Here is a 230,686-nt window from a genome sequence, read left to right as displayed (position 1 = left end):
GTCACTCGATTATCAGCGGAGTAACGTCAAAGTGATCGCCTCCGATGCCGGCGTGACCGCTTGTCATAACGGTGGAACGCACATGTCTTTCGAAGATATGGGTATCGTTCGCGGGCTGGCACATTCGGTGGTGTTGGAAGTCACTGACGCTGTCATGTTTGACGATATTTTACGTCAGTTGATTGACCTCGACGGGTTCTACTGGGTACGCACCATCCGTAAGCAGGCACCGAGTATTTACGCCCCGGGCTCGACCTTTACACTGGGGAAAGGGAATGTGTTGCGTGAAGGCGATGATGTCACCTTAATCGCCAATGGGATTATGGTCGCTGAAGCGCTGGAAGCCGCGCGCCAGTTGGACCGTATGGGCGTTAGTACGGCCGTCATTGACATGTTCACACTCAAGCCTATCGATCGCATGCTGGTGAAGAACTATGCTGAAAAAACGGGGCGGATTGTGACTTGTGAAAATCACAGTATTCATAACGGACTAGGGTCTGCGGTTGCGGAAGTCCTGGTCGAAACCTGTCCAGTTTCGATGCGTCGGGTTGGCGTCAGGGAACGCTACGGACAAGTCGGTACCCAGGATTTCTTACAGGAAGAGTATGGACTTACCGCAGCGTCGATTGTGGCTGCGGCAAAATCATTGCTTTAGAAAGGAAAAGCCGGATAAGCGTTAACGCTTATCCGGCCTTTTTGGATCAGTGGTAGCCCATGATCTGCGCGCCAATCACCACTACGCTGGACATGATGAACAGCAGCCCCAGCAGCGTCGCACCCACTTTCAGCCAGTTACGGAAATCCACCCGACAGACGCCTAATGTCGCCATCAGTGATGCAGAGGTCGGGTAGATGATGTGGCTAAAGCCATCGCCAAACTGGAATGCCAGTACGGTGACCTGACGGTTAACGCCTACCAGATCGCCGAGCGGCGCTAACAGCGGCATGGTCAGCGCTGCCTGGCCCGAGCCGGAAGTCACAAAGAAATTAAACACCGCCTGGAAGAGCAGCATAAACCACGCGGCAACGGCGTTGTCGAGTCCGCTGATGCCGTTGGCAATGCTGTGCAACAGCGTATTGAGCACGCTGGCGTCACCTGCTTCGCCGTTACCTACCAGCAGTAAAATGCCTTTGGCAAAACCTACCAGCAGGGCGGGGGCGATCATCATGCGGGCGCCTTCGGTGAAAGAGGAGGCCATTATGTTGACCGTCATGCCGTTAAGGCGGAAGACAACGGCGATAATGCCAATGACCAGGCCCATGGTGAAGAACTGGCTGGCTATTTCTGGAATAAACCACGCGTTGACGATAACGCCCCAGACTACCCAAACCATCACCCCGGTCAGAACCAGCAACACCAGCCAGTCGCCGATTGTGAAGCGCCGCTCGACAACGTCATCCTGCTGTTCGCGAAAGAAACGGTCAGATTCATGCACGCGTGACAGAAGCGGATTCTTTTTCACCCGCGAGGCATAGACCAGCGTAAACGTCAGGCCGATCAGCGTCGAAATAACCCATACCACGATGCGCAGACCAGAACCGGAGAGGACCGGTACGCCGGCAATACCCTGCGCGACCACCACGCAGAAGGGGTTCATCCACGAACTGGCAAAGCCAATTTGCGTCGCAATATAGGTCACTAACACAGTGGTGATACTGTCATAACCCAGTCGCACCATCAGCGGTGCGATGATGATCGCAAAGGCAACCGCCTCTTCCCCCATGCCGAAGACCGCGCCGCCCAGCGAAAAGAGAATAAACAGCACCGGGATAAACAGCACCTCGTTGCCCTTGGTATGACGGATTAGCGCCAGGATGCCGTTGTCAATGGTTCCCGTGCGCATAACGATGCCAAACGCGCCGCCAATCACCAGCATAAACATGATGATACCGACGGCGGTACCGAATTTAGAGCCGGAGGTCAGTCCTTCGAACGGGAAGTTCATCAGGCCCGGGCTTTCCTCGCCGGTAGTGAAGAACTTAACCGGATGATACTGCGCTTCACCGGCCTCGTTGGTCAGAATACGGAAAGAGTGGGGATCGACCACTTTACGGGTTTTTGTCTGACCATCTACCTGGTATTGCACCTCCTGGCTGTCGAACATCCCGACGGGGACAACCCAGGTCGCAAGGCTGGTTAAAATGGCGACAAAGAAAATAATGACCAATGTGTCGGGCATGGCCCATTTTCTGGTTGGCTGTGTTTCGGTTACTGCAGACATGAAAGACTATCCCTGTTGCAAAGCAAAGAGGCTAAGTATGCAAACAGGCGAATGGTTATTCATTGATACAGCGCAGTTAAGCGAAAAAATCAGATTTTACAGGGCTGAAAAGGAAGGAATAAAAAATCCGGAAACCATGACGATTTCCGGATTTGACTGGGCCCGTCAGAGCCCAGAGGAGGCAGCTTACTGCTGTTGTGAAGACTGAATCGCGGTCAGGGCGATGGTGTAGACGATATCGTCAACCAGCGCGCCACGGGACAGGTCGTTCACCGGCTTGCGCATACCCTGCAGCATCGGCCCGATGGAGATCAGGTCGGCAGAACGCTGTACCGCTTTGTAGGTGGTGTTACCGGTGTTCAGATCCGGGAAGATGAACACGGTAGCGCGACCCGCAACCGGAGAGTTCGGCGCTTTGGATTTTGCAACGTCAGCCATCACTGCGGCATCGTACTGCAGCGGACCGTCGATCATCAGGTCAGGACGTTTTTCCTGCGCCAGACGGGTTGCTTCACGCACTTTCTCTACGTCGCTACCCGCACCAGAGGTGCCGGTGGAGTAGGAGAGCATCGCGACGCGCGGTTCGATACCAAAGGCAATGGCAGAGTCAGCAGACTGGATAGCGATTTCTGCCAGCTGTTCAGCGGTCGGATCCGGGTTGATCGCGCAGTCGCCGTAAACGTAAACCTGTTCCGGCAGCAGCATGAAGAATACGGAGGAAACCAGTGAACTGCCTGGCGCTGTTTTGATCAGCTGCAGCGGCGGACGAATGGTGTTAGCCGTGGTGTGAACGGCACCTGATACCAGACCGTCAACTTCGTCTTGTTCCAGCATCAGCGTACCGAGAACCACGTTGTCTTCCAGCTGTTCGCGGGCAACGGTTTCGGTCATGCCTTTGCTCTTACGCAGTTCAACCAGACGCGCGACATAGCTTTCGCGAACCACTTCCGGGTCCACGATTTCGATGCCAGCGCCGAGTTCAACGCCCTGAGACGCTGCAACGCGGTTGATCTCTTCCGGGTTACCCAGAAGCACGCAGGTTGCGATACCACGTTCAGCACAGATGGCTGCTGCTTTCACGGTACGCGGTTCGTCGCCTTCTGGCAGCACAACGCGTTTACCGGCTTTACGCGCCAGTTCGGTCAGCTGATAACGGAAGGCAGGCGGAGACAGACGACGGCTACGCTCAGAGGTGGCGGTCAGAGACTCGATCCAGTCCGCGTTAATGTAGTTCGCCACGTATTCCTGAACTTTCTCGATGCGCTCGTGATCGTCAACCGGCACTTCCAGGTTGAAGCTCTGCAGGCTCAGAGAGGTCTGCCAGGTGTTGGTGTTCACCATGAATACCGGCAGGCCGGTTGCGAAAGCGCGTTCACACAGTTTAGAGATGCGCGCATCCATTTCGTAACCGCCGGTCAGCAGCAGGGCGCCGATTTCAACGCCGTTCATCGCGGCCAGACACGCGGCAACCAGCACGTCCGGACGGTCAGCGGAGGTGACCAGCAGGGAACCGGCACGGAAGTGTTCCAGCATGTGCGGAATGCTACGCGCACAGAAGGTTACAGACTTCACGCGACGTGTATTGATGTCGCCTTCGTTGACGATGGTGGCATTCAGGTGACGCGCCATGTCGATCGCACGGGTCGCGATCAGATCAAAACTCCACGGCACTGCGCCGAGAACCGGCAGCGGGCTGGTTGCGGTGAGCTGCGCCGGATCGACTTTTACGATCTGCGCTTTGGATGAGTCGTCGAAAATCTCAGACAGATCCGGGCGGGTACGGCCTTGTTCATCAACCGGGGCGTTCAGTTTGTTCACGATAACGCCGGTGATGTTGGTATTTTTTGCGCCGCCGAAGCTGCTGCGAGTCAGTTCAATACGCTCGTTCAACTGTTCCGGCGTATCGGTGCCCTGAGACATTACGAAGACGATTTCCGCGTTCAGCGTTTTAGCGATTTCGTAGTTCAGAGACTGCGCGAACTGGTGTTTACGGGTTGGGACCAGGCCTTCAACCAGTACCACTTCTGCGTCTTTAGTGTTCGCATGGTAGTTTGCGATGATCTCTTCCATCAGCACATCTTTCTGATTGCTGGACAGCAGAGACTCTACGTGGCTCATCTTCAGCGGTTCAGCCGCAGTGACAGAAGAGTTTGCACGAACGATAGCGGTGGTCTGGTCTGGTGCATCGCCACCGGCGCGTGGCTGGGCGATTGGCTTAAAGACACTCAGACGAACGCCTTTGCGTTCCATAGCGCGGATGACGCCGAGGCTGACGCTGGTCAGGCCGACGCTGGTTCCGGTAGGGATCAGCATAATAATACGGGACACGGTTTATCCTCTTTCGTTACCGCCCGTTGGGCGGGTTACAAAACGGCACCACCAGCTCCCGTCATACTTCAAGTTGCATGTGCGTTAGCTTTCTTCGCTCACCCCAGTCACGTACTGGTGTACGCTCCTGGGGATTCGCTACGTCGCCGCCTTCCTGCAACTCGAATTATTTAGGGTGTAGCTGGCGGTGTGAAATCAGGCAGTCAGACGGCTCGCGTCTTGCGCGATAACCAGTTCTTCGTTGGTTGGGATCACCACCGCAGGACGGGTACCTTCTTTGTTGATGAAACCGGATTTGCCGAAACGGGCAGCCAGGTTACGTTCATGATCAACTTCAAAGCCCAGCACGCCCAGTTTACCCAGGGACAGCTCGCGAACCATGGCCGCGTTCTCACCGATACCGCCGGTGAAGACAACCGCGTCCAGACGACCGTCCATCAGCGCCGTGTAGGAACCGATATACTTCGCCAGACGGTGGCAGTAAACGTCCATTGCACGTTTCGCGTCTTCTTTGGTGGTGTAGTTGTCTTCAACATAACGGCAATCGCTGGTCACTTCGGTCAGACCCAGCAGGCCGGATTCTTTGGTCAGCATTTTGTTGATCTGATCAACACTCATGCCCAGCGTGTCGTGCAGGTGGAAAATGATTGCCGGGTCGATGTCACCAGAGCGGGTGCCCATCACCAGACCTTCCAGCGGGGTCAGACCCATAGACGTATCAACACATTTACCATTGCGGATAGCAGAAACAGAACCCCCGTTGCCCAGATGGCACGTGATGATGTTCAGCTCTTCTACCGGTTTGTTCAGCATTTTTGCCGCTTCCTGAGTAACGAAGAAGTGGCTGGTACCGTGCGCGCCATAACGACGAACGCCGTGTTCTTTGTACAGGCTGTACGGCAGGGCATAGAGGTAAGACTCTTCCGGCATGGTCTGATGGAACGCGGTGTCAAACACAGCCACGTTTTTGTCTTTCAATTGCGGGAAGGATTTCAGTGCTTCTGCAATCCCGATCAGGTGAGCCGGGTTATGCAGCGGTGCGAAAGAGGCAGAATCTTTGATGCCCTGAATAACAGAGTCATCGATAACCACGGAGCTGGTATACTTCTCGCCGCCGTGTACGATACGGTGGCCGATTGCAGTCAACTGCGCAGACAGTTCTGGTTTTTGTGCCAGAATAGTATTAACGATAAAGTTCAGCGCTTCACTGTGAGCGGCGCCTGCACCTAAAGCCGCTTCTTGTTTACCGCCGTCCATTTTCCATTTGATACGTGCTTCTGGGAGATGGAAACATTCGGCTAAACCAGAAAGGTACTCTTCACCATTAACTGCATCGATGATTGCAAATTTCAGTGAGGAGCTACCGCAGTTCAGAACCAGTACTAACTTACTCGACATGGAAGTACCTATTATTGATACGTGGCTAAAAAAACGTCAGGGAGCCATAGAGCGTAGCGCAGTGTGACGCTGACATTTATGATTAACATCATGCCAGTTGTCTTTTTTGGCATGATGGAAGAAATACCTTTGAGTCTATGCCATTTTGCGTATTTTTCAGCCAATGGCATACTATATGTAAATTTGACGACTCAATGATTTTGGACTACAGGCCTTTTACAGGCCGCTACAGGATACCCGATAGTGGGTATCAATGACAAAATGTTTTGAACGTTGTCCCGTATAGTTGTTGTTTTGCACAAATATTTGAAATTTTATATGTGAAGTTGAGGTAAGCCATGTCGACGCCGGATCATCGCTCCGTAAATTTTTTTAGCCTTTTTCGTCGGGGGCAGCATTACTCAAAGACGTGGCCAATGGAAAAGCGCCTTGCACCCGTCTTTGTTGAGAACCGCGTGATACGGATGACACGTTACGCGATCCGCTTTATGCCGCCGATCGCCATCTTTACTCTGTGCTGGCAGATAGCACTGGGCGGCCAGTTAGGGCCTGCCGTCGCCACTGCGCTGTTCGCGCTCAGCCTGCCGATGCAGGGGCTGTGGTGGTTAGGAAAACGTTCCGTTACACCACTGCCGCCCTCTATCCTGAACTGGTTCTATGAAGTCAGAGGCAAATTACAGGAGGCGGGGCAAGCGCTCTCCCCGGTTGAAGGGAAGCCGGATTACCAGGCGTTAGCTGACACGCTTAAGCGTGCCTTCAAACAACTGGATAAAACTTTCCTTGATGATTTGTAATTGCCCCCTGATTACGCATATAAAAGAAGGCATATTAATGCCTTCTTTTTTTTCACCGTTGTAGAGTGATACAGGAGTCCCAAATGGAAATGACCAACGCTCAACGTCTTATTTTGTCTAATCAATACAAAATGATGACTATGCTCGATCCGACTAACGCCGAGCGTTATCGTCGTCTGCAGACGATTATTGAACGCGGTTACGGTCTGCAAATGCGCGAGCTGGATCGGGAATTTGGCGAGCTGAAGGAGGAAACCTGTCGTACGGTTATCGACATCATGGAGATGTATCACGCTCTGCACGTCTCCTGGGCCAATCTGAAAGATGCGCAAAGCATTGATGAACGCCGGGTGACCTTCCTGGGCTTTGATGCCGCAACGGAAGCGCGCTACCTCGGCTATGTTCGCTTTATGGTGAATGTGGAAGGACGTTATACCCATTTTGATGCCGGTACGCACGGTTTCAACGCCCAGACCCCAATGTGGGAAAAATACCAGCGGATGTTAAGCGCGTGGCATGCCTGCCCGCGTCAGTATCATTTGAGCGCTAACGAAATCAACCAAATCATCAATGCCTGAGGAGGTGAACGTGCAGTGCAAGGGCTTTCTGTTTGACCTGGATGGAACGCTGGTTGACTCATTACCTGCAGTGGAACGCGCATGGTGTAACTGGGCCGATCGTTTTGGGTTGACGCATGACGAAGTATTGAGCTTTGTTCATGGCAAACAGGCTATTACTTCTTTGCGCCATTTTATGGTGGGCAAGCCTGAGGCGGAAATCGCCGCGGAGTTTACGCGTCTGGAGCAAATTGAAGCGACAGAAACGGCGGGTATCACCGCGCTGCCTGGTGCGGTTGCGCTGCTTAACCATCTGAACAAGGCCGGGATCCCGTGGGCGATTGTGACATCAGGGTCGATGCCGGTCGCGCGCGCACGTCATCAGGTGGCTAACCTGCCAGCGCCGGAGGTTTTCGTGACCGCTGAGCGGGTCAAACGCGGTAAGCCTGAGCCGGATGCCTACCTGTTGGGCGCGCAACTGCTCGGTTTAGCGCCGCACGAATGTGCGGTGGTGGAGGATGCCCCCGCGGGCGTGCTCTCGGGACTGGCCGCAGGCTGCCATGTCATCGCGGTGAATGCCCCGGCGGACACGCCGCGTCTGGATGAGGTCGATTTCATCCTGACCAGCCTGGAGCAGCTTTCGGTGACCAAACAACCGAATGGTGATGTGGTTGTATTAAGAAATACCTGATCATGATTTAGCCCCGGCTTGTCGGGGCTTTTTTATGGCAGAATCATTCCATCTTCTCATCTGACAAGGATAGGTTGTGAACGGTGAATTGATCTGGGTTCTCTCGCTGTTGGCGATTGCTGTTATTTTGTTTGCGACGGGCAGAGTGCGTATGGACGCGGTAGCTCTGTTGGTCATTGTAGCCTTTGTTCTGAGTGGAACATTGAGTATCACCGAAGCCTTCTCTGGTTTCAGCGACCCTAACGTGGTGTTGATCGCCGCGCTGTTTATCATCGGCGACGGGCTGGTGCGCACCGGCGTGGCGACCGTCATGGGCACCTGGCTGGTGAAAATGGCGGGCAGTAGTGAAATCAAAATGCTGGTCCTGCTGATGTTGACCGTTGCCGGGTTGGGCGCGTTTATGAGTTCAACCGGCGTCGTTGCCATCTTTATCCCCGTGGTACTCAGCGTCTCGATGCGTATGCAAACGTCGCCGTCGCGCCTGATGATGCCGCTCAGTTTCGCCGGGCTTATCAGCGGCATGATGACGCTGGTGGCCACCCCGCCAAACCTGGTCGTTAACAGTGAATTGTTGCGCGAAGGCCACGCCGGTTTCAGTTTCTTCAGCGTCACGCCTATTGGCCTGGTCGTGCTGGTGCTGGGCATTATCTATATGTTGCTGATGCGTTTTATGCTCAAAGGGGACGATCCGCAACAGCAGCGTGATGGCTGGAAACGCCGCACCTTTCGCGATCTGATCAAAGAATATCGCCTGACCGGGCGGGCGCGTCGACTGGCAATTCGTCCGGGGTCACCGATGATCGGTCAACGCCTCGACGATCTCAAACTGCGTGAGCGCTATGGCGCCAACGTGATCGGCGTCGAACGCTGGCGGCGTTTTCGGCGAGTGATCGTAAACGTGAATGGGGTTTCGGAGTTTCGCGCCCGTGACGTCTTGTTGATTGATATGTCCGCTGCCGATGTTGATCTTCGTGAATTTTGTAGCGAGCAATTGCTGGAGCCAATGGTGCTGCGTGGAGAGTATTTCTCTGACCAGGCACTGGATGTGGGAATGGCGGAAATCTCGCTGATCCCGGAATCGGAGTTGATTGGCAAGTCGGTGCGGGAAATTGGTTTTCGTACCCGCTATGGGCTGAACGTGGTCGGTCTGAAACGTGACGGCGTGGCGATCGAAGGTTCGCTTGCCGATGAGCCGCTGCTGATGGGCGATATCATCCTGGTCGTCGGTAACTGGAAACTGATCGGTATGCTGGCGAAGCAGGGGCGAGATTTTGTCGCGCTGAACCTGCCGGAAGAGGTGAGCGAGGCTTCCCCGGCGCACAGCCAGGCCCCGCACGCGATTTTCTGTCTGGTGCTGATGGTCGCGCTGATGCTGACTGACGAAATTCCTAATCCCATCGCGGCGATTATTGCCTGTCTGCTGATGGGGAAATTTCGCTGCATTGACGCCGAAAGCGCCTACAAAGCCATTCACTGGCCAAGCATCATTTTGATCGTCGGCATGATGCCCTTTGCACTGGCGCTGCAAAAAACCGGCGGCGTGGATCTGGTGGTGAAAGGACTAATGGATGTGGGAGGCGGTTATGGCCCGTACATGATGCTGGGCTGTCTGTTTGTGCTGTGCGCGACCATTGGCCTGTTTATCTCAAATACCGCGACGGCGGTATTAATGGCGCCGATTGCGTTGGCGGCGGCGAAGTCGATGGGCGTCTCTCCCTATCCGTTTGCGATGGTGATCGCGATGGCGGCGTCGGCGGCCTTTATGACGCCGGTTTCATCACCGGTCAACACGCTGGTGTTAGGGCCAGGGAATTACAGCTTTAGCGATTTTATTAAGCTGGGCGTGCCGTTCACCATCATCGTTATGGTGGTATGCGTGGTGATGATCCCGATGTTGTTTCCGTTTTAATGTTGTGTCGCATTGCCGGATGGCGCTGACGCGCATCCGGCAAACCGTTACAGCGGAGAGTCCTGGCTAATTTCATCGAGAGACAGGTGGAAACTGGGGACGAAGACTTCCATAAAGTAATCCATCTCCGGGCTGCGACGTGACTCCAGCGTTCTTTCCAGCCGCGTCTTTGCCAGCAGGAATTCATTATTTCCTGCCGACAACTCTTCCAGACACTTCAGATACGCACACAGCGCATCGGCCTGTTTCACAATTGACTTTTCTTCTTCGCTATACGCATGTTCATCAATCAGCGGCGCAAAAATATCCCGCAGCTCATCGGGCACCATATCGACCAGTTTCTGCTGAGCAATTTTCTCAATAGCCTTATATTCCTGGGCGATTTGCGAATTGAAATATTTCACCGGCGTGGGCAGATCTCCGGTCAGCACTTCTGAGGCATCGTGATACATCGCCAACAGCGCAATGCGTTCGGCATTAACCTGACCGGCAAACTTGCGGTTTTTGATCGCCGCCAGCGCGTGAGCCACCATTGCGACCTGGAGGCTGTGCTCAGAGACGTTTTCTGTGCGCACATTGCGCATTAAAGGCCAGCGGTTAATGAGTTTGAGGCGGGAGAGGTGGGCAAAAAAATGGCTCTGCTTCATAGTGACCTTTTCATGATGACAACCTGGAGGTCATTGTGCGCAGAGAAGGCCGCTGGATGCAAATACTCGTCTCATCCATGAGACTCACCCTTTCGGTCCGTCACTCCGCGACGTTCAAATCTGTTCCTGACAGATTTATCATTCACCCCAGTCACTTACTCGTGTAAGCTCCCGGGGATTCATTGTGTCGTCGCCTGCCTGCAACGCGAATTATGTAGAGCATTCTGGCAGTTGATTTTTGGATTAAAGCTGGTGATATCCCGACAGGAAGCGTTCAAATTTGCTCAGCGACATTTCTATGTCGTCGATGCGGGGCAGGGTGACGATGCGCACGTGATCCGGCCACGGCCAGTTAAATGCCGTCCCCTGAACCAGCAGGACTTTTTCCTGTAACAGAAAATCGAGCACCATTTTCTGGTCGTCATGAATATTGAAGCGTTTAGCGTCAATTTTCGGGAACATATATAGCGCGCCGCGCGGCTTCACGCAGGAGACGCCCGGAATATCGTTGATCAATTCCCAGGCGCGATTGCGCTGCTCATACAGGCGACCGCCGGGCATGATGAATTCACTGATACTCTGGTAACCGCCCAGCGCCGTCTGAATGGCGTGCTGTGCCGGCACGTTGGCGCAAAGACGCATTGATGCCAGCATCTCCAGCCCTTCGATATAACCTTTCGCATGCTTCTTCGGCCCGTTGAGAACCATCCAGCCCTGACGGAATCCGGCTACACGATAGGTTTTGGACAGACCGTTAAAAGTTACGGTCAGTAGATCCGGTGCCATCGCGGCGATGGAATGGTGCTCGGCGTCGTCATACAGGATCTTATCGTAGATCTCGTCGGCAAAAATAATGAGGTCATTCTGCCGCGCGATCTCAACGATCTCCATCAACAGCTCTTTAGAATAAACCGCACCGGTCGGGTTGTTCGGGTTAATGATAACGATCCCACGGGTGCGCGGCGTGATTTTTGCGCGGATGTCATCAAGGTCCGGGAACCAGTCGGATGACTCATCGCACAGGTAATGCACCGCATTGCCGCCGGAAAGCGCGACCGCCGCCGTCCACAACGGATAATCCGGCGCGGGCACCAGCATTTCGTCCCCACTGTTCAGTAATGCCTGCATCGCCTGCACAATCAGCTCCGAAACGCCATTGCCGATGTAGATATCTTCGACGGTGACGTCACGCATGCCACGCGCCTGATAGTGCTGCATGATGGCTTTACGTGCGGAATAGAGGCCTTTGGAATCGGAATAACCCTGCGCAGTCGGCAGATTACGGATGACATCCACCAGAATTTCATCGGGGGCGTCAAAGCCAAAAGGGGCGGGGTTACCAATGTTCAGTTTCAGAACCTTATTGCCTTCTTCTTCAAGGCGCTTCGCTTCCTTCAGAACAGGACCGCGGATGTCATAACAGACGTTATCTAATTTGCTGGATTTCTCAATGGGGGACATGAACCTTGACCTTTATGCTGTTATCACCACTTCCTGCCGTGGAAGTCAGTTTGGAACAATGTACTCCCCCGGCGGGGCGTTTTGAAGGCTTTGCAGAAGAAGATTTTGCTGAATGGTGACATGCTATTGTGTTGTTATTGACTGGTTTTTTCTTGTTTTGTAGATATAAAAGCAAATTATGTTAATTTTTACAGCATGATATTTTGATTTTACCACTCACTGGCGGCCGATTCTCTTGCTTGTAAAAAGGTTCTGCGCTCGTGAAATTTCGGGGAAAATTCTTACGTCATTTAATAATTCGTAAATACTGAAAGATTAATCGCTGGCCGTGTTATCGGGATGTACGGGAACCCTGGCGGTGTAAATCTAATGTTAAGCAGGATTTATGAATGACCAGGAATCTCATTAATTATTATTTAATAATTAAAAAGGCTTTACGCAAGGCGCGAATAATAGCTAGTTGATTTGAGAAACATAACAAAACTTTGCATCAGATCATTCGCATTAAAGCTTATAAATAAAAAGGTTTTAGGTTAAGATACGCATGATGAAATGACATGTGGTCGCATGATTTGTTAATATCCCGGATGGGTCTTTGTGGCTAACTTACTGCCATGTATGCTTATTTCTCGTTGATGTATGCCCGGTTCCATTCTTTACATTTACACTTTTTACATCCAGACAATGGCAGAAATCTGCATACGCTTTAATAGGTCAGCCCGTTCTTAACGAAATAACCTGAGAGGTCGCGTAAGGTATTATTACGTAAGAAAGAGGGTAGCATTTCGTCAGTCACATGATATACCTATTTACTTTCACCTGCTGCCCGCGGGTGACTCTGCTAAGGAAGCGCATTACAAACGGAATTGCTTGATTTTGTATGCACAGCATTAACAAGCTCAGTATGAGCCGCCAGTAAGTGAAAAATTATGATAAATGCAAATCGTCCGATAATTAACCTCGACCTCGATCTGCTGAGAACATTTGTTGCTGTTGCCGATCTGAACACATTTGCAGCTGCGGCTGCAGCGGTGTGTCGTACTCAGTCTGCGGTGAGCCAACAGATGCAGCGCCTTGAGCAACTCGTGGGGAAAGAACTCTTCGCTCGTCACGGTCGTAACAAACTGTTGACTGAACACGGCATTCAACTGCTGGGTTACGCCAGAAAAATTTTACGTTTCAATGATGAGGCTTGCTCATCATTGATGTTCAGCAATCTTCAGGGAGTATTAACTATTGGGGCTTCTGATGAATCCGCCGATACGATACTGCCTTTCCTTCTGAATCGCATTAGTTCGGTTTATCCGAAGCTTGCGCTGGATGTCAGGGTGAAGCGAAATGCTTTCATGCTCGACATGCTGAAATCGCAAGAGGTGGATCTGATCGTCACCACCAACCGTCCCGGGGCGTTTGAGAGCCTGACGCTGCGTACCTCACCGACACACTGGTACTGTGCCGCAGAGTATGTGCTGCAAAAGGGCGAACCGGTTCCGCTGGTGCTGTTGGATGATCCCAGTCCGTTCCGCGATGTGGTCCTTGCCACCCTGAATGCGGCGAACATCCCGTGGCGACTGGCCTATGTAGCGTCAACACTGCCAGCCGTGCGCGCGGCGGTGAAGGCCGGTCTCGGCGTGACGGCGCGCCCGGTAGAAATGATGAGTCCGGATCTGCGCGTGCTGGGAGCGGTTGATGGATTGCCGCCGTTGCCGGACACCGAATACCTGCTGTGCCGTGACCCGGCATCGAAGAACGATTTGGCGCAGGTTATCTATCAGGCGATGGATACCTGGCAGAATCCGTGGCAGTACAGCCCCATTACCCCAGAAGGGGGAGATGATTCCGTGCTGGTCCAGGGAGACTATGAGTAACGGGTCACAAAAAAAACATTAAAAATGGCAAGTGTAAAAAAGAGCCACTGGAGATTAAAAAACATCCAGTGGTTCTTTTTTTGTACTAATATCCTTAACGGACAGGAGGGAAAAGGTAAAAATCCTCATAAATCAGCGAGTAGACGTTGCAATTAAAAAACGCGTAAAAAATAAGCGAAATTTGCAACACAACGCTCTCATGTTAAAAAACGCGAGAAATTGTTGCTGTTTTTTGAGGTGGATTAACAAAAGCGTGTCACAGATCAAGAAAATACTCCCTTTTAGGGGAAGGCTTTTGGATCAATTCCTGTCAAAATAGGCGCGTTTTTTCCTACTTACTTCACAACGGACACGATTCAACAACATCCACATTTAGCCTGTGAATCGATCGACACAGTGCTAAAGCGCATTAAATGTTAAGGGTGTTGTTATCATGTAAATTAATGTGAGGAAACTTTTGTTAAAGTTGACAAAAGGTTATAGAAAGGAGTAAAAAACCCCATCAATTGGCTGTCTAAAACATTTTCTGCAGCGATTGTAAGGTTTTTTTTATTCCTCCCCATGAATCGATGTGGCGTTCATCTGCCGAAAAGAGCAGAGAATTTGGCGCTACTTTTGATGAGTAAGCAATGAGTATGTCAACATCCACTGAAGTCATCGCTCATCACTGGGCATTCGCTATCTTTCTTATTGTTGCCATTGGCCTGTGCTGCCTGATGCTTATCGGCGGTTGGTTTTTAGGCGGTCGCGCACGCGCGAGGTCAAAAAACACCCCGTTTGAATCAGGTATCGACTCGGTCGGCACCGCCCGCTTACGCCTGTCTGCCAAGTTTTATCTGGTAGCCATGTTCTTCGTTATCTTCGACGTTGAAGCGCTGTATCTGTTCGCATGGTCGACCTCTATCCGCGAAAGTGGTTGGGTAGGCTTTGTGGAAGCTGCAATTTTTATTTTTGTGTTACTGGCAGGTCTGGTTTATCTGGTGCGTATTGGCGCGCTGGACTGGACGCCCGCGCGTTCACGCCGCGAGCGTATGAACCCGGAAACGAACAGTATCGCTAATCGTCAACGCTAACCGCGAGGCATTAAGATGGATTATACGCTCACCCGCATAGATCCTAACGGTGAGAACGACCGTTACCCCCTGCAAAAACAGGAGATCGTAACCGACCCCCTGGAACAGGAAGTTAACAAAAACGTGTTCATGGGCAAACTGCATGACATGGTTAACTGGGGTCGCAAAAACTCAATCTGGCCTTATAACTTCGGCCTTTCCTGCTGCTACGTTGAGATGGTGACGTCATTCACCGCCGTGCATGACGTGGCGCGCTTTGGCGCGGAAGTCCTGCGTGCTTCACCGCGTCAGGCTGACCTGATGGTGGTCGCGGGGACCTGCTTTACCAAAATGGCGCCGGTCATTCAGCGTCTCTACGATCAGATGCTGGAGCCGAAATGGGTGATTTCCATGGGCGCATGTGCCAACTCCGGCGGTATGTACGATATTTATTCGGTAGTGCAGGGCGTTGATAAGTTTATCCCTGTGGATGTTTACATCCCGGGTTGCCCGCCGCGTCCGGAAGCGTACATGCAGGCGTTAATGCTGTTGCAGGATTCCATTGGCAAAGAACGTCGTCCGCTCTCCTGGGTGGTTGGCGATCAGGGCGTTTATCGCGCCAACATGCAGTCAGAGCGCGAGCGTAAACGCGGCGAACGCATTGCAGTAACGAATCTGCGTACACCAGACGAGATTTAATTTGCGCCTGTCGGCAGCAGCATTTTACTTCGCCTATCACTACATAAATCGCGCGAAGCTCTGTCGACAGTCACCACGGACCATTTGCAATGGTGAACAATATGACCGACTTAACCGCGCAAGAAGCCGCATGGCAGACCCGGGATCACCTTGATGACCCGGTCATCGGCGAACTGCGCAACCGTTTTGGGCCGGATGCCTTTACCGTTCAGGCGACTCGCACCGGGGTACCCGTTGTTTGGGTCAAGCGTGAACAATTACTGGAAGTGGGCGATTTCTTAAAGAGATTGCCGAAACCTTACGTCATGCTGTTTGACTTACACGGCATGGACGAACGTCTGCGCACACACCGCGAAGGGTTACCCGCCGCGGATTTTTCCGTTTTCTACCACCTGATTTCCATTGAACGCAATCGCGATATCATGCTCAAGGTGGCATTGTCTGAAAACGATCTGCGTGTGCCGACCTTCACCAAACTGTTCCCGAACGCCAACTGGTATGAGCGTGAAACCTGGGAAATGTTTGGTATTGATATCGAAGGTCACCCGCACCTGACTCGCCTGCTGATGCCACATACCTGGCAGGGCCATCCGCTGCGTAAAGACTACCCGGCGCGCGCCACCGAATTCGATCCGTTTGAGCTGACCAAAGCGAAGCAGGATCTGGAAATGGAAGCGCTGACCTTCAAACCGGAAGACTGGGGCATGCAGCGCAGTACTGAAAACGAGGACTTCATGTTCCTCAACCTCGGTCCGAACCACCCGTCTTCACACGGTGCATTCCGTATTGTTCTTCAGCTTGATGGCGAAGAGATTGTCGACTGTGTGCCTGATATCGGTTACCACCACCGTGGTGCTGAAAAGATGGGCGAACGTCAGTCCTGGCACAGCTACATTCCGTATACCGACCGTATCGAATACCTCGGCGGCTGCGTCAACGAGATGCCGTACGTGCTGGCAGTGGAAAAACTGGCGGGTATTACCGTACCGGATCGCGTTAATGTTATTCGCGTGATGCTCTCCGAGCTGTTCCGCATTAACAGCCATCTGCTGTATATCTCGACGTTTATTCAGGACGTCGGCGCCATGACGCCGGTCTTCTTTGCCTTTACCGACCGTCAGAAAATCTACGACATCGTAGAAGCGGTCACCGGCTACCGTATGCACCCGGCCTGGTTCCGTATTGGCGGCGTGGCGCATGACCTGCCGCGCGGCTGGGACAAACTGCTACGTGAGTTCCTCGACTGGATGCCGAAGCGTCTGGCTTCTTACGAGAAAGCCGCACTGCAAAACACCATTCTGAAAGGGCGTTCGCAGGGCGTGGCCGCTTACGGCAAGAAGGAAGCGCTGGACTGGGGCTGCACCGGTGCGGCGCTGCGTGCGACCGGTATTGATTTCGACGTGCGAAAAGCACGCCCTTACTCTGGCTACGAAAACTTTGACTTTGAAGTGCCGGTTGGCGGCGGGGTTTCCGACTGCTACACCCGCGTAATGCTGAAAGTGGAAGAGTTGCGCCAGAGTCTGCGCATCCTTGAGCAGTGCCTCAACAACATGCCGGAAGGCCCGTTCAAAGCGGATCATCCGCTGACGACGCCGCCGCCGAAAGAGCGCACCCTGCAACATATCGAAACCCTGATCACCCACTTCCTGCAAGTGTCGTGGGGCCCGGTTATGCCGGCGAATGAGTCCTTCCAGATGGTGGAAGCGACCAAGGGTATCAACAGTTACTACCTGACCAGCGATGGCAGCACCATGAGTTATCGTACCCGTATTCGTACCCCGAGCTACGCGCATTTGCAGCAGATCCCGGTGGCAGTACGTGGCAGCCTGGTGTCCGACCTGATCGTCCATCTGGGTAGTATCGATTTTGTTATGTCAGATGTGGACCGCTAATTATGCACGAGAATCAACAACCACAAACCGAGGCTTTTGAGCTGAGTGCGGCAGAGCGTGAAGCCATTGAGCACGAGAAGCACCACTACGAAGACCCGCGTGCGGCGTCCATTGAAGCGCTGAAAATCGTTCAGAAGCAGCGTGGCTGGGTGCCGGACGGTGCGATCCATGCGATCGCCGATGTGCTGGGGATCCCGGCCAGCGATGTCGAAGGTGTTGCGACGTTCTACAGCCAGATCTTCCGCCAGCCGGTGGGTCGCCACGTGATCCGCTATTGCGACAGCGTGGTGTGCCATATCAATGGTTACCAGGGAATTCAGGCTGCGCTGGAGAAAAAGCTCAACATCAAGCCGGGGCAGACGACCTTCGACGGTCGCTTTACGCTGCTGCCGACCTGCTGCCTGGGGAACTGCGATAAAGGGCCGAACATGATGATCGATGAGGATACTCACGCTCACCTGACCCCGGAAGGCATTCCTGAACTGCTGGAGCGGTATAAATGAAAGACATTATCCGTACTCCCGAAACGCATCCGCTGACCTGGCGTCTGCGTGATGACAAACAGCCTGTGTGGCTGGACGAATACCGTAGTAAGAACGGCTACGAAGGTGCGCGTAAGGCGCTGACCGGTCTGTCTCCGGACGAGATCGTCAACCAGGTCAAAGACGCTGGCCTGAAAGGGCGCGGCGGCGCAGGCTTTTCCACCGGTCTGAAGTGGAGCCTGATGCCAAAAGACGAATCCATGAACATCCGCTACCTGCTGTGTAACGCTGATGAAATGGAGCCGGGCACCTATAAAGACCGCTTACTGATGGAACAACTGCCGCACCTGCTGGTGGAAGGCATGCTGATCTCCGCGTTTGCGCTGAAAGCATACCGGGGCTACATCTTCCTGCGCGGTGAATACATTGAAGCCGCTGTGCATCTGCGCCGTGCGATTGCGGAAGCGACCGAAGCCGGTCTGCTCGGCAAAAACATTATGGGCACCGGTTTTGACTTCGAACTGTTTGTTCACACCGGGGCAGGGCGCTATATCTGCGGTGAAGAAACGGCGCTGATCAACTCTCTTGAAGGCCGCCGCGCTAACCCGCGCTCGAAGCCGCCGTTCCCGGCGACCTCCGGCGCGTGGGGCAAACCGACCTGCGTCAACAACGTGGAAACGCTGTGTAACGTTCCGGCGATCCTCGCCAACGGCGTGGAGTGGTACCAGAACATTTCGAAGAGCAAAGATGCCGGCACCAAGCTGATGGGCTTCTCGGGTCGCGTGAAGAATCCGGGACTGTGGGAACTGCCGTTCGGCACGACTGCGCGTGAGATCCTCGAAGACTACGCGGGCGGCATGCGCGATGGACTGAAGTTCAAAGCCTGGCAGCCCGGCGGCGCGGGAACAGACTTCCTGACCGAAGCGCACCTCGATCTGCCAATGGAATTTGAGAGCATTGGTAAAGCCGGCAGCCGTCTGGGTACGGCGCTGGCGATGGCGGTTGACCACGAGATTGGCATGGTGCCGCTGGTGCGTAACCTGGAAGAGTTCTTTGCCCGTGAATCCTGCGGATGGTGTACGCCATGTCGTGACGGCCTGCCGTGGAGCGTAAAAATTCTGCGAGCGCTGGAGCGTGGCGAAGGCCAGCCTGGAGATATCGAGACACTTGAGCAACTGTGTCGTTTCCTCGGTCCGGGTAAAACCTTCTGTGCACACGCACCGGGCGCGGTTGAGCCGCTACAGAGCGCCATTAAATATTTCCGCGAAGAATTCGAAGCTGGCATCAAGCAGTCGTTCAGCAATACCCACGCGATTGGTGGTATTCAGCCGAACCTGCTGAAAGAGCGCTGGTGATTGCAGGCCTCTGAGCCTGTATCGCGATATGAAATTCGATTAACGCTTAGTCCCTGACTAAGCCAACTGGAAGCATGCTGACTATGGCTACGATTCATGTAGACGGCAAAGAATATGAGGTCAACGGAGCGGACAACCTGCTGGAAGCTTGTCTGTCTCTCGGCCTTGATATTCCGTACTTTTGCTGGCATCCGGCGCTGGGAAGCGTTGGTGCTTGCCGCCAGTGTGCGGTGAAGCAATACCAAAACGCGGAAGACACGCGTGGTCGCCTGGTGATGTCTTGTATGACACCGGCAACCGAAGGCACGTTTATTTCGATTGACGACGAAGAAGCGAAACAGTTCCGCGAAAGCGTGGTGGAGTGGTTAATGACCAACCACCCGCACGACTGTCCGGTCTGTGAAGAGGGCGGTAACTGCCACCTTCAGGATATGACCGTGATGACCGGCCACAGTTTCCGTCGCTATCGTTTCACCAAACGTACTCACCGCAACCAGGACCTGGGGCCGTTCATCTCTCATGAAATGAACCGCTGCATCGCCTGTTATCGCTGTGTGCGTTACTACAAAGATTATGCAGACGGCCAGGATCTGGGCGTGTATGGCGCGCACGATAACGTCTATTTCGGACGTCCGGAAGACGGTACCCTGGAGAGCGAATTCTCCGGTAACCTGGTGGAAATCTGCCCAACCGGCGTATTCACCGATAAAACGCACTCCGAACGCTATAACCGTAAGTGGGACATGCAGTTTGCGCCAAGCATCTGCCAGCAGTGTTCCATTGGCTGTAACACCAGCCCGGGTGAGCGCTACGGCGAACTGCGTCGCATCGAAAACCGTTATAACGGGACCGTTAACCACTACTTCCTCTGCGACCGCGGTCGTTTTGGCTATGGTTACGTGAACCTGAAAGACCGTCCGCGTCAGCCGGTACAGCGTCGTGGCGATGACCTGATCACCCTCAACGCCGAACAGGCGATGCAGGGCGCGGCAGATATTCTGCGTCAGTCAAAGAAAGTGATTGGCATCGGCTCACCGCGTGCCAGCGTTGAGAGCAACTTCGCGTTGCGTGAACTGGTCGGGGCGGAAAACTTCTATACCGGAATTGCACAATCCGAGCAGGAACGTCTGCAACTGGCACTGAAAGTGCTGCGTGAAGGCGGTGTGCATACCCCGGCGCTGCGTGATATCGAATCTTACGATGCGGTGCTGGTGCTGGGCGAAGACATCACCCAGACCGGGGCTCGTGTTGCGCTGGCCGTGCGTCAGGCGGTGAAAGGTAAAGCACGCGAAATGGCGGCAGCCCAGAAAGTGGCTGACTGGCAGATTGCGGCAATCCTCAACATCGGTCAGCGCGCGAAGCATCCGCTGTTCGTCACCAACGTGGATAACACCCGTCTGGATGATATTGCGGCCTGGACCTACCGTGCGCCGGTTGAAGATCAGGCGCGTTTAGGCTTCGCGATTGCCCATGCGCTGGACAACAATGCGCCAGCCGTTGACGGCATCAGCAGCGATCTGCAAAACAAAATCGACGTGATCGTCCAGGCGCTGGCCGGGGCGAAAAAACCGCTGATCATTTCCGGTACGAACGCCGGTAGCGCTGAAGTGATTCAGGCGGCTGCCAACGTGGCGAAAGCGCTGAAAGGTCGCGGTGCTGACGTCGGCATCACGATGATTGCCCGTTCGGTTAACAGTATGGGCCTGGGCATTATGGGCGGCGGTTCGCTGGATGATGCGTTGACGGAACTGGAAACCGGCCGTGCAGACGCGGTGGTGGTGCTGGAAAACGATCTGCATCGTCATGCGTCGGCAACGCGCGTGAATGCTGCGCTGGCAAAAGCGCCGCTGGTGATGGTGGTTGACCATCAGCGTACGGCGATCATGGAAAACGCCCATCTGGTGCTTTCCGCCGCCAGCTTTGCCGAGAGCGACGGTACGGTCATCAACAATGAAGGCCGCGCTCAGCGTTTCTTCCAGGTTTACGATCCGGCGTACTACGACAGCAACACCATTATGCTGGAAAGCTGGCGCTGGCTGCATTCGCTGCACAGCACCGTGCAGAACCGCGAAGTAGACTGGACCCAGCTTGACCACGTGATCGACGCTGTCGTGGCTGCGATGCCTGAACTGGCCGGTATTAAAGATGCTGCGCCGGATGCCACCTTCCGCATTCGTGGACAGAAACTGGCGCGTGAGCCGCACCGTTACAGCGGTCGTACGGCGATGCGCGCGAACATCAGCGTTCACGAACCGCGTCAGCCGCAGGACAAAGACACGATGTTTGCCTTCTCAATGGAAGGGAACAACCAGCCGTCTGCGCCGCGTTCACAGATTCCATTTGCCTGGGCTCCGGGCTGGAACTCTCCACAGGCGTGGAACAAGTTCCAGGATGAAGTGGGCGGGAAACTGCGCCATGGCGATCCGGGTGTGCGTCTGATCGAAGCAACAGAAGGCGGTCTGGATTACTTCACGACCGTTCCGGCGAGCTTCCAGGCGCAGGACGGACAGTGGCGTATCGCGCCGTACTACCATCTGTTTGGTAGCGATGAACTGTCTCAGCGTGCGCCGGTCTTCCAGAGCCGCATGCCGCAACCGTACATCAAACTCAACCCGGCTGATGCCGCGAAGTTGGGCGTGAATGCCGGTACCCGCGTCTCCTTTAGCTACGATGGCAACACGGTCACGCTGCCGGTTGAAATCGCCGAAGGTCTCACGGCAGGGCAGGTCGGTTTGCCGATGGGCATGCCGGGCATTGCTCCTGTTCTGGCGGGAGCGCGTCTTGAGGATCTGCAGGAGGCACAACAATGAGTTGGATAACACCGGATCTTATCGATATCCTGCTGACCATCCTCAAAGCGGTGGTGATCCTGCTGGTGGTGGTCACCTGCGGGGCGTTCATGAGCTTTGGCGAACGTCGTCTGCTGGGCCTGTTCCAGAACCGCTACGGACCGAACCGTGTCGGCTGGGGCGGTTCGCTCCAGCTGGTCGCGGACATGATCAAGATGTTCTTTAAAGAAGACTGGATCCCGAAATTCTCGGATCGCGTCATCTTTACCCTTGCGCCAATGATCGCCTTTACCTCACTGCTGCTGGCGTTTGCCATTGTGCCGGTGAGTCCGGGTTGGGTGGTTGCGGATCTGAACATCGGGATCTTGTTCTTTCTGATGATGGCGGGTCTGGCAGTGTATGCGGTGCTGTTCGCCGGTTGGTCGAGTAACAACAAATATTCGCTGTTGGGTGCGATGCGTGCATCTGCGCAAACGCTCAGCTACGAAGTGTTCCTCGGACTTTCCCTGATGGGCGTGGTGGCGCAGGCGGGTTCATTTAACATGACCGACATCGTCAACAACCAGGCTGATATCTGGAACGTTATTCCGCAGTTCTTTGGTTTTGTCACCTTCGCTATCGCGGGCGTGGCGGTGTGTCACCGTCATCCGTTTGACCAGCCGGAAGCCGAGCAGGAACTGGCCGATGGTTACCACATTGAATACTCCGGGATGAAATTCGGTCTGTTCTTTGTGGGGGAATACATCGGTATCGTCACCATTTCTGCGCTGATGGTTACCCTGTTCTTCGGTGGCTGGCATGGCCCGTTCTTACCACCATTCATCTGGTTCGCGCTGAAAACCGCGTTCTTCATGATGATGTTCATTTTGATTCGTGCGTCATTACCGCGTCCTCGTTATGACCAGGTAATGTCCTTCGGCTGGAAGATCTGCCTGCCGCTGACGCTCATCAACTTGCTGGTAACGGCGGCTGTCATTCTCTGGCAGGCGCAATAAGGGGCACAAAGACCATGACCTTAAAAGAATTGTTAGTAGGCTTCGGCACCCAGGTACGCAGTATCTGGATGATCGGCCTGCATGCGTTCGCGAAACGCGAAACGCAGATGTACCCGGAAGAGCCGGTCTATCTACCGCCCCGTTTTCGTGGTCGCATTGTTCTGACGCGCGACCCGGACGGCGAGGAACGCTGCGTTGCCTGTAACCTGTGTGCGGTAGCGTGTCCGGTAGGCTGTATCTCTCTGCAAAAAGCAGAGACCAAAGACGGTCGCTGGTATCCGGAGTTTTTCCGCATTAACTTCTCACGCTGCATTTTCTGCGGTCTGTGCGAAGAAGCCTGTCCGACAACCGCGATTCAACTTACGCCAGATTTCGAACTGGGTGAGTACAAGCGCCAGGATCTGGTTTACGAGAAAGAGGATCTGCTGATCTCCGGTCCGGGTAAATATCCGGAATATAACTTCTACCGGATGGCAGGTATGGCAATCGACGGCAAAGATAAGGGCGAAGCAGAGAACGAAGCCAAGCCTATCGACGTCAAGAGCCTGTTACCGTAAGGAGAGGGGCAATGGAGTTCGCTTTTTATATCTGTGGCCTGATCGCCATTCTCGCAACCTTGCGGGTGATCACCCATACCAATCCGGTGCACGCGCTGCTGTACCTGATTATTTCGCTGCTGGCGATTTCTGGGGTGTTCTTCTCGTTGGGCGCTTACTTCGCGGGTGCGCTGGAAATTATCGTTTACGCGGGCGCCATTATGGTGCTGTTCGTGTTTGTGGTGATGATGCTCAACCTGGGCGGTTCTGAAATCGAACAGGAACGCCAGTGGCTGAAGCCGCAGGTGTGGATTGGCCCGGCAATTCTGTCGGCCATCATGCTGGTGGTGATTGTTTACGCCATTCTGGGTGTTAACGATCAGGGTATCGACGGCACGCCAATCAGCGCGAAAGCGGTAGGTATTACCCTGTTCGGGCCTTACGTACTGGCGGTTGAACTGGCATCCATGCTGCTGCTGGCAGGTCTGGTTGTAGCCTTCCACGTTGGACGCGAAGAGCGTTCGGGTGAAGTGCTGAGCAACCGTAAAGACGACAGCGCGAAAAGAAAAACGGAGGAGCACGCATGATCCCCTTACAACATGGACTGATCCTCGCTGCGATTTTATTCGTTCTGGGTTTAACCGGTCTGGTTATCCGCCGCAATCTGCTGTTTATGCTGATTGGTCTGGAAATCATGATCAACGCTTCCGCGCTGGCCTTTGTGGTCGCCGGTAGCTACTGGGGCCAGACCGATGGTCAGGTGATGTATATTCTCGCCATCAGCCTTGCGGCTGCCGAAGCGAGTATTGGACTTGCGCTGTTGCTGCAACTTCATCGCCGTCGCCAGAACCTGAACATTGATTCAGTAAGTGAGATGCGTGGATGAACATGCTTGCCTTAACCATCATTCTGCCATTGATTGGCTTTGTCCTGCTGGCGTTCTCTCGCGGACGCTGGTCAGAAAATCTCTCCGCAACCGTGGGCGTAGGCTCCATTGGTCTGGCGGCGCTGGTCACTGCCTTTGTCGGTATGGACTTCTTCGCCAACGGCAAGCAGGCGTTCAGCCAGCCGCTGTGGACGTGGATGTCTGTCGGTGACTTCAACATTGGTTTCAACCTGGTACTGGACGGCCTGTCGCTGACCATGCTGTCGGTCGTCACCGGTGTCGGCTTCCTGATCCACATGTTCGCATCCTGGTATATGCGCGGCGAAGAGGGCTACTCCCGCTTCTTCGCTTACACTAACCTGTTTATCGCCAGTATGGTTGTTTTGGTGCTGTCCGATAACCTGCTGTTGATGTACCTCGGCTGGGAAGGCGTGGGCCTCTGCTCTTATCTGCTGATCGGCTTCTACTACACCGATCCGAAGAATGGCGCTGCGGCGATGAAAGCGTTTGTCGTGACCCGTGTGGGTGACGTGTTCCTCGCGTTCGCACTGTTCATTCTGTACAACGAGCTGGGCACCCTGAACTTCCGTGAAATGGTTGAACTGGCGCCAGCACACTTCGCCGCAGGCAACAATATGTTGACGTGGGCGACGTTGATGTTGCTGGGTGGTGCGGTCGGTAAATCGGCACAGCTGCCGTTGCAGACATGGCTGGCTGACGCGATGGCGGGCCCGACGCCTGTCTCCGCGCTGATCCACGCCGCAACGATGGTTACCGCCGGTGTCTACCTGATTGCCCGTACGCATGGCCTGTTCCTGATGACCCCGGAAATTCTGCATCTGGTCGGCATCGTGGGTGCGGTGACGCTGGTGATGGCAGGTTTTGCCGCACTGGTGCAAACCGACATCAAACGCGTACTCGCCTATTCCACCATGAGCCAGATCGGTTACATGTTCCTGGCGCTGGGCGTTCAGGCATGGGATGCGGCGATTTTCCACCTGATGACGCACGCCTTCTTTAAAGCGCTGCTGTTCCTGGCATCCGGCTCTGTCATTCTGGCCTGCCATCACGAACAGAACATCTTCAAGATGGGCGGTCTGCGTAAGTCCATTCCGCTGGTTTATCTCTGCTTCCTGGTGGGCGGTGCGGCGCTGTCGGCGCTGCCGTTGATTACCGCAGGCTTCTTCAGTAAGGATGAGATTCTGGCAGGCGCGATGGCAAATGGTCATATCAATCTGATGGTGGCAGGTCTGGTCGGTGCGTTCATGACCTCCCTGTATACCTTCCGTATGATTTTCATCGTGTTCCACGGTAAAGAACAAATTCATGCTCATGCAGGGAAGGGGATTACTCACCACCTGCCGTTGATTGTCCTGATGATCCTGTCCACCTTCGTAGGCGCGCTGATTGTGCCGCCGCTGCAGGGGGTACTGCCACAGACAACTGAACTTGAGCATGGCCGCGTGATGACCCTGGAAATAACTTCTGGCGTGGTAGCGATTGCGGGCATCCTGATTGCCGCATGGCTGTGGCTGGGTAAACGTACGCTTGTGACCTCGATTGCCAACAGTGCACCGGGCCGTCTGCTGGGGACCTGGTGGTATAACGCCTGGGGCTTCGACTGGCTGTACGACAAAGTGTTCGTTAAGCCGTTCCTTGGCGTCGCCTGGCTGCTTAAACGCGATCCGCTCAATGCCCTGATGAACGTACCGGCAATCCTTTCCCGCTTCGCAGGTAAAGGCTTGCTGTTCAGCGAGAACGGTTATCTGCGCTGGTATGTCGCGTCAATGAGCATCGGTGCGGTTGTCGTGCTGGCACTGCTGATGGTACTGCGTTGAGTTTGCGGGTCGGGATTGTGCCCGGTGGCACTGTGCTTACCGGGCCTACGAGGCCGTAGGTCGGGTAAGCGTTAGCGCCACCCGACACAACAAACCCAAAAATAATTTTTAGAATTCGTTGAAAATCTGTTCCTGATGTACAGGCGTCATCGGCGAAGTCAAACCGGAGACCGCCAGCGCAGAGCAACCGGAGCGTACTGAAGTACGTGAGGATTGCGAGCACTGCCGGGATTTGGGCTGACGAGTGAGATAGCCTGAGCAGGAGTAAATATAAGGGACATACTTAGCTATGTTATTACCCTGGTTGATACTAATCCCCTTTATCGGTGGCTTCCTGTGCTGGCAGACCGAACGCTTTGGCGTGAAGGTGCCGCGCTGGATCGCGCTGATCACCATGGGACTGACGCTCGCGCTTGGCCTGCAACTGTGGCTACAGGGCGGTTATTCGCTGACGCAGTCTGCTGGCATTCCGCAGTGGCAGTCTGAATTTGTCCTGCCGTGGATCCCACGCTTTGGCATCTCGATTCACCTGGCCATCGACGGCTTGTCGCTGCTGATGGTGGTGCTGACCGGTCTGCTTGGCGTTCTGGCGGTGTTGTGTTCCTGGCGAGAAATCGAAAAATACCAGGGCTTCTTCCACCTGAACCTGATGTGGATCCTGGGCGGCGTGATCGGCGTGTTCCTTGCCATCGACATGTTCCTGTTCTTCTTCTTCTGGGAAATGATGCTGGTGCCGATGTACTTCCTGATCGCGCTGTGGGGCCACAAGGCGTCCGACGGTAAAACGCGTATCACGGCGGCAACCAAGTTCTTCATTTATACCCAGGCGAGCGGTCTGGTGATGCTGATTGCTATCCTGGCGCTGGTGTTTGTTCACCACAATGCGACCGGCGTGTGGACCTTCAACTATGAAGACCTGCTGAAAACCCCGATGTCTCACGGCGTCGAATATCTGCTGATGCTGGGCTTCTTCATCGCGTTTGCGGTGAAAATGCCGGTGGTTCCGCTGCACGGCTGGCTGCCGGATGCGCACTCCCAGGCACCGACCGCAGGTTCCGTTGACCTCGCCGGTATTCTGCTGAAAACCGCCGCTTACGGTCTGCTGCGTTTCTCCCTGCCGCTGTTCCCGAACGCGTCAGCGGAGTTCGCACCTATCGCGATGTGGCTGGGCGTCATCGGTATCTTCTACGGTGCATGGATGGCGTTCACGCAGTACGACATTAAACGTCTGATCGCCTACACCTCGGTTTCACACATGGGCTTCGTGCTGATTGCCATCTACACCGGCAGCCAGCTGGCGTACCAGGGGGCGGTGATTCAGATGATCGCGCACGGCCTGTCCGCTGCGGGTCTGTTCATTCTGTGTGGTCAGTTGTACGAACGACTGCATACTCGCGACATGCGCATGATGGGCGGTCTGTGGGGCAAGATGAAATGGTTGCCAGCACTGTCCATGTTCTTCGCGGTGGCGACGCTGGGTATGCCGGGCACCGGTAACTTCGTTGGCGAATTTATGATCCTGTTCGGCAGCTACCAGGTCGTTCCGGTGATCACCGTGATTTCGACCTTTGGTCTGGTGTTTGCCTCTGTTTACTCGCTGGCGATGCTGCATCGCGCTTACTTCGGTAAAGCGAAGAGCCAGATTGCACAACAAGAACTGCCAGGGATGTCGCTGCGTGAGCTGTTTATCATCCTGTTGCTGGTCGTGCTTCTGGTACTGCTTGGCTTCTATCCGCAGCCGATTCTGGATACCTCGCATTCTGCGATGAGCAACATCCAGCAGTGGTTTGTTAATTCCGTTACTACTACAAGGCCGTAAATCGCCATGACAATAACTCCACAACACCTGATTGCGCTGCTACCGCTGCTGATCGTCGGCTTGACGGTGGTGGTTGTGATGCTCTCCATTGCGTGGCGACGCAATCACTTCCTCAATGCCACGCTGTCGGTCATTGGGCTTAACGCCGCGCTGGTTTCGCTCTGGTTTGTTGGCCAGGCTGGCGCGATGGATGTCACCCCGCTGATGCGGGTTGACGGTTTCGCGATGCTCTACACCGGACTGGTTCTGCTGGCGAGTCTGGCGACCTGTACTTTTGCCTATCCGTGGCTGGAAGGCTATGACGATAACCGGGAAGAGTTCTACCTGCTGGTGCTGATTGCCGCGCTGGGTGGCATTCTGCTGGCGAACGCGAATCATCTGGCGGCGCTGTTCCTTGGTATCGAACTGATCTCCCTGCCGCTGTTTGGTCTGGTGGGCTATGCCTTCCGTCAGAAACGTTCGCTGGAAGCCAGTATCAAATACACCATCCTGTCTGCCGCCGCCTCTTCATTCCTGCTGTTTGGTATGGCACTGGTGTACGCGCAGTCTGGCAACCTGTCGTTTGTGGCGCTCGGTAAGAGCCTCGGCGACGGTATGCTGAACGAGCCGCTGCTGCTGGCAGGCTTCGGGATGATGATTGTTGGTCTGGGCTTTAAACTCTCTCTGGTTCCGTTCCACCTGTGGACGCCAGATGTCTACCAGGGCGCACCGGCCCCGGTTTCCACCTTCCTGGCGACGGCGAGCAAAATCGCTATCTTCGGCGTGGTGATGCGTCTGTTCCTGTACGCGCCGGTTGGCGACAGTGAAGCGGTTCGCGTGGTACTGGGCGTGATTGCCTTTGCTTCCATCATCTTCGGTAACCTGATGGCGCTGAGTCAGACTAACATCAAGCGTCTGCTGGGTTATTCGTCTATCTCTCACCTCGGCTACCTGTTGGTGGCGCTGATTGCTCTGCAAAGCGGCGAGATGTCCATGGAAGCGGTCGGCGTTTACCTTGCCGGTTACCTGTTCAGCAGTCTCGGCGCGTTCGGCGTGGTCAGCCTGATGTCCAGTCCGTACCGCGGCCCGGATGCCGATTCTCTGTTCTCCTACCGTGGGCTGTTCTGGCATCGTCCGATCCTTGCGGCAGTGATGACGGTAATGATGCTGTCTCTGGCGGGTATCCCGATGACGCTGGGCTTTATCGGTAAGTTCTATGTGCTGGCCGTCGGTGTACAGGCGCACCTGTGGTGGCTGGTTGCCGCTGTGGTGGTCGGTTCCGCGATTGGTTTGTACTACTATCTGCGTGTTGCCGTGAGTCTGTACCTGAGTGCGCCGCAGCAGCTTAACCGCGATGCGCCGTCTAACTGGCAGTACAGCGCGGGCGGCATTGTGGTACTGATCTCCGCACTGCTGGTGCTGGTGCTGGGTATCTACCCGCAGCCGCTGATCAGTATTGTGCAGTTAGCTGCACCGCTGATGTAAGCGACAAGCCATAAACGAAAAACCCGCCGAGGCGGGTTTTTTTATGGGTGAAGAATCATCAGGCAATTAACTGACGGCTGACCAGCGGGCCGCTGATGTTTTGCGCCGCGCGGTCCATCACTTCCTGAATAACGGATGACAGTTCATTCACTTCAAACTTCGCCACGTAGCCATCGGCTTTCACTTTGCGGACGTGATCTTCGTTGGCGCTGCCGGAAAGGGAAGAGTGGATCACCACCGGGATTTTCTTCAGCCGCTCGTCGGTTTTGATTTTCCGGGTCAGGGTGAAACCATCCATTTCCGGCATTTCCAGATCGGTTAGCACCAGCGCGATCTTCTCGCTAATCGCTTTGCCTTCCGCTTCTGCTTCCTGCGCCAGTTGCTGAATTTTGTCCCACGCATCTTTACCGGTGACGTGCATTTGATGAGGAATGTCCATGGCCGTCAGACCTTTCTCCAGCATCGCGCGGGCCACGCGGGAGTCTTCCGCGACGATGGCGACGGCTCCGGGGGTGATGTTGAACTTATTGGTTTTCAGTTCCGTCGCGCGCAGATCGTGATTCGATGGCACGATGTCATACAGGATCTGTTCCACGTCGAGCACCAGCGCCAGGTTGTTGGTCTCTTTGTCTTCATCCAGACAGGCGATGCTGGTGATATAGCGGCCGTTCACCGCTTTCTCTGCGGTGTGTACCTGCTTCCAGTCCAGACGCATGATGTTCTCTACCGACTCGACGGCGAAGGCCTGCACGCTACGGGCGTATTCGGTGATTAACAGAATGTTGAGCCCATTCTCCGGCTTACAACCGGCAACGGCGGGGAGATCAATGACCGGAATCACCTGGTCGCGAATATTGACCATGCCCAGCAATGGCGCCTTCATCCCCGCCGGACGGGTAAAGGCAGGCATGGGTACAATTTCGCGCAATTTGAACACGTTAATGCCAAACAGCTCTGATTTCTGTTCGTGCAGGGAGTTTCCCAGACGAAACAGCAGCAGTTCAAAGCGGTTGGACAGGGTCAGATTCGCCCTGTCATCGATATCTTTCTGGAAATTGTCCATGCTGTCCTCAGTGTGAATACTGCGTTTTTACTGTTATCGGCACTGAGAGCGAAAAATGGAGCACTAAACCGTGAAAATGGCGAAATCGTCGGCAAGTTCAGTGGAGGGAAAGATAGCCTGACACTCTGCCAGCAGTCGCTGGCAACCCGCGGCGTCATAGCGTGAACTGACGTGTGTCATGATGAGTTTGCCGACTGCAGCTTCCCGTGCCAGCAGCGCCGCCTGGCGGGTAGAACTGTGTCCACGGCTGTTGGCCTTTTCTTCCATTGACGTATCCAGCGTGGTCTCGTGAATCATCACGTCGACCCCTTTCGCCAGCGCAAGCGCGGATGCGCACGGAGCGGTATCACCAAAAATCGCGACTGTTTTACCGGGCGTCACCGGGGCAAGGAAATCGGCCCCGCGTATTACGCTGCCGTCGTCCAGGGTGACCGTTTTGCCAGCTTTCAGATCCTGGAACCAGGGACCGGCTTTCACCCCAGCGGCTTTCAGCGCTCTGGCGTTTAACGCACCGGGTTTATCATGCTCCTCAACGCGGTAGCCGTAACACTCCAGCGGGTGTTCAAGCGGGTAAGCTGTTACTTTTCGCAGTCCGTCATCGAGAATTTCCCCGGCGGTGATTTCGACGATTTCCAGCGGATAGTCAGTCCAGGAGCCGCTCAGACGCAGTGCGGTTTCAGTAAACTCACGCAGTCCCTTCGGGCCGTAAAGTGTCAACGGGTGAGCATTGCCCGCCATCGAACGACTGCATAATAAACCCGGCAAACCGAACAGATGATCGCCGTGCAGATGGCTGATGAAAATCCGTTCAATTTTGCCGGGATGATATGCCGTGTTCAACATCTGATGCTGCGTGCCTTCACCACAGTCAAACAGCCACAGCGCGGGCTGCGTCGGGTGCTGATGATGCAGCAAAATGGCCGTCACGTTTCGCGCACGCGTGGGCACGCCAGCCGAGGTACCTAAAAAGAGAAATTCCATTATTTCATTACACTTTTGAAAAATAATCTGGCTAGTATAAATCGTTTACGGAAAAAGGAGCGCACGATGATTACCTGGCAAGACCTGCATCATTCGGAATTAACCGTCCCACAGCTCTATGCGCTGTTAAAACTGCGCTGTGCGGTGTTTGTTGTGGAACAGAACTGTCCCTATCTCGACGTGGACGGCGATGATCTGGTGGGTGAAAACCGCCATATTCTTGGCTGGCATGATGGCGAACTGGTGGCGTATGCGAGGATTCTGAAAAGTGCTGAAGAACTGGAGCCCGTAGTGATTGGACGGGTGATCGTCAGTGAAGCGTTACGCGGTGAAAAACTGGGCCAAAACTTGATGGCGCAGACGCTGGTATCCTGCCAGCAACACTGGCCGGAGAAGGCGCTGTATCTGGGCGCACAGGCGCATTTGCAGGCATTCTATGCACGATTTGGTTTTGCACCGGTCACCGACGTCTATGAGGAAGATGGCATCCCTCATGTGGGGATGGCGCGCGAAGCGGTTCAGGCGGGATCCTGAGTCATTGTCTATAGTTAGGGGCAGGTTTACTAACATGGAGAACGAGAATGTCTTATCAATTTGGTGATTCGCGTATTGATGACGACCTGACGTTGCTGAGTGAAACGCTGGAAGAGGTGCTACGTTCCTCAGGAGATCCTGCCGATCAAAAGTACATCGAGCTGAAAGCGCGGGCGGAACAGGCGCTGGATGAGGTCAAAAATCGCGTAAGTCAGGCTTCAGATAGCTACTATTATCGTGCCAGACAGGCCGTTTATCGTGCGGATGACTATGTGCACGAAAAGCCCTGGCAGGGGATTGGCGTTGGCGCGACGGTCGGACTGGTGCTCGGCTTACTGCTGGCACGACGCTAACCCGTAAGCGAGATCGCATTGACTCCCTAAACTGGGGTACTGCTTTTTTTCCGCAGTACCCCGTATAATGTGAGGTTTTTAACAGGGAGAGGTCCGCGTGCATTCACTCACTACTGCGCTGGAAGGTCTGACGCGTCTTTTGTCGCAGGCGATCCCGGCGGCACCTGGCATTCGGGTTCTCGATGTTCCTTTTCCCCTTAATGACGCTTTCGATGCGTTAAGCTGGCTGGCAAGTCAGTCCATTTATCCGCAATTTTACTGGCAGCAGCGCAACGGTGATGAAGAGGCCGCCGTGCTGGGCGTCGTTGCGTCCTTTTCTTCTCTCGATGAGGCGCAATGCTTTCTTCGTCAACATCCGCAGCAAACCGACCTGCGTATCTGGGGACTGAACGCGTTCGATCCTCAGCAGGGCAACCTGGTGTTACCGCGTCTTGAGTGGCGGCGCTGCGCAGGCGTGGCGGTGCTGCGCCTGCATCTGTGGAGTGATGTTTCTCTGCGCGAGGATGCTGACCGGGCGCTGACTTTTCTCGCCTCGCTGGCGAGTGTAAAACCGTTGCCGACATTGCGGCTGAGCAAAACCGGTGAACAGCACTGGCCTGAAAAAGCGGGCTGGATCAACCTGATTGAGCAGGCCACTCAGACGATTGCTGAAGGCGAACTGGAGAAAGTGGTGCTGGCGCGCGCCAGCGATCTGCACTTTTCTCGCCCGGTGAATGCCGCTGCTGTGATGGCTTCAAGTCGCCGTTTGAACCTGAACTGCTACCATTTTTACATGGCGTTTTCTGCGCAGAGCGCGTTCCTGGGCTCGTCTCCCGAACGTCTCTGGCGACGCCGCGATACTGCGCTCCGTACCGAGGCGCTCGCCGGGACGGTAGCAAATCATCCTGACGATTATAAGGCCTGGCAACTGGGCGAATGGCTGATGAAGGACGACAAAAATCAGCGCGAAAATATGCTGGTGGTCGAGGATATCTGCCAGCGCCTGCAGGAGTACACGCATTCGCTGGACGTTTTACCGCCGCAGGTGCTGCGGTTGCGAAAAGTGCAGCATTTGCGACGCTGCATCTGGACGGCGCTGAATCAGGCGGATGACACGCTGTGTTTACTGCAACTGCAGCCGACGGCTGCCGTCGCCGGGATCCCACGCGAACGGGCGCGGGCGTTTATTCAGCAACATGAACCTTTTGCGCGGGAATGGTACGCCGGGTCGGCGGGCTATCTGTCATTACAGCAAAGCGAATTTTGTGTCTCGCTGCGCTCGGCGAAAATCAGCGGTAACGTGGTTCGACTGTATGCCGGCGCGGGTATCGTTCGCGGGTCAGATCCTGAGCAGGAGTGGCAGGAAATCGACAATAAAGCCGCTGGCCTGCGATCTTTGTTACAGATGGATGGATAATGAGTTACATATTCCCGACTCATATCAATAATCCCTTTTTCCCGTTCTTTATACTGAGTCGCAATATTGATACCGGACAATCTCATGTCAGTAAGCGCATTTAACCGACGCTGGGCGGCGGTCATTCTGGAAGCATTAACTCGCCACGGTGTCAGGCATGTTTGCATTGCCCCTGGCTCTCGTTCAACGCCGCTCACCCTGGCGGCGGCGGAAAATTCGGCTTTTATTCACCACACCCATTTTGATGAGCGTGGTCTTGGCCATCTGGCGCTGGGACTGGCGAAGGTGAGTAAACAACCTGTTGCCGTGATCGTGACCTCCGGTACGGCGGTCGCTAACCTCTATCCGGCGCTGATTGAAGCGGGGCTGACCGGTGAAAAACTGATCCTTCTGACGGCCGATCGTCCCCCTGAACTGATTGACTGCGGCGCGAACCAGGCGATTCGTCAGGCGGGCATGTTTGCGTCACATCCGTCACAAACGCTTTCCCTTCCGCGCCCGACCCAGGACATTCCGGCCCGTTGGCTGGTGTCGACCATCGATAATGCGCTGGCCTCGCTGCATGCTGGCGCGGTCCATATCAACTGCCCGTTCGCTGAGCCGCTGTATGGCGAGATGGACGAAACCGGTCTGGCCTGGCAGCAGCGCCTCGGTGACTGGTGGCAGGATGACAAACCCTGGCTGCGCGAAGCACGTCGGCTGGAAAGCGACAAACAGCGCGACTGGTTCTTCTGGCGGCAAAAACGCGGCGTTGTCGTCGCCGGGCGAATGAGCGCGGAAGAGGGTAAGAAAGTTGCGCAATGGGCGCAGACGTTGGGCTGGCCGCTGATTGGCGATGTGCTGTCGCAAACCGGACAGCCGCTCCCTTGTGCTGACCTCTGGCTCGGCAATCCGAAGGCCGTAACGGAACTGCAGCAGGCGCAGATTGTGGTGCAACTGGGCAGCAGCCTGACCGGAAAGCGCTTACTGCAATGGCAGGCAAGCTGTGAGCCGCAAGAGTACTGGATTGTCGATAATATCGAAGGGCGGCTGGATCCGGCGCATCATCGCGGTCGCCGTCTGGTGGCAAAAATCGGCGACTGGCTGGAACTGCATCCTGCGGAAAAACGTCAACCGTGGTGTGTGGATATCCCGCGTCTGGCGGAGCAGGCCTGGCAGGCCGTCGTAGCGCGTCGGGATACCTTTGGCGAGGCGCAACTGGCTCATCGCATTCGCGACTATCTGCCTGAGCAAGGGCAGCTTTTTGTCGGCAACAGCCTGGTGGTGCGCCTGATTGATGCGCTGTCAAAACTCCCGGCAGGTTACCCGGTTTACAGCAATCGCGGGGCCAGCGGTATCGATGGCTTAATATCAACGGCCGCAGGCGTACAGCGCGCCAGCGCGAAATCGACACTGGCGATCGTGGGCGATTTATCGGCGCTGTACGATCTCAACGCGTTAGCCCTGTTGCGCCAGGTTTCCGCACCGTTCGTACTGATTGTGGTGAACAATAACGGCGGGCAGATTTTCTCACTACTGCCCACGCCGCAGAGCGAACGTGAACGCTTCTATCTGATGCCGCAGAATGTCCATTTTGAACACGCGGCCGCAATGTTCAACCTCAAGTATCATCGTCCGGAAAGCTGGGATGAACTGGAGACGGCGCTGGCGGGCGCATGGCGTACTCCTGCGACCACGGTGATTGAACTGGTGGTCAATGACACCGACGGCGCACAAACCCTGCAACAGCTCTTGGCGCAGGTAAGCCATCTATGATCCTGCACGCGCAGGCAAAAGACGCGCAGCCAGGTTCACCCTGGCTGGTTTTTTTGCACGGTTTTTCAGGTGATGGTCAGGAGTGGCAGCCGGTTGGCGAGCAGCTTACGGGCTTTTCCCGGCTGTATATCGATTTGCCCGGCCATGGCGGTTCGGCGGAGATTCGCGTTAGCGGATTCGCCGATGTGCTTGCCTTACTGCATAATACTCTTCTTAGTTACAACATACTAAGCTACTGGCTGATAGGATATTCCCTTGGCGGCAGAGTGGCGATGATGGCGGCCTGTCAGGCGATGCCGGGGCTTTGCGGCCTGGTGGTTGAAGGTGGGCATCCGGGACTGCAAAGCGACGCTGAACGTGATGCTCGCCGAGATTCTGACCACCACTGGGCGGAACGTTTTCGCCATGACGCACTGACTGACGTTTTTTATGACTGGTACCAGCAGCCGGTTTTTGCTTCGCTGAACGCGCAGCAACGAGAAGCATTGGTTGCGCTGCGTAGCCAGAATAACGGTGAAACGCTGGCGGCAATGCTGGAAGCCACCTCGCTGGCGGTCCAGCCTGATTTACGCGCGGCGCTCAACGCGCGCGCGTTTCCGTTTTATTATTTATGTGGTGAACGTGACAGCAAATTCTGCGCTCTCGCGACGGAGTTAGCGGCGACCCGCCATGTGATTCGTAACGCCGGACACAACGCGCATCGGGAAAACCCCGCAGGCGTGGTGGACTGTCTGGCGCAGATTCTGCGTCTCTGACTAAAGGACACACTATGATCTATCCTGATGAAACAATGCTTTACGCACCGGTAGAATGGCACGATTGCTCCGAAGGCTACACTGACATTCGCTATGAGAAATCGACCGACGGTATTGCAAAAATCACCATTAATCGTCCGCAGGTGCGCAACGCATTCCGTCCTCTGACCGTCAAAGAGATGATTCAGGCGATGGCAGACGCCCGTTACGACGATAACGTGGGCGTGATTATTCTGACTGGCGCAGGCGACAAAGCCTTCTGCGCTGGCGGCGACCAGAAGGTTCGCGGCGACTACGGCGGCTATCAGGATGACTCCGGCGTGCATCACCTGAACGTGCTGGACTTCCAGCGCCAGATCCGTACCTGTCCGAAGCCGGTCGTGGCGATGGTGGCCGGTTATTCTATCGGCGGCGGCCACGTGCTGCATATGATGTGCGACCTGACGATTGCGGCGGAAAATGCCATCTTCGGTCAGACCGGCCCGAAAGTCGGCTCCTTTGACGGCGGCTGGGGCGCGTCTTACATGGCGCGGATCGTTGGGCAGAAGAAAGCGCGTGAAATCTGGTTCCTGTGCCGTCAGTACGATGCCAAACAGGCGCTGGATATGGGCCTGGTGAATACCGTTGTCCCGCTGGCCGAACTCGAAAAAGAGACCGTGCGCTGGTGTCGTGAAATGCTGCAAAACAGCCCGATGGCACTGCGTTGCCTGAAAGCGGCGCTGAACGCAGACTGTGACGGTCAGGCTGGTTTGCAGGAGCTGGCGGGTAACGCCACCATGCTGTTCTACATGACGGAAGAAGGTCAGGAAGGCCGTAACGCCTTCAACCAGAAACGTCAGCCTGATTTCAGCAAATTCAAACGGAATCCGTAATGCGTAGCGCGCAGGTATACCGCTGGCAGATCCCCATGGACGCGGGGGTGGTTCTGCGCGACAGGCGGTTAAAAACGCGTGACGGGCTGTATGTTCGTCTGCACGACGGCGAGCGTCAGGGATGGGGAGAGATCTCCCCGCTGCCGGGCTTCAGTCAGGAAACCCAGGAAGAGGCGCAGACAGCGTTGCTGGCCTGGGTTGACGGCTGGCTGCAGGGAGACGACGCATTGCCGACGATGCCTTCCGTGGCTTTTGGCGTCAGCTGCGCGCTGGCGGAAATCGCCGGAACGTTGCCTGAAGCGGCGGATTATCGGGCGGCACCGCTGTGTACCGGCGATCCGGACGATCTGGTGCTGCAACTGGCAGACATGCCCGGCGAAAAAGTCGCGAAGGTAAAGGTCGGATTGTACGAAGCCGTGCGCGACGGCATGGTGGTCAACCTGCTGCTGGAAGCGATCCCGGAATTGCGACTGCGCCTGGATGCCAACCGCGCCTGGACGCCGTTGAAGGCGCAGCAGTTCGCGAAGTACGTGAACCCGGACTACCGTAACCGCATCGCCTTCCTCGAAGAACCGTGCAAAACGCGCGATGACTCGCGCGCCTTTGCCCGGGAAACCGGTATTGCCATCGCCTGGGACGAGAGTCTGCGTGACGCTGATTTTGTCTTTGAGGCGGAAGAGGGCGTACGTGCGGTGGTGATCAAACCGACGCTGACCGGATCGCTGGAGAAAGTACGCGAGCAGGTACAGGCGGCACATGCGCTGGGGCTGACGGCGGTGATCAGTTCGTCCATCGAGTCGAGCCTGGGCCTGACGCAGCTGGCGCGCATTGCCGCGTGGCTGACGCCGGACACCATTCCGGGACTGGATACGTTGAGTCTGATGCAGGCGCAGCAAATTCGCCGTTGGCCGGGCAGTTCATTGCCGTTGATTGACGACGCTTCCCTGGAACGACTGCGATGACCTTTCCTGACTGGCCGTGGCGTTACTGGCGGCAGGTTCAGGGAGATGCGCCAGCCTTACGCCTGAATGATGAGGGGCTAAGCTGGCGCACGCTCTGTACCCGTATTGATGCCCTGGCGAGCGGTTTTGCCGCCCAGGGCGTTACCGAAGGCTGCGGCGTTATGCTGCGCGCCTGGAATCATCCACAGACTGTGCTGGCATGGCTGGCGCTGTTACAGTGTGGGGCAAGGATCCTGCCGGTCAACCCGCAGCTTCCCCAATCCTTGCTGGCGACACTGTTGCCCGATCTCACGCTGCAGTTTGCGCTGGATCTGGAAGGTGACAACCCTTTTCCCTTTCTGGTCTCGCTGGACTGCCAGGACGCGAATGGGCAGCATGCCGTCGACTGGCAGCCTCAGCGTCTGTGTTCCATGACTCTGACCTCCGGTTCGACCGGCCTGCCGAAAGCGGCCGTTCATACCTGTCAGGCGCATCTCGCCAGTGCTGAAGGCGTACTGTCGCTGATGCCGCTGGCAAAAGACGACGACTGGTTGCTCTCTCTGCCGCTGTTTCATGTTTCCGGACAGGGGATTCTGTGGCGCTGGTTAGTGGCCGGTGCGCGGATGACCGTGCGGGATAAACAGCCGCTGGAACAGATGCTGGCCGGATGCACCCATGCTTCGCTGGTGCCGACGCAACTCTGGCGACTGCTGGTGAACCAGACACCGGTGGCGCTGAAAGTGGTCTTGCTGGGGGGCGCGGCGATTCCGGTGGCGTTAACCGGGCAGGCGCGCGCGCAAGGCATTCGCTGCTGGTGCGGTTATGGCCTGACGGAATTTGCTTCGACGGTGTGCGCAAAAGAGGCGGACGGTCTGGCTGATGTTGGTATGCCCTTACCGGGACGAGAAGTCAGAATCGTGAATGGTGAAGTCTGGCTGCGGGCGGCCAGTATGGCGGAAGGCTACTGGCGAAACGGTAAACTGGTTCCACTGGTCAATGATGAAGGCTGGTTTGCCACACGCGATCGCGGCGTGCTGCATGACGGAAAACTGACCATCGCCGGGCGTCTGGATAATCTCTTTTTTAGCGGTGGAGAGGGGATTCAGCCGGAAGAGGTGGAACGGGTTATTGTTGCTCATCCTCACGTGCTGCAGGCGTTTATCGTCCCGGTTGAAGATGCCGAATTTGGTCATCGTCCCGTGGCGGTGGTTGAATATGACGCCGATGTTGCACAACGCGAGCTCAGTGACTGGGTGAAAGACAAACTGGCGCGTTTCCAGCAGCCGGTACATTGGCTTTCTCTGCCAGCGGAACTGAAAAATGGAGGGATCAAGATTTCCCGGCGAGCCGTTGTTGATTGGGTAAATGAAACACTACGAGAACATTGATTTCACCTCGCGGTTTTACCAATTGATGCCTATTGCCACTTTGTTTATCTGCTACTGTGTAACGTAATGTAAAAGTTCCCGATAAGTAAAGGTATGCAATGGAGTGGCAGGTGAAGAAGTCATGCTATGACAAAACGTCAGGGAAGCATGCATTAGTGCTGAGTGATGCCGGTGGTTCACTAAAAATGATCGCTGAAGTCCAGTCTGACATTGTTGTGAATGCCGGTGATATCCTTTCCCCACAGAAGGATGCGCTGTATTCCGTTAACCGTGACAGCGGGCGGACGGTGAAGATTCTAGATGCCAGGAGCTATACCTGCGATGAGTGGGAGCGTCTGAAGAACCTGCTGGGTAACAAATAATCGTCAGTGGGTTTTCCGCCGGGCTGGCAGAAAAATGAACATCAGTCCGGCCATAATGCACAAAACACCCAACAACGCTTTCAGGGAAAACGCGCCCTGCCAGCCGGGTAAGGTCATCGACGCCACCCACACCAGCACATAACTCAGGCTGAGCAACGCATACGCCTTGCTCAGCGCAAGATGATGCAGCGCGTTATGCCAGCAGAAAACCGACAGCAGATAGCCCACTAAGCCAGCAAAAAGCGCGAGAGTACCGGTGCGGATGGTGAACAACGCCGGGATAAAGGTTTGCCATTGCTCCATCGGCGGCAGGTTTTCCATTGCAAAGCCCAGACCCAGTTGCGCGACGGACGTGATGATCACGCTGCACAGTCCCCACAGTAATCCCATTACGTCACGCTCCCCAGAATAAAAATACCGCTGATGATCAAGACGATGCCCAACCAATGACGAAGCGCCACCGGTTCACGCCAGATTTTCCATGCCAGCAGTGTGACCCAAACAAAGTTCAGACTGAGCATCGGGTAAGCGATACCCACGGGAATGTTCTGCAATACCAGTAACCACAGGATCATCGCCAGGCCGAGGCAGGCGAGCGCCAGTCCCAGCCACAGGGTAACATGGCGTCTCCGCGCGCTTGTCGGCACGCGGAGCGTAGCCTGCTTCTGGCATAACTGCCCCGCGACGCTGAGCAGGCTGGCCATCACTAATACCAGCCAGATCATTTGGGACGATACTGAATCAGCACCAGACGTCCCTGATTATCAATCTTATCGGCAGGCGGAATGGCAAGGCGGTTGATGTCTTCATCCTTCGCGATGGTGAGCACGAGCGTAATAATCCCCTCCTGACGATGCTGGTTGAGCCAGTCCGCAAAATCGGCATAGCGAATAAACCGGCCTTTGGCATCGGGATAGTTAAGGCCATATTTCAGCTCGCCGGTTTGCCCATACATTAAAATGTCATCCCGGTTCAGACTCCAGGCCAGACCGGCGGCGACGCCTACGCTGTCGGTAAGAATGTAGCGGCTTGGCGCCAGGTTTTCCCGGGTCATCTCGACAAAAAACTGTGGCTGTTTAGATTCCATTACCCGATCGGGAACGGAAAAGCCAAACAACAGCGCCAGCGCCGCGGGACACAACGCGGCATAAATCCAGCTCTTTTCGGTGTTAGTCAGCGTATACCAGCCGAAAAGGGCCCACAGGGTAAAAATGCCCAGCGAACAGAAGACCTTATACACCTCAATGTGCATCCAGACCGGCGATTTCAGCGGTCCCCACGGCGAGACAACCAGTGTGGCGATGATCCCGATGACGCCGAACAGAATATTGATCCAGCCGTTGATGCGCAGCGCAGCAAAGCCCTTTTCCGCTGCGTTCAATCCATATCTCGCCATCAGTATGGCGAGCGGGGCGAAACAGGACAGAATGTAGGTCGGTAATTTGCCTTTCGCGATGCTAAAAAACACCAGCGGCATTACGATCCAACCGAGCAGATAGAGCGCGCTGCGCGATTCATCGCGCTCCTGCCAGCCGGTCTTTAAGGCACCCGGAAGCAGCGCAAGCCACGGCAGGCTTCCGGCGATCAGTACCGGCAGATAGTACCAGAACGGCGCTTTGTGCTGGGCGTCATCCATCGCGAAACGCTGGATATGTTCGACCCAGAAAAAGTAGTGCCAGAAATCGGGTTCGCGTTGGGCGATAGCCAGCCCCCACGGCAGAATGACGACGACACAGCTAATGACCGCTAATCCGCCGTAGAGGAATAGATCTTTCCAGCGTTTCTGCGCGGCGACCCACGGCAGAACGCTGAGCACCGGTACCGCAAGCGCCAGAAAGCCCTTGGTCATGACCCCCATCCCGCAGGTGACGCCCAGCAGCAAGAATCCTACGCTTTTTCCTTGCCAGGTGGTGGCCTGCATCGCCTGCCAGAAGCAGCACAGTCCCGCCATGAGCCAGAGCGCAATCAGCGGATCGAGCACCGCGTAAGTGCCAATCCCGTAGACAATAAACAACGACAAGAAAATGATGGCCGACAGCAGGGCAGTACGCATATCGCGCCATATGCGCATGGCAAGCCATCCTACCAGCGCGGCGGTGACCAGCGTCGCAAAAATCGCCCCAGCGCGAACGCCGAAATTGTTCGCACCAAACAACCACTGCCCGATGCTGTTGATCCAGTATCCGGCAATCGGTTTTTCAAAGTAACGGACGCCAAGAAAATGAGGAACAAGCCAGTCGCCGGAGGCCAGCATTTCACGACTGATCTCGGCATAGCGCGTCTCGTCAGGTTGCCACAGCAGGCGCAGGTTAATGGGGATGATGTACCAGAACGCGATTAGCGCGGCCAGTATCTGATAATAACGGGTGTTTTTCATCGTATGACACTCATTGCTTGCTGGCAGCCTAACCATCCTTCTCTTCCCGCGAGGTTACCGCGAATAATCTCTCCCGGCGGCAAGGTGTTGCGATCGTTAGGCAGTAGATCGCCAAGCGGGCAGAAGGTGATACCCGCATCAGCCGCACGCTGGAGCAGTTCCTCAAACTGGCTGTGCCAGGCACCGCCTTCGACTTCGGCATGAATGGTATACACCGGCGTACCGGTATCCCGCTGTATTCGGGAGAGGATCCAGTCGTTGAAATCCTCCGCCTGAACGTCGCGACCCACCGCTTCATCCCACGTGGGCAGCGTAACCGGAATTTGTGGCGTAGCGAACGCATCAGCCCCGAGAACCGGACGGAACGGCGCCCAGCCGCGGCAGTCGCTGTTGTAACGCAGAGAAAATGTCTCTTTGGCGAGCACCACACGCTGGTCGGCACGCCAGCCCGCGACGGCTGAACAGGTCACAGGCTGGCCGGTGATCGCCTCCAGGGCGGTTATCCCGTGTGAAATATCAGCGATGAGCTGCTGTTCGCTCCACTGAGGACTCCGGGACTGCCAGGCGTGGTGATCCCAGGCGTGCAGCCCTGTTTCATGCTGGCGTGCCGCTTCACGGATAATCTCTGCGTTTGCGCGGCCGATTTCTTTTCCCGGCCAGGCAGTACCGGCCAGCAGAATATCCCAGCCGTAAAGAGACGCGGCGTTTGAGCGCAGCATCTTCCACAGAAACTGCGGTTTAATCAGGCGCCAGAGATGGCGCCCCATGTTGTCTGGTCCAACGCTAAAGAAAAAACTTGCCTGAATGTGGTATCGGCTCAATGACGCTAACAGGCGCGGCACGCCTTCGCGGGTGCCACGGAAGGTATCGACATCAATACGCAAGCCGACTTTTGTCATGATGAATGTTCCGTGAGATCTACACTGCGCAGGAAGAAATCCAGCGTCTCGTCAACCGTTTCGCGCATATCAATGGTAGGCTCCCAGTCCAGGCAACGTTTTGCATTACGAATGTTGGGCTTACGGTGCTCCACATCCTGATAGCCTTTGCCATAATAGCTGCTGCTCTCAACCACCCGTAACCCGGCAAACGGTGGAAAATGATTGCGCAGTGGATGTTTGTCGAAACTCTCCAGCAGCATTTCCGCCAGTTCCTTGATGCTGGCTTCGTTTTCTGGGTTGCCGATGTTGATGATTTCACCGTCACAGCGGCCGCCCGCATTTTCAATGATCCGGTACAGCGCTTCGATACCGTCGCGGATATCCGTAAAGCAGCGTTTTTGTTTTCCGCCTTCAATCAGCTTAATTGGCGAGCCTTCCACCAGGTTAAGGATCAACTGCGTAATGGCGCGTGAGCTGCCAATTCGCGCGGAATTCAGGCTGTCGAGTCGCGGCCCCATCCAGTTGAACGGGCGGAAGAGGGTAAAGCGAAGCCCTTCTTTTTCACCATAGGCCCAAATGACGCGGTCGAGAAGCTGTTTGGACACCGAGTAAATCCAGCGGGGTTTATTGACCGGCCCGACAATCAGATTCGAGCTGTCTTCATCAAACACTTTGTCGGTACACATCCCGTACACTTCAGAAGTCGATGGGAAAATGATCCGTTTACGGTATTTCACACAGTAGCGAATGATTTTCAGGTTTTCTTCAAAATCCAGTTCAAAGACGCGCAGTGGGTTGCGGGTATATTCAATAGGCGTGGCAATGGCCACCAGCGGCAGCACCACGTCGCATTTCTTAACGTGATATTCGATCCATTCAGAGTGAATGCTGATGTCGCCTTCCACAAAATGAAAACGCGGATGGTTGAGGAAGCGACCAATCGCATCGCTGCCGATATCCAGACCATAGATTTCGTAGTGGTCTTCGCGCAACAGGCGTTCGGTAAGATGGTTGCCAATAAAGCCATTCACGCCGAGGATCAGCACACGGGTACGGCGCTTACTGGTTGCCAGCGACTGACTGTTTAAACGAGAACCCGCAACCAGGCCAAGAACCTGCGCTAACTGTGCCCCCTGCATGGTGATGCCGTTACCCGCCTGTCCGGTCACGACCTCCAGCGCGCCTTCGGCACAAGCGATCAGCAGGGGGGCGACGGAAATCACGGTACCCGGTTGCGCGGTCTGGGTCTGCGGGTGGACGCGGGATGACCAGATGGTGAATTTTTGCGTGCCGGAATAGCTGAACGCGCCCGGCCAGGGGGCTGCGACCGCCCGCACCATGTTGTGCAGCGTCGTTGCTGGTCGGTTCCATGTCAGGAAACTGTCTTCAGGCGTGCGACGACCAAAGTACGTTGCGTCGCTCTCGTTCTGCGCAACGTCGTGGGTCTCTCTGCGTTTGATCGCGGGCAATGCCTGTTCCAGCACCCGTCGGGCGGTCTGGCAAAGCTTATGATGTAGCGTAAGGGCCGTATCGTCAGGCGAAATAGCGACACGCTGTTGCTCGATAATGGCGCCTGCATCGGCGCGTTTGACCATGCGGTGCAGCGTCACGCCGGTTTCACTTTCGCCATTCACCAACACCCAGTTCAGCGGGGCGCGACCGCGATACTTCGGCAGGAGTGAACCGTGCAGGTTGAATGCGCCAGCCGGGGCCAGTTCCAGAATCGCATCGCTGAGCAGATGACGGTAATAGAAAGAGAAAATAACGTCGGGAGCGAGTTGACTGATACGCTCGGCCCAGATGGGGTGGTTGACGTCATCAGGGGCGTAGACCGGGATCCCCGCATCAGCGGCCAGGCGAGAAACGGAGCCAAAAAATGCGTTTTCTCCTGGGTTATCCGCATGTGTAAAAATGGCGGCAATGTCATAACCGGCGTCGAGCACGGCCTGTACGCCCAGACACCCCATATCGTGATACGCGAAGACAACGGCTTTCATTGTTGATTTTCCTGTGTAGAGTGCGGGCTTTCCGGACGAATAACTTGCTGGACGAAATAGCGGGGGCGGGCACGGACATCGTTGTAAATTCGACCGATATATTCGCCGAGTAATCCCATGCCGATGAACTGTGCGCCGATAAAAGTAAACAGAACGGCAAACAGCATGAATACCCCTTCTGCCGCCCATTGTGGCCCCAGCGTCAGGCGGAGAATGACGAGGAGTATCGACAGGGTAAATCCGGTAACGGCAATGACGCTGCCGAGCAGGCTCAGCATGCGCAGAGGCGTCGTCGTCAGGCAGGTCACCAGGTCGTACATCAGGTTAATCAGCCGCATAAAGCTGTATTTGGAATCACCAAATTCACGTTCCGCGTGATGAACGGGGATCTCCGTGGCGCGGCGGGCAAAAATATTCGCCAGAATCGGGATAAATGTGCTGCGTTCGTGACAATGCAGCATGGCATCAATAATGTGACGGCGATAGGCGCGAAGCATGCAGCCGTAGTCGCCCATCGCTTTGCCCGTGGTGCGTTGAATCAGATGGTTGATCATCTTCGAGGCGGTCTTACGGAACAGACTGTCCTGACGATTCTGGCGCACGGTGCCAACGACGTCATACCCTTCATCGGCTTTTGCCACCAGACGCGGGATCTCTTCCGGCGGGTTTTGCAGATCGGCATCGAGCGTAATGATCAGGTCGCCGGTGACGTGACTGAACCCCGCCATGATGGCGGAATGCTGCCCATAGTTGCGATTCAGTAAAATCGAAACGATGTGGCTGCCTTCGGCTTCTGATGCGTTGATCAACAACTGGGCGGAGTGGTCGCTGCTACCGTCATCAATCAACAGGATTTCATAGTCTTTTCCCAGACTCTCGCAGGCCGCAGTGGTTCGCCTGAGCAGTTCCGGCAGGCTTTCCTGTTCGTTGTAGACAGGGATCACCACCGACACTTTCGTAATCGGAAGGGCTTCAAACATGGTTATTTTCCTGCAATCTGGCGAAGCGCGGTGATGACACGGGCGGTATCCGCCGGGGTCATATCAGGAAACCGCGGCAGCGAGCAGATACGTGCGCTGTTCCATTCGGTATTGGGGAGCGACAGGGTGTTAAAGCGCTCGCGGTAATATTTCTGCGTGTGTGCCGCGCGAAAATGCAAACCGGTCCCGATCCCCTGGTTTTTGAGCGCCTCCATCAGCGCGTCGCGACTGATGCCACAGCGCTCTTCGTCGGTACGAATAATAAACAGATGCCAGGCATGAACGTGGGGCCATGACGGCAGGCTCAGCGGTTGAAACGGGAGATCGGCCAGTGCCTGCTGGTACGCCTGGGCGATGGCAGCCCGGCGACGGTTTAGTGTCTCTAGCTTGTCTAACTGAACCAGCGCCATCGCCGCGTTAATATCGGTCAGATTGTATTTATAACCTGGCGTCAGCACCTCTGCCTGAGGCGTGCGCCCCCAGGTCTGGCGATCGTAGGCATCCACGCCGAGTCCGTGGAATTTCAGCTTACGCAACTCCCGGGCGAGTTGCTCGTCGTCGGTGACAATGAGTCCTCCCTCTGCGCAGGTGACATTCTTGATGGCGTGAAAGGAGAAAATTGCGGTGCCCCGTGCGCCGACGTGACGGCCCTGATAATAAGTCCCGACCGCGTGGGCAGCATCTTCGATAACCGCAATGCCGTGACGTTCCGCAAGGGCGTAAATGGCATCCAGATCGGCCGGCGCGCCAGCGTAATGGACGGGAATAATAGCTTTCGTGCGCGGGGTAATGGCGGCTTCAATGTGTTCAGCGGTGACCATCAGCGTGTCGCGGTCGACATCCACCATCACCGGAGTGGCTCCCAGTAGCACAATCATGTTCAGGGTGGAAACCCAGGTCATTGACGGGGTGATGACTTCATCACCGGCACCGATTCCCAGCGCCATGAGGGCGATATGCATGCCCGCCGTGGCGGAGCTGACGGCAATGGCGTGGTGGTTTCCCGTCAGCTGGCAGAAGGCCTCTTCCAGTTGCTGATTTTTCGGGCCGGTCGTAATCCATCCGGAATCAAGAACCGCTTTGATTGCGGCAAGTTCTTCCGTACCTACCGCCGGGCGAGAGAAAGGCAGAAAATCAGACATTATATTTCCTTTAGCCATTTGGATACTGCGATCCTCTTATTTATTGAGTTATAAACAGGAGGCTAAATGAGGATTATCCAGTTAGAGCCAAATAGTAGGGGCTGAATATTAATTTAACCTTAAGAACTTAACGTTATGGAAATATATCCTTTTTCCCTCGTGTTGCATTTGCATTGGTCGTGGTTTTCGGGCATTTTGCCCACATAAATGATCATGCCTTTGATTAAGCAGTACGTCGCAAAGTTATATTTCTGTTCGCCGGTAACGGGTGGAGTTTAATGTGTTTATCGTGTCCCAATATTTCATTAAATACAAAAAATATACGGTTATTTTGTTATCGGCGCTGGTGATGATGGTGGGGCTGGGTAGCCATTTCGCCTGGAGTAGTAACGGACTGCCGCGAATCGATTCCCGTACCCTGGCGGTACTGGCAAAACAGCATCCGGTGGTGGTGTTGTTTCGTCATGCTGAGCGCTGCGACAGGTCAGACAATACCTGCCTGTCGGATAAAACCGGCATTACCGAGCATGGCGCGAAGCAAGCCCGTGCGTTGGGCGCCGCGTTTGGTAAAGAGATAAAAGACTACGATCTGTATGCCAGCGATACGGTGCGTACCATTCAGTCAGCGACCTGGTTTTCTGCGGATAAAAAACTGACGGTGGATAAAGGCATGCATGCCTGCGGCCGGGGTACTTATCAGGCCATTGAGCGCTTAGCCAATAAGTCGGAAAATAAAGATGTGGTAATTTTTACTCACAATCATTGTCTGACCTATCTGGCAAAAAATATGCGGGGTGTAAAATTGACCCCGGATTATCTGGACGGTCTGGTGATGCATGTCGATAAAGGGAAATTATTCCTTGACGGTAAACTGGTGTCACTCTAATCCCTATTATGAATAAAGAATGACAGCCGTACCGGCTGTCATCGGATATTACAATAACCCTTTCAGTGTTAAGGTTTTCACCGTCGCAACGTTCAGATCGTATTTCACTAAATCTTCCGGTTTGACCCAGGCAAACGCCTGAAACTCGTCATTGATATGCACCTCACGATTGGCGGCGATGCAGTCGAAAATCAGGTAAATCATATAGATCTCTTCCTGACGGCCATCGGGGTAGGTTTTGGTACGGATATCGTCGCTGAAGGTCCAGGGTTTGATATCAGTCAGAACCAACGCAGTGCCCAGTTCTTCGCGAATCTCACGGCGCAGGGCCTCTTCAATACGTTCCCCGGGCTCGACGCCACCGCCAGACAGCGCCCATTGGCCCGGGAAAACGCCCCGGTCGTCGGCCATCTGGCACAGGAGATAACTTCCAGCATTCTGTATTAAGGGGCAAACAATAGTCCTTTGACGCACGGTAATGTTCCTTGAAGCGGAGGGATGATGAGCACGGAAAAGTTTATCCCCTGGCAACAGCAGAGAAAATGTTTATTTTCTATTCATATGAGAAATGTACTGCAATGGATTGTTATGAATAAGAAATAGTATCCGGGCGTTTTTCCGAACGGTAGGGAAGGTTAACAATACTCTTCTCGCCCCTGAACGGTATTATTTAGTTACAAAATGCCGCACGATCGCTTTTTTAGCTCATTGATTCCTTTAACACTGGCAGTACAATCCTGCGGTTTTGGGGAACTTTACGTATTTGCTTGCTGGAAAGGGTAAAAATGAAAAAAAGCGTATTATTTGGAATAGCTGGAATGCTGTTCGTTTCTGCCTCTGCGAGTGCAATGAGCATCAGCGGTCAGGCGGGTAAAGAATATACCAACGTTGGCGTCGGCTTTGGCACTGAGTCTACGGGCCTGGCGCTGAGCGGCAACTGGATGCATAGCGATGACGATGGCGACGTCGCGGGTCTGGGACTGGGGCTGAATCTTCCGCTCGGTCCACTGATGGCGACGGTGGGCGGCAAAGGGGTCTATACCAACCCGAACGACAGTGATGAAGGCTATGCTGCCGCGGTTGGCGGTGGATTACAGTGGCCAATAGGCGACAGCATCCGCCTGTTCGGCGAGTACTACTACTCTCCGGACTCGTTATCCAGCGGGATCCAGAGCTATGAAGAGGCGAATGCCGGTGCACGTCTGACGATCATGCGTCCGCTTAGCATCGAAGCGGGTTATCGCTACCTGAACCTGGCGGGTAAAGATGGCAATCGCGATAACGCCATTGCGGACGGCCCGTATGTTGGGGTTAACGCCAGCTTCTAATTTTGGTGGCGCGGTCTTCTGCCGCGCCACTTTTGTTTCCTTCCGGATATTTCTCTACCCCGTCACTTCCCCCTTTGCGTTATAGTGTTTTCATCATAAAAGCAGGAGAACACGATGTTAAACGTGGAGATGTTATCCACCGGGGATGAAGTGTTGCACGGGCAAATCGTCGACACGAATGCTGCCTGGCTGGCCGATTTTTTCTTTAATCAGGGATTGCCTTTAACCCGCCGTAATACGGTGGGCGATAACCTCGACTGCCTGGTCGCCATTTTGCGCGAGCGGAGTCAGCATGCTGACGTACTGATCGTCAATGGTGGGCTGGGGCCGACCAGCGACGATCTCAGCGCGCTTGCTGCGGCGACGGCGAAAGGGGAAGGGCTAGTTCTGCACGAAGCCTGGCTTGCCGAGATGGAACGATTTTTCCGCGAGCGCGGCAGAGTGATGGCGCCCAGCAACCGCAAACAGGCGGAACTGCCCGCCAGCGCTGAATTCATCAATAATCCCGTCGGTACCGCCTGTGGTTTTGCCGTGCAGCTTAATCGTTGCCTGATGTTCTTTACGCCGGGCGTACCGTCAGAATTTAAGGTAATGGTAGAACATGAGATCCTGCCGCGTCTGCGCGAGCGTTTCTCTCTCTCCGAGCCGCCGCTGTGTCTGCGTCTGACCACCTTTGGTCGTTCGGAAAGCGATCTGGCGCAAAGCCTCGACTCGCTTTCATTACCGGAAGGGGTGACGCTGGGTTACCGTTCTTCGATGCCGATTATCGAGCTGAAATTGACTGGACCGTATGTCCAGCGCGAAGCGATGCGCAGTCTGTGGCAGGAGGTCAAACGCGTTGCCGGTCAAAGCCTGATTTTTGAAGGTACCGAGGGACTTCCGTTACAAATCGCCCGCGAGTTGCAGAAAAGGCAGCTCAGCCTGACGCTGAGCGAACAGTTCACCGGCGGGCTGGTGGCATTGCAGCTCTCCCGCGTGGGTGCGCCGCTGCTGGCCAGTGAAGTGGTGCCTTCGCAGGAAGAGACGCTGGCGCAGACCGCGCACTGGACGACAGAACGGCGCGATAACCATTACGCCGGGCTGGCGCTGGCGATCTCCGGGCTGGAAAACGATCACCTGAACTTTGCGCTGGCGACCCCGGACGGGACGTTTGCCCTGCGCGTGCATTTCAGCGTGACCCGTCACAGTCTGCTGGTCCGTCAGGAGGTCTGTGCGATGATGGCGCTTAACATGCTGCGTCGCTGGTTCAACGAGCAGGATATTGCCAGCGAACACGGCTGGATTGACGTGGTTGAATCCCTGACGCTGTAGTCTTGACATCGCCCGAAAGCGCTGAGTTTTTCGGGCGGATTCTTTTTTTGTCCAACCCATTGTACTCCCCGCGAAAAAATCCGTGCGTCATCTCACACTTCTGCACGTAATTTCTCCATTCTGCTGGAAGAAAGGCGCGACATGACGCGCTTCACAAATTTACCTGGCTCGACCGACCACACTGATTCCAGTATCTCAGACTGGAGTCCAGTATGTTGGAATCAAGCAAAGTCCCGGCGCTCACCCGCGCCATCGATATTCTTAATCTGATTGCGCGGATTGGCCCCTGTAGCGCCGCCACGATTATCGAAACGCTGGGTATTCCCAAAAGCACGGCGTACCTGCTGTTGAGCGAACTGAAGCGTCAGCGGTTTATCAGTGTCGATCACCAGGAGAACTTTTGTCTGTGGACCAAGCTGGTGGAACTTTCCGGCCATGCGCTCAGCAAAATGGATCTGCGTGAGCTGGCGCGCCCGCGCCTGACGCAACTGATGGATGAAACGGGGTTGCTCTGCCATCTGGGGATCATTGACCATGAAAGCGCGTATTACATCCTGAAGGTGGAATCGTCTTCGACCATCAGCGTGCGCTCCCATGAAGGGAAAAGCCTTTCGTTATATCGCTCTGGTATTGGTAAATGCCTGTTGGCCTGGCAACCCGCCGCCGTGCGCAACGCCATTATTGAACAACTGGTGTGGGAGCAGGCGACCCCCACCACGATCACCCAACCTCAGCAACTTAGCGATGAACTGGAACGCATCCGCCAGCGCGGCTGGAGCTTCGATAACGGAGAGGATTATCCGGATGTACGCTGTGTTGCTGCCCCTGTATTTAATGCCAATAACGAACCCGCCGCCGCCATTTCGGTGGTTGGCACTCGCTTAGAAATCAACGAAGAGAATCGTGATTATCTTGCCGGCAAAGCCATTGCCTGCGCGAAAGATATTTCACGTCTGTTGGGATGGAAAAGTCCCTTCGATTCACTCGCATCATAATAATGGAGAACATCATGACCCTACCCAAAATTAAACATGTCCGCGCCTGGTTTACCGGTGGCGCTACAGCAGAAAAAGGTGCTGGCGGCGGTGATTATCATGACCAGGGAGCGAATCACTGGATTGACGATCATATCGCCACGCCGATGAGTAAATATCGTGAGTACGAGCAGTCACGCCAATCCTTTGGGATTAACGTGCTGGGTACGCTGATTGTCGAAGTCGAAGCCGAAAACGGACAGACGGGTTTTGCGGTCTCCACGGCAGGGGAGATGGGGTGCTTTATCGTTGAAAAACACCTCAATCGCTTTATCGAAGGGAAATGCGTCAGCGATATCAAACTCATTCACGATCAGATGCTCGGTGCGACCATGTATTACTCAGGCTCTGGCGGTCTGGTGATGAACACCATCTCCTGCGTCGATTTGGCGCTGTGGGATCTGTTTGGCAAGGTAGTCGGCCTGCCGGTCTACAAACTGTTGGGCGGCGCGGTGCGCGATGAAATTCAGTTCTATGCCACCGGCGCCCGACCGGATCTGGCAAAAGAGATGGGCTTCATTGGCGGCAAAATGCCGACGCACTGGGGGCCACACGATGGCGATGCGGGGATCCGCAAAGATGCCGCGATGGTGGCGGAGATGCGTGAGAAGTGCGGCCCGGATTTCTGGTTGATGCTGGACTGCTGGATGAGTCAGGACGTGAATTACGCCACGAAGCTGGCTCATGCCTGCGCGCCATCTAACCTGAAGTGGATCGAAGAGTGTTTACCGCCGCAGCAGTATGAAGGCTATCGCGAACTGAAACGCAATGCGCCGGCAGGGATGATGGTCACCAGCGGTGAACACCACGGCACGCTGCAGTCCTTCCGTACGCTGGCGGAAACCGGCATCGATATCATGCAGCCGGATGTCGGCTGGTGCGGCGGCCTGACCACGCTGGTCGAGATTGCTGCAATTGCGAAATCGCGCGGACAACTGGTCGTGCCGCACGGTTCGTCGGTCTACTCCCATCATGCGGTGATTACCTTCACCAACACGCCGTTCAGTGAGTTCCTGATGACCAGCCCGGACTGCTCAACCATGCGTCCGCAGTTTGACCCGATTCTGCTTGATGAACCGGTACCGGTGCAGGGCCGCATTCATAAGTCCGTGCTGGATAAACCAGGATTCGGCGTCGAGTTGAACCGCGACTGCAATCTGAAACGGCCTTATAGCCACTAATGACCCGTGCGTTGCCGCAGCGACGGCAACGCCCTCATCTCTTTGAGGATCTTGCTATGAGTACCACTCTTCTTGACGGCGTGGTGAAGAAAAACCGCGCGCGTTTGATCCCGTTCATGCTGGCACTGTATGTCCTGGCGTTTCTGGACCGTTCGAACATTGGCTTTGCCAAAGAGACCTATCAGATTGATACCGGGCTGAGCAACGAGGCCTATGCGCTTGGCGCGGGGATTTTCTTTGTGGTTTACGCTTTTCTTGGCGTGCCCGCCAACCTGTTGATGCGCAAGCTGGGGGCCAGAACCTGGATTGGCACCACCACGCTGTTGTGGGGATTCCTCTCCGCTGCGATGGCGTGGGCGGATACCGAGGCGAAATTCCTGATTATCCGTACCCTGCTGGGAGCGGCAGAAGCCGGTTTCTTCCCCGGCATGATCTATCTCACCTCGCAATGGTTCCCGCAGCGTAACCGCGCCAGCATTATGGGGCTGTTTTACATGGGGGCGCCGCTGGCGTTGACGCTGGGATCGCCGCTGTCCGGCGCGCTGCTGGAGATGCACGGCTTTATGGGCCATCCCGGCTGGTTCTGGATGTTCGTTGTCGAAGGTTTACTGGCGGTAGGCGCCGGGGTCTTCACCTTCTTCTGGCTGGATGATACCCCGCAGCAGGCGCGTTTCCTCAGCGCAGAAGAGAAAGCGGCGCTCATAAGCCAACTGGCGAGTGAAGAAGAGAAGAAGACCACGTCAAAACTGACGGATGCCCTGCGTAACGGACGCGTCTGGCAACTGGCGATTATCTATCTGACGATTCAGGTGGCGGTGTACGGGCTGATTTTCTTCCTGCCGACTCAGGTTGCGGCGCTGCTGGGAACCAAAGTGGGCTTCACGGCGTCGGTGGTTACCGCCATTCCATGGGTTGCCGCTCTGTTCGGGACCTGGCTAATCCCTCGCTACTCCGACCGTACGGGTGAGCGCCGCAATGTCGCCGCGCTGACGCTGCTGGCTGCGGGGATTGGTATCGGCGTATCCGGGCTGGCCTCTCCGGTAGTGGCGATTCTGGCGCTTTGCGTGGCGGCGGTCGGTTTTATCGCCGTACAACCGGTGTTCTGGACCATGCCGACTCAGTTACTTTCCGGCACGGCGCTGGCGGCGGGGATCGGTTTCGTGAACCTGTTTGGCGCGGTGGGCGGGTTTATTGCGCCAATCCTGCGCGTGAAGGCGGAAACGATGTTTGCCAGCAGTGCTGCGGGATTGTTGACGCTGGCGGGCGTCGCCATTATCGGCTCATTGATTATCTTCACGCTGAGCGTGAACCGTCCCGCGTCGCAACCGGGTGCAGCGCATCAATAATTTTATCCACGTTGTAAGGATCATTATGAACGCATTGTTAGCAAACCCTTTTAAGGACGCGCTCCGCAAAGGGGAAGTACAAATTGGACTGTGGTTAAGTTCGACCACCTCTTATATGGCGGAAATCGCCGCAACGTCGGGTTATGACTGGCTGCTGATCGACGGCGAACACGCGCCGAACACGATGCAGGATCTCTATCATCAGTTGCAGGCGATTGCCCCTTACGCGAGCCAGCCGGTGATCCGTCCGGTAGACGGTGCTAAGGCGCTGATCAAGCAGGTACTGGATATCGGCGCGCAGACGCTGTTGATTCCGATGGTGGATAGCGCGGAACAGGCGCGACAGGTGGTTGCTGCAACCCGTTACCCGCCTGTGGGTGAGCGCGGCGTCGGGGCCAGCGTGGCGCGGGCGGCGCGTTGGGGTCGTATTGAGAACTATATGGCGCAGGCCAATGCGTCACTCTGTCTGCTGGTGCAGGTTGAAAGTAAAGCCGCGCTGGATAATCTGGATGCGATCCTCGACGTAGACGGGATTGACGGTGTGTTTATTGGTCCTGCCGATCTTTCGGCTTCGTTGGGGTATCCGGACAACAGCGGACACCCGGAGGTGCAGCGGATTATCAAAGAGAGCATCCAGCGCATTCGCGCAGCCGGGAAAGCGGCGGGCTTTCTCGCCGTCGATCCGCTGATGGCGCAGAAATGTCTGGAGTGGGGGGCGAACTTTGTTGCTGTCGGCGTCGATACCATGCTGTATACCGACGCGCTGGACCAGCGGCTGGCAATGTTTAAGTCCGGCCAGACGATGCCGAAACTGAAAAGCAGTTACTAAATCCATAGCCCGGCGGCGCTGTGTCACCGGGCTATCTGTCAGGCTTTACGGACTGTTTGCCATGATATCGTCGAGTGACAGCCCGGTTATCACCAGTACCTTGTCGCGTTCGATCCCGCTTTTCAGCATCATCCGCGCGATACGTAATGCCTCCTCCCGGGTGCCTTTTTGTAATCCTTCCTGTAGACCCTTCTGCAGCCCCGTGTGGTGGCCTTCCTGCCGAAGCCTTTCTGCAATCGTCATCAATTTCTCCTTGTGATGGGGAACGCGTCTGGCAACGTCATGAATAAAGTCACTGAAGCGGGACACATCGCCGTACTGCACCAGATAATTAAACAGCGTATGCAGCTGGCTGTCATTAGCGGTACCGGTTATTAAAAGCGAAACCAGTCGGTCACCAGCCCCATCAAATCACGATCGCGGATATGTTTTTGCATCAGTTCCAGCAGAGCTATGCGCTTATGCTGCATGATTTCGTCGTCAGAGATGACCGTGATATCAACCAGCGGAAAGGCTTCCGTATAGAGTTGCCGCGCCAGTTGCGGGTCGTCCGACGGTAACGCATTCAATTTTGTGGAAGGCTAAACGCAAAAACGCCCGGGGCATTGTGCCGCCGGGCGAGTCATTTAGCCTAATGCTTTCGCCAGCAGGGTAATCGGATGTTCGCAACGTTTGCTGGTGGACATCTCGATTTGCCATTTGCAGGTCTCGCAGTCGGTCACCACAATATCTGCGCCGCTGTCTTCAATCTGTTTAAACAGCGGCGCGCCAATGGCCTGCGAGGTGGGGTAGTTCTCTTTTTTAAAGCCGTAGGTACCGGCAATCCCGCAGCACTGGGAATCCAGCACCGTGAGCTCGAGCCCCGGAATACGGCGCAGCAGTTCAAGGGTGTACAGCGTCCAGCCCATTTTTTCCATATGGCACGGAGTGTGGTAAACCACTTTCAGCGGCAGCGTTTTTAGCGGCAGCGTTTTTCCCTCGTCCAGTTTGCGCCACAGCCAACGGGTCGCCAGTTCGATATGCTCTCGCAGACCGCTGTTGTCGACGTCCAGCACTTCCGGGTACTCGTCGCGCAGCGCAAAGGTACAGGTCGAGGAGGTGGCAATCACCGGAATCCCCTTCACGCCAATCGCTTCACGCAGTGATTCGACGTTGGTTACCGCCTGCTTACGCGCCTTGTCGGTAAATCCGTTGGCAATCAGCGGCACGCCGCAGCACTTCTCTTTACTCAATAACTGGACGCCCGTGCCCATCGCGTTCAGCACGTTGATCAAATCTTTGCCGAGCTGCGGATGGTTGTAATTCACAAAACAACCGTGGAAGAAGGCAACCTGATCGTTGTACTGCGCCTGCTGGGCCGCCACGCTGCGATACCAGCGGCGGAAGGTGCCGAAAGAGTATTTTGGCAACGTCCGGCGATGGTCGATTTTCAGCGCGTAATCGAGCAACTGGCGTACTGGTTTCAGCGAGGTCGCCGTGTTGACCACCGGCGCGAACGGTGTGGAAACGCTGCCCATCAGGTCGGTGTGGCTTAAGACAAAGTTACGCAGCGACGGACGCGAGGTGTCATATTTAGCGCGCGCACGCTGAATGATATCGCCGATTTTGACATCCGACGGACAGGCCACTTCGCAGCGTTTGCAGTTAATGCAATACTTCAGCGCGTCGTCGTACAGCGCGCCATCTTTCAGACGCAGGCGCTCGCCGTCGGGACCGGCCTGTTTGGGGCCCGGGTAACCGGGATTAACACGGCTGACCGGACATGCGGTGGTACACACCGTGCATTTGATGCAACTTTCAAAACTCGTATCGCTCATTGCTCACCTCCTGCACGTGCTGCAATGTGATGGGCGGCGTGTAACGCGGTGACTGCGCAGACGCCGCCTCCGCATCCCTGGGCAATGGGGTCGAATCCGCCGAGAACCGAGCCAATAGCATAGAGGTTGTCTACGGTCTGTCCGGCCAGCGACGGGCGCAGCGCCTCATCGGTGGTAACACCAAACTGTTGCCAGGGTTGCGCATCAAAGAAATCGCGTTGATACCATTCGGCGCGGGTCGCCGCTTGCTGAACGTCCAGCCCCAGGATCGGCTCGCGGATCCCTTCACGTTCGGCAATCAGGCCGCTGCTAAAGAAACTTCCGCTGGCGAGCACCGCGAAACGCGGGCGCAGTGGGATATCTGCGTGGTTGCGCGTCCAGATTTCGCTGACCACGCCATTTTTACAGGTGACGTTTTTCACCTCATCGCCGGGCATCCAGATCCCGCCCTGACGAACGAACTGTCGCTGTAGTTGATTATGCAGTCGGATCCCCAGCACCGATGGCGGTAGCGTAGGCAGTAGCATGAGTGAACAGGGCAGACGCTCGTTGAGCCAGCGCCAGAGGCTGTCATCCGCCAGACCAAAGCAGGCGGGCATGATGATCATTTCGCAGGTTTTTGCTACCGGCAACAGCGCGTCATACAACAAAGGCCATTTATCTTCGTTATCCAGAAAACGCGCAATATTAACCGCCCGAAATTCGGTGGCGTTGTCGCGCAACACATCCAGTTCCGGCAGGTCGATTTCGGCGGTATCAACCTCCCGATCGTGTTGCCGTAAAGAGGCCGCAGCCAGGTGCGCCTGAAAATCGAGTAAGCCGCTAATGCCCACCACGCAGAGGCGTTTTGCCGCCAGCGGCCAGACGGGAACTTCCGCTGAGCTGAGCCAGGTTGAACGCAGCGTGCCTAACGGGGTGACCCGCTGGTGCGACTGCTGAACCTCGCCCTGTAGATGCGCGCCGGATGCGTTCAGCAGCGTCTGTGCTTGCCCGGCGAGCGCCAGGACTCGCTGGGCACCAAGCGTGGCGTAAGGATGTGCAGGTGCCTGCTCACTCAGTGCGTTCAGGCCTGCAGTGATGTCATTCACCGGTTGTCCATCCGGCAGCGCGCTGAGCAGATCCAGCGAGCCGGAGGAGAAGTGCAACGCGCTCTGGCCGCGGGTGACCACCGCACAGCGTAACCCGCTCTTTTGTAACTGCAGACCGCATAGCAGCCCGGCAAGACCGCCGCCCATAATGACCGTATCAAATCTCATCGCGCGACTCCTTTTCCAGACCACATAATCCCTGGTATACCCAGCGGGTAAATTCGCTTTCGCGCAGGGCATCACCCCAGGCGATCGGTTGTACGCCTTTCCAGCGTTCGTTGAGGAAGTCTGACAACTGGGTAATGGACTGCGCGGCGGTGGTGATGTTAAAACGCTGCAGCAACCCGGCGGCACGGCAGGCGCAGAGTTCGCCCTGACAGGTGCCCATCCCCACGCGGGTGCGCCGGCGGAGATCCAACAGGCTGTTGACGTTTAAATTTTCGACGGCGTACTGCACTTCACCGGCGGTGACGGCTTCACATTCACAGACCAGACTGCGGTGCTGGCGACCATGACTCAGCCACGCCGGCGTGCGGTCGCCGTGGCGATACACCGCGGAGCCCCGCAGTGGGGCCGGCAGGGAGATCACGCGCTTCAGCGTGCTTTCCGTGGGCTCCTGCGAGCCCGGTAGCGGCGTGTCTGCAGTGATGCAAGGACGCGTGTTACCCAGCTTCCGGCAGACCGCGTCGGTGGCCCATTCCGCCATCAGACGATAAGTCATCAGTTTGCCGCCGGTAATCGTGATAAACCCGTCCAGGCCGTCGCGTTTCGCGTGATCGAACAGCACAATGCCGCGACTGACGTTACGACCGCTGGGATCGTCATCGCTTGCCACCAGTGGACGCACCCCGGAGTAGGCGCGCAGAATGCGCGTTTTCGCCATGATTGGCGCCAGCTTTTCACCTTCATGCAGCAGAATATCGACCTCATCGGCGGTGACGCGGTTGCTGTCGATATCATTGTAATCAATGTGGGTTGAGGTGGTGCCAATCAGCGAAATGGTATCGCCGGGTACCAGAATATCGGCGTCGGAAGGCTTGCGGCAGCGGTTAATCACGTGCTGGTTGATGCGATGGTCCATAATGAGCAGCGACCCTTTCGCCGGGAACATGCGGATACTCAAATCGGCGTATTCCGCGATCCGCTGTCCCCAGATCCCGGCGGCGTTAACCACCACCGGCGCATGCAGCGTTTGCGTTTCACCATTGAGATGGTTGCGCACATGGACGCCGCTGACGGTCGCGCCTTCACGGATCAACCCGGTCACTTCGTGGGCGGTCAGGATAATGGCGCCGTGCTCTTTCGCATCGAGCATGTTGGCTGCAGTCAGGCGGAACGGATCGACCGTTCCGTCCGGCACTTTGACCGCGCCGATCAGTTGTGGATTCACCGACGGTTCGATAATCCGCGCCTGTTGCGGATCGATCGCTTCTGCCCGAATGCCTGCTTCTTCGCAGGCACGGATAAAAGTGGCCTGAAAAGAAAGCTCATCCTCGGGCAGGGTAATAAACAGACCGTCCGTCGGCTCAACGCAGTGGCGGGCGATACGTTTCAGAATTTGGTTTTCGCTGATGCATTCACGGGCAGATTCCGCGTCAGTCACGGCATAACGCGCGCCGCTGTGCAGCAGTCCGTGGTTACGGCCGGTCGCACCGGTCGCAATATCGTGACGTTCGACTAAGATGACACGCAGACCGCGCAGCGCGCAGTCACGGGCAATCCCTGCGCCTGTGGCACCGCCCCCAATGATAATCACGTCACTTGTTTGCGAGTCGCGAGTTTTCATTGTTTTCCCTCACAGTTCGTTTTTTATCATTTAGCCACATAAAAAGCATGGTTTGTTTGATTTCGCGCATATTCGCTCATAATTCGAAAATGAAACGTGATTTCGTGCGCCTTTCTGAACATTTGTCATAAATCTGTAACAATATGTGCTGTAATTCACATTCCCGACATGTATCTTTGCATAACATCGCGACCACACTGGAAGCAGCGGGGTTGCGTGTACCACCTGCGGTGTTTACTACTTATAAAAGACGGGCCACGGAGGCTACATTATGTTGAGTATTTTTAAACCAGCGGCGCATAAAGCTCGCTTGCCTGCAGCGGAGATCGATCCGACATACCGTCGGCTTCGCTGGCAAATATTTTTGGGGATATTCTTTGGCTATGCCGCGTACTATCTGGTGCGCAAGAACTTTGCTCTGGCGATGCCGTATCTGGTTGAGCAGGGGTTTTCCCGAGGTGATTTAGGCTTTGCGCTGTCGGGGATCTCTATTGCCTACGGGTTTTCGAAATTCATCATGGGGTCGGTTTCGGATCGCTCGAATCCGCGCGTTTTCCTGCCGGCAGGTCTGATTCTGGCGGCGGCGGTGATGCTGTTCATGGGCTTTGTGCCGTGGGCGACATCGAGCATCGCCGTGATGTTTGTGCTGCTGTTCCTTTGTGGATGGTTCCAGGGAATGGGGTGGCCGCCGTGCGGACGTACCATGGTGCACTGGTGGTCGCAGAAAGAACGTGGCGGGATCGTATCCGTCTGGAACTGCGCGCATAACGTCGGTGGCGGGATCCCTCCGCTGTTGTTCCTGCTCGGGATGGCCTGGTTTAACGACTGGAAAGCGGCGCTGTATATGCCAGCGTTCGGCGCCATTCTGGTGGCGATTTTCGCTTTCGCGCTGATGCGTGATACCCCGCAATCCTGTGGTCTGCCGCCAATCGAAGAGTACAAAAACGACTACCCGGATGACTACAACGAAAAAGCGGAAGAAGAACTGACGGCGAAGCAGATCTTCATGCAATACATCCTGCCGAACAAATTGCTGTGGTACATCGCTATTGCGAACGTGTTCGTTTATCTGCTGCGCTATGGCATCCTCGACTGGTCTCCGACCTATCTGAAAGAAGTGAAGCACTTTGCGCTGGATAAGTCCTCCTGGGCCTATTTCCTCTATGAATATGCGGGGATCCCGGGGACGCTGCTGTGCGGCTGGATGTCGGACAAAGTGTTCCGTGGCAACCGTGGCGCGACCGGCGTGTTCTTTATGACGCTGGTGACAATTGCCACCATCGTTTACTGGATGAACCCGGCTGGTAACCCGACCGTCGATATGATTTGTATGATTGTGATCGGCTTCCTGATTTACGGTCCGGTGATGCTGATTGGTCTGCATGCGCTGGAACTGGCACCGAAAAAAGCCGCAGGGACGGCAGCGGGCTTTACCGGCCTGTTTGGCTACCTCGGCGGTTCCGTGGCGGCCAGCGCCATCGTCGGCTACACCGTGGACTTCTTCGGCTGGGACGGCGGCTTCATGGTGATGATCGGCGGCAGCATCCTGGCGGTGATTCTGTTGATTGTGGTGATGATCGGTGAGAAACGCCACCATGATGAGATGCAACTGAAACGCAACGGGGGCTAAGTGAATGAAGACAGCACTGAAAAACCTGAGTCTGACGCTGATGATGGCGGGCGCGGTAATGGGAAGTCATGCCCTGGCCGCCAGTAACACGGATAAAGTCGTGATTGCCCACCGTGGCGCGAGTGGCTATCTGCCGGAGCATACGCTGCCCGCGAAAGCGATGGCTTATGCGCAGGGGGCGGATTATCTGGAGCAGGATCTGGTGATGACCAAAGACGACCAACTGGTCGTCCTGCATGATCACTATCTGGATCGCGTGACGGATGTTGCTGAGCGTTTTCCGGATCGTGCGCGCAAAGACGGTCGCTACTACGCCATCGACTTTACGCTGGACGAAATCAAATCCCTGAAGTTTACCGAAGGGTTTGATCTGGAAAATGGCAAGAAGGTGCAAACCTATCCTGGCCGTTTCCCGATGGGTAAATCGGACTTCCGCGTGCATACCTTTGCCGAAGAGATCGAGTTTATTCAGGGGCTGAACCATTCCACCGGCAAGAACATCGGTATCTATCCGGAGATCAAAGCGCCGTGGTTCCATCATCAGGAAGGGAAGGACATTGCGACGAAGACGCTGGAAGTGCTGAAACAGTACGGTTACAGCGACAAGCAGGACAAAGTCTATTTGCAAAGTTTTGATGTAGCAGAACTCAAGCGCATCAAAAATGAGCTGGAACCTAAAATGGGGATGGACCTGAACCTGGTGCAACTGATTGCCTATACCGACTGGAATGAAACCCAGGAGAAGCAACCGGACGGCAGTTGGGTCAATTACAACTACGACTGGATGTTCAAACCGGGGGCGATGAAGCAGGTGGCGGAATACGCGGACGGCATCGGTCCGGATTACCACATGCTGATTGATGAGAAGTCGACGAAAGGCAACATCGTACTGACGGGCATGGTGCAGGATGCCCATCAGAATAAGATGACGGTTCATCCTTATACGGTGCGCGCCGATCAGTTGCCGGACTACACGACGGATGTGGATCAGCTGTACGACATTCTGTACAACCAGGCGGGGGTGGACGGGCTGTTCACCGACTTCCCCGACAAAGCGGTGATGTTCTTACGTAAAGAGTAAAAACCGCGTTATCCCTCTCCACTGCACCCCAAAGGCGGGCAACCGCTGAGTAAGGTGCAGTTTTTTTTATCTCTTTTCCTGCCTGCTAAAGGCTAAAAAGCGCGCACCAGATCAAGAAATTCAGCCCACAGCATAAATATCTTAAGAAATCCTTAAGCAGAAGATTTATATTAAACGTCTGAATAGTTTATGCCGTTATTGTAACGGGTGAGGCCGAAATGGTGCAGGAAGAGTTTAATCACTGGTGGGCAACGGAAGGCGATTGGGTCGAAGAACCGAATTATCGACGCAAAGGGATGAGCGGTGTGCAATGCATCGAACGTGACGGAAAGAAACTGTATGTGAAGCGGATGACACAACACCTGTTTCACTCGGTACGCTATCCCTTCGGACGTCCGACGATTGTGCGCGAAATCGAGGTGATCAACGAACTGGCCCGCGCGGGCGTTATCGTGCCGAAAATTGTCTATGGAAAAGCGACAAAAATTGACGGTGAGTGGCGTGCGCTGCTGATCACCGAAGATATGAAAGGCTTTGTGAGCATCGAGGAGTGGTATAAACAGCATGCGGTGACGCCGTATCCTGATGAGGTGCGCGAGGCAATGCTAAACGCGGTCGCGCTGGCCTTTAAAAAGATGCACAGCGTCAATCGTCAGCACGGCTGCTGCTACGTACGTCATATCTATGTGAAAACGGAAGGAACGGTGGAAGCCGGGTTTTTAGATCTGGAAAAAAGCCGTCGTCGTTTGCGTCGCCATCAAGCGGCACACCATGACTTCTCCCAGCTTGAGAAATACCTGAGTCCCATCCCGAAAGCGGACTGGGAACAGGTGAAAGCGTATTACTACGCGTTGTAACGCGCGCTACATCTCAATTTCAATGTCGCCTTTTGCCCTGCAACAGCAGGGCAAAATTTCGCCTGGCTGAATGAACGCTAAAGGCTCGGCGATCCAGTCGACCTGCCCGGCAATCAGTCGGGTACGGCATGAGCCGCAATAGCCTTCGCGGCACTGGTATTCCACTTCAACGTTGTGCGACTCAAGCGCGGCAAGCAGGGAAGGGTGTTCATCCTGGCACAACAACTGTGTGCCAGTGATGCGCAGCGTGACGCGTCCCATCAGAGCTGGAAGTTACTCAAATCGTCGGTATCGACTTCAGCGTCGATCTGCCCGACCAGATAGGAGCTCACTTCCACTTCCTGCGGAGCCACCTGAACGTTATCGGACACCAGCCAGGTGTTGATCCACGGAATCGGGTTAGAGCGGGTCTGGAACGGCAGATCCAGACCGACCGCCTGCATACGAATGTTGGTGATGTATTCGACGTACTGGCAAAGAATGTCTTTGTTCAGGCCAATCATCGAACCGTCGCGGAACAGATAGTCTGCCCACTCTTTTTCCTGCAGGGCGGCCTGCACAAACAGGTCATAGCACTCCTGCTTACACTCTTCGGCAATTTCCGCCATTTCCGGATCGTCAACGCCGCTGCGCAACAGGTTCAGCATGTGCTGAGTGCCGGTCAGGTGCAGCGCTTCGTCACGGGCAATCAGACGAATGATTTTAGCGTTGCCTTCCATCAGTTCGCGCTCGGCGAAAGCAAATGAGCAGGCGAAGCTGACGTAGAAGCGGATGGCTTCCAGCGCGTTGACGCTCATCAGGCACAGATACAGTTTTTTCTTCAGCGCGCGCAGGTTCACGGTGACGGTTTTGCCGTTCACGGTGTGCGTCCCTTCGCCCAGCAGATGCCAGTAGCTGGTCATCTCAATCAGCTCATCGTAATAGCTGGAAATGCCTTCCGCACGTTTCTGGATCTGCTCGTTGGTGACGATGTCATCAAACACAATAGCCGGATCGTTAACGATATTACGGATGATATGGGTGTAAGAGCGCGAATGAATGGTTTCGGAGAAGGCCCAGGTTTCGACCCAGGTTTCCAGTTCCGGAATGGAGATCAGCGGCAGCAGCGCCACGTTCGGGCTACGTCCCTGAATAGAGTCCAGCAGCGTCTGATACTTCAGGTTACTGATAAAAATGTGTTTTTCATGTTCCGGCAGCGCCTGGTAGTCAATGCGGTCGCGGGAAACGTCAACCTCTTCAGGACGCCAGAAGAACGAGAGCTGCTTTTCGATCAGCTTTTCGAAGATGTCATATTTTTGCTGATCGTAGCGGGCCACGTTAACCGGCTGACCAAAAAACATCGGTTCCAGCAGTTGATCGTTTTTCGTCTGTGAAAATGTGGTGTATGCCATTGAAGTGAGTCCTGTCAGCTGTGTAATGCCGGATGGCGTTTCGCTTATCCGGCCTACAGCATCCGATTGATTTTGTAGGCCGGATAAGGCTTTTTGCCGCCATCCGGCAACAGATTAAATCTTACATGCGCCGCTTTCGCAGCCATCATCCTGAATGGATGGCACCAGATCGTCCTGGGCATCTTCTGCGCCATCGCGGGTGTTCTGATAATACAGCGTTTTGACCCCGAACTTATAGGCGGTGAGCAGGTCTTTGAGCAACTGCTGCATCGGCACTTTTCCTGACGGGAAGCGTGACGGATCGTAGTTCGTATTGGCAGAAATCGACTGATCGATAAATTTCTGCATCACGCCAACCAGTTGCAGATAACCGTCGTTACCCGGCATTTCCCACAGCAGCTCATAGGCGTTGCCCAGGTGCTCGTAGTCCGGCACGACCTGACGCAGGATCCCGTCTTTCGACGCTTTAATGCTGACGTAACCGCGCGGCGGCTCAATACCGTTAGTGGCGTTCGAGATCTGCGAAGAGGTCTCGGACGGCATCAGGGCAGAGAGCGTTGAGTTACGCAGACCGTGGGTCTTGATGGACTCACGAAGCGCTTCCCAGTCATGATGCAGCGGCTCGTTGGTGATGGCATCCAGATCTTTCTTGTAGGTATCGATCGGCAGAATGCCCTGTGCGTAGGTGGTTTCGTTAAACCACGGGCAGGCACCTTGTTCAATCGCCAGTTCGTTAGAGGCCTTCAGCAGATAGTACTGAATGGCTTCAAACGTTTTGTGCGTCAGGTTGTTGGCGCTGCCGTCGGAGTAACGTACGCCGTGCTTCGCCAGGTAGTAAGCGTAGTTAATCACGCCAATACCCAGCGTACGACGCCCCATCGCACCACGTTTGGCGGCCGGGATCGGATAGTCCTGATAATCTAACAGCGCATCGAGGGCGCGAACGGCCAGCACCGCCAGCTCTTCCAGTTCCTCGAGGCTGTTAATCGCCCCCAGGTTGAACGCGGAGAGCGTACACAGGGCGATTTCACCGTTTTCGTCGTTCACATCCATCAGCGGTTTGGTCGGCAGGGCGATTTCCAGACACAGGTTGGACTGGCGTACCGGGGCGACCTGCGGATCGAACGGGCTGTGGGTGTTGCAGTGGTCAACGTTCTGAATGTAGATACGACCGGTTGAGGCGCGTTCCTGCATCATCAGCGAGAACAGTTCAACGGCTTTCACACGCTGTTTGCGGATGCTGTCGTCTTTCTCGTATTTCGTGTACAGACGCTCGAACTCGTCCTGATCGGCGAAGAACGCATCATACAAACCCGGGACGTCGGACGGGCTGAACAGGGTAATGTCTTCACCTTTCAGTAGGCGGGTGTACATCAGTTTGTTGATCTGTACGCCGTAGTCCATGTGACGCACGCGGTTGCCTTCCACGCCACGGTTGTTTTTCAGTACCAGCAGGCTTTCCACTTCCAGATGCCACATCGGGTAGAACAGCGTGGCCGCACCACCGCGTACGCCGCCTTGAGAGCAGGATTTCACCGCGGTCTGGAAGTGCTTATAGAACGGGATACAGCCGGTATGGAACGCTTCGCCGCCGCGAATCGGGCTACCCAGCGCACGGATACGACCAGCGTTGATACCGATACCGGCGCGCTGGGAGACGTATTTGACAATCGCGCTGGAGGTGGCGTTGATCGAGTCCAGGCTGTCGCCGCACTCGATCAGCACGCAGGAGCTGAACTGACGCGTCGGAGTACGAACGCCGGACATGATCGGCGTCGGCAGCGAAATTTTGAACGTCGACACCGCGTCATAAAAACGTTTTACGTATTCCAGACGCGTGTCGCGCGGGTAATTCGAGAACAGGCAGGCTGCCACCAGAATATAGAGGAACTGAGCGCTTTCGTAGATCTCACCGGTGACACGATTCTGTACCAGATATTTCCCTTCCAGCTGTTTAACGGCGGCGTAGGAGAAGGTCATATCACGGTCGTGTACGATGAACGAGTCCATCTGCTTGAACTCTTCTTCCGTGTAGTCTTCCAGCAGATGATTGTCGTATTTGCCCATTTCAACCATTTTCACCACATGGTCAAACAGTTTCGGCGGTTCGAATTCGCCGTAGGCTTTTTTACGCAGATGGAAAATCGCCAGACGCGCAGCCAGATACTGATAATCCGGCGCATCGCGGGAGATCAGGTCCGCCGCCGCTTTAATGATCGTTTCATGGATATCGGAGGTCTTGATACCGTCATAAAACTGGATATGGGAGCGCAGTTCGACCTGAGAGATCGATACGTTATTCAGTCCTTCTGCCGCCCAATCCAGAACCCGATGGATTTTGTCGAGATTGATGCGCTCTGTACTACCATCACGCTTTGTCACCAGCAGACTCTGATTCATGTGGTTTTTTACCTGTCCGTGAAAGAAAAAATATCCCCTGCATTATCCACAATGCCACCTTGTGACTAACTCTGTGGATAAATACTATATGTAGGGGTTGAGTGTTAAAGTAAACGCTATATGGTGAGTATTCTAGTAGGGATTCTTTTCAGCACAAGAGTTGATTTTGAGGTTAAATTGAGGTTGCAAAAGGGTAAGAAAGGCTAAGTGCACGTGGTATAAGGCCTGGCGGGGATGTCAATAATTCATAAAAAAAATAGATAATTTGATCGAGTGCTGATTTCTTCAACGAAGGTGAAGAAAGTTCTCATGATCTGGCGCAAATTTTGTGACCTGGAGCCAAGCGAGAGAGGCCGGATGGCGACGTAAATGTGTTATCCGGCCTGCAGGGCCTATTTCCGTAGGCCTGATAAGCATAGCGCCATCAGGCATTGTTCCCGTCAGCATGCCGGATGGCGGCGTTGAACGCCTTATCCGGCCTACAAGAGCGGCTAACCAACCCTGGCGGTAGTGTGCACCATATAGTTAACATCAACGCCGGGACCAAGCTTGAAGGTGTTGGTGATGGGGTTGAAATGCAACCCGGTCATATGGCGCTCCTGCAATACCGTCTGATCCATCCAACCTAACAGCTCCGCAGGTTTAATAAATTTTTTCACATCATGAGTCCCTTTCGGCACCATACGTAAAATATATTCCGCACCGACAACGGCCATCAGCCAGGATTTGCCATTGCGGTTGAGCGTTGAGAAGAACACCTCGCCGCCGGGTTTCACCAGTTGCGCACAGGCTCTGACCACCGATTGCGGATCGGGCACATGTTCCAGCATCTCCATACAGGTTACCACGTCATACTGATGGGCATGTTTTGCCGCGTGTTCTTCCACGGTTTCCTGCACGTAATCCACCTGAATACCACTTTCCAGCGCATGCAGTTTTGCTACCTGCAAGGGCTCAAAACCCATGTCCAGACCGGTCACCGTGGCGCCTTCACGCGCCATGCTCTCTGCCAGAATGCCGCCGCCGCAGCCGACGTCGAGCACCTTTTTACCAAACAGGCCGCCTGAGCGTTCAGCAATGTAACCCAGCCGTAGCGGGTTAATACGATGCAACGGCTTAAATTCGCCTTCCAGATCCCACCAGCGCGACGCGACTGCTTCAAATTTGGCAATTTCTTCATGGTCAACGTTGTGGTTTACCGGTGGTTTTACGGCATTCATCGGGGCTTTTACTCCTTATAGGGCAAGACGAATGAGTATATCAGGCATTCACTCTGAATAAAGCGTATAGGTTTACCTCAATCTCTGCGGTTGTGTTATAATTTGCGACCTTTGAATCCGGGATACAGTAGAGGGATAGCGGTTAGATGAGCGACCTTGCGAGAGAAATTACACCGGTCAACATTGAGGAAGAGCTGAAGAACTCTTATCTGGATTATGCGATGTCGGTCATTGTTGGCCGTGCGCTGCCGGATGTCCGAGATGGCCTGAAGCCGGTACACCGTCGCGTACTTTACGCCATGAACGTATTGGGCAATGACTGGAACAAAGCCTATAAGAAATCAGCCCGTGTCGTTGGTGACGTAATCGGTAAATACCACCCGCATGGCGACTCTGCGGTATACGACACCATTGTCCGTATGGCTCAGCCGTTCTCGCTGAGATATATGCTGGTGGATGGCCAGGGGAACTTCGGTTCCATCGATGGCGATTCCGCAGCGGCGATGCGTTATACGGAAATCCGTCTGGCGAAGATTGCCCATGAGTTAATGGCCGATCTGGAAAAAGAGACGGTTGATTTTGTCGACAACTATGACGGCACGGAAAAAATCCCTGACGTTATGCCGACCAAAATCCCTAACCTGTTGGTGAACGGTTCGTCCGGTATCGCAGTAGGTATGGCGACCAACATCCCGCCACACAACCTGACGGAAGTGGTTAACGGTTGCCTGGCGTATATCGACGATGAAGACATCAGCATTGAAGGGCTGATGGAATACATCCCGGGTCCGGACTTCCCGACGGCGGCGATCATCAACGGTCGTCGCGGTATTGAAGAAGCCTATCGTACCGGTCGCGGTAAAGTGTACATTCGTGCCCGTGCGGAAGTGGAAGCAGACGCGAAAACCGGTCGTGAAACCATTATCGTGCATGAGATTCCGTATCAGGTGAACAAAGCGCGCCTGATCGAGAAAATCGCGGAACTGGTAAAAGACAAACGCGTTGAAGGCATCAGCGCGCTGCGTGACGAGTCTGACAAAGACGGTATGCGCATCGTGATTGAAGTGAAACGCGACGCGGTCGGGGAAGTGGTACTGAACAACCTCTACTCCCAGACTCAACTGCAGGTCTCTTTCGGTATCAACATGGTGGCACTGCACCATGGCCAGCCGAAGATCATGAACCTGAAAGACATCATTTCAGCGTTTGTGCGCCACCGCCGTGAAGTGGTGACCCGCCGTACCATTTTCGAACTGCGTAAAGCCCGCGATCGTGCGCATATCCTTGAAGCACTGGCAATTGCGCTGGCGAACATCGACCCGATCATTGAGCTGATTCGTCGCGCGCCGACCCCGGCGGAAGCGAAAGCGGCATTGATCGCACGTCCGTGGGATCTGGGCAACGTGGCTGCGATGCTGGAACGTGCCGGTGACGACGCTGCGCGTCCGGAATGGCTGGAGCCAGAATTCGGCGTGCGTGACGGTCAGTACTACCTGACAGAACAGCAGGCCCAGGCGATTCTGGATCTGCGTCTGCAGAAACTGACCGGCCTTGAGCACGAAAAACTGCTCGACGAATACAAAGAGCTGCTGGAACAGATCGCGGAACTGCTGCACATTCTGGGCAGCGCCGATCGCCTGATGGAAGTGATTCGCGAAGAGCTGGAACTGATCCGCGATCAGTTTGGCGATGAGCGTCGTACCGAAATCACTGCCAACAGCGCTGATATCAATATCGAAGATCTGATCAACCAGGAAGATGTGGTTGTCACCCTGTCTCACCAGGGCTACGTGAAGTATCAGCCGCTGACCGACTACGAAGCACAACGTCGTGGTGGGAAAGGCAAGTCGGCTGCACGTATTAAAGAAGAAGACTTTATTGACCGTCTACTGGTGGCCAACACCCATGACACGATCCTCTGCTTCTCCAGCCGGGGTCGTCTGTACTGGATGAAGGTTTATCAGTTGCCTGAAGCGAGCCGTGGTGCGCGTGGTCGTCCGATCGTCAACCTGCTGCCGCTGGAAGCCGACGAACGTATTACCGCTATCCTGCCGGTTCGTGAGTACGAAGAGGGCGTGAACGTCTTTATGGCGACCGCCAGCGGTACGGTGAAGAAAACGGCGCTGACCGAATTCAGCCGTCCGCGTTCTGCCGGTATCATCGCGGTGAACCTGAACGACGGCGACGAACTGATTGGCGTGGATCTGACCTCCGGTTCTGACGAAGTCATGCTGTTCTCGGCGGCGGGCAAAGTGGTACGCTTTAAAGAAAACGCCGTTCGTGCAATGGGCCGTACTGCGACCGGTGTACGTGGCATCAAGCTGGCGGGTGAAGACAAAGTCGTCTCCCTGATTATTCCACGTGGCGAAGGCGCAATCCTGACCGTGACGCAAAATGGTTACGGTAAGCGTACGGCAGCGGAAGAGTATCCGACCAAGTCTCGTGCGACGCAGGGCGTTATCTCTATCAAAGTGACCGAGCGCAACGGTTCTGTTGTTGGCGCGGTGCAGGTTGATGATTGCGACCAGATCATGATGATCACCGATGCCGGTACGCTGGTGCGTACTCGCGTGTCGGAAATCAGCGTGGTAGGGCGTAACACTCAGGGCGTAATCCTCATCCGTACTGCGGAAGATGAAAACGTGGTGGGCCTGCAGCGTGTGGCTGAGCCGGTGGATGACGAAGACCTCGACTCCATCGACGGTAGCGCGGCGGAAGGGGACGATGATATCGCCCCGGAAGCGGAAACCGACGACGATGTCGCCGATGACGCAGACGAGTAATCTGCGGGTTTAACGACCACACAGAAGGGAGGCGCTGCCTCCCTTTTTTACGTCCTGAATTCACCCTTTCCCCTTGTCAAAAGTCATGTTCGGGGAGTTTTGCTTTCAATGTATAAAAATACAAAATAAAATGAATAATTATAACTCTGTGAAGGTGCTCACTGTTTGTTCAGCCATTTACCGTTAACTTTCCTATTACCAAATCGCGATATTTACGATCCCTTACTGGCAGGAGAACTGAAAAATTATTAAATAAAATCCCCTAAAAATTTAAAGACAAAAGCGTTGGCTGCCTTCATCTGTCAGTTCACTTCTGACGGATGAATATACTTATACCTACACGTTGGGAGTTAACTATGATAGTTGAAATTGCAGAAGGCTTTATCCATCTTTTCCAGAGCGCAGGAAAGATATTCTCCGGGATGATCGTCAGTACCATTCCGATGCTGATAACCTTAATTTTGACCGTTAATTTTATTATGAAATTAATTGGCCAACAGCGAATGGAAAAAGTCGCCACCCTGATGGGGAAATCAAAAATATTAACCTACGGAATTTTGCCGAGTTTTGCCTGGTTCTTCCTTAGCAGTCCGGGCGCGCTGACGATGGGGAAATTTCTACCCGAACGTTGTAAACCCGCTTATCAGGATGCGCTGGGTAGTACCGTACACCCGCTGACGTCTCTGTTCCCACACATTGTGCCATCTGAACTCTTTATCTGGCTGGGGGTAGCCGCTGGTCTGACGCGACTCGATTTGCCGGTTGCCGACCTGGCATTACGCTATATCGCCGCGGGTATTCTGCTCGGCTTTATCCGTGGTTTTCTTACGGAATATATCTTCACCCGGCTGGAGAAGCGCGAACTTAATCAGGAATAAGGGAAAACAATGAAAGTACTATTTTCGGCTGACGTCGTAAAGGCTGGAAGAAAAGTGGAAGAGGGACTGCTTAATGGCATGTTGATTACCTTTAATGACCGCGCTCCGGAAGATTATCTCGATTATGTACTGGTCATTAAGAATATTGTTTGTGATGTTACCCCATTACAAAAAGCAATGGATTATGTTCTGCAGATTAATCATCAGACCTGGAATATAACCTGCTGGGGAGAGGCGGCATGGCAAAATTTATGCGAGTTAGGTCATGTGACGGTGGTATTTGACGGGGCTGAAAAGCCAATAGCCTATGGTTCATTACACGTAAAAAGTCATTGTTCTCCATCCGTAAATGAATTGATTGGCCCATTGACAATAATGAGGAAAACCAATGAAAACCGTACTGATTAAAAAAGGTCATTCAGGGATTGGCGATGACATGTATTTATATCGCGATACCCGCATGGTGATCCTGTCGCTAACCGGGAAAACCATTGATCCGGTCGCGAAAAAACTGGGTGAAATGCTGGAGATGACAGTGGTTAACGGCTTTGACGCCATGCCGGATGATAAGAAAATCCTTTGTGTGGTCATCAACTGTGGCGGTTCACTGCGCTGTGGCATTTATCCACAGAAAAGAATCAAGACAATCAACGTGCTACCGACTGGCGCGATGGGGCCGCTGGCGAAATATATCACCGAAGATATCTATGTCTCTGATGTCAGTCTTGAATCGCTTTCGCTGATTGAAACCATTAATCAACCGGTCACCGGGGAGGAAAACGTTGAGTTCAGTGAGCCTCTTCCGGCAGGCAATGCCGGTGCCGTAGCAAACGATCGGGTGGAGGCAAAACCACGCGGTTCCGCAACCAACACCGCGCTGGAGTTGATGACGCGTTTTGCGACGGGGATCGGTAACTTTGTCAGTCTGCTTTACTCCTCGGCGCGTGAATCGGTCGAGCTGTGTATTAAAAACGTGATCCCTTTTATGGCCTTTATCTCGGTTCTGATCGCTCTGGTTCAGGAGACCGCGATTGGTCAGTGGACCGGGAATGCGCTGTCGCCGCTGGCCGGCTCGTTAACCGGCCTGTTTGTGATTGCCATTATCTGTGGTCTGCCCTTCATCTCTCCCATTCTGGCTCCCGGTGCGGCGATTGCGCAGGTCGTTGGCGTGCTGGTAGGAACGCTAATCGGTAGCGGGGTGGTTTCACCGCTGATGGCGTTACCGGCGCTGTTCGCAATTAACGTCCAGGTCGGTGCCGACTTCATTCCCGTAGGGCTTTCCATGCAGGAGGCGAAAGAGAAAACCATTCGTCTTGGTGTGCCCTCTTTCTTGTTGTCACGGATGATTACCGCGCCTCTGGCGGTGGCCATCGGTTATCTGTTTTCGTTTGGTTTGTTTAACTGAGGAAGTGCGTAATGAACAAAATCAATGCTGCGGTGGTGGGGGCCGGTATTTATGGCAAACATCATATCAATGCGTATCACTATAATCCGTGGGTGAACCTGGTTGGGTTTTGCGAGATCAATCCGGATATCCGCGCCAACGTTGCGGCGGAGTTTCAGGTACCTGGTTATGCCTCACTTGAGGAGTTGTTTGCCGCAACGGACGTAGATCTGGTGTCAATCGCTACGCCGGATCCGTTCCACTTTGATGCCACGATTGAGGCCATCAGCGCGGGCAAACATGTACTGATTGAAAAACCGATGGCGACGACGTCAGCGGAATGTCGGGAAATCATCCGCTGTGCGCAGCAACAAGGCGTGAAGATTGGCGTCGATTACCACAAGCGTTGGGACGGGATGGCACAGCATATTCACCATGAGCTGTTGAAACCCGAAACTGGCCAGGTCCTGCGTGGCTATATGAGCATGGACGATATTATCGACGTGCCTAAAAACTGGCTGTCATGGGCGAATGAGAGTTCTCCCGTTCATTTCCTCGGAACGCATTGTTTTGATTTGATTCGATATTATATGAACGGCGCCAATGCTGTGAGCGTCTATGCGATAGGGCAGAAGAAGAAGCTGGTAGCGGAAGGCATTGATTCCTGGGACACCATTCAGTCTTTCGTCACCTTTGATAATGGCGCGCAATGGACCGTTGAAGTGGGGTGGTGCTTACCACCTTCATTCCCCAAAGCAAATGATGGTCGCAGTTTTGTTATTACCGAGAATAACTATTATCGTGCCGACGCACAGTTGCGGGGATATGAAATGTTCACCCCTCAGCGCAGTGCAACGCCAAATTATAATTTTATTAATTACGTTAATAATAAAGCCAGTGGCTATGGGATTCAGCCAATACATGATTTTGTTGAACACATATTATTTGATACCCCTTATCTGGCAACCGCAGATGATGGGCTGCAGGCGACGTTAATTTGCGAAGCCGTGCATCATTCGTTATCGACAGGACGTATTGTGCAGTTATAATTAATCGGTAGTTTACGCCTCATAAACAGTTTTTCTGGCTTTAATTTCTCTGATTAAGGCAGGGTTATTTATTCCCCCACAACCCGGTCGATGATCAGCGTTTATGAGGCGCCTTTTCATTATTCATATTCAGATAGCAATATTGCAGCGCGTGGAAAAAAAGCGTGTGTAATGACATTTTCAGTGCGGCGAAGCTGAGGGGGCTGACGCTGGACTGGGGCGTATATAAGGTTACATCGGCAAGCGTCGCGCCGCTCTGATGGCTGGCGACAGCCAGTGAGGCGGCTTCATGCTCACGAATCAAGGTAATCAATTGATTATCCGGCTCATCTTTGAGTCCAGGCAGCAGGATCACGGAATCACAATCCGTCAGGGTGTTTGTCAGCAATGAATGGGCATTCTGGTACTCCACGGGAATGCAGACTTTGCCAATATCACTATAGTCCTGAATGATATTGCTGAGTAATGAACTCAGTTCTCGCGGATGACAGAAATAGAGGTTACGGCTGGAATTAATAATTTCAAAGAAAGTATTAAGGGCCGCAGGGTTATTATTATTAATAAACTCGCCAAGAATAACATTGTTTTTCGTTGCCTGGGCCGGAAGCAGTGCCTCAGGTTCGCTGCGCAGACACTTAATTAAATCATATTTAAATGAAGTAAAACCGGTATAACCGAGAGATTGTGCAAAGCGAACGATGGAGGGTTGACTGGTTTGCGTCTTTTTTGAAATTGCCGTCGACGTCAGTTTTTCCGCGCCCGATAATGTAGCCAGAATGTAACGGCTAATTGTTTGTTCCGCGTGCGTACCTGTTTTTACCAGTAACTGAAGTTGTTCGATAATGTTCATTGAGGTCCCTCGGTTTTGTTTATTATGACAGATACACTTTATCCTTCAAGCAGCCTCTGTACTGGCTGCGGAACGACTCGGTTCATCCATGAACCTCACCCTGACGGCCCGTCGCTTTGCGACGTATAAATCTGTACCTGACAGATTTGTCAGAATCCCCGGCCACAGCGTGATCTCAGTGTCCGGGGATGACAGGAGAGGCGTCCATGCCATCTGAATGATTTTGTGTATAACCGGGGGACGCAGGAGTTAATTCATCCTTTCCACAATCATTGCAATACCCTGACCGCCGCCGATGCACAGCGTCGCCAGCCCTAACGTTTTATCCCTGGCGGAAAGCGCATGCAGCAATGTTACCAGGATCCGCGCGCCGCTGGCGCCGATAGGATGCCCAAGCGCAATCGCGCCTCCGTTCACGTTCACCTTTTGTGGGTCGAAGCCCAGCGTCTTGCCGACGGCAAGGAACTGCGCGGCAAAGGCCTCATTGGCTTCAATCAGATCGATATCTGAAAGCTGCAATCCGCATTGTTGCAGTGCCTTCTGCGTGGCGGGTACCGGCCCCATCCCCATCAGCGCTGGCGCGACGCCGCCGCTGGCATATGCCTTAATGCGCGCCAGCGGTTTCAGCCCTGCCGACAGGGCGGCGGATTCTTCCATGACCACCAGCGCCGCCGCGCCGTCGTTGATCCCTGAGGCATTACCGGCGGTGACGGTACCGGCCTTATCAAACGCCGGGCGCAGTGCGGCAAGACCTTCTGCGGTTGAGTCAGCCTTGGGGAATTCATCGCGGTCAAAGACAATGGTTTTTTTACGCGACGTGACGCTGACCGGCACAATTTCGGCCTGGAAGGCGCCAGAATGGATGGCGGCGACCGCTTTTTGCTGAGAGAGTAGCGCCAGTTCATCCTGCATTTCGCGGCTGATACCGTATTCGCGGGCGACGTTTTCGGCGGTGATCCCCATGTGATAGCCATGAGTGGCACAGAGCAGACCGTCACGCAGAATCACATCCGACAACTGGCCGTCGCCGAGGCGATAACCCCAGCGGGCTTTCGCATCCAGCAGATAGGGGGCCAGACTCATGTTTTCCATGCCGCCAGCGACCAGCGCCTGTGCCTGACCGGCCTGAATCGCCTGGGCGGCCAGTGCGACGCTTTTAAGCCCTGAACCACAGACTTTGTTGACGGTAAACCCGCAGACGGTTTCGCTAAGGCCGCTTTTTAACAGCGCCTGGCGTGCCGGGTTTTGTCCCAGACCGGCCTGCAACACGTTGCCCATGATCACTTCGTCCACACGCTGCGGATCGAGGTGCGCGCGTTCCAGCGCGGCGCTAATCACAGTTGCGCCAAGTTCGATGGCGCTGGTGGTAGCCAGCGCGCCGTTGAAACTGCCGATGGCGGTACGTACCGCGCTGACGATGACACAATTTTTCATCTTCTGTTCCTTAAAAGTGAGTCGCTGCCGTCAGAAAAAGGTCAGGCCGACAACAAAAATGACGCCGGAGAAAAGCAGGGCGGTGATGCAGTACCCCATGATGTCGCGAACCCCCAGCCCGGCAATGGCCAGTGCGGGAAGCGCCCAGAAGGGTTGCGCCATGTTCATCCACTGCTCGCCGTAGGCAATCGCCATCACGGATTTACCGAGATCGGCCCCTAGCGCCTGCGCGGCTGGCATGACAAACGGTCCCTGAATAACCCAGTGACCGCCGCCTGACGGCACGGCAAAGTTGATCAGCGCAGAGCTAAAGAAGGTCATGACCGGGAAGGTGTCTTTATTGGCGACGTTGATGAAGAATTCGGTGATGAGTCCTCCGAGACCGGAGTGCTCCATCATCAACTGGATACCGGCATAGAACGGGAACTGCACCAGGATACCGGCGGTGCTGCGCGCGGCGGCACTAATCGCGCGCATATAGGCCATCGGCGTTTTGTGCAGCAGCAAACCGGCAATCATAAACATCAGGTTGACGGTGTTGATGGTGATGTTGAACCCTTTCTCGGCGAAGTAGATCCCGAGATAAGCGATGCCTAACGCCCCAATGATCAGCGCCAGGATACGGCTCTCTTCCAGTTTTTCTGACGGAGGCGCATCTGCCGGCAAGGTCTTCTGGAAATCAGGCTCTTCCATCAACAGTTTCGGATCGACGCTGACAACATCCGACGGTTTTGGCGTCATCATGCGGGTGATAAACGGCATGACCACAATCAGACCGAGGGTGATGAAGAGGTTGAAACCGGTAAACAGGGTATCGCTGACCGGAATCAAGCCCGCAATGTGTTCAACCGGGTTACCCGGCGTTGCCGCCAGCAGGGGCATCGAGCCCGAGAAGCCGCCGCCCCAGGTCAGAAAACCGATATAGGCGCAGGCAATCAGTAGCGGATAATCGGATCCTGGCACGCGACGGGCAACTTCACGGGCAAACATCGCCCCCACCACCAGACCGAAGCCCCAGTTGATGACGCAGGCGACGGAGCCGAAGAACGTCACCAGCATCACGCCCTGCGCGGGCGTTTTCGCGGCAGAGGCAGCGGTGCGCAACAGGTTTTTCACCGGACCAGAACTGGCCAGTGCGTGACCTGTTACGATGATCAACGCCATCTGCATCCCGAAGGCCAGCAGATTCCAGAAGCCATCCCCCCAGAAACGCACCATACTGATCGGCGTTTGCGGCGTCAGCCACAGCGCGATGCCGAACGTCAAGAGCGTCAGCAGCATGGCGAAAATCAGGGGATCGGGCAGCCAGCGGCTGACGAAGCGCGTCATGAAACGCGAGATACGGCCGATCATGCTTCACCTCGCTGAACGACCAGATCGGCGGCAACGTCAAATTGCGCTTCTGTTTTTGCTCGCAGAGTATCGAGGTCGCACCCGTCGACGATTTCCGTCAGCCACATTTTGCCGTCGATAAAGCGGAACACGGCGAGTTCGGTGACCAGCATATGCACCGCATGCTGGGCCGTCAGCGGCATGGTGCAGTGGCGAAGGATTTTCGCCGAGCCGTCTTTCGCGCAGTGTTCCATCGCGATAATCACTTTGCGCGCTCCGGTTACCAGATCCATTGCGCCGCCCATACCAGGGACCATTTTGCCGGGCACCACCCAGTTCGCGAGGTTAGCCTGTTCATCAACCTGCAACCCACCCAGTACGCAGGCATCCACATGACCGCCACGAATCAATGCGAATGACATCGCGCTATCGAACATCGCCGCACCCGGCAAAATCCCGCAGGGTTGACCACCGGCGTTCACCAGATCGGGATGCGCGGTCGTGACCGGTCCCAGTCCGAGAAATCCGTTCTCTGATTGCAGGGTGATATGAATGTCATCCGGCAGATAGTTGGCGACCATCGTCGGCAGGCCAATGCCTAAGTTCACAACATCACCATCGCGAAGTTCTTGCGCCACACGGCGCGCAATACGTTGTTTCGCATCCATTATTTGCTCTCCTGTGGAATGACGATATGGTCGATAACGGCGCCGGGGGTGACTATCTGGTCAGGCAACAGATCGCCTGTCTCCACGAGTTCGTCAGGTTCCACCAGGGTGATATCGGCGGCGAGGGCAATAAGCGGGTTGAAATTGCGGGCGCTGAGTTGGTAGGTCAGGTTGCCGAGAGGGTCGGCACGGTGCGCGCGGATGAGTGCCAGGTCGGCGCGCAATGGTCGCTCCAGCAGCCAGGTTTTGCCGTCGAGCGTCAGGGTTTGTTTGCCATCTTCCACAATGGTGCCGACGCCGGTAGGGGTCAGGAAACCGCCGAGCCCAGCGCCGCCGCAGCGGATCTGTTCAATCAGCGTACCCTGCGGCACCAGCTGAACGTCCATCTCTTTGGCAATCATCCGACGCCCGGTTTCCGGGTTGGTGCCGATATGGGACGCAATGACTTTGTTCACCCGGCCATTGACGATCAGTGGGCCGATACCGGTATCGACAAAGGCGGTATCGTTGGCGATCAGTGTCAGGTCTCTGACGCCGGATTCAAGCAAGGCTTCGACAAGGCGGGGCGGGGTCCCTACCCCCATAAAACCGCCAACCATGATGGTCATGCCGTCACGAAAGAACCCGGCAGCGTTCTGTAAGGTAATCAGTTTTGTTTTCATTATGTTTCCCTTTTGCATACTCCATTTTGGGTACGCAAAGGGAATAGCAAGCGGGATGCCAGAATGGCTAACGGATGAGAAAATTAATTAATTTGTTGAATAACAAAGATTATTTATACTGGTTTTGCGCGGGGAGTCAGCGGAGGCTATGCAGAATTTTGCGCACTGTGCAAAATTCTGCATAGCAGATTCTGGTGCTATAAACCTGCCGTATCGATACCGTATTCCTGCAGTTTATACATCAGGGCGCGTCGACTGATGCCTAACATCAGGGCGGCGCGGGTGCGGTTTCCTTCATGTTGTTCAAGCACCTCGATAATGATCCGCTTTTCTTCGCGTTTAATCTCTTCTTTCAGATTGCGCTCACTGGGCTGCGTGGCTTTTATCTCGCTGCCACCACTCACCGGCTGGCGGAGCGGGGCGGGCAGATCTTCTGCAAAAATGACGGCACCGGTATTCATCACCACCGCCCGTTCAATGACGTTCGAGAGTTCGCGGATGTTTCCGGGCCAGGGCCAGGTAGTAAGCATTGACATGGCCGCCGGATCGATCTCAATAATGTCACGCTGATTTTCCGAACTGAATTTCTGCAGGAAGTGGTTAGCCAGCAGCGCAATGTCTTCCCGTCGTTCGCGCAGCGGGGGAAGTTGCAGATGAATCACATTCAGACGGTAGAACAGGTCTTCACGGAAAGCGCCTTCTTTCACCATCGCATGGAGATCCCGGTTGGTGGCGGTGACGATGCGGATATCCACCTGAATCGTCTGATGCCCGCCCACGCGTTCGAATTCCCGCTCCTGTAGGATGCGCAACAATTTTGCCTGGAGCACCAGCGGCATTTCGCCAATTTCATCGAGCAGCAGCGTTCCCTGATGGGCGCGTTCGAACAGCCCCTGACGCTGAGTTTGTGCGCCAGTGAAGGCCCCTTTTTCATGACCGAACAACTCGCTTTCCAGCAGTGACTCCGGTAACGCGGCGCAGTTGATTTTGATAAACGGACCGTTTGCCCGGCGCGAGTTGTAGTGAATGGCACGCGCAATCAACTCTTTGCCGGTGCCGCTTTCACCACTGATCAGGACGTTGGCCTGTGACAGGGCAATTTTCGCCGTGTCTTTGCAGATATCCATCATCCGTGGGCTGTTGGTCAGAATATGTCCCCATTGCCAACTGGTGCTCAGAGCCTGATGCAGGCTGCGGATCTCCTGTTTCATCGCCTGCAGCTGCAGGGCGCGTTGGATCAGTAAATTCAGTTCATCGAGATCGAAAGGTTTGATCACGTAATCAAACGCCCCGCTGCGTAACGCTTCGACGGCAGTTTCGACTTCGGCGTAAGCGGTCATCAGGATCACGGGGATGCGTGGTTGCTGAGTGCGCATGACTTTCAGGGCGTCAATCCCGTTCATTTCCGGCATGCGGATATCCATCAGCACCACATCCGGCGGGGCGTCGGCAAAGCGCTGCAACGCTTCCTCCCCGTTGCTGGCACAGTGCGTTTCATGCCCCTGTAGCGAAAAGGCGGTGGTAAGCATGCGACGAACGTTATCTTCGTCATCCACAATCAGGATACGGTAGCGGGTTTTCATACTGACAAGTTTCCCTGTGGGTTGATCGGTAAAATAAGGGTAAACGTCGCGCCACATCCGGGTATGCTGGCAACGCGAATATCGCCCTGATGGGCATTGATAATGCGCTGGCTGAGCGCGAGTCCAAGCCCCGTGCCAGAGGCTTTGGTCGTAAAAAAGGGATCAAAGATCTTTTTCTGTAGCGCGATATCGATCCCACAGCCGTTATCTTCAATCATGACGGCTTGTTGTGTGGCGGAGTATTGCCAGGTGCGAATGCGGATTTCGCCGCGTGCGCTGATGGCCTGCACGGCATTTATCAGAATATTGAGGATCACCTGTTTTAACAGTTCACGATCGGCAACGATGGCTGGCAGCCCTTTATCCTGTTCGACGTTGAACGCGATCCGCGCCTGTACGCCGGAGGTTTGTACCAGAATCAGCGTCTCTTCGATCAGCGAATTGAGCAGTACTTGCTGCCACTGGCTTTGTCGTGGTCGGGAAAAATCCAGCAACTGTTGAATGACACGATTAATAGAATCAATTTCTTTCAGCACCACGGACAGATATTCCTGATGTACCGGCAGGCTGGTTTGCTGACGAATGATCTGCACATAGCCACGGATGGCGGTGAGCGGATTACGCACCTCATGCGCTACCCCGGCCATCAGTTCACCCAGCGTGGCGAGTCTCTCGGTTTGCGCCAGACGACGCTGTGTCTCTTTGCGTGCGGTCAGATCGGAAAAAATCACCAGCGCTCCGATCAGTTCACCATCAGGGTTATGGATCCGGCTGGTGGTGACGCTGAGTTCAATGGTGCGATCACGCGCCGGAAAGCTAACTTCCTGTGCCAGATGCTCCGTCCCGTGCGCCAGGGTATCGAGAACCGGGCTGGCAAAATGAGGGTCGGAGAAGAGGGTGGCATAGGGGCGACCGACCAGTTCATTGAGCGTATAGCCGGTAATCATTTCTGCCGCAGGGTTCATGGTGGTGACATCGCCCTGTCTGTCGATTGCGATCACCCCGTCGGCGGCGTTTTCAATGATCAGATCGTTAAGGGTTTTGGTTTCACGCAGCGTTTGCGCCAGTGCGTTAACGCTGCGGCTAATTTGCCCCAGTTCGCCAGGCAGATTGGGAAGTTGTGCCGGCGTTTTCTGCGCCAGCGTCGACAGACCGTCCGTGATGATGTCGATATTGGCGCTAAGGCGTCGGGAAAACAGCACGATCAAGAGCAGGCTACAGAGCAGACCTGCCGCCAGCACCGCAATGATGCGCACATCCATCCTCCACGCCTGACGCTGGATATCTTCCGTCAATTCATTCGCCCAGATGTAGCCCAGCACGTCGCCATCCCGGGTGATGGGGATCATGGAGTTAAGAATATCGCCGCGCACCTGGCGGCCGGAAAAGACGACCGGGGCATTGCTGCGCATCACTTCGCGTCCGGGGTGATCGGCAGCAATCGTCACGCCAACGTTATTTTGGTACAGCGCGGAAGGGGCGTAGGTCACAATCGCATCCAGCGCTTTGTTATAGTAGCCCGCCCCAATGCCCGGAAACGCCTGGGTGATCCGCTCGGTGATGGGGCCGAGTTCGGCATTCAACGCCTGAATACGTTCGTCCCGCGGCAGCGCCGTAAAATGGGTAAAGCGATCGCCCAGCGCCTGATCGAGCAGGTGTACAACGGCAGATAATTTTTTCTCTTTTTCAGATAAGACTGCTGACCGTCCTTCGGTTTCTACGATATAACCAATCGATAGCGTCGGCACGATGACCATCAGGATCGCCATCAGGATCATCTGATTGCGTAAGCGTCGCGGGTATAACCCTCTCAAAAAGCGCATGCTGGCATCCCTGTGACCCATTTTCTGACAAACGCCAATTATCGGGGGTTGCGGCAACGGTTTCTCAGCGGTGTATCATATTCCCGCAAACGCAGGCGCGGGCATTGCGACGCCGCGCATTTACCGCTACCTTAACCACACTCCATTTATCGCCTGAGGCGGAGCTTCGCCCTTTTGAAATACCTTGCATCCTTTCGCACGACCCTGAAAATCTCGCGCTACCTGTTCAGAGCGTTGGCGCTGTTGATTTGGCTGCTCATTGCCTTTGCCTCGGTGTTCTACATCGTGAATGCCCTGCATCAGCGGGAGTCTGAGATCCGCCAGGAGTTTAACCTCAGTTCCGATCAGGCCCAGCGTTACATTCAGCGCACGTCGGATGTGATGAAAGAACTCAAGTACATCGCGGAGAATCGCCTGACGGCGGAGAACGGCGTGTTGTCTTCGCGGGCGCGTGACGATAAAACCGAGGTGCCGACCTTTCAGCCGCTGTTTGCCGATTCCGACTGCGCGGCAATGGGCAACGCCTGGCGCGGATCGCTGGAGTCGCTGGCGTGGTTCATGCGCTACTGGCGTGACAACTTTTCCGCTGCGTACGATCTGAATCGTGTTTTTCTCATCGGCAGCGATAACCTCTGCATGGCGAATTTCGGCCTGCGCGATATGCCCGTCGAGCGCGATAACGCGCTGAAAACGCTGCACGAGCGGATTATGAAGTACCGCAATGCGCCACAGGATGAATCCGGAAACAATCTCTACTGGGTGGCGCAGGGGCCGCGTCCGGGGATCGGCTATTTCTACGCGCTGACGCCGGTTTATCTGGCAAATCGCCTGCAGGCGCTGTTGGGCGTTGAACAGTCCATTCGGATGGAAAACTTCTTTACGCCGGGCAGTCTGCCGATGGGCGTGACCATTCTGGATGAAAATGGGCATGCGTTGATTTCACTGACCGGGCCGGAGGGCACCATCAAGGCGGAACCTCGCTGGATGCAGGAGCGCTCCTGGTTTGGCTATACGCCGGGCTTTCGTGAGCTGGTGCTGAAGAAAAATCTGCCGCCGTCTTCGTTAAGCATTGTTTATTCCGTTCCGGTCGATCTGGTGCTGGAACGGATCCGGATGCTGATTCTGAATGCCATTCTGCTGAACGTGCTGGTGGGCGCGGCGCTGTTTACCCTCGCGCGGATGTACGAACGACGGATCTTTATTCCGGCGGAAAGTGACGCCCAGCGTCTGGAAGAGCATGAGCAGTTTAACCGTAAGATTGTCGCGTCCGCGCCGGTCGGGATTTGTATTCTGCGCACCGTTGACGGTATTAACATCCTCAGTAACGAGCTGGCGCACACCTACCTGAACATGCTCACCCATGAGGATCGACAGCGGCTGACGCAAATCATCTGTGGGCAGCAGGTGAACTTTGTCGATGTGCTGACCAGCAATAACACCAATTTGCAGATTAGCTTCGTCCATTCTCGCTATCGCAATGAAAACGTGGCGATCTGCGTGCTGGTGGATGTCTCCGCCCGCGTCAAAATGGAGGAGTCGTTGCAGGAGATGGCGCAGGCGGCTGAACAGGCGAGTCAGTCGAAATCGATGTTCCTGGCGACCGTCAGCCATGAGCTGCGCACCCCGCTGTATGGCATCATCGGTAACCTCGATCTGCTGCAAACCAAAGAATTACCAAAAGGGGTCGATCGCCTGGTGACGGCGATGAATAACTCCTCCAGTTTGCTGCTGAAAATCATCAGTGACATTCTCGACTTCTCGAAAATTGAATCGGAGCAGTTGAAAATTGAGCCGCGCGAGTTCTCGCCACGTGAGGTGATGAGCCACATTACCGCGAACTATCTGCCGTTGGTGGTGCGCAAGCAGCTCGGGCTGTACTGCTTTATCGAACCGAATGTGCCGGTTGCGCTTAATGGCGATCCGATGCGCCTGCAGCAGGTGATTTCTAACCTGCTGAGCAATGCGATTAAATTCACCGACATGGGCTGCATTGTGCTGCATGTCAGCCGCGACGATGATTATCTCAGCATCCGGGTGCGGGATACCGGCGTCGGGATCCCGGCGAAAGAGGTGGTGCGCTTGTTCGATCCGTTCTTCCAGGTCGGTACGGGCGTGCAGCGCAATTTCCAGGGTACGGGGCTGGGACTGGCGATTTGTGAAAAGCTGATCAGCATGATGGATGGTGACATCTCGGTCGATTCCGAGCCAGGGATGGGTAGCCAGTTTACGGTGCGTATTCCACTGTATGGCGCGCAGTATCCGGCGAAAAAAGGGCTTGATGGACTTGCCAGAACACGCTGCTGGCTGGCGGTGCGTAATGCTTCTCTGTGCCAGTTTGTGGAAAACAGCCTGACGCGTAACGGTGTCGAGGTGATGCGTTATGAAGGGCAGACACCGGCGAGTGACGACGTGTTGATCACCGACGATGCCCTGGAACAGCCGTGGCAGGGGCGGGCGGCGGTGATTTTCTGTCGGCGCCATATTGGCATTCCACTGGAAAGGGTGCCGGGTGAATGGGTGCACAGCGTGGCGTCGCCGCATGAACTGCCGGCGCTGCTGGCCCGGATCTACCGTATTGAGCTGGACGATGAGGCGCTCTCCTCCGCATTACCGGCCCCGGAAAAAGCGGCGGCCACCAATGATGACATGATGATCCTGGTGGTTGACGATCATCCGATTAACCGCCGCCTGCTGGCCGATCAGTTGGGATCGCTCGGATATCAGTGCAAAACTGCCAATGACGGCGTGGATGCCCTGAACGTGCTGAGCAAAAACCATATCGATATCGTGCTGAGCGACGTTAACATGCCGAATATGGATGGCTATCGTCTGACGCAGCGCATACGTCAGTTGGGGCTGACTTTACCGGTTGTTGGGGTGACGGCCAACGCCTTAGCCGAAGAGAAGCAGCGCTGTCTGGAGTCGGGGATGGACAGTTGTCTGTCGAAGCCGGTTATGCTGGATGTTATCCGGCAGACGCTGGCGGTGTATGCGGAGCGGGTCAGGAAAACGCGAGGGTAAAAATGCCGGATGGCGGCTTTGCCTTATCCGGCCTACAGAACGTGTATGTTTTCCGTAAGTAGGCCTGATAAGCGGAGCGCCATCAGGCATTTTGCAACTGAAAGAGGAATTAGTCTTTATCTGCCGGGCTCAGGGTCACGGAAGAGAGATAGTTCAGCAGTGCAATATCGTTTTCAACGCCCAGTTTCATCATCGCTGATTTCTTCTGGCTGCTGATGGTTTTGATACTGCGGTTCAGCTTCTTGGCGATTTCAGTCACCAGGAAACCTTCGGCAAACAGACGCAGAACTTCACTCTCTTTCGGAGAGAGACGTTTGTCACCGTAGCCGCCCGCGCTGATTTTTTCCAGCAGGCGAGAGACGCTTTCCGGGGTGAACTTTTTGCCTTTCTGCAGCGCTGCCAGCGCTTTCGGCAGGTCTGTTGGCGCGCCCTGTTTCAGGACGATCCCTTCGATATCAAGATCCAGCACCGCGCTCAGGATTGCCGGGTTATTGTTCATGGTCAGAACAATGATCGACAGGCTCGGGAAATGACGCTTGATATATTTGATCAGAGTGATCCCATCGCCGTACTTGTCGCCCGGCATAGAGAGATCGGTAATCAACACGTGTGCATCTAATTTTGGCAGGTTGTTGATCAGTGCTGTGGAGTCTTCAAATTCGCCAACAACATTCACCCACTCGATTTGCTCAAGTGATTTGCGAATACCGAACAGTACAATCGGATGGTCATCGGCAATAATTACGTTCATATTGTTCATGTAAAGGCTACCTTGCTACAGCAAGCTCTTGACGTAGGCGTCAATGTCGCTGATGTATTTTTCTATTCCTGGAGCATCTTTCTCACGAATCAGATGTTCCAGCGTTTCACATAACTGCTTGCCGGGTACCAGATTTAGCATGGCAAACACGCCTTTCAGGCGGTGAGCCGTTTGGGCTAGCGCAGCAAAATCGCTGATTGCAGCCTCAGTATACAACCTCTTAACATCATCCGGTACTGTGTCTACAAATAGTGCGTAATAACCGCTGGCATGAAGTTCGGCGTTTTCATTACCTCCCAGAGGGGATTCCGGGATTGCTTCCTGCGCCAGTTGCTCTTCAATTAGTTGTAGTACAGCTTCCTGCATAGCGTTGCTCATATTAAAGTTGACGCGAAGCTGGCCAGGGCCAATTTTCCGCACGCCTGACTCATCATCGCTTAAAAGCAAGCCGGAGGCAGTAAGATTAGACGGATTATCAGTTAAAAAGAGATCATATTCTTGACTTATGAGTCTCTCATCCGGGGTGATGCAGGTTGCTCCCCAGTTTTCCAGTTGGCGAAGCACGATGTTGCGCACCTCGTTAGAGGTCACGTCGATCATTACGCTGACATCATCCAGCAGACGCTCTTCGTCTTCTTTATGCTGGTCGAGCGGCGTCATTTTAACATGGACTGTATAGCGTGTACCCAGCGCATCTCGCGCTTTTATGCTCAAATGTCCGCCAAGTTTACGCGCCAGCTGGTCGCATAACCAAAAGGCAAGCGGATTGGCGTTGCCGTAACGGTCTTTCTGCGTCTCACTGATGAACGGGAAATGCAGGTTGTCGATTTCGCTTAACGTCACGCCTTCGCCGGTATCCAGAATGCGGAACGTCAGGCGCTCGGCCACCGATTCATCCTGATCCACCTCGAGCGTGATTTTGCCAATCTGGGTGGTTGTTACGGCGTACTGCATCAACAGCAGTAAGATCCGTCGCAGTGCATCGCGATCGCCATGTCGTTCGTCGTTAGCCTTCAGATGGTTGTTAATGAGCAGTTGTAGCCCTTTACGCTTCATCGCGGGCAGCACTTGCGGGACGACTTCGTCAATCAGCGCCTGAACCGAGAAGAGGGTCGGCTCGCTCTTCCAGCTGTCACTTTCCAGCATATTTGCCAGCTGAATTTCATCAATCATACGGACCATCACGTCAGCATGATTCGCCAACTGCTGGGCATCCGGCGTTTGCAACTGGGCAACCTCTGCCGCCAGCGTTTTGACCGGCTCTTTTAACGCCTCGCTGATGTTTTGCATAAAGGCGACGCGGCCCTGCTGATTTTTTTCGTATAACCGCTGTGCCTGTTTAAGCTTTTTGTTCACCAGTACTTCACGATCCTGGTCGCGGATAATAAAGATCTGAGTACGCGGGGCGACCTGGCTACGGAACAGGCGAATCTCATACAGCTCGTTATTGACGGTTGCCTGGATCACGCCCTGATGCTGTTCCGCCATGCTGGTGATATTTTGCAGATTCAGATGCGGCAACAGATGGTCGGCAATTTTGTTACTCATCACCGTGCGGTTCGCTTCCTGATCATGCACCAGCAGACCCAGCGGCAGTAGGGAAACAATCTCTTCGTTAATCGCGCGCAGAATACGTAGCTCATTATTCGCTGCGGTATTCGGCGCGACTTCCGTTGTGCGTCCAGGCTGGTTACGAAAGGTGGTATAGCCAAACAGCGCGAGGGCCAGCAGGCCGATATTCAGCAACAGCGGCAACAGGATGTTTTGCAGCGTATCGAGCAGCAGGGTGCCAAACGGCACCTGCCAGACCAGGCGCATTCCCGTCGAGTTCAGCGCCGACGAGATTTCAATTTTCGAACTGTTAAAGCTGATACTTACGCTGTCGGGTGATTCTTTATCTGCATTGCGTGCGCTGACGGGTGTCGTGTCAGGCTCAAGACGGAAGCTGTCCAGCGGCATGCCGGGAGGAATTAAGTCATTGATGGGCAGATCAAATGCGACAACGGTCGCCAGGTGTCCCGGCTGGTTAAAGGTGGTTCGCAGCGTAAAATAGTGGCCGTTTTGCCATGCCAGTCGACGCAGCGATGAGAAACTTTCCCGTTCGTCCAGCGCATTGGCCTGCTGGAGCATCTCCGCCCGACGGGAATCGACAATACTGCCGATGGTCGACTCTTTAAATCCCGAAGAGAGATCTTTTAACGGCAACGTCGAGATGAGCGTCAGGCTGTTATCCTGCCCGTTGAGATAATACATGGACCACGGCACCGTCTCCGCGCCCCACAGCGTGTCGAGGTAGGACGAGATGCGCTGCGTCATTTCCAGCGTTGAACTGTCGTGCGAGCCAAAGATCAGCGCTTCGGTTTTACGCCGCGGTTTTTCAAGATAGTAAACGTCCTGTTTCAGGCGCGTTTCCTGCAATCCTTCGCTGCTTGAGGGATTCGTGGTCGCGGCGATGTTGTCATAGATTTGCCAGGTCGCGTAACGCCAGGTATCGATCCGCTTATGGATTGCATGGGTGATATCGACGATTTGATAGCTCTTATCTTTCAACCAGGCGTTAACCGCGCTTTGCACCATCACGCCCATCGTCACCAGCAACACAATGATCAGTAATAAAAAGAAACGGGTAATGCTTCCCGGCAGGAGGGAAAATCGGGACGTAGCCGTTGTATCAGACTGACTCATTCGTGGTTATGACCTGTAAAACAACGCAGAAGGTGAAAGGGCAGTATAAAGGGTACGGTGTGAATTTCCACACTCTCTACTCATTGATGTTCTGCATTTTTTGCCAAAAAGAATTCATCAGTTAAATGGCGTAAAAGTGTACAGACCCACCAGAGGCGTACAAATATTGCCCGTTCAATGAGAAGAAATAGCACGAAATAACAAGAAATCGGTTTCTGATATCAGTCAGTGACTGAATGAAGGTAAATAGTTAATAGTTGTTATTATTTTTGTGCGGTAGCACATAAAGCGAAAGTAAGTGTAAAGAAGGGTAAAAAAAAACCGGACGCATCGCATCCGGTTGAAATAGGGGTAAACAGACATTCAGAAATGAATGACGGTAATAAATAAAGTTAATGATGATAGCGAGAGATATTTTAGTGATGCATGACGATTTTGTTTTGTCATTCAGTGCTATCAAATTTACTTATGTAATTAGTTGTTTTTTATGGTGTTTTTATATTTCTTGAGTGATCGTGCTTATTTTTTATCTTTTTGAAGCAAAAAAAAAGTTCCCTCGTATTTACATTTTGAAACACCTATGTGGATAAATGAAACATCTTAAAAGTTTTAGTATCATATTCGTGTTGGATTATTCTGCAATTTTGAGGAGAATGAACTTGCCGACTGGTTAATGAGGGTTAATCAGTATGCAGTGGCATAAAAAAGCAAATAAAGGCATATAACAGAGGGTTAATAACATGAAAGTTAAAGTACTGTCCCTCCTGGTACCAGCACTGCTGGTAGCAGGCGCAGCAAATGCGGCTGAAATTTACAACAAAGACGGCAACAAATTAGACCTGTTCGGTAAAGTCGACGGTCTGCATTATTTCTCCGATGATAAAAGCGCTGATGGCGATCAGACCTATATGCGTATCGGCTTCAAAGGTGAAACCCAGGTTAACGATCAGATCACCGGTTACGGCCAGTGGGAATATCAGATCCAGGGTAACGCGCCTGAATCCGAAAACAACTCCTGGACTCGTGTCGCATTCGCAGGTCTGAAATTCGGCGATGCCGGTTCTTTCGACTACGGTCGTAACTACGGCGTTGTGTATGACGTCACGTCCTGGACCGACGTCCTGCCAGAATTCGGTGGGGATACCTACGGTTCTGACAACTTCATGCAGCAGCGTGGTAACGGCTTCGCGACTTACCGTAACGCTGATTTCTTCGGTCTGGTTGATGGCCTGAACTTTGCCCTGCAGTATCAGGGTAAAAACGGTAGCCCGTCTGGTGAAGGTGCTGATGGCTTAGCTTACACCGGCGTGACTAACAACGGTCGTGAAGCTCTGCGTCAGAACGGCGACGGCGTTGGCGGTTCCGTAACTTATGACATCGGTGAAGGCTTCGGTCTGGGTGCGGCAGTGAGCAGCTCCAAACGTACTGATGAGCAGAACAAAGCGGCTTATCTGGGCAACGGCGATCGCGCTGAAACCTACACCGGCGGCCTGAAATACGACGCTAACAACGTTTATCTGGCAGCACAGTACACCCAAACCTATAACGCAACGCGTGTAGGCGGCGAAGGTTGGGCAAACAAAGCGCAGAACTTCGAAGTGGTTGCTCAGTACCAGTTCGACTTCGGTCTGCGTCCGTCCGTTGCTTACCTGCAGTCCAAAGGTAAAAACCTGGGGACTCTCAACGGTCGTAACTACGACGATGAAGATCTGCTGAAATATGTTGATGTAGGCGCAACCTACTACTTCAACAAAAACATGTCCACCTACGTTGATTACAAAATCAACCTGCTGGATGACAACAGCTTCACTCGTGATGCCGGTATCAGCACCGACGATATCGTTGCACTGGGTCTGGTTTACCAGTTCTAAGTTTGCTTAATGTCGATAAAAGGCCCTGCGGGGCCTTTTTTTGTGTGGTTTTACGGCGTACAACCGCCGGTTTTTGGTGTACTCTTGCGCCTCTTTCGCAGGAGGACAATCACGTATGGAAATGAACATTGCTCGTGTGGCCTTATTGGCGGCGACGATCTTTTTTACCGGGTGCGATAACGCGCCGGACGCAGCGAAAACGCCTGTCGCGGCTCCGGTCGTGCTGGAAGGGAAAACAATGGGCACCTTCTGGCGCGTGAGCGTGGTCGGAGTCGATGCCAAGTCAGCATCGGCGCTACAAACGAAAATTCAGACGCAACTGGATGCTGACGACCAACTGCTCTCCACTTATAAAAATGATTCGGCGCTGATGCGATTCAACCAGTCGAAAAGTCTTTCTCCCTGGCCTGTCAACGAGGCCATGGCGGACATTGTTACCTCCGCGCTGCGCATTGGGCAAAAAACGCAGGGGGCAATGGACATCACCGTCGGGCCGTTGGTGAATTTGTGGGGATTTGGCCCCGACAAGCAGCCGGTCCAGATCCCGACGCAGGCGCAAATCGATGCGGCAAAAGCCAACAGCGGGTTGCAGCACCTGACGGTGATCAACCAGGCGAAACAGCAGTACCTGCAAAAAGATCTGCCGGATTTATTTATTGATCTCTCCACCGTCGGCGAAGGTTACGCCGCCGACCACCTGGCGCAGTTGATGGAACGGGAAGGTATCGCCCGCTATCTGGTCTCTGTCGGCGGGGCGCTGAACAGTCGCGGGATGAACGCTGAAGGGCATCCGTGGCGGGTGGCGATCCAGAAGCCTACCGACCGTGAAAATGCGGTTCAGGCGGTGGTGGATATTAACGGGCACGGTATCAGTACCTCCGGCAGCTATCGCAACTATTACGAGCTGAATGGCAAACGCCTCACTCATGTTATCGATCCGCAGACGGGACGCCCCATTGAGCACAATCTGGTGTCAGTAACGGTGATAGCGCCAACGGCGCTGGAAGCGGATGGCTGGGATACCGGGCTGATGGTACTCGGCACGGAGAAAGCCAAAGAGGTCGTACGCCGGGAAGGGCTGGCGGTGTACATGATCATCAAAGAGGGGGAGGGATTCAAAACCTGGATGTCTCCGCAGTTTGAAAGTTTCCTCGTCCGTGAACAAAATTAGAAAGCAAGATTGCGGGTTTTCGTGTGATGGGTTTCGGACACACTGCCGCTAAGCAGGCACTATGCTTAACGAAGGAGTCCAGTATGAAAAATTCTCTATGCGTAAATGACGATCAGCGCTGGCAGTCGGTGTTAGAACGCGATTCTGATGCTGACGGACAGTTTGTCTTTGCGGTGCAGACGACCGGCATCTTTTGTCGACCTTCCTGCACGGCAAAACATGCGCTGCGTAAAAATGTCCGCTTCTTTCCCGACGCGCAGGCCGCGTTGATGGCCGGGTTTCGCCCGTGTAAACGCTGTCAGCCGGATAAAGCCAACGCCCGGCAGCATCGGCTGGATAAAATTACGCTTGCTTGTCAGCTTCTGGAGCAGGAGAACCCCATCACGCTCGATGCGCTGGCTGAACAGGTGGCGATGAGTCCGTACCATCTGCATCGCGTGTTCAAAGCCACGACCGGGATGACGCCAAAAGCGTGGCAGCAGGCGTATCGCGCCCGCCGCCTGCGCGACGCCCTGAGTCACGGCGAAAGCGTGACGCAGGCGATTCTGAATGCCGGATTCCCGGATAGCAGCAGCTACTATCGTAACGCCGATGCGACGCTTGGGATGACGGCAAAGCAGTTCCGTCGTGGCGGTGACAAGCTGGCGGTGCGCTATGCACTGGCGGATTGCTCGCTTGGGCGTTGTCTGGTGGCGGAAAGCGAGCGGGGGATCTGCGCCATTTTGTTAGGGGATGACGATGCGGCGCTGATGGCTGAACTGCAGACGTTGTTCCCGGCCGCTCAGGCTCAACCCGCCGATGCCGTATTCCAGCAGCGTATTCACCACGTTATCGCCAGTATTGACGGGCGTGACGTCGCGCTGTCGTTGCCGCTGGATATTCAGGGTACCGCATTTCAACAACAGGTCTGGCAGGCGCTGCGGGCGATCCCTTACGGTGAGACCATCAGTTACCAACAACTGGCAAAAGCCATCGGTAAGCCGAACGCGGTTCGTGCCGTCGCCAGCGCCTGTGGCGCGAATAAACTGGCGATCGTCATTCCTTGTCACCGCGTTGTGCGGGGCGACGGTTCGCTTTCCGGCTATCGCTGGGGCGTGTCGCGTAAGGCGCAAATCCTGCGACGAGAGTCGCCAGATAAGGGGGCATAATGCTCGATCTGTTTGCCGATTCGCAGCCCTGGCAGGAACCGCTGGCACCCGGTGCCGTCATTTTGCGCCGCTTTGCCTTCAGCACAGCGCTGCAACTGGTACAGGAGATTGAGGCGGTCGCCCGTCGGTCGCCGTTTCGCCAGATGATCACCCCTGGCGGTTACACCATGTCGGTGGCAATGACTAACTGTGGACGGCTGGGCTGGACGACCGACAGCCATGGCTACCTCTATTCGCCGATCGATCCGTTGACGGGGCTCGCCTGGCCGGATTTTCCGCCGTCTTTCCTGAGGTTATGTCAGCAGGCGGCAACGGCGGCAGGCTATGCGGATTATCAGCCGGACGCCTGCCTGATCAACCGCTATGTCCCTGGCGCAAAGCTTTCGTTGCATCAGGATAAAGACGAGCCGGATCTGCGGGCGCCGATTGTTTCTGTTTCGCTGGGATTACCGGCTGTCTTTCAGTTTGGCGGCCTGAAACGTAGCGATCCGCTGACGCGCGTTCTACTGGAGCACGGCGATGTGGTGGTTTGGGGCGGTGAATCGCGCCTGTTTTACCACGGTATTCAGCCGCTGAAGGCCGGGTTCCATCCGGCGACCGCCGACTGTCGTTACAATCTGACTTTTCGCCAGGCGGGTAAAAAAGAATAAAAATAAGAATTATTATTGCTGAACGCGTTGAGACGTTTAAACTGCGGGCTGTTATTCCTTGTCCGGGTTGTATGAATGGAACTACTTCTTCTTGTCTGGCGGCAGTATCGCTGGCCATTTATTAGCGTGATGGCGCTCAGCCTCGTCAGCGCGGCGCTGGGGATTGGCCTTATCGCTTTTATCAATCAGCGTCTTATTGAGACTGCGGATCCCTCTCTGCTGGTTTTACCGGAATTTCTGGGGCTACTGTTACTGCTGATGGCGGTGACGCTGGGTTCACAACTGGCGCTCACCACGCTGGGACACCACTTTGTCTTCCGTCTGCGCAGTGAATTCATCAAGCGTATTCTTGATACGCACGTGGAACGTATTGAACAACTGGGCAGCGCCTCTCTGCTGGCCGGGTTGACCAGCGACGTGCGTAATATCACCATCGCTTTTGTTCGTCTGCCTGAACTGGTGCAGGGGATTATTCTGACCGTCGGTTCGGCGGCGTATCTGGCGATGCTGTCGACTAAAATGCTGTTGGTGACAGCTATCTGGATGGTGATCACTATCTGGGGCGGTTTTATGCTGGTGTCGCGGGTTTACCGGCACATGGCGACGCTGCGCGAAACCGAAGATAAGCTGTATAACGACTATCAGACGGTGCTGGAAGGGCGCAAAGAGCTGACGCTCAACCGCGAGCGAGCAGAGCATATCTTCAACAACCTCTATATTCCGGATGCCAAAGAGTATCGTCACCACATTATTCGCGCTGATACCTTCCACCTCAGCGCCGTAAACTGGTCGAACATTATGATGCTCGGCGCGATTGGCCTGGTGTTCTGGATGGCAAACAGTCTCGGCTGGGCGGATACCAACGTCGCGGCTACCTACTCCTTAACGCTGCTGTTCCTGCGTACGCCGCTGCTGTCGGCGGTGGGAGCACTCCCTACGCTGCTGACGGCGCAGGTTGCTTTCAACAAGCTGAACAAATTCGCGCTGGCGCCGTTTAAAGCGCAATTCCCGCGCCCGCAGGCGTTCCCGGGATGGAAAACCCTCGAACTGCGTAACGTCATGTTCCACTATCAGGACAACGCGTTCTCCGTGGGGCCGGTGAATCTGACGATTAACCGCGGTGAGTTGCTGTTTTTAATCGGCGGTAACGGCAGCGGAAAATCGACGCTGGCGATGCTGCTGACGGGGCTGTACCAGCCGCAATCCGGGGAGATCCTGCTGGACGGTAAGCCTGTCATCGCCGAAAAGCCGGAAGATTATCGCAAGCTTTTTTCAGCGGTGTTCACCGACGTCTGGCTGTTTGACCAGTTGCTGGGACCGGAAGGCAAACCGGCCGATCCTGCACTGGTTGAGAAGTGGCTGGAGCAGCTGAAAATGGCGCACAAACTGGAACTGAGCGATGGCCGGATCCTGAATCTGAAACTGTCGAAGGGGCAGAAAAAGCGCGTGGCGCTGCTGCTGGCGCTGGCGGAAGATCGCGACATTATCCTGCTCGATGAGTGGGCGGCCGATCAGGATCCGCATTTCCGCCGCGAATTTTACCAGGTCTTGTTGCCGCTGATGCAGGAGATGGGGAAAACCATTTTCGCCATCAGTCACGACGATCACTATTTTATTCACGCCGATCGTTTGCTGGAAATGCGTAACGGACAGTTGAGTGAACTGGTGGGCGATGAGCGTGATGCTGCGTCACGCGATGCGGTCGCGCGCACGGCCTGATTCATCTGACCGTTGTCCCGATGGCGCAAGGCTTTTCGGGGCAACGGTTGTTTTTTTATCCATCTGACACCCCCGTTTATTGTTATTTACAGAACCTCGCGCCATGCTTAATGGCATCTCGTATCATGGATTTATGATTAATGTTCGCAAAACACCAAAACAGCGCAAGGCTGCGCGATGAAGAGCGTGCGCGGCTGATCTGGCTGCTCACCACCGATAAAGCCGTTGTTTCCACCCTGTTAGGCAAGCTCACCCTGGCTGAGCAATATGATGTCGGAACGCTATCCGACGATATTGCTGAGGTAGGCGCGCTGGTCGAGCATCTTCCACCACCTGACCTGGCGGATACCCTTGAAGCGCTCCCGTCAGAAGAACGTCACGCCCTCTGGCGGCTGATCGAAAGCGAAAAGCGCGGTTACGTCCTGCTCGAAGCCTCGGAAAATGTCTGGGACGACCTGATCGATGAAATGACCGACCGGGAGCTACTTGAGGCGCTGCAATATCTCGATATCGACGAACAGATTTACCTGGTGCAGCACCTGCCACGTAACCTCACAGGCCGGTTACTGGCGACGCTGCCGCCCGAAGAACGGGCTCGCGTGCGTCAGGTCATGCATTACGAAAAGAATCGCGTCGGCGCGATCATGGAGTTCGAGGTTATTACCGTCCGACCGGACGTGACGCTGGAAGTGGTGCAGCGCTACCTGCGTCGTCTGGGCAAGATGCCGGAAAACACCGATAAACTGTTCGTCACCCGCCGCGACAAAACGCTGGTCGGCGAGCTAACCCTGACCTGTATTTTGCTCAATGATGTGCAGCGCAAAGTCAGCGAGGTGATGGATGACGATCCGCTGACCTTCGCCCCGGAAGATAAAACGGAAAATGCGGCGCGAACCTTCGAACGTGACAACCTGGTCAGTGCGGCGGTGGTCGATCCTGCCGGTAAACTGATGGGGCGCTTAACGATCGACGAGATCGTCGACGTGGTGTATGAAGAGACGGACACCGATCTGCGTCGGATGGGCGGGTTAAGCGCCGAAGAGGACGTTTTTGCCCCCGTTCCCAAAGCGGTGAAAACGCGCTGGGCGTGGCTGGCTATCAACCTGTGTACTGCGTTCGTCGCCTCCCGCGTGATTGATGGCTTTGAGCACACCATTTCACAGCTGGTGGCGTTAGCGTCGCTGATGCCCATTGTCGCCGGGATCGGCGGGAATACCGGCAATCAGACCATCACCATGATTGTTCGGGCGCTGGCGTTACAAAACATCCAGCCGGGCAACCTGACGTTTCTTATTCTGCGCGAGATGGGGGTGGCGTTGGTCAATGGTCTCGTCTGGGGCGGGATTATGGGCGGAATCACCTGGTGGCTGTACGACGACATGGCGCTCGGCGGGGTGATGACCCTGGCAATGATGCTGAACCTGTTAATGGCGGCGCTGATGGGGGTCATCATCCCGATGACGATGGTGAAGCTCGGGCGCGACCCGGCGGTCGGCTCGAGCGTGATGATCACCGCGATTACCGATACCGGCGGGTTCTTTATTTTTCTTGGGCTGGCGACGCTGTTTCTGATGTAGCGCGTCGTTTACGCTTCACGACGCGAGGCAGTAATCCCATCGCTACCACTCCGGCAACCACGCCAATCGCCAGGTTGCCGGTGGAGACCGTTGCGCCAACGGTAATGACCATCACCAGCGTTTCCACCACGGGCAGTGTCGTCAGGGTGGCGGGCCGGATGCTGTGCCAACTGAACGTTTTCACTGCCACAATCACCATGATCCCGGCCAGAACCGACATCGGGATTTTCGCCATCACGTCGCTTAGCGCAGTGACCAGCAGCAGTAAAACCAACCCGGCAGCAATCGTCGACACGCGGCTGCGGCCTTTTCCCATCTCCACGTTTACGATGGTCTGGCCGATCATTGCGCAACCGGCAATGCCGCCGTAAAAGCCCGCCAGAATGTTGGCGAACCCCAGACCCGCGCTTTCACGATTTTTGTTCGACGGCGTGACCGTCAGGTCATCAACCAGTTTTGCCGTCAGCAGCGACTCCATCAGGCCCACGAAGGCGATACTCAGTGCGCAGGGCCAGATAATTGTCAGCGTTTGCAGATTCAGCGGCACCAACAGCTGCGTCAGTCCCGGTAGTCCGCCGCTCATTGCGCCTTCATCGCCGACGGTCGGCAGCAATTGCCCGCTAGTTGCGGTAAACAGCGTCAATAAAACAATGGCAATCAGCGGCGCAGGAATGCTTTTAATCACCCGCGGCACCCACAACACAATGAGCAGCGTTAAGGAAAACAGTCCCCAGATGAGTGGACTTTTGCTCCAGAAATGAGGGACCTGGGCGAAGAAAATCAGAATACCGAGGGCGTTCACAAACCCGGTCATGACGGCGGCGGGAATAAAACGCATCAGGCGCGCCATCCCGGTAACACCAAACAGAATCTGGATAAATCCGGCTAACACGACCGCCGGCAGAATGTACTGTACGCCATGCTGGTGCACCATCGGGCCTATCACCAGCGCAACGGAACCGGCAGCCGCTGTGACCATCGCCGGGCGACCGCCCATGAAAGACATTGCCAGACAAAGAACCACGGAGGCGATCAGGCTGACTTTCGGGTCAACACCGGCAATCACCGAAAAGGAGATCACTTCCGGGATCAACGCCAGCGCGGTGATCACCCCTGCCAGCGTTTCACGTACCAGCAGACGTGGGGCGCGAAGAACACCACTGACAGTGTGTTCCGCTGCCAGGGCAGGAGACGAAGGGGTTACAGACATATTTACTCTCAGGTCGGAAAAGGCCTGATAACAGCAGACCGACAGGCGTCCGTGCGGTGAATAACAAAGCGCCGCATAGTACCTTTCTGGAGCGTCTGTTTCCAGAAAATATTGCGAATAACCTTATAAAGATTCAACGTATTTTTAACGTTTTTAAAATCTTAATATAATTTATAAACAATATTTAAATATTATTACTGAAGTGTTAACGTTGGTGCCGCTCGATTTTCACCTGTAAAAAGCAAAAAAACGATACTAAAAGTAAGGCATTAACAATATGAAAAAAGTGACTGCCATGCTCTTCTCGATGGCCGTAGGGCTGAATGCTGTCTCGATGGCGGCAAAAGCGAAAGCGACGGAAGAGCAGGAGACGGACGTACTGTTGATCGGCGGCGGCATCATGAGCGCCACACTGGGAACTTATCTACAGGAACTGGAACCCGACTGGTCGATGACCATGGTGGAGCGCCTGGACGGTGTCGCGCAAGAGAGTTCAAACGGCTGGAACAACGCCGGTACCGGGCACTCCGCGCTGATGGAACTGAACTACACGCCGAAGAAAGCCGACGGGAGTATCAGTACCGAAAAGGCAGTCGAAATTAACGAAGCTTTCCAGATTTCCCGTCAGTTCTGGGCCCATCAGGTCAAGAACGGCGTGATGCACGACCCGCGCGCCTTCATCACCACCGTCCCGCACATGAGCTTTGTCTGGGGGGATGAGAACGTTAACTTCCTGCGCGCTCGCTATACGGCACTGCAGCAGAGCACGCTGTTCCGTGGCATGCGCTATTCCGAAGATCACGCGCAAATCAAAGAGTGGGCGCCGCTGGTGATGGAAGGGCGCGATCCGAAACAGAAAGTCGCCGCCACGCGTACTGAAATGGGAACGGACGTGAACTATGGCGAAATTACGCGTCAACTGATTGCTTCGTTGCAGAAAAAACCTAACTTTGCGTTGGAGTTGAGCACCGAAGTTCGTGGTTTTCAACATAACGACGACAACACCTGGACGGTGACCGTCGCCGATCTGAAAAACGGCGAAGCGGAACATAAAATCAAAGCCAAATTCGTCTTTATCGGCGCCGGTGGCGCAGCGCTGAAACTGCTGCAGGAAACCGGTATTCCGGAAGCCAAAGAGTATGCGGGCTTCCCGGTCGGCGGTCAGTTCCTGGTCGCAGAAAACCCGGACGTAGTGAATCGCCATCTGGCGAAAGTGTACGGCCAGGCTTCCGTCGGGGCGCCACCGATGTCGGTTCCGCATATCGATACCCGTATTCTGGACGGCAAACGCGTCGTGCTGTTTGGGCCGTTCGCCACCTTCTCCACCAAATTCCTGAAAAATGGTTCGCTGTGGGATCTGCTGAGTTCAACCACGCCTTCCAACTTCATGCCGATGGTCAACGTCGGGATGGATAACTTCGATCTGGTGAAATACCTGATTAGCCAGGTGATGCTGAGCGATGATGACCGCTTCGACGCGCTGAAAGAGTACTATCCGCAGGCGAAGAAAGCGGACTGGCGTTTGTGGCAGGCGGGTCAGCGCGTCCAGATCATCAAGCGTGATGAAGACAAAGGGGGCGTGCTGCGTCTGGGGACGGAAGTGGTGAGCGACAAAGAGGGGACCGTTGCCGCATTGCTGGGCGCATCACCGGGCGCATCTACTGCGGCGCCGATCATGCTCCACCTGATGGAAACCGTCTTTAAAGATAAGGTGAATACGCCGCAATGGCAGGCGAAGCTGAAAACGATTATTCCGTCTTACGGTACAAAACTGAACGGCAACGTTGAGGCGACGCAACAGGAACTGCAATACACCAGTGAAGTGTTGGGGCTGAAATATGACAAGCCGCAAACGGTAGATATCCCGCCGAAAGCGCAGCTCAAGCCTCAGGCTCAGCCCGCGCGTAAAGAAGTCGCCGATATCGCACTGTAACCGCATTGCCGGATGGCGCTGCGCTTATTCGGCCTACGTTTAGTTCCTGTAGGCCGGATAAGGCGGTACGCCGCTATCCGGCATCATCAGAGACTTATCGCGTTACCGCGTTCTGCACGTTGTCTTCCGCTTTCCAGATGCGGAATTTCACATCAACATTTGCCGGGGTATACACCACGATTGGCAACTTGCTGTTGTAACGCAGCATACCGTCATCACCCAGATACGCGGTCACAAATTTCTGCTCTTTTTTGCCGTCCGGGCAGGCCATCATGGTCGATACCGGGGAGGTGACTTTGTCAAAGACGTAGTAGTCATAGCCCCAGCCTTCCAGCGTTTTGCTTTCCAGTTCACCCCCCAGACGATGCTGGTTGCAGTCGACTTCCAGCGTCTGGCCGATCATCAGTTCCACTTTCAGAGTAGATTCATCTTCCTGATGGGGTAGCTGAATAACCTGGCGTTTCATTCCTTTTTCCGCCTGCGGATAAGGGGCGATTTTTTCCAGTGGTTGGGGGGTAGTCTCAGCGGATGCCGCCCACGCAGAGGTGCTGGCGAAGGCAGCGAACAAAACGGCAGGGACCATTGTCTTCATTTTTGAGTTCACAGGTTTTCCTTTTTTATCTTATGAACGATTTCACGGCAGATTAACATGTTCATCAGAGTCATTGATCTGTCTTTGCGTATTTTTAAAGTTCATTGGTTGTGATTGTATAAAATGAGTAGTCATTTATTCTGTTCTTTACCTTTGGGTGTGAGTGATTATCCTGACGGCCATTTCGATATATAAAATATTACATAACCCTTTGATATGTGCGGAGAAGCACATTCTGACAAGCTTCATTAACACTCTTTTGATCCAACCACTGGTTTTACCCCGATTGGGGTATGCACCTGGAACCCATCCTTTACTATCTTACCGATCATAATAATGACTTAGTAGTAACACGGTTTTTATTGTCGTTCACCCAGCCGGGGGAGCGTCGTTTATGGAAGGGCGATGCCATGGTTGATCTATCCCGTCGAGGCATACTGACTGGCAGTTGGCGTAATGCCAACCGTGGGATCCGTCCGCCATGGAGCATGGAAGCCTCTCAGTTTCTGTCCCAGTGCACCCGTTGCGACGCCTGTATTCAGGCTTGTGAACACGATGTTTTGCAGCGTGGTCCGGGTGGCTATCCGAGCGTTAATTTCCAACAAAACGAATGCACCTTCTGCTACGCCTGTGCGCAGGCTTGCCCCGAATCTCTCTTTTCTCCGCGCCACACCAGGGCATGGGATCTGATTTTCACCATTGGGCAAGCGTGTCTGGCGTATCAGTCCGTAGAGTGCCGCCGCTGTCAGGATAGCTGTGAACCGCAGGCGATCCTGTTTCGCCCAACGTTGTCCGGCATTTATCAGCCACAACTCGATAACCAGAACTGTAACGGATGCGGCGCGTGCGTCGCTAGTTGCCCGGTGTCAGCCATTACCGCGGAGTATAACCATGCACATTAACTGGCAGGTCTGCAGCCTGATTGTTCAGGCCAAAGGCGAACAGGTACAGGATATCAGCACGCAATTAAATGCTCTGCCGGGCTGCGAAGTGGCCGTAAGCGACGAGCAAAGCGGTCAGATGATTGCCGTGGTTGAAGCAGAACACAGCGAAACGCTGATGCAAACAATTGAGTCGGTACGCAACGTTGCGGGCGTGCTGGCGGTGTCGCTGGTTTATCACCAGCAGGAAGAACAAGGTGAGGAAACACCATGAAACTCAGTCGTCGTAGCTTTATGAAAGCTAACGCCGTTGCGGCCGCTGCGGCGGCTGCCGGGCTAAGCGTGCCGGGCGTTGCCCGCGCAGTTGTCGGTCAACAGGAAGCCATTAAGTGGGATAAAGCCCCGTGCCGTTTTTGTGGTACCGGCTGTGGCGTTCTGGTCGGAACTCAGCAGGGGCGTATTGTCGCCTGTCAGGGCGATCCGGAAGCCCCGGTTAACCGTGGTCTGAACTGCATCAAGGGCTATTTCCTGCCCAAAATTATGTACGGAGAGGACCGTTTAACGCAGCCGTTGCTGCGTATGAGAGACGGTAAGTACAGCAAAGACGGTGAATTTACGCCGATAAGCTGGGATCAGGCTTTCGATGTGATGGAAGAGAAGTTTAAAACCTCACTGAAAGAGAAAGGCCCGGAGTCTGTCGGCATGTTTGGTTCCGGTCAGTGGACCATCTGGGAAGGATACGCCGCCTCTAAACTGTTTAAAGCCGGTTTCCGTTCGAACAACCTCGATCCGAACGCGCGTCACTGTATGGCGTCAGCGGTGGTAGGCTTTATGCGTACCTTTGGCATGGACGAACCGATGGGCTGCTACGACGATATCGAGCATACCGATGCGTTTGTTCTGTGGGGCGCCAACATGGCGGAAATGCACCCGATCCTCTGGTCGCGCATCACCAACCGTCGTCTCTCCGATCCGAATGTTAACGTCTCCGTGCTGTCCACCTTCCAGCACCGTAGCTTTGAGCTGGCGGACAACGGGATGGTGTTTACGCCACAGTCTGACCTGGTGATCCTCAACTACATCGCTAACTACATTATCCAGAACAACGCGATTAACCAGGACTTCTTCAGCAAGCACGTTAACGTCCGCAAAGGGGCAACGGATATCGGCTATGGCCTGCGTCCGACGCATCCACTGGAAAAAGCCGCGAAAAACCCAGGTTCTGACGCCTCTGAGCCGATGAGCTTTGAAGACTACAAAGCGTTTGTGGCGGAGTACACGCTGGATAAAACCGCTGAAATGACCGGCGTGCCGAAAGATCAGCTGGAGCAACTGGCGAAGCTGTATGCCGACCCGAACAAGAAAGTCATCTCTTACTGGACGATGGGCTTCAACCAGCATACGCGCGGCGTGTGGGCCAACAACCTGATCTACAACATCCACTTGCTGACCGGCAAAATCGCGCAGCCGGGCTGCGGACCGTTCTCGTTAACCGGTCAGCCTTCTGCCTGTGGTACCGCGCGTGAAGTGGGAACCTTTGCTCACCGCCTGCCTGCGGACATGGTGGTCACCAACGAAAAACACCGTGAGATCTGTGAAAAGCACTGGAATATCCCGGCCGGGACGATTCCGGCGAAAATCGGTCTCCATGCGGTTGCTCAGGACCGGGCGCTGAAGGACGGCAAGCTGAACGTCTACTGGACGATGTGTACCAATAACATGCAGGCCGGTCCGAACATCAACGAAGATCGTCTGCCGGGCTGGCGCGATCCGCGCAACTTTATCATTGTCTCCGATCCCTATCCGACCGTCAGCGCGCTGGCCGCGGACCTGATCCTGCCAACCGCAATGTGGGTAGAGAAAGAAGGGGCTTACGGTAACGCCGAGCGTCGTACCCAGTTCTGGCGTCAACAGATTAAAGCGCCGGGCGAATCGAAATCCGACCTGTGGCAGTTGGTTCAGTTCTCACGTCGTTTCAAAACGGAAGAGGTCTGGCCCGAAGAACTGCTGGCACAGAAACCGGAACTGCGCGGCAAAACCCTGTATGACGTGCTGTTTGCGACCCCGGCGGTAAGCAAGTTCCCGCTGACGGAGTTGAAAGAGGATCAGCTTAACGACGAATCCCGCGATCTGGGCTTCTATCTGCAAAAAGGACTGTTTGAAGAGTACGCCTGGTTTGGGCGCGGACACGGTCACGATCTCGCCCCGTTCGATGACTACCACAAGGCGCGCGGTCTGCGCTGGCCGGTGGTTGACGGGAAAGAGACGCAATGGCGCTACAGCGAAGGTCACGATCCGTACGTCAAAGCGGGTGAAGGCTACAAGTTCTACGGTAAGCCAGACGGTAAAGCGGTGATCTTCGCGCTGCCGTTTGAACCGGCCGCAGAATCGCCGGATGCCGAGTACGACCTGTGGCTATCCACGGGGCGTGTGCTCGAACACTGGCATACCGGCAGTATGACGCGCCGCGTACCGGAACTGCACCGCGCGTTCCCGGAAGGGGTTCTGTTTATCCATCCGTTAGATGCGAAAAAACGGGATATGCGCCGTGGCGACAAGGTCAAAGTGATCTCACGTCGTGGCGAGGTGATTTCCATTGTTGAAACCCGTGGACGTAACCGTCCGCCGCAGGGGCTGGTCTACATGGCGTTCTTCGATGCCGCACAGCTGGTGAATAACCTGACGCTGGATGCGACGGATCCGCTCTCTAAAGAGACGGATTTCAAGAAGTGCGCCGTGAAACTGGCGAAGGTGTAACACGCCATGTCCAGGTCAGCGAAACCCCAAAATGGCCGCCGCCGCTTTCTGCGCGATGTTGTTCGCACAGCGGGTGGGCTGGCTGCCGTTGGCGTGGCGCTGGGGTTACAGCAGCAGACCGCACGCGCTACGGGCGTGCGGTTGCGCCCGCCTGGGGCCGTGAACGAGAACGCCTTTGCCAGCGCCTGTGTGCGCTGCGGGCAGTGCGTTCAGGCATGTCCGTATGACACCTTAAAACTGGCGACGCTTGCATCAGGGTTGTCGGCGGGTACGCCGTATTTTGTTGCCCGCGATATTCCTTGCGAAATGTGCGAAGACATTCCGTGCGCCAAAGTCTGCCCCAGTGGGGCGCTGGACCGGGAGATTGCCTCCATTGACGATTCGCGGATGGGACTGGCGGTTCTGCTGGATCAGGAAAACTGCCTGAACTTCCAGGGATTGCGTTGTGACGTCTGTTATCGCGAATGTCCAAAAATCGATGAGGCCATCACGCTGGAACTGGATCGCAACATGCGAACCGGCAAACATGCGCGATTTATCCCGACCGTTCACAGCGACGCCTGCACGGGTTGCGGGAAATGTGAAAAAGTCTGCGTGCTGGAACAGCCGGCAATAAAAGTGTTGCCGCTGGCGCTGGCGAAAGGGGAGTTGGGTCACCATTACCGCTTCGGCTGGCTGGAGGGGAACGATGGCAAATCGTAAACGTGACGCCGGGCGTGAAGCGCAGGCGAAAAAAGGCCTCTGGCGGAGTCATCGCTGGCTGATTTTCCGCCGTCTCAGTCAGTTTATGGTGCTGGGGATGTTTCTGAGCGGCCCGTGGTTTGGCGTGTGGATCCTGCACGGGAACTACAGCAGCAGCCTGCTGCTGGAGTCGATCCCGCTGACGGATCCGTTGATTACCCTGCAAAGCCTGGCGAGCGGTCATCTGCCCGCAGCGGTAGGGCTTACGGGCGCGGCGATCATTACGGCGCTGTACGCTCTGGCAGGAAAGCGATTGTTTTGCAGTTGGGTCTGCCCACTGAACCCGATTACCGATTTTGCGGCCTGGCTACGCAGAAGGTTTGACCTGAATCAGTCCGCAACCATTCCACGTCATATACGGTACGTACTTCTGGTTGTCGTGCTGGTGGGTTCAGCACTGACCGGGACGCTACTGTGGGAATGGATTAACCCTGTTTCACTGCTGGGGCGTAGCCTGGTAATGGGATTCGGTAGCGGCGCACTGCTGATTATCGCTCTGTTTTTATTTGATTTGCTGGTCGTTGAACACGGCTGGTGCGGGCATCTTTGTCCTTTAGGCGCACTGTATGGCGTGCTGGGTAGCCAGGGCGTATTAACCGTTGCGGCAAAGGACCGACAGAAATGTAACCGCTGTATGGACTGTTTTCATGTTTGCCCGGAACCGCATGTATTACGTGCCCCGGTGCTGGATGAGCAAAGCCCGGTACAGGTCACCAGCCGCGATTGCATGGCCTGCGGTCGCTGCGTGGATGTCTGTTCTGAGGACGTATTTACAATAACTACACGATGGAGTTCGGGAGCGAAATCATGAAAAGCCATGACCTGAAGAAAGCGCTGTGTCAATGGACAGCCCTGCTGGCCCTGGTGGTGAGCGGTGCGGTTTGGGCGGCAAACGGAGTGGATCTTAGCCAGTCTCCGGAAGTGTCGGGGACACAGGAAGGGGCGATTCGCATGCACAAAGAGCAAGAGCGTATGCCGCTGAACTACGTGAATCAGCCGCCGATGATTCCCCATAGCGTCGATGGTTACCAGGTGACCACCAACACCAACCGCTGCCTGCAATGCCACGGCGTTGAAAGCTATCGTACCACCGGTGCGCCGCGTATTAGTCCGACGCACTTTATGGACAGCGACGGCAAAGTGCTGGCCGAAGTGGCGCCGCGTCGATACTTCTGCCTGCAGTGCCATGTGCCGCAGACTGACGCCCCGCCGATTGTGGGTAACAGCTTTACCCCATCGAAAGGTTACGGGAAATAAGAGGTCATTATGGAAAATTCTAACCGTAAACCAGGCCGGATTAAGCGCCTCTGGCAATGGTGGCGTCGCCCCAGTCGTCTGGCGCTGGGTACGCTGCTGTTAATCGGGTTCGTCGGCGGGATTATTTTCTGGGGTGGATTTAACACCGGGATGGAAAAGGCCAACACCGAAGAGTTCTGCATTAGCTGCCACGAAATGCGCAATACCGTGTATCAGGAATACATGGAAACCGTGCACTACAACAACCGTAGCGGTGTGCGTGCGACCTGTCCTGACTGCCACGTACCGCACGAGTTTGTGCCGAAAATGATCCGCAAGATCAAGGCCAGTAAAGAGCTGTACGCAAAAGCGTTGGGACTTATTGATACACCGCAGAAGTTCGAAGCGCATCGTCTGACGATGGCGCAGAATGAATGGCGAAGAATGAAAGATAACAATTCTCAGGAGTGTCGTAACTGTCACAACTTTGAGTTCATGGACTTAACGGCCCAGAAGAGCGTCGCCGCGAAAATGCACGATCAGGCGGTGAAAGACGGGCAAACCTGTATTGACTGCCATAAGGGGATTGCGCACAAGCTCCCCGATATGCGTGAAGTCAAACCGGGCTTCTGACGGGATGATAATGAGTGGGTAGTATGCTTGAAGCCAGAAAGCTCCTCTGTGAGCGGGATGAACGAGTCCTGTTTAGCGATTTGTCGTTCCAGGTCAACGCAGGGGAGTGGATACAGGTCACCGGCGGCAACGGCGCAGGGAAAACCACCCTGTTGCGGTTGCTGACAGGGCTCTCTCGTCCTGATGCCGGGGAGGTGTGCTGGCAGGAGCAACCGCTACATCGTGTGCGGGACAGCTACCATCAAAATTTGTTGTGGATTGGACATCAGCCGGGGATCAAAACCCGGCTGACGGCGTTGGAGAACCTGCGTTTTTTCCATCAGGACGGCGACATTGCAAAATGTCTCGCGGCGCTGGCGCAGGCCGGCCTTGCCGGTTACGAAGATATCCCTGTGAACCAGCTTTCTGCCGGACAGCAGCGCCGGGTAGCGTTGGCGCGTCTCTGGCTGACCCGCGCCACGCTCTGGATCCTCGACGAACCCTTTACCGCCATTGATGTGAACGGCGTTGAACGCCTGACGCAGCGGATGGCGCAGCATACCGAAGAGGGGGGGATTGTCATCCTCACCACCCACCAGCCGATGAACGTCGCTACAGACCGCATTCGCCGGATTGCGCTGACTCACGAGAGGGCAGGGCAATGATGTGGCGTATCTTCCGTCTTGAACTGCGCGTTGCCTTTCGCCATAGCGCTGAGATTGCCAACCCGCTGTGGTTCTTTCTGATTGTTATTACGCTGTTCCCGCTGAGCATTGGGCCGGAACCGCAGCTGCTGGCGCGCATTGCGCCGGGCATTATTTGGGTTGCTGCGCTGCTGGCCTCGCTGCTGGCGCTGGAGCGACTGTTTCGCGATGACCTGCAGGACGGCAGCCTTGAGCAACTGATGCTGCTGCCGATCCCATTACCGATGGTGGTGCTGGCAAAAGTGATGGCCCACTGGATGGTCACCGGTCTGCCGCTGTTGATCCTCTCTCCGCTGGTGGCGTTGCTGCTGGGGATGGACATCTACGGCTGGAAAATTATGGCGCTGACCTTACTGTTGGGGACGCCAACGCTCAGCTTTCTCGGCGCACCGGGGGTAGGGTTAACGGTCGGACTAAAGCGCGGCGGCGTATTGCTGAGCGTACTGGTGTTGCCGTTGACCATCCCGTTGTTGATTTTTGCGACCGCCGCGATGGATGCGGCATCCATGCATCTTCCTGTGGATGGATACATGGCGATTTTGGGCGCGTTACTGGCGGGGAGCGCGACGTTGAGTCCTTTTGCGACGGCCGCGGCGTTACGTATTAGTTTGCAGTAATGAGTTGCCTGATGGCACTGCGCTTATCAGGCCTACAAGAGCAGAGTATGTAGGCCGGATAAGGCATCAGCCGCTATCCGGCATGACGGTAACTTTATTCGTTTGAGTCTGGTGACTGAACTATGTGGAAAACACTTCATCAACTGGCTATGCCCCCACGGCTGTATCAGCTTTGCGGCTATTTTGTGCCGTGGCTGGCCGTTGCCTGCGTCCTGGTTCTGGCTACGGGCTGGATCTGGGGATTCGGTTTTGCGCCAGCGGATTACCAGCAGGGGCAGAGCTACCGCATTATTTATCTGCACGTTCCGGCGGCGATCTGGTCAATGGGGATTTATGCCTCGATGGCGATAGCGGCGTTTATCGGTCTGGTCTGGCAGATGAAGATGGCAAACCTGGCGCTGGCTGCGATGGCGCCGGTTGGCGCGGTGTTTACGTTTATTGCGCTGGTCACCGGTTCCGCCTGGGGTAAACCGATGTGGGGCACCTGGTGGGTGTGGGACGCGCGGCTGACGTCGGAACTGGTGCTGCTGTTTCTCTACGTCGGCGCGATTGCCCTGTGGCATGCTTTTGACGACCGTAAGATGGCGGGGCGTGCGGCGGGGATCCTGGTGCTGATTGGCGTGGTGAACCTGCCGATCATTCACTATTCGGTGGAGTGGTGGAACACGCTGCATCAGGGCTCAACCCGTATGCAGCAAAGCATCGACCCGGCCATGCGCACACCGCTGCGGCTGGCGATTATCGGCTATCTGCTGCTGTTTATCACGCTGTCGCTGATGCGGATGCGTAACCTGATTCTGATGATGGAAAAACGTCGCCCGTGGGTGAGTGAACTGATCTTAAAAAGAGGCCGCCAATGACCACTGCATTTGCATCCTGGAGTGATTTTTTTGCGATGGGCGGCTACGCCTTTTACGTCTGGCTGGCCGTGGCGCTGAGCGTCATCCCGCTGGCAGTACTGGTCATTCATACCGTGACGCAGCATCGCGCGATTTTGCGTGATGTCTCCCGACAACGGGCGCGTGAAGCCCGCCTGCGTGCGGCGCAGACACAACGGGAGGCGGCGTGAATATTCGACGTAAGAACCGTTTATGGATTGCCTGTGGCGTGCTCGTCGGGTTAGCGCTGACGATTACGCTGGTGCTTTACGCGCTGCGCGCCAATATTGACCTGTTCTATACGCCAGGCGAGATTCTCTACGGCAAGCGCGAAACGCAGCAAATGCCGGAAGTGGGCCAGCGCCTTCGGGTGGGTGGTATGGTTATGCCCGGTAGCGTGAAGCGCGATCCCAACTCGCTGAAGGTGAATTTCAGCATCTATGACGCCGAAGGCGTTGTGGATGTTACCTACGAAGGCATTCTGCCGGACCTGTTCCGTGAAGGGCAGGGCGTGGTGGTGCAGGGGGAACTCGGCGAGAAAAACCATATTCAGGCGAAAGAAGTTCTCGCCAAGCACGATGAAAACTACACGCCGCCGGAAGTTGAAAAAGCGATGCAGGAAAACCACCGCCGTCCGGAGAGCGTCTATAAGGATAAAACATCATGATGCCTGAAATTGGCAATGCGCTGTTATGCCTGGCACTGGGCGTTGCGTTGTTACTCTCAGTCTATCCGCTGTGGGGCGTGGCGCGTGGCGATGCGCGGATGATGGCGTCGGCAAGACCGTTTTCCTGGCTGCTATTTATCCTCGTTATGGGTGCCTTTCTGGTGCTGGTCAACGCCTTTGTCGTGAATGATTTCACCGTAGTTTATGTCGCCAGTAACTCCAACACGCAGCTGCCGGTCTGGTACCGCGTCGCCGCTACCTGGGGGGCGCATGAAGGCTCGCTGCTGCTGTGGGTGTTGCTGATGAGCGGCTGGACCTTTGCCGTCGCGCTGTTCTCCCAGCGGATGCCGCTGGATATCGTCGCCCGCGTGCTCGCAGTGATGGGGATGGTCAGCGTCGGTTTCCTGTTGTTCATCCTGTTTACCTCCAACCCGTTCGCCCGCACGCTGCCGAATTTCCCGATAGAAGGGCGCGATCTCAACCCGTTGCTACAGGATCCTGGGCTGATCTTCCATCCGCCGCTGCTGTATATGGGCTATGTCGGTTTCTCGGTCGCCTTCGCGTTCGCTATCGCGGCGCTGATGAGCGGTCGCCTGGACAGCACTTTCGCCCGTTTTTCTCGTCCGTGGACGCTGGCCGCGTGGGTTTTCCTGACGCTGGGGATCGTGCTGGGTTCGGCATGGGCTTACTACGAACTGGGCTGGGGCGGCTGGTGGTTCTGGGATCCGGTGGAAAACGCCTCGTTTATGCCATGGCTGGTGGGAACCGCGCTGATGCACTCGCTGGCGGTCACTGAACAGCGCGGCAGTTTCAAGGCGTGGACGCTGCTGCTCTCCATCTGCGCGTTTTCGCTCTGTCTGTTGGGGACGTTCCTTGTGCGCTCGGGTGTGCTGGTGTCGGTGCATGCGTTTGCTTCCGACCCGTCTCGCGGGATGTTCATTCTGGCCTTCATGGTGCTGGTCATCGGCGGCTCGCTGCTGCTGTTTGCTACGCGAGGACATAAGGTTCGATCCCGGGTGAATAACGCGCTCTGGTCACGCGAATCGCTGCTGCTCGGTAACAACGTGCTGCTGATTGCCGCCATGCTGGTGGTGCTGCTCGGAACGCTGCTGCCGCTGGTGCATAAGCAGCTTGGACTGGGCAGTATCTCCATTGGCGAGCCGTTCTTTAATACCATGTTTACCTGGCTGATGGCGCCGTTTGCCCTGCTGCTGGGCATTGGCCCGCTGGTCCGCTGGGGACGCGATCGACCGCGTAAACTGCAGCGACTGCTGGTTATCGCGCTGGCCAGCACCCTGGTACTCTCTCTGCTGCTGCCGTGGCTGTTTGAGAACAAGATTGTCGCCATGACGGTCGTCGGGCTGGCAATGGCCTGCTGGGTGTTTGTGCTGGCGATGGCAGAGCTTGCGCAGCGTATTTCGCGTGGCACGAAAACAACGCTTAGCTACTGGGGAATGGTGGCCGGGCACGTTGGTCTGGCGGTGACGATTGTCGGGATCGCCTTCAGCCAGAATTACAGCGTCGAGCGCGATGTCCGCATGAAAGCCGGTGATAGCGTCGATATTCATGAATATCGCTTCACCTTCCGTGAAGTGAAGGATATCACCGGACCAAACTATCGCGGTGGTGTGGCGATTATCGGCGTGACCCGTGATGGCAAGGCAGAAGCGACGTTGCATGCCGAAAAACGGTTCTACAACAGCACCAGCTCGATGATGACGGAAGCGGCGATTGACGGTGGCATTACCCGCGATCTGTATGCCGCGCTCGGTGAAGAGCTGGATAACGGCGCGTGGGCTGTCCGTCTGTATTACAAACCGTTTATTCGCTGGATCTGGGCGGGTGGGATATTGATGGCGCTGGGGGGGCTGCTATGCCTGTTTGACCCGCGTTATCGCAAACGCGTACAACCGCAAAAATCGGTGTCGGAGGCGGTATGAAGCGCAACGTACTTTTGATTCCTTTTGTGATTTTTCTCGTGATTGCCGCGGCGCTGCTGTGGCAACTGGCGCGTAATGCTGAAGGCGACACGCCGACGAATCTGGAGTCGGCGCTGATTGGCAAACCGGTACCAACCTTCCGGCTTGAGTCGCTGGAGAACCCCGGTAAGCATTATGAGGCGGACGTGCTGACTCAGGGTAAACCGGTCTTACTCAACGTCTGGGCGACGTGGTGTCCCACCTGCCGCGCTGAGCATCAGTATCTGAACCAGCTGTCGGCGCAGGGGATTCGCGTGGTGGGGCTGAATTATAAAGACGATCGCCAGAAGGCTATCGTCTGGCTGAAAGAGTTGGGCAATCCCTACGCGCTGAGCCTGTTTGACGGCGACGGTATGCTGGGCCTGGACCTTGGGGTCTATGGCGCACCGGAAACCTTCCTGATCGACGGTAAAGGCATTATTCGCTATCGCCATGCCGGGGATTTGAACGCCCGCGTCTGGGAGAGTGAAATCAAGCCGCTGTGGGAGAAATACAGCAAGGAGGCCGGGCAATGAGAATTTTGCTGAGTGTGCTGATGCTGCTGTTTTCTGCTAATGCGCTGGCCACCATTGATGTGATGCAGTTTAAGGATGAGACCCAGGAGCAACAGTTCCGCCAGTTGACTGAACAACTGCGCTGTCCGAAATGCCAGAACAACAGCATCGCGGATTCCAATTCGATGATTGCGACCGACCTGCGACAGAAAGTTTATGAGCTGATGCAGGAAGGGAAAAGTCAGAAAGAGATCGTCGACTATATGGTGGCGCGCTATGGTAACTTCGTCACCTATGATCCGCCGCTGACCCCCCTGACTGTCCTGCTGTGGGTGCTTCCTGTGGCGGCAATTGGCGCGGGAGGCTGGATTATCGTTGCCCGTTCGCGTCGGCGGGTACGCCTGAAACAGGAGGTGTTCCCGGATGAGATGGCGTTACCGGAGGGTAAACGAGCCGGGTTGGCGGTTTATCTGCCGGGGATTGTGATTGCCGTCATCGTGGGGGCCGTCAGTTATTACCAGACCGGGAGCTATAAGCAAGTGGAAATCTGGCAGATGGCGACGGCACAAAGCCCGGCACTGCTGGAACGCGCGTTGGATCCAAAAGCACAGCCGCTGGATGAGGAAGAGATGACGCGTCTGGCGCTGGGGCTACGCACTCGTCTGCAAAGTGATGCGACGAACGTGGAAGGCTGGATCATGCTGGGGCGGATCGGTATGGTGCTCGGCAATGCCAGTACTGCTACCGAAGCATATGCCAATGCCTATCGACTCGATCCAAAGAACAGCGATGCGGCACTGGGCTATGCTGAGGCGCTGACCCGCTCTTCCGATCCTGATGATAACCGTCGTGGAGGGGAACTACTGCGAGAACTGGTCCGTAGCGATCACGCCAATGTGCGGGTTCTGAGCATGTACGCCTTCAATGCCTTTGAGCAGGAACGTTTTGGCGACGCGGTTGCCGCCTGGGAGATGATGCTGAAGATGCTGCCGGCGAACGATACGCGTCGTGCGGTGATTGAGCGTAGTATCGCGCAGGCGATGCAGCACTTATCGCCTAAGAGTGAGTAACCACCCGGCCGGATTGAATGCTCCGGCCTGGTGTCGCTGATTCACTGTAATCCGCGGGTTTGTAAAAATAAAATAGTCGCGGCAACGCGTGAGCGTACGTTGAGCTTGCGCAGCAGGTTGCGAATATGCACTTTTACGGTTTGTTCGGAAATGTTGAGGACCGAGGCAATCTGCTTGTTGGACAGTCCCTGTGCCAGCTCGTGCAGAACATCCAGCTCCCGCTCGGTCAGCATGCTGAACGGATCGTCCTCCTCACCAAACATTTCGCGCTCGCGCAGATAATCACTGACGCGTTCGCTGAAAACCTTGCCGCCATTGGCGCCTGTGCGAATGGCGTCCAGCAGAACTTCCGGATCGCTGTCTTTCAGCAGATAGCCATCTGCGCCGGCGTCAATCAGGGCGTAGATGTCGCTGGCCGAATCCGAAACGGTGAGAATGATAATCTGCGCCGTGATCCCATCGCGTCGCAGGGCGTTCAACGTATCCAGACCGCTCAGCCCTTTCATATTCAGATCAAGCAGGATTAAATCCAGATCGAGACGGTTTGCCAGATCAATCGCCGTTGCGCCATCGCCCGCTTCGGCAACCACCTCAAATGTCGGATCCAGCTCCAGTAATTGACGGATACCACGACGCATAAGAGGGTGGTCATCTACCACCAGCACCTGAAAAGGCGTTGCTTCAGGCATAGTTATCTCCCGAGATTTTATTAGAATCATTATTGTTATTCGATCGCGAATCGTCCAGATTCACCGCATCGATAAGAGGGAGAAATATTACCCCAGATTACGCATGGGTAAGAAGTAAAACCTGTCGGGAAAAGGGGGGAGCCTCTCATCGCGATGAGAGGCTCTTGCATTCAGGGCAGCAGCGCGACGTGAGTCACTTCTGCTTTTGGGATGGCGCTGAAATACCAGTATTCATCGTTAATTTTCGCGGCGGTAAAGCGCGCAAGCGAACGCGACGTGTCGGACGATTCGGTCTTCACCTGCACGGTACCGGCTAACGGATGTTTGCTCACCAGCATTAAATCGCCGCGGTTATTGAACCAGGCCACGGTATTGTCATCGATGGCTTGTTGTTTACCGTTTACGAGTACGGAATAGTCGAAGTTAACTTTTTCCTTTGCCACATTCCCTGCGCCAAAATAACGGCCATAGACCTGCGGATCGTGAAAGAAACCGAAATGTCCTCCGCTATTTTGCATTTTCAGGAAGTGGAAGTCAGGCACCGTAAAGTCCTTGTGACCCAGGCTGAGTTGGTGCTTAACGATATTCACACGAACAAAATCCTGCTCATAAACGCGCGTATAAGCGGCATACATTAAGGCGTATGACCAGATGAATACCGCAGCCATCAGGCCCGTAACGGCATAGACTCCCTTCATGACACGCGGTCCGGCTACCGTGACGACTTCCCGCGCAAGGAACGAGAGGGCAAGCAGGAAAAATAAAAATGTCGACAGCATGACCCGGTCAGGATACGACGGGGAGGCCACCATAATTAAAGAGGTCCCCAGCCCCACCAGCAGCATTAACCCGACCATGCCCAGATTCGCACTTTTAATGCGATGTCCTTGTCGTTTCGCCACGAACAGAAGAATTGCCAGCAAGACCAGCACGACATAAGAAATCCAGACCAGCGCCAGGTGGTTAAAGAAGCGCTCGCTCAGATGAATCGTGATTCTTTCAACGAGCGATTTATCGTACCAGACGGTATGGGCGCCCTGAGCGCGAATAAAATTGCCTGGCGAGAAAATCAAAATACTGGCGCCCACCAGTGCGGACAAAAAATACGCGACCTTGTTCGCGTAGACGCGTTTCGCTTGCCAGTAATCGTACACGATAGCCAGAAGGGCGAGACCCACGACAAATGGCGCGACGCTTTCATTGGAGCAGCCCGCCAACAGTCCGAGCAACAGCATACCAACATGCGTACGCTCTTCGCGCTGGAGCTGTATACGGTACAGGTTCCAGATCCATGCGGCGACGAACAGATTCGTCCACAGGTAGTTCGCGCTGCCAACGATCCAGAAAACCGTTTGTCCGATATTCGGGTTAGCGACCCAAAAGGTCAGAAAAATAAGGGTAAAAATCAGCGCGTCATGTTTTTTCCATTTCAGCGTGCCCGTCGGCGTTTTCACAATGAAATAGCAGAACGCGACGACGACAAGGCCGGTCATGGTTGAGATAAACCCGCGAGAGCCGGTGGTGAGCAAAAGCGAGCTGACAAAATCAGCCACCACGCGCCCGCTCCAGGTCAGGTAGTGATGCAGGTGCGCATCAAATGAGATGCCAAGCAGGGCATAACGGTAATCATCGGAGTGAATAGGGGTGAACCACTCCAGGATAAATACCGCAAAAAAGGCAATTAAAAGAATGCTTTTATTAACATGCTTTAACATCAGTTATCCTTGTCTGAATCATGGTCCACAGTTTTACGTTTTTTCAGGATGTATCGAGGCCGCTTCTTGGTTTCGACATAGATTCGTCCGATATACTCACCCAGCACGCCAATACCAATAAGCTGCACGCCTCCCAGAAACAGGATTGACACAATCAGGGAAGAATAGCCACGCACGGGATTTCCCCACAGAAGCGTATCTATCACCATTCCCGCGCCGTAGGTGAAAGAAAGCAGGGCAACCACCAGACCAATGTAGGTCCAGATACGCAGAGGGAAGGTGGAAAAAGAGGTGATCCCTTCCAGTGCCAGATTCCACAGTTTCCAGCCGTTGAATTTACTTTTCCCGGCACAGCGAGTGGCGCGTGCGTAGAGGACGATGTCAGTTTTGCCGCCAACCCAGGATAAAATCCCTTTCATGAACAGATTTCGTTCTGGCATTTGTTTAATGTTGTCCACCACTTCACGACTCATCAGCCGAAAATCGCCGACGTTTTCTTCGATATGCGGCGTACTGATTTTATTGTGCAGCTTATAGAACCACTCGGCGGTTTTTCGCTTCAGGCGACTATCGACGGAGCGATCGGAACGTTTAGCCAGCACGATGTCCGCCCCTTCTTGCCATTTTTGAATCAGGTGCGGCAGGACTTCGACAGGATCCTGGAGATCAACATCCATCGGAATGACGGCATCGCCACTGGCATTGTCGAGCCCGGCGAGCAGCGCCGGTTCTTTGCCAAAATTTCGCGTAAACGAGAGCGGGACAACGAGCGGGTCGGCAACGGCGAGGGCGTTGATGATGGATTCCGTTGCGTCGGTGCTACCATCGTTGATGAACACAATTTCGACATCATGTTCTTTCAGCGCGTCATATTCGCGCACCGTCTTGTAAAAGAGGCCAATGGTTTCTTCTTCGTTGAAGACAGGAACGACCAGTGAAATTTTCATCGTGCGTCCTTGAATACAATGAATCTGGAATAGATAAAGCCACAAATGAGACTAATGACGGAGAACGCGACCAGCGTCACCAGCGGCGGGAAACCGCACTGTTCCGCCCCCCAGCCCGTCAGGATACTGAGCAGGCCCATAAAGCCGACATACAGCAGATAGCGACGCGTTGTGGTCGATTGCTTAAAGGTAAACCGGGCGTTGGCGTAAAAAGAAAAACTGACCGCCACACTGAAGCCCAGGAAATTCGCCAGCGCCTGATGGGTATGAAAGGCGTAGATGCAGATAGCAAAAACTATCCAGTGGATCAATGTGTTGATCACGCCTACGGAGGTGTACTTGATGAAGTGATGCCACATAAGCAATAAGGTCGGCTGTGCAAAACCGGAAGTGTAACATCATTTCCGTCCATAACTCGAATCGAATTCAATTCCGGTGGACGGAAATAATAAAAAAAACCAGCCGTAAAAGGCTGGTTTTTCTGGGGAATTTTGGTCGGCACGAGAGGATTTGAACCTCCGACCCCCGACACCCCATGACGGTGCGCTACCAGGCTGCGCTACGTGCCGACTTGTGGGAGGTAATACTACCGCTTTCCGCACCGAATGCAAGGGGACATCCAGCTAACTGATTAATAATAAATCAGTTAGCGATAAAACGCTTCTCGTCAGTCAGCACCTGTAATAACAGACTCAACTGCGGCTTCTGATCTTTAATCTTCTCGCCGCGTAAATCGTAAGTCTGGTACTTGCCATTGTTGTTCAAAACCAGCGTCATTTCAGGCGTGGTGATCGCCAGCGTACTGAGATCGGCCGCCGTTACCCAGTAGTGACGACGATTGGCATTGAACAGATCCTGCCCCTGCGAATATTCATTGGCAGGCGTGCTGACGTGGAGCAGACGCTGCATCAGCGTGGTCATGACGTCTGTGTGATCGGTCAGGCTGTTGATCCGCTGCGCGGGAGTCCCCGGCCAGTGAATGATGAGCGGAACCTGCAGGTGGCCGCGCGACCAGGCGAAGTTTCTCTCTTCATCGCTCAGCGCAACGCCGCGACCAGCGGTGATTATCACCACCGTGTTATCTAGTTTGCCGGAATCACGCAGCGCGCCAAGCACACGGTTGATCTGCTTATCAACATCTCCCGCTGCGCGAGCGTAGCGGCGAACGAAGTTAGTCTGGTTGCTGTCGTCAACGTTGGTGCCGTTAAACGAAACCCACGAGAACCAGCGGTTGTCTTCCTGTGCGTAACGCCCAAGCCAGTTAATCCACTGGCTGGCGGTCTGTTCGTCAGACTGCGTCTGTACGCTTGGCATCGAGAAGTCAGACAGCAACGCCTGGCGGTACAGCGGACTGGTAAAACCGTCGGAAGAGAACAGTCCCAGCTGATAGCCTTGCTGATTCAGTGCCGAAATCAGCGCAGCCGGCGTTCGGGTGGACAGAATCCCGTCCATATAGCTCGGCGACACGCCATAGAACAGGCCAAAAATACCGTTATCGGTAGAGTTGCCGGAACTCATATGTCGCGTGAAGGCAATGTTCTGCTCGGCAAATCCGGCGAGGGCAGGCATCTGCTTTTCATAGCGCGAATAGTTCAGGCCATCGACTGTGATCAGCAGGACGTTTTGCCCGGTGCCCATATCGCGATAGCGTAATTCGCTCAACGGATACTGCACGGACACCGCTTCAGGATTTCCCTGTTCGACCAGACGGCGCTGATACTCCTGCGCATCCAGCAGACCATGTTTTTCCAGAAACCGGCGCGCGGTCATCGGATAGGAGAGTGGCAGATTAGCGCGCTGCATGGTGATCGGACGATAGAAATTAGCATCCGCCCAGATATAGACCACATGGGAAGCAATAAATGACACAAAGAAGAAAGCGGCCAGCGGCTTGGCGAAGTGACGACGACGCGTCAGGCTGCGCAGTTTTTGCCAGCTCCAGGTCGCAAACAGCATTTCAATCAACAAGATAACCGGCACGCTGATAAACATCAGCTGCCAGTCGCGCGCCATCTCGTTCTGGTCGGGGTTAATCACCAGTTCCCAGACGATAGGATTAAGATGCAGGTGGAAACGGGTAAACACTTCGCTGTCGATCAGCAGAAGCGTCATTCCGGCCGTCGCCAGAATGGCTGACAGGAAACGCATCAGCCTCTGGGACATCACAATGAACGTCAACGGGAACAGAATCAGCAGATAGGTGGCAAACACCAGAAAGCTGAAATGGCCGACGATACTCAGATAAGAGTAAACGCGACCGGCCAGCGTTGTCGGCCAGTCGGCGACAAACAGGTAACGGCTGCCGAGCACGATAGCCAGCAGAATGTTGAACAGTGCAAACCAGTGCCCCCAGCTAACCATCTGGGAGACTTTTTCACGGTAGCGCTGACGATGAGTTACCATAACTTGTCGTTCGTTTCCCCGAAGTCGGCTTTTAGCGCGCGTTGTCGTCGTTAACCGAGGACTGCAATGCGCGGGCAAAAGAGTTCGCAATCGCCTGGCGCTGAGCCGGGGCAATGCTGGTATTAATAAGGTTGGTGACCATGTTTCCCAGCACCATCAGGGAAAGGTCAGTCGGCGCCTTATGTTTTTCCAGTACGTTGAGCATCTCGGTGAGCAGTTGTTCAACGTGTTCGTCACTATAGCGGGAGATTTGTGGCATAAATCGAAATCAGTTTATTCATGAAAGGGCAACATATTACCGTAGCAACAGTTTTTTTTCCGCTTTTTTATCCTCAATAATTCGCGTTACCGTGCGACAGGCAAAACGGCGCTGCATCTTCTGTTGCGTCGCCTCGCCGGTGGTGGTTGAATACCGCCCGGTCTTTAAGGAGAGTTTATCATGAGTCTGGATATCAACCAGATTGCCCTGCACCAGCTTATCAAGCGTGATGAGCAAAACCTTGAGCTGGTCCTGCGCGATTCATTACTGGAACCGACAAACACCGTTGTCGATATGATGGCTGAGCTGCATCGGGTCTATAGCGCGAAAAACAAAGCGTATGGTCTGTTCAGCGAAGAGAGCGAACTGGCGCAAGCGCTGCGCTTACAGCGCCAGGGTGAGGAGGATTTTCTCGCCTTTAGCCGTGCGGCGACCGGACGTTTGCGTGACGAGCTCGCCAAATACCCGTTTGCCGACGGCGGCATTGTGCTGTTCTGTCACTATCGCTATCTGGCGGTAGAGTATTTACTGGTGGCGGTGCTGAACAACTTAAGCAGCATGCGCGTCAATGAGAATCTGGATATCAACCCGACGCACTATCTGGATATCAACCATGCGGATATCGTCGCGCGTATCGATCTGACCGAGTGGGAAACCAACCCGGAATCGACCCGTTATCTGACCTTCCTGAAGGGGCGAGTAGGGCGCAAAGTGGCCGACTTCTTTATGGATTTCCTCGGGGCCAGCGAAGGTCTTAACGCTAAGGCGCAAAACCGTGGACTGCTGCAGGCGGTCGATGACTTCACCGCTGAAGCGCAACTGGATAAGGCCGAGCGTCAGAACGTGCGCCAGCAGGTGTACAGCTACTGCAACGAGCAGCTTCAGGCCGGTGAAGAGATTGAGCTGGAGTCGCTGTCAAAAGAGCTTTCTGGCGTCAGTGAAGTGAGCTTTAGCGAATTTACGGCAGAGAAGGGCTATGAACTGGAAGAGAGCTTCCCGGCCGATCGCAGCACGCTGCGCCAATTGACCAAATATGCCGGCAGCGGCGGCGGGTTAACCATTAACTTTGACGCGATGCTGCTGGGCGAGCGTATTTTCTGGGATCCGGCAACGGATACGTTGACCATTAAAGGCACGCCGCCGAACCTGCGCGATCAGCTTCAGCGTCGTACCTCGAGCGGTAATTAAACGCCATAAAAAAACCCCGCCGGAGCGGGGTTTTCTTCAACTTGTTGGCGATTACGCGCGAACGAAGTCGATGTGAGTCAGCTTCGGCTTGAACGCGTGACGCTGTACAGCCTGAGCTTTAACTTTTACTTCTTTACCGTCAACAACGATGGTCAGAACGTCGCTATAGAAACCTTCTTTAGCTTGCATGTTCATGATGGAATCGTGGTCCAGTTCGATAGCAATCGGGGCTTCTTTGCCACCGTAGATGATTGCCGGGAACTTGTTAGCGGCACGCAGGCGGCGGCTCGCACCCTTACCCTGCTCTTTACGTACTTCAGCGTTGATAGTAAACATTTAAATCTCTCTTTAATAATTCCTGCTACAGGCGACCCAGCAACAGGTAAGTGATCTGCTTTGCGTATGCAAAAGCGGGCGAGATTCTATACTCAAACGCCCGTTACATCAATCAAAAGTACGATTATCCGCGTAATTCATGTGCCCGACGGAAGCGTCCCTCATAATCGAACACTTTTTCCCGCACCTGCCAGTACTGACCTTTCATCCGTGCTACCACAAAGTCGGGATGGCGTAACAATGGTTGCTGCGCGAGGATATCCGCCGCCGTGATCCAGCGTAGCGGCACGCCTGGCGTGCGGGCATGCGGGCGGATAAACAGTTGTTCAAACGCCGTACGCTGGGCAGGGGTTTGCAGGCGAAAGCGTTCGCTGACGTCCGCACCGTCTTCGTCATAGTAGGTGATTTTCAGCCATTCGCCTTTCTCGTCATGGCCGTGCTGCAACGTCATGCCGCTACAGCGGAGCACCAGGGCGTCTTTCAGTTTCAGCGCGGCTTTCAGCATGTCGTCGGGATCGACAAGGATCGTATCGCATTCCCGGCAGCGGCGGGCGGCAATGTCGTTTTCGGCATTGCACTGCGGACAGTTTTTAAAGCGGAAGCGAAAATCGCACTGCTCGCGGTGTCCTTCATCATCTTCAAACCAGCCCTGACAGCGGCGGCCGAAATGTTCGATCAGCGTACCGTCAGCGGTGGTTTTGCCCCAGAAGGTATTCGCGAAACCGCAGGCCGGGCAGAAGACCTGGACCGGCACATTATCACTTTTGCCTTTCGGACTCCCCACCTCTGGAGAATAGAGATCGTGCGGGTTACCGGCGTAATCAAGAATCAAACAGTCCGTTTTTCCCGGTGCGAGACGCAGGCCACGGCCCACAATTTGTTGGTACAAACTGACTGACTCGGTGGGACGCAGAATGGCAATGAGATCGACGTGCGGAGCATCGAAGCCGGTGGTTAAGACGGAGACGTTGACCAGATAACGAAAACGCTCGGCTTTAAACGCGTCTATCAGCTCATCGCGTTCAGGACCCGGCGTGTCGCCGGTAATCAGCGCGGAATCCTCTTCAGGCAGCAGCCCGGCAATCTCTTTGGCATGCTCAACGGTGGCGGCAAAAATCATCACCCCTTTGCGGGTCTGGGCGAATTCAACAATCTGGCTGATGATGTGCGGCGTGATGCGCTGCTGCTTTTTCAGCTCACGGTTCAGATCGGCTTCGCTAAACAGACCGTTGCTTTGCGCCTGCAGGCGGCTGAAATCGTACTGCACCACCGGCATATCGAGGCGTTCCGGCGGTGTGAGATAGCCGTGCTTAATCATATAGCGCAGCGGCAGTTCGTAAATGCAGTCGCGAAACAGTGCCTTATCGTCGCCGCGTACCATACCGTGGTAGTGAAAATGATAGATCCAGCCTTTGCCCAGACGAAAAGGGGTGGCGGTCAGCCCCAGCAGGCGAATGTGGGGATTGGCGTTGCTCAGATGGGTGAGGATCTGCTGATACTGGCTCTCTTCGTCATCACCGATACGATGGCATTCATCAACAATCAGCAGCGAAAACTCGCTCTGGAAGGCGTCCAGATTGCGAGCCACGGACTGAACGCTACCGAACACCACTTTACCGTGGCTCTCTTTGCGCTTGAGTCCGGCGGCAAAAATATCGGCTTCCAGCCCCAACGCGCAGTATTTGGCATGGTTTTGCGCCACCAGCTCTTTCACGTGTGCCAGTACCAGCACGCGGCCTCTGGCAACGCGCGCCAGTTCGGCAATCACCAGGCTTTTACCGGCGCCAGTAGGCAGCACAATCACCGCAGGCGTGCGATGGCGACGGAAATAGTTGAGCGTGGCATCCACGGCTTCTTGCTGGTAGGGGCGAAGTGTAAAAATCATGGTCTCACAATACGTAACGAACTCGGGTATAGTATGCCACGAATCGTTTTCCCTTGAGGGATGTTGTTAGCCCGCTATACTGGGCAGATAACGGCTCCACTTTTCGGGCGATGCGCCCGATTCCCGTATTTTTACAGGCAAAATCACACTCATGCGACTTGATAAATTTATCGCTCAGCAACTCGGCGTCAGCCGCGCTATTGCCGGGCGTGAGATCCGCGGTAGCCGTGTTACCGTGGATGGTGAAATCATCCGGAATACCGCGTTCAAACTGCTGCCAGAACACGACGTAGAATATGATGGCAACACGCTGGTTCAGCAAAACGGCCCGCGTTACTTTATGCTTAATAAACCTCAGGGCTACGTATGTTCGACCGATGACCCGGATCATCCGACGATCCTGTATTTCCTGGATGAGCCGGTCGCGCATAAATTACACGCTGCGGGTCGCCTGGATATCGACACCACCGGTCTGGTGCTGATGACTGACGATGGGCAGTGGTCGCACCGCATCACCTCTCCGCGTCACCACTGCGAGAAAACGTATCTGGTCACCCTGGAGTCGCCCGTTGCCGAAGATACCGCAGCGCAGTTTGCGAAAGGCGTGCAGTTACATAATGAAAAAGATCTCACGAAGCCGGCTGTGCTTGAGGTTATCACCCCGACGCAGGTGCGTCTGACCATCAGCGAAGGACGCTATCATCAGGTAAAACGGATGTTTGCCGCCGTGGGTAACCATGTGGTCGAACTGCACCGCGAACGGATAGGCGCTATTACCCTTGATGCTGACCTTGAACCTGGTGAGTATCGCCCATTGACAGACGCAGAAATTGCCAGCGTCGGCATGACGTCCAGCTAAATTCAGGAGTTTTTTTGTGACCACCCGGCAGCACTCGTCCTTTGCCATTGTTTTTATTCTCGGTCTGCTGGCTATGTTGATGCCGCTGTCGATCGATATGTACCTTCCGGCGCTACCGGTGATCTCCGAGCAGTTTGGTGTGCCGGCGGGCAGTGCGCAGATGACGCTCAGTACCTATATTCTGGGCTTCGCCGTCGGGCAGTTGCTGTACGGGCCGATGGCGGATAGCCTCGGGCGAAAACCGGTGATCCTCGGCGGCACGTTGGTGTTCGCTGCCGCCGCCGTAGCCTGTGCGCTGGCGCAGACCATCGATCAGCTGATTGTGATGCGATTCTTCCACGGTCTGGCGGCGGCCGCTGCCAGCGTGGTGATCAATGCGCTGATGCGCGATATGTATCCTAAAGAAGAGTTCTCCCGCATGATGTCGTTCGTCATGCTGGTGACCACGATCGCGCCGCTGATGGCGCCAATCATCGGCGGTTGGGTGCTGGTGTGGCTGAGCTGGCACTCTATCTTCTGGATCCTGGCGATCGCCGCGGTTCTGGCCTCAGTCATGATCGCAACGCTCATTAAAGAGACGTTACCGGTTGAAAAGCGCCAGCCGTTTCATATCCGCACGACGATAGGTAATTTTGCTTCGCTTTTTCGCCATAAGCGGGTGCTGAGCTATATGCTGGCAAGCGGCTTTAGCTTTGCCGGGATGTTCTCCTTTCTCAGCGCCGGGCCTTTCGTGTATATCGAAATCAACCACGTATCGCCGCAGGATTTTGGCTACTACTTCGCGCTGAACATCGTCTTTTTGTTCATTATGACGATTTTTAACAGTCGCTTCGTGCGCCGGATCGGTGCGCTGAACATGTTCCGTACTGGATTGTGGATCCAACTGGCGATGGCGGTGTGGATGGTACTGAGTGCGCTGTTTGGCGTCGGTTTCTGGGCGCTGGTGCTGGGGGTGGCGGTCTTTGTCGGCTGCGTGTCGATGATCTCCTCCAATGCGATGGCAGTGATCCTCGATGAGTTCCCGCATATGGCGGGAACGGCCTCATCGCTGGCAGGTACCTTCCGCTTTGGCATTGGCGCGCTCGTTGGTGCATTACTCTCTCTGGCAACGTTTAACTCAGCCTGGCCGATGATTTGGTCTATAGCCTTCTGTGCAAGCTGTTCAATTTTGTTCTATCTCTATGCGAGCCGCCCGAAAAAACGGTGATCAAATACACAACATGGAAGCCGTTTGGCTTCCTTTGTTGATGTACGTCAACGACGATTCCATCATTTCCCCGATATATGTTTATTTTATGTAAAATCAATTTATGTAAAAAGTCACATCATTGTAGTTAAAAAGGTTGAGTTAGATCGCAGAAACGGGTACATATAGCCCGCGCTCCTGTCCCGACTGGAAACATCTATTTTAATAAAGGCCATACCGACCATACTGGCCACGCGGGATAAGGATTGCCACGTTATGCAACCGTTTAAGGACGGATTGTCAATGATGTGTTAATATGGATGTAAATAAATTGTGAAGTGATTGTACTTCCGGGGAAAGAAAGTGACAACATTACAGCTCTCAATCGTTCATCGCTTACCACAGAACTATCGTTGGTCAGCGGGTTTCGCAGGTTCGAAAGTTGAACCGATTCCGCAAAATGGCCAAAGCGTTGAAAACAGTCTGGTGGCGCTTAAACTGCTGAGTCCGGATGGCGATAGCGCCTGGCCGGTGATGCATAAACTCAGTCAGGCGCTCAGTGATATCGAAGTGCCATGTTCCGTACTGGAATGTGAAGGCGAACCGTGCCTGTTTGTGAATCGCCAGGACGAATTTGCTGCGACCTGTCGTCTGAAAAACTTTGGCGTGGCCATTGCCGAACCGTTTTCTAACAACAATCCATTTTGAGCATCAGCTTAGCGTGAGAAGCTGACGCGTATACGCCTGTTGTGGTGCGCTAAAGACGTGCTCGCATTGCCCCTGCTCGATAACCTCTCCCTGTCTCAGTACAATCACCTGATGGCATAACGCGCGCACCACGTGCAGATCGTGGCTTATGAAGATATAGGCCAGGCGATGCTTTTGCTGTAGCGATTTCAACAGCGCGAGAATTTGCGCCTGCACGGTCCGGTCGAGAGATGACGTCGGTTCATCAAGAACAATCAATGACGGTTTCAGGATCAACGCTCTGGCAATCGCAATCCGCTGGCGCTGACCGCCGGAAAACTCCGCTGGATAGCGGTGGCGCGTGTCGGCATCCAGTCCCACTTCCGCCATCACCGCCATGACCTGCTGCTCGCGCTGTTCGGCTGAGAGCGCTGGCTGGTGAACGCGCAGCCCCTCTTCAATGATTTGCAACACGCTCAGTCGCGGATTCAACGAGGAGTTGGGATCCTGGAAGACCACCTGGATACGATGACGCACGGGCAACAGCTGTCGGCGTTTAAGATGTTGTAACTGTTGGCCGTCAAACTCTATGCTGCCCTGGGAGCCGATAAGCCGCAGGAGCGCCAGCCCGGTGGTACTTTTCCCCGAACCTGACTCACCGACCAGCCCCAGCGTTTCACCCGGTTGCAGACTGAAACTGATGCCTTTCACCACCTCATTGTTTGCCACCACACGCTTAAGGATGCCTTTGCGAATGGGAAAGGCGACGCGTAAATCCTCGACCCTGAGAAGGGGTGACTGCCCCTCCGGCAAAGAGACTGGATCGCCCGCCGGTTCGCTGTTAAGCAATTTCTGCGTATAGGGATGCGCAGGCGCGTGGAGCAGGGGAGCAGCCCGGTTTTGCTCAACGCATTGCCCGTTTTGCATCACTGCTACGCTGTCGGCGAGTTTTCTGACAATACTGAGATTATGGGTGATGAACAGCATCCCCATATTCAGCTCGCGCTGGAGTTCACGCAGCAGTTGCAGGATCTGCGCCTGGACCGAGACATCCAGCGCGGTAGTTGGTTCATCGGCGATGAGCAATTCGGGTCGCGTTAACAGCGCCATCGCAATCATCACTCGCTGACGCTCGCCGCCGGAAAGCTGGTGCGGATAATCGCCCAGCCGGGTTGCCGCCTGCCGAATACCGACCCGATCGAGACAGCTTAATATCTCTGCGCGCGCCGCTTCCCGGCGCATACCCCGGTGTAGGGAAAGTACTTCATAGAGCTGTTTTTCGAGGTTATGGAGCGGGTTCAGCGACACCATCGGCTCCTGGAAAATCATGGCGATCTTGTTGCCGCGCACGCCGCGCAGGGTCTGCTCACTGGCGTGCAGTAAGGACTCGCCGTGAAAACGGATATCGCCGCCGAGATACACGGCGGGCGGAGTCGGTAGCAGGCGCAGAATCGACAGCGCGGTAACACTCTTGCCGGAACCGGATTCTCCTACCAGCGCCAGCGTTTCGCCGGCCTCCACGCGCAACGACACCGCGTTAACCACCGTGCGGACGGTTTCCTGCTTACGAAATCCCAGCGTCAGATTGTCAATGGCGAGCAAAGGTTGCGTCATGTTACACCGCCTTGTTGGGATCGAATGCGTCACGGACGGCCTCGCCGATGAAAATCAGCAGCGAGAGTAAAATGGCCACGGACAGGAAGGCGGTAATGCCCAGCCACGGCGCCTGGAGGTTATTTTTGCCTTGCAGGAGCAACTCGCCCAGTGAAGGAGAGCCTAACGGCAGACCGAAACCAAGGAAATCCAGCGACGTCAGAGTGGTAATGGAACTGCAGAGAATGAACGGCAAAAAGGTTAGCGTGGCGACCATTGCGTTGGGAAGCATGTGACGAAAAATGATACTACGGTCGCTGACGCCGAGTGCCTGGGCGGCCCGGATATAGTCGAAGTTCCGCGTGCGTAAGAACTCCGCACGAACTACGCCTACCAGACTCATCCAGCCAAACAGTACCGTAATCGCCAGCAGCCACCAGAAGTTGGGCTGTACGACGCTGGAGAGCAAAATAATCAGGAACAGCGTCGGCATACCCGACCAGACCTCGATAAATCGCTGGCCCCAGAGATCCACTTTGCCGCCGTAATAGCCCTGTAGCGCCCCGGCCAGCACACCCATGACGCTTGAACACAAGGTCAGCATCAGGCCGAAAAGAATGGAGATACGCGTGCCGTAAAGCACTCGCGCCAGCACGTCGCCGCCGTTGGCATCGGTACCCAGCCAGTTCTGCGCCGAAGGGGGCGAGGGAAAGGGTTTGTCAGTCGCAAAGTTGATGCTGTTCGCGCCAAAGCGCACCGGTGCCCAGAGGACCCAACCGCGGTTTTCCAGCTGTTGCTTCAGCCACGGATCCTGGTAATCCGCTCTCGTTGCCAGCGGGCCGCCAAAATCGCTCTCACTGTAGTTTTTGACCAGCGGGAAATACCAGCTTCCGTCGTAGCGCACTAACAGGGGTTTATCGTTAGCAATCAACTCAGAGCACAGACTCAGACCAAACAAGACGAGAAAAATCCACAGCGACCAGAAGCCACGACGATTATGGCGAAAACGCGCCCAGCGGGCCTGATTGACGGGGCTTAAATGGGCCATTAACGTCCCTCAAAATCAATACGCGGGTCGACCAGCGTATAGCTGATATCACTGAGAATATTCAGCAGCAGGCCGATCAGGGTGAAGATGTACAGCGTGCCAAACATCACCGGGTAGTCGCGTGACACCGTTGCCTCATAGCCCAGCAGTCCCAGACCGTTGAGTGAAAACATCACTTCAATCAGCAGCGAACCGGTGAAAAACATACTGATAAAGGTGGCAGGAAAACCGGCGATCACCAGCAGCATGGCGTTGCGAAAAACGTGCTTCCACAGGATATTCCCTTCACTGACCCCTTTGGCACGGGCGGTGACGACATACTGCTTGCGCACTTCATCGAGAAAGGAATTTTTGGTCAGCATAGTTAACGCGGCAAACCCGCCAATGACCGTCGCCAGGACGGGTAAGGTGATGTGCCACAGATAGTCGGTGATTTTCTGATACCAGGGCAGCGAGTCAAAATTCGCCGAGACCAGACCACGCAGCGGGAAGAGGTCGTAATAGCTGCCGCCGGCAAAGAAGACAATCAGCAGTATTGCGAACAGAAACGCCGGGATAGCATAGCCGATAATAATAAACGCGCTACTCCAGACGTCGAACCGGCTGCCGTTATGTACGGCTTTGCGGATCCCTAACGGAATCGACACCAGATAGATGATGAGCGTACTCCACAGCCCCAGGGTGATCGACACCGGTAGGCTCTCTTTGATGAGCGTCAGTACCGACGCGCTACGAAACAGGCTGTCGCCAAAATCGAAGCGGATATAGTTCCACAGCATGGTGAAATAACGCTCGTGCAGTGGCTTATCAAAACCGTAGCGTTGGGTGATTTCGGCTATCACTTCCGGATCAAGGCCACGCCCCCCGCGATAGTGACTGTCGCTGATATTTCCCACCCCGGTTCGGGCATGGCTGGCGCGAACACCTTCGCTCCCGGCACCGGGCAGCGCGCTCGTCTGACCAAATTCGATGGCGGCTATCGCCTGATCGACCGGGCCGCCGGGGGCAATTTGCACGATAAAAAAGTTGATGGTGATGATCGCCCAGAGCGTCGGGATAACCAGCAACAAACGACGAATCAGGTACGCGCCCATTTATTCTCCCTGTCGTCTGGCGGCAGGTAACTTCGCTGCCCGGTTTACGTCATACCACCAGTTATCCAGGCCAATGGTATAAATTGGACGAATGCCTGGACGGGAAAATTTATCCCACCAGGCCAGTCGATCTTCCGCCATGTACCACATCGGCAACATGTAGTAATTCCAGGTCAGCACGCGGTCCAGCGCGCGTCCAAGCGGCAGCAGTTTGTTTTTATCGCCCTGCGCGGCGATGATTTGCTTGATCAGTTTGTCGACCACCGGACTTTTCACGCCAGGAGCATTATAGCTAGAGTCGATGTACTCGGACGCCCAGGAGATTTGCAGATCGGAACTGGGCCAAGGCATCGCCCGCCACAGGGTCGGCATCATGTCGTAGTCCCGGCTGCGCAGGCGATTGGTGAGTTGTGAGTTATCGACCTGACGAATGGTCATCGTAATCCCCAGACGCTGGAGATTATGCTGGAAGGGCAGGACCCACTGGCTGTTACTGGCGGCGGAAATGAGCAGTTCAAAGTTCAGCGGTTTGCCGGTGGCGGTGTTAATCCGTTGCTGACCTTTCAGTTCCCAGCCCGCGTCTTTCAGTAATTCATCGGCTTTTAACAGGTTTTCCCGATCGTAACCGTCACCTTTGGACACGGGAGGTTGATAAATCTGGCTGAAGACCTCCGGCGGCAAATCCTTTTTCATCGGCGCCAACAGGACCAGTTCAGCCGCATCGGGGTAGTTTCTGGCCGCATACTCGGTGTTCTGGAAATAGCTGTTTGCCCGGCTCCAGGCGTTGTAGAACAGCGCTTTATTCATCCATTCAAAATCAAATGCCAGCGTAACGGCTTCACGGACGCGTCGGTCGTTGAAAACGGGGCGCTGCGTGTTGAACGCCAGCCAGCGCGTATCCTGCGCCGATTCATTTTTCTGCTCATCTTTGATGATGTACTGATTATCAAAGTTTTTACCGACATAGCGCGTCGCCCAGTTTTTGGCGTCGCTCTCCAGACGCAAATCAAACGCGCCAGCCTTAAAGGCCTCAAAGGCCACGTTGTCGTCGAGATAATAGTCGTAGCGAATGACATCGAAGTTCCAGCGGCCACGATTGACCGGCAGATTGGCCGCCCAGTAATCCTTCACGCGCGTATAGACAATATACTGACCCATCTTCCACTGACTAATGCGATAAGGACCACCACCCAGCGGCGGTCTGGACAACGGGTCGCTGAGCTTATGATCTTTCCAGTACGCTTGTGGCATCACGGGTAATGAGAACAGACTGAGCATATCCTCTTTACCCGGCTTCGCGAGCTCCATGCGTACGGTTAATGGGGCAATGGCTTTAACCGTTGTGCCTTTGTAGACCAGACGAAACTGTGGCACGCCTTCGGTCATAAATTTGTTGAAGGTGAAGGCGACATCTTTGGCCATGACGGGCGAGCCATCATGAAAACGGGCGCGGGGGTTGATCGTGATTTCAACCCACGAATAATCCTCCGCATAGCGTGCGCTCTCGGCGATCAGCGGATAATAGCTGCCGGGCTCGTCATCAGAGGTGGTAAACAGAGTGTCGTAAAGCTGTTCGGTCCGGGCGCCGGGATTACCTCGCAGGGCGTAGCGGTTGAAGTTGTCGAAGGTGCCGAGAGCGGAAAGGGTGATCTGACCGCCTTTGGGGGCGGCGGGATTGGCGTAATCAAAATGATCAAAGTTGAACGCGTATTTAGGCTCTCCCAATACCGCGAAGGCATAGCTCTCTTTGATCGCCTGCGCCTGGGCACTTGCGCTCATCAACATGACAAACAGCAGCAATATGCGAACGATTATCTGCAAAGGGATTCCTTGTCTGGCTTACCTGCCTGCGCAGGTCACTCTGATGCCTGAATAATAGGGCAGGTGGCGTCTGTTGTGAATCCGCGCGTCGGTGCTTTACCATTTCAGCGCGTGTGGCTGTGAAACCCAATCGACAAATTCGTCGAGCGGCAGCGGGCGGCTAATCCAGTAGCCCTGAAGGAAGCGAACCCCGCGTTCATGTAGCCATTTTGCCTGCTCAGGCGTTTCCACCCCTTCGGCTACCGTCATCATATTGAGGCGTTTAGCGAGTGTCAGCACCGCATCCAGCACCGGCGAGGTGACGGTTTCTGTACCAATGGCGTTAATAAAACCGCGATCGATTTTCAGATAATCCAGGGTGTAGCGTTCCAGATAAATCAGCGCGCTGTGGCCGGTACCGAAGTCGTCTATCGCAATTTCGAAGCCTGCGGCGTGCAGCCACTCAAATAACTGTGACGCTTCATGCTGCTGGAGCATGTCGCGTTCAGTAATTTCCAGCACGATCTGGAAGTGGTTGGGCGGCATCGTGGCGACTAACTGACGAACGTCGTCTTTAAAACTGTTGCTGTGCAGGTGGTCAGGCGCAATGTTAATACCGTACTTAGCGCCAACCGGGAGGACTTTTTGCAGCGTAGGGGCGTCCCGCGCCACCAGTTTAAACAGATGCTGGGTCAGCGGCACAATCATGTGCTGGGCCTCAGCGTAATGAATAAACGCATCAGGCGGGATTTCTCCCGCCGTTGGGTGTTTCCAGCGCAGTAACACTTCCAGCCCGGTGACCTTCAGCGACTGCGTATCCACGACGGGCTGATAGACGACATAGAACTGATCGCGTTTGATCCCGGTGAGGATCTCTTTTCCGGGCCGCAGGCGAATGCTCATGACGTAGTAGCAGAGTAAACTCGCAATGATGCCCCCCATCCCGCCGAGAAGCAGGGCGTACCATAAGTCGGGCCAGGTCCAGTTGGTTGCGTATAGCCTGATCGTCACCGGAACACCGTTGATTTTTGCTTCGCGCTCCGGTGAACCGTCGAGTTCATCAACGGTGAGCAGATGGTCTGAAAAGGTCGACAAGACGGTGTTGCCGACGATGATGGCAATCCCGTCAAAGTCTTCCTGGCGGGCGGTATAGAGCAGATACGGCGTAAGGTTGATATTCAGGGAGGTGAAAACGCCGCTATTCACCATCAGGGGGTTACGATACCAAATCACCATTGCGGGTTTATTGGGCATCATCGGTGTTCCCGGGATAATCGCCATATCGATATCTTTACCAATATCGAGGCTGGGAACCAGTTCAGTCAGCAGCGCATCCATGCCCCCGGTTGCTGATGAGCAAAAGGCTTTCTTATCCTTGACCAGCAAAAAGGCACGAACGTTCAGGCTAAAGGCAGCACGGGAAGTGAGCTCTGCGCCGACTTGTTTACAGGTATTTAAAGTCAACGGTTGGAGAATGTCGGCAGTACTTTTGAGATCGGCAAAATAGCTAACCAGGTAATGCTGAATGTCAGAAACCAGCGTGTCGTATTTAACTTCCCGCTTATGCCACGCCATCACGAATTGTAGGCTACTGATAACAATAGCAACGACAACCCCGGTAATCAGGCAGGTAAGCACGATTTTTCGACCAGTCGTTAAGGCGTGTGTGAACATGATGCCTGGCTTTACCCTGAGATTGCGATGATGATAAATGTGATGGAATAACAAGACTATAGCCTGGATTGATTCAGCGAGTCATGCTTTTCCACAGGGACAAAAAGGGAATCAAAAAAAAAGCACCGCCGAAGCGATGCTTTTCGTCTGTCTCGTCAGGGTCGCCAAGGGATAGCAACCAAACGATTAACTGCGGCTCAGAACCCGACGCGCTTCGTTATAGCGCTTCTTCCAGTATGGCTCGTTCATGCTGGAGATGATAACACCGCTGCTGGTAGAGGCATGAACAAACTGGTTGTTGCCAATGTAGATACCAACATGACGGCCCGTCGAACCTGCGCGGAACAGAACCAGATCGCCGGTACGCAGATTAGTGCGTGAAACGGACTTACCGGTTTCCTGCTGCTCGTAGGTGGAGCGTGGGAGTTCTAAACCAAACTGTTCACGGAATGTACGCTGTACAAAGCTGGAACAATCAATACCTTTTTTGGAGTTGCCGCCGAGACGATAGCGCACGCCTTTCCAGTCAGCATACTGATCCATAATCCGCGATTTAACATCGAGGTTACGTACCATACTCTCAAATTCATCCTGAGAAGCTTGCAGTGAGGAAGCTTCTTGATTCACACCAAGCGTCTCAGAATGCGTGTTCTTTGCGGTGTTTGTGGTAGTGCTACATGCAGAAAGCAGTACCGCGACTGCTATCGCGGGAATCCCGCGCAAGATATATCTCAAGATCGGTTGAGATTTGACCATTTTGTTTGTTTTCCCTTGAAGTCCTTAACGATAAATATCGTTATAAAAAATGCCAAACGTGACGAGACTAATTACCTGCGCACAATGAGACAATTCTTTAAGCGCAAAACTGTGGCAGAACGCACAAATTTATTCGCGAAGAGAATAATAACTCAGCGAGGCAAAACGAGTTCGAGGTTACCCGATCGTTACAGGCTTGGCGAGTGATTTTATCTGAATTTTAATAAGAAAATGTGATACAGAAAGTGAATAAACGGGATTGGTCAATTTAAGCGCAAAATGGCGGAAAAACAGGCAACTTATTCATTCTCAAGGGTAATGTTATGACTAAATAATGACGATGAGATGAATAATTTATCTTAACGCATCATCAGGGCGTAAGAATAAACCCTGATGATGTTAATAACTGTGAGTTATTTGTTTAAGATTTGTTTGTTTTTGCCAGGAAGATAATTGTCGAAAAGCGCGATAAGACGATCGCTTAACGGGGTCAGGAGACACCAGGGCAGGCCAATTAGAACCACGGTTAATGATCCTACTGCGATATCGGTGAACCAGTGGGCACCGATCATGACGCGCGGAAAAGCAAAAACCACAACAATAATAAGGCCGATAAACCCTGCGGCTTTTCCGAAATAGCGCAGCATAAATGCGGCGAAAATAAGCAGCATCATCCCATGATCGCCAGGGAAACTGTCTTTGGACGCATCCTTCGTCGAAATATGCAGCAATTCGCTGACGCGATAAATACTCTCGAAACTGAGCGTCGGACTTGCGCGTTTGACGGGCAGCAGCGCCTGACCGGCCTGGTTCAGAACCACGGCGGTAAGCAGCATCACCAGGCCGATGATGACAATACGTCGGCGGCCTGCAGGCGTCTCTTTCAGCCAGAAACTCAGCATCAGACAACCCATCGCCAACAGAGAACAGGCATCAAACGCCCGATTATTGGTGATGGCGACCAGCCACAGGAAGGCCTGGCTCTCTACCAGTTTCTGGTTAAAGAAGTGGAAAATGCCGGCGTCAACCGGGAACCAGAATCCATGATTCACGGGCATATACCAGCTCATGAATAACGCCAGACCGGCAACATTCAGCAGAAGTATCAGTGGTAACCGGATTTTCATATTTAACGTGTTCACTGTTCAATAAATCGCAGGCAACCTTACGCGTGTTCAGCTAAACGAAGCTTCAACAATGCGCTCTGCAACGTATTCCAGTCTGCCTCGGTACTGGAAATCAGTTCAATACGACTGTCCGGCGGCGCGACGTTCTGCGTTTCAATGTGTAGATCCTCGCCCTGGCGATTAATGCGCACGAGGCCTTCCGGAATACGCATGACTCCCTTCACCCGGCCAACCGGCGCCAGTCGCGCCCATTCCAGCAGTCCGATGGTGTCAAAGACCGTATCGGCATCAAAAATCCAGCCGCAGGCCTGATGCCCTTGACCGCTGTTCAGGCTGCGACGCCAGCGTTGTTGAGTTGGCAGGCTCAGCGCCGCCAATCCTCGCTGTTCTGGATGGCTGTGCGAGTGCGCAGCGCTGGTGGGCAATTCAGCCAGATTCAGACGCGGTAAATCGAGTAACTGTCCGTCAATCTGACCGTGATCGGCCTGCACCAACTGACGGTTGCCGCCAAACTGTTGCCACCAGGTTTGCAGCGCGCGTTCACTTTCCGCAGTCGCACGATCGGTTTTATTCGCCACGATGATATCTGCTGCAGCTAACTGATCGCGGAAGTTCTCATTGGTGACGCTTTTTTCATCCAGCAATCCACGTGGGTCAAGAATGCACAACGTGGCGCGCAGGTCGATCCAGGGCTCATACACCGGTGCGGTGAGGAGGGAGAGGATCTGTTTCGGGTGCCCCAGTCCAGTTGGTTCGATCAGCAGGCGGTCGGGTTTCCCCTGTCGCAACAGAGTATTCAGTCCAACCTGCATGGGCAGGCCGTTCACGCAGCACATGCAGCCGCCAGGGATCTCTTTGAGCAACGCGCCGCTATCAGCAAGCAGAGCGCCGTCAATGCCGACCTCACCGAACTCATTGACCAGTACCGCCCATTTTTCGGCGGGGTCTTTATGTGCTAACAGATGAAGGATCGAAGTGGTTTTTCCGCTGCCGAGGAAACCAGTGATGAGGTTAGTTTTGGTCACGCCTGCTCCAGAATAATGTACCGTAACGGTTTCCATTAATCCTGGCGAAAAAAAGTGAAAAAGAGAAGGGCGGGGCGAACGAAGACGGTCTCCGTCCGCCTTAATGGCAGAAATTGTTAACTTTTTAACGTATCAATCACCGCCTGATGTGCACCGTGTTGCGCGATACGCTGCCAGGCCGCTTCAATCGCCTGGACAAAAACAGGATTGTGCGGGAGGTCGTTGCCAAAAATTTCCGATAAGGAGAGCAGTGCCGACACGCGCTGATCTTCATGATGGGTGGCCACGATAGCGCGGATTTTATCATTCAGCGGGTCGCGAACGTCGATGGTCACACCGGCGTCATCGACGCCGCTGACGTAGCGCATCCATCCCGCCACGCCCAGCGCCAGTAATGGCCATGCACTTTCGCGCGCCAGATGAAGGCGAATACCCGCCAGCATCCGCTGAGGCAGCTTCTGACTGCCGTCCATCGCGATTTGCCAGGTTTTATGCTTCAGTGCCGGATTCGCAAAGCGTTCAATCAGGCTTTGCGCGTAGCCGGTCAAATCCACGTCAGTAATAGTCAGCGTCGGCGCCTGTTCATCCATCATCAGTCGGTACGCGGCTTCGCGGAACGCGCTGTCCTGCATGCACTCATTAATATGCTGAAATCCGGAAAGATAACCGAGATACGCGAGAAACGAGTGGCTGCCATTAAGCATCCGCAATTTCATCTCTTCCCAGGGACGCACATCGCTGACCATCTGCACGCCAGCCGCTTCCCATGCGGGACGACCGGCGACAAAGTGGTCTTCAACCACCCATTGAATGAACGGTTCACAGCTGATGGCGCAAGGATCGGTCACGCCCAGTTCGCGGGTGATTTCAGCCAGAGAGTCTTCCGTGGCGGCCGGAACAATGCGGTCGACCATCGTGGCAGGAAAGCTGACGTGCTCGCGGATCCAGTCTGCCAGCGCGGGAGAGCGTTTTTCCGCCATCCCTAGCACGGCGTTCTTCACCACGTGGCCGTTATCAGGAATGTTATCGCAGGAGAGTACAGTGAAAGGTGCCAGGCCGCGTGCCTGTCGACGCGACAGCGCTTCCACCAGAATACCCGGTGCTGAATGGGGTTCATCAGGCGATTGCAGGTCGTGAATAATGCGCGGATTTGTCAGGTCCAGCGCGCCGGTTGCCGGATCGATGCAATACCCTTTTTCGGTGATAGTCAGCGAGACAATCGCCACCTGAGGTTCGCAGAACTTTTCGATAATGGCGACGAGCGAATCGAGTTTCGCATTCAGGCATTCGTTGACGGCACCGACGATAATCGCCTGATTGCCGTCTGCGCCTTTTTCCAGCACGGAGTATAAATGATCCTGTTCGCGGAGTTGACGCATCAACGTGTCGCCGCTGAACAGGCTGATTTCACAAATTCCCCAATCTCCGCCCTGGGCATTCAGCACCCGATCGGTCAGTAATGCCTGATGCGCACGATGAAAGGCGCCAAAACCGAAATGCACCATGCGGGTTTTCAGTTGCTGGCGGTCATAGCGTGGCGTTTGTACGCCATCCGGCAATATTGCTGAGGCAATTGTAGTCATTTATTACACACCTGATTAACCATAAATTAACAACGGCAGTGTAAAGTTATATGACAACAAATTAAATTGGTAAGCCGAATTTATCCGGGTAATGTGAGCTGGATCAATCAATCACGCCCCTTTTATTGATCAGTGCGCAGAAGCCTGTATGGTAGTCGTCATTCAGGTAAACTAATTTGGTATAACAACTTTGTGAGGTAAAGCAATGGAACAAACCTGGCGTTGGTACGGGCCTAACGATCCGGTATCGCTTGATGATGTGCGTCAGGCTGGCGCAACGGGCGTTGTGACAGCATTGCACCACATTCCGAACGGCGAAGTATGGCCGGTCGACGAGATTAAAAAACGTCAGGCGATTCTGGCGGAAAAAGGATTAACCTGGTCGGTCGTCGAAAGTATTCCGGTTCATGAAGAGATCAAGACCCGCTCCGGTCAGTATCAGACATGGATCGCGAATTATCAGCAGAGCATCCGCAATCTGGCGGCCTGCGGCATCGACACCGTCTGCTATAACTTCATGCCGATTCTGGACTGGACGCGTACCGATCTCGAGTTCGAATTGCCGGACGGCTCGAAAGCGCTGCGTTTCGATCAAATAGCCTTCGCCGCTTTTGAGTTACATATCCTCAAACGTGCGGGCGCGGAAGCAGACTATAGCGAAGAAGAACAGCGTCAGGCGCTGGCTTATTTCAATGCTATGAGCGACGCGGATATCGAAAAACTGACCCGTAATATCATTGCCGGTCTGCCTGGCGCGGAAGAGGGTTATACGCTCGATCAGTTCCGTGCGCGTCTGGCCGAGTATGACGGCATCAGCAAAGACGATCTGCGTGACAATATGGCCGTGTTCCTGCGTGCGATTGTACCGGTGGCTGAAGAGGTTGGCGTGCGTCTGGCGGTGCATCCTGACGATCCGCCGCGCCCGATTCTCGGGTTACCACGCATTGTCTCCACCATTGAAGATATGCAGTGGCTGAAAGAGACCGTCGACAGCATCTACAACGGTTTCACCATGTGCACAGGCTCTTACGGCGTTCGTGCGGATAACGATCTGGTGAAAATGATTGAAACCTTTGGCGATCGTATCCACTTTACCCACCTGCGCTCGACGTGCCGCGAAGCGAATCCGAAAACCTTCCATGAAGGCGCGCATCTGCAGGGTGATGTGAATATGGTGGCGGTGGTGACGGCGATTCTGACCGAAGAGCAGCGCCGCAAGAAGGCGGGGGATTTGCGTCCGATTCCGATGCGTCCCGATCACGGTCATCAGATGCTGGACGATCTGCATAAGAAAACTAATCCGGGTTATTCCGCGATTGGCCGTCTGAAAGGGCTGGCGGAAGTGCGCGGTGTTGAACTGGCACTGAAAATGACCCAGTTCCGCGACCTGCTGTAATGGTTGATGAAGGGGCGAGTTTATCGCCCCTTATCGCTCACTAAAGCGGTAATAATGCCCGCATTTCCTGCTCAAGAACGCTCAGTACTTTTCTGAGTTGTTGCACCTGTAACCCGCCAAAACCGAAGAACATCACCCCATCCTGATTATTTTTCCGCCATGGCGTTTCTGAGCCGTTTTCAATTTCCTGCAATGTATCAAACCGTACGCCGGCCAGCAGGCAGCGCTGGCGCAATTGCGTCACGCGATCCTGCGACCAGGGCAGACGCAGGGAGAGATGCAATCCGGCACAAGCGCCGTCGATCTCGCCTTCCGTGAATAAAGAGGAGAGGCCATCCCGCAATAAGGTGAGACGCAGTGCGTAGTCGCAGGCCAGTTTGCTGAGATGGGTATAGAACACCTGATTTTGCATCAAATCGGCCAGAAACTGCTGCAACAGCCACTGACTGCCGTTGTTATTGAGTGCTTTGATCGTTTGCAGGGTTGGAAGAAGTTCATCCGGACAGATCAGATAACCCAGTCGAGCACCTGGACCAAGCGTTTTGGAAAAGGTCCCCATGTAGATGACCCGATCGTGAAAATCCATCGTTTTCAGCGGCGGTAAGGGGTTTTCTCCATAGGAAAATGCTGAGTCATAATCATCCTCGATGATATAAGCCCCGACACGTAAGGCCCAGGTCAGCAGTATCTTACGTCGTTCGAGCGAAAGTGTGCCGCCCATCGGATATTGATGTGCGGGTGTGACATAACACAGTTGCGTATCGCTCTCAGGCAGTTTATCTGTACAAAGACCGTTTTTATCCACTTCAATTGCGGTAACAGTGGCACCATGATAATTAAACAGATGCCACGCACCAGAATAGCAAGGTGACTCGGTCACAATGTGACATTTCTTTTTATGACGAATTGTGTAATGTGTAATAAATATCTGACTGAGAAGAGAGAGTCCCTCCTGAATGCCATTGGTAATAATGATGCTTTCTGGATTGCAATTAATCCCTCTTGATAAATTCAGATAACGAACGACCTGCTCACGGAGAGAAAGCAATCCATTTGGTGAATGATATTGGGTAAATAATTGTTCCTTGAGTGCCGTGGGTGCATTATTCCATTTTCGCCAACTGGACCATGGAAACGCATTCGGATCCGGGATGCCCAAACGACAGTAATATTCCCGACTGGCCTCAGCATAAACATCCGTTGAGATCCCTGCAGGCTCAGGCTTCGCAGGAGGAGAACCCGTGTCAGAAATGGCATGAAAAGGGATATTCCGCATAGGCGTCGCGAACACGACCTCATAGCCTATACCCTGCCGACTCTTGATCAATCCTGCGCTGACAAGTTTTTCGTACGCCATGACGACCGTAATCTTCGCCACGTTTAATCTCTGGGCTAGCTCGCGTATTGACGGAAGTTTATCGCCACGGAGAACATCGCCATGCTGGATTGCCTGGAAATAATACTGAAAAATTTGTAGTTGCAAAGGGAGATGGCTTTCTCTGTCCAGAGGTAACGTTAGCATGAGGAAATCCTTGTTTGAGCATTGATAATACATTATGCGTTTTCCTTTCGCCTTATTTTGATGTTCCTCATAGACGATGGGCTGTTCCTATTCTCTGAGGCGGGTGTCACTATTATTACGATTTAATATCCCTTAGCGTTCCGTAATTAAAATAACGGAGGCCGCTATGTCGAGGATTAGGAAAAATGCCCTTTGGTATGTATTAGGAGGCGCGATAGCAATGGCGCTTGTCCTGTGGGGAACGTGGCAAGGCGTTCATTACACCAGCAGTACCGAATTTTGTGTATCGTGCCATTCGATGCGCACGGTCGGCCAAGAATACGAGAGCAGTATTCACTTCCGTAATGCTTCAGGGGTACGTGCAGAATGCAAAGATTGTCATATTCCGCCGGGCGTTATCCCCACCCTTGAGCGCAAGACGGAAGCATTAAGCGATCTGTACCACACCTTTATCTCACCCTCTATCGACACGCCTGAAAAATTGAGCCAGAAGCGTGCAGAACTGGCACAGCGGGAGTGGACGAGAATGAGTGCCAACCATTCCGCAGCGTGTAAATCCTGCCACAGCTATGACGCCATGGATCACGCAAAACAGTCATCCAACGCGATGGCGCAAATGACCGCTGCGGCGGCAAAAGACAGTAACTGCATTGATTGTCATAAGGGGATCGCGCACCACAAGCCAGACATGAGCAGTGGTTTTCGCGAGCGCTATAAGCAATTGCAGAAGCAGGGAGAGCAATTCCCGGATGCGACCACGCTTTATTCGCTGACGGAAAAAGCGCTGACCGCCACGGCGGAGGAACCGGCAGGGAAAGCCCTGCTTTTTCCGGCGACCGAAGTCAGGATCCTCAAAAAAGTGGGCAATCAGGTGCAACTTGAGCTGACGGGTTGGCGAGAGAGTAAAGGGCGCGGGAGAGTGATTACACAGTACCGGGGAAAACGCGTGTTTTCTGCCGTCCTGGATGCCGCGCTGATGGCGAATGTCAAAATCCTGCAGACCCAAACCGACCCCGATTCTCATGCGGAGTGGCAGCAGGTCAGCATTACGGCCTGGACTTCTGCAGATGGGTTTATCGATCGCATCGACCCCGTCTGGCAATACACCGATCAGATGTTGCAATCCACCTGTAGCGCCTGCCACAGCACGCCACCGACCGACCGTTATACCGCTAATGGCTGGATCGCCGGGTTGAAAGCGATGTCCAGCTATTACCGGCTCAATCCGGTAGAGGAACGGACGCTGTTGAAATACCTCCAGACACATGCCAGCGACGTATCGGCAACCACAGATAAATGAGGATAACGTATGGATAGTTACGATTTTAATCCGGCACGACGCCGTTTCTTGACCGGCATGCTGGCCGTCGGTGCCGCCAGTGCATTAGGGCCAAATCCACTCATCAAAAAAGTCTGGGCGGCAGGTGAAAACCCGCAGCAGTGGATCCAGTCCGGTTCGCATTTTGGCGCGTTTGAAGCGCGGGTAGAGAACGGTGAGTGGGTTGAAACCCGCCCCTTTAAACATGATAAATACCCCTGCGATATGCTTAATGCCGTGCGTGAAGTGGTCTACAACCCCTCCCGAGTCCGTTATCCGATGGTTCGGCTGGACTGGCTGCGTAAGCGTGAGAAATCAGATCGCAGCCAGCGCGGGAATAATCGCTTTGTCCGTGTGAGCTGGGATCAGGCGCTGGACCTGTTTTATGAAGAGCTGGAGCGAGTACAAAAAACGTATGGATCCTCTGGTGTATTTACCGGGCTGGCCGACTGGCAGATGGTGGGAAAATACCACAAAGCGGGCGGAGCGATGGATCGTGGGCTGGGGTTGCACGGCAGTTACGTGACGACCGTCGGCGATTACTCGGCCGCAGCGGCACAGGTTATCCTGCCGCGTGTCATCGGTGCGCTGGAAGTTTACGAGCAGCAAACGTCATTGCCGCTGGTCATTGAACACACGGATACCATCGTGCTGTGGGGATGCGATCCGATTAAAAATTTACAGATCGAGTTCCTGGTTCCCGATCATGACGCTTTTGGCTACTGGCAGCAGATAAAAGAAGCCATCGCGAAGGGAAAAATGCGCGTTATCAGTGTGGATCCTGTTCGCAGCAAGTCGCAGAACTTCCTCAACTGTGAACAACTCGCGCTTCGGCCGCAAACTGACGTTGCCCTGTTGCTCGGGGTTGCGCATACCCTGTATGACGAGAAACGGTATGATGTCGGGTTTATCAATGACTACACTGTGGGTTTTGAGCAATTTATCCCTTATCTGACGGGGGAAACCGACAAGCAGCCGAAAAACGCCGAGTGGGCGGCGGAAATTTGTGGACTGACGGCAGATCAGATTCGTCAGTTTGCCCGTCAACTGGTGAAAGGGCGTACGCAGTTTATGGGGGGATGGTGTGCGCAGCGGATGCACCACGGCGAACAATATCCCTGGATGCTGGTGGTGCTTGCCAGCATGGTGGGGCAAATTGGTTTGCCGGGGGGAGGCGTGGGCTTTGGCTGGCACTACAACGGCGGTGGGACGGTCACATCTGCCGGTCCTGTATTGTCGGGGCTTGGCAGCATCAACAATCCGCCAGCGGCGAAATATCAGGCCGATTTCCGCGGCGCCTCGGAGCATATACCTACCTCACGTATTGTTGACTGCCTGTTGGACCCAGGGAAAGCCATCGCCTTTAACGGCGAAACGATCACATATCCGGACATTAAAATGGCGATTTACAGCGCCGCCAATCCTTTCCATGCGCAACAGGATCGTAACCGGATGATCGAGGCATGGAAGAAGCTGGAAACCGTGGTGGTGCTGGATCATCAATGGACGGCGTCCTGCCGGTTCGCCGATATTGTCTTGCCCGTGACGACGCGTTTTGAGCGCAACGATGTTGAACAGTTCGGCACGAACTCGAATAAAGGGCTGATGGCGCTGCATCAGGTGGTGAAACCGCAGTTCGAGGCGCGGCATGATTTTGATGTGTTCGCCGGGCTGTGTAAGCGTTTTGGTCAGGAAGCGGTTTACCGTGAAGGCCGTGATGAAATGCAGTGGATAAAAGCGATTTATGACGAAGGTGTAAAAATGGGAAGCTCGCTCGGCATCAACATGCCCGAGTTTGACACCTTCTGGCAGGGAGAGGGCTATTTCGAATACCCGGCCGGGAAACCCTGGGTTCGTCACAGTGAATTTCGCGATCAGCCCGATTTAAATCCATTGGGTACGCCTTCCGGTCTGATCGAAATTTACAGCAAAACGATCGCTGATTTTCAGTATCCGGACTGTCCGGGACACCCTGTCTGGATGGAGCCTTTCGAGCGTAGTCATCGCGATAGCAAAGATAACTATCCACTGCATCTGCAGTCTTGTCATCCTGACAAACGCCTTCATTCGCAGCTTTGTTCCAGCGATACGTTTCGCCATACCTACGCAGTCGCGGGGAGAGAACCGCTGTATATCAGCGAACAGGATGCCACCGCGCGAGGCTTAAAGGCTGGCGATATTGCCCGTGTATTTAACGCGCGAGGCCAGATACTGGCTGGCGTGGTGATTAGCCCTGACTATGCACCTGGCGTCATTCGTATCCATGAAGGGGCATGGTATTCGCCGCTGGAAGGTGGAAAAGCGGGAACGCTTTGTACCTATGGTGATCCGAATGTGCTGAGTGCGGATATTGCCACGTCGCAACTGGCGCAAGGGCCTTCAGCGCATACGTTACTGGTTGAGGTGGAGCGGTATACGGCGCACGTTCCGAACGTCACCGGATTTGGCGGGCCGGAAGAGATCAAAGAGGAGGGGGCGCATGCAGGCTGAAAATATCGTACAGCAACGGGCCTCGATATATCAGTGGTTCTCCCAACTGCTGTTTCAGGAACTGACGGAAGAGCAGCTTGTAGGGCTGGCGAGTCCTCAACACCGCGCCTGGATTGCATCGCTGAATTCTGTTCCAGGATTGTCGCGTGACGTTAAGCGTTTCGAGCATAGCCTGAATCAGGCGCTGCAGCGAGATTGCCGACAACAGGAACTAGCGGCGGATTTCGCGTCCTTATTCTTGCTTGCTCCGCCACAGGGGATTTCACCCTACGCCGGTCATTATCCGCATACGTCTGCACCGCAGGAGCGCCGGCAGATGAATGGATTGCTGGTTGAATACGGGCTGGCTCCACGGGATAACGAAACGAGCGATCACGTTGCGGTGCAACTGGCCCTGATGGCAAGGATGGTTGAAAAAGACGAGCCCGTTTCTGTGCAGTATGGTTTCTTACACCACCACCTGCTGCGCTGGTTGTCGCTGTTTCGTGATGGTTGCCTGCAGAGGGATACGTTGGGGTTTTATGCCGAAGCGGTCAACATCATTGTTGGTTTTATGTGCGAGGATGAGCGGTATCTGCAGTCGCTGCTGATGGAGGATTTTTATCGCAGCAGCCAGAGTTAGACATGAAAAGGGACAGTATTTGCTGTCCCTTCCGATATCGTTATCCAGGCTGGTGTTAATCCGCGCGGCCCATATAGCGGCGCTCTTCGATATGAATGCGGATTTTCTCACCGGCGCTCAGGTATTCTGGCACCTGAATAACCAGACCGGTGCTCAGCGTCGCGGGTTTGTTACGTGCACTGGCGGAAGCGCCTTTAATGCCCGGCGCGGTTTCTACGATTTCCAGATCTACCGTCTGCGGTAGTTCGAGCGCCAGCAGCTGGCCGTCCCAGATCAGCACCTGCATATCCGGCATTCCGCCTTCCGGGATAAACAGCAGCTCTTCTTCGATCTGATCTTTGGTGAAGGTATAAGGCGTGTAGTCTTCTTTATCCATGAACACGTATTCGTTGCCATCGATATAGGAGAAGTCGACGCCACGGCGGCTCAGGGTCACGGTATCTACAATGTCGTCGCCCTTGAAACGTTCTTCCACTTTCAGTCCGGTACGGACATCGGAGAAACGCATTTTGTACAGCGTAGCCGCGCCACGGGCGGACGGGGATTGAATATCGATATCTTTCACAATCAGCAGTTTGCCGTTGTAATTCAGTACCATACCTTTTTTGATTTCGTTCGCTCTTGGCATCGAAAAGATCCTGTTATAGAGATTCGCTAAATTATCGCGTCAAACTACTCGCGCCGGGCCATTCAGGCAAGTGGAATTCACCTTTAGCTGGTGCAAAAAAGGTGGTACTGTGCGCGCCTGTCCGGTGGTCACAATAAAGAGAGTCAGATGATGGAATGCCGTCCGGATTGTGGGGCGTGTTGTATTGCCCCTTCTATTTCCAGCCCCATCCCCGGCATGCCGCAGGGTAAACCGGCAAACGTCCGGTGCGTCCAGCTCTCGGATGACAACCTGTGCCGCCTCTTTGGCTCCAGCCTCCGCCCCAACGTCTGTCGCAGCCTCAAACCGTCCCTGGAAATGTGCTTAACGAATCGCGACGAGGCGATGACCTGGCTTATTGATCTTGAAGCGCTGACCGCGCCCTAAACATCCTTAATGCACGCCAGGCAGGCCATAGTGGCGATAATCATCACCAGCGCAAACCAGAAAACGGCATGGTAGTTCCAGATTTCAGCGGCAATGCCCGCCAGCGATCCGGCGATAATCCAGCCGACGCGGATGGTGTTGGTGTAGAGCGTGGTGGCGGAACCTGCCTGACCTGGCATCAGATCCTGAAAATAGAGCATACCGATGCCGCCGAGAATACCGATATAGATGGCGTTCAGCAGTTGTAAACCCAGCAGCACAACAGGGGAGTGCGCGACCAGCATTCCGGCGTAAAAGCAAAAACCGGCAGCGACCGCAATGCACATCAGCAGACGTTTACCCAGACGTTTTGCGAAGTAGCCCGCAATCAACATTGTCGGGATTTCCAGCCCGGCCGCTGTCCCCATCATCACGCCCGCCAGTTTCTCCGGCAGGTGCAGTTCATTAATAATAAACAGCGGCATATTAATGATATACAGGCTGTTGGTACCCCACATTAAGGTACAAATGGCAAACAGCAGCAGGGTATCGCGACGGTTGCGGCGCGGCGCTTCCAGCGTACCGGTCGCCAGCGCGGTCTCTTTGCGCATGGACGGTAAGAAAAACCATACCATTGCACCGCAAACCACGAATGCCACCGCGGCACTGAGGTACATCACCGTAAAGCTGAAGCCCATTGCCAGCGCGTAAGCCAGCGGCGGGCCGATCACCCACGCGAGTGAAACCTGGGCGCGCAGTATGGAGCTGAACATCACCGCTTCACGGCCTGTGCGGTCAGCATGTTCACGGGCCAGGGCAAACATTTGTGGGTTGGCGGTCGAACCAAAACTGCTGAGAAACACCCCGACAAACAGCAAAATAAAGTAGTTACGATTCCAGGCAAATAACACGCACGCCAGCATACCCAGCGCACAGCAAAAGACGATCAGCTTTTTGCGATCGCCTTTTTTATCTGAACGTCCCGCCAGAAACTGACTCACCAGGATGCCGATCACTGCACTGCCGGTAAAAAAGAAACCGACCATTGCTGGGCGCGCATGGACTTCATCGGTCAGAAAAAGGCTCAGCGTAGGGGTCTGTAGCGCACCGGCGATACCGGTGAGAAAGGCGACAATAAGGAAAGCCGTAGACGTCAGGTCAAACGCTTTTGGCGAGGCGGCAGCGGGGGTATTGTGCATGTTCGGATATCAGTAGTGTGACGAGACGCGGAGTTTACGCCGCTTAGTGAGAAATAAACAGATGACCAAATCAAAATCGCCACGAAAAATCAAAATGGCATTTCACTCTGTCAATGTTGTTAGCTGACGCTGCTGAACCTTAAGCGAAATAGCGCTGATTTGACTTCAGCAACATACCGCCTGTGAGGCAAAAATGTGCATTGCTTCTAAATTTTGCGATCAAAAATGCAACTTTACTTGCGTGCTGAAGCAGAAAGCGCAAGACTTCTTGAAACGTTTCAGCGCTGTCGAGTTTCAGTTGAGGGAACCGTATAGCGTCTTTTTTCTCATGTAAGCTGAATCGTTTCAATTCAGCAGGAGAGGAGAACCATGTTTCAGTTATCCGTTCAGGACATTCATCCGGGCGAGCAGGCCGGAGACAAACAGGAAGCCATCCGTCAGGTTGCCGCTGCGTTAGTGCAGGCTGGTAACGTTGCGGACGGCTACGTAGACGGCATGCTGACTCGCGAGCAGCAGACGTCCACTTTTCTTGGCAACGGGATTGCGATTCCGCACGGCACCACCGACACCCGCGATCAGGTGCTGAAAACCGGCGTTCAGGTTTTTCAGTTCCCGCAGGGCGTAACCTGGGGTGATGGTCAGGTGGCTTATGTGGCGATTGGTATCGCCGCCAGCTCCGATGAGCACCTTGGCTTACTGCGTCAGCTGACGCACGTGCTGAGCGATGACTCCGTGGCTGAACAGCTTAAGTCAGCGACCACGGCTGAAGAACTGCGTGCGTTGCTGATGGGCGAAAAGCAGAGTGAGCAGCTGAAGCTCGACAACGACACGCTGATGCTGGATGTCGTCGCGACCGATTTAGTGACGTTGCAGGCGCTGAACGCGGCGCGTCTGAAAGAGGCAGGCGCAGTAGATGCGGCGTTTGTCGCGAAAGTAATTAACGAACAGCCGATGAACCTGGGCCAGGGGATCTGGTTGAGCGACAGCGCTGAAGGCAACCTGCGCAGCGCCGTGGCGGTGAGTCGCGCGGCAAATGCTTTTGACGTACAGGGCGAAAAAGCGGCACTGCTGGTGACCGTTGCCATGGCTGACGACCAGCCCGTCGCAGTGCTGAAGCGTCTGGGCGATCTGCTGCTGGAGACCAAAGCTGACCGTCTGCTGAACGCCGACGCGGCGACCGTTCTGGCGCTGCTGACCAGCGATGACGCACTGACTGATGATGTGCTGAATGCCGAGTTTGTGGTTCGCAATGAGCACGGACTGCATGCCCGTCCGGGGACCATGCTGGTCAATACGATTAAACAATTCAACAGTGAAATTACCGTGGCAAACCTTGATGGAACCGGCAAACCGGCAAATGGACGTAGTCTGATGAAAGTGGTGGCGCTGGGCGTGAAGAAAGGACATCGTCTGCGCTTTACGGCGCAGGGGGCTGATGCTGAACAGGCGCTGAAAGCGATTGGCGATGCCATCGCTGCCGGTCTTGGGGAGGGCGCGTAATGAGCAGACGTGTTGCGACCATCACGCTAAACCCGGCCTACGATCTGGTGGGGTTCTGTCCTGAAATTGAGCGTGGTGAAGTTAACCTGGTGAAAACGACCGGTCTGCATGCGGCGGGGAAAGGGATAAACGTAGCCAAAGTGCTAAAGGATCTCGGGATCGACGTGACGGTCGGCGGTTTCCTCGGCAAAGATAACCAGGACGGTTTTCAGCAGTTGTTCAGCGAACTGGGCATTGCTAACCGTTTTCAGGTGGTGCAGGGGCGTACCCGCATCAACGTCAAGCTGACGGAAAAAGATGGTGAAGTCACCGACTTCAACTTCTCCGGTTTTGAGGTCACGCCTGCCGACTGGGAGCGTTTTGTTAATGATTCTCTGAGCTGGTTGGGTCAGTTCGACATGGTGTGCGTCAGCGGCAGTCTGCCATCCGGTGTGAGTCCGGAAGCATTTACCGACTGGATGACGCGCCTGCGCAGTCAGTGTCCATGCATTATCTTTGATAGTAGTCGTGAAGCCTTGGTCGCGGGGCTGAAAGCCGCGCCGTGGCTGGTGAAACCGAACCGCCGTGAACTGGAAATCTGGGCCGGTCGCAAACTGCCAGAAATGAAAGATGTGATTGAGGCGGCGCATGCGTTACGTGAACAGGGTATCGCACATGTGGTGATCTCCCTGGGGGCAGAAGGCGCGCTGTGGGTGAACGCCTCGGGAGAATGGCTCGCTAAACCACCTTCGGTTGACGTGGTCAGCACCGTGGGCGCCGGGGATTCGATGGTTGGCGGCCTGATTTACGGTCTGCTGATGCGCGAATCCAGCGAACATACGCTGCGTCTGGCGACAGCCGTCGCTGCGCTGGCAGTCAGTCAGAGCAATGTGGGTATTACCGATCGTCCTCAGTTGGCCGCAATGATGGCGCGTGTCGACTTACAACCGTTTAACTGACAGCAGGAGAGGCATAATGAAAACGCTGCTGATTATTGACGCTAATCTCGGGCAGGCTCGCGCTTACATGGCGAAAACTCTGCTCGGTGCGGCGGCGCATAAAGCAAATCTGGATATCATCGACAATCCAAATGACGCTGAACTGGCGATCGTACTGGCCGATGCCATCCCTAACGACAACGCGTTGAACGGCAAAAAAGTCTGGCTGGGTGATATTGCCCGGGCGGTGGCGCACCCTGAGCTGTTTCTTAGCGAAGCCAAGGGGCACGCGAAGCCTTACAGCGCACCGGTTGCTGCTGCGCCTGTTGCCACAACCAGCGGTCCGAAACGTGTCGTGGCCGTGACGGCGTGCCCGACCGGCGTGGCACATACCTTCATGGCGGCGGAAGCGATCGAAACCGAAGCGAAAAAACGCGGCTGGTGGGTGAAAGTCGAAACCCGCGGTTCTGTGGGCGCTGGCAATGCCATTACTCCGGAAGAAGTGGCGCAGGCGGATCTGGTGATTGTGGCGGCAGACATTGAAGTGGATCTGGCGAAATTTGCCGGTAAACCCATGTACCGTACCTCTACCGGTCTGGCGCTGAAGAAAACCGCGCAAGAACTGGACAACGCCGTGGCGCAAGCCGTGGTATATGAGCCCACCGGCAAAGCGCAGGCGGCGGCGAATGAAGGGAAAAAAGAGAGTGCCGGTGCGTATCGTCACCTGCTGACGGGCGTGTCATACATGCTGCCGATGGTGGTTGCCGGCGGTCTGTGTATCGCGCTCTCCTTCGCCTTTGGTATCGAAGCGTTTAAAGTCGAAGGGACGCTGGCGGCCGCGCTGATGCAGATTGGCGGTGGTTCAGCCTTTGCACTGATGGTGCCGGTTCTGGCGGGATACATCGCCTTCTCGATTGCTGACCGTCCGGGTCTGACGCCGGGTCTTATCGGCGGTATGCTCGCCGTAAGCACGGGTTCTGGCTTTATTGGCGGGATCATTGCAGGTTTCCTTGCAGGATATGTGGCGAAGGCCATCAGCACGAAGCTGAAGCTGCCGCAGAGTATGGAAGCGCTGAAACCGATCCTGATCATTCCGCTGATTTCCAGCCTCGTGGTGGGTCTGGCGATGATCTACCTCATCGGTAAACCGGTCGCCGGGATCCTCGAAGGGTTGACGCACTGGCTGCAAACCATGGGGACGGCGAATGCGGTGCTGCTGGGGGCGATCCTCGGCGGGATGATGTGTACCGACATGGGTGGTCCGGTTAACAAGGCGGCATACGCGTTTGGCGTTGGTCTGCTGAGTACACAAACGTATGCGCCCATGGCGGCCATTATGGCGGCAGGCATGGTGCCACCGCTGGCGCTGGGTCTGGCAACGATTGTTGCGCGTCGTAAGTTCGACAAGGCGCAGCAGGAAGGGGGTAAAGCGGCGCTGGTACTGGGCCTGTGCTTTATCACCGAAGGGGCCATTCCCTTCGCCGCGCGCGATCCAATGCGTGTTCTGCCGTGCTGTATTGTTGGCGGCGCGTTGACGGGGGCGATCTCAATGGCGGTCGGGGCGAAACTGATGGCACCGCATGGTGGTCTGTTTGTTCTGCTGATCCCTGGGGCGATTACCCCGGTGTTGGGATACCTGATTGCCATTGTCGCCGGTACGCTGGTTGCGGGTCTGGCCTATGCCTTCCTGAAACGTCCGGAAGAGGATGCTGTCGCCAAAGCGGCATAACGTCATCACTTCACATCAGGGCAGAGATTTCTCTGCCCTTTTTTTATCTCCGTTTTGTGCCCTTCCTCGCAAATATTTCCGCGCTTGCAAACTGTATCTATAAAAAATTGTGATTCTGTTCATGTCTGGCGGCTTTTGCTCTTGCCAGTGCGTTTACTTTCATAAAAACAAGCTTACTATAAACACATGTTTGAATATAAACATGTGCTCTAATAATTCGTTTGAGCCGTGAATAGTCTTAACAATCTCAAAGTCATGGTATTTTCGTACCAGGAGATGTGCTATGCGCGAAAAGGAATACATCATCACGATTGGTTCCGCCAATATGGACGTTGCAGGATATTCGCATGCTTCCTTGAATTATGCGGACTCAAATCCGGGGAAAATTAAATTTACGCCTGGCGGGGTCGGTCGCAATATCGCCCACAATCTTGCTCTGCTCGGGAAAAATTCCTGGTTAATGACGGCGGTTGGCAATGATTTCTATGGACAATCGTTATTGGCGCAGACAAATCAGTCGGGCGTGCATGTGGATAATTGCCTGATTGTTGCCGGTGAGAACACCTCAAGTTATTTATCGCTTCTCGATAATACCGGTGAAATGCTGGTGGCAATCAATGACATGAGCATTACCGAACATATTTCGGCGGCGTTTCTGGCACAGCATCTCGATTTTATCCGGGGTGCCCGTGTCATTGTGGCGGATTGTAATATCAGTGAACAGACGCTCGCCTGGTTACTGGATAACGTCGGGGATGTCCCGGTGTTTGTTGACCCGGTATCGGCGTGGAAATGCGTCAAGATCCGCGAGCGTCTGGCCCAAATTCACACCCTCAAACCTAACCGTCTTGAGGCGGAAACTCTCAGCGGCATTGCGCTTTCAGGGCGTGAAGATGTTGCGAAAATCGCTGCCTGGTTCCATGCGCGTGGCCTGCATCGCCTGGTTCTCAGCATGGGGGGGGATGGGGTTTATTACAGTGAGAGAGACGGTGACAGCGGTTGGTCGCTACCGATAAAAACCCATGTCGTTAACGTTACCGGAGCGGGAGATGCCATGATGGCGGGACTCGCTTCCTGCTGGGTTGAAGGCATGCCTTTCATTGATTCTATTCGATTTGCGCAGGGTTGTTCCTCCATGGCGCTGGCCAGTGAATATACCAACAACCCTGAATTATCTGTTGCGAACGTTAAAACCCTTGTGGAGAACACAGAATGTCTGAATTAACGATTTCCTCTGAATTACTGCATATTTCGCCAGAAGTCCAGGACGCTATTAACAGTAAAAAACCGATTGTTGCGCTTGAATCGACAATTATTTCTCACGGTATGCCTTTTCCACAAAATGCGCAGACGGCAATTGAAGTCGAAGAAACTATCCGTAAGCATGGTGCCGTGCCGGCAACGATTGCCATTATTGGCGGAGTAATGAAAGTCGGCTTGAGTAAAGAAGAAATTGAATTATTAGGTCGCGAAGGGCATAGCGTAACTAAAGTCAGTCGTCGTGATTTACCGTTTGTGGTAGCCGCCGGAAAAAATGGCGCGACTACCGTCGCTTCAACCATGATTATTGCCGCCCTTGCAGGTATTCACGTTTTTGCCACCGGGGGTATTGGCGGTGTTCATCGCGGTGCTGAACATACGTTTGATATTTCCGCCGATCTTCAGGAACTGGCTCATACCAATGTGACCGTGGTTTGTGCCGGAGCGAAATCTATTCTCGATTTAGGTTTAACCACGGAATATTTAGAAACGTTCGGTGTGCCGTTAATTGGTTATCAGACCACTGCGTTACCGGCATTTTTCTGCCGTACCAGTCCGTTTGAGGTCAGCATTCGTCTCGACAGCGCGAAGGAAATTGCCCGCGCGATGGCAGTGAAATGGCAAACCGGCCTGAACGGAGGTCTGGTGGTCGCCAATCCAATCCCGGAAACCTACGCCATGGCGGAAGAGAAAATCAACGCGGCGATTGACCAGGCCGTCCGGGAAGCGGAAGAGCAGGGCGTTATCGGTAAAGAGAGCACGCCGTTCCTGCTGGCGCGCGTTGCTGAATTAACCGGAGGCGACAGCCTGAAGTCCAACATCCAACTGGTGTTTAACAACGCCGTACTGGCCTGCGAGATCGCGAAGGAATATCAACGCCTCGCCTGATCGAAACGAACGGGCAGCTTGCGGTCGCCCGAAACCACCAAAACCTGGCTTCGCGCCGGGTTTCCTGGCATGAAGGGAAATCATTATGGATATAATGAGAAGTGTTGTGGGTATGGCGGTACTGCTGGTGATCGCATACTTACTGTCAGTGAATAAAAAGCACATCAGCTTACGTACCGTGGGCGCCGCGCTGGTGCTGCAAATCGCGATTGGCGGGATCATGCTCTATTTCCCGCCGGGCAAATGGCTGGTTGAACAGGCCGCGCTGGGCGTGCATAAGGTCATGTCATACAGTGACGCGGGCAGTGCCTTTATTTTTGGCTCTCTGGTTGGGCCAAAAATGGATGTGTTGTTTGATGGCGCCGGCTTTATCTTCGCCTTTCGCGTGCTCCCGGCGATCATTTTTGTCACCGCGCTTATCAGTCTGCTGTACTACATTGGCGTGATGGGACTGCTGATTCGCATCCTGGGCGGGATTTTCCAGAAAGCCCTGAACATCAGTAAAATTGAATCATTCGTTGCGGTCACGACGATTTTCCTCGGGCAAAACGAGATCCCGGCGATCGTGAAGCCGTTTATTGACCGTCTGAACCGCAACGAACTGTTTACCGCGATCTGTAGCGGGATGGCCTCGATTGCGGGCTCGATGATGATTGGCTACGCCGGTATGGGCGTGCCGATTGATTATCTGCTGGCAGCCTCGCTGATGGCGATTCCTGGCGGGATCCTGTTTGCGCGTATTCTGAGTCCGGCTACGGAAGCGTCAAAAGTCACTTTCGAAAACCTCTCTTTCACCGAGACGCCACCAAAAAGCATTATCGAAGCCGCGGCAAGCGGGGCGATGACCGGGCTGAAAATTGCTGCTGGCGTGGCAACGGTGGTCATGGCGTTTGTCGCGATTATCGCGCTGATTAACGGCATTATTGGTGGAGTTGGCGGCTGGTTCGGCTATGGTCATGCGACGCTCGAAGGGATCTTCGGCTGGGTGTTAGCCCCGCTGGCGTGGATCATGGGCGTTGACTGGAGCGATGCCACCCTGGCAGGGAGCCTGATTGGGCAGAAGCTAGCAATCAACGAATTCGTTGCTTACCTCAATCTCTCGCCTTATTTGCAGGATGGCGGCACCCTGGATGTGAAAACCATCGCTATCATCTCTTTTGCGCTGTGTGGGTTTGCCAACTTTGGTTCCATTGGCGTGGTGGTCGGGGCGTTCTCGGCTATTTCACCTCAGCGCGCGCCGGAAATCGCCCAGTTGGGTATGCGGGCGCTGGCGGCAGCCACGCTCTCTAACCTGATGAGTGCGACCATTGCCGGGTTCTTTATTGGTTTAGCGTAGCCATTGAGATTGTCGGATGGCGACGCTGTGCGTCTTATCCGGCCTACAGGGATGGGGCCTGTAGGCCGTGTCGTCTTCCAGTATTAAGTTCAGTTCTGGCTTGTTTTTAACAGATACAGCGCGTTATCCGCGGAAAGGGTGGGGTTGTTGATACTGACGCTGGCGCGTGACAGAGCCGCACAGGCCATTGCGAAATTCGCGCTTTCACGAAACGCGCTTCCTTCCAGAAAGCAGTAAATCAGCCCGGCCATAAAACCATCGTCGGCGCCGAAGCTGTCGACCACCGTATGAGCAGGCGGCGTGAGTAAGAACTGTTCGCCATCTTTCTCGCTACAGAAGACCGATTCATCTTCCAGACAGACAAAAATCTGCTGAATGCCCTGTTGATGCAGGGCGTTCACCGCATCGCGTCGATCGGCATCGCTGTTGATGGGATGGCCCCATAAGATCTCCAGCTCTTTTTGCGTCGGTTTCAGCGTATGGATGCGCGTAAACCAGGTTTTCACCTTCGTCGCCTTGAACTCGGAAACGGTATCAATAAATACCGGAATGTCATCAGCAACCGTAAAGACCCATTCGATGGCTTCGGGCGTCAGGTTACAATCCGCCAGTACCACACCGGCGTGACGGATTAAATCCCGTGAGCTGTTCAGCAACTGCGGCGTCAGCTGTTGCAGGATATGGGTATCGTTAATTGCCAGCACCGTCTCTTCCTGCTGATTGGCGATGGAGAGATAAGTTGAGGTGTTATGCCCGTGCAGGCGAATGCAACTGGAGATATTGACGCCTGCCTGGCGCGTTTGCTCCAGCAACGTCTCGCCGTAAAAATCACTGCCGACAGCGGAAATCAGATGCACATCGCGACCCAGCAGGGCGAGGTTATGGGCAATGTTTCGCCCGACACCGCCCGCAGAACAGTGGATACTGCCCGGGTTAGACGCGGCCTGCGGGTAGTGGATATCCGCCATCCCGCGAATATCCATGTTAATCGCCCCCACTACCACGCAATAAGCCTGTTCGGTAAGGATATAACCTTTTCCTTTGATCGCCCCTTTACGCATCAGGTCCATGATGTGCGCGGCTACGCGTGAACGGCTGATCTGCAAAATATCCGCGATTTCGTTTTGCTGAATCAGCGGGTTGCGGCGCAGAATTTTGAGTATCTGTTTTTCCCTGTCGTTCATGATTACGCAACCGCCTTTTCAGTCTGCTGCGCTTTCAGCCAGGCGATCTCTTCTGCCCAGATGTCGGGATTGATGGTTTCCAGCACCAACGGAATGCCGTCGAAACGGGCGTCCTGCATGATCCAGCGGAACGCGTCATGACCGATGTTGCCTTCACCCAGACTGTGGTGACGGTCGACCCGGCTGCCAAAGGCACTCTTGGCATCGTTCAGGTGCATACCGCGCAGATACTGAAAGCCGACAATACGCTCGAATTCGGCAAAGGTTTTTTCGCATTCGGCGGCGGAACGCAAGTCGTAACCCGCGGCGAAAGCGTGGCAGGTGTCAATGCAAACGCCGACGCGTGATTTGTCTTCCACGCCATCGATGATGGCGGCAAGGTGCTCAAATTTGAATCCGAGGTTGCTGCCCTGACCGGCGGTATTTTCAATCACCGCAGTTACCCCTTCGGTCTGGGCGAGTGTGATGTTGATAGACTCGGCAATCTTTGCCAGACACTCGTCTTCCGAAATTTGCATCAGGTGGCTGCCTGGATGGAAGTTCAGCAGGGATAAACCGAGCTGTTCACAGCGCTGCATTTCATCAAGAAAAGCGGCGCGGGATTTTTCCAGCGCCTCGCCGACCGGGTGACCCAGGTTGATCAGATAGCTATCGTGCGGCAGGATTTGAGCGGATGTGAAGTGGTATTTCTCACAGGCGGCTTTAAAGTCATCGATGATTTGCGCGGTAAGAGGGGCGGCGCGCCATTGACGCTGATTTTTCGTGAAGAGTGCAAACGCGGTTGCCTCGATTTCAGCGGCGCGAATTGCGGCATTTGCCAGCCCGCCAGCTGCGCTGACGTGTGCTCCGATGTATTTCATTAAAGACTCCTGTTAACCCGCCAGATATAGCCTGGAGGCTTTGTGTATCCGGAAATTGAATCTTGCCAATCATAGCGGGTTAACAGGGTCAGGATGTAGCGAATTATGCAATAACGTGCTGGACCAGGACGTTAATCACGCCACCGCCGACAATCAGCCAGATGAACAGCACCAGCGCCATCAACAGCGGTTTCGCCCCGGCTTTTTTCAGCGCGCTGACGTGAGTCGTCAGCCCCAGAGCCGCCATTGCCATAGCCAGCAGTACCGTATCCAGTGTGACCAGCATGCTCACCACCGCCTGCGGTAACAGATGGAACGAGTTGAAAATGGCGACCACAATGAACAGGATGGCAAACCACGGAATGGTGATTTTGCTTTTTTCCCCACTGTTGGCGGGTGACAGTTGCTTAACGCGAGCGGCCATAAAGATGAGGAACGGAGCCAGCATCATGACGCGCAGCATTTTGGCAATCACCGCCGCGTTTTCGGCGTCCGGGCTAATCGCGTGTCCTGCTGCCACAACCTGAGCAACTTCATGCATGGTGGAGCCAATGAAGATCCCGTAGGTTTCCGGACTAAACCAGTGCGCCAGCAGCGGATACATTGCCGGGTAGAGGAAAATCGCCATTGTCCCGAAGATCACCACCGTCGCGACAGCGACCGTGACTTTGCTGGCTTCGGCTTTCACGACCGGTTCCGTCGCCAGTACCGCCGCCGCGCCGCAAATGCTACTACCCGCGCCGATCAGCCAACTGGTCTGGCGATCCAGACCAAAGACTTTCTGACCCAGAAAGCACGCCAGCATAAAGGTGCTGGACAGCGTCAGGATGTCGATCAGAATGCCGCTGACACCTACGTCAGCAATTTGCGCGAAGGTGAGGCGAAAGCCGTAGAGGATGATCCCCAGGCGCAATAAATGTTGTTTGGCAAACAGGACGCCGCCGTCACAGCTTTTCCAGATCTGGGGGTAGACGGTGTTACCGATCACCATCCCCAATAAAATCGCTAAGGTGAGGGCGCTGAATCCGGCACCTGCCACGGCGGGAATGGACCCGCCCCATAAGGCAACTCCGGTAATTACTGCACTCAGAGCAAGCCCCGGAATAAAATGCCACATTGTTCGACGATGATTCGTTAAGGTGAGTTCTGTCATTGCCTTCTCCTCTTTTATGGGCAAAAGGTTACGGCGAACTGGCTTAAAAATAAAATTGATTATATATTTATAATTAATCTTTATAAGTGGTAAGCGACCATGCACATCACCCTGCGGCAACTTGAAGTATTCACCGAAGTTTTGAAAAGCGGCTCAACCACGCAGGCATCGGTGATGCTGGCGCTGTCGCAATCGGCGGTCAGCGCGGCGCTGACCGATCTGGAAGGTCAACTGGGCGTTCAGCTTTTCGACCGCGTGGGTAAACGGCTGGTGGTGAATGAACATGGTCGTTTGCTCTATCCGCGGGCGCTGGCGTTGCTGGAGCAGGCGGTGGAGATCGAGCAGTTGTTTCGCGAAGACAACGGCGCGATCCGCGTGTATGCCAGTAGTACCATCGGCAACTATATCCTTCCGGGGGTGATTGCCCGTTATCGTCGCGATTTCCCCGCGCTTCCGCTGGAGCTCAGCGTCGGCAACAGTCAGGATGTGATAACGGCGGTGCTCGATTTTCGGGTCGACATTGGGCTTATCGAAGGGCCGTGCCACAATACGGAAATCATCTCGGAGCCGTGGCTGGAAGATGAACTGGTGGTATTCGCCGCGCCATCCTCGCCGCTGGCGCAGGGGCCGGTGACGCTTGAACAACTCGCATCCGCCCCCTGGATCCTGCGCGAACGCGGTTCCGGCACGCGCGAAATAGTGGATTATCTGCTGCTGTCTCATTTACCCAAATTTGAAATGGCGATGGAACTGGGAAACTCCGAAGCCATCAAGCATGCCGTACGTCATGGGTTGGGAATTAGCTGTCTGTCACGACGCGTCATTGATGAACAACTCCAGGCGGGAACGCTGAGCGAAGTCGCGGTGCCGCTTCCGCGTCTGGTACGTACGCTCTGGCGGATTCATCATCGCCAGAAACACCTCTCTAATGCGCTCCAGCGCTTCCTCAGTTATTGCGAATAATGCCTCCCGGGGACCGATCGCCTGACGGTGATAAGTCCTGGGGGCAGTAAGTTCACCATTCTCTGCTATTACTTATAATCCGCGGCCAGTCATGAAGGTCTCTTATAACAGCGCATTTGTGCCAGAAGACGAGCGTTTCGTCTGCTACAATCGCGCCTCATTTTTTGGATGGATAGCATTTTCACATGGTTTCCGAAACTAAAACCACAGAAGCGCCCGCGTTACGTCGCGAACTGAAGGCGCGTCACCTGACGATGATCGCGATTGGCGGTTCTATCGGTACAGGGCTTTTCGTGGCATCTGGCGCCACCATTTCCGCAGCGGGTCCAGGCGGTGCGCTGTTTTCCTATATTCTGATTGGCCTGATGGTGTACTTCCTGATGACCAGTCTTGGCGAACTGGCGGCGTATATGCCGGTATCCGGTTCGTTTGCGACCTACGGTCAGAACTATGTTGAAGAAGGCTTCGGCTTCGCGCTGGGCTGGAACTACTGGTACAACTGGGCGGTGACCATCGCGGTTGACCTCGTGGCGGCACAACTGGTGATGAGCTGGTGGTTCCCTGATACGCCAGGCTGGATCTGGAGTGCGCTGTTCCTCGGCGTCATCTTCCTGCTGAACTACATCTCGGTCAGAGGCTTTGGTGAAGCGGAATACTGGTTCTCACTGATCAAAGTGGCGACCGTGATTATCTTCATCATTGTTGGCGTCATGATGATTGTCGGCATCTTCAAAGGCACTCAGCCGGTGGGCTGGAGCAACTGGACGACGGGCGATGCGCCGTTTGCCGGTGGCTTTGCGGCGATGATTGGCGTGGCGATGATTGTCGGTTTCTCTTTCCAGGGGACGGAGCTTATTGGTATTGCAGCCGGTGAATCTGAAGATCCGGAGAAGAACATTCCGCGTGCGGTGCGTCAGGTGTTCTGGCGAATCCTGCTGTTCTATGTCTTTGCGATTCTGATTATCAGCCTGATCATCCCGTACACCGATCCGAGCCTGCTGCGTAACGATGTGAAAGACATCAGCGTCAGCCCGTTCACGCTGGTCTTCCAGCATGCCGGTCTGCTCTCTGCGGCGGCAGTGATGAATGCGGTGATCCTGACGGCGGTGCTGTCGGCGGGTAACTCCGGGATGTACGCCTCTACCCGTATGCTTTACACCCTGGCCTGTGATGGCAAAGCCCCGCGTATTTTCGCGAAGCTGTCTCGCGGCGGTGTTCCGCGTAATGCGCTGTATGCCACGACGGTGATTGCCGGTCTGTGCTTCCTGACCTCGATGTTCGGTAACCAGACGGTGTACCTGTGGCTGCTGAATACCTCCGGGATGACGGGCTTTATCGCCTGGCTGGGGATTGCTATCAGCCACTATCGTTTCCGTCGCGGGTATGTTCTGCAAGGGCATGACGTGAAGGATCTGCCGTATCGTTCCGGTTTCTTCCCGCTGGGGCCGATCTTCGCGTTTGTTCTGTGTCTGATCATCACGCTGGGCCAGAACTACGAAGCGTTCCTGAAAGACACCATTGACTGGGGCGGCGTGGCGGCAACCTATATTGGTATCCCGCTGTTCCTGATTATCTGGTTCGGCTATAAGCTGACCCGCGGGACTCACTTCGTACGTTACAGTGAAATGCACTTCCCGGAACGCGTGAAGAAATAGTCGTCACCGCGTGAATGAAGCGATAAAAAAAGCCTCCGTTGCGGAGGCTTTTTGTTGGGGGAGACTCAGAAGTTGTACGTCAGACCTACCGTATAACGACGACCATCGAGAATGGTGTCGTAGGTATCGTAATCAATCTGTTTATCCAGCGCGTTGTACACCCCGGCGGTCACCAGCAGGTTTTTGTTCGCGTTGTAACGCAGACCGACATCTACCTGCGTATAGGACGGCGTGCCCTGCGACATTGAGGTGCGGCTCAGGTACTCAGACGTTTTACCGCGGAAGTTCAGACGGCTCCAGAAGCCGACGGTCTCAGTCGCCTGCCAGTCCAGCGTGGTGTTAAACATATGCTTTGGCATTTTGTTTAACGGTTTGCCCTCGAACTGACCGCTTTTCTGTTCTGACTCGGTATAGGTGTAGTTAGCCGTCCAGTTGAGGTCGCGGGTCATTTTCCAGCCGAATGTGGATTCCACGCCGCGCATGTTGGCTTTATCAACGTTCACGCGATCGCTGACAAAATCATAGCTTTCACTGCCAATCGTACAGGCCGGATCGGCGCTGCTGTTACAGCGGCGAACTTCGGTGATCTTGTCTTTGAAATCAGTATTGAACAGGGTGATGCCGGCGTTAAGGTTATCGCCGTTATCCCACAGCAGTCCCAGCTCTTCGCTCAGGCTCTTTTCCGGTTTCAGATCCGGGTTGCCGACAATAATGCCATTCAAACGACCGCCACCGGTGACCTGACCCCAGTTTGCGGAGGACTGACGCAGATCGGGTGCGCGGTAGCCTGCGGATACGCCGCCTTTTAAGGTCCATTGATCGCTCAGATGCCAGACGCCATAACCGCGCGGCGTCCAGTTGTCGCCGTAGTTTTCGTCTTTATCCATGCGGATCCCGCCAGTCAGGGTAAAGCTATCGGTCATCGCCCATTCGTCTTCTGCAAACAGCGCCCAGCTCCAGCGGGTCAGCTTATTCAGACCGTCCGCCGCTTCCAGTTGGTTGCCGTTATCGCGCAGTTTTTCATAACGGTATTGACCGCCCAGCGTCATAGTATGGGCGCCGAGGAAAATCTGGTTCTGGTTATTGAAGATCGTGTTATACGACTTCATCTCACGACCCGGGTTGTTGGTCTCTTCCTGCTGGATATAGCTGGTGCTGTTGAAATCATCGTAATAACCGCTGTGTGTCAGTGAATACGTGGTGTGCTCATAGCGGTTTTCACTTTTCGTGTTTGGCTTACAGGTGCCATTCCGGCAGGTTTCCTCGGCCATAGACTTGCCGGGTGTACTGTCGCGATCCTGCAATTCACGAGCGATATCAAAATCGATGTCGTTTTTATCGTCCGGTGTAAAGTTAAGGGTCAGACCGCCGTTACGCAGGCGCTGCTCATTGTAACCGTTGACGATCTGGTCTTCTGCGCGGCGAGACAGCAGCCCGGTGACTTTCGCACCCAGCAAACCGTCGATCAGCGGACCCGAGGCATAGGCATTAGTCTGGAACAGATCGCCGGAGTCGCTGTTTTCCTGGAAGGTCGCGTCGCCGTGCAGAGAGCCGGTCCAGCCTTTGGTGTTAGAGACTTTTTTGGTGATCACGTTAATCACGCCGCCCATCGCATCGGAGCCATACAGCGAGGACATCGGGCCACGGATGACTTCGATACGCTCGATGGACTCCAGCGGCGGCAGCCAGCCCTGCTCGATCCCAGAATTATCGCTATTCGGACGCGTACCGCGAGTGCTGATGCGTTTACCGTTCACCAGGAACAGCGTGTATTGCGACGCCATCCCACGGATGCTGATATCACTGCTGCTGCCCCCGCCGGTGACGACCACGCCAGGGACATCTTTCAGTGCATCGGTAACGTCACGGTAAGCTTTGTCTTCAATTTGCTGTTTTGAAATAACCGAAATCGAAGCTGGGGCATTCTGGATTTTCTGCTCAAATCCCGTCGCGGTAACAACAACGGTATCCTGATCGGCAGCATGAACGAGCGATGGGAGGCATGCCGCGCTGACGACGACGGCAATAGCCTTAACGTGAGGTATGGTCATTTTGTCATTCCATTAAACGAGTAAAAACCGCGTGTCATGTAAAAAGGCCATGACAACTGTATGTGTTTGTCTTTTAAGAACTCTTAGCGGTAAAGAAGCGGGGGAAATTGTACAAAAGAATGAATATTTGTAAACACTAATGATAATTGAAATCATTTGCGTTTGGTTGATTTTTAAGGAAAAACCTTTGAAGTCAATGAGATAGAGGAACGTAAATGTGAGGAAAAAATGAAGAAATCATGGAGAAGTGGAGAGGAAAAAGGAGGGCTCATTGCCCTCCTGCGGTTATTTCATCAAATGTTCGGCATGGAAGCGCAGATGATCCTCAATGAATGAGGCAATAAAGTAATAGCTGTGATCGTAACCAGGCTGAATACGCAGCGTCATCGGCCATGCGGTCTGGCGTGCGGCTTCAGCCAGAACGGCGGGTTGCAACTGATCGGCCAGAAACTGATCGCTGTCGCCCTGGTCAACCAGCGTCGGGATAGCGTCTTCCGGCTGGCTGGCGTACATCAACGCACAACTGTCCCATTGTGCCCATGCGGCGCGATCCTCGCCCAGATAGGCGAGAAACGCTTTTTCGCCCCACGGAACGCGGCACGGGTTAACAATGGGGGCGAAAGCAGAAACGCTGGTGTATTTGCCTGGATTTTTCAACGCCATGATCAGCGCACCGTGACCGCCCATGGAGTGTCCACTGATCGCGCAGCGATCGCTGACGTTAAAATGCGCCTGAATCAGCGACGGGAGTTCGTCCCGCACGTAATCATACATGCGGAAATGGGCAGCCCAGGGTTGCTGGGTCGCATTGAGATAAAAACCGGCCCCCTGACCCAGATCATATCCTTCATCGTTGGCGACCTGTTCGCCGCGCGGGCTGGTATCCGGCATGACTAAAACGATACCTAATTCAGCCGCGATACGCTGCGCACCGGCTTTGGTGGTAAAGTTTTCATCATTACAGGTTAACCCGGACAGCCAGTACAGAACCGGCGGAGGGGTTGTATCGCGAGGGGGAGGGAGAAAAATGCTGAACGTCATTGCACAGTTCAGCGTGGTGGAGTCGTGACGCCAGCGTTGCTGCCAGCCTTCAAAACAGCGGTGCTCTTCGAGCATTTCCATGCGTGGCTCCTTGTTGTGTTGAACCTGAATGTGTTCGCAAACTCCCCATAATACAGATAATTCATGGCACTGTGAGTAACTTTCACTTCCGCATCGCGCAGACTTGCTTCATCATCGAGAACACGCCGATGTAACCCTTCCCGTCGCCTTTTGCGAAACACAGTTTGAAAGGCAGCGGCGATTTCAATAATTATCGTTGTGAATACTGGATTATGTGCGCGGCCTCACGCACAATAATCAGGCTGTCTACAGCCTACAAACTTTGCCCCACGTAGGGCAGAGGCGCCACACCTGCAGGAGAAGAATAAATGTCATCACTCAGTAAAGAAGCGGCCCTGGTTCATGAAGCGCTGGTAGCGCGAGGGCTGGAAACGCCGCTGCGCCCGCCCGTGCATGAGATGGATAACGAAACGCGCAAACGTCTTATCTCAGGCCATATGACCGAGATCATGCAACTGCTGAACCTCGACCTGAGCGATGACAGCCTGATGGAAACGCCGCATCGTATCGCCAAAATGTATGTCGATGAGATTTTCTCAGGCCTGGATTACGCCAATTTCCCGAAAATCACCGTCATTGAAAACAAAATGAAAGTCGATGAGATGGTCACCGTACGCGACATCACTCTCACCAGCACGTGTGAACACCATTTTGTGACCATTGATGGTAAAGCCACCGTGGCCTATATTCCGAAAGAGTCGGTGATTGGTTTGTCGAAGATCAACCGTATCGTCCAGTTCTTTGCCCAACGTCCGCAGGTACAGGAGCGTCTAACGCAACAGATCCTGACCGCGCTGCAAACTCTGCTGGGAACCAATAACGTGGCCGTGTCGATTGATGCGGTGCATTACTGTGTGAAAGCGCGCGGTATTCGCGATGCGACCAGTGCGACGACCACCACCTCGCTTGGCGGTCTGTTTAAATCGAGCCAGAATACGCGTCAGGAATTTTTGCGCGCTGTACGTCATCACAACTGATTAAGGCAGGAGCTATGGAGCGTAATGTCACGCTGGATTTTGTCCGTGGCGTCGCCATCCTCGGCATCCTGTTATTGAATATTAGCGCCTTTGGCCTGCCAAAGGCGGCTTACCTCAATCCCGCCTGGTATGGAACTATCACGGCTTCCGATGCCTGGACATGGGCCATTCTGGATCTGTTCGCGCAGGTAAAATTCCTCACTCTGTTTGCACTGCTGTTTGGCGCGGGCCTGCAGATGCTGCTGCCACGCGGCAAGCGCTGGATCCAGTCTCGTTTGACCCTGCTGGTGCTACTCGGTTTTATTCATGCCTTGCTGTTTTGGGATGGTGATATTCTGCTGGCCTATGGGTTGGTGGGGCTGATCTGCTGGCGACTGGTACGCGATGCGCCCTCGGTGAAAAGCCTGTTTAACACTGGCGTGTTGCTCTATCTGGTCGGCATTGGCGTTCTGCTGTTGCTTGGCGCGATCTCTGGCAGTGAAACCAACCGCGCCTGGACACCGGATGCCTCGGCGTTGCTGTATGAACGATACTGGAAGGTGAATGGCGGCGTGGAAGCCATCAGTAACCGGGTCGATGCCTTATCGAACAGCCTGCTGGCGTTGGGAGCGCAGTACGGCTGGCAACTGGCGGGTATGATGTTGCTCGGGGCGGCACTGATGCGCAGTGGCTGGCTGAAAGGGCAATTTCGTCTTTCGCATTACCGGCGCAGTGGTTTTTTACTGATCGCCGTGGGTCTGCTGATTAACCTGCCTGCCGTGGTTGCGCAGTGGCAACTGGACTGGAACTATCGCTGGTGCGCGTTCTTGTTACAGGCTCCGCGCGAGCTTAGCGCACCGTTTCAGACGCTCGGCTATACCGCGCTGATGTTTGGTTACTGGCCGCAGCTAAGCCGCAGTAAAATCGTTCTTGCGATTGCCTGCGTCGGGCGAATGGCGCTGACAAATTATCTGCTGCAAACCGTGATTTGCACCATGCTGTTTTATCAATTCGGCTTATTTATGAAATTTGACCGACTGGAACTGCTGCTGTTTGTCTTCCCGGTGTGGCTGGCAAACCTGCTTTTCTCCGTGATCTGGTTACGATTCTTGCCTCAGGGCCCGGTGGAGTGGCTCTGGCGGCAATTAACCCTGCGTGCGTCAGGGACATCATTGTCCCATACATCCAGATAACGATCTGGATCACAATCATTAACAAAATGGATGTAAGCGCTTTCATCGCTGTGACCGCACTCACGTAGTCCTTTTCCCTCCGCTGACAAAATAGCCGCCAGTTATGCAGCGAGTGGCTGCAATTCCAGACAGGGTAGTGAATATGATCACCATTCGTGATGTGGCGCGTCAGGCAGGCGTATCCGTAGCGACGGTTTCCCGCGTATTAAATAACAGCGCGCTGGTCAGTCCCGATACGCGCGAGGCGGTAATGAAGGCGGTGACGCTGCTGGGCTATCGGCCAAATGCCAATGCCCAGGCACTGGCCACGCAGGTCAGTGAAACCATTGGCGTGGTGGTGATGGACGTGTCCGATGCGTTTTTTGGCGCGCTGGTGAAAGCGGTGGATCTGGTCGCCCAGCAGCATCAAAAATATGTGCTGATCGGCAACAGTTATCATGAAGCCGAAAAAGAGCGTCACGCCATCGAGGTATTGATCCGCCAGCGCTGTAATGCACTGATTGTGCACTCGAAAGCGTTAAGCGATCGGGAACTGGGCGAGTTTATGGATCAGATCCCCGGTATGGTGCTGATCAACCGCATTGTCCCCGGCTACGCCCACCGCTGCGTCTGTCTGGACAATATCAGCGGCGCGAAAATGGCGACCCGCATGTTATTGAATAACGGTCATCAGCGCATTGGCTATCTGGCTTCCAGCCACCGCATTGAAGATGACGTCATGCGCCGGGAAGGGTGGAGCAGTGCGCTTAAGGAGCAGGGCATTGTTCCCCCGGAAAGCTGGATTGGTATCGGATCGCCGGATATGCAGGGCGGTGAGGCGGCAATGGTTGAGCTGCTGGGGCGCAACCTGCAGCTAAGCGCCGTGTTTGCCTATAACGACAATATGGCCGCCGGCGCGCTGACCGCGCTAAAGGACAACGGCATTTCCATTCCCTTACACCTTTCAATCATTGGTTTCGACGATATTCCCATCGCCCGTTACACCGATCCCCAGTTGACAACGGTACGCTATCCCATTGCTTCTATGGCAAAACTGGCGACAGAACTTGCTTTGCAAGGGGCCGCCGGAACGCTGGATTTATCCGCGACCCACTGCTTCATGCCGACCCTCGTACGGCGTCATTCGGTTGCTGTACGACAGAATGCGGCGGCGATCACTAACTTATGATTTCGCCGGATGTAACCGCTTTCAATATGTGAGTAAATTCACAGTATCTTAACATTGTCGTCGCTATGATGGCACCGCTTGTCGCACTGTAACTACGATGTAACTGTGAGTAATCACTTTTACCGAGGTAAAAGCGCTTTAAGCGAAATTAAAGCCTATTTCTGGAGCGTTACCGGGCAAGGAAGAGAGATTTTTTTAAAATGAGCTTCGGCGTTCACATAACACTTCATTAACGTTTTGTCCCGCCGGGCATTTATCTTACGTACTACCCTGCATAATAAAACCGGAGTTACCATGAATAAGAAGGTGTTGACCCTTTCTGCCGTTATGGCAAGCATGTTATTCGGCGCGGCTGCGCACGCTGCTGATACTCGCATCGGTGTGACAATCTACAAATATGACGATAACTTTATGTCCGTGGTGCGTAAGGCTATCGAAGCAGACGCAAAAGCGGCGCCTGACGTTCAGCTGCTGATGAACGACTCCCAGAACGACCAGTCCAAACAAAACGATCAGATTGACGTGCTGCTGGCAAAAGGCGTGAAAGCGCTGGCCATCAACCTGGTTGACCCGGCGGCGGCGGGCACTGTTATTGAGAAAGCGCGCGGTCAAAACGTTCCTATCGTATTCTTCAACAAAGAACCTTCCCGTAAAGCGCTGGACAGCTACGACAAAGCGTTCTATGTAGGTACCGACTCCAAAGAATCCGGGATTATCCAGGGCGATCTGATTGCCAAACACTGGGCGGCAAACCAGGGCTGGGATCTGAACAAAGACGGTCAGATTCAGTTCGTGCTGCTGAAAGGCGAGCCGGGTCATCCGGATGCTGAAGCGCGTACCACTTACGTTATCAAAGAGCTGAACGACAAAGGCATTAAAACCGAGCAGCTGCAGTTAGATACCGCAATGTGGGACACCGCAATGGCGAAGGACAAAATGGATGCGTGGCTTTCCGGTCCGAACGCCAACAAAATTGAAGTCGTTATCGCCAACAACGATGCGATGGCAATGGGTGCCGTTGAAGCGCTGAAAGCGCACAACAAAACCAGCGTACCGGTATTTGGCGTCGATGCGCTGCCAGAAGCGCTGGCACTGGTGAAATCCGGCGCACTGGCCGGTACTGTGCTGAACGATGCGAACAACCAGGCAAAAGCGACCTTTGACCTGGCGAAAAACCTTGCCGATGGCAAGGGTGCGGCTGACGGCACTGAGTGGAAAATCGAAAATAAAATCGTCCGCGTTCCTTACGTAGGCGTTGATAAAGATAACCTGGCCGAGTTCACCAAGAAGTAAGTTTGTGGGGCGCGATGTTATCGCGCCCTTTCATCACGCACTCTGCGAGGCCAACAAGGTATAATTATGGTCAGCACAACTACTCAGCCGTCAGGCGAATTCTTGTTGGAAATGAGCGGCATCAACAAGTCTTTTCCCGGCGTTAAGGCACTTGATAATGTTAATTTAAAAGTCCGCCCACATTCGATTCATGCATTAATGGGAGAGAATGGCGCAGGAAAGTCGACACTATTAAAATGTCTTTTTGGGATCTATCAAAAAGATTCTGGCAGCATATTATTTCAGGGTAAAGAAATCGATTTTCATTCAGCCAAAGAAGCGCTGGAGAATGGTATTTCAATGGTACACCAGGAGTTAAACCTGGTATTACAACGTTCTGTTATGGACAACATGTGGCTGGGACGTTATCCCACCAAAGGCATGTTTGTCGATCAGGAGAAAATGTACCGCGATACTAAGGCGATTTTTGACGAGCTGGATATTGATATCGATCCGCGTGCGCGCGTTGGAACATTGTCCGTGTCGCAAATGCAGATGATCGAAATTGCCAAAGCGTTTTCGTATAACGCGAAAATTGTGATTATGGATGAACCGACCTCTTCGTTAACCGAAAAAGAGGTTAACCATCTGTTCACCATTATTCGTAAGCTGAAAGAACGCGGCTGCGGTATTGTCTATATCTCCCACAAAATGGAAGAAATTTTCCAGTTGTGTGATGAAATTACCGTGCTGCGCGACGGACAGTGGATTGCGACGCAACCGCTGGAAGGGCTGGATATGGACAAGATCATCGCCATGATGGTTGGTCGTTCCCTGAACCAGCGATTCCCGGATAAAGCTAACAATCCGGGTGAAGTCATTCTGGAAGTGCGTAACCTGACCTCGCTGCGCCAGCCGTCGATTCGGGATGTTTCCTTTGATTTGCATAAAGGTGAGATCCTCGGCATCGCAGGACTGGTCGGCGCTAAGCGCACTGACATCGTTGAAACGCTGTTTGGTATCCGTGAGAAATCATCGGGTACGATTACGCTGCACGGCAAAAAGATTAATAACCACAGTGCGAATGAAGCCATTAACCACGGTTTCGCGCTGGTCACAGAAGAGCGTCGTTCCACCGGGATTTACGCTTATCTGGACATTGGTTTTAACTCCTTAATTTCCAATATTCAGAATTACAAAAATAAAGTGGGTCTGTTAGATAACTCGCGAATGAAAAGTGATACCCAATGGGTTATTGACTCCATGCGGGTAAAAACGCCAGGTCACAAGACGCAAATTGGTTCGCTTTCGGGCGGTAACCAGCAGAAAGTGGTTATTGGTCGCTGGCTGCTGACGCAACCGGAAATTTTAATGCTCGACGAACCCACCCGTGGGATCGACGTCGGTGCGAAGTTTGAAATTTATCAGTTAATTGCGGAACTGGCGAAAAAAGGTAAGGGGATCATTATTATCTCCTCCGAAATGCCGGAATTGTTAGGGATAACGGATCGTATTCTGGTCATGAGCAACGGCCTCGTTTCTGGAATTGTTGATACAAAAACGACAACGCAAAACGAAATTCTGCGTCTTGCGTCTTTGCACCTTTAAGATCAGGGGCTCCTCATGAGTGCGTTAAATAAGAAAAGTTTTCTTACTTATTTGAAAGAGGGCGGTATTTACGTCGTTCTTTTAGTCTTGCTGGCCATTATTATTTTCCAGGATCCCACGTTCTTAAGTCTGCTTAACTTAAGTAACATTCTGACCCAGTCTTCCGTGCGTATTATTATTGCACTGGGGGTCGCCGGTCTGATTGTCACCCAGGGGACAGACCTGTCAGCAGGTCGTCAGGTTGGTCTGGCGGCAGTGGTGGCGGCAACGCTGCTGCAGTCGATGGAGAACGCCAATAAAGTGTTCCCCGAAATGGCGACCATGCCGATTGCGCTGGTGATCCTGATTGTCTGCGCTATTGGCGCGGTCATCGGTCTGGTGAACGGGATTATCATTGCTTACCTGAACGTAACGCCGTTTATTACGACGCTCGGCACGATGATTATCGTCTACGGGATCAACTCCCTGTATTACGATTTCGTGGGGGCCTCGCCGATTTCGGGCTTTGATAGCGGCTTCTCGACGTTCGCGCAGGGCTTTATCGCACTGGGCAGCTTCCGGCTTTCGTATATCACGTTCTATGCGCTAATCGCCGTCGCGTTTGTCTGGGTACTGTGGAATAAAACCCGCTTCGGTAAAAACATTTTCGCCATCGGCGGTAACCCGGAAGCGGCGAAAGTATCAGGCGTGAACGTGGCGCTGAACCTGCTGATGATCTATGCGCTGTCCGGTGTGTTTTATGCCTTCGGCGGTCTGCTGGAAGCGGGGCGTATCGGCTCGGCAACCAACAACCTGGGCTTTATGTACGAACTGGATGCGATTGCGGCGTGCGTGGTCGGCGGTGTGTCGTTTAGCGGCGGGGTGGGTACCGTGTTCGGCGTGGTGACCGGTGTGATCATCTTTACCGTCATCAACTACGGTCTGACCTACATCGGCGTTAACCCGTACTGGCAGTACATCATCAAAGGCGGCATCATCATCTTCGCGGTTGCGCTGGATTCACTGAAATACGCGCGTAAGAAGTAATCCCTTCAGGGCAGAATCAAACCGGTGCAGACATGCTCTGCGCCGGTTTTTTATTTGATAAAAACCAACCAGATGCCGACAAGCAGCGCACCGGCTGAAAGGCCAAAGTAGACGCCAATATAGCTCCAGTAAGCGCCAGGTTCCGCAGAACGCTGAATTAAGCGCGGCGTTTGCGAACCTTTAACCGTTTTCTCAACGACGCCGGAGCGTAACCCTTTAATGCCTTCCCGCAAGGTCCAGGCGATGATCATCAGTACGCCAATCACGATAAAGAGAGTTTTGTCTTCCATGCTTATTTTCCTTGTCTCTTTTGCAGTTCAAGCAATTGTTCCGGCGTCACGGCCGGATATCCCTGGGCATCGTCGGGAACCTGATGCAGGGTGGGGATGGGCACTAACGGGCCGAGGAACCGGGGTTCACGTTTAAACAGATACAGATCGGCCAGCGCGCCAAAGCGTGCGCCAAACTCGCGTACCCGAACCGTCAGCATATCTTTTGGCGACGGCACGGCGTAGCACTGCGCCTGAATCCCCATATGCAGGGCGATAAACAATGCGCGCTCGCAGTGGAAGCGCTGGGTAATGATGATGAAGTCATTAGTGTCGAAGACTTTACGGGTGCGGACAATCGAATCAAGCGTGCGGAATCCGGCGTAATCTAACACGATGTCGGCAGGATCGACGCCAGCGGCAATCAGGTCTTTGCGCATCGTCATCGGTTCGTTATAGCTTTGCAGGGCGTTGTCGCCGCTGAGCAGCAGATAGTTAACCTTGCCGCTGTTATAGGCGTTCAGCGCGCCCTGAATACGGTAGCGATAATACTGGTTGATCACCCCGGTGCGATAATATTTAGCCGTGCCGAGCACCACGCCAACCTGGCGGTAGGGCAGGTCCTGAAGCTCGTCGTAAATATAGGGGGCGGTTTTCCAGCTCATCCAGCGATCAAGGCCCAGCACGATCAACAGCAGCAAGCCGATCAGGACCAACAGGCTGTAGAGTGCGCGCTTTAGCATGAAGAAAACTCTGTCACTGGATGAAATTTCAATCAGGCTACTGTACCCGCTGACGAAGCGCAAGAAACAGCAGTCTGATTGGGGGGATTTTCAGCAATACCGCATGAAACAAACGTAGGCCTGATAAGCGTAGCGCCATCAGGCGATTAGGCCAGATGGCGGTGAAAACGCCTTGTCCGGCCTGTGAACGGGCGTTATTAGACCTTTAACCCAAAAGCACGCGATCGATGTTGCTGCAGCCCAGCGCTTTCAGCGTCGCGGCGGTGGCATCCCACTGGATCAGCGGCGCATCGGCTTTTTCCGCCAGAACCGCACGCTGAATATCGGTATATCCATAGCCGTTCAGATTCAGCATAATCAGCGCTCCCTGTAACGGGGGCAGCGTCGGGTTAAACGCGGCGTTTTCGCCATAGCTTCCGCTAAAGATACGTCCGTCTTTGCACTCCAGTGCCACACCGCTCGGTGACTGGCTGTATGGCATATGACTACGGCTCGCGGCGGCAATGGCCGCTTGCGTCAGCGCATCTCCCTGAGGGGCAAAACCGTGATCCTGTTCGTCCATCAGCAGCGTCTTGATGTCGAGATCTTTCGGCCCAAACGCGTCCGGCAAATAGTCGCGCAGCGTATGTGGTTCACGACCGGGCAGATGAATGCGCAGATCCAGTCCGCTGTTCAGTTCGTTCATAAACTGGCGGCAGTGGCCGCACGGCGTGTAGTTAACGGTGATCGCCGCGAGACCTTTTTCTCCGCGCAACCAGGCGTGGCTGATGGCGCTTTGTTCCGCATGAACCGTTTGTTGCATGGTCGCGCCGAGGAATTCCATGTTGGCGCCGAAATACCACGTTCCACTCACGCCGCGCGCAATCGCGCCAACGTTGAAGTTCGACAACGGCGTACAGGCGCAGGCCGCCGCCAGCGGCAGCAGCGCGAATGCCAGCGCGTCTTCGTCCAGTCCCGTTGCGCTTTTAAGCATTGATACCTGCTCAGCCGTCAGCGAAGCGGGGAAATGCGTATCTGCCAGAATGGGCGCCAGCGCGGATTGCAGGTTGTCCGCGAGTTGGCTAAAGGCAGTTTGAAAACGTGGGTGCATGGCGTTGCCTCATAACAATGTATTGGGATCGTAGTGTACGGGCCTGTTACGGCTATATGTGTGATCTGATTCTCATTGTGTATGCAACTTATGAAACATAAATTAAAAATGTGCGACGTATCGCAAATTTTAGCCCACGACCGCGAGAATAATCGGAAACAGGAACGGGGCGATCAGCGAGGTAATAATCCCGCAAATCACCAGCGCCAGCGAACTGAACGCGCCTTCCTGATAATCCAGCTCCGCGCAGCGGGCGGTGCCGAGGGCGTGGGACGCGGTGCCCATCGCCAGTCCGCGCGCGGCTTTTGTTTTAATGCGCATCGCGTTTAACAACGTATGACCAAAGACGGCGCCGAGAATACCGACGAAAATCACGCACACGGCGCTAACCGCCGGGATACCGCCGATGCTGCCGCCCACGGCCATCGCAATCGGCGTAGTGACGGATTTCGGTAACACGGAGGCGGCGATTTCAGGCGTGGCGCCCATCAGCAGCGCCACCGAGGTGCCGGTGACCATAGCCACAACGCTGCCGACAAAGCAGATGGTAATGATTGACTTCCAGCGGGCGCGAATCTGATGCAGCTGTTCGTACAGTGGATAGGCCAGCGCCACGACTGCCGGTTGCAGCAGGTCATTCAGTACTTCGCTACCTTTAAAATAGCTGGCGTAGGGGATACCGGTCAGCAGAAGGAATGGGATAATCACCACCATCGCCACCAGCAGCGGATTCAGTAAAGGAAATTTAAACCGTGCAGCCAGTTTGCGCGCGCCGAAAAAAACCGCCAGCGTCAGCGGTAAAGACCACCAGATTGACGACATCATTCTTTAGATCCTTTCTGACCTACCACTTTCCGTTCACCGTGAACCAGGTGTGAACTCCAGCTCACTACCAGAAACACCACCAGCGTACTGATTGCACACGACACCACCACCGGGCCGAACTGCGCGCGCAGCAGATCGAAGTACTGCATCACGCCGACGCCAATCGGCACAAACAACAGCGCCATATAGCGAATCAGCACATAGCAGCCAGGGTTCACCCATTTCGCCGGGATGATTTGCAGCGCCAGCAGCACAAACAGGATCAGCATCCCGATGATGCTGCCAGAAATCGCGACGGGCAGCAGGGACGCAATAAAAATGCCTGCATACAGACAGGCATAAATCAGCACGAAAGCGCGTAAGTATTGCCAGATGATATTCAGTGTCTTGCTCATGTTGAAATTCCTTGAAGCGACGGATTCATCATACAATTAAACTTTAAAACGTGCTATCGATCACATCATGAATTCTTAGCATACTGAACATAGACAGCGGGAACATTGGGCAATATCCCCAATACATGATGCTAAACTTGTGCCAGCAGTTGCAGAAAACGACTCAGCGCGCTGGACGGCGTCTCATTATTGCGCCAGAACACGCCCACGCTGCCTTTCTGTTCAATCTTCGGCAGGTTGAGGATCACCAGCTGTCCCTGGCTGGCATAGCGCTGCGCCAGCCGTAAAGAAAGGATAGAGATCATATCGCTGCTTTGCAGCAGGTTAGTACTGACGTTCATTGATGCCGACTCGATGGTGTTTTCCGGCAGCATCACGCCGTTATCGACCAGCGCGTTATCAATACTCAGGCGGATAGGCGTCCCCGTCGGCCAGACGATCCAGCGCCAGTGCGCGAGATCGGCCCAGCTCAGGGTATCAAACTTCGCTAACGGATGGTGGGGACGGGCGACAAAGCAAACGGGTTCGGTATACAGCACCTGATAATTGAGCGGAAGCTGCAGCGCTCGCCCACCGACGCGACCGACCACGACATCCACGGAACCGGCAAGCAGGTCGTGCAACAGCGGCGTCATGACCTTTTCTTCAATGTTAAGGTGCAGCGTCGGCATCTCAACGAGCAGATTGAGGATCGCCTGCGATACACAGTCGGTCGCCACCGGCGAGCAGCCAATCTTCAGACTCCCTACCAGCCCGCCTTCTTTAAAGCGCGCCATTTCATACTGCGAACGCTCCATGTCGTTGATTAAACGCTGGGCGTGTTGCAGCAGCAACTTGCCGCCTTCCGAGGGGCGCAGACCTTTACTGTGACGCTCAAAGAGCGTGATCCCCATCTCATCTTCGAGCTGTGACAGCCATTTCGACAGCGCGGGCTGGGTGATATTCATCATTCGCGCTACGTGCGTGAGATTCCCTTGTTCGCCCAGCGCCACCAGCATTTGCAGATGGTGCAGCTTCAGTTTTTGCGCCCAGTTTGCCATCAGCGATAACCTCCAGGTTATGTCTCTGCATGAAATGCCATTGTACATTTTATCGCCCAGTCTACAAACTCGTAACATACCAAAAACAAAACAACATCTGTCCCTACCTGCACCGAGGCATTCACTATGACTCAACGACGTGAACTACAAGCCCTGATCGATGCTGCTCCTGTCAGCAAGACACAGTGGCGAGTGATCATCTGCTGCTTTCTGGTGGTCATGCTTGATGGTTTTGATACCGCAGCCATTGGCTTTATTGCACCCGATATTCGTACCCACTGGCAGTTAACTGCCGGAGACCTCGCCCCGCTGTTTGGCGCAGGTCTGTTAGGCCTTACCGCCGGCGCCTTACTTTGCGGACCGCTGTCTGACCGCTTCGGTCGCAAACGGGTGATTGAGCTCTGCGTGGCGCTGTTTGGCGCGCTGAGCCTGATTTCCGCCTTTTCGCCGGATCTGCAAACGCTGGTTATCCTGCGCTTTCTGACCGGTCTTGGCCTGGGCGGCGCCATGCCCAACACCATCACGATGACCTCTGAATACCTGCCCGCCCGCCGCCGCGGCGCGCTGGTCACCCTGATGTTCTGCGGCTTTACGCTCGGTTCAGCGATGGGCGGGATTGTCAGCGCGCAGCTGGTGCCGGTTATTGGCTGGCACGGGATTCTGGTCCTCGGCGGCGTGTTACCGCTGATGCTGTTCTTTGTCCTGCTCGCGGTCCTGCCGGAATCTCCGCGCTGGCAGGTACGTCGCCAGCTACCGCAGGCAACCATCGCCAGAACGGTAAGCGCGATCACCGGCGAGCGTTACGACAATACTCAGTTTTACCTCCAGGAGGCGGCGGCAATTGCCAAAGGCAGCATTCGTCAGCTGTTTGTTGGCCGTCAGTTGCCCATTACCCTGATGTTATGGGTGGTGTTCTTCATGAGCCTGTTAATCATCTATCTGCTGTCGAGCTGGATGCCGACGCTGTTGAACCATCGTGGGATTGACCTGCAGCAGGCTTCCTGGGTGACGGCGGCGTTCCAGATTGGCGGTACGCTCGGCGCGCTGGCATTGGGCGTGCTGATGGATAAACACAATCCCTTCCGGGTGCTGGCCGTGAGCTACGCGCTGGGAGCGGTATGCATCGTCATGATTGGTCTGAGCGAAAACGGTTTATGGCTGATGGCGCTGGCGATTTTTGGTACCGGGGTGGGTATCAGCGGATCGCAGGTGGGCCTCAATGCTTTAACCGCCACGCTCTATCCCACCCAGAGTCGGGCGACGGGCGTGAGCTGGTCCAACGCGGTGGGGCGCTGCGGAGCGATTGTCGGTTCGCTTTCCGGCGGCGTGATGATGGCGATGAATTTCTCTTTCGACACCTTGTTTTTCATTATCGCTGTTCCGGCGGCCATCAGCGCGGTGATGTTAGCCGTACTCACGGTCGTTGTCCGCCAGTCAGCCTCTGTCCCTGATGTTATGCCGCACGCAAGCGTCGTGAACGAATAAGGAGAATCCCTATGTCAGAACATAATCAGGATGTTAAAAACAGCCGTCAGCAGTTTTACCAGCATATTTCGGGGCAGAATCTGACCCCGCTGTGGGAATCGCTGCACCATCTGGTTCCGCAAACGCCGAATCCGACCTGTGCGCCAGCCTACTGGAACTACCAGGAAATTCGGCCGTTGCTGCTGGAAAGCGGCAACCTGATTGGCGCGAAAGAGGCGATTCGTCGCGTGCTGGTCCTGGAAAACCCGATGCTGCGCGGTCAGTCCTCTATAACGTCAACGCTCTACGCGGGATTGCAGCTAATCATGCCGGGCGAAGTCGCCCCCAGCCATCGTCATAACCAGTCGGCGTTACGCTTTATTGTGGAAGGGAAAGGGGCATTTACCGCCGTGGACGGCGAGCGGACCCAGATGCACACTGGCGATTTTATTCTGACCCCGCAGTGGCAATGGCACGACCACGGCAACCCTGGCGATGAGCCGGTGGTCTGGCTGGACGGTCTGGATCTGCCGCTGGTTAACATTCTGGGCTGCGGCTTTGCTGAGGATTACCCGGAAGATCAGCAGCCGGTCTCGCGTAAAGAGGGCGATTACCTGCCGCGCTATGCCGCCAACATGCTGCCGCTGCGCCATCAGAAAGGCAATTCATCGCCGATTTTCAACTATCGCTATGACCGCAGTCGCGAAGCGCTGCACGACCTGACCCGTCTCGGCGATGCCGATGAGTGGGATGGCTACAAAATGCGCTATGTCAACCCGGTGACCGGCGGCTACCCGATGCCATCGATGGGCACGTTCCTGCAACTGTTGCCAAAAGGCTTTACCTCGCGGGTGGCGCGTACCACTGACAGCACCATTTATCACGTGGTTGAAGGGGCGGGGGATGTCACCGTCGGCAACGAGACGTTCCATTTCTCAGCCAAAGATATTTTTGTGGTTCCGACCTGGCACGACGTGTCGTTCAACACCACCGATGAAACCGTTTTATTCAGTTTTTCGGACCGACCGGTACAGGAAGCCCTCGGGTTGTTCCGCGAAGCCCGCTATTAATTTGGGAGAGAGCTATGACTCAGTATGTATTTGCACCACAGGCCCCCGTCAGCGTACCGGTTGTCGGCAGCGATGCGCAGTTTCCCGTCCGTCGCGTGTACTGCGTAGGGCGTAACTATGCCGCCCATGCCCGCGAAATGGGGTTTGATCCGGACCGTGAGCCGCCGTTCTTTTTCTGTAAGCCTGCCGATGCGATTGTGCCGGTAGCCGCAGGCGAAACGTTAGCGCTGCCATACCCGGCGCAAACGGATAACTATCACTATGAAATTGAGCTGGTGGTCGCCATCGGTAAAAAGGGCAGCGATATCCCGTTAGAAAACGCCCATGAGTATATCTGGGGCTATGCCACCGGGCTGGATATGACCCGCCGCGATCGCCAGATGGAGATGCGTCAGATGGGGCGTCCGTGGGAAATCGGCAAAGCGTTCGATCTCTCTGCACCCATCGCGCCGCTGCATAAGGCGGATGAAATTGCAGATATCACTTCCGCGCCTATCTGGTTACAGGTGAACGGCGACGATCATCAGCGCAGCGACATCCGCCATCTGATCTGGTCGGTGAATGAAACGATCAGCTATCTGTCCGGCTTCTTCGAACTGCAACCGGGCGACCTGATCTTCACCGGCACGCCGGAAGGCGTTGGCGCCGTGGTGAAAGGGGATGTGATCACCGGTGGCGTGGACGGACTGACGCCTATCGCTGTGAAGATTGTCTGAGGTGATGTATGAAGCTGTACAGTTTTTTTAACAGTTCGGCGTCGTACCGCGTGCGTATCGCGCTGGCATTAAAGGGGATCGACTACCACACGGTGGGCGTCAATATCCGTATCGGTCAGCAAAATGAACTGGCCTACCGGCGGATGAATCCGGTGGGGCTGGTACCGACGCTGGTGACCGATGATGGCGAAGCGCTGGGCCAGTCGCTGGCGATTATCGACTGGCTGGACCGGCATTTTCCGCAATCACGTTTGCTGCCCGTCAGCGATCCGGCGCGCACGCAGGTGCTGGAGATCGTCTATGCCATCGCTTGCGATATTCACCCGGTGAATAACCTGCGGGTGTTGCGCTATCTGAGCGAGGAACTGAAGGTCAGTGAAGAAGAGAAAAAACGCTGGTACGCGCACTGGATCCAGCAGGGGTTAAGCGCCGTCGAACAACTGTTGCGTCAGAGTCAGTCGCAGAACTACTGCGTGGGTAATGCACCGACGCTTGCCGACTGCTGCCTGGTCCCGCAATGGGCGAATGCGTTAAGAATGGGGTGCGATCTGAGCGGCTATCCGCGTTGCAAAGCCGTGTATGACGCCTGCACACAGCTCCCGGCGTTCATCGCCGCCGCCCCGGAAAATCAACAAGATAAAATCTCAGCCTGAGAAGGAGAATGACAATGGCTAAAGTGACGAGCGCAATTATTGTCGGCGGCGGAATTGGCGGGGCAGCCACCGCGCTTTCGCTGGCGCGTCAGGGTATCAAAGTGATGCTGCTGGAAAAAGCCCATGAAATTGGCGAGATCGGTGCGGGTATTCAGCTCGGTCCAAACGCCTTCTCTGCGCTGGACAGCCTCGGCGTCGGCGATGTCGCGCGTCAGCGTGCGGTGTTTACCGATCACATCACCATGATGGATGCCGTGAACGCGGAAGAAGTGGTGCACATCGAGACCGGACAGGCCTTTCGCGACCACTTCGGCGGTCCGTACGCGGTCATCCACCGGGTTGATATTCACGCTTCCGTCTGGGAATCAGTACTGACGCATCCGAACGTTGAGTACCGGACTTCGACCAATGTGGTCGACATTCGCCAGACGGCGGACGACGTAACGGTGTTCGACGAGCAAGGGAATAGCTGGACCGCCGATATTCTGATCGGTTGTGACGGCGTGAAGTCGGTGGTGCGTCAGAGCCTGCTGGGCGATTCGCCGCGCGTGACCGGACACGTAGTCTACCGTGCGGTCATTGACTGTGCGGATATGCCGGAAGACCTGCGCATCAACGCGCCAGTGCTCTGGGCCGGACCGCACTGCCACCTCGTGCACTACCCGCTGCGCGGCGGTAAGCAGTACAACCTGGTCGTCACCTTCCACAGTCGTCATCAGGAGGAGTGGGGCGTGAAAGACGGCAGTAAGGAAGAAGTGCTGTCGTATTTCGCCGGGATCCATCCACGCCCGCGGCAGATGCTGGATAAACCCACGACCTGGCGTCGCTGGTCAACCGCCGATCGCGAACCGGTGGAGAAATGGGGCACCGAACGTATCACGCTGGTGGGCGATGCCGCGCATCCGGTGGCGCAGTACATGGCGCAGGGGGCCTGTATGGCGCTGGAAGATGCCGTCACGCTGGGTAAAGCGCTGGAGCAGTGCGACGGCGATGCGGCGAAAGCCTTTGCGCTGTATGAGTCGGTGCGCATTCCACGCACGGCGCGCATTGTCTGGTCGACCCGCGAAATGGGGCGCGTCTATCACGCGGCAGGCGTGGAGCGCCAGGTGCGAAATCTGTTGTGGAAAGGTAAATCACAGGCGGAGTTTTATCGCGGCATGGAATGGCTGTACGGCTGGAAAGAAGATAACTGTCTTCTGCCACGCTGAGAAAAAGGGCTTTTGCCGGGGGCGCTTCGCTTGCCCGGCCTACCGACAGGATGGAATGTAGGCGCTTTGCTTGCCCGGCCTACCAGCAGGATGGAATGTAGGCCGGATAAGGCGCTTTGCGCCGTCATCCGGCAAAAGGTTTTGCTCATCGCACAGAGGCGCTATGATAGCGCCTCTTTTTTTTTGCGGGTGACGATATGCGGGTTTTACTGGCGCCGATGGAAGGCGTACTGGATTCACTGGTGCGCGAACTTCTGACGGAAGTGAATGATTATGATCTTTGCATCACCGAGTTTGTGCGCGTGGTGGATCAACTCTTGCCAGTAAAAGTCTTTCATCGTCTCTGCCCTGAGTTGCTCAACGGCAGCCGGACCCCTTCCGGCACCTTAGTCCGTGTGCAACTGTTGGGGCAGTATCCCCAGTGGCTGGCGGAAAATGCGGCCCGCGCCGTGGAACTGGGATCTTACGGCGTTGATCTCAACTGCGGCTGCCCGTCAAAAATGGTGAACGGCAGCGGCGGCGGGGCGACGTTACTCAAGGATCCTGAACTCATCTACCAGGGCGCGAAAGCGATGCGTGAAGCGGTGCCCGCGCATTTACCGGTGACGGTAAAAGTGCGTCTGGGCTGGGACAGCGGCGACAAGAAGTTTGAGATTGCGGATGCCGTCCAGCAGGCCGGGGCGAGCGAACTGGTCGTACACGGGCGCACCAAAGAGCAGGGCTATAAGGCGGAGCACATCAACTGGCAGGCGATTGGCGAAATTCGCGAGCGGCTGTCTATTCCGGTGATTGCCAACGGTGAAATCTGGGACTGGCAAAGCGCTCAGGAATGTCTGGCCGTTAGCGGCTGTGACGCGGTGATGATTGGTCGCGGAGCATTGAACATTCCCAATCTCAGTCGGGTGGTGAAGTATAACGAGCCGCGAATGCCATGGCCGCAGGTCGTTGAGCTACTGAAAAAGTATACCCGTCTGGAAAAACAGGGCGACACCGGCTTATATCACGTTGCGCGTATTAAACAATGGCTGGGTTATTTGCGTAAGGAATACCGTGAGGCCACGGATGTCTTTCAGGATATTCGCGCGTTAAATCATTCACCGGATATTGCCCGCGCGATTCAGTCGATTGAAGTTTAATATTATTGAAGTGTTTATATTCCGCTGGAATATATTTTGCCAGGTGTGACTTTTCATTGCCGAAGATGTTATGCCACGCGTAACTAAAAAACCGTTCACAACAACGGGTAAGCTCCGCACACCTTTTCTTCGCAGAACATCTTCATGACTCGTTACTCTTTTCACGCGCTGACAGCGTGCTTTCCGCTGGCTGTTTTGCTCGCGGGATGTGCCCCCATGCATGACAGCCAACCGACGCTGACTCAGCAACCTCCCGCCTCTCATGTGGATTCAACGCTGCCTCCGGCGCTGAATAACGGGTGGCCCGGGAGCCAGTGGTGGCAGGATTATCATGACGCACAGTTGAACGAGTTAGTGAAGAACGCGATTGCCAGTTCCCCGGATATGCAAGTGGCGGAACAGCGGATCTCGCTGGCCGAAGCGCAGGCTAAAGCGGTCGAAGCCCAGGGGGGGCCGCAAGTCGATCTTTCAGCGGATGCCGAACGGCAGAAAATGTCAGCAGAAGGGCTCATGGGGCCGTTTGCCGTCACCGATCCGGCGGCAGGCACGACCGGACCGTGGTACACCAACGGTACGTTTGGCCTGACCGCCGGTTGGGATCTCGATTTGTGGGGTAAGAACCGCGCGGAAGTGACGGCGCGCATCGGGGCGGTAAAAGCGCGGGAAGCTGAACGTGAGCAGACCCGCCAGCTGCTAGCCAGCGGCGTTACGCGGCTTTACTGGGAATGGCAAACAGATGCGGCGCTCAGCAAACTGCTGATCCAAATTGAACAGGAACAGCGCAATATCATTGACACCAATCGCCAGCTATATCAGAACGGCATCACCTCTTCGGTAGAAGGCGTGGAAACGGATATCGATGACAGTAAAACCCAGCAGCAGTTGAATGAGGTTGCCGGGAAGATGAAGGTCATTGAGGCGCGTCTGAGCGCGCTGACCAACACGCAATCGGCGTCGCTGAAACTGTATGAAGTGAGCTTGCCGCAGGTGGAGAGCCAGCTTCCAGGACAACTGGGCTACGCCCTGTTGGCGCGCAGAGCAGATTTACAGGCGGCGCACTGGGTGATTGAATCCTCCATGAGCAGCGTGGAGGCGGCGAAAGCGGCGTTCTATCCCGACATCAATCTGATGGCCTTTTTGCAACAGGATGCGCTGCATCTGAGCGATCTGTTCCGCAGTTCCGCCCAACAGATGGGCGTGACCGCTGGCCTGACGCTGCCGATCTTCGACAGTGGCAGACTGAATGCAAACCTTGATATCGCCCAGGCGCAGAACAATTTGTCGATCGCCAGTTATAACAAAGCGGTGGTTGATGCGGTGAACGAGGTGGCGCGTACGGCCAGTCAGGTGGCGACGCTGATGCAGAAAAATCAGCATCAGCAGCAGATTGAACATGATGCCGATCGGGTGGTCAGCCTGGCGCAGGCGCGCTATGACGCCGGGATTATCGCTGGCTCTCTCGTCAGCAAGGCCAGAATACCCGCGCTGCGCGAGCAGGGTAACGGACTGATTTTACAAGGTCAGTGGCTGGATGCGTCCATCCAGCTTACCAGCGCGCTCGGCGGCGGCTATCATCACTCCTGAGCCTTCTTCGCCTTACTGCGGCGCTTCAGCCACCAGCGAGCGCCGATCACCAGCACCACCGCCAGAATCAGCCAGATCCAATGTTTGAGATGCTGATCGAGGTGATGTAACCATGGCGCGACCACTTCACCTCCCACATAACCCAGGGTGGTGAAGATCAGCGCCCAGACCAGTGCGCCGAGGATATTCAGCGGTAAAAATATCTTTGGCGGCAGATGGCTGGCGCCAATCAACAGCGGGCCGATCACGCGAAACCCGTACATGAAACGGGTGCCGATCACGAACAGGTACGGGCGACGCTGAATCATCTTCTGCGCCTGACGAATTTTGTCACGATGACGTGCAAAGCGGTGCAGGATCCTGCCACCAAAGCGGCGTCCCAGCAGATACAGTAGCTGATCGCCTATCATGCCGCCTAAGGCCACGGCCACGACCACGAGGGGGAACTTGAGTAATCCCTGATGTGCGGCAACGCCCCCCAGCAGGGTGATGGTTTCGCCTTCAGCCAGACTCCCGACCACCAGCGCGGCATAACCGTATTGCGCAATAAGACTGTTTATATCCATACGTCTGTATGACCTCCACGAATGTAAGCATACACCCTCTGAATTCGTGATGCTCAAAAAGGGCCATCAGGCGCGGCGGCATTTCTTTGTCTGTACAATAAATAATCGCAAAGCTGAATTATACTTGAAGTGTTAGGTCCACAGCTGACAACAAGGGGGCGGTATGAACCATGTCTGGGGGCTGTTTTCCCATCCCAATCGTGAAATGCAGGTGATCAACAGCGAGAACGAAACGGTTTCGCATCACTACACCCACCATGTGCTTTTGATGGCGGCCATCCCGGTCATTTGCGCCTTCATTGGTACGACCCAAATCGGCTGGAATTTTGGCGACGGCACTATCCTGAAGCTTTCTCTGTTTACAGGCCTTGTGCTGGCAGTCCTGTTCTATGCCGTGATGCTGGCGGGCGTGGCGATCATGGGGCGCGTGATCTGGTGGATGGCGCGGAATTATCCGCAGCGTCCGTCTTTGACGCACTGTATGGTGTTTGCCGGTTATGTGGCGACGCCGCTGTTTCTCAGCGGTCTGGTGGCGCTGTATCCGCTGGTGTGGCTTTGCGCATTTGTCGGGACGGTAGCGCTGTTCTATACCGGCTATCTGCTCTATCTGGGCATTCCGACATTCCTGAATATCAATAAGGAAGAAGGGCTGAGTTTCTCCAGCTCGACCCTGGCTATCGGCGTACTGGTACTGGAAGTGCTGCTCGCGCTGACCGTCATCCTCTGGGGATACGGCTATCGCTTGTTCTGATTACCGAGCTGCATTGTTGGTGCAAAAGCCAGCAATGCAGCATTTCCTGACGATTCTCTTCTGGCGGCAAGGTCATTAGCTCGCTATGATTCCCCTGCTAGCCTGAGCCATCCTGACTCCGGCGGTGCGTGTCATCACGCGTGAACCATTTTCTGAAATCTCATCATGCTGAAATTCCGAGTTTCCATACTGAGCCTGGCGCTGATGCTGGCTGTGCCTTTTGCGCCGCAAGCGCTGGCAAAAACGGCGGCGACTGCCGCGGCGTCTCAACCTGAGATTGCCTCCGGTAGTGCGATGATCGTGGATCTGAACACCAATAAGGTGATCTATTCGAACCATCCGGACCTGGTGCGTCCGATTGCGTCGATAACCAAATTAATGACGGCGATGGTGGTGCTTGATGCACGGCTGCCGCTGGACGAAAAACTGAAAGTGGATATCAGCCAGACGCCAGAGATGAAAGGGATCTACTCTCGCGTGCGGCTGAACAGTGAAATCAGCCGTAAAGATATGTTACTGCTGGCGCTGATGTCCTCGGAAAACCGGGCCGCAGCAAGCCTGGCGCATCATTATCCGGGCGGCTATAACGCTTTTATTAACGCCATGAACGCGAAGGCAAAAGCGCTGGGTATGACCCAGACCCGTTTTGTGGAACCGACCGGTTTGTCGATTCACAACGTGTCGACCGCGCGCGATCTCACCAGACTGCTTATCGCCAGTAAGCAGTATCCGCTGATTGGGCAACTGAGCACCACGCGTGAAGATATGGCGACCTTCGCCAACCCGGCGTATACGCTGCCGTTTCGCAATACCAACCATCTGGTGTATCGCGACAACTGGAATATTCAGCTTACTAAAACCGGCTTCACCAACGCCGCAGGGCATTGCCTGGTGATGCGCACGGTAATCAATAATAAACCGGTGGCGCTGGTGGTGATGGATGCGTTCGGCAAGTACACCCATTTTGCCGATGCCAGTCGTTTACGCACGTGGATCGAAACCGGGAAAGTAATGCCGGTTCCGGCGGCGGCATTGAGCTATAAAAAGCAAAAAGCCGCACAGATGGCCGCGGCGGGCGGCAATGCGGGTGAGCAAACCGCGCAAAACGACTGATGCGGCTATAGACCGAATAAGGCGAAGTCGTCCAGGGAAATAGCCTGATGACGCTTCGCTTATCAGGCCTACGAAAACATCTCAGCCGTAGGCCGGATACGGCATGGATAACAAAACCTTACTCCGGCAGCGTCCAGTCACCTTCGTTGAGTGGGCGCTGCATAATCAACGTATCCCGCCAGTCTCCCTTCTTATACCCGACGCTACGCAATTGTCCGGCAATCTCGAAACCGTGTTTCTTATGCAACCGCAGTGAGCCAGGATTGCTATGCCCGTCACCTATCACCGCCACCATCTGCCGCCACGGCCCTTCCTCGCAGCGGGTGATTAACGTCTGCATCAGCAGGCTGCCGATGCCGCGTCCGGTCATGCTGGCATCGACATAAATTGACTCTTCCAGGGTAAAGCGATAGGCCGGGCGCGGTCGATACTGCGTGGCGTAGCAATAACCGACCACCACGCCGCGATAGAGCGCCACCAGCCACGGCAGACCATACTGCGCGACCGTACGCATACGTCGGCGCATCTCATCGATTGTCGGGGGCGTTTCTTCAAAAGAGGCGCGACCATTCAACACATGCCACGCATATAACGAGGAGATCGCCTCTACGTCGTCGGGCAGCGCGTCGCGCACTGCGATATCGTGATCAGAAAGCGTATCGGCAACAGACATGGTTCTCACCTTTGCGAAGAAAAACCGGAGTCATTACGACTCCGGTACATCTCATTACTTTTGCACGATATTTCGCGCAAATCCAGCCCATGCCATCAGGCCTGGTTGCTGGAGTTAATCGGAAGAGGGGACTTTCCAGAATTTCTGCTTACTGGTTTTGCCTATTCCGGGATTCATACTGTTGGTCGGGTCATTTTCGCGATAAAAACGGGTCAGCGCGGGCGGTGCTTCATACAGATGCCCGACGTTATGCTCAGCCGGATATTGCGCGCCACGCTGTTGCAGCAGTTCCAGCATTTGCTCTTTCAGCGCGTGAGCATCCACGCCTTTCTTCACGATGTAATCCTGGTGGAAGACGTAGCACATAAAGTGACCGTAATAGAGTTTATGCACCAGTTGGCTGTCAATTTCCGCCGGCAGATGTTCATACCATTCAGTGTCATTGCGGCGCAGAGCGATATCCAGCGCCAGAATATCCTCCACCTCATCGGCATGAACCGCCTGGTAGCGAATGGCCGCGCCAGCCGCTGCAAAGCGGTGCAGGAAGGCCTTGCTGCCTTCTTCCGGCGTGCAGGCAAAGAAGTCGCCTTCTGCGGTTTTAAAGAATTCCGTGAGCCAGCTTTGTGCTTCAGCGACGCCATCGCCCGCCATTTTTAACAGCAGATGATGTTCATATTTATCGCGCCAGCTTTTCATGCGCGGCGGCAGATGACTCGGGAACAGGTGACCAAACTTTTGCATCGCGCGATCGGTAAAGTGTGGACGGAAGAATTTCACCTTTTCCAGCATCGCATCGGTGCGGCCCTTCAGCGTGAAGAAGAACGGCATTTTGTCGGTGCCGAGCTTGTCAATCATCAGGAAGGTGTCCTTGCCGTACTGTTCAGCAATGTCGTAGATATCGCGGTGCATGTATTCACCCGCTACCGGCAGATTGTTGAACGTCGCCAGAATATGGCGGCGGATCTCCGTCAGCACCTCGGGTTGGTTGGTGCCAATGTAAAACACCTGCTGGTTTTTTTCCGCTTCAAAGGTGTCGAGACGCACGGCGAAGACCGCCAGTTTCCCGGCACAGCCAGAGGACTCGAACAGGCGATCCGGATCGGCGTTATAGCGCGCCGGGGTGTCGGCATCAATGTCTCTGACGCGGGTGACGTAGTCGTGATCGTGTGCGTGACGCCCGTCGTGGCGGACATTTTCTTCTTTGATTCGCTCATCGTCCAACTGACTCAGGATCTGCTCAGGCGTTTGCCCCAGATCAATCCCCAGATGGTTAACCAGCTGCAGCTTGCCGTTTTCATCGATGCGGGCAAACAGGGACATTTCGGTATACGCCGGGCCTCTTTGCACCAGCGAGCCGCCGGAGTTATTACAGATCCCGCCAATGACCGACGCGCCGATACATGATGAACCAATCACCGAGTGCGGTTCACGTCCCAGTGGTTTCAGTGCTTTTTCCAGTGAGTACAGCGTGGTGCCTGGATACGCCAGCACCTGTTCGCCTTTGCCCAGCACGTGCAGTTTGTCGAGACGCAGGGTGCTGATAATCACAATTTCGCGGTCATAATCATTGCCGTTCGGCGTGGAACCTTCGGTCAGGCCGGTATTGGCGGCCTGCATCAGGATAATTTTATCGGCGTTGACGCAGGCGTTCAGAACGCGCCAGAGTTCCAGCAGCGATCCGGGAAAGACCACCGCCAGGGCGTCGCCCTGACCGGAACGAAAGCCCTTGCGATAGCGGGCGGTTTTAGCCGGTTCGGTCAGCAGGTGTGAATGTCCCACCAGGCGGGCGAGTTCATTCAGGAAGGTTTTATTATCAGTTGTTGTAATGGAAGACATTCTCCACTCCTTGTGGTGGGACAAAATATCAGGTTCAAGCATAGCGCTTTGTATGACAATACGCTTTCTCATTCACGCTGTCTTTGAATTGGCGGCGTTGAAAATTAAGAGAATAGCCTTAGCTTTCTGCCGCGCTGCCGTTTAGGCTTATGGCAAAATGCGGTTTTTGTTATATTTTCGCTGCCACGTCGGGCTTTAGAGAAAGAGAGAATCAACATGAAATGGCTATGTTCTGTAGGTGTCGCGGTCAGTCTGGCGGTGCAACCCGCGCTGGCGGAGGAGCTGTTCGGTAACCATCCGCTGACGCCGGAAGCGCGAGATGCGTTTGTCACCCAGTTGCTGACGAAAATGACCGTCGATGAAAAAATTGGTCAGTTGCGTTTAATCAGCGTCGGCCCGGATAACCCGAAAGAAGCGATCCGCGAGATGATCAAAGACGGCCAGGTGGGGGCGATTTTTAACACCGTCACCCGTCAGGACATCCGCAAAATGCAGGATCAGGTGATGGAACTGAGCCGCCTGAAAATCCCTCTCTTTTTTGCCTATGACGTGCTGCATGGCCAGCGTACCGTCTTCCCGATTAGCCTCGGGCTGGCATCCTCTTTTAACCTCGACGCGGTGAAAACCGTCGGACGCATCTCGGCGTATGAAGCCGCCGACGACGGTCTGAACATGACCTGGGCGCCGATGGTCGATGTCTCCCGCGATCCGCGCTGGGGACGCGCCTCGGAAGGCTTTGGCGAAGATACGTATCTGACTTCCATTATGGGAAAAACGATGGTGGAAGCGATGCAGGGCAAAAGCCCGGCAGATCGCTATTCGGTGATGACCAGCGTTAAGCACTTCGCCGCCTACGGCGCCGTGGAGGGCGGTAAAGAGTACAACACCGTGGACATGAGTCCGCAGCGCCTGTTTAACGACTATATGCCGCCGTACAAAGCCGGTCTGGACGCAGGCAGCGGCGCGGTGATGGTGGCGCTGAACTCACTGAACGGCACGCCAGCGACCTCTGATGCCTGGCTGCTGAAAGATATTCTGCGCGACAAGTGGGGCTTTAAAGGCATTACCGTCTCTGACCATGGTGCGATCAAAGAGCTGATTAAACATGGCACCGCCTCCGACCCGGAAGATGCCGTCCGTGTGGCGCTCAAGTCCGGCATTAACATGAGTATGAGCGACGAGTATTACAGCAAGTACCTGCCAGGACTGATCAAATCCGGCAAAGTGACAATGGCGGAGCTGGATGACGCGGCGCGGCACGTACTCAACGTGAAATATGACATGGGGCTGTTTAACGATCCGTACAGCCATCTGGGGGCAAAAGAGTCTGATCCGGTGGATACCAACGCCGAAAGCCGTCTGCACCGGAAAGAGGCGCGTGAAGTGGCGCGTGAAAGTCTGGTGCTGTTGAAAAACCGCCTCGACACGCTGCCGTTGAAAAAATCGGGGACGATTGCGGTTGTCGGCCCACTGGCGGACAGCAAACGCGATGTGATGGGCAGTTGGTCCGCCGCAGGCGTCGCCGATCAGTCCATCACGGTGCTGACCGGCATTAAAAATGCTCTCGGTACAAAGGGGAAAGTGGTGTACGCCCATGGGGCCAACGTCACTAACGATAAAGACATTGTCACCTTCCTCAATCAGTACGAAGAGGCGGTGAAGATGGATCCGCGTTCACCTCAGGAGATGATTGATGAAGCCGTCAAGACGGCGAAGCAGTCTGACGTAGTTGTCGCCGTGGTGGGTGAGGCGCAGGGCATGGCGCATGAAGCGTCAAGCCGTACCGATATCACACTGCCGCAGAGCCAGCGCGATCTGATTGCGGCACTGAAAGCGACCGGCAAACCGCTGGTGCTGGTGCTAATGAACGGTCGTCCGCTGGCGCTGGTGAAAGAGGATCAACAGGCCGATGCGATGCTGGAAACCTGGTTTGCCGGTACGGAAGGCGGCAACGCGATTGCCGATGTCCTGTTTGGCGACTACAACCCGTCGGGCAAACTGCCAATGTCCTTCCCGCGTTCGGTAGGGCAAATCCCGACCTATTACAGCCACCTCAACACCGGTCGTCCGTATAACGCCGACAAGCCGAACAAATACACCTCTCGCTACTTTGACGAAGCCAACGGCCCGCTCTATCCATTTGGTTATGGTCTGAGTTACACCACGTTTGACGTTTCTGACGTGACGCTTTCTGCGCCAACCCTGAAACGCGACGGCAGCGTGACGGCGAGTGTGAAGGTGACCAACACCGGCAAGCGTGAAGGTGAGACGGTGATTCAGCTGTATGTGCAGGACGTCACGGCTTCCCTGAGTCGTCCGGTGAAAGAGCTGAAAGGCTTTAAGAAAGTGAACCTGAAACCTGGCGAAACGCAGACCGTCAGTTTCCCGATTGATATCAATGCGCTGAAGTTCTGGAATCAGCAGATGAAGTTCGACGCCGAACCCGGCAAGTTCAACGTCTTTATCGGCGTCGATTCTGCCCGCGTGAAGCAGGGATCGTTTGAATTGTTGTAACCGTTACAGGGGGAACTTAGGCATGGGTTCCCCCTTGTGGGCACCGTGAAAAAACGGAAATGTCGGGTTAACAGAACACTTTTCGACTATGCTTTCCCCTCAAGTCGCTGAAAAAGGCGGCAAAAAGATGAGGAAAGCATCATGACAATCTCAAATATTTGGGCCGGTTCGCTGGCGCTGTTAGCGGCAGTGAGCTTACCCTTGCAGGCGGCGTCGCCGGTGAAGGTCGGATCGAAAATTGACACCGAAGGTGCGCTGCTCGGCAACATCATTTTGCAGGTGCTGGAAAGCCACGGCGTCAAAACGGTCAATAAAGTCCAGTTGGGGACCACGCCGGTCGTGCGCGGCGCGATCACCTCGGGCGAACTGGATATCTACCCTGAATATACCGGTAACGGCGCGTTCTTCTTCAAAGATGAAAACGATCCGGCGTGGAAAAACGCGCAAGCAGGCTTTGAGAAAGTCAAAAAACTCGATGCAGAGCAAAATAAGCTGGTCTGGTTAACGCCAGCCCCAGCCAACAATACCTGGACTATCGCGGTACGTAGCGATGTCGCCGAAAAAAATAAACTCACCTCACTGGCCGATCTCGGGCGCTATCTGAAAGAGGGCGGCACTTTCAAACTGGCCGCCTCCGCTGAATTTATCGAGCGTGCTGACGCGCTGCCCGCTTTCGAAAAAGCCTACGATTTCAAACTCAGTCAGGCGCAACTGCTTTCGCTGGCGGGCGGTGACACCGCCGTGACCATTAAAGCGGCCGCGCAGCAAACGTCCGGCGTCAACGCCGCGATGGCCTACGGTACGGATGGTCCGGTCGCCGCGCTGGGCTTACAGACCTTAAGCGATCCTAAAGGCGTTCAGCCCATTTATGCGCCAGCGCCTGTGGTGCGTGAGGCGGTACTGAAGGAGTACCCGCAGATGGCGGAATGGCTGCAACCAGTGTTTGCCAGCCTCGATGAAAAAACGTTGCAACAACTTAATGCCAGCATTGCCGTTGAAGGGTTAGACGCCAAAAAAGTGGCGGCGGACTATCTGAAACAAAAGGGATGGGTGAAGTAAAAGGGCTGAAAAAGGTTGGGTGACGTGTCAAAAGTCAGTATTCAGCGCGTACTGTTGCTGCTGGTTATTCTTTCAGCCGCTGCCGTCGCGCTGCCGTTTGTAAACTATGCGCCGAATCGCCTGGTATCGGGCGAGGGACGACAGCTCTGGACGCTCTGGCCCGGTTCGGTGTCGATGCTCACCGGCGCGGGTTGCGCCTTGCTGGCATTATGCTTTGTGCCGGGAAAAAAGGGAGCCGTGTGCACGCTGGTGGTGGCGCAACTGCTGGTGATTCTGATGCTGTGGAGCGTAGGCAAGGCGGCGACGTATCTGGCGGAAACCGGGACGCCGCTGGCGCGAACCAGTGTGGGAAGCGGTCTGTGGCTGGGGCTCGCGCTGGGATTGCTGGCCTGCAGTGATGCCATCCGGCGGATTACCGCGCAACCTCTCTGGCGCTGGGTGTTACATGCGCAGATGGCGATTGTTCCCGTCATACTCCTGTTGATGGGGACGTTCGACGACCTCTCATTGCTCAAAGAGTACGCTAACCGCCAGGATGTCTTTGATGATGCGCTGGCTCAACATTTGACGCTGTTGTCAGGGACCGTATTGCCCGCGCTGGTGATTGGCATTCCCCTCGGTATCGGATGTTATTTTTCGCCCTCCCGCCAGGGACCGGTGTTTACCGTCCTCAATGTGATCCAGACCGTTCCTTCCGTTGCCCTGTTTGGCTTGTTGATTGCGCCGCTTGCCGGACTGGTAAAAGCGTTCCCCTGGCTTGCCTCGGTGGGTGTGGCGGGAACCGGTATGACACCGGCGTTGATCGCGCTGGTGCTGTATGCGCTTTTGCCGCTGGTGCGTGGCGTGGTGGCCGGATTGAATCAGGTTCCCCATGATGTTCTGGAAAGCGCACGTGCGATGGGCATGAGCACCGCTCAGCGTTTCCTTCACGTGCAGTTGCCGCTGGCCTTGCCGGTCTTTTTACGTAGCCTGCGGGTGGTGATGGTACAGACCGTCGGGATGGCCGTCATCGCGGCGCTGATTGGCGCGGGCGGTTTTGGCGCGCTGGTCTTTCAGGGGCTGCTCAGCAGTGCCGTGGATCTGGTGCTGCTGGGGGTGATCCCGGTTATCGCGCTGGCGGTACTGATTGATGCGCTGTTTGATCTAGGGATCGCTCTGCTGAAGGTAACCCACCATGATTGAATTTAGCCACGTAAGTAAAGCTTTTGGTGAGCACAACGCGGTTAGCGACCTGAATCTGCACATTAAAGAAGGCAGTTTCTCGGTACTGATTGGCACCTCGGGCTCGGGGAAATCCACGACCCTGAAAATGATTAACCGACTGCTGGAACATGACAGCGGCAGGATCCGCTTTGCTGGCGAGGAAATCCGCAGCCTGCCGGTACTGGAACTGCGCCGACGGATGGGCTACGCGATTCAGTCGATTGGCCTGTTTCCGCACTGGACGGTGGCGCAGAACATTGCCACCGTGCCGCAACTGCTGAAGTGGCCGCGCAGAAAAATGGATGAGCGGGTAGATGAATTAATGGCGCTGCTCGGGCTGGAAGAGGGATTGCGCGAACGCTATCCGCACCAGCTTTCCGGTGGACAGCAGCAGCGCGTGGGCGTGGCGCGTGCGCTGGCCGCCGATCCGCAGGTGCTGCTGATGGATGAACCGTTTGGCGCGCTGGATCCGGTCACGCGCGGGGCGTTGCAGCAGGAGATGACCCGTATTCACCGTTTGCTGGGGCGAACCATTGTGCTGGTGACGCACGACATCGATGAAGCGCTGCGACTGGCGGAGCATCTGGTGCTGATGGACGGCGGTGAGATAGTCCAGCAGGGGACACCGTTGGCGATGCTGACGGCCCCGACGAATGACTTTGTGCAACAGTTTTTCGGTCGCAGTGAACTGGGGGTACGACTGCTGTCACTGCGAACCGTGGCGGACTATGTTCGCCGGGATGAGCACATTGACGGAGAGGCGCTGACGGAAGCGATGACGCTGCGCGATGCGCTTTCGGCGTTTGTCGCGCACGGCCGCGATGTGTTACCGGTGGTCAATCGGCAGGGCAGGGTTTGCGGGACGCTGCATTTTCGCGATCTGCTATCGGAGACGCTGACGCATGAAACGACGGCGTGACCCGCTGCTCTGGTTGATCGCGCTTTTCCTGCTGATGCTGGCAGGTTTACCGCACAGTCAGGTGATTTTCGCCAGCCTGTTTCCCGAACTTCCACGTCCGGTCTATCAGCAGGAGAGCTTTCTCGCACTGGCGCTGGCCCATTTCTGGCTGGTGGCGGTGTCGAGCCTGTTTGCCGTGGCGATTGGCGTGGGGGCCGGGATTGTGGTGACCCGGCCATGGGGAAAAGAGTTTCGTCCGCTGGTAGAGACCATTGCCGCCGTTGGACAAACTTTCCCGCCCGTCGCGGTGCTGGCGATTGCGGTGCCGGTGATGGGGTTTGGCCAGCAACCGGCCATTATTGCGCTGATTCTGTACGGCGTGTTACCCATTCTGCAGGCGACGCTGGCGGGGATAGGATCGATCCCGGAAAGTGTGCGCAGCATTGCCAGCGGCATGGGGATGAGTCCGGGACAACAGTTACGCAAGGTTGAGCTGCCGCTGGCGGCGCCGGTGATTCTGGCAGGTGTGCGAACGTCGGTGATTATCAATATTGGCACTGCGACTATCGCCTCGACGGTAGGGGCCAGCACACTCGGTACGCCGATTATCATCGGGCTGAGCGGGTTCAATACGGCGTATGTCATTCAGGGCGCGCTGCTGGTCGCGCTGGCGGCGATCATCGTAGACCGCCTGTTCGAACGGTTAGTGCAGCACCTTAGCCGGCACGCAAAATGAAGGTGTAGCCTGCGAGCATCACGCCGCCAATGCCGCCGATGGCCATGAGTAAAAAGAGGGTGATGACACCGATTTTCGCTATGCTCATGATGTTCTCCTTATGTTAACCCAGAGATTATACAGAGAAGCGTAGCTGTTAATGAATCATTAAATGCCAAGCGGGTAAATATCGTGCCCTTCCGCACGCCAGGCATTCAACTGCTGCTGCTGCGCCGATGTCTGATTTTCGCCGCACCACACCAGTAAGGTGCGCCCTTCGAACAGGTCCGGGCGAAACTGGCTCAGCGAATGGGCCAGTACGTCAACCCGCCATCCCTGCTGACTGGCGACCCAGCCTTCCAGCCACAAGCGGGTGGTATCGTGAATATTCCAGCCCACCACCAGCGCATCTTTCCCTTGTTTTTTTCTGGCAGAGGCGAGGCAAATGGCGATGTAGTTGATCAGTACGCCATCAAGGATCCCCAGCAGCGCCAGTAGCGTCGGCTGTTGGCACTGCAATCGTCGACGTAGTGGAAGAAAAAGATGGGTGGTCAGCGTTTGCGCGGGGTAATCCTGGCCACGCTCTTTCAGCCAGATCCGCAGGCTGTGCAGATTGTTGTTTTGCAGATAGTGCAGCAGGGTTTCCTGTTGTTCACGCCAGCCGTTTTGCAGATCTACGTTCTCATTGCTCAACAGCATTTTGACTTTGCTGACCTGCACCCCGTTATCTATCCAGCGCTTGATTTCGCGGATCCTGTCGATATCCGAATCATTGAACAGGCGATGCCCCCCGTCGGTACGCTGGGGTTTCAATAATCCATAACGCCGTTGCCATGCGCGAAGCGTAACGGGGTTTATATCACAAAGCAAAGCCACTTCACCTATGGTGTAAAGCGCCATCATTTTATCCTTGCTCGCGAGGTCCCAGTCTAACTTTAGTCGCTCTTTTTCGAACCAGGTAGTTTTGTCTGTTTTTTGTTCAGGTGAGGGGTGGTTTTAGCATCACACGGGAATTTTTGTGTGATATCTCTTACGAATTTCTCATTTTATGCAGCAGTTCAAAGACAGAACCCGCGAGTCGATGTATGTTACGCGGTTTTAGTCGAAGTGTGGTCTGTAGGTATGTACGAGTTTAATCTGGTGTTGCTGCTGCTTCAGCAGATGTGCGTGTTTTTGGTTATCGCATGGCTGATGAGTAAAACTCGTTTATTCATACCATTGATGCAGGTAACCGTTCGTTTGCCGCACAAACTGCTGTGCTACGTGACCTTCTCCATTTTCTGTATCCTCGGTACCTATTTTGGTCTGCATATTGACGATTCCATCGCCAACACACGGGCAATTGGCGCGGTGATGGGCGGTCTGCTTGGCGGGCCGGTCGTGGGTGGACTGGTGGGGCTGACCGGGGGCCTGCACCGCTACTCGATGGGCGGCATGACGGCGCTCAGTTGTATGATCTCCACCATCGTGGAAGGATTGCTGGGCGGCCTGGTGCACAGCGTGCTGACGCGGCGGGGACGTACCGATAAAGTCTTTAATCCGCTGACGGCCGGGGCGATCACCTTTGTCGCCGAAATGGTACAGATGCTGATCATTTTGCTGATTGCCCGACCGTTTGACGATGCTTACCGACTGGTCAGCAATATCGCCGCCCCCATGATGGTCACCAACACCGTCGGCGCGGCGCTGTTTATGCGTATTTTGCTCGACAAGCGGGCGATGTTTGAAAAATATACCTCTGCGTTTTCCGCCACGGCGCTGAAAGTGGCGGCCTCCACCGAGGGGATCCTGCGCCAGGGATTCAACGAAGTGAACAGCATGAAGGTGGCGCAGGTGCTGTACAAAGAACTCGATATCGGCGCGGTGGCAATTACTGATCGCGAACGACTGTTGGCCTTTACCGGGATTGGCGACGATCATCATCTGCCGGGCAGGCCGATCTCCTCCGGTTATACGTTGCGGGCCATCGAGACGGGTGAGGTGGTTTACGCTGACGGCAACGAAGTGCCGTATCGCTGCTCGCTGCATCCGCAGTGCAAGCTCGGCTCTACGCTGGTCATTCCCCTGCGCGGTGAAAACCAACGGGTGATGGGCACCATCAAACTCTATGAAGCGAAAAACCGGTTGTTCAGTTCCATTAACCGAACGCTGGGTGAGGGGATTGCACAGCTACTTTCCGCGCAGATCCTCGCTGGACAATATGAACGTCAGAAAGCGATGTTGACGCAGTCAGAAATTAAGCTGCTGCATGCGCAGGTCAATCCGCATTTTCTGTTTAATGCGCTCAACACTATCAAAGCGGTGGTGCGCCGCGACAGTGAACAGGCGAGCCAGCTGGTGCAGGACCTCTCCACCTTTTTCCGTAAGAACTTAAAGCGCCCGTCGGAGATCGTCACGCTGGCCGACGAAATTGAGCACGTGAATGCCTATCTGCAAATCGAGAAAGCGCGATTCCAGGCGCGGTTGCAGGTGAGTTTAAACGTGCCGGATGCGCTGGCCCATCAACAGTTGCCGGCCTTCACCCTGCAACCTATTGTCGAAAACGCCATTAAGCATGGGACGTCGCAACTGCTGGGGACGGGGGAGGTGTCCATCACCGCCCGTCAGGAAGGGCAGTACCTGATGCTGGATATTGAAGATAACGCCGGGTTGTATCAGCCCTCCGCGAACGTCAGCGGTCTGGGCATGAATCTGGTGGATAAGCGCCTGCGTGAACGGTTTGGTGATGATTATGGTATTAGCGTAGTCTGCGAACCGGATTGCTTTACCCGAATAACCCTACGACTGCCCCTGGAGGAGACGCATGATTAAAGTGCTGATTGTGGATGATGAACCGTTAGCGCGGGAAAATCTGCGGATCCTGTTACAGGAACAAAGTGATATCGAGATCGTCGGTGAGTGCGCCAACGCCGTTGAAGCGATTGGCGCGGTGCATAGATTGCATCCGGACGTGCTGTTTCTGGATATTCAAATGCCGCGTATCAGCGGGCTGGAAATGGTGGGTATGCTCGACCCGGAACATCGTCCCTATATTGTGTTTCTGACCGCTTTTGACGAATACGCGATTAAAGCCTTTGAAGAACACGCCTTTGATTATCTGCTTAAACCGATAGAAGAGGCGCGACTGGAGAAAACCCTTAGCCGCCTGCGCCAGGAGCGGAGCAAACAGGACGTATCGGTATTACCGGAAAACCAGCAGTCGCTGAAGTTTATCCCCTGTAGCGGCCATAGCCGGATCTATCTGCTGCAAATGGATGATGTCGCTTTTGTCAGCAGTCGCATGAGCGGTGTTTTTGTCACCAGCAGCGACGGCAAAGAAGGCTTTACGGAGCTGACGCTCAGAACGCTGGAAAGCCGCACGCCGTTGCTGCGCTGCCATCGACAATATCTGGTTAACATGGCGCAGTTACAGGAAATTCGTCTGGAAGATAACGGCCAGGCGGAGCTGATACTGCGTAACGGGTTAACCGTTCCGGTCAGTCGCCGCTATCTGAAAAGTTTGAAAGAGGCGATTGGCCTGTAAAACTGATACACTGCGCGCCATTGCATCATCGACAGTTGAAGGCTCTATGCTTAGTAACGATATTCTTCGTAGCCTGCGCTACACCCTGAAAGCCAATAATAATGACATGGTGCGCATTCTTGCGCTGGCCGATATGGAATCCACCTCTGCGGGTTTCGACACCTGGATGACCAAAGAAGATGAAGAGGGGTTTGTCCGCTGCCCGGATATTATCCTCTCCGGATTCCTGAACGGCCTGATCTACGAGAAGCGCGGCAAAGATGATTCGGCGCCTGAACTGGCGCTTGAGCGTCGGGTGAATAACAACACGGTGTTGAAAAAGCTGCGTATCGCTTTTTCACTGAAAACGGATGATATTCAGGCGATCATGACCCAGCAGAACGTTCGCGTTTCAATGCCGGAAATTACCGCCATGATGCGTTCTCCGGATCATAAAAACTACCGTGAGTGCGGTGATCAGTTTATGCGTTATTTCCTGCGCGGGCTGGCGGTGCGTCTGCACGGCAATAAAGGCTAAATAGAAAGCGACGACCCGGCCGGATGCCAGGTCGTCGTTGTTTGATTATTTCACTTCTTTAAAGCCAGCGGTTTCCAGCATTTTCTGGCTCTGCTTCATGCTGATACCATTGCTCGGGTCACCCGAAAATTGCGTGCCCATCACGCCCTGCAGCTTTTTAAAGTCAACTTTTTCCATGTCAACAGAAACGGTTTCTTCCGCGTAGCCGTCCTTATAGGTCAGCTTCTCTTCCACGCCGGGAATGTTTTGATATTTTTCGCTGATCGGATCCAGGATCTTCGCCGCATCTTCTTTGGTTTTTACCCCGATAGAGGCATAGTTGATTTTGTTCTCTGAGGTCTGCTTAATGACTTTGTCACCTTTGTAGGTATAGGTCATTACGATCTCAGTGCCATTGACGTCTGCTTTGAATGTTTTGCTTTCTTCCTTGTCGCCACATCCAGCGAGAGAGAAAACGAGAACTGACGCGAAAACGACAGAAAAAAACGTATTTAATGCTTTCATGTAAAACTCCATTTTATTAAACGTCTGGTGCTCAAAAATAAACCTTGCAGAGTATGTATACCAGAAGTGAGGCAGGACGGGGAGAAATGGCTACTGGATATGTCTGAAAATGATTGTTGAAAAATCTGAAATTACGCGAGCTATTGCCTGAATTGACCTGTCGCGGAAGAAAAAGCGCCGCGAGTGCGGCGCTTTAGAGAGGTTTATTTAACCTGATGCCCTGGCTTCGCGCCTTCATCCGGAGTCAGCAGGAAGATGTCTTTCCCGCCTGGACCGGCGGCCATCACCATCCCTTCTGAGATACCGAAGCGCATTTTACGCGGCGCCAGGTTTGCCACCATGACCGTATGACGACCAATCAGCACCTGCGGGTCCGGATAAGCAGAGCGAATGCCGGAGAAGACGTTACGCTTCTCGCCGCCCAGATCCAGCGTCAGGCGCAGCAACTTGTCCGAGCCATCAACGAATTCAGCGTTTTCAATCAACGCTACGCGCAGATCGACTTTAGCGAAATCGTCAAAGGTAATGGTTTCCTGAATGGGGAAGTCCGCCAGCGGGCCGGTTACCGGAGCCGCCATGGCTTTCACCTCTTCTTTAGAGGCTTCCACCAGCGCTTCCACCTGCTTCATATCGATACGGTTATACAGCGCTTTGAAAGTATTGACCTTATGGCCCAGAAGCGGTTGCGCGATAGCCTCCCAGCGCAGTTCGGTGTTCAGGAATGCTTCAACGCGCTCGCTCAGCGTCGGCAGTACCGGCTTCAGGTACGTCATCAGCACGCGGAACAAGTTGATGCCCATCGAGCAGATCGCCTGAAGATCGGCGTCGCGACCTTCCTGTTTCGCCACCACCCACGGAGCCTGCTCGTCAACGTAGCGGTTCGCGACATCCGCCAGCGCCATGATTTCACGGATCGCTTTGCCGAACTCACGACTTTCCCACGCCTCGCCAATCACCGCCGCTGCATCGGTAAAGGTTTTATACAGCGCAGGGTCAGCCAGTTCAGCCGCCAGTACGCCATCGAAACGTTTGTTGATAAAGCCAGCGTTACGGGAGGCGAGGTTCACCACCTTGTTGACGATATCGGCGTTAACGCGCTGGACGAAGTCTTCCAGATTCAGGTCGATATCATCAATGCGCGAAGAGAGCTTCGCGGTGTAGTAGTAACGTAGGCTGTCGGCATCAAAATGGTTCAGCCAGGTGCTGGCCTTAATAAACGTGCCGCGGGATTTGGACATCTTCGCGCCGTTGACCGTGACATAACCATGCACGAACAGGTTCGTCGGTTTACGGAAGTTGCTGCCTTCCAGCATGGCTGGCCAGAACAGGCTGTGGAAGTAAACGATATCTTTGCCGATGAAGTGATACAGTTCGGCAGTTGACTCTTTCTTCCAGTATTCGTCGAAGCTGACGGTATCGCCGCGCTTATCGCACAGGTTTTTGAAAGAGCCCATGTAGCCGATTGGCGCATCCAGCCAGACATAGAAATATTTGCCTGGTGCATTCGGGATTTCAAAACCAAAGTATGGGGCATCGCGGGAGATATCCCACTGCTGCAGGCCGGATTCAAACCATTCCTGCATTTTGTTCGCCACCTGCTCCTGCAACGCGCCGCTACGGGTCCACGCCTGCAGCATTTCGCTGAAAGAGGGCAGGTCAAAGAAGAAGTGTTCGGAATCACGCATCACCGGCGTCGCGCCAGAGACCACGGACTTCGGCTCAATCAGCTCCGTCGGGCTGTAGGTCGCGCCGCACACTTCGCAGTTGTCGCCGTATTGATCCGGTGATTTACATTTCGGGCAGGTGCCTTTCACAAAACGATCCGGCAGGAACATGCCTTTTTCCGGATCGTAGAGCTGAGAAATGGTGCGGTTCTTAATAAAACCGTTCTCTTTCAGACGGGTATAAATGAGCTCAGACAACTCCCGGTTCTCGTCGCTGTGCGTGGAGTGGTAGTTGTCATAGCTGATGTTGAACCCGGCGAAATCCGTCTGATGCTCCTGACTCATTTCACCAATCATCTGCTCCGGGGTGATACCAAGCTGCTGTGCTTTCAGCATGATTGGTGTGCCGTGGGCGTCGTCGGCGCAGATGAAGTTGACCTCGTGGCCGCGCATTCGCTGGTAACGGACCCAGACATCAGCCTGGATGTGCTCCAGCATATGGCCGAGGTGGATTGAGCCGTTGGCGTACGGCAGCGCGCACGTTACCAGAATTTTCTTCGCGACTTGAGTCATAGTAGGTGTTACTTCTTCTCTGTTGAAAGGGGGTTCTGATGTTACCTGAAAGGGAATAACTACGCCAAGAATTAAGGGCATCAAACCACAAATGAATAATTGTTACCGCTGGAGTACACTACCTCACTACAATTGACCTTTTCAGAACAACAAAAAGGAGTCGGGATGAACGCACAATCCCAGGCCAAATCACCAGAAACCCTGCGCGCCATGGTCGCCGGGACGCTGGCGAATTTTCAGCACCCCACCCTGAAGCATAACCTGACGACGCTGAAGGCGTTGCACCACGTCGCCTGGATGGATGACACGCTGCACGTTGAACTGGTCATGCCGTTCGTCTGGCACAGTGCATTTGAGGTGTTAAAAGAGCAATGTAGCGCTGATCTGCTGCGGATCACCGGGGCGAAGGCGATCGACTGGAAGCTTTCTCACAACATCGCCACCCTGAAGCGCGTGAAAAATCAGCCGGGCGTGAACGGCGTGAAGAACATTATTGCCGTCAGTTCCGGCAAAGGTGGCGTCGGTAAATCGTCGACTGCGGTAAACCTGGCGCTGGCGTTGGCGGCAGAAGGGGCGAAAGTGGGGATTCTGGACGCCGACATTTATGGTCCGTCGATCCCCACCATGCTGGGTGCGGAAAACCAGCGCCCAACCTCGCCGGATGGTACCCACATGGCGCCGATCATGTCTCACGGGCTGGCGACAAACTCTATCGGTTATCTGGTCACTGATGATAATGCGATGGTATGGCGTGGGCCGATGGCCAGTAAAGCGCTGTTGCAGATGCTACAAGAGACGCTGTGGCCGGATCTGGATTACCTCGTGCTGGATATGCCGCCGGGTACCGGTGACATTCAGCTGACTCTGGCGCAAAACATTCCGGTCACGGGGGCTGTGGTGGTCACCACGCCGCAGGACATCGCGCTGATCGACGCTAAAAAAGGCATTGTCATGTTTGAAAAAGTCGAGGTGCCGGTTCTGGGCATTGTCGAAAACATGAGCATGCATATCTGCAGCAACTGCGGTCATCATGAGCCGATCTTTGGTACCGGCGGCGCGCAGAAACTGGCGGAGCAGTATCACACGCAACTGTTGGGGCAAATGCCGCTGCATATCAGTCTGCGTGAAGATCTCGATCGCGGTACGCCAACCGTTGTCAGCCGTCCGGACAGTGATTTCACCGTAATGTATCGCGAACTGGCAGGGCGTGTTGCCGCGCAGCTTTACTGGCAGGGTGAAGTCATCCCTGGCGAAATTGCCTTTCGCGCCGTCTGATTTCGGCTAAACGGTTTTATTATCTCTATTCACCGCATTGATTTTATATTGATGTGGTGAATATTTAATTTAAATAACGCTACTTGAGCTATGTAGCACCACTGAATAACGTGGGCGTTTTTCTTAAATATGATTGACTGCGTGGGGTTATCCTGATGACCTTAATGATAAAGTAAGCGTTGGATCCCCCCTCAGCCTGAGGGGGTGAATCTCAACGGTGATAGAAAATCTCGCCGTCGTAGGCTTTAATAATTTTACCGTCAGCATCATTGATCAGCACGTATGCGCCGCCCATGTAGGTCCAGTGCGTCCCGGCATCTGGCGCAGGTAAATTACGCAGATTCCACTGCTTAATGGTGTACTCGTCAGTACGATACATCTCTGGCACCGTATCGCCAGGCTTGAAGTGGGTGAAGTCAGCGATGAAGCCACTGAGTTCATACTGATCAATCCCCTTCGCGGGGACGGCTGTAGCTGGTGCGGCCCAGACCGCGCTGGATGCGAGCAGCAGCGCGCCTATCACCAATTTATTCTTCATACTTCTACGCTCTCCACTGTTAGGACCCTCAAAATCAGTCGTGTATCTTTCCCGGCCTTCATGATAACTGACAAGCGCGGGTTTGTTAGATTCCCGAAAAATTCGTAAAAAATGTAAATACTTTTTCTCGACTGACACTGCACTATAGAAGAATTCGGCTAAAAATGATGGGTCGTTCGAACATTTTTGGACCGCTGACAACAGATATCAGTGACCCCAGATGCAGAAACGCAAGCGTTCGGCGTACATGACCCCTGCCGTAAAACCCACCAGTATCATAAGGAGATTCAGGCAGACATGAAGAATGATAAATTTCGACATAATAGATTTCATTTAAAAATATGCATAAAGGACTCAGGTGATTATCATTTTTATTTATAACAAATTATTAATGTCAACATATAAATAGATTTGAACCCAAACTATGATTTAGCCAAAACCCTTCCATATTGATAAAGATCATGAATTTAATCTTATTTAAATTGCATGCCTCGAAACGATTGATGACATTGGTTTTTTGTATTTACAATCGTTAATTGATTGCTAATGTAAGAATCAAAGAAAAAACATTTAGATGGGATTATTCTTAATATTATCGATTAAACGTTTTTTCCAGAACCCGGAAGGTATAACGATATTGACAGAAAGAAATAGTATAAATATTCTGCAAATCAAATATTGATATATTAATAAACCTGCCTGTTCAGGCAGGTTTATATTATTTTGTTAATTAATGATGGTGATGGCAGTGATGAACATGTTAAGTGTGAAAAAAATCGTTTATATGCTCCTTGCGAGCAGTATTTTGTCTGGCTGTGTATCGGAAGAACAGCGCCTCGCACGCTGCGAAGCCAAAGGCGTGAGTCGTGATGTCTGTTATCAGGTTGAACAGTCTCATCAACAGATGATGATCAATAACGCGGAGCAAAACGCATATGCCAATGCGCGTAAAGCGGTAAAGCAACATGCTCAGGCGGCAAAGAAAAAAACGGTATATCACTTTGAAGGCATGGAAATTAAAAAGGTGAGTACAGGGTTAGATATTGATGGTGTTCCGGCCGCCGTCGATGAGAAAGCGGAAAAAGCGACAATCTATCAGCAAGGTTTACATTATTTTGTCGTGTATACCAACGGGCGGTTAGCCGTGCTGAACGATCAGCGTCAGATGCTGGGGTGGGCGAAATGAGAAATACGCTTTTAGGACTTATTCTGCTGACGTCCTTTTCTGCAGGTGCTTCTGAGATTGCGGAGGCACAACAAGCCGTTGCTCATGCCCAACGAATGGTTGACGCGGCAAAAGGAGATGTCGCCGCCGCGCAAGCGAATTATGGTAAAGGGAGTGTGTCAAGTTGGGCAGATGCGTCAAATCGCGCAGGCGCATTTCAGTCGCAGGCCTTCTCGAATTTAAAGGCGGCAGAGGATGATCTTGCTAACGCGATAAAAGCCCACGACGAAGCGATGGCCAAAGCTAATGTAATTGGTGCCATTGGCACGGGGAAAAATACGATTAATGTGGCTGCAGGGAGTCTGAAACCAACAGCACTGGTGCAAACATCGCATGGTCTGGTGCCTGCGGGATCGTTGCCAAAGCATGCGCAGGTAGCGGTTGCTTTTAATAGTGCATTTGGCCCGACAGTTAAAGGCGGAAATTCTCGTTCTGCAGGGGCCAGTCACGCAGAGCATGGCACTGGAAATGGTAGCAATAATGCGGCGAATTCACATAGCGCGCATGGCTTAGGCGGCGGCGATCATATTGGCGGCGGCCGTGCGGGTGGCGGTTTTCACTATTAATGTTCAGGCTGAAAAGGCAAATGCAGAGTAGCGAAAGGGTTACAAATCGGGCCGGTGAGGGTATCATCACGCGGGTGACTTAACTCGTCACGCAGAAAAATTTCGTTAATGACTCGGGGTGCCCCTTTTCACGAAGGGCTGAGAAATACCCGTACCACCTGATCTGGATAATGCCAGCGTAGGGAAGTCAGACACTGCTCGTGTCCCTTCTTCGCGCGGGCAGGAGCGTAACCATGCAGCCTGACCTGCACAGCCGCGAACATGCGGTTCGTACCTTACAAGATTTTCGCATTCTCTCTCCGTTAACACATTGTATGACCAACGATGTCGTACAGAGTTTTACTGCTAATACGCTACTGGCGCTGGGGGCTTCTCCGGCGATGGTGATTGAGCCTGAAGAAGCTCGCCAGTTTGCAGCCCTTGCCAGCGCGTTGCTCATCAACGTCGGTACGCTGACACAACCGCGTGCGCATGCGATGCGGGCGGCGGTTGAGCAGGCGAACAGCGCCAAAACCCCCTGGACGCTGGACCCAGTCGCCGTAGGCGCGCTTGAATATCGTCGCCGTTTCTGCCTTGAACTCCTTGCCTTAACACCGGCAGCCATTCGCGGTAACGCCTCTGAGATCCTGGCGTTAGCCGGCGAAAGCGCGGGGGGGCGCGGAGTGGACGCCACCGATCCGGTTGCAGCGGCTCTGCCGGCGGCGCAGATTCTGGCACGCCAGACCGGCGCTGTTGTGGTCGTTACTGGCGAAGTGGATTACATCACCGACGGCGAGCGCACTCTGAGCGTCACCGGCGGCGATCCGCTGATGACGAAAGTCGTGGGCACCGGCTGTGCGCTTTCTGCCGTGGTCGCCGCCAGCTGCGCGCTACCTGGAAGCCGGATCGAAAACATCGCATCCGCCTGTGGATGGATGAAACTGGCAGGGCAGCGCGCCAGCAAAATCTGTCACGGACCGGGCAGTTTTGTCCCGGCGTTTCTCGACGCGCTCTACGCCCTGGATACGGAGGTCACAGCATGAAACGGATTAACGCACTGACCATTGCTGGCACCGACCCCAGCGGCGGCGCCGGCATTCAGGCCGATCTGAAAACCTTCTCGGCGCTCGGCGCTTACGGCTGTGCGGTAATTACCGCGCTGGTGGCGCAGAATACGCGTGGCGTGCAGTCGGTGTATCGCATTGAACCGGATTTTGTCGCCGCCCAGCTCGATTCGGTATTCAGTGATGTGCGCATCGATACCACCAAAATCGGCATGCTGGCGGAAACCGATATCGTCGAGGCGGTAGCGGAGCGACTGGAACGCCATCAGGTGCAGAATGTGGTACTGGACACGGTCATGCTGGCGAAAAGCGGCGATCCGTTGTTGTCGCCTTCCGCCGTTGAGACATTGCGCAGGCGGCTGTTGCCACGGGTTTCGTTGATTACGCCCAACCTGCCTGAAGCGGCGGCGCTGCTGGATTGCCCGCACGCGCGAACGGAAAAGGAGATGCTGGAACAGGGGCGGGCGCTGCTGGCGATGGGCTGTGGCGCGGTGCTGATGAAAGGCGGTCATCTGGACGATGAGCAAAGTCCTGACTGGCTCTTTACGGCGACCGGTGAACAGCGCTTTACCGCACCGCGGGTGATGACCAAAAACACGCACGGCACCGGATGTACGCTCTCTGCGGCGCTGGCCGCGCTGCGTCCACGCCATCGTGACTGGGCCGGGGCGGTGCAGGAGGCTAAAATCTGGCTGTCGGCGGCGCTGGCGCAGGCCGACACGCTGGAAGTCGGGCACGGCATTGGGCCGGTTCATCATTTCCACGCGTATTGGTAGCGTATATACTGGCAGCAGACTGGCTGTCAGGAAAAAGACTCATGGAACAAGCGCATACTCAACTTATCGCGCAACTGAACGAACGTATTTCAGCGGTGGACAATACCCCGCTGTATATCAAGTTTGCCGAGACGGTGAAAAATGCCGTGCGCAGTGGTGCGCTTGCGCATGGCAACATCTTGCCCGGCGAGCGCGATCTCAGTCAGTTAACGGGTGTCTCGCGCATCACGGTGCGCAAAGCGATGCAGGCGCTGGAAGAAGAGGGCGTGGTGACGCGTGCGCGCGGCTACGGCACGCAGATCAACAACATCTTTGAATATTCGCTCAAAGAGGCGCGTGGGTTTTCTCAACAGGTGGTTCTGCGCGGGAAAAAACCGGACACCTTATGGGTCAACAAACGAGTCGTGAAGTGTCCGGAAGAGGTGGCGCAACAGCTGGCGATTGCCGCTGGCAGCGATGTGTTTTTGCTTAAGCGCATCCGCTACGTTGATGAGGACGCGGTTTCTATCGAAGAGTCATGGGTACCCGCGCATCTTATTCATGATGCCGATGAAATTGGCATATCGCTGTACGACTATTTCCGCAGCCAGCATATTCATCCCCAGCGCACCCGCTCACGGGTGAGTGCAAAGATGCCGGATGCCGAGTTCCAGTCGCATATCCAGATGGACAGCAAAGTGCCGGTGCTGGTGATCAAGCAGGTGGCGCTTGACCAGCAGCAGCGACCCATCGAGTACAGCATCAGCTACTGTCGAAGCGATTTATACGTCTTTGTGTGCGAGGAGTAACTCCTCGCGAAACGGCGCGCAGTCACCGCCGCGATGTCCAACCACCCACGATGCCACGGCGTTGCCGAGCAGTACGGCATCCGCCAGCGACCAACCCGACGCCAGCCCGGCCAGCATGCCGCCCGCGTGGCTGTCACCTGCGCCAATCGTATCAACGACCGTTGTCGGGAAGGCGGGTACGCATCCGGAAGATTGCGCACTGAAATACCAGGCGCCTTCTTTGTCATGGCGCACAATTAATGGCGCAGCAAATCGCTTCACCCATTGCGCACCTAAACCTTCCACATCCTGGCGCAGACCAAACCGTTCCGCCGCGATTTCGGCTTCCTGACGATTGAGCGATACCAGCGGACGACAGGCCAGAATGCGCGCCATTAGCGCATCAGGAATATCGCCAATCCGCGGGCCAAAATCGATAAATGGCATAACGCGATCCAGTCCTTCCAGCCATTGCACCAGCAGCTCGCCGCAGGGCGAGGCCAACTGATAGCCCGAAAGATAAATCAGGCTGTCAGTTGGGATGGTGAGCTGGGCCAGCCAGTTGGCATTCCACTGGTTCTCAACGCCGCTGAATGACATGAATGTACGCTCGCCATCCGGTTCGACCAGCGCCAGGCACCAGCCGTTGTCGCCTTGCGCGGTCTCAATGAGGCTGTGTAACCCTTCTTTCGCCATCCGGTTACGAATGATCTCCGCCCACACGCCCTGGCCCAGCGGCAGGGCGTTACCGGCATCAATACCCAGCCGTTTCAGCGCCACGGCGATGTTCAGCGCGCAGCCGCCGACGTTAACGCCTTGCTGCTTCAGCTCAATATCACAACCGCGCCAGGGCAGGGCATAGGCATCAGCGATGACATCGATGACCGCCGCGCCGACAACCGTGACCGGCTGGCGAGTCGTTAAACCCGGCAACAGTTCGGCTAAACGTGAAGTGTTCATGACGCCTCCCGACGTTGGCGCAGACGAGCAAGCGCCGTCGCATAGCGGCTGAAATCGAGCTGATTGACCGTATCCAGCTCTTGTTTCCATACCGGGTTGATGGCGCTGACACCCTGCAACGCGCCGCAAATGGCCGTTGCCATTGCTCCAATGGTATCGGTATCGCCGCCGAGATTGGCACACAAAATGGCGCAACGATTGGGATCCGTTTGCGCCAGTTCGACCATCGCGATGGCGCAGGCCACCGATTCGATCGTGCTGGTTCCGGCGCCAATCACCTGATACAACTGTTCGCTGGCCGCTTCGGCTCCGTCAGCATGGCGCACAATTTTGAGCGCCATCTCCAGACGCGCACAGAGCGATGCGCTAAACGTGGTGATGCGCTTTTGCTGGGCGTGCAGGGCAATGGCGGGAAGCGAGTCAACAATCGCGGCCCAGGAATCACCCTCGACCGCCCGTGAAATCGCCCATGCCACCACCACCGCACCGGCAATAGCCAGATCGGATTTGTGCGTCGGGCTGGAGGCCAGCGCGACATCATCAATAAACGCATCCAGATCGCGGGCGGGCAGCAGACATCCCAATGGCGATACGCGCATGGCCGCGCCGTTGGTGACGCCGTTATTCTCCAGTTCTGCGACCGGCTTCCCGTCGCGAATCGCGTTCAGGGCGATTTTCGACGTCGGCCCGAGGACGTTTTTATTGAAGGCGTCAAAGCGCAACGCCCAGTCGAGAATGTTACGTCCAATCAGGTCCGGGTCGATCTCGCCGTCGCGTTCCAGCAGAGCATCCGCCAGACAGAGCGCCATTGAGGTATCGTCGGTAAATTCTGCGCGGCCAAAATAACAGGCCGCGTTATTTTCTTTTGGGCCCGGCAGAAAGCGGTCAATCCAGCCAAAGTGTGCTTTGACGCGGGTTCTTGGCCACAGTTCTGACGGCATACCCATCGCATCCCCTAACGCCTGCCCGTAAAGAGCACCGAGAATACGTTCTGCTTTCATTTTACTTCCCCTTGTGTCAACGCAGTCTCGCGAACCTCAATAGCGGTAATTTCTTTGTCCGATTCGCGAAAGAAAATCATAAATAGTACGGCTATCACGGCGATCATCACCGCCCCGAATGTCCACATGCCAGCCCAGTTGAAGGTCAGGCCATTGACCGGCTCCGGATAAGCAAACATTTTTTCCATCATCACGCCGCCAAGACGGTAGCCCAGCAGGCTGCCGAAACCCTGACAGCAGAGCGTAATCAACCCCTGTGCGGCGGTACGCATGTGCACTGGCGCTTTTTTATCGACGTAGATATACGCCGTCACGTAGTAGAAGTCGTAGCTCACACCGTGCAGCAAAATACCGAGGAACAGCAGGGCATAGGTGAAGTATTCGTCTGCGCCGCCGTAGATGAAGAAACCGTAGCGGATCGCCGCTGTGATAAGACCAAGTAACAATACCTTCTTAATACCAAAGCGTTTCGTAAAGAAGGGCAGCGCCAGCATAAAGAAGATTTCGGAGAACTGACCGAGGGTCATCCAGCCAGTGGCGTTTTTCATCCCCACTTCGGTCAGATACCCATTGGCGAAGATGTAATAGAACGCCAGCGGCATCGCGAACAGGAACGAGCAGAAGAAAAAGACGAGGAAGTTTTTATCACGCAGCAGGATCAGCGCATCCAGACCCAGCATGACTTTTACGTCCATCTTGCCGGTGCTTTTCGGCGGGGTATCCGGCAGGAAGAAGGCAAACACACCCAGCAGCGCAGAGCTGGCCGCCGTCACCAGCAGCGGGATGTTGGTTGGCGAGATGTCGTTATAGCCCAGCATCTGTGGCAGGAATCCACAGGCGAGACCAGAGGCAATCCAGCCGATGGTGCCCATCACGCGGATGCGCGGGAAGTCACGCTCCACGTCCGGCACGTTAGCAAACGCGATGCTGTTGGTCAGCGCAATGGTTGGCATATAGGTGAGCGAGTAGGCCAGCAGCAGCGGGAAGAATCCACCGAACGTCGTCTGCTGGGCGGCAAAATACATCAGCACTGCACCGGCGAACATCAGGACTGCCAGCACTTTTTGCGCCGAGAAGAAGCGGTCGGTCAGCGAGCCCACGAGGATCGGCGACAAAATCGCGGCGATCGCCGTACAGGCATAAGACCAGCCAATCTCACCGGCGGTAAAACCACTTTTACTCAACCAGAGCCAGAGTGGAACAAACCAGGCTCCCCAGATAAACCATTCAACGAACATCATGAACGACAGTTTCACTGTAGTTTTCATCTTTAAATCCTTCATGACAGATAAGGTACGTCATGACAGTACCATTTAATAATACCTTTTAAATACCTTTGAAGCAAAACCTTGACCGTCTTAACACTTTATCGTCAGTGAATCGTGCCAGCCGATTGCGCTGAAAAATCCCCAAAAGATGGAAAAAATGGCCGGTCGGTACCAGACTTATGGCTGCCCGCAAAACGCGGGTCAGGACAATCCACATTCCGACTCATTCGGAACTTACGGGAGCATAACTATGACTGATATTGCGCAGTTGCTTGGCAAAGACGCCGACAGCCTCTTACAGCATCGTTGCATGACCATACCCTCTGACCAACTCTATCTGCCCGGACATGATTACGTCGACCGCGTGATGGTGGACAACAACCGTCCGCCTGCGGTATTGCGTAACATGCAGACGTTGTATAACACCGGGCGTCTGGGGGGAACGGGTTACCTGTCCATTTTACCGGTCGATCAGGGGGTTGAACACTCGGCAGGTGCGTCGTTTGCCGCCAATCCGCTCTATTTTGACCCGAAAAACATCGTTGAACTGGCGATCGAAGCCGGATGTAACTGTGTAGCCTCGACCTATGGCGTACTGGCTTCCGTCTCGCGCCGTTATGCGCATCGCATTCCGTTTCTGGTGAAACTCAACCATAACGAAACCCTCAGCTATCCGAATACCTACGACCAGACACTGTATGCCAGCGTGGAACAGGCGTTCAATCTGGGGGCGGTGGCCGTAGGCGCAACCATCTACTTTGGTTCAGAAGAGTCACGTCGGCAGATTGAAGAGATTTCCGCCGCCTTTGAACGGGCGCATGAGCTGGGTATGGTCACCGTGCTGTGGGCCTATCTGCGAAATTCTGCGTTTAAAAAAGAGGGCGTCGATTACCACGTCTCCGCCGACTTAACCGGGCAGGCGAACCATCTGGCGGCAACGATTGGCGCGGATATCGTCAAACAGAAAATGGCGGAAAATAACGGCGGATACAAAGCCGTGAATTATGGCTACACCGACGATCGCGTCTACAGCAAACTGACCACCGAGAACCCGATCGATCTGGTGCGCTATCAACTGGCAAACTGCTATATGGGGCGTGCCGGGTTGATCAACTCCGGCGGCGCGGCAGGCGGTGAAACTGACCTGAGCGACGCGGTACGTACGGCGGTCATCAACAAACGCGCAGGCGGGATGGGGTTGATTCTCGGTCGTAAAGCGTTCAAAAAATCGATGGCTGACGGCGTGAAATTGATCAACGCCGTGCAGGATGTCTATCTCGATAACAAAGTGACGATTGCCTAACGCAGTAGCGGGCAATCCGGCGGCAGTCGACACCGCAACGCGGCGGGCAGGATTTCGATATGAAATTCCTGTCCGCTCAGCGGTTCGCCATCAAGATTAAAGGTAATGTCATGCGGTGCCCGGATATCGAACCAGGCCGAAGCGCCGTCGATGATATTGGGGTTTTCCTCTTGTGGTTTCAGGGTGGAAAACAGCGCGGGCAGGATCTCTTCCCCGGTGAAAATCCGCAGTTGCAGCAAACCGTCGTTGATCAACGCATTTGGACACAACTGCTGACCGCCGCCAGCCTGACGCCCGTTACCAATCCCAATCACCAGCGCATCACCCTGCCAGTGGAAGTTCTCACCACGGATTTCGCAGCGGTCCGGTTTTAGCGTATCCATGCGCATCAGGCCGTGAATGATGTATGACACGCCGCCCAGCGCCGCTTTCAGTTTTTCCGGCGTCTCGGTGGTGATGCGCGTACCAAAACCGCCGGTCGCCATATTGATAAAACAGGTCTTATCGTTGACCTGCGCCATATCAATCTCAATGGCGTTACCGACAATCGCCAGCTTCAGCGCCTTATCTAACTCCTCGGGGATCCCGACGCTGGTGGCAAAGTCATTGGCGGTGCCCAGTGGCAGAATGCCCAGCGCGGGAATATCGGGCCCCTCACACTGGATCAACGCCGTCGACACTTCGTTAATCGTACCGTCGCCGCCGCCGGCGATCACCGTTTCAACGCCCAGACGACGGGCCTCTTCGACATAGCGTTCGGCATCGCCTTTTTCCCAGGTGACGCGAACGTGAATCTCTACTCCTTCATCGCGGAGCAGCCCAATGGCTTCCCGCAGTACGGGGTTATCAGCACTTTTACCATTCAGAATCAATACGCTGGAGGGAAAATGATCCATTCCTTTTTTGCCTGTTTGTTTTTGGAATCTATGAAGAAAGTGTATAGCAGAAACGAAAAGGGGAGGTCAGAACAGGCTTAAAATACACACACAATATACGATCAGGCCGCAAAAAAAATAAGCCTGCGTAAGGGAGATTACGCAGGCTAAGGAGGTGGTTCCTGGTACAGCTAGCATTTATGGGTTATGTTTTTCAGCGAAACGGATAATACCCTTAATGAACGAAGCGGTATGTGATCGGTTTCTAAGATTCCTCCTGGCGTGAAAAAATAACCCTGATTAACTATTTAGCGTGCGGATTTCGCGTTGATTCGCCGGAAAAATTGCGCATTAACAGTGCATAATCCAGCATCAGATCCTGTGGAACAGGGATCCATACGGTATAACCGTCACCCGGCGCCACTGGCATTGGCTCGCCTTTGGCGTTTTCCATCTGCGCTAACGTGAAGTTCACGTTGCCCTGCGGGGTCATCAGTTCCAGGCTGTCGCCGACCGAGAATTTATTTTTCACCGCCACGGCTGCGAGGTCGCCTTTGCGCTCACCGGTAAACTCGCCCACGAACTGCTGACGCTCGGAAACCGAGTAACCGTATTCGTAGTTTTGATAATCGTCATGGGTGTGGCGACGGAGAAAACCTTCGGTGTAGCCACGGTGCGCCAGACCTTCCAGCGTTTCCAGCAACTGCGGGTCAAACGGTTTGCCGGCAGCGGCGTCGTCAATCGCTTTGCGATAAACCTGTGCGGTACGCGCGCAGTAGTAGAAGGATTTGGTGCGACCTTCAATTTTCAGCGAGTGCACGCCCATCTGCGTCAGGCGTTCAACGTGGGCGATGGCACGCAGATCTTTCGAGTTCATGATGTAAGTGCCGTGCTCGTCTTCGAACGCGGTCATGTATTCGCCCGGACGCTGGGCCTCTTCAATCATAAACACTTTATCGGTTGGCGCGCCGATACCCAGCGTCGGCTCCACGTTTTGTACCGGGATCGGCTCGTATTTGTGGACGATATTACCGACCACATCTTCTTTGCCTTCCTGTACGTTATATTCCCAACGGCAGGCGTTGGTACAGGTGCCCTGGTTCGGGTCGCGCTTATTGATGTAACCGGAAAGCAGGCAGCGACCGGAATAGGCCATGCACAGCGCGCCGTGAACGAAGATCTCAATCTCCATCTCCGGTACCTGGTTGCGGATCTCTTCAATCTCTTCCAGCGACAGTTCGCGCGACAGAATCACGCGGGTCAGCCCCATCGAATGCCAGAATTTCACCGTCGCCCAGTTCACGGCGTTGGCCTGCACGGAGAGGTGAATCGGCATCTGCGGGAAGTGCTCACGCACCAGCATGATAAGGCCCGGATCAGACATGATCAGGGCATCCGGACCCATTTCCACTACCGGCTTCAAATCGCGGATAAAGGTTTTCAGCTTTGCGTTATGCGGCGCGATGTTGACCACCACGTAGAATTTTTTCCCCAACTCGTGGGCTTCATTAATGCCGCGCTGCAGATTCTCGTGATTGAATTCGTTATTGCGCACGCGCAGCGAGTAACGCGGCTGGCCCGCATAGACGGCATCTGCGCCATAGGCGAAAGCGTAACGCATATTTTTCAGCGTTCCCGCCGGGGAAAGGAGTTCCGGTTTAAACATAGTGTTCTCGTTCTGATGACAGGTCAGATCCGCTTCACCTGATGAAGCGGCTAGAGGAGAGTCCTCACGTTAAGGGCGGGCATTGTAGCGCTGCGGACAAACGAGGTAAAGGAAAACGCCAGGCCCGATAACGCGGCGTTATCGGGCCACTATTTGCGCTGCCGTGTCAGGCAATCCGGCAGGCATCCGCTTCCCAGCGATACCCGACGCCATACACCGCACGGATAAACGACTGCTCTTCATCAAGCGCTTCCAGTTTGCGACGCAGGTTTTTGATATGGCTGTCGATGGTGCGGTCGGTGACCACGCGATAATCATCATAGAGATGATTCAGCAACTGCTCGCGGGAAAAGACTTTCCCCGGCTCATGAGACAGCGTTTTGAGCAGACGGAATTCCGCAGGCGTCAGGTCGAGCATTTTATTGCGCCAGGAGGCCTGGAAACGGCTTTCATCGACGATCAGCGGGCTTTCGGCGTCCAGTTGCTGCAGTTCACGCTGCGGCTTACAGCGGCGCAGAATGGTTTTCACGCGGGCGACCACTTCGCGCGGGCTGTAGGGTTTGCAGATGTAATCATCCGCGCCAATTTCCAGCCCCAGCAGGCGGTCGATCTCCTCAATTTTGGCGGTGACCATTACAACTGGCACCTCGGAGAAGCGACGGATTTCGCGACACAGGGTCAGACCGTCGGTCCCCGGCAGCATCAGATCCAGCAGGATTAAATCCGGCGGTGTCTGGCGCACATAAGGCAGTACCTGATCGCCATGGCTAATCAGCGTCGGGGCATAGCTCGCGGCGCGCAGATAGTCGATAATTAACTGTCCCAGCTTGGGTTCATCTTCCACAATCAGGATGCGTGGCGTGTTTTCATCAATGGGTAACTCAGTCATACGTCTCTCTGTAAATCGCGTTCCAGCGGTAGCTCTACTGTAATGCTAACCCCGCCAAAAGGCGAATGGGCAGCGTGGATGTGACCATTATGCGCGTCGACGATGTTGACGCAAATCGCCAGTCCCAGTCCGGACCCTCCGCTGGCGCGGTTGCGCGATCCCTCGGTACGGTAGAATCGTTCGAACAGTTTGTGCAACTGCTCGTCGCTGACTCCCGGCGCGGAGTCGGCGAAGGTGATCAGCACGCGTTTGTCGCGCTGCTCTGCGCTGATAAGCAAGCTGCCGCCGCTGTCGGTGTAACGAAGGCTGTTTTCTAACAGGTTGTTGAATAACTGCATCAGGCGATCGCGATCGCCGAACACGGTAACGCTATCGGGCAGGGAAAACTGTAGCGTCAGACCACGGCTGGCAAAACGTTCGCGGAATGCGCCGCCCGCTACTTCCAGTAGTGGGATCAGGTCGACGGTGGTTTTTTGGTAGGCCAGCGCGCCTTCGTCAGACATCGAAAGCTGGTGCAGATCGTCGACCAGTTTGGTCAGCGTCCCCACTTCCGCCTGTAACGAGGCCACCGATTCCGGCGTGAATTTCCGCACGCCATCCTGAATCGCTTCCAGTTCACCGCGCAGGACAGCCAGCGGTGTACGCAGTTCATGCGAGATATCGGCCATAAAATCGCGACGCATCTGCTGGTTCTTTTCCAGGGTACTGGCGAGCTGGTTAAAGTCCTGCGCCAGTTTGCCCAGCTCATCGGCGCTGGTGGCGGCAACACGGGTGGTGAAATCCCCGGCGGCCAGTTTGTGCGTGCCTTCGACCAGCCGTTTGACCGGGGCCAGCAGTCCGCGCGCGAGTGGAAAGGTCGCCAGCGCCGCCAGCAAGGTTGAGAGCGCCACAATAAGCCAACTGGTGCGCCGCTGCTGTTTATCGAAGTTGATGTCGGTGTTACGCGTCAGGCGTTCAACAGGGGAGGCAATGACGGCGCCGACCTCCTGGCCGTTCACCAGAATGGGCCGCCGCGTGCCGTCTCCGGGAACCGGACCGCGCGGGCCAACCATGACATGCGCATCCTGGTCCACCACCCAGAACTGTGTACGCCAGCCATGCGGCGGCATACCCGGGCCTTGTCTGTCATCGTCTTTGTCATGTTCAAAGGAGCGGAGGATCTGAAACACAAAGCGGTCATTATTGCGTAAAAAGCGCCAGCTACCGTGCTGTTGGTACTGTTCACCTAACGCGTCGCTGAGCATGGTCAGACGCTGCTCGTTGCCGTTTTTGATGTAGTCAATGAACCCTCGTTCGAAGCTGATGCGTACCGCCCAATGCATACTGATCAACAACACAATGCAGGTGGCGAAAATCGCCAGAAACAGTTTGCCGGTAATACCGGGTCGCCAGAGCTTCATCAGGTTCTCCTTTTGCGTCGCGCAATGACGACATTTTTATGGGTATCGTTTGGGACGCGGGCAAAGATCACAGCGGGCAACGCGATGATAAAAGCCATACACAGCCAGGTGTACATAAAGACGGTATGCGACGTTCCGCTATCCACTGTCATATGCTGCTGCGCGAACATCCCTAGCAGCAGACCGGCAACGGTGACGCCGATACTCATCGAGAGTTGCATAATCATCGACAGCAGGCTGTTCCCGCTGCTGGCTAACTCATCCGGCAGATCTTTCAGGGTCAGGGTGTTCATGGAGGAGAAACGCGTCGAGTTGACCATGCCCTGAACAAACAGCACCAGCGGCAGCACGTAATACCAGCCCAACAGCGCAGTGGACATAAACAGCAGGGTTACCACCGACAGTCCGAGCGTGGTGAAGACCAGCACCCGCCGATAGCCAAAACGGTTAACCACCTGTACGACAATCCGTTTCATCCCCATACTGCCGAGCACCATGGGGATCATCATCAGCCCGGCGTGAAACGGGGAAAAGCCGAGACCAATTTGCAAAAAGACCGGCGTCATGAAAGGCAACATGCCGCTGCCGATGCGTCCGGCAAAGCTGCCAAACAGCCCCAGCGAGAAGGTTGGCGTGCGGAACAGGTGGAGACTGAACAGCGCCCGCGGGTTATCGTTGGCGTGCTTCAGGTAGAGCAAAATGGCCGCCACGCCGCACACCACCAGCGCACCGAGCGCGAACGACGACATCCCCATCCCTTTGCTGCCGTCCAGCGCGATGGTCAGAACCGCCATCCCAGCCGCCAGCAGCAGAAAACCCGAGAGATCGAAGCGTCGGGTTTGCATGGTGTAGTTGGGCATCAGCATCAGCGTGGCGATCGCGCCGACAATACCGACCGGAAGGTTGATCAGGAAAATCCAGTGCCAGGAGGCATATTCCACGAGGATCCCGCCCAGCGCCGGGCCCAGCAACGGGCCTATCTGGCCCGGCAGCGTGACAAACGTCATCGCCGCCATGTACTGCTCGCGCGGGACAATCTTCATCACCGTCAGCCGGCCGACCGGTACCATCATGGCACCGCCAACGCCCTGTAACACCCGCGCCATGACCAGTTCATTTAGCGTGCCGGAACCAGCGCAAAACAGCGAGCCCAGGGTAAACAGTACAATGGCGGTAAAGAAAATATTCCGCACGCCGATTTTGTCCGCCAGCCAACCGCTGGCAGGCAGCATGACCGCCACGGTCAGCACATACGAGACCACGACCATATGCATGTGCAGCGGGCTTTCCCCGAGGCTTTTCGCCATCGAGGGAAGCGCAGTATTGACGATGGTGGTATCCAGCGACTGCATAAAGAAGCCGAATGCCACAATCCACAGTTGCCAGCGGGTGCTGTTGGGGAGTTCTGTCATGTCTCAGTTATCGGTTTACGGTGTTTACGCGAAAAACGCAGCCGCAGACGGTCGAAGAAGAGGTACACCACCGGAGTGGTATAGAGCGTTAACAACTGGCTCATCACCAGACCGCCGACAATGGTTATCCCCAGCGGCTGGCGCAGTTCAGAACCGTCGCCGCCGGAAAGCACCAGCGGCAGCGCGCCAAACAGTGCGGCCAGCGTGGTCATCATAATCGGGCGAAAACGCAGCAGACAGGCCTGGAAAATCGCCTGTTCCGGGGTGAGGTTGCCATGCCTCTGCGCTTCCAGCGCAAAATCGACCATCATGATGGCGTTTTTCTTCACGATGCCAATCAATAGCATGATCCCTATCAGGGCGATTAGGCTGAACGGGGCATCGAAAATCTCCAGCGCTAACAGTGCGCCCACCCCTGCGGAGGGAAGGGTGGAGAGGATGGTCAGCGGGTGAACATAACTTTCATACAGCATGCCGAGCACAATATAGACCGTGGCAATCGCGGCAATAATCAGGATCACCTGAGAATTCATCGTTTCCTGGAAGACCTGCGCGGTCCCGGCAAAACTGCCGCGCACGGTGGACGGCACGCCAAGTTGGGTCATCGCCCGATGAATGGCGTCACTGGCTTCTGACAACGAGGAACCCGTAGGCAGGTTGAAGGAGACGGTGGACGCTGCTGACAGCCCCTGATGATTCACCGACAGCGGCGCGTTCGCCGGTTGCCATTTGGCAAACCAGGAGAGCGGAATCGCCTTGCCTTCACTGTTAATGACGTACATTTTCTCCAGCGCGCTGATGTCCTGGGTGTAGCGCGGATCGACTTCCATCACCACTTTATACTGGTTCATCGGCTGATAGATGGTGGAGATCTGCCGCTGACCAAAGGCGTTGTTTAACAGGCTATTAGCCGCCTGCACGTCAATACCCAGCCGCGCCATGGTTTCACGATCGTAGATAAGGTTCATCTCCGCACCGTTATCCTGTTGGTCGGAGTTGACGTCCGCCAGTTGGGGGAGGGCGGCTAAGGCTTTGCGGATCTTCGGTTCCCATTCGCGTAGCGCAGCCAGATCGTCTGACAGCAGCGTGTACTGATAGCTGGCATTGGACTGGCGTCCGCCGACGCGAATATCCTGTACCGCCATCAGGAACAGATTGGCACCCGGCTCTTTTGCCAGTTTCACCCTCAGACGGTCGATCACCTGCTGCGCAGTCTCCCGACGTTCGTCGCGGGACTTAAGGGTGATAAACATCATCCCGCTGTTGACTCGCGAGCCGCCGGTAAATCCGGTGACATTATCCACGGCCGGATCATCGCGAATAATCTTCATAAAGTCCTGAAGCTTACCGCGCATCGCCTGAAACGAGATGCTCTGGTCAGCCTGAATCCCGCCCATCAATACGCCGGTGTCTTGCTCCGGGAAGAAGGTTTTCGGAATTGAAATGTAGAGCCAGATATTCAGTGCAATAGTGCCGAGCAGCACCACGCCGACCAGTCGCGTATGGTTGAGCACCCATTTCAGCGACTTACCGTAGCCCTGTTGCAGTGCGACCAGCATGCGGCCAAATCCGCGCAGCCGTTTCTGCTCCCGCGGCTGGCTGGATTTCAGCATCCAGCCGCACATCATTGGGGTGAGCGTGAGCGAAACCAGCAGCGAGATACCAATCGCCACCGACAGCGTGACGGCAAATTCACGCAGTAATCGTCCCGGCAGCCCGCCCATCAGCAGCAACGGCAGGAACACGGCAACCAGCGACAGGCTCATAGACAGCACGGTAAAGCCCACTTCACGCGTCCCCTGCAGCGCGGCCTGCAAGGGTTTCATTCCGGCTTCCAGATGACGTGAGATATTTTCCAGCACCACGATGGCGTCATCTACCACAAAGCCGGTGGCGATGGTCAGCGCCATCAGCGACAGGTTATTGAGGCTGAATCCGCACAGATACATCGCGGCAAAGGTGCCAATTAACGAAACCGGAACCGCCACGGCGGGGATCAGCGTGGCACGTCCGGAGCGCAGGAACAGAAAGACCACCAGAATGACCAGCGCCACGGAAATGACCAGCGTCTGCTCAACCTCTTCCAGCGAGGCGCGGATGGTTGGCGAGCGATCCTGGGCGATTTGCATATCAATCGACGCCGGGATGGTGGACTGCAACTCCGGGAGTCTGGCCCGAATGCTGTCGACCGTCTGGATAATGTTGGCTTCCGGCAGTTTGCGGATCATCAGCAAAATCGCCGGTTTGGCGTTGGTCATCCCGGCGTTGCGGACATCCTGTACCGAGTCCGTCACCGTGGCGACATCACCCAGCCGTACGGCGCCGCCATTGTTGTAATGAATCACCAGTGGCTGATATTCCGCCGCCGTTTTGAGTTCGTCATTGGTCTGGATCTGCCAGCGATGCGTGGAATCTTCCAGCGCCCCTTGCGGTTTGCGCACGTTAGCGTTGCTGATGGCGGTGCGTACCTCATCCAGTGAGACGCCCTGGTTAAACAGCGCCTGCGGATTCAACCCGATGCGCACGGCGGGCAGCGAGCTGCCGCCTACGTCAACGTCGCCGACACCGTCGATTTGCGCGATGGTCTGCGCCAGTTGGGTTGAGGCGAAGTCGTATAGCTCACCTTGCGAATATGTCTCCGAGGTCAGCGTCAGAATCATGATCGGCGCGTCGGACGGATTGGCTTTGCGGTAAGTTGGTCGGCTCGGCATGCCGCTTGGCAGCAGACTTTGCGCCGCATTTATCGCTGCCTGCACATCTCGCGCCGCGCCGTTGATATCGCGATCGAAGTTAAATTGTAAAATGATGCGCGTGCTGCCGAGGGAACTGCTTGAGGTCATCTCACTGACCCCGGCAATGCGCCCCAGTGAGCGCTCCAGCGGCGTTGCGACGGAGGATGCCATGGTCTCCGGCGAGGCTCCCGGCAGCGAGGCGCTGACCATAATCACCGGAAAATCGACCTGCGGCAGCGGGGCGACAGGCAACAGTCGAAACCCCAGCACGCCGCAGAGGGTGATGGCGAGAGAGATTAAAATTGTCGCCACCGGACGGTAAATGAAAAGCGCGAAAAACTTCATTTACGCCTCCTCTTCCCGGTGAGAGAAGCGGTTTTTCATATATAGCGACAGGCGGTCAAACAGCAGATAGATAACCGGGGTGGTGAACAGTGTCAACACCTGGCTGACCAGTAAGCCGCCCACCATACCAATCCCCAGCGGACGGCGCAGTTCTGCCCCCACGCCGGTGCTCAGCATCAGTGGCAGTGCGCCCAGCAGCGCTGCCAGCGTGGTCATCAGAATCGGACGAAAACGCAGCAGACAGGCCTGGAAAATCGCCTCGCGCGGCGCCATCCCCTGTTCGCGCTCAGCAGCAAGGGCAAAGTCGATCATCATGATGGCATTTTTCTTCACGATGCCGATCAGCAAAATAATGCCGATAATGGCGATCACGCCGAGTTCGCTCCCGGCAATCATCAGCGCCAGCAACGCGCCGACCCCCGCCGTGGGCAGCGTAGAGAGAATGGTGATCGGGTGAATAAAGCTTTCGTACAGCACGCCGAGCACGATATACATCGCCACCACCGCCGCGACAATCAACCAGATGGTGCTGCTCAACGCCGCCTGGAAGGCGAGGGTGCTGCCCTGGAACTGAGTGGTGATATCCACGGGCAGATTCAGCGTTTTTTCGGTATCGAGAATTGACTGAACTGCATCGCCCAGCGAATAACCGTCCGGAACGTTAAACGAGATAGTGGTGACCGGGAACTGATCCAGATGGTTAATCGAGAGCGGCGCGAAGCGCTGCTCAATTTTAGCGATGGCGCTGAGCGGCACCATGCCGCCGTCGCTGCTGGTCAGACGGATCGAATCGAGCGCCGCCAGCCCAGGCGTAGTTTCGGTATTGTGTTCCAGCACCACGCGATACTGATTCGCCTGGGTGTAGATCGTAGAAATCAGGCGCTGACCGAAGGCGTTATACAGCGCATTATCGACATCCGCCATGCTGATCCCCAGCCGACTGGCGCTGTCGCGATCGACATTCACATACGCCACCAGGCCCTGATCCTGCCAGTCACTGCTGACGTCAGAAAGCTGCGGCAACGCCTGCAGTTTTTCCATCAGTTGCGGCACCCAGGTGCTGAGGGCATCCAGCGAGGTGGCCTGCAGCGTGAACTGATACTGCGTGCGGCTGACCTGTGTATCGATCGTCAGATCCTGCGTCGGTTGCAGATACAAGTCGACGCCCGGTACTCTCGCCACGGCGTCCTGCAAACGGGCGATCACCTTCTGGACGCGATCATCACGTTCGTCGAGCGGTTTCAGGTTGATTTGCAGACGCGCGCTGTTCAGCGACGGGTTGGTGCCATCGACGCCGACAAAGGAGGTCAGGCTTTCAACCGCCGGATCTTTCAGTATCACGTCCGACACCTGCCGCTGGCGCTGGGCCATACTGGTAAAGGAACTGGACTGCGGCGCCTGCAACGTGCCCTGAATGATGCCGTTATCCTGGATCGGGAAGAAGCCTTTTGGAATAAACACCCACAGCATGATGCTTAACAGCAGGGTGCCCAGCGCCACGCTCAGCGTCAGCCAGGGATGGTTCAGCACCTTCGCCAGCCAGTGTCCGTAACCGGCAATCACACGGTCAAACATTTTCTCCGACGCGCGGGAGAAGCGGTTTTGCTTACGCAACGACTCCTGGCTCAGCATTCTGGCGCACATCATTGGCGTCAGAGTTAACGACACCACCGCAGAGATTAAAATCGCCACCGCCAGCGTCACGGCAAATTCGCGGAACAGACGCCCCACGATATCGCCCATGAACAGCAGCGGGATCAGGACCGCAATCAGCGAGAAGGTCAATGAGATAATGGTAAAGCCGATTTCTCCGGCCCCTTTCAGCGCGGCCGTCAGCGGTTTTTCCCCTTTTTCGATATAGCGCGAAATGTTTTCGATCACCACAATCGCATCATCCACCACAAAGCCGGTGGCAATGGTCAGCGCCATTAGCGTCAGGTTGTTGATGGAGAAATCGAGAAACACCATCACTGCAAACGTGCCGATCAGCGACAGCGGGACGGCAACGCCGGGGATAATGGTGGCGGGAATATTGCGCAGGAACAGATAGATGATCATCACGACCAGCGCGATGGCCAGCATTAACTCGAACTGGGTGTCGCTCACCGAGGCGCGGATGTTGGTGGTGCGGTCGGACAGTACCGTCACGTTCACCGATTTCGGCAGGCTCTCTTTAAGCTGTGGCAACATCTGATGAATGCTGTCTGCCGTTGAGATGATGTTAGCGCCAGGCTGGCGCTGGACGTTCATCACAATAGCCTGTTCTTTATTTGCCCATGCGCCGAGCCAGCTGTTTTCTGCCCCTTGTTCAACGGTAGCGACATCGCCCAGACGAACCGGCGCGCCGTTCTGGTAAGCAATAATGAGCTGGCGGTATTCGTCGGCAGACTGCATCTGATCGTTCGCTGAGAGCGTCACCGCGCGAGTAGGGCCATCAAGGCTGCCCTTGGCGGAGTTGACGTTCGCGCCGGTAATCGCCGTGCGGACGGTTTCGCTGGTCAGGCCCAGCGCGGCAATGGCCTGCGCATTGAGTTTCACGCGGACCGCCGGACGTTGACCGCCGGAGAGCGTCACTAACCCGACGCCGGAGACCTGGGAGATTTTCTGCGCCACGCGGGTTTCAACCATGTCTTCTACCTGGGTCATCGGCATGGCGGTAGAGGTCACCGCCAGCGTCATGATCGGCGGATCGGCAGGGTTGACCTTGCTGTAGACCGGCGGGTTCGGCAGGTCGCCCGGCAGCAGGTTGGTGGCGGCGTTAATGGCCGCCTGAACTTCCTGTTCGGCCACATCCAGCGGCAGGGTCAACTGGAACTGGAGCGTCACCACCGACGCGCCGCCGGAGCTTTGCGACGACATCTGTTTCAGTCCGGACATCTGGCCAAACTGACGTTCCAGCGGCGCGGTGACCGCAGAGGTCATCACATCCGGACTGGCGCCAGGATACAACGTCACCACCTGAATGGTGGGATAGTCCACCTCCGGCAGCGCGGAAACGGGCAGGAAACGATAGCCGATGATCCCGGCGAGGAGAATCGCCACCATCAGCAGCGTGGTGGCGACAGGACGCATAATAAACAGGCGCGACGGGCCGCCCGTGCTGCTTGGAGGTAACACCTGCATCAGGAGCGCGCTCCTTTCTTACCGTATTCACGGCTGGTGGCTTTTGTATCGGTTGTGGCGGCGGCCTGCGCGTCTACCACTTCCACTTTCGCCCCTTCCGTCAGGCGGTCAATCCCGTCGGTGACGACGCGATCACCGGCTGAAATCCCGGCGCTGATCACTACCTTCTGGCTGTCCTGAATACCCGTTTTGACCAAGTGCTTACTGACTTTGTTTTCATCGTTCAGCACCCAGACGAAGTGACCCTCGTTACCCATTTGCAGGGCGGCAGTCGGGATCACTACGGCGTTTTGTTCGGTGTCGACCAGCATTCGGGCATTCACAAACTGATTCGGGAACAGCGCGTCATCCTGGTTATCAAAGCGAGCTTTGACTTTGATTGTCCCGGTAGTGACATCGATCTGATTGTCCAGACTCAGCAATACGCCCGCGCTAAGCTTTTTCGAATTGGTTCGATCCCAGGCTTCAACGACCAGCGGCTGTCCGCTTTTTTGCGCCTGCACGACGGTGGCGATATCGCTTTCCGGTAGGGTGAAAATCAGGTCGATGGGATGCGTCTGGGTGATCACCACAATACCGTTGGTGTCACCACTGGAAATCTGATTGCCGACATCTACCTGTTTCAGACCGACGCGACCATCGACCGGCGCGGTGATGCGGCTCCAGTCGAGTTGCAGCTGCGCGCTGGCGACGCTGGCTTCATCGGCCTTAATCGTGCCTTCGGATTCGCTCACCAGCGCCTGCTGGGCGTCCAGCTCCTGGCGGGAGACTAAGTTGCTTTTGACCAGTTGCTGGTAACGGGCCAGATCGCGACGGGCGTTAGCGAGGGTGGCTTTGTCTTTCGCCAGCACGCCCTGCGCCTGTGCCAGTGCCACTTTAAACTGGCTGGGATCGATCTCCGCCAGCAGGTCACCGGCTTTAACCTGTTGACCCTCCTGGAAATGCAGCGCCAGCAGTTGTCCATCCACGCGGCTACGTACGGTGACGGTGTTGGCTGCGGTCATCGTGCCCAGACCAGTGAGATAACGCGGAACGGCCTGCTCCGTGGCGGTCGCGGCCTGCACCGGCGCGAGTGGACCGGAGCGCATACCGCGACGACCTGCGCCAGCCGTTGACTTCGCTTGTCCGGTAGCGCCGGGCGCGGTGCTCTGCGGTTCGCCCCGGTTTTGCCAGAACCAGAATGCGGCGATGGCGGCGATGACCACCACGATGGCTATCACCCAGCGGGATTTGTTACTGCCTTTCATCGTTATGAGTTTCTCATCCTGAAACGTTTCGCGGAATGATACTAGTTTAGTCAGCCAGGAAGGGAGAAAAATGGAGGAATTATGAAACCCTGTACGGATTCATCCGAATGGCGGCGCGCTTTGCGAGGCGTTACGCAACAATCATCGTTGAAAAAGGCGCATGAGAAATTGTGCGCTACAGTGGCGGCACGGCAAAAAGGAGGTAAGCCACGGATTTCAGCAGGACGCTGAAACGGGAAAGCCCCTCCCGAGGAAGGGGCCAAAATAAGGAAAGGGTTATGATGAAGGCAGTCATCATACTGGTGATACTCTTAGTCATTAGCTTACCGGCTTACTAAGACACCAGGGGGAGGGGAAACTCTCCCTAACCCTCACTCCTGAAACTAAGCCACATGAACCTTAATGTCAATCCATCCGCGTTCAGCTTGCGAGGCGTTTAGCGGAATACCACCTCAGCCCAGCGGGCCAGACCCGCGGTGACGGAACCGAAGTCATCGCCACCGGCAATGGGAATACCCGGCAGTTTGGCGGCCAGCGCTTTTTTGATCAGCGGCGAGCGGGCGCTGCCGCCGGTCAGATAGATGACGTCTGGCTTTTCCTGGGCGTTATCCAGCGCCAGTTGCACCTGTTCCAGTATCCGGGAAAGCGGCTGATCCAGCGCGCTCTCCAGCCCCTGTTGGCTGATGACAGTGGCCAGATCGTCGCGGATAAACGGGAGCGCTGCGTTAACGTCGGCTTGTGCGGACAGCGTAATTTTGCTCTCTTCGGCGCTGCGGACCAGTCGATAACCGAGACGTTGACGCCAGACTTTCAGCAGCAGCGCCACCTGTTCCGGTTCGCGGGCATCGCGTACCAGGTCGTTCAGCAGACGCCCCGTGGCGCTGCTGTAGAAATCGCTTTGCGCCGGAACGTCGTTGATCGCCACTGCGTTCCACCACGGCAGCACGGGCAGGGCGATTCCTTTCTCGGTTTCGCCTCCCATCCCCAGCAGCGGCATCAGGTGTTTAAACGCCAGCGCGATATCCAGATCGTTCCCGCCAACGCGACAGCCGCTGTGCCCCAACAGGCTGGATTCGCGATCGGCGCGGTGATGCCATTGTGGCCCCATCAGCAGTAACGAACAGTCGGTGGTCCCCCCGCCGATATCCACCACCAGGACGCGTTTCTCTTCCTGTAATGTCGCTTCGTAATCCAGTCCCGCCGCCACCGGCTCATACTGGAAAACGACATCCTGGAAGCCGGCTCGTTTGGCCGCGCGCTCCAGAATGCCCTGTGCCTGGCTGTTCGCCTCATCGCCGCCTAATCCCTGGAAGTTAATGGGGCGTCCAATCACGGCCTGGGTGATGGTTTCGGGGAGCTGGTTTTGTGCCTGTTGACGGATGTGCAGCATCATTGCGCAGACTAAATCTTCGAACAGTGCGACCTGCTGCGGTTTTAGCCCGCTGGCGCCGAGGAACGATTTCGGCGATTTAACGAAGTACACCTCTTCCGGGTCGTCAATATAGTGTCCAAGCGATGACAGGCCAAACTGTACGCTGCTGGCGTGAACGTCAATATCCTCGTCGCGATTGAAGCGAATGGCCCGACGCAGCAGCGCCTGTGTTTCATCGTCCGGTGTCGGAACATCATGATGGCGGTAGAGCCATTCGCTCACCGATTCACGCGTCGGCGCGCAAAGCATGGAAGGCAGCAGCGTACTGCCATTTTCCATTTTCAGCAGTTGCGGCTTGCCGTCGCGCATGACGGCGACAGAACAGTTAGCGGTACCGTAATCAAATCCAATAAACACCTTGAAAATCCCCATGCCAGTGAAGAAGGGGCGTGACTTTAGCGAAATGTCGTCGTCGCGACAACTGGAATATGAAAGCAAAGCACAACGCCTGAATAGCGTTTATGCTGAAGGTTTGCAGAAAAAGGAGAGAATGATGTTTACCCTGAGCTGGCAACCGCCTTATGACTGGTCATGGATGCTGGGTTTCCTTGCCGCCCGTGCGGTCAACGGTGTGGAAACCGTAGAGGCGTTACGCTACACGCGGAGTCTGGCGATAGGGCAACACACGGGAATTATCACTGTCGTCCCCGACACGGTGACAAACACGCTTCAGGTCACGTTGAGTGAAGGGTTATTGCCGGTCGCGGATATTTGCCTTGAAAAAATGGAGCGACTGTTTGATTTGCGCTGTAAACCGCAGCAGATCAGCCATGCGTTAGGTGAACTGGGCGCGGCGCGTCCTGGGCTGCGCCTGCCAGGTTCAGTGGACGCCTTTGAGCAGGGCGTTCGGGCGATTCTTGGCCAACTGGTGAGTGTGGCGATGGCGGCAAAGCTGACGTCGAAGGTCGCACGATGGTATGGCGACGTGTTAGCGGACGCCCCGGAATACGTCTGTTTCCCAACGCCTGAACAGCTGGCCGCAGCCGATCCGCTGGACCTGAAAGCGTTGGGTATGCCGCTGATGCGCGCCAACGCGCTTATCCATCTGGCGCAGGCCGCGCGGGATGGGATACTGGTAACTCAGCCGCCGGAAGATATTGAACAGGGAATTAAAACGCTACAGGGATTTCCGGGGATTGGTCGCTGGACGGCAAACTATTTTGCCCTGCGCGGCTGGCAGGCGAAGGATGTGTTTTTGCCTGACGACTATCTGATCAAACAACGTTTTCCGGGAATGACGCCTGCGCAGATCCGTCGCTATGCGGAGCGCTGGAAACCCTGGCGCTCCTACGCGTTATTGCACATCTGGTATACCGAGGGATGGCAGCCGTCAGTTGATCGCGAAGTAACTGGTGTTGAGTAGCAGATCCAGCGGCTGCGCGTCGGCGATGATGTCGCCATAAATCTGGTCGATACCAATACCTGACAGCGTATCCATGACGATCGGCGTTTGCACCGGCCCGGCAATGGTTTTCATCCCCAGGCGCTGGGCGTGACCCTGGATGATCGACACCAGCATTTCATCCATCATGTTGCCGTGAATGCTGGCGCTCAATTCACTGTCGAGCAGCAGGTAATCCGCCATACTTTTGGTCATCAGATTGAAGATCTGCAGATCGCGGCCAATCTGGCTCACAATGATGTGACACCCTGCCTGGCGTAATGTCTGGATTGCCGCGGTGCTCTCCTGCGGGTGTAGTAACAGCGCTTCCGCAGGCACAATCAGATGTAGCAAGCGTCCCGGCAGAGCGCTCTGCTCCAGTTGAGCCAGAAGTTCGTCAATGAGCGTTGTGCTGATTAATCCCGCCGCCGAAAGCGGCAGAGCGACGCTGAGTCCTTTGCTGGCAACCGCTGGCGCCGCATGATGGAAAAATTCATGGAGCACGCGACGATCCAGCGCATGGCTGAGTGCCGGATCGGCTAAGCTTGCCCGAAAGGCCTGCTCTTCCATGACTTCACCTTCACTGGTCCACAGTCGCAGCGAGATCAGCCAGAAATTACGTGCTTCGGGAATGCGTGGTGACGCGACGCCGCGGGCGACCATCAGCAAATGGTTATCTTTAATCATCCGCCACTGTTCATCCAGCGACATCATCGCGCGTTCGTGATGCGCCAGTTCCTGCTGCGGTTCATACACGGTTACCTGACCACGCCCGCCGTTTTTAGAGGCATAACAGGCAATATCCGCCTGCGACATCACCTCAACCGCCTGACAGTTGTTCTCGTCGATGAGCGTGATCCCGGCGCTGGCGCCAATGCGATGCAGGCGGCCTTCCCACATAAAGTGGTAGTCGTTGACGGCGTTAATGATCCGCGTGGCAATAAAGCGTGCACTTTCGATATTGCACTCCGGCAGCAGCAGGCCGAACTCATCGCCGCCCAGACGCGCCAGCACGTCGCTGGAACGCAACATGCTGAGCATCAGTTGCGCCAGTTCACGCAGCAGTGCATCGCCCGCCGCGTGACCAGCGCTGTCATTTACCGCTTTAAAGCGATCAAGATCGATAAAGACCAGCGCGTGGCGCTGATGCGCACTGCGCACGGTTTGCAGCAGCAGCTTCAGTTTGTTTTCAAAGCTGGCCCGGTTGGTCAGGTGGGTGAGGGCGTCGTGGGTGGCGCTGTAGCTCAGTTGGCGCAACATCTTACGTGACTCGGTGACATCCTGAATTACCAGCACCGAACCGATATTACCGCCGTCCAGGGTGCTGAGCGGGGTTATGCTGTAGTGAATATCGTAACTGCCGCCGTTGCGACAATGGAGAACCACATCCTGTTCGATAGCGGAACGGGACATATCGGCGCTGTAGATGTTTTCCATCAGCGGGCCGTTATCACCAAAGGTGATCCGCAGTACCGTCAACAGCGGCACGCCAATGGCATTCTCTTGCTGCCAGCCGCTCATCTTCTCGGCGACCGGGTTCATAAAAGTCACCTTCATATCAACGTCAATACACACCACCGCTTCCCCGATGGAGTCGAGGGTAATGTGTAGACGTTCTTTTTCCTGAAACAGCGCTTCATTCAACTGCTTCACTTCGGTCATGTCCATATTGATACCGAGCAGTCGCTCGACTTCGCCATCTTTATTTAACACCCGATTCGCCAGTGAGCGGATATGGCGGACGCCGTCTTTCACCGCAATGCGGAATTCCATTTTAAAGGGCAGGCGCGCGGCTAAGGAGTCGCGAACCACTTTTTCCGCATACTCGCGATCTTCCGGGATA

The 230,686-nt window shown here is 54.9% G+C and carries 200 protein-coding genes, 1 tRNA gene, 1 pseudogene and 1 riboswitch (2 of these 203 cut by a window edge); of the genes and pseudogenes, 115 read left to right on the top strand and 87 right to left on the bottom strand.

All coding sequences use genetic code 11. From position 1 onward, the window contains the following. Positions 1-655 carry the 3' portion of a transketolase family protein gene (locus tag AL479_RS01625; protein WP_061074814.1) on the top strand. Its footprint begins 299 nt before the window's first position, so the window shows 655 of its 954 coding nt (coding positions 300-954); the start codon falls outside the window, past its left edge; the stop codon is at positions 653-655. A gap of 46 nt (positions 656-701) precedes the next feature. On the opposite strand, the gene yfcC is transcribed toward AL479_RS01625, so the two are convergent. The 3 genes from yfcC to ackA all read right to left on the bottom strand — a co-directional run bounded on the left by yfcC (position 702) and on the right by ackA (position 5,948). Further along, positions 702-2,222: a putative basic amino acid antiporter YfcC gene (yfcC, locus tag AL479_RS01620; protein ID WP_061074813.1), complete on the bottom strand. Its 1,521-nt coding sequence runs from the start codon at positions 2,220-2,222 to the stop codon at positions 702-704. A gap of 186 nt (positions 2,223-2,408) precedes the next feature. Then, entirely contained in the window at positions 2,409-4,550 is a 2,142-nt protein-coding gene (gene pta, locus AL479_RS01615) for a phosphate acetyltransferase (protein ID WP_061074812.1), read from the bottom strand. 195 nt (positions 4,551-4,745) lie between these two features. Then, the gene (gene ackA, locus AL479_RS01610; protein WP_042317795.1) at positions 4,746-5,948 is read right to left on the bottom strand and encodes an acetate kinase; all 1,203 of its coding nucleotides are present in this window, start codon (positions 5,946-5,948) and stop codon (positions 4,746-4,748) included. A 338-nt stretch (positions 5,949-6,286) separates the two neighbouring features. Between ackA and yfbV the strand changes: the two genes are divergently transcribed. From yfbV to AL479_RS01590, 4 genes are all read left to right on the top strand, one after another. Further along, a complete protein-coding gene (yfbV, locus tag AL479_RS01605; RefSeq protein WP_042317796.1) occupies positions 6,287-6,742 on the top strand; it encodes a terminus macrodomain insulation protein YfbV in 456 nt (151 codons plus the stop codon). 83 nt (positions 6,743-6,825) lie between these two features. After that, positions 6,826-7,320, top strand: a complete 495-nt coding sequence (locus tag AL479_RS01600; protein ID WP_042290698.1) for a YfbU family protein — start codon at positions 6,826-6,828, stop codon at positions 7,318-7,320. Then, positions 7,313-7,990, top strand: coding sequence for a sugar phosphatase (locus AL479_RS01595; protein ID WP_071887570.1), 678 nt, complete (start codon positions 7,313-7,315; stop codon positions 7,988-7,990). Before AL479_RS01600 ends, AL479_RS01595 begins: the two co-directional genes overlap by 8 nt. A 76-nt stretch (positions 7,991-8,066) precedes the next feature. Next, positions 8,067-9,899, top strand: a complete 1,833-nt coding sequence (locus AL479_RS01590; RefSeq protein WP_061074809.1) for an SLC13 family permease — start codon at positions 8,067-8,069, stop codon at positions 9,897-9,899. Positions 9,900-9,946: 47 nt separating this feature from the next. Here the strand turns inward: AL479_RS01590 and yfbR are convergent, their stop codons facing one another. After that, positions 9,947-10,546: a 5'-deoxynucleotidase gene (yfbR, locus tag AL479_RS01585; RefSeq protein WP_061074808.1), complete on the bottom strand. Its 600-nt coding sequence runs from the start codon at positions 10,544-10,546 to the stop codon at positions 9,947-9,949. A gap of 243 nt (positions 10,547-10,789) precedes the next feature. Next, the gene (gene alaA, locus AL479_RS01580) at positions 10,790-12,007 is read right to left on the bottom strand and encodes an alanine transaminase AlaA (protein WP_061074807.1); all 1,218 of its coding nucleotides are present in this window, start codon (positions 12,005-12,007) and stop codon (positions 10,790-10,792) included. A 929-nt stretch (positions 12,008-12,936) separates the two neighbouring features. On the opposite strand from alaA, the gene lrhA reads away from it, so the two are divergent. The 14 genes from lrhA to nuoN all read left to right on the top strand — a co-directional run bounded on the left by lrhA (position 12,937) and on the right by nuoN (position 29,682). After that, entirely contained in the window at positions 12,937-13,875 is a 939-nt protein-coding gene (gene lrhA, locus AL479_RS01575; protein WP_061074806.1) for a transcriptional regulator LrhA, read from the top strand. A 629-nt stretch (positions 13,876-14,504) separates the two neighbouring features. Next, complete coding sequence (nuoA, locus tag AL479_RS01570) at positions 14,505-14,948, top strand: NADH-quinone oxidoreductase subunit NuoA (protein WP_042317806.1); 444 nt, start codon at positions 14,505-14,507, stop codon at positions 14,946-14,948. A gap of 15 nt (positions 14,949-14,963) precedes the next feature. Next, complete coding sequence (gene nuoB / locus AL479_RS01565) at positions 14,964-15,626, top strand: NADH-quinone oxidoreductase subunit NuoB (RefSeq protein WP_003028075.1); 663 nt, start codon at positions 14,964-14,966, stop codon at positions 15,624-15,626. An 89-nt stretch (positions 15,627-15,715) separates the two neighbouring features. Then, on the top strand, positions 15,716-17,518 hold the full coding sequence (gene nuoC / locus AL479_RS01560; protein WP_081093629.1) for an NADH-quinone oxidoreductase subunit C/D: 1,803 nt from the start codon (positions 15,716-15,718) through the stop codon (positions 17,516-17,518). A gap of 2 nt (positions 17,519-17,520) precedes the next feature. After that, a complete protein-coding gene (gene nuoE / locus AL479_RS01555) occupies positions 17,521-18,021 on the top strand; it encodes an NADH-quinone oxidoreductase subunit NuoE (protein ID WP_042317807.1) in 501 nt (166 codons plus the stop codon). Next, positions 18,018-19,355, top strand: a complete 1,338-nt coding sequence (gene nuoF / locus AL479_RS01550) for an NADH-quinone oxidoreductase subunit NuoF (protein WP_042317808.1) — start codon at positions 18,018-18,020, stop codon at positions 19,353-19,355. Before nuoE ends, nuoF begins: the two co-directional genes overlap by 4 nt. Before the next feature lie 83 nt (positions 19,356-19,438). Then, positions 19,439-22,165, top strand: coding sequence for an NADH-quinone oxidoreductase subunit NuoG (gene nuoG / locus AL479_RS01545; protein ID WP_061077908.1), 2,727 nt, complete (start codon positions 19,439-19,441; stop codon positions 22,163-22,165). Beyond that, a complete protein-coding gene (gene nuoH / locus AL479_RS01540) occupies positions 22,162-23,139 on the top strand; it encodes an NADH-quinone oxidoreductase subunit NuoH (RefSeq protein ID WP_061074804.1) in 978 nt (325 codons plus the stop codon). The genes nuoG and nuoH overlap by 4 nt, the downstream gene beginning before the upstream one ends. A gap of 14 nt (positions 23,140-23,153) precedes the next feature. Next, positions 23,154-23,696: an NADH-quinone oxidoreductase subunit NuoI gene (gene nuoI / locus AL479_RS01535; protein WP_005129470.1), complete on the top strand. Its 543-nt coding sequence runs from the start codon at positions 23,154-23,156 to the stop codon at positions 23,694-23,696. Positions 23,697-23,707: 11 nt separating this feature from the next. After that, positions 23,708-24,262, top strand: coding sequence for an NADH-quinone oxidoreductase subunit J (nuoJ, locus tag AL479_RS01530; protein ID WP_042317811.1), 555 nt, complete (start codon positions 23,708-23,710; stop codon positions 24,260-24,262). Further along, complete coding sequence (gene nuoK / locus AL479_RS01525) at positions 24,259-24,561, top strand: NADH-quinone oxidoreductase subunit NuoK (protein WP_000612644.1); 303 nt, start codon at positions 24,259-24,261, stop codon at positions 24,559-24,561. Before nuoJ ends, nuoK begins: the two co-directional genes overlap by 4 nt. Further along, a complete protein-coding gene (gene nuoL / locus AL479_RS01520; protein WP_061074803.1) occupies positions 24,558-26,399 on the top strand; it encodes an NADH-quinone oxidoreductase subunit L in 1,842 nt (613 codons plus the stop codon). The genes nuoK and nuoL overlap by 4 nt, the downstream gene beginning before the upstream one ends. Before the next feature lie 289 nt (positions 26,400-26,688). Next, positions 26,689-28,218, top strand: coding sequence for an NADH-quinone oxidoreductase subunit M (gene nuoM / locus AL479_RS01515; protein WP_043000021.1), 1,530 nt, complete (start codon positions 26,689-26,691; stop codon positions 28,216-28,218). 6 nt (positions 28,219-28,224) lie between these two features. Then, positions 28,225-29,682, top strand: coding sequence for an NADH-quinone oxidoreductase subunit NuoN (gene nuoN / locus AL479_RS01510; RefSeq protein ID WP_042317815.1), 1,458 nt, complete (start codon positions 28,225-28,227; stop codon positions 29,680-29,682). Positions 29,683-29,740: 58 nt separating this feature from the next. Here nuoN and AL479_RS01505 read toward each other — a convergent pair whose 3' ends face one another. Beyond that, positions 29,741-30,745 carry a chemotaxis protein gene (locus AL479_RS01505; protein ID WP_044258510.1) on the bottom strand — a complete coding sequence of 335 codons (1,005 nt, stop codon included), beginning with the start codon at positions 30,743-30,745 and terminating at the stop codon, positions 29,741-29,743. A gap of 63 nt (positions 30,746-30,808) precedes the next feature. Further along, positions 30,809-31,726, bottom strand: coding sequence for a ribonuclease BN (rbn, locus tag AL479_RS01500; RefSeq protein ID WP_061074802.1), 918 nt, complete (start codon positions 31,724-31,726; stop codon positions 30,809-30,811). 66 nt (positions 31,727-31,792) lie between these two features. Between rbn and AL479_RS01495 the strand changes: the two genes are divergently transcribed. The 9 genes from AL479_RS01495 (at position 31,793) to pmrD (ending at position 40,082) form a co-directional block, all read left to right on the top strand. Then, entirely contained in the window at positions 31,793-32,260 is a 468-nt protein-coding gene (locus AL479_RS01495; protein WP_061074801.1) for a GNAT family N-acetyltransferase, read from the top strand. 47 nt (positions 32,261-32,307) lie between these two features. After that, complete coding sequence (elaB, locus tag AL479_RS01490) at positions 32,308-32,613, top strand: stress response protein ElaB (RefSeq protein WP_061074800.1); 306 nt, start codon at positions 32,308-32,310, stop codon at positions 32,611-32,613. Between the two features lie 97 nt (positions 32,614-32,710). Further along, positions 32,711-34,009, top strand: a complete 1,299-nt coding sequence (gene menF, locus AL479_RS01485; RefSeq protein ID WP_061074799.1) for an isochorismate synthase MenF — start codon at positions 32,711-32,713, stop codon at positions 34,007-34,009. 84 nt (positions 34,010-34,093) lie between these two features. After that, a complete protein-coding gene (menD, locus tag AL479_RS01480) occupies positions 34,094-35,764 on the top strand; it encodes a 2-succinyl-5-enolpyruvyl-6-hydroxy-3-cyclohexene-1-carboxylic-acid synthase (RefSeq protein ID WP_061074798.1) in 1,671 nt (556 codons plus the stop codon). Further along, positions 35,761-36,519 (top strand): 2-succinyl-6-hydroxy-2,4-cyclohexadiene-1-carboxylate synthase, encoded by a 759-nt coding sequence (gene menH, locus AL479_RS01475; RefSeq protein WP_061074797.1) that lies wholly within the window; start codon positions 35,761-35,763, stop codon positions 36,517-36,519. Before menD ends, menH begins: the two co-directional genes overlap by 4 nt. A 14-nt stretch (positions 36,520-36,533) precedes the next feature. After that, positions 36,534-37,391, top strand: a complete 858-nt coding sequence (menB, locus tag AL479_RS01470) for a 1,4-dihydroxy-2-naphthoyl-CoA synthase (protein WP_044258523.1) — start codon at positions 36,534-36,536, stop codon at positions 37,389-37,391. Further along, on the top strand, positions 37,391-38,353 hold the full coding sequence (menC, locus tag AL479_RS01465; protein WP_061074796.1) for an o-succinylbenzoate synthase: 963 nt from the start codon (positions 37,391-37,393) through the stop codon (positions 38,351-38,353). Before menB ends, menC begins: the two co-directional genes overlap by 1 nt. Then, on the top strand, positions 38,350-39,720 hold the full coding sequence (gene menE, locus AL479_RS01460) for an o-succinylbenzoate--CoA ligase (RefSeq protein WP_061074795.1): 1,371 nt from the start codon (positions 38,350-38,352) through the stop codon (positions 39,718-39,720). Before menC ends, menE begins: the two co-directional genes overlap by 4 nt. 110 nt (positions 39,721-39,830) lie before the next feature. Further along, positions 39,831-40,082 carry a signal transduction protein PmrD gene (gene pmrD / locus AL479_RS01455; RefSeq protein WP_404979084.1) on the top strand — a complete coding sequence of 84 codons (252 nt, stop codon included), beginning with the start codon at positions 39,831-39,833 and terminating at the stop codon, positions 40,080-40,082. Between the two features lie 3 nt (positions 40,083-40,085). On the opposite strand, the gene arnF is transcribed toward pmrD, so the two are convergent. The 7 genes from arnF to arnB are packed head-to-tail and all read right to left on the bottom strand — an operon-like array spanning position 40,086 to position 47,459. After that, positions 40,086-40,472: a 4-amino-4-deoxy-L-arabinose-phosphoundecaprenol flippase subunit ArnF gene (arnF, locus tag AL479_RS01450; protein WP_061074793.1), complete on the bottom strand. Its 387-nt coding sequence runs from the start codon at positions 40,470-40,472 to the stop codon at positions 40,086-40,088. After that, positions 40,472-40,807, bottom strand: coding sequence for a 4-amino-4-deoxy-L-arabinose-phosphoundecaprenol flippase subunit ArnE (gene arnE, locus AL479_RS01445; protein WP_061074792.1), 336 nt, complete (start codon positions 40,805-40,807; stop codon positions 40,472-40,474). The genes arnF and arnE overlap by 1 nt, the downstream gene beginning before the upstream one ends. Continuing rightward, positions 40,804-42,459: a lipid IV(A) 4-amino-4-deoxy-L-arabinosyltransferase gene (gene arnT, locus AL479_RS01440; RefSeq protein WP_061074791.1), complete on the bottom strand. Its 1,656-nt coding sequence runs from the start codon at positions 42,457-42,459 to the stop codon at positions 40,804-40,806. Before arnT ends, arnE begins: the two co-directional genes overlap by 4 nt. Beyond that, positions 42,456-43,358 (bottom strand): 4-deoxy-4-formamido-L-arabinose-phosphoundecaprenol deformylase, encoded by a 903-nt coding sequence (arnD, locus tag AL479_RS01435; RefSeq protein WP_061074790.1) that lies wholly within the window; start codon positions 43,356-43,358, stop codon positions 42,456-42,458. Before arnD ends, arnT begins: the two co-directional genes overlap by 4 nt. Next, positions 43,355-45,337, bottom strand: coding sequence for a bifunctional UDP-4-amino-4-deoxy-L-arabinose formyltransferase/UDP-glucuronic acid oxidase ArnA (gene arnA / locus AL479_RS01430; RefSeq protein WP_061074789.1), 1,983 nt, complete (start codon positions 45,335-45,337; stop codon positions 43,355-43,357). Before arnA ends, arnD begins: the two co-directional genes overlap by 4 nt. Continuing rightward, positions 45,334-46,317, bottom strand: coding sequence for an undecaprenyl-phosphate 4-deoxy-4-formamido-L-arabinose transferase (gene arnC, locus AL479_RS01425; protein ID WP_061074788.1), 984 nt, complete (start codon positions 46,315-46,317; stop codon positions 45,334-45,336). The genes arnA and arnC overlap by 4 nt, the downstream gene beginning before the upstream one ends. Positions 46,318-46,319: 2 nt before the next feature. Then, positions 46,320-47,459 carry a UDP-4-amino-4-deoxy-L-arabinose aminotransferase gene (gene arnB / locus AL479_RS01420; RefSeq protein WP_061074787.1) on the bottom strand — a complete coding sequence of 380 codons (1,140 nt, stop codon included), beginning with the start codon at positions 47,457-47,459 and terminating at the stop codon, positions 46,320-46,322. Between the two features lie 349 nt (positions 47,460-47,808). On the opposite strand from arnB, the gene AL479_RS01415 reads away from it, so the two are divergent. Beyond that, positions 47,809-48,345: a lipopolysaccharide core heptose(II)-phosphate phosphatase gene (locus AL479_RS01415; RefSeq protein WP_236847480.1), complete on the top strand. Its 537-nt coding sequence runs from the start codon at positions 47,809-47,811 to the stop codon at positions 48,343-48,345. Positions 48,346-48,393: 48 nt separating this feature from the next. Here AL479_RS01415 and nudI read toward each other — a convergent pair whose 3' ends face one another. Beyond that, complete coding sequence (gene nudI, locus AL479_RS01410) at positions 48,394-48,819, bottom strand: nucleoside triphosphatase NudI (RefSeq protein ID WP_061074785.1); 426 nt, start codon at positions 48,817-48,819, stop codon at positions 48,394-48,396. 311 nt (positions 48,820-49,130) lie between these two features. Between nudI and AL479_RS01405 the strand changes: the two genes are divergently transcribed. The 6 genes from AL479_RS01405 to yfaU all read left to right on the top strand — a co-directional run bounded on the left by AL479_RS01405 (position 49,131) and on the right by yfaU (position 55,374). After that, entirely contained in the window at positions 49,131-49,673 is a 543-nt protein-coding gene (locus tag AL479_RS01405; protein WP_061074784.1) for a YfaZ family outer membrane protein, read from the top strand. A 114-nt stretch (positions 49,674-49,787) separates the two neighbouring features. Further along, positions 49,788-50,984: a nicotinamide mononucleotide deamidase-related protein YfaY gene (locus tag AL479_RS01400; protein ID WP_061074783.1), complete on the top strand. Its 1,197-nt coding sequence runs from the start codon at positions 49,788-49,790 to the stop codon at positions 50,982-50,984. 212 nt (positions 50,985-51,196) lie between these two features. Beyond that, positions 51,197-51,979, top strand: coding sequence for an IclR family transcriptional regulator (locus AL479_RS01395; RefSeq protein WP_043000045.1), 783 nt, complete (start codon positions 51,197-51,199; stop codon positions 51,977-51,979). Between the two features lie 14 nt (positions 51,980-51,993). Continuing rightward, on the top strand, positions 51,994-53,199 hold the full coding sequence (gene rhmD / locus AL479_RS01390) for an L-rhamnonate dehydratase (RefSeq protein ID WP_046401879.1): 1,206 nt from the start codon (positions 51,994-51,996) through the stop codon (positions 53,197-53,199). Between the two features lie 56 nt (positions 53,200-53,255). Then, entirely contained in the window at positions 53,256-54,545 is a 1,290-nt protein-coding gene (locus AL479_RS01385; RefSeq protein ID WP_061074782.1) for an MFS transporter, read from the top strand. A gap of 25 nt (positions 54,546-54,570) precedes the next feature. Further along, complete coding sequence (gene yfaU, locus AL479_RS01380) at positions 54,571-55,374, top strand: 2-keto-3-deoxy-L-rhamnonate aldolase (protein WP_061074781.1); 804 nt, start codon at positions 54,571-54,573, stop codon at positions 55,372-55,374. A 45-nt stretch (positions 55,375-55,419) separates the two neighbouring features. Here yfaU and AL479_RS01375 read toward each other — a convergent pair. The 4 genes and pseudogenes from AL479_RS01375 to glpA all read right to left on the bottom strand — a co-directional run. Continuing rightward, positions 55,420-55,925 (bottom strand): annotated as a pseudogene (locus AL479_RS01375) (Rpn family recombination-promoting nuclease/putative transposase); the annotation flags it as partial. Positions 55,926-56,000: 75 nt separating this feature from the next. Then, positions 56,001-57,191 (bottom strand): anaerobic glycerol-3-phosphate dehydrogenase subunit GlpC, encoded by a 1,191-nt coding sequence (gene glpC / locus AL479_RS01370; RefSeq protein WP_061074780.1) that lies wholly within the window; start codon positions 57,189-57,191, stop codon positions 56,001-56,003. Further along, positions 57,188-58,447, bottom strand: a complete 1,260-nt coding sequence (gene glpB, locus AL479_RS01365; protein WP_061074779.1) for a glycerol-3-phosphate dehydrogenase subunit GlpB — start codon at positions 58,445-58,447, stop codon at positions 57,188-57,190. Before glpB ends, glpC begins: the two co-directional genes overlap by 4 nt. Continuing rightward, complete coding sequence (gene glpA / locus AL479_RS01360; protein ID WP_061074778.1) at positions 58,437-60,065, bottom strand: anaerobic glycerol-3-phosphate dehydrogenase subunit A; 1,629 nt, start codon at positions 60,063-60,065, stop codon at positions 58,437-58,439. The genes glpB and glpA overlap by 11 nt, the downstream gene beginning before the upstream one ends. A gap of 271 nt (positions 60,066-60,336) precedes the next feature. Here glpA and glpT point away from each other — a divergent pair, with 271 nt between their 5' ends. The 3 genes from glpT (at position 60,337) to inaA (ending at position 63,633) form a co-directional block, all read left to right on the top strand. Beyond that, the gene (glpT, locus tag AL479_RS01355; protein ID WP_061074777.1) at positions 60,337-61,695 is read left to right on the top strand and encodes a glycerol-3-phosphate transporter; all 1,359 of its coding nucleotides are present in this window, start codon (positions 60,337-60,339) and stop codon (positions 61,693-61,695) included. A gap of 4 nt (positions 61,696-61,699) precedes the next feature. Further along, the gene (gene glpQ, locus AL479_RS01350) at positions 61,700-62,776 is read left to right on the top strand and encodes a glycerophosphodiester phosphodiesterase (protein ID WP_061074776.1); all 1,077 of its coding nucleotides are present in this window, start codon (positions 61,700-61,702) and stop codon (positions 62,774-62,776) included. 218 nt (positions 62,777-62,994) lie between these two features. Continuing rightward, positions 62,995-63,633, top strand: coding sequence for a lipopolysaccharide kinase InaA (gene inaA / locus AL479_RS01345; RefSeq protein ID WP_061074775.1), 639 nt, complete (start codon positions 62,995-62,997; stop codon positions 63,631-63,633). A gap of 6 nt (positions 63,634-63,639) precedes the next feature. On the opposite strand, the gene yfaE is transcribed toward inaA, so the two are convergent. The 4 genes from yfaE to ubiG all read right to left on the bottom strand — a co-directional run bounded on the left by yfaE (position 63,640) and on the right by ubiG (position 68,644). Continuing rightward, positions 63,640-63,894, bottom strand: a complete 255-nt coding sequence (gene yfaE / locus AL479_RS01340; protein ID WP_042317864.1) for a ferredoxin-like diferric-tyrosyl radical cofactor maintenance protein YfaE — start codon at positions 63,892-63,894, stop codon at positions 63,640-63,642. Beyond that, on the bottom strand, positions 63,894-65,024 hold the full coding sequence (gene nrdB, locus AL479_RS01335; protein ID WP_061074774.1) for a class Ia ribonucleoside-diphosphate reductase subunit beta: 1,131 nt from the start codon (positions 65,022-65,024) through the stop codon (positions 63,894-63,896). Before nrdB ends, yfaE begins: the two co-directional genes overlap by 1 nt. A gap of 114 nt (positions 65,025-65,138) precedes the next feature. After that, positions 65,139-67,424, bottom strand: coding sequence for a class 1a ribonucleoside-diphosphate reductase subunit alpha (gene nrdA, locus AL479_RS01330; protein WP_061074773.1), 2,286 nt, complete (start codon positions 67,422-67,424; stop codon positions 65,139-65,141). A 491-nt stretch (positions 67,425-67,915) separates the two neighbouring features. Beyond that, the gene (ubiG, locus tag AL479_RS01325; RefSeq protein WP_061074772.1) at positions 67,916-68,644 is read right to left on the bottom strand and encodes a bifunctional 2-polyprenyl-6-hydroxyphenol methylase/3-demethylubiquinol 3-O-methyltransferase UbiG; all 729 of its coding nucleotides are present in this window, start codon (positions 68,642-68,644) and stop codon (positions 67,916-67,918) included. 146 nt (positions 68,645-68,790) lie between these two features. Here ubiG and gyrA point away from each other — a divergent pair, with 146 nt between their 5' ends. The 5 genes from gyrA (at position 68,791) to AL479_RS01300 (ending at position 74,738) form a co-directional block, all read left to right on the top strand. Then, entirely contained in the window at positions 68,791-71,427 is a 2,637-nt protein-coding gene (gene gyrA, locus AL479_RS01320) for a DNA topoisomerase (ATP-hydrolyzing) subunit A (protein ID WP_061074771.1), read from the top strand. Positions 71,428-71,783: 356 nt separating this feature from the next. Further along, positions 71,784-72,305, top strand: coding sequence for a PTS glucitol/sorbitol transporter subunit IIC (gene srlA / locus AL479_RS01315; protein ID WP_042317872.1), 522 nt, complete (start codon positions 71,784-71,786; stop codon positions 72,303-72,305). 9 nt (positions 72,306-72,314) lie between these two features. Continuing rightward, complete coding sequence (locus AL479_RS01310) at positions 72,315-72,713, top strand: PTS glucitol/sorbitol transporter subunit IIA (RefSeq protein WP_061074770.1); 399 nt, start codon at positions 72,315-72,317, stop codon at positions 72,711-72,713. Next, complete coding sequence (srlE, locus tag AL479_RS01305) at positions 72,694-73,710, top strand: PTS glucitol/sorbitol transporter subunit IIB (protein ID WP_061074769.1); 1,017 nt, start codon at positions 72,694-72,696, stop codon at positions 73,708-73,710. Before AL479_RS01310 ends, srlE begins: the two co-directional genes overlap by 20 nt. Before the next feature lie 11 nt (positions 73,711-73,721). Continuing rightward, a complete protein-coding gene (locus tag AL479_RS01300) occupies positions 73,722-74,738 on the top strand; it encodes a Gfo/Idh/MocA family protein (RefSeq protein ID WP_061074768.1) in 1,017 nt (338 codons plus the stop codon). 94 nt (positions 74,739-74,832) lie between these two features. Here the strand turns inward: AL479_RS01300 and AL479_RS01295 are convergent, their stop codons facing one another. From AL479_RS01295 to atoS, 7 genes are all read right to left on the bottom strand, one after another. Beyond that, positions 74,833-75,588: a MurR/RpiR family transcriptional regulator gene (locus AL479_RS01295; RefSeq protein ID WP_061074767.1), complete on the bottom strand. Its 756-nt coding sequence runs from the start codon at positions 75,586-75,588 to the stop codon at positions 74,833-74,835. A 249-nt stretch (positions 75,589-75,837) separates the two neighbouring features. Further along, positions 75,838-77,022: an acetyl-CoA C-acetyltransferase gene (locus AL479_RS01290; RefSeq protein WP_061074766.1), complete on the bottom strand. Its 1,185-nt coding sequence runs from the start codon at positions 77,020-77,022 to the stop codon at positions 75,838-75,840. A gap of 30 nt (positions 77,023-77,052) precedes the next feature. After that, positions 77,053-78,375, bottom strand: coding sequence for a TIGR00366 family protein (locus AL479_RS01285; RefSeq protein ID WP_061074765.1), 1,323 nt, complete (start codon positions 78,373-78,375; stop codon positions 77,053-77,055). Then, entirely contained in the window at positions 78,372-79,022 is a 651-nt protein-coding gene (locus tag AL479_RS01280; protein ID WP_061074764.1) for a 3-oxoacid CoA-transferase subunit B, read from the bottom strand. The genes AL479_RS01285 and AL479_RS01280 overlap by 4 nt, the downstream gene beginning before the upstream one ends. Beyond that, positions 79,022-79,684, bottom strand: coding sequence for an acetate CoA-transferase subunit alpha (gene atoD, locus AL479_RS01275; protein ID WP_058586854.1), 663 nt, complete (start codon positions 79,682-79,684; stop codon positions 79,022-79,024). The genes AL479_RS01280 and atoD overlap by 1 nt, the downstream gene beginning before the upstream one ends. Before the next feature lie 197 nt (positions 79,685-79,881). Then, complete coding sequence (gene atoC / locus AL479_RS01270) at positions 79,882-81,267, bottom strand: acetoacetate metabolism transcriptional regulator AtoC (RefSeq protein ID WP_061074763.1); 1,386 nt, start codon at positions 81,265-81,267, stop codon at positions 79,882-79,884. Then, positions 81,264-83,090, bottom strand: coding sequence for a two-component system sensor histidine kinase AtoS (gene atoS, locus AL479_RS01265; protein WP_061074762.1), 1,827 nt, complete (start codon positions 83,088-83,090; stop codon positions 81,264-81,266). Before atoS ends, atoC begins: the two co-directional genes overlap by 4 nt. 174 nt (positions 83,091-83,264) lie before the next feature. Here atoS and rcsC point away from each other — a divergent pair, with 174 nt between their 5' ends. Then, entirely contained in the window at positions 83,265-86,111 is a 2,847-nt protein-coding gene (rcsC, locus tag AL479_RS01260) for a two-component system sensor histidine kinase RcsC (protein WP_061074761.1), read from the top strand. 109 nt (positions 86,112-86,220) lie between these two features. On the opposite strand, the gene rcsB is transcribed toward rcsC, so the two are convergent. Both rcsB and rcsD read right to left on the bottom strand, forming a co-directional pair. Next, positions 86,221-86,871, bottom strand: coding sequence for a response regulator transcription factor RcsB (gene rcsB / locus AL479_RS01255; RefSeq protein WP_001061917.1), 651 nt, complete (start codon positions 86,869-86,871; stop codon positions 86,221-86,223). A gap of 15 nt (positions 86,872-86,886) precedes the next feature. After that, positions 86,887-89,556 (bottom strand): phosphotransferase RcsD, encoded by a 2,670-nt coding sequence (rcsD, locus tag AL479_RS01250; RefSeq protein ID WP_061074760.1) that lies wholly within the window; start codon positions 89,554-89,556, stop codon positions 86,887-86,889. Between the two features lie 740 nt (positions 89,557-90,296). Here rcsD and AL479_RS01245 point away from each other — a divergent pair. From AL479_RS01245 to mgtE, 6 genes are all read left to right on the top strand, one after another. Further along, positions 90,297-91,427, top strand: coding sequence for a porin OmpC (locus AL479_RS01245; protein ID WP_061074759.1), 1,131 nt, complete (start codon positions 90,297-90,299; stop codon positions 91,425-91,427). A 115-nt stretch (positions 91,428-91,542) separates the two neighbouring features. Then, positions 91,543-92,598 (top strand): FAD:protein FMN transferase ApbE, encoded by a 1,056-nt coding sequence (apbE, locus tag AL479_RS01240; protein WP_061074758.1) that lies wholly within the window; start codon positions 91,543-91,545, stop codon positions 92,596-92,598. 83 nt (positions 92,599-92,681) lie between these two features. Then, positions 92,682-93,746 carry a bifunctional DNA-binding transcriptional regulator/O6-methylguanine-DNA methyltransferase Ada gene (gene ada / locus AL479_RS01235; RefSeq protein WP_061074757.1) on the top strand — a complete coding sequence of 355 codons (1,065 nt, stop codon included), beginning with the start codon at positions 92,682-92,684 and terminating at the stop codon, positions 93,744-93,746. Beyond that, positions 93,746-94,396, top strand: coding sequence for a DNA oxidative demethylase AlkB (gene alkB / locus AL479_RS01230; protein ID WP_061074756.1), 651 nt, complete (start codon positions 93,746-93,748; stop codon positions 94,394-94,396). The genes ada and alkB overlap by 1 nt, the downstream gene beginning before the upstream one ends. Before the next feature lie 75 nt (positions 94,397-94,471). Continuing rightward, the gene (locus AL479_RS01225; protein ID WP_061074755.1) at positions 94,472-96,115 is read left to right on the top strand and encodes a multidrug ABC transporter permease/ATP-binding protein; all 1,644 of its coding nucleotides are present in this window, start codon (positions 94,472-94,474) and stop codon (positions 96,113-96,115) included. 140 nt (positions 96,116-96,255) lie between these two features. Then, entirely contained in the window at positions 96,256-97,692 is a 1,437-nt protein-coding gene (gene mgtE, locus AL479_RS01220; RefSeq protein ID WP_105291711.1) for a magnesium transporter, read from the top strand. Here the strand turns inward: mgtE and AL479_RS01215 are convergent. Then, a complete protein-coding gene (locus AL479_RS01215; RefSeq protein ID WP_061074754.1) occupies positions 97,655-98,902 on the bottom strand; it encodes a SulP family inorganic anion transporter in 1,248 nt (415 codons plus the stop codon). The genes mgtE and AL479_RS01215 overlap by 38 nt on opposite strands. 277 nt (positions 98,903-99,179) lie before the next feature. On the opposite strand from AL479_RS01215, the gene mqo reads away from it, so the two are divergent. Beyond that, positions 99,180-100,835, top strand: a complete 1,656-nt coding sequence (gene mqo, locus AL479_RS01210) for a malate dehydrogenase (quinone) (protein ID WP_061074753.1) — start codon at positions 99,180-99,182, stop codon at positions 100,833-100,835. A gap of 94 nt (positions 100,836-100,929) precedes the next feature. Here mqo and eco read toward each other — a convergent pair whose 3' ends face one another. Next, on the bottom strand, positions 100,930-101,427 hold the full coding sequence (gene eco / locus AL479_RS01205) for a serine protease inhibitor ecotin (protein ID WP_061077907.1): 498 nt from the start codon (positions 101,425-101,427) through the stop codon (positions 100,930-100,932). A gap of 410 nt (positions 101,428-101,837) precedes the next feature. Here eco and napF point away from each other — a divergent pair, with 410 nt between their 5' ends. The 15 genes from napF (at position 101,838) to AL479_RS01130 (ending at position 114,063) form a co-directional block, all read left to right on the top strand. Beyond that, positions 101,838-102,329 carry a ferredoxin-type protein NapF gene (gene napF, locus AL479_RS01200; protein ID WP_061074752.1) on the top strand — a complete coding sequence of 164 codons (492 nt, stop codon included), beginning with the start codon at positions 101,838-101,840 and terminating at the stop codon, positions 102,327-102,329. Further along, positions 102,319-102,582 (top strand): chaperone NapD, encoded by a 264-nt coding sequence (gene napD, locus AL479_RS01195; RefSeq protein ID WP_043000078.1) that lies wholly within the window; start codon positions 102,319-102,321, stop codon positions 102,580-102,582. Before napF ends, napD begins: the two co-directional genes overlap by 11 nt. Further along, a complete protein-coding gene (gene napA, locus AL479_RS01190; RefSeq protein WP_061074751.1) occupies positions 102,579-105,065 on the top strand; it encodes a nitrate reductase catalytic subunit NapA in 2,487 nt (828 codons plus the stop codon). Before napD ends, napA begins: the two co-directional genes overlap by 4 nt. A gap of 6 nt (positions 105,066-105,071) precedes the next feature. Beyond that, entirely contained in the window at positions 105,072-105,767 is a 696-nt protein-coding gene (gene napG, locus AL479_RS01185; RefSeq protein ID WP_042317906.1) for a ferredoxin-type protein NapG, read from the top strand. Beyond that, entirely contained in the window at positions 105,754-106,617 is an 864-nt protein-coding gene (gene napH / locus AL479_RS01180) for a quinol dehydrogenase ferredoxin subunit NapH (RefSeq protein WP_061074750.1), read from the top strand. The genes napG and napH overlap by 14 nt, the downstream gene beginning before the upstream one ends. Then, positions 106,614-107,063: a nitrate reductase cytochrome c-type subunit gene (napB, locus tag AL479_RS01175; protein WP_061074749.1), complete on the top strand. Its 450-nt coding sequence runs from the start codon at positions 106,614-106,616 to the stop codon at positions 107,061-107,063. Before napH ends, napB begins: the two co-directional genes overlap by 4 nt. 9 nt (positions 107,064-107,072) lie before the next feature. Continuing rightward, positions 107,073-107,675 carry a cytochrome c-type protein NapC gene (gene napC, locus AL479_RS01170; protein ID WP_046481706.1) on the top strand — a complete coding sequence of 201 codons (603 nt, stop codon included), beginning with the start codon at positions 107,073-107,075 and terminating at the stop codon, positions 107,673-107,675. 23 nt (positions 107,676-107,698) lie between these two features. Then, on the top strand, positions 107,699-108,319 hold the full coding sequence (gene ccmA / locus AL479_RS01165) for a cytochrome c biogenesis heme-transporting ATPase CcmA (protein WP_042317910.1): 621 nt from the start codon (positions 107,699-107,701) through the stop codon (positions 108,317-108,319). Further along, positions 108,316-108,975 (top strand): heme exporter protein CcmB, encoded by a 660-nt coding sequence (ccmB, locus tag AL479_RS01160; RefSeq protein WP_042317911.1) that lies wholly within the window; start codon positions 108,316-108,318, stop codon positions 108,973-108,975. The genes ccmA and ccmB overlap by 4 nt, the downstream gene beginning before the upstream one ends. Positions 108,976-109,097: 122 nt before the next feature. Then, on the top strand, positions 109,098-109,835 hold the full coding sequence (locus tag AL479_RS01155) for a heme ABC transporter permease (protein WP_061074748.1): 738 nt from the start codon (positions 109,098-109,100) through the stop codon (positions 109,833-109,835). Beyond that, positions 109,832-110,044, top strand: a complete 213-nt coding sequence (gene ccmD, locus AL479_RS01150) for a heme exporter protein CcmD (protein WP_043000086.1) — start codon at positions 109,832-109,834, stop codon at positions 110,042-110,044. Before AL479_RS01155 ends, ccmD begins: the two co-directional genes overlap by 4 nt. Further along, positions 110,041-110,520: a cytochrome c maturation protein CcmE gene (gene ccmE, locus AL479_RS01145; RefSeq protein ID WP_061074747.1), complete on the top strand. Its 480-nt coding sequence runs from the start codon at positions 110,041-110,043 to the stop codon at positions 110,518-110,520. The genes ccmD and ccmE overlap by 4 nt, the downstream gene beginning before the upstream one ends. After that, a complete protein-coding gene (locus tag AL479_RS01140) occupies positions 110,517-112,460 on the top strand; it encodes a heme lyase CcmF/NrfE family subunit (RefSeq protein ID WP_061074746.1) in 1,944 nt (647 codons plus the stop codon). Before ccmE ends, AL479_RS01140 begins: the two co-directional genes overlap by 4 nt. Beyond that, complete coding sequence (gene dsbE / locus AL479_RS01135) at positions 112,457-113,014, top strand: thiol:disulfide interchange protein DsbE (RefSeq protein WP_043000089.1); 558 nt, start codon at positions 112,457-112,459, stop codon at positions 113,012-113,014. Before AL479_RS01140 ends, dsbE begins: the two co-directional genes overlap by 4 nt. Then, on the top strand, positions 113,011-114,063 hold the full coding sequence (locus tag AL479_RS01130; protein WP_061074745.1) for a cytochrome c-type biogenesis protein CcmH: 1,053 nt from the start codon (positions 113,011-113,013) through the stop codon (positions 114,061-114,063). The genes dsbE and AL479_RS01130 overlap by 4 nt, the downstream gene beginning before the upstream one ends. Positions 114,064-114,104: 41 nt before the next feature. Here the strand turns inward: AL479_RS01130 and narP are convergent, their stop codons facing one another. The 7 genes from narP to AL479_RS01095 form a co-directional block, all read right to left on the bottom strand. After that, complete coding sequence (gene narP / locus AL479_RS01125; protein ID WP_061074744.1) at positions 114,105-114,752, bottom strand: nitrate/nitrite response regulator protein NarP; 648 nt, start codon at positions 114,750-114,752, stop codon at positions 114,105-114,107. A gap of 170 nt (positions 114,753-114,922) precedes the next feature. After that, positions 114,923-116,467, bottom strand: a complete 1,545-nt coding sequence (locus AL479_RS01120; protein WP_061074743.1) for a DUF6056 family protein — start codon at positions 116,465-116,467, stop codon at positions 114,923-114,925. Next, on the bottom strand, positions 116,467-117,414 hold the full coding sequence (locus AL479_RS01115; RefSeq protein WP_061074742.1) for a glycosyltransferase family 2 protein: 948 nt from the start codon (positions 117,412-117,414) through the stop codon (positions 116,467-116,469). Before AL479_RS01115 ends, AL479_RS01120 begins: the two co-directional genes overlap by 1 nt. Beyond that, complete coding sequence (locus AL479_RS01110; protein WP_061074741.1) at positions 117,411-117,773, bottom strand: GtrA family protein; 363 nt, start codon at positions 117,771-117,773, stop codon at positions 117,411-117,413. The genes AL479_RS01115 and AL479_RS01110 overlap by 4 nt, the downstream gene beginning before the upstream one ends. A 133-nt stretch (positions 117,774-117,906) precedes the next feature. Further along, positions 117,907-117,983, bottom strand: a tRNA-Pro gene (locus tag AL479_RS01105). 73 nt (positions 117,984-118,056) lie between these two features. Next, a complete protein-coding gene (gene yejM / locus AL479_RS01100) occupies positions 118,057-119,817 on the bottom strand; it encodes an LPS biosynthesis-modulating metalloenzyme YejM (protein ID WP_061074740.1) in 1,761 nt (586 codons plus the stop codon). Between the two features lie 31 nt (positions 119,818-119,848). Continuing rightward, positions 119,849-120,076: a YejL family protein gene (locus AL479_RS01095; RefSeq protein WP_061074739.1), complete on the bottom strand. Its 228-nt coding sequence runs from the start codon at positions 120,074-120,076 to the stop codon at positions 119,849-119,851. Between the two features lie 180 nt (positions 120,077-120,256). On the opposite strand from AL479_RS01095, the gene yejK reads away from it, so the two are divergent. Beyond that, positions 120,257-121,264, top strand: a complete 1,008-nt coding sequence (gene yejK, locus AL479_RS01090) for a nucleoid-associated protein YejK (protein ID WP_061074738.1) — start codon at positions 120,257-120,259, stop codon at positions 121,262-121,264. A 51-nt stretch (positions 121,265-121,315) separates the two neighbouring features. Here the strand turns inward: yejK and rplY are convergent, their stop codons facing one another. Together rplY and AL479_RS01080 are read right to left on the bottom strand one after the other, a co-directional pair. Then, entirely contained in the window at positions 121,316-121,600 is a 285-nt protein-coding gene (rplY, locus tag AL479_RS01085; protein ID WP_043000095.1) for a 50S ribosomal protein L25, read from the bottom strand. A 124-nt stretch (positions 121,601-121,724) separates the two neighbouring features. Next, positions 121,725-123,485, bottom strand: coding sequence for a DEAD/DEAH box helicase (locus tag AL479_RS01080; RefSeq protein WP_061074737.1), 1,761 nt, complete (start codon positions 123,483-123,485; stop codon positions 121,725-121,727). 151 nt (positions 123,486-123,636) lie between these two features. Here AL479_RS01080 and rsuA point away from each other — a divergent pair, with 151 nt between their 5' ends. The 3 genes from rsuA (at position 123,637) to AL479_RS01055 (ending at position 126,238) form a co-directional block, all read left to right on the top strand. After that, positions 123,637-124,344, top strand: a complete 708-nt coding sequence (gene rsuA, locus AL479_RS01070) for a 16S rRNA pseudouridine(516) synthase RsuA (protein ID WP_061074736.1) — start codon at positions 123,637-123,639, stop codon at positions 124,342-124,344. A gap of 16 nt (positions 124,345-124,360) precedes the next feature. Further along, positions 124,361-125,551, top strand: coding sequence for a Bcr/CflA family multidrug efflux MFS transporter (locus tag AL479_RS01065; RefSeq protein ID WP_061074735.1), 1,191 nt, complete (start codon positions 124,361-124,363; stop codon positions 125,549-125,551). Positions 125,552-125,893: 342 nt separating this feature from the next. Then, entirely contained in the window at positions 125,894-126,238 is a 345-nt protein-coding gene (locus AL479_RS01055) for a YejG family protein (RefSeq protein ID WP_043000099.1), read from the top strand. Between the two features lie 3 nt (positions 126,239-126,241). Here the strand turns inward: AL479_RS01055 and yejF are convergent, their stop codons facing one another. The 9 genes from yejF to AL479_RS01005 form a co-directional block, all read right to left on the bottom strand. Continuing rightward, complete coding sequence (gene yejF, locus AL479_RS01050; RefSeq protein WP_061074734.1) at positions 126,242-127,831, bottom strand: microcin C ABC transporter ATP-binding protein YejF; 1,590 nt, start codon at positions 127,829-127,831, stop codon at positions 126,242-126,244. A 1-nt stretch (position 127,832) separates the two neighbouring features. Further along, on the bottom strand, positions 127,833-128,858 hold the full coding sequence (locus tag AL479_RS01045; RefSeq protein WP_061074733.1) for an ABC transporter permease: 1,026 nt from the start codon (positions 128,856-128,858) through the stop codon (positions 127,833-127,835). Then, positions 128,858-129,952 (bottom strand): microcin C ABC transporter permease YejB, encoded by a 1,095-nt coding sequence (locus AL479_RS01040; protein WP_061074732.1) that lies wholly within the window; start codon positions 129,950-129,952, stop codon positions 128,858-128,860. The genes AL479_RS01045 and AL479_RS01040 overlap by 1 nt, the downstream gene beginning before the upstream one ends. Further along, complete coding sequence (locus AL479_RS01035) at positions 129,953-131,767, bottom strand: extracellular solute-binding protein (protein ID WP_061077906.1); 1,815 nt, start codon at positions 131,765-131,767, stop codon at positions 129,953-129,955. 102 nt (positions 131,768-131,869) lie between these two features. Further along, positions 131,870-133,426 carry a cyclic di-GMP phosphodiesterase gene (locus AL479_RS01030; protein ID WP_061074731.1) on the bottom strand — a complete coding sequence of 519 codons (1,557 nt, stop codon included), beginning with the start codon at positions 133,424-133,426 and terminating at the stop codon, positions 131,870-131,872. A gap of 186 nt (positions 133,427-133,612) precedes the next feature. After that, entirely contained in the window at positions 133,613-134,182 is a 570-nt protein-coding gene (mepS, locus tag AL479_RS01025) for a bifunctional murein DD-endopeptidase/murein LD-carboxypeptidase (protein WP_043000104.1), read from the bottom strand. A gap of 413 nt (positions 134,183-134,595) precedes the next feature. Continuing rightward, positions 134,596-135,309, bottom strand: a complete 714-nt coding sequence (locus AL479_RS01015; protein WP_061074730.1) for a phosphatase PAP2 family protein — start codon at positions 135,307-135,309, stop codon at positions 134,596-134,598. 38 nt (positions 135,310-135,347) lie between these two features. After that, the gene (locus AL479_RS01010) at positions 135,348-136,334 is read right to left on the bottom strand and encodes a CobW family GTP-binding protein (RefSeq protein ID WP_061077905.1); all 987 of its coding nucleotides are present in this window, start codon (positions 136,332-136,334) and stop codon (positions 135,348-135,350) included. A 116-nt stretch (positions 136,335-136,450) separates the two neighbouring features. Continuing rightward, positions 136,451-137,917, bottom strand: coding sequence for a mannitol dehydrogenase family protein (locus tag AL479_RS01005; RefSeq protein ID WP_061074729.1), 1,467 nt, complete (start codon positions 137,915-137,917; stop codon positions 136,451-136,453). 205 nt (positions 137,918-138,122) lie between these two features. Here AL479_RS01005 and uxuA point away from each other — a divergent pair, with 205 nt between their 5' ends. Continuing rightward, the gene (gene uxuA / locus AL479_RS01000) at positions 138,123-139,313 is read left to right on the top strand and encodes a mannonate dehydratase (RefSeq protein ID WP_061074728.1); all 1,191 of its coding nucleotides are present in this window, start codon (positions 138,123-138,125) and stop codon (positions 139,311-139,313) included. Between the two features lie 40 nt (positions 139,314-139,353). On the opposite strand, the gene AL479_RS00995 is transcribed toward uxuA, so the two are convergent. Then, entirely contained in the window at positions 139,354-140,835 is a 1,482-nt protein-coding gene (locus AL479_RS00995; protein WP_061074727.1) for a PLP-dependent aminotransferase family protein, read from the bottom strand. A gap of 166 nt (positions 140,836-141,001) precedes the next feature. On the opposite strand from AL479_RS00995, the gene torC reads away from it, so the two are divergent. The 3 genes from torC to torD are packed head-to-tail and all read left to right on the top strand — an operon-like array spanning position 141,002 to position 145,265. After that, a complete protein-coding gene (torC, locus tag AL479_RS00990) occupies positions 141,002-142,135 on the top strand; it encodes a pentaheme c-type cytochrome TorC (RefSeq protein WP_061074726.1) in 1,134 nt (377 codons plus the stop codon). 9 nt (positions 142,136-142,144) lie between these two features. After that, positions 142,145-144,643: a trimethylamine-N-oxide reductase TorA gene (torA, locus tag AL479_RS00985; protein WP_061074725.1), complete on the top strand. Its 2,499-nt coding sequence runs from the start codon at positions 142,145-142,147 to the stop codon at positions 144,641-144,643. After that, positions 144,633-145,265, top strand: coding sequence for a molecular chaperone TorD (gene torD, locus AL479_RS00980; RefSeq protein ID WP_061074724.1), 633 nt, complete (start codon positions 144,633-144,635; stop codon positions 145,263-145,265). Before torA ends, torD begins: the two co-directional genes overlap by 11 nt. 55 nt (positions 145,266-145,320) lie before the next feature. Here torD and yeiP read toward each other — a convergent pair whose 3' ends face one another. Further along, positions 145,321-145,893 carry an elongation factor P-like protein YeiP gene (gene yeiP, locus AL479_RS00975; protein WP_061074723.1) on the bottom strand — a complete coding sequence of 191 codons (573 nt, stop codon included), beginning with the start codon at positions 145,891-145,893 and terminating at the stop codon, positions 145,321-145,323. Between the two features lie 150 nt (positions 145,894-146,043). Here yeiP and AL479_RS00970 point away from each other — a divergent pair, with 150 nt between their 5' ends. Next, the gene (locus tag AL479_RS00970; protein WP_061077904.1) at positions 146,044-146,298 is read left to right on the top strand and encodes a YkgJ family cysteine cluster protein; all 255 of its coding nucleotides are present in this window, start codon (positions 146,044-146,046) and stop codon (positions 146,296-146,298) included. Here the strand turns inward: AL479_RS00970 and setB are convergent. Then, the gene (gene setB, locus AL479_RS00965) at positions 146,295-147,476 is read right to left on the bottom strand and encodes a sugar efflux transporter SetB (RefSeq protein ID WP_061074722.1); all 1,182 of its coding nucleotides are present in this window, start codon (positions 147,474-147,476) and stop codon (positions 146,295-146,297) included. The genes AL479_RS00970 and setB overlap by 4 nt on opposite strands. 369 nt (positions 147,477-147,845) lie before the next feature. Between setB and fruB the strand changes: the two genes are divergently transcribed. From fruB to AL479_RS00935, 6 genes are all read left to right on the top strand, one after another. After that, positions 147,846-148,976, top strand: a complete 1,131-nt coding sequence (gene fruB / locus AL479_RS00960) for a fused PTS fructose transporter subunit IIA/HPr protein (protein WP_061074721.1) — start codon at positions 147,846-147,848, stop codon at positions 148,974-148,976. Next, entirely contained in the window at positions 148,976-149,914 is a 939-nt protein-coding gene (fruK, locus tag AL479_RS00955; protein WP_042317960.1) for a 1-phosphofructokinase, read from the top strand. The genes fruB and fruK overlap by 1 nt, the downstream gene beginning before the upstream one ends. A gap of 16 nt (positions 149,915-149,930) precedes the next feature. Next, positions 149,931-151,622 (top strand): PTS fructose transporter subunit IIBC, encoded by a 1,692-nt coding sequence (gene fruA, locus AL479_RS00950; protein WP_061074720.1) that lies wholly within the window; start codon positions 149,931-149,933, stop codon positions 151,620-151,622. Positions 151,623-151,905: 283 nt separating this feature from the next. Next, positions 151,906-152,847, top strand: a complete 942-nt coding sequence (locus AL479_RS00945; RefSeq protein WP_061074719.1) for a pseudouridine kinase — start codon at positions 151,906-151,908, stop codon at positions 152,845-152,847. Continuing rightward, positions 152,835-153,770, top strand: a complete 936-nt coding sequence (locus tag AL479_RS00940) for a pseudouridine-5'-phosphate glycosidase (protein ID WP_044258629.1) — start codon at positions 152,835-152,837, stop codon at positions 153,768-153,770. The genes AL479_RS00945 and AL479_RS00940 overlap by 13 nt, the downstream gene beginning before the upstream one ends. Before the next feature lie 85 nt (positions 153,771-153,855). Beyond that, a complete protein-coding gene (locus AL479_RS00935; RefSeq protein ID WP_061074718.1) occupies positions 153,856-155,106 on the top strand; it encodes a NupC/NupG family nucleoside CNT transporter in 1,251 nt (416 codons plus the stop codon). An 89-nt stretch (positions 155,107-155,195) separates the two neighbouring features. Here AL479_RS00935 and AL479_RS00930 read toward each other — a convergent pair whose 3' ends face one another. The 3 genes from AL479_RS00930 to AL479_RS00920 all read right to left on the bottom strand — a co-directional run bounded on the left by AL479_RS00930 (position 155,196) and on the right by AL479_RS00920 (position 158,303). Next, the gene (locus AL479_RS00930; protein WP_061074717.1) at positions 155,196-156,290 is read right to left on the bottom strand and encodes a sugar kinase; all 1,095 of its coding nucleotides are present in this window, start codon (positions 156,288-156,290) and stop codon (positions 155,196-155,198) included. Positions 156,291-156,292: 2 nt separating this feature from the next. Further along, the gene (gene nfo, locus AL479_RS00925) at positions 156,293-157,150 is read right to left on the bottom strand and encodes a deoxyribonuclease IV (RefSeq protein WP_061074716.1); all 858 of its coding nucleotides are present in this window, start codon (positions 157,148-157,150) and stop codon (positions 156,293-156,295) included. A 103-nt stretch (positions 157,151-157,253) separates the two neighbouring features. Then, entirely contained in the window at positions 157,254-158,303 is a 1,050-nt protein-coding gene (locus tag AL479_RS00920) for a YeiH family protein (RefSeq protein WP_061074715.1), read from the bottom strand. A gap of 99 nt (positions 158,304-158,402) precedes the next feature. Between AL479_RS00920 and yieE the strand changes: the two genes are divergently transcribed. Continuing rightward, complete coding sequence (gene yieE / locus AL479_RS00915; protein ID WP_061074714.1) at positions 158,403-159,266, top strand: DNA-binding transcriptional regulator YeiE; 864 nt, start codon at positions 158,403-158,405, stop codon at positions 159,264-159,266. Positions 159,267-159,451: 185 nt separating this feature from the next. Next, on the top strand, positions 159,452-160,921 hold the full coding sequence (gene lysP / locus AL479_RS00910; protein WP_043000118.1) for a lysine-specific permease: 1,470 nt from the start codon (positions 159,452-159,454) through the stop codon (positions 160,919-160,921). A gap of 65 nt (positions 160,922-160,986) precedes the next feature. Here lysP and AL479_RS00905 read toward each other — a convergent pair whose 3' ends face one another. After that, positions 160,987-162,972: a ligand-gated channel protein gene (locus tag AL479_RS00905; protein ID WP_061074713.1), complete on the bottom strand. Its 1,986-nt coding sequence runs from the start codon at positions 162,970-162,972 to the stop codon at positions 160,987-160,989. 285 nt (positions 162,973-163,257) lie between these two features. After that, on the bottom strand, positions 163,258-164,094 hold the full coding sequence (gene fghA / locus AL479_RS00900; protein WP_061074712.1) for an S-formylglutathione hydrolase: 837 nt from the start codon (positions 164,092-164,094) through the stop codon (positions 163,258-163,260). Between the two features lie 308 nt (positions 164,095-164,402). Here fghA and folE point away from each other — a divergent pair, with 308 nt between their 5' ends. The 6 genes from folE (at position 164,403) to mglC (ending at position 171,317) form a co-directional block, all read left to right on the top strand. Next, entirely contained in the window at positions 164,403-165,071 is a 669-nt protein-coding gene (gene folE, locus AL479_RS00890) for a GTP cyclohydrolase I FolE (protein ID WP_043000121.1), read from the top strand. A 14-nt stretch (positions 165,072-165,085) separates the two neighbouring features. Further along, complete coding sequence (gene yeiB / locus AL479_RS00885; RefSeq protein WP_061074711.1) at positions 165,086-166,243, top strand: DUF418 domain-containing protein YeiB; 1,158 nt, start codon at positions 165,086-165,088, stop codon at positions 166,241-166,243. Between the two features lie 142 nt (positions 166,244-166,385). Further along, the gene (gene galS, locus AL479_RS00875) at positions 166,386-167,411 is read left to right on the top strand and encodes an HTH-type transcriptional regulator GalS (RefSeq protein WP_061074710.1); all 1,026 of its coding nucleotides are present in this window, start codon (positions 166,386-166,388) and stop codon (positions 167,409-167,411) included. Positions 167,412-167,705: 294 nt separating this feature from the next. Beyond that, a complete protein-coding gene (gene mglB / locus AL479_RS00870; protein ID WP_061074709.1) occupies positions 167,706-168,704 on the top strand; it encodes a galactose/glucose ABC transporter substrate-binding protein MglB in 999 nt (332 codons plus the stop codon). Between the two features lie 66 nt (positions 168,705-168,770). Continuing rightward, positions 168,771-170,291 carry a galactose/methyl galactoside ABC transporter ATP-binding protein MglA gene (gene mglA, locus AL479_RS00865; protein WP_061074708.1) on the top strand — a complete coding sequence of 507 codons (1,521 nt, stop codon included), beginning with the start codon at positions 168,771-168,773 and terminating at the stop codon, positions 170,289-170,291. Positions 170,292-170,306: 15 nt separating this feature from the next. Continuing rightward, positions 170,307-171,317, top strand: a complete 1,011-nt coding sequence (mglC, locus tag AL479_RS00860; protein ID WP_043000126.1) for a galactose/methyl galactoside ABC transporter permease MglC — start codon at positions 170,307-170,309, stop codon at positions 171,315-171,317. A 50-nt stretch (positions 171,318-171,367) separates the two neighbouring features. Here mglC and AL479_RS00855 read toward each other — a convergent pair whose 3' ends face one another. The 6 genes from AL479_RS00855 to AL479_RS00830 all read right to left on the bottom strand — a co-directional run bounded on the left by AL479_RS00855 (position 171,368) and on the right by AL479_RS00830 (position 175,679). Beyond that, positions 171,368-171,607 carry a DUF2542 family protein gene (locus AL479_RS00855; protein WP_061074707.1) on the bottom strand — a complete coding sequence of 80 codons (240 nt, stop codon included), beginning with the start codon at positions 171,605-171,607 and terminating at the stop codon, positions 171,368-171,370. Between the two features lie 2 nt (positions 171,608-171,609). Further along, a complete protein-coding gene (sanA, locus tag AL479_RS00850) occupies positions 171,610-172,329 on the bottom strand; it encodes an outer membrane permeability protein SanA (protein WP_061074706.1) in 720 nt (239 codons plus the stop codon). 205 nt (positions 172,330-172,534) lie between these two features. Then, positions 172,535-173,419, bottom strand: a complete 885-nt coding sequence (cdd, locus tag AL479_RS00845) for a cytidine deaminase (protein WP_061074705.1) — start codon at positions 173,417-173,419, stop codon at positions 172,535-172,537. Between the two features lie 129 nt (positions 173,420-173,548). Beyond that, entirely contained in the window at positions 173,549-174,244 is a 696-nt protein-coding gene (locus AL479_RS00840) for a CidB/LrgB family autolysis modulator (protein ID WP_061074704.1), read from the bottom strand. Continuing rightward, positions 174,241-174,639 (bottom strand): CidA/LrgA family protein, encoded by a 399-nt coding sequence (locus AL479_RS00835; protein ID WP_046481609.1) that lies wholly within the window; start codon positions 174,637-174,639, stop codon positions 174,241-174,243. The genes AL479_RS00840 and AL479_RS00835 overlap by 4 nt, the downstream gene beginning before the upstream one ends. A gap of 131 nt (positions 174,640-174,770) precedes the next feature. After that, complete coding sequence (locus AL479_RS00830) at positions 174,771-175,679, bottom strand: LysR family transcriptional regulator (protein ID WP_042317990.1); 909 nt, start codon at positions 175,677-175,679, stop codon at positions 174,771-174,773. Positions 175,680-175,805: 126 nt separating this feature from the next. Between AL479_RS00830 and AL479_RS00825 the strand changes: the two genes are divergently transcribed. From AL479_RS00825 to mdtQ, 7 genes are all read left to right on the top strand, one after another. Further along, on the top strand, positions 175,806-177,164 hold the full coding sequence (locus tag AL479_RS00825) for an MFS transporter (protein ID WP_061074703.1): 1,359 nt from the start codon (positions 175,806-175,808) through the stop codon (positions 177,162-177,164). A gap of 11 nt (positions 177,165-177,175) precedes the next feature. Further along, a complete protein-coding gene (gene gtdA / locus AL479_RS00820) occupies positions 177,176-178,213 on the top strand; it encodes a gentisate 1,2-dioxygenase (protein WP_061074702.1) in 1,038 nt (345 codons plus the stop codon). Between the two features lie 14 nt (positions 178,214-178,227). Then, positions 178,228-178,929, top strand: coding sequence for a fumarylacetoacetate hydrolase family protein (locus AL479_RS00815; RefSeq protein ID WP_061074701.1), 702 nt, complete (start codon positions 178,228-178,230; stop codon positions 178,927-178,929). An 8-nt stretch (positions 178,930-178,937) separates the two neighbouring features. After that, positions 178,938-179,582, top strand: coding sequence for a maleylacetoacetate isomerase (gene maiA / locus AL479_RS00810; RefSeq protein WP_061074700.1), 645 nt, complete (start codon positions 178,938-178,940; stop codon positions 179,580-179,582). 14 nt (positions 179,583-179,596) lie between these two features. Next, positions 179,597-180,790 (top strand): 3-hydroxybenzoate 6-monooxygenase, encoded by a 1,194-nt coding sequence (locus tag AL479_RS00805; RefSeq protein WP_061074699.1) that lies wholly within the window; start codon positions 179,597-179,599, stop codon positions 180,788-180,790. A 197-nt stretch (positions 180,791-180,987) separates the two neighbouring features. After that, complete coding sequence (gene dusC / locus AL479_RS00800; RefSeq protein WP_061074698.1) at positions 180,988-181,926, top strand: tRNA dihydrouridine(16) synthase DusC; 939 nt, start codon at positions 180,988-180,990, stop codon at positions 181,924-181,926. A gap of 144 nt (positions 181,927-182,070) precedes the next feature. Beyond that, a complete protein-coding gene (gene mdtQ / locus AL479_RS00795) occupies positions 182,071-183,510 on the top strand; it encodes a multidrug resistance outer membrane protein MdtQ (RefSeq protein WP_061074697.1) in 1,440 nt (479 codons plus the stop codon). On the opposite strand, the gene AL479_RS00790 is transcribed toward mdtQ, so the two are convergent. Beyond that, positions 183,501-184,076, bottom strand: a complete 576-nt coding sequence (locus AL479_RS00790) for a DedA family protein (RefSeq protein WP_061074696.1) — start codon at positions 184,074-184,076, stop codon at positions 183,501-183,503. The two genes, mdtQ and AL479_RS00790, sit on opposite strands and share 10 nt — an antisense overlap. Before the next feature lie 163 nt (positions 184,077-184,239). Here AL479_RS00790 and AL479_RS00785 point away from each other — a divergent pair, with 163 nt between their 5' ends. After that, positions 184,240-184,827 carry a Yip1 family protein gene (locus tag AL479_RS00785; RefSeq protein ID WP_061074695.1) on the top strand — a complete coding sequence of 196 codons (588 nt, stop codon included), beginning with the start codon at positions 184,240-184,242 and terminating at the stop codon, positions 184,825-184,827. A 165-nt stretch (positions 184,828-184,992) separates the two neighbouring features. After that, on the top strand, positions 184,993-185,940 hold the full coding sequence (pbpG, locus tag AL479_RS00775; protein ID WP_061074694.1) for a D-alanyl-D-alanine endopeptidase: 948 nt from the start codon (positions 184,993-184,995) through the stop codon (positions 185,938-185,940). Positions 185,941-186,058: 118 nt separating this feature from the next. Here pbpG and AL479_RS00770 read toward each other — a convergent pair whose 3' ends face one another. Further along, positions 186,059-186,613, bottom strand: coding sequence for a GNAT family N-acetyltransferase (locus AL479_RS00770; protein ID WP_061074693.1), 555 nt, complete (start codon positions 186,611-186,613; stop codon positions 186,059-186,061). 114 nt (positions 186,614-186,727) lie between these two features. Further along, the gene (gene dld / locus AL479_RS00765) at positions 186,728-188,449 is read right to left on the bottom strand and encodes a D-lactate dehydrogenase (RefSeq protein WP_061074692.1); all 1,722 of its coding nucleotides are present in this window, start codon (positions 188,447-188,449) and stop codon (positions 186,728-186,730) included. 216 nt (positions 188,450-188,665) lie between these two features. Here dld and bglX point away from each other — a divergent pair, with 216 nt between their 5' ends. The 5 genes from bglX to AL479_RS00740 all read left to right on the top strand — a co-directional run bounded on the left by bglX (position 188,666) and on the right by AL479_RS00740 (position 194,859). Then, entirely contained in the window at positions 188,666-190,963 is a 2,298-nt protein-coding gene (gene bglX, locus AL479_RS00760) for a beta-glucosidase BglX (RefSeq protein WP_061074691.1), read from the top strand. A 141-nt stretch (positions 190,964-191,104) separates the two neighbouring features. Next, positions 191,105-192,022: an ABC transporter substrate-binding protein gene (osmF, locus tag AL479_RS00755; RefSeq protein ID WP_061074690.1), complete on the top strand. Its 918-nt coding sequence runs from the start codon at positions 191,105-191,107 to the stop codon at positions 192,020-192,022. Between the two features lie 15 nt (positions 192,023-192,037). Then, positions 192,038-193,204, top strand: coding sequence for an ABC transporter permease (locus AL479_RS00750; RefSeq protein WP_061074689.1), 1,167 nt, complete (start codon positions 192,038-192,040; stop codon positions 193,202-193,204). After that, the gene (locus AL479_RS00745) at positions 193,197-194,144 is read left to right on the top strand and encodes an ABC transporter ATP-binding protein (RefSeq protein WP_061074688.1); all 948 of its coding nucleotides are present in this window, start codon (positions 193,197-193,199) and stop codon (positions 194,142-194,144) included. The genes AL479_RS00750 and AL479_RS00745 overlap by 8 nt, the downstream gene beginning before the upstream one ends. After that, positions 194,128-194,859, top strand: coding sequence for an ABC transporter permease (locus AL479_RS00740; protein ID WP_061074687.1), 732 nt, complete (start codon positions 194,128-194,130; stop codon positions 194,857-194,859). The genes AL479_RS00745 and AL479_RS00740 overlap by 17 nt, the downstream gene beginning before the upstream one ends. On the opposite strand, the gene AL479_RS00735 is transcribed toward AL479_RS00740, so the two are convergent. Together AL479_RS00735 and mlrA are read right to left on the bottom strand one after the other, a co-directional pair. Then, a complete protein-coding gene (locus AL479_RS00735) occupies positions 194,840-194,947 on the bottom strand; it encodes a protein YohO (RefSeq protein ID WP_044258671.1) in 108 nt (35 codons plus the stop codon). The genes AL479_RS00740 and AL479_RS00735 overlap by 20 nt on opposite strands. A gap of 59 nt (positions 194,948-195,006) precedes the next feature. Further along, positions 195,007-195,738 carry an HTH-type transcriptional regulator MlrA gene (gene mlrA / locus AL479_RS00730; protein WP_061074686.1) on the bottom strand — a complete coding sequence of 244 codons (732 nt, stop codon included), beginning with the start codon at positions 195,736-195,738 and terminating at the stop codon, positions 195,007-195,009. A 222-nt stretch (positions 195,739-195,960) separates the two neighbouring features. Here mlrA and AL479_RS00725 point away from each other — a divergent pair, with 222 nt between their 5' ends. The 3 genes from AL479_RS00725 to AL479_RS00715 are packed head-to-tail and all read left to right on the top strand — an operon-like array spanning position 195,961 to position 198,878. Then, the gene (locus AL479_RS00725) at positions 195,961-197,649 is read left to right on the top strand and encodes a sensor histidine kinase (protein ID WP_102601332.1); all 1,689 of its coding nucleotides are present in this window, start codon (positions 195,961-195,963) and stop codon (positions 197,647-197,649) included. Further along, positions 197,642-198,361, top strand: a complete 720-nt coding sequence (btsR, locus tag AL479_RS00720) for a two-component system response regulator BtsR (protein WP_061074685.1) — start codon at positions 197,642-197,644, stop codon at positions 198,359-198,361. Before AL479_RS00725 ends, btsR begins: the two co-directional genes overlap by 8 nt. Before the next feature lie 46 nt (positions 198,362-198,407). Further along, the gene (locus AL479_RS00715; RefSeq protein ID WP_061074684.1) at positions 198,408-198,878 is read left to right on the top strand and encodes a DUF1456 family protein; all 471 of its coding nucleotides are present in this window, start codon (positions 198,408-198,410) and stop codon (positions 198,876-198,878) included. A gap of 45 nt (positions 198,879-198,923) precedes the next feature. Here the strand turns inward: AL479_RS00715 and AL479_RS00710 are convergent, their stop codons facing one another. Beyond that, positions 198,924-199,382, bottom strand: a complete 459-nt coding sequence (locus AL479_RS00710; RefSeq protein ID WP_043000154.1) for a YehR family lipoprotein — start codon at positions 199,380-199,382, stop codon at positions 198,924-198,926. 203 nt (positions 199,383-199,585) lie between these two features. Continuing rightward, on the bottom strand, positions 199,586-201,619 hold the full coding sequence (gene metG / locus AL479_RS00705) for a methionine--tRNA ligase (RefSeq protein ID WP_061074683.1): 2,034 nt from the start codon (positions 201,617-201,619) through the stop codon (positions 199,586-199,588). Between the two features lie 165 nt (positions 201,620-201,784). Between metG and apbC the strand changes: the two genes are divergently transcribed. Beyond that, on the top strand, positions 201,785-202,894 hold the full coding sequence (gene apbC / locus AL479_RS00700; RefSeq protein WP_061074682.1) for an iron-sulfur cluster carrier protein ApbC: 1,110 nt from the start codon (positions 201,785-201,787) through the stop codon (positions 202,892-202,894). 211 nt (positions 202,895-203,105) lie between these two features. Here apbC and rcnB read toward each other — a convergent pair whose 3' ends face one another. Then, the gene (gene rcnB / locus AL479_RS00695; RefSeq protein WP_061074681.1) at positions 203,106-203,432 is read right to left on the bottom strand and encodes a Ni(II)/Co(II) efflux transporter accessory subunit RcnB; all 327 of its coding nucleotides are present in this window, start codon (positions 203,430-203,432) and stop codon (positions 203,106-203,108) included. Between the two features lie 751 nt (positions 203,433-204,183). Between rcnB and AL479_RS00690 the strand changes: the two genes are divergently transcribed. The 5 genes from AL479_RS00690 to AL479_RS00670 all read left to right on the top strand — a co-directional run bounded on the left by AL479_RS00690 (position 204,184) and on the right by AL479_RS00670 (position 207,830). Continuing rightward, positions 204,184-204,618 (top strand): hypothetical protein, encoded by a 435-nt coding sequence (locus AL479_RS00690; protein ID WP_225851871.1) that lies wholly within the window; start codon positions 204,184-204,186, stop codon positions 204,616-204,618. Then, complete coding sequence (locus tag AL479_RS00685) at positions 204,615-205,223, top strand: hypothetical protein (protein WP_061074680.1); 609 nt, start codon at positions 204,615-204,617, stop codon at positions 205,221-205,223. The genes AL479_RS00690 and AL479_RS00685 overlap by 4 nt, the downstream gene beginning before the upstream one ends. A 104-nt stretch (positions 205,224-205,327) precedes the next feature. Beyond that, a riboswitch (TPP riboswitch) is annotated at positions 205,328-205,425 on the top strand. 31 nt (positions 205,426-205,456) lie between these two features. Further along, positions 205,457-206,245, top strand: a complete 789-nt coding sequence (gene thiM / locus AL479_RS00680; RefSeq protein WP_105291710.1) for a hydroxyethylthiazole kinase — start codon at positions 205,457-205,459, stop codon at positions 206,243-206,245. After that, the gene (thiD, locus tag AL479_RS00675; protein ID WP_061074679.1) at positions 206,242-207,042 is read left to right on the top strand and encodes a bifunctional hydroxymethylpyrimidine kinase/phosphomethylpyrimidine kinase; all 801 of its coding nucleotides are present in this window, start codon (positions 206,242-206,244) and stop codon (positions 207,040-207,042) included. Before thiM ends, thiD begins: the two co-directional genes overlap by 4 nt. A 41-nt stretch (positions 207,043-207,083) precedes the next feature. Further along, positions 207,084-207,830, top strand: coding sequence for a GntR family transcriptional regulator (locus AL479_RS00670; RefSeq protein ID WP_061074678.1), 747 nt, complete (start codon positions 207,084-207,086; stop codon positions 207,828-207,830). On the opposite strand, the gene AL479_RS00665 is transcribed toward AL479_RS00670, so the two are convergent. The 3 genes from AL479_RS00665 to AL479_RS00655 are packed head-to-tail and all read right to left on the bottom strand — an operon-like array spanning position 207,804 to position 211,038. Beyond that, positions 207,804-208,769 carry a PfkB family carbohydrate kinase gene (locus tag AL479_RS00665; protein ID WP_061074677.1) on the bottom strand — a complete coding sequence of 322 codons (966 nt, stop codon included), beginning with the start codon at positions 208,767-208,769 and terminating at the stop codon, positions 207,804-207,806. The two genes, AL479_RS00670 and AL479_RS00665, sit on opposite strands and share 27 nt — an antisense overlap. Beyond that, complete coding sequence (locus AL479_RS00660) at positions 208,766-209,770, bottom strand: ADP-ribosylglycohydrolase family protein (RefSeq protein WP_061074676.1); 1,005 nt, start codon at positions 209,768-209,770, stop codon at positions 208,766-208,768. The genes AL479_RS00665 and AL479_RS00660 overlap by 4 nt, the downstream gene beginning before the upstream one ends. Continuing rightward, positions 209,767-211,038, bottom strand: a complete 1,272-nt coding sequence (locus AL479_RS00655; protein WP_061074675.1) for a nucleoside permease — start codon at positions 211,036-211,038, stop codon at positions 209,767-209,769. Before AL479_RS00655 ends, AL479_RS00660 begins: the two co-directional genes overlap by 4 nt. Positions 211,039-211,288: 250 nt before the next feature. Between AL479_RS00655 and fbaB the strand changes: the two genes are divergently transcribed. Then, on the top strand, positions 211,289-212,341 hold the full coding sequence (gene fbaB, locus AL479_RS00650; protein WP_105291709.1) for a class I fructose-bisphosphate aldolase: 1,053 nt from the start codon (positions 211,289-211,291) through the stop codon (positions 212,339-212,341). Here the strand turns inward: fbaB and yegS are convergent. The 8 genes from yegS to AL479_RS00610 form a co-directional block, all read right to left on the bottom strand. After that, a complete protein-coding gene (gene yegS / locus AL479_RS00645) occupies positions 212,338-213,237 on the bottom strand; it encodes a lipid kinase YegS (protein WP_061074674.1) in 900 nt (299 codons plus the stop codon). The genes fbaB and yegS overlap by 4 nt on opposite strands. A gap of 283 nt (positions 213,238-213,520) precedes the next feature. Further along, positions 213,521-214,882 (bottom strand): tRNA 5-hydroxyuridine modification protein YegQ, encoded by a 1,362-nt coding sequence (gene yegQ, locus AL479_RS00640; protein WP_061074673.1) that lies wholly within the window; start codon positions 214,880-214,882, stop codon positions 213,521-213,523. A 166-nt stretch (positions 214,883-215,048) separates the two neighbouring features. Further along, on the bottom strand, positions 215,049-215,771 hold the full coding sequence (gene baeR, locus AL479_RS00635) for a two-component system response regulator BaeR (protein ID WP_061074672.1): 723 nt from the start codon (positions 215,769-215,771) through the stop codon (positions 215,049-215,051). Beyond that, positions 215,768-217,171 carry a two-component system sensor histidine kinase BaeS gene (gene baeS / locus AL479_RS00630; RefSeq protein WP_061074671.1) on the bottom strand — a complete coding sequence of 468 codons (1,404 nt, stop codon included), beginning with the start codon at positions 217,169-217,171 and terminating at the stop codon, positions 215,768-215,770. The genes baeR and baeS overlap by 4 nt, the downstream gene beginning before the upstream one ends. Continuing rightward, the gene (locus AL479_RS00625) at positions 217,171-218,583 is read right to left on the bottom strand and encodes an MFS transporter (RefSeq protein ID WP_061074670.1); all 1,413 of its coding nucleotides are present in this window, start codon (positions 218,581-218,583) and stop codon (positions 217,171-217,173) included. The genes baeS and AL479_RS00625 overlap by 1 nt, the downstream gene beginning before the upstream one ends. Then, positions 218,580-221,660 (bottom strand): multidrug efflux RND transporter permease subunit MdtC, encoded by a 3,081-nt coding sequence (gene mdtC / locus AL479_RS00620; RefSeq protein ID WP_061074669.1) that lies wholly within the window; start codon positions 221,658-221,660, stop codon positions 218,580-218,582. The genes AL479_RS00625 and mdtC overlap by 4 nt, the downstream gene beginning before the upstream one ends. Further along, positions 221,661-224,783, bottom strand: coding sequence for a multidrug efflux RND transporter permease subunit MdtB (gene mdtB / locus AL479_RS00615; RefSeq protein ID WP_061074668.1), 3,123 nt, complete (start codon positions 224,781-224,783; stop codon positions 221,661-221,663). After that, positions 224,783-226,030, bottom strand: coding sequence for an MdtA/MuxA family multidrug efflux RND transporter periplasmic adaptor subunit (locus tag AL479_RS00610; protein ID WP_061074667.1), 1,248 nt, complete (start codon positions 226,028-226,030; stop codon positions 224,783-224,785). Before AL479_RS00610 ends, mdtB begins: the two co-directional genes overlap by 1 nt. Positions 226,031-226,308: 278 nt before the next feature. Between AL479_RS00610 and AL479_RS23750 the strand changes: the two genes are divergently transcribed. Then, a complete protein-coding gene (locus AL479_RS23750) occupies positions 226,309-226,368 on the top strand; it encodes a type I toxin-antitoxin system Ibs family toxin (RefSeq protein WP_146109688.1) in 60 nt (19 codons plus the stop codon). A gap of 98 nt (positions 226,369-226,466) precedes the next feature. Here the strand turns inward: AL479_RS23750 and yegD are convergent, their stop codons facing one another. Continuing rightward, entirely contained in the window at positions 226,467-227,819 is a 1,353-nt protein-coding gene (gene yegD / locus AL479_RS00605) for a molecular chaperone (RefSeq protein ID WP_061077902.1), read from the bottom strand. A gap of 136 nt (positions 227,820-227,955) precedes the next feature. Between yegD and alkA the strand changes: the two genes are divergently transcribed. Further along, positions 227,956-228,825 carry a DNA-3-methyladenine glycosylase 2 gene (gene alkA, locus AL479_RS00600; protein WP_061074666.1) on the top strand — a complete coding sequence of 290 codons (870 nt, stop codon included), beginning with the start codon at positions 227,956-227,958 and terminating at the stop codon, positions 228,823-228,825. On the opposite strand, the gene AL479_RS00595 is transcribed toward alkA, so the two are convergent. Further along, positions 228,793-230,686, bottom strand: partial view of a diguanylate cyclase gene (locus tag AL479_RS00595; protein ID WP_061074665.1) — the 3' portion only. Its footprint extends 1,436 nt past the window's final position; the window shows 1,894 of its 3,330 coding nt (coding positions 1,437-3,330); its start codon lies beyond the right edge, outside the window — the gene reads right to left on this strand; its stop codon occupies positions 228,793-228,795. The genes alkA and AL479_RS00595 overlap by 33 nt on opposite strands.

It is taken from the genome of Citrobacter amalonaticus (assembly GCF_001559075.2).
GTDB classification, from domain to species: Bacteria; Pseudomonadota; Gammaproteobacteria; order Enterobacterales; family Enterobacteriaceae; genus Citrobacter_A; species Citrobacter_A amalonaticus_F.
The sequence above is the reverse complement of the archived record's forward strand: the minus strand, read 5'-3'. Positions and strand labels throughout refer to the sequence as shown.

Coding starts and splice junctions, on each gene's coding strand:
- menC (WP_061074796.1), top strand. CDS start 37,391: ATGCGTAGCGCGCAGGTATACCGCTGGCAGATCCCCATGGACGCGGGG.
- yejM (WP_061074740.1), bottom strand. CDS start 119,817: ATGGTAACTCATCGTCAGCGCTACCGTGAAAAAGTCTCCCAGATGGTT.
- atoS (WP_061074762.1), bottom strand. CDS start 83,090: ATGCGCTTTTTGAGAGGGTTATACCCGCGACGCTTACGCAATCAGATG.
- AL479_RS01140 (WP_061074746.1), top strand. CDS start 110,517: ATGATGCCTGAAATTGGCAATGCGCTGTTATGCCTGGCACTGGGCGTT.
- AL479_RS00715 (WP_061074684.1), top strand. CDS start 198,408: ATGCTTAGTAACGATATTCTTCGTAGCCTGCGCTACACCCTGAAAGCC.
- napH (WP_061074750.1), top strand. CDS start 105,754: ATGGCAAATCGTAAACGTGACGCCGGGCGTGAAGCGCAGGCGAAAAAA.
- arnF (WP_061074793.1), bottom strand. CDS start 40,472: ATGGGATTACTGTGGGGACTGTGCAGCGTGATCATCACGTCCGTCGCG.
- yejF (WP_061074734.1), bottom strand. CDS start 127,831: ATGACGCAACCTTTGCTCGCCATTGACAATCTGACGCTGGGATTTCGT.
- osmF (WP_061074690.1), top strand. CDS start 191,105: ATGACAATCTCAAATATTTGGGCCGGTTCGCTGGCGCTGTTAGCGGCA.
- AL479_RS00735 (WP_044258671.1), bottom strand. CDS start 194,947: ATGAGCATAGCGAAAATCGGTGTCATCACCCTCTTTTTACTCATGGCC.
- AL479_RS00725 (WP_102601332.1), top strand. CDS start 195,961: ATGTACGAGTTTAATCTGGTGTTGCTGCTGCTTCAGCAGATGTGCGTG.
- napG (WP_042317906.1), top strand. CDS start 105,072: ATGTCCAGGTCAGCGAAACCCCAAAATGGCCGCCGCCGCTTTCTGCGC.
- glpA (WP_061074778.1), bottom strand. CDS start 60,065: ATGAAAACTCGCGACTCGCAAACAAGTGACGTGATTATCATTGGGGGC.
- yegS (WP_061074674.1), bottom strand. CDS start 213,237: ATGGATCATTTTCCCTCCAGCGTATTGATTCTGAATGGTAAAAGTGCT.
- AL479_RS01285 (WP_061074765.1), bottom strand. CDS start 78,375: ATGATCGGCCGTATCTCGCGTTTCATGACGCGCTTCGTCAGCCGCTGG.
- torC (WP_061074726.1), top strand. CDS start 141,002: ATGTCGAGGATTAGGAAAAATGCCCTTTGGTATGTATTAGGAGGCGCG.
- menH (WP_061074797.1), top strand. CDS start 35,761: ATGATCCTGCACGCGCAGGCAAAAGACGCGCAGCCAGGTTCACCCTGG.
- AL479_RS00660 (WP_061074676.1), bottom strand. CDS start 209,770: ATGAAAGCAGAACGTATTCTCGGTGCTCTTTACGGGCAGGCGTTAGGG.
- fruA (WP_061074720.1), top strand. CDS start 149,931: ATGAAAACGCTGCTGATTATTGACGCTAATCTCGGGCAGGCTCGCGCT.
- AL479_RS00825 (WP_061074703.1), top strand. CDS start 175,806: ATGACTCAACGACGTGAACTACAAGCCCTGATCGATGCTGCTCCTGTC.
- setB (WP_061074722.1), bottom strand. CDS start 147,476: ATGCACAATACCCCCGCTGCCGCCTCGCCAAAAGCGTTTGACCTGACG.
- AL479_RS00930 (WP_061074717.1), bottom strand. CDS start 156,290: ATGAACGACAGGGAAAAACAGATACTCAAAATTCTGCGCCGCAACCCG.
- AL479_RS01595 (WP_071887570.1), top strand. CDS start 7,313: ATGCCTGAGGAGGTGAACGTGCAGTGCAAGGGCTTTCTGTTTGACCTG.
- nuoN (WP_042317815.1), top strand. CDS start 28,225: ATGACAATAACTCCACAACACCTGATTGCGCTGCTACCGCTGCTGATC.
- glpB (WP_061074779.1), bottom strand. CDS start 58,447: ATGAGATTTGATACGGTCATTATGGGCGGCGGTCTTGCCGGGCTGCTA.
- bglX (WP_061074691.1), top strand. CDS start 188,666: ATGAAATGGCTATGTTCTGTAGGTGTCGCGGTCAGTCTGGCGGTGCAA.
- fbaB (WP_105291709.1), top strand. CDS start 211,289: ATGACTGATATTGCGCAGTTGCTTGGCAAAGACGCCGACAGCCTCTTA.
- rhmD (WP_046401879.1), top strand. CDS start 51,994: ATGACCCTACCCAAAATTAAACATGTCCGCGCCTGGTTTACCGGTGGC.
- napC (WP_046481706.1), top strand. CDS start 107,073: ATGGAAAATTCTAACCGTAAACCAGGCCGGATTAAGCGCCTCTGGCAA.
- inaA (WP_061074775.1), top strand. CDS start 62,995: ATGGTGCAGGAAGAGTTTAATCACTGGTGGGCAACGGAAGGCGATTGG.
- yejK (WP_061074738.1), top strand. CDS start 120,257: ATGAGTCTGGATATCAACCAGATTGCCCTGCACCAGCTTATCAAGCGT.
- glpC (WP_061074780.1), bottom strand. CDS start 57,191: ATGAGCGATACGAGTTTTGAAAGTTGCATCAAATGCACGGTGTGTACC.
- ubiG (WP_061074772.1), bottom strand. CDS start 68,644: ATGAATGCCGTAAAACCACCGGTAAACCACAACGTTGACCATGAAGAA.
- fruK (WP_042317960.1), top strand. CDS start 148,976: ATGAGCAGACGTGTTGCGACCATCACGCTAAACCCGGCCTACGATCTG.
- metG (WP_061074683.1), bottom strand. CDS start 201,619: ATGACTCAAGTCGCGAAGAAAATTCTGGTAACGTGCGCGCTGCCGTAC.
- AL479_RS00815 (WP_061074701.1), top strand. CDS start 178,228: ATGACTCAGTATGTATTTGCACCACAGGCCCCCGTCAGCGTACCGGTT.
- arnT (WP_061074791.1), bottom strand. CDS start 42,459: ATGAAAAACACCCGTTATTATCAGATACTGGCCGCGCTAATCGCGTTC.
- gtdA (WP_061074702.1), top strand. CDS start 177,176: ATGTCAGAACATAATCAGGATGTTAAAAACAGCCGTCAGCAGTTTTAC.
- AL479_RS01080 (WP_061074737.1), bottom strand. CDS start 123,485: ATGATTTTTACACTTCGCCCCTACCAGCAAGAAGCCGTGGATGCCACG.
- rcnB (WP_061074681.1), bottom strand. CDS start 203,432: ATGAAGAATAAATTGGTGATAGGCGCGCTGCTGCTCGCATCCAGCGCG.
- nfo (WP_061074716.1), bottom strand. CDS start 157,150: ATGAAATACATCGGAGCACACGTCAGCGCAGCTGGCGGGCTGGCAAAT.
- dusC (WP_061074698.1), top strand. CDS start 180,988: ATGCGGGTTTTACTGGCGCCGATGGAAGGCGTACTGGATTCACTGGTG.
- AL479_RS01120 (WP_061074743.1), bottom strand. CDS start 116,467: ATGTTAAAGCATGTTAATAAAAGCATTCTTTTAATTGCCTTTTTTGCG.
- nuoA (WP_042317806.1), top strand. CDS start 14,505: ATGAGTATGTCAACATCCACTGAAGTCATCGCTCATCACTGGGCATTC.
- ackA (WP_042317795.1), bottom strand. CDS start 5,948: ATGTCGAGTAAGTTAGTACTGGTTCTGAACTGCGGTAGCTCCTCACTG.
- AL479_RS01280 (WP_061074764.1), bottom strand. CDS start 79,022: ATGGATGCGAAACAACGTATTGCGCGCCGTGTGGCGCAAGAACTTCGC.
- AL479_RS01385 (WP_061074782.1), top strand. CDS start 53,256: ATGAGTACCACTCTTCTTGACGGCGTGGTGAAGAAAAACCGCGCGCGT.
- AL479_RS01300 (WP_061074768.1), top strand. CDS start 73,722: ATGAACAAAATCAATGCTGCGGTGGTGGGGGCCGGTATTTATGGCAAA.
- napF (WP_061074752.1), top strand. CDS start 101,838: ATGGTTGATCTATCCCGTCGAGGCATACTGACTGGCAGTTGGCGTAAT.
- mglC (WP_043000126.1), top strand. CDS start 170,307: ATGAGTGCGTTAAATAAGAAAAGTTTTCTTACTTATTTGAAAGAGGGC.
- rcsD (WP_061074760.1), bottom strand. CDS start 89,556: ATGAGTCAGTCTGATACAACGGCTACGTCCCGATTTTCCCTCCTGCCG.
- AL479_RS01395 (WP_043000045.1), top strand. CDS start 51,197: ATGTTGGAATCAAGCAAAGTCCCGGCGCTCACCCGCGCCATCGATATT.
- AL479_RS00805 (WP_061074699.1), top strand. CDS start 179,597: ATGGCTAAAGTGACGAGCGCAATTATTGTCGGCGGCGGAATTGGCGGG.
- dld (WP_061074692.1), bottom strand. CDS start 188,449: ATGTCTTCCATTACAACAACTGATAATAAAACCTTCCTGAATGAACTC.
- AL479_RS01040 (WP_061074732.1), bottom strand. CDS start 129,952: ATGGGCGCGTACCTGATTCGTCGTTTGTTGCTGGTTATCCCGACGCTC.
- AL479_RS00840 (WP_061074704.1), bottom strand. CDS start 174,244: ATGATGTCGTCAATCTGGTGGTCTTTACCGCTGACGCTGGCGGTTTTT.
- maiA (WP_061074700.1), top strand. CDS start 178,938: ATGAAGCTGTACAGTTTTTTTAACAGTTCGGCGTCGTACCGCGTGCGT.
- AL479_RS01115 (WP_061074742.1), bottom strand. CDS start 117,414: ATGAAAATTTCACTGGTCGTTCCTGTCTTCAACGAAGAAGAAACCATT.
- yegQ (WP_061074673.1), bottom strand. CDS start 214,882: ATGTTTAAACCGGAACTCCTTTCCCCGGCGGGAACGCTGAAAAATATG.
- fghA (WP_061074712.1), bottom strand. CDS start 164,094: ATGGAAATGCTCGAAGAGCACCGCTGTTTTGAAGGCTGGCAGCAACGC.
- AL479_RS00710 (WP_043000154.1), bottom strand. CDS start 199,382: ATGAAAGCATTAAATACGTTTTTTTCTGTCGTTTTCGCGTCAGTTCTC.
- ccmA (WP_042317910.1), top strand. CDS start 107,699: ATGCTTGAAGCCAGAAAGCTCCTCTGTGAGCGGGATGAACGAGTCCTG.
- nuoG (WP_061077908.1), top strand. CDS start 19,439: ATGGCTACGATTCATGTAGACGGCAAAGAATATGAGGTCAACGGAGCG.
- nrdA (WP_061074773.1), bottom strand. CDS start 67,424: ATGAATCAGAGTCTGCTGGTGACAAAGCGTGATGGTAGTACAGAGCGC.
- nuoF (WP_042317808.1), top strand. CDS start 18,018: ATGAAAGACATTATCCGTACTCCCGAAACGCATCCGCTGACCTGGCGT.
- mdtC (WP_061074669.1), bottom strand. CDS start 221,660: ATGAAGTTTTTCGCGCTTTTCATTTACCGTCCGGTGGCGACAATTTTA.
- AL479_RS01405 (WP_061074784.1), top strand. CDS start 49,131: ATGAAAAAAAGCGTATTATTTGGAATAGCTGGAATGCTGTTCGTTTCT.
- arnD (WP_061074790.1), bottom strand. CDS start 43,358: ATGACAAAAGTCGGCTTGCGTATTGATGTCGATACCTTCCGTGGCACC.
- nuoE (WP_042317807.1), top strand. CDS start 17,521: ATGCACGAGAATCAACAACCACAAACCGAGGCTTTTGAGCTGAGTGCG.
- torD (WP_061074724.1), top strand. CDS start 144,633: ATGCAGGCTGAAAATATCGTACAGCAACGGGCCTCGATATATCAGTGG.
- AL479_RS00740 (WP_061074687.1), top strand. CDS start 194,128: ATGAAACGACGGCGTGACCCGCTGCTCTGGTTGATCGCGCTTTTCCTG.
- yfcC (WP_061074813.1), bottom strand. CDS start 2,222: ATGTCTGCAGTAACCGAAACACAGCCAACCAGAAAATGGGCCATGCCC.
- AL479_RS01310 (WP_061074770.1), top strand. CDS start 72,315: ATGAAAGTACTATTTTCGGCTGACGTCGTAAAGGCTGGAAGAAAAGTG.
- thiD (WP_061074679.1), top strand. CDS start 206,242: ATGAAACGGATTAACGCACTGACCATTGCTGGCACCGACCCCAGCGGC.
- folE (WP_043000121.1), top strand. CDS start 164,403: ATGTCATCACTCAGTAAAGAAGCGGCCCTGGTTCATGAAGCGCTGGTA.
- AL479_RS01095 (WP_061074739.1), bottom strand. CDS start 120,076: ATGCCACAAATCTCCCGCTATAGTGACGAACACGTTGAACAACTGCTC.
- AL479_RS01030 (WP_061074731.1), bottom strand. CDS start 133,426: ATGTTCACACACGCCTTAACGACTGGTCGAAAAATCGTGCTTACCTGC.
- baeS (WP_061074671.1), bottom strand. CDS start 217,171: ATGAAGCTCTGGCGACCCGGTATTACCGGCAAACTGTTTCTGGCGATT.
- AL479_RS00770 (WP_061074693.1), bottom strand. CDS start 186,613: ATGTCTGTTGCCGATACGCTTTCTGATCACGATATCGCAGTGCGCGAC.
- napD (WP_043000078.1), top strand. CDS start 102,319: ATGCACATTAACTGGCAGGTCTGCAGCCTGATTGTTCAGGCCAAAGGC.
- mglB (WP_061074709.1), top strand. CDS start 167,706: ATGAATAAGAAGGTGTTGACCCTTTCTGCCGTTATGGCAAGCATGTTA.
- AL479_RS00610 (WP_061074667.1), bottom strand. CDS start 226,030: ATGAAAGGCAGTAACAAATCCCGCTGGGTGATAGCCATCGTGGTGGTC.
- gyrA (WP_061074771.1), top strand. CDS start 68,791: ATGAGCGACCTTGCGAGAGAAATTACACCGGTCAACATTGAGGAAGAG.
- AL479_RS00970 (WP_061077904.1), top strand. CDS start 146,044: ATGGAATGCCGTCCGGATTGTGGGGCGTGTTGTATTGCCCCTTCTATT.
- AL479_RS00655 (WP_061074675.1), bottom strand. CDS start 211,038: ATGAAAACTACAGTGAAACTGTCGTTCATGATGTTCGTTGAATGGTTT.
- cdd (WP_061074705.1), bottom strand. CDS start 173,419: ATGCACCCACGTTTTCAAACTGCCTTTAGCCAACTCGCGGACAACCTG.
- mdtQ (WP_061074697.1), top strand. CDS start 182,071: ATGACTCGTTACTCTTTTCACGCGCTGACAGCGTGCTTTCCGCTGGCT.
- AL479_RS01110 (WP_061074741.1), bottom strand. CDS start 117,773: ATGTGGCATCACTTCATCAAGTACACCTCCGTAGGCGTGATCAACACA.
- alkA (WP_061074666.1), top strand. CDS start 227,956: ATGTTTACCCTGAGCTGGCAACCGCCTTATGACTGGTCATGGATGCTG.
- mdtB (WP_061074668.1), bottom strand. CDS start 224,783: ATGCAGGTGTTACCTCCAAGCAGCACGGGCGGCCCGTCGCGCCTGTTT.
- napA (WP_061074751.1), top strand. CDS start 102,579: ATGAAACTCAGTCGTCGTAGCTTTATGAAAGCTAACGCCGTTGCGGCC.
- yeiP (WP_061074723.1), bottom strand. CDS start 145,893: ATGCCAAGAGCGAACGAAATCAAAAAAGGTATGGTACTGAATTACAAC.
- AL479_RS00625 (WP_061074670.1), bottom strand. CDS start 218,583: ATGACAGAACTCCCCAACAGCACCCGCTGGCAACTGTGGATTGTGGCA.
- AL479_RS00670 (WP_061074678.1), top strand. CDS start 207,084: ATGGAACAAGCGCATACTCAACTTATCGCGCAACTGAACGAACGTATT.
- AL479_RS01225 (WP_061074755.1), top strand. CDS start 94,472: ATGGAACTACTTCTTCTTGTCTGGCGGCAGTATCGCTGGCCATTTATT.
- AL479_RS01505 (WP_044258510.1), bottom strand. CDS start 30,745: ATGGACAATTTCCAGAAAGATATCGATGACAGGGCGAATCTGACCCTG.
- AL479_RS00940 (WP_044258629.1), top strand. CDS start 152,835: ATGTCTGAATTAACGATTTCCTCTGAATTACTGCATATTTCGCCAGAA.
- torA (WP_061074725.1), top strand. CDS start 142,145: ATGGATAGTTACGATTTTAATCCGGCACGACGCCGTTTCTTGACCGGC.
- AL479_RS00665 (WP_061074677.1), bottom strand. CDS start 208,769: ATGAACACTTCACGTTTAGCCGAACTGTTGCCGGGTTTAACGACTCGC.
- ccmB (WP_042317911.1), top strand. CDS start 108,316: ATGATGTGGCGTATCTTCCGTCTTGAACTGCGCGTTGCCTTTCGCCAT.
- glpQ (WP_061074776.1), top strand. CDS start 61,700: ATGAAGACAGCACTGAAAAACCTGAGTCTGACGCTGATGATGGCGGGC.
- rsuA (WP_061074736.1), top strand. CDS start 123,637: ATGCGACTTGATAAATTTATCGCTCAGCAACTCGGCGTCAGCCGCGCT.
- nuoJ (WP_042317811.1), top strand. CDS start 23,708: ATGGAGTTCGCTTTTTATATCTGTGGCCTGATCGCCATTCTCGCAACC.
- yieE (WP_061074714.1), top strand. CDS start 158,403: ATGCACATCACCCTGCGGCAACTTGAAGTATTCACCGAAGTTTTGAAA.
- sanA (WP_061074706.1), bottom strand. CDS start 172,329: ATGCTAAAGCGCGCACTCTACAGCCTGTTGGTCCTGATCGGCTTGCTG.
- narP (WP_061074744.1), bottom strand. CDS start 114,752: ATGCCTGAAGCAACGCCTTTTCAGGTGCTGGTGGTAGATGACCACCCT.
- AL479_RS00995 (WP_061074727.1), bottom strand. CDS start 140,835: ATGCTAACGTTACCTCTGGACAGAGAAAGCCATCTCCCTTTGCAACTA.
- mgtE (WP_105291711.1), top strand. CDS start 96,256: ATGTTCGCAAAACACCAAAACAGCGCAAGGCTGCGCGATGAAGAGCGT.
- baeR (WP_061074672.1), bottom strand. CDS start 215,771: ATGACTGAGTTACCCATTGATGAAAACACGCCACGCATCCTGATTGTG.
- alkB (WP_061074756.1), top strand. CDS start 93,746: ATGCTCGATCTGTTTGCCGATTCGCAGCCCTGGCAGGAACCGCTGGCA.
- srlA (WP_042317872.1), top strand. CDS start 71,784: ATGATAGTTGAAATTGCAGAAGGCTTTATCCATCTTTTCCAGAGCGCA.
- menE (WP_061074795.1), top strand. CDS start 38,350: ATGACCTTTCCTGACTGGCCGTGGCGTTACTGGCGGCAGGTTCAGGGA.
- dsbE (WP_043000089.1), top strand. CDS start 112,457: ATGAAGCGCAACGTACTTTTGATTCCTTTTGTGATTTTTCTCGTGATT.
- AL479_RS01600 (WP_042290698.1), top strand. CDS start 6,826: ATGGAAATGACCAACGCTCAACGTCTTATTTTGTCTAATCAATACAAA.
- AL479_RS00905 (WP_061074713.1), bottom strand. CDS start 162,972: ATGACCATACCTCACGTTAAGGCTATTGCCGTCGTCGTCAGCGCGGCA.
- thiM (WP_105291710.1), top strand. CDS start 205,457: ATGCAGCCTGACCTGCACAGCCGCGAACATGCGGTTCGTACCTTACAA.
- yfaU (WP_061074781.1), top strand. CDS start 54,571: ATGAACGCATTGTTAGCAAACCCTTTTAAGGACGCGCTCCGCAAAGGG.
- mlrA (WP_061074686.1), bottom strand. CDS start 195,738: ATGGCGCTTTACACCATAGGTGAAGTGGCTTTGCTTTGTGATATAAAC.
- lrhA (WP_061074806.1), top strand. CDS start 12,937: ATGATAAATGCAAATCGTCCGATAATTAACCTCGACCTCGATCTGCTG.
- rcsB (WP_001061917.1), bottom strand. CDS start 86,871: ATGAACAATATGAACGTAATTATTGCCGATGACCATCCGATTGTACTG.
- AL479_RS01215 (WP_061074754.1), bottom strand. CDS start 98,902: ATGTCTGTAACCCCTTCGTCTCCTGCCCTGGCAGCGGAACACACTGTC.
- nuoI (WP_005129470.1), top strand. CDS start 23,154: ATGACCTTAAAAGAATTGTTAGTAGGCTTCGGCACCCAGGTACGCAGT.
- uxuA (WP_061074728.1), top strand. CDS start 138,123: ATGGAACAAACCTGGCGTTGGTACGGGCCTAACGATCCGGTATCGCTT.
- arnC (WP_061074788.1), bottom strand. CDS start 46,317: ATGTTTGAAGCCCTTCCGATTACGAAAGTGTCGGTGGTGATCCCTGTC.
- arnB (WP_061074787.1), bottom strand. CDS start 47,459: ATGTCTGATTTTCTGCCTTTCTCTCGCCCGGCGGTAGGTACGGAAGAA.
- ccmD (WP_043000086.1), top strand. CDS start 109,832: ATGACCACTGCATTTGCATCCTGGAGTGATTTTTTTGCGATGGGCGGC.
- menD (WP_061074798.1), top strand. CDS start 34,094: ATGTCAGTAAGCGCATTTAACCGACGCTGGGCGGCGGTCATTCTGGAA.
- apbC (WP_061074682.1), top strand. CDS start 201,785: ATGAACGCACAATCCCAGGCCAAATCACCAGAAACCCTGCGCGCCATG.
- glpT (WP_061074777.1), top strand. CDS start 60,337: ATGTTGAGTATTTTTAAACCAGCGGCGCATAAAGCTCGCTTGCCTGCA.
- alaA (WP_061074807.1), bottom strand. CDS start 12,007: ATGTCCCCCATTGAGAAATCCAGCAAATTAGATAACGTCTGTTATGAC.
- nuoL (WP_061074803.1), top strand. CDS start 24,558: ATGAACATGCTTGCCTTAACCATCATTCTGCCATTGATTGGCTTTGTC.
- AL479_RS00785 (WP_061074695.1), top strand. CDS start 184,240: ATGAACCATGTCTGGGGGCTGTTTTCCCATCCCAATCGTGAAATGCAG.
- nrdB (WP_061074774.1), bottom strand. CDS start 65,024: ATGGCATACACCACATTTTCACAGACGAAAAACGATCAACTGCTGGAA.
- eco (WP_061077907.1), bottom strand. CDS start 101,427: ATGAAGACAATGGTCCCTGCCGTTTTGTTCGCTGCCTTCGCCAGCACC.
- nuoH (WP_061074804.1), top strand. CDS start 22,162: ATGAGTTGGATAACACCGGATCTTATCGATATCCTGCTGACCATCCTC.
- AL479_RS01015 (WP_061074730.1), bottom strand. CDS start 135,309: ATGAAAATCCGGTTACCACTGATACTTCTGCTGAATGTTGCCGGTCTG.
- arnA (WP_061074789.1), bottom strand. CDS start 45,337: ATGAAAGCCGTTGTCTTCGCGTATCACGATATGGGGTGTCTGGGCGTA.
- AL479_RS01415 (WP_236847480.1), top strand. CDS start 47,809: ATGATGGTGGGGCTGGGTAGCCATTTCGCCTGGAGTAGTAACGGACTG.
- AL479_RS01130 (WP_061074745.1), top strand. CDS start 113,011: ATGAGAATTTTGCTGAGTGTGCTGATGCTGCTGTTTTCTGCTAATGCG.
- mepS (WP_043000104.1), bottom strand. CDS start 134,182: ATGGTCAAATCTCAACCGATCTTGAGATATATCTTGCGCGGGATTCCC.
- AL479_RS01245 (WP_061074759.1), top strand. CDS start 90,297: ATGAAAGTTAAAGTACTGTCCCTCCTGGTACCAGCACTGCTGGTAGCA.
- AL479_RS01290 (WP_061074766.1), bottom strand. CDS start 77,022: ATGAAAAATTGTGTCATCGTCAGCGCGGTACGTACCGCCATCGGCAGT.
- pbpG (WP_061074694.1), top strand. CDS start 184,993: ATGCTGAAATTCCGAGTTTCCATACTGAGCCTGGCGCTGATGCTGGCT.
- AL479_RS01155 (WP_061074748.1), top strand. CDS start 109,098: ATGTGGAAAACACTTCATCAACTGGCTATGCCCCCACGGCTGTATCAG.
- nuoB (WP_003028075.1), top strand. CDS start 14,964: ATGGATTATACGCTCACCCGCATAGATCCTAACGGTGAGAACGACCGT.
- ada (WP_061074757.1), top strand. CDS start 92,682: ATGAAAAATTCTCTATGCGTAAATGACGATCAGCGCTGGCAGTCGGTG.
- AL479_RS00685 (WP_061074680.1), top strand. CDS start 204,615: ATGAGAAATACGCTTTTAGGACTTATTCTGCTGACGTCCTTTTCTGCA.
- rbn (WP_061074802.1), bottom strand. CDS start 31,726: ATGGAATTTCTCTTTTTAGGTACCTCGGCTGGCGTGCCCACGCGTGCG.
- AL479_RS00830 (WP_042317990.1), bottom strand. CDS start 175,679: ATGGCAAACTGGGCGCAAAAACTGAAGCTGCACCATCTGCAAATGCTG.
- srlE (WP_061074769.1), top strand. CDS start 72,694: ATGAAAACCGTACTGATTAAAAAAGGTCATTCAGGGATTGGCGATGAC.
- yeiB (WP_061074711.1), top strand. CDS start 165,086: ATGGAGCGTAATGTCACGCTGGATTTTGTCCGTGGCGTCGCCATCCTC.
- atoD (WP_058586854.1), bottom strand. CDS start 79,684: ATGAAAACAAAACTGATTACCTTACAGAACGCTGCCGGGTTCTTTCGT.
- AL479_RS00920 (WP_061074715.1), bottom strand. CDS start 158,303: ATGACAGAACTCACCTTAACGAATCATCGTCGAACAATGTGGCATTTT.
- nuoC (WP_081093629.1), top strand. CDS start 15,716: ATGGTGAACAATATGACCGACTTAACCGCGCAAGAAGCCGCATGGCAG.
- AL479_RS00855 (WP_061074707.1), bottom strand. CDS start 171,607: ATGGAAGACAAAACTCTCTTTATCGTGATTGGCGTACTGATGATCATC.
- yfbR (WP_061074808.1), bottom strand. CDS start 10,546: ATGAAGCAGAGCCATTTTTTTGCCCACCTCTCCCGCCTCAAACTCATT.
- AL479_RS00745 (WP_061074688.1), top strand. CDS start 193,197: ATGATTGAATTTAGCCACGTAAGTAAAGCTTTTGGTGAGCACAACGCG.
- AL479_RS01400 (WP_061074783.1), top strand. CDS start 49,788: ATGTTAAACGTGGAGATGTTATCCACCGGGGATGAAGTGTTGCACGGG.
- nuoM (WP_043000021.1), top strand. CDS start 26,689: ATGTTATTACCCTGGTTGATACTAATCCCCTTTATCGGTGGCTTCCTG.
- mqo (WP_061074753.1), top strand. CDS start 99,180: ATGAAAAAAGTGACTGCCATGCTCTTCTCGATGGCCGTAGGGCTGAAT.
- lysP (WP_043000118.1), top strand. CDS start 159,452: ATGGTTTCCGAAACTAAAACCACAGAAGCGCCCGCGTTACGTCGCGAA.
- yfbV (WP_042317796.1), top strand. CDS start 6,287: ATGTCGACGCCGGATCATCGCTCCGTAAATTTTTTTAGCCTTTTTCGT.
- apbE (WP_061074758.1), top strand. CDS start 91,543: ATGGAAATGAACATTGCTCGTGTGGCCTTATTGGCGGCGACGATCTTT.
- arnE (WP_061074792.1), bottom strand. CDS start 40,807: ATGATCTGGCTGGTATTAGTGATGGCCAGCCTGCTCAGCGTCGCGGGG.
- AL479_RS01295 (WP_061074767.1), bottom strand. CDS start 75,588: ATGAACATTATCGAACAACTTCAGTTACTGGTAAAAACAGGTACGCAC.
- AL479_RS00690 (WP_225851871.1), top strand. CDS start 204,184: ATGAACATGTTAAGTGTGAAAAAAATCGTTTATATGCTCCTTGCGAGC.
- AL479_RS00945 (WP_061074719.1), top strand. CDS start 151,906: ATGCGCGAAAAGGAATACATCATCACGATTGGTTCCGCCAATATGGAC.
- fruB (WP_061074721.1), top strand. CDS start 147,846: ATGTTTCAGTTATCCGTTCAGGACATTCATCCGGGCGAGCAGGCCGGA.
- napB (WP_061074749.1), top strand. CDS start 106,614: ATGAAAAGCCATGACCTGAAGAAAGCGCTGTGTCAATGGACAGCCCTG.
- AL479_RS00835 (WP_046481609.1), bottom strand. CDS start 174,639: ATGAGCAAGACACTGAATATCATCTGGCAATACTTACGCGCTTTCGTG.
- AL479_RS01005 (WP_061074729.1), bottom strand. CDS start 137,917: ATGACTACAATTGCCTCAGCAATATTGCCGGATGGCGTACAAACGCCA.
- rplY (WP_043000095.1), bottom strand. CDS start 121,600: ATGTTTACTATCAACGCTGAAGTACGTAAAGAGCAGGGTAAGGGTGCG.
- atoC (WP_061074763.1), bottom strand. CDS start 81,267: ATGAAAACCCGCTACCGTATCCTGATTGTGGATGACGAAGATAACGTT.
- menB (WP_044258523.1), top strand. CDS start 36,534: ATGATCTATCCTGATGAAACAATGCTTTACGCACCGGTAGAATGGCAC.
- mglA (WP_061074708.1), top strand. CDS start 168,771: ATGGTCAGCACAACTACTCAGCCGTCAGGCGAATTCTTGTTGGAAATG.
- elaB (WP_061074800.1), top strand. CDS start 32,308: ATGTCTTATCAATTTGGTGATTCGCGTATTGATGACGACCTGACGTTG.
- yfaE (WP_042317864.1), bottom strand. CDS start 63,894: ATGGGACGCGTCACGCTGCGCATCACTGGCACACAGTTGTTGTGCCAG.
- galS (WP_061074710.1), top strand. CDS start 166,386: ATGATCACCATTCGTGATGTGGCGCGTCAGGCAGGCGTATCCGTAGCG.
- AL479_RS01045 (WP_061074733.1), bottom strand. CDS start 128,858: ATGGCCCATTTAAGCCCCGTCAATCAGGCCCGCTGGGCGCGTTTTCGC.
- AL479_RS00935 (WP_061074718.1), top strand. CDS start 153,856: ATGGATATAATGAGAAGTGTTGTGGGTATGGCGGTACTGCTGGTGATC.
- AL479_RS00790 (WP_061074696.1), bottom strand. CDS start 184,076: ATGGATATAAACAGTCTTATTGCGCAATACGGTTATGCCGCGCTGGTG.
- btsR (WP_061074685.1), top strand. CDS start 197,642: ATGATTAAAGTGCTGATTGTGGATGATGAACCGTTAGCGCGGGAAAAT.
- nuoK (WP_000612644.1), top strand. CDS start 24,259: ATGATCCCCTTACAACATGGACTGATCCTCGCTGCGATTTTATTCGTT.
- AL479_RS01495 (WP_061074801.1), top strand. CDS start 31,793: ATGATTACCTGGCAAGACCTGCATCATTCGGAATTAACCGTCCCACAG.